The sequence below is a fragment of the Kribbella jejuensis genome (genome assembly GCF_006715085.1).
Classification (GTDB): Bacteria; Actinomycetota; Actinomycetes; order Propionibacteriales; family Kribbellaceae; genus Kribbella; species Kribbella jejuensis.
Map to the genome: position 1 here is coordinate 172,455 of NZ_VFMM01000003.1, position 227,294 is coordinate 399,748.

Annotated in this window: 223 protein-coding genes, 2 tRNA genes and 1 riboswitch (2 of these 226 cut by a window edge); of the genes, 139 read left to right on the plus strand and 86 right to left on the minus strand. The window is 68.8% G+C overall.

Going from position 1 to position 227,294, the window contains the following annotated elements; translation table 11 throughout:
• The 8 genes from FB475_RS28490 to FB475_RS28525 form a co-directional block, all read left to right on the plus strand.
• Positions 1–483, plus strand: partial view of an alkaline phosphatase family protein gene (locus tag FB475_RS28490; RefSeq protein WP_141860133.1) — the 3' end only. It extends 2,256 nt beyond the left edge of the window; 483 of the gene's 2,739 nt are visible here — the last part of the coding sequence; its start codon lies beyond the left edge, outside the window; it ends in the stop codon at positions 481–483.
• Positions 484–639: 156 nt separating this feature from the next.
• Positions 640–2,685, plus strand: a complete 2,046-nt coding sequence (locus tag FB475_RS28495; protein WP_141860135.1) for a HelD family protein — start codon at positions 640–642, stop codon at positions 2,683–2,685.
• A gap of 26 nt (positions 2,686–2,711) precedes the next feature.
• On the plus strand, positions 2,712–3,974 hold the full coding sequence (locus FB475_RS28500; protein WP_141860137.1) for a hypothetical protein: 1,263 nt from the start codon (positions 2,712–2,714) through the stop codon (positions 3,972–3,974).
• Between the two features lie 36 nt (positions 3,975–4,010).
• Positions 4,011–5,363 (plus strand): glucose-6-phosphate dehydrogenase, encoded by a 1,353-nt coding sequence (locus FB475_RS28505; protein ID WP_202878577.1) that lies wholly within the window; start codon positions 4,011–4,013, stop codon positions 5,361–5,363.
• 91 nt (positions 5,364–5,454) lie between these two features.
• Positions 5,455–7,242 (plus strand): carboxylesterase/lipase family protein, encoded by a 1,788-nt coding sequence (locus FB475_RS28510; protein WP_141860141.1) that lies wholly within the window; start codon positions 5,455–5,457, stop codon positions 7,240–7,242.
• A gap of 62 nt (positions 7,243–7,304) precedes the next feature.
• Positions 7,305–9,791, plus strand: coding sequence for a X2-like carbohydrate binding domain-containing protein (locus FB475_RS28515; protein ID WP_141860143.1), 2,487 nt, complete (start codon positions 7,305–7,307; stop codon positions 9,789–9,791).
• Between the two features lie 554 nt (positions 9,792–10,345).
• Entirely contained in the window at positions 10,346–11,200 is an 855-nt protein-coding gene (locus FB475_RS28520) for a GTP-binding protein LepA (RefSeq protein WP_238332493.1), read from the plus strand.
• On the plus strand, positions 11,197–11,784 hold the full coding sequence (locus FB475_RS28525) for a TetR/AcrR family transcriptional regulator (RefSeq protein WP_141860145.1): 588 nt from the start codon (positions 11,197–11,199) through the stop codon (positions 11,782–11,784). Before FB475_RS28520 ends, FB475_RS28525 begins: the two co-directional genes overlap by 4 nt.
• Here the strand turns inward: FB475_RS28525 and FB475_RS28530 are convergent, their stop codons facing one another.
• On the minus strand, positions 11,785–12,552 hold the full coding sequence (locus FB475_RS28530; protein ID WP_141860147.1) for an NPP1 family protein: 768 nt from the start codon (positions 12,550–12,552) through the stop codon (positions 11,785–11,787).
• Positions 12,553–12,727: 175 nt separating this feature from the next.
• Here FB475_RS28530 and FB475_RS28535 point away from each other — a divergent pair, with 175 nt between their 5' ends.
• Together FB475_RS28535 and FB475_RS28540 are read left to right on the plus strand one after the other, a co-directional pair.
• Positions 12,728–12,979 (plus strand): hypothetical protein, encoded by a 252-nt coding sequence (locus FB475_RS28535; protein WP_141860149.1) that lies wholly within the window; start codon positions 12,728–12,730, stop codon positions 12,977–12,979.
• Between the two features lie 28 nt (positions 12,980–13,007).
• Entirely contained in the window at positions 13,008–14,678 is a 1,671-nt protein-coding gene (locus tag FB475_RS28540) for an alpha-amylase family protein (protein ID WP_141860151.1), read from the plus strand.
• Between the two features lie 21 nt (positions 14,679–14,699).
• Here the strand turns inward: FB475_RS28540 and FB475_RS28545 are convergent, their stop codons facing one another.
• Entirely contained in the window at positions 14,700–15,893 is a 1,194-nt protein-coding gene (locus FB475_RS28545) for an MFS transporter (RefSeq protein WP_141860153.1), read from the minus strand.
• A gap of 65 nt (positions 15,894–15,958) precedes the next feature.
• Between FB475_RS28545 and FB475_RS28550 the strand changes: the two genes are divergently transcribed.
• The gene (locus FB475_RS28550) at positions 15,959–16,525 is read left to right on the plus strand and encodes a putative glycolipid-binding domain-containing protein (protein WP_141860155.1); all 567 of its coding nucleotides are present in this window, start codon (positions 15,959–15,961) and stop codon (positions 16,523–16,525) included.
• On the opposite strand, the gene crcB (FB475_RS28555) is transcribed toward FB475_RS28550, so the two are convergent.
• The 4 genes from crcB (FB475_RS28555) to FB475_RS28570 form a co-directional block, all read right to left on the minus strand.
• Positions 16,522–16,893, minus strand: a complete 372-nt coding sequence (crcB, locus tag FB475_RS28555) for a fluoride efflux transporter CrcB (RefSeq protein ID WP_141860157.1) — start codon at positions 16,891–16,893, stop codon at positions 16,522–16,524. The two genes, FB475_RS28550 and crcB (FB475_RS28555), sit on opposite strands and share 4 nt — an antisense overlap.
• Positions 16,890–17,372 (minus strand): fluoride efflux transporter CrcB, encoded by a 483-nt coding sequence (gene crcB / locus FB475_RS28560; protein WP_185759482.1) that lies wholly within the window; start codon positions 17,370–17,372, stop codon positions 16,890–16,892. The genes crcB (FB475_RS28555) and crcB (FB475_RS28560) overlap by 4 nt, the downstream gene beginning before the upstream one ends.
• Before the next feature lie 115 nt (positions 17,373–17,487).
• Positions 17,488–18,417 (minus strand): hypothetical protein, encoded by a 930-nt coding sequence (locus FB475_RS28565; RefSeq protein WP_238332494.1) that lies wholly within the window; start codon positions 18,415–18,417, stop codon positions 17,488–17,490.
• Between the two features lie 98 nt (positions 18,418–18,515).
• Positions 18,516–19,331, minus strand: coding sequence for a PIG-L deacetylase family protein (locus FB475_RS28570; protein ID WP_141860159.1), 816 nt, complete (start codon positions 19,329–19,331; stop codon positions 18,516–18,518).
• Between the two features lie 81 nt (positions 19,332–19,412).
• On the opposite strand from FB475_RS28570, the gene FB475_RS28575 reads away from it, so the two are divergent.
• The 9 genes from FB475_RS28575 to FB475_RS28615 all read left to right on the plus strand — a co-directional run bounded on the left by FB475_RS28575 (position 19,413) and on the right by FB475_RS28615 (position 27,203).
• On the plus strand, positions 19,413–20,420 hold the full coding sequence (locus tag FB475_RS28575; protein ID WP_185759483.1) for a lysylphosphatidylglycerol synthase transmembrane domain-containing protein: 1,008 nt from the start codon (positions 19,413–19,415) through the stop codon (positions 20,418–20,420).
• Positions 20,417–21,484, plus strand: a complete 1,068-nt coding sequence (locus tag FB475_RS28580) for a glycosyltransferase family 4 protein (RefSeq protein ID WP_141860163.1) — start codon at positions 20,417–20,419, stop codon at positions 21,482–21,484. The genes FB475_RS28575 and FB475_RS28580 overlap by 4 nt, the downstream gene beginning before the upstream one ends.
• 29 nt (positions 21,485–21,513) lie before the next feature.
• Positions 21,514–22,224, plus strand: a complete 711-nt coding sequence (locus FB475_RS28585) for an FAD:protein FMN transferase (protein ID WP_202878578.1) — start codon at positions 21,514–21,516, stop codon at positions 22,222–22,224.
• A complete protein-coding gene (locus FB475_RS28590; RefSeq protein ID WP_202878579.1) occupies positions 22,221–22,880 on the plus strand; it encodes a response regulator transcription factor in 660 nt (219 codons plus the stop codon). The genes FB475_RS28585 and FB475_RS28590 overlap by 4 nt, the downstream gene beginning before the upstream one ends.
• Positions 22,877–24,112, plus strand: a complete 1,236-nt coding sequence (locus FB475_RS28595; protein WP_141860167.1) for a sensor histidine kinase — start codon at positions 22,877–22,879, stop codon at positions 24,110–24,112. Before FB475_RS28590 ends, FB475_RS28595 begins: the two co-directional genes overlap by 4 nt.
• Positions 24,113–24,396: 284 nt before the next feature.
• Positions 24,397–25,659, plus strand: a complete 1,263-nt coding sequence (locus FB475_RS28600; RefSeq protein WP_202878580.1) for a ferredoxin reductase family protein — start codon at positions 24,397–24,399, stop codon at positions 25,657–25,659.
• 13 nt (positions 25,660–25,672) lie between these two features.
• Positions 25,673–26,209: an FMN-binding protein gene (locus tag FB475_RS37860; protein ID WP_238332495.1), complete on the plus strand. Its 537-nt coding sequence runs from the start codon at positions 25,673–25,675 to the stop codon at positions 26,207–26,209.
• Positions 26,206–26,637: an FMN-binding protein gene (locus FB475_RS28610; protein ID WP_141860171.1), complete on the plus strand. Its 432-nt coding sequence runs from the start codon at positions 26,206–26,208 to the stop codon at positions 26,635–26,637. The genes FB475_RS37860 and FB475_RS28610 overlap by 4 nt, the downstream gene beginning before the upstream one ends.
• A 104-nt stretch (positions 26,638–26,741) precedes the next feature.
• On the plus strand, positions 26,742–27,203 hold the full coding sequence (locus FB475_RS28615) for a hypothetical protein (protein WP_141860173.1): 462 nt from the start codon (positions 26,742–26,744) through the stop codon (positions 27,201–27,203).
• Here FB475_RS28615 and FB475_RS28620 read toward each other — a convergent pair.
• A complete protein-coding gene (locus tag FB475_RS28620) occupies positions 27,200–28,147 on the minus strand; it encodes a zinc-binding dehydrogenase (protein WP_141860175.1) in 948 nt (315 codons plus the stop codon). The genes FB475_RS28615 and FB475_RS28620 overlap by 4 nt on opposite strands.
• A 67-nt stretch (positions 28,148–28,214) precedes the next feature.
• On the opposite strand from FB475_RS28620, the gene FB475_RS28625 reads away from it, so the two are divergent.
• Positions 28,215–28,787, plus strand: coding sequence for a TetR/AcrR family transcriptional regulator (locus FB475_RS28625; RefSeq protein ID WP_185759484.1), 573 nt, complete (start codon positions 28,215–28,217; stop codon positions 28,785–28,787).
• Here the strand turns inward: FB475_RS28625 and FB475_RS28630 are convergent.
• Positions 28,774–29,340, minus strand: a complete 567-nt coding sequence (locus tag FB475_RS28630) for a sigma-70 family RNA polymerase sigma factor (protein WP_141860179.1) — start codon at positions 29,338–29,340, stop codon at positions 28,774–28,776. The two genes, FB475_RS28625 and FB475_RS28630, sit on opposite strands and share 14 nt — an antisense overlap.
• Before the next feature lie 111 nt (positions 29,341–29,451).
• On the opposite strand from FB475_RS28630, the gene FB475_RS28635 reads away from it, so the two are divergent.
• Positions 29,452–29,961 carry a DUF2505 domain-containing protein gene (locus FB475_RS28635; protein WP_185759485.1) on the plus strand — a complete coding sequence of 170 codons (510 nt, stop codon included), beginning with the start codon at positions 29,452–29,454 and terminating at the stop codon, positions 29,959–29,961.
• A gap of 23 nt (positions 29,962–29,984) precedes the next feature.
• On the opposite strand, the gene FB475_RS28640 is transcribed toward FB475_RS28635, so the two are convergent.
• Together FB475_RS28640 and FB475_RS28645 are read right to left on the minus strand one after the other, a co-directional pair.
• Entirely contained in the window at positions 29,985–31,553 is a 1,569-nt protein-coding gene (locus FB475_RS28640) for a DUF4139 domain-containing protein (RefSeq protein ID WP_141860183.1), read from the minus strand.
• A gap of 34 nt (positions 31,554–31,587) precedes the next feature.
• Positions 31,588–32,496, minus strand: a complete 909-nt coding sequence (locus FB475_RS28645) for an LLM class flavin-dependent oxidoreductase (protein WP_141860185.1) — start codon at positions 32,494–32,496, stop codon at positions 31,588–31,590.
• 82 nt (positions 32,497–32,578) lie between these two features.
• Here FB475_RS28645 and FB475_RS28650 point away from each other — a divergent pair, with 82 nt between their 5' ends.
• From FB475_RS28650 to FB475_RS28660, 3 genes are all read left to right on the plus strand, one after another.
• Positions 32,579–32,848, plus strand: coding sequence for a hypothetical protein (locus FB475_RS28650; RefSeq protein ID WP_141860187.1), 270 nt, complete (start codon positions 32,579–32,581; stop codon positions 32,846–32,848).
• Positions 32,849–32,949: 101 nt separating this feature from the next.
• Entirely contained in the window at positions 32,950–34,011 is a 1,062-nt protein-coding gene (locus FB475_RS28655; protein ID WP_141860189.1) for a LacI family DNA-binding transcriptional regulator, read from the plus strand.
• The gene (locus tag FB475_RS28660) at positions 34,008–37,388 is read left to right on the plus strand and encodes a sugar-binding protein (protein WP_141860191.1); all 3,381 of its coding nucleotides are present in this window, start codon (positions 34,008–34,010) and stop codon (positions 37,386–37,388) included. The genes FB475_RS28655 and FB475_RS28660 overlap by 4 nt, the downstream gene beginning before the upstream one ends.
• 6 nt (positions 37,389–37,394) lie before the next feature.
• Here the strand turns inward: FB475_RS28660 and FB475_RS28665 are convergent, their stop codons facing one another.
• The gene (locus FB475_RS28665; RefSeq protein ID WP_141860193.1) at positions 37,395–38,999 is read right to left on the minus strand and encodes a DHA2 family efflux MFS transporter permease subunit; all 1,605 of its coding nucleotides are present in this window, start codon (positions 38,997–38,999) and stop codon (positions 37,395–37,397) included.
• Positions 39,000–39,054: 55 nt separating this feature from the next.
• A complete protein-coding gene (gene ligA, locus FB475_RS28670; protein ID WP_141860195.1) occupies positions 39,055–41,052 on the minus strand; it encodes an NAD-dependent DNA ligase LigA in 1,998 nt (665 codons plus the stop codon).
• A gap of 50 nt (positions 41,053–41,102) precedes the next feature.
• On the opposite strand from ligA, the gene FB475_RS28675 reads away from it, so the two are divergent.
• The 8 genes from FB475_RS28675 (at position 41,103) to glsA (ending at position 51,822) form a co-directional block, all read left to right on the plus strand.
• On the plus strand, positions 41,103–41,615 hold the full coding sequence (locus FB475_RS28675; RefSeq protein WP_141860197.1) for a hypothetical protein: 513 nt from the start codon (positions 41,103–41,105) through the stop codon (positions 41,613–41,615).
• Positions 41,616–41,670: 55 nt separating this feature from the next.
• Positions 41,671–42,483 carry a cytochrome bc1 complex diheme cytochrome c subunit gene (gene qcrC, locus FB475_RS28680; RefSeq protein ID WP_238332496.1) on the plus strand — a complete coding sequence of 271 codons (813 nt, stop codon included), beginning with the start codon at positions 41,671–41,673 and terminating at the stop codon, positions 42,481–42,483.
• A gap of 177 nt (positions 42,484–42,660) precedes the next feature.
• Positions 42,661–45,225, plus strand: a complete 2,565-nt coding sequence (locus tag FB475_RS28685; protein ID WP_141860199.1) for a LuxR C-terminal-related transcriptional regulator — start codon at positions 42,661–42,663, stop codon at positions 45,223–45,225.
• Positions 45,226–45,342: 117 nt separating this feature from the next.
• Complete coding sequence (locus FB475_RS28690; RefSeq protein ID WP_141860201.1) at positions 45,343–45,825, plus strand: DUF1269 domain-containing protein; 483 nt, start codon at positions 45,343–45,345, stop codon at positions 45,823–45,825.
• A 15-nt stretch (positions 45,826–45,840) separates the two neighbouring features.
• A complete protein-coding gene (locus tag FB475_RS28695) occupies positions 45,841–47,340 on the plus strand; it encodes a leucyl aminopeptidase family protein (RefSeq protein ID WP_141860203.1) in 1,500 nt (499 codons plus the stop codon).
• The gene (locus tag FB475_RS28700; protein WP_141860205.1) at positions 47,337–49,010 is read left to right on the plus strand and encodes an AbgT family transporter; all 1,674 of its coding nucleotides are present in this window, start codon (positions 47,337–47,339) and stop codon (positions 49,008–49,010) included. Before FB475_RS28695 ends, FB475_RS28700 begins: the two co-directional genes overlap by 4 nt.
• A 9-nt stretch (positions 49,011–49,019) precedes the next feature.
• Positions 49,020–50,810: an SLC13 family permease gene (locus tag FB475_RS28705; RefSeq protein ID WP_141860207.1), complete on the plus strand. Its 1,791-nt coding sequence runs from the start codon at positions 49,020–49,022 to the stop codon at positions 50,808–50,810.
• Between the two features lies 1 nt (position 50,811).
• A complete protein-coding gene (gene glsA / locus FB475_RS28710) occupies positions 50,812–51,822 on the plus strand; it encodes a glutaminase A (protein WP_141860209.1) in 1,011 nt (336 codons plus the stop codon).
• Here the strand turns inward: glsA and FB475_RS28715 are convergent.
• Genes FB475_RS28715 through FB475_RS28725 form a run of 3 tightly spaced genes read right to left on the minus strand, consistent with a single transcriptional unit; the run spans position 51,787 to position 55,855 of the window.
• Positions 51,787–52,902, minus strand: a complete 1,116-nt coding sequence (locus FB475_RS28715; protein ID WP_141860211.1) for a S1C family serine protease — start codon at positions 52,900–52,902, stop codon at positions 51,787–51,789. The genes glsA and FB475_RS28715 overlap by 36 nt on opposite strands.
• On the minus strand, positions 52,902–54,812 hold the full coding sequence (locus FB475_RS28720) for a hypothetical protein (RefSeq protein WP_141860212.1): 1,911 nt from the start codon (positions 54,810–54,812) through the stop codon (positions 52,902–52,904). The genes FB475_RS28715 and FB475_RS28720 overlap by 1 nt, the downstream gene beginning before the upstream one ends.
• Positions 54,813–54,817: 5 nt before the next feature.
• Entirely contained in the window at positions 54,818–55,855 is a 1,038-nt protein-coding gene (locus tag FB475_RS28725) for a lysylphosphatidylglycerol synthase domain-containing protein (RefSeq protein WP_185759486.1), read from the minus strand.
• Positions 55,856–55,965: 110 nt separating this feature from the next.
• Here FB475_RS28725 and FB475_RS28730 point away from each other — a divergent pair, with 110 nt between their 5' ends.
• The 5 genes from FB475_RS28730 (at position 55,966) to FB475_RS28750 (ending at position 60,633) form a co-directional block, all read left to right on the plus strand.
• Positions 55,966–56,181: a hypothetical protein gene (locus FB475_RS28730; RefSeq protein ID WP_141860216.1), complete on the plus strand. Its 216-nt coding sequence runs from the start codon at positions 55,966–55,968 to the stop codon at positions 56,179–56,181.
• A gap of 55 nt (positions 56,182–56,236) precedes the next feature.
• Positions 56,237–56,425, plus strand: coding sequence for a hypothetical protein (locus tag FB475_RS28735; protein ID WP_141860218.1), 189 nt, complete (start codon positions 56,237–56,239; stop codon positions 56,423–56,425).
• Between the two features lie 84 nt (positions 56,426–56,509).
• The gene (locus tag FB475_RS28740; protein ID WP_141860220.1) at positions 56,510–58,150 is read left to right on the plus strand and encodes a DUF4091 domain-containing protein; all 1,641 of its coding nucleotides are present in this window, start codon (positions 56,510–56,512) and stop codon (positions 58,148–58,150) included.
• Positions 58,151–58,215: 65 nt separating this feature from the next.
• The gene (gene aqpZ / locus FB475_RS28745; RefSeq protein ID WP_238332497.1) at positions 58,216–58,980 is read left to right on the plus strand and encodes an aquaporin Z; all 765 of its coding nucleotides are present in this window, start codon (positions 58,216–58,218) and stop codon (positions 58,978–58,980) included.
• 117 nt (positions 58,981–59,097) lie between these two features.
• Positions 59,098–60,633, plus strand: coding sequence for a CehA/McbA family metallohydrolase (locus tag FB475_RS28750; protein WP_202878581.1), 1,536 nt, complete (start codon positions 59,098–59,100; stop codon positions 60,631–60,633).
• A gap of 47 nt (positions 60,634–60,680) precedes the next feature.
• Here the strand turns inward: FB475_RS28750 and FB475_RS28755 are convergent, their stop codons facing one another.
• A complete protein-coding gene (locus FB475_RS28755) occupies positions 60,681–61,544 on the minus strand; it encodes an alpha/beta fold hydrolase (protein WP_141860224.1) in 864 nt (287 codons plus the stop codon).
• Between the two features lie 10 nt (positions 61,545–61,554).
• On the minus strand, positions 61,555–62,472 hold the full coding sequence (locus FB475_RS28760) for an NADP-dependent oxidoreductase (RefSeq protein ID WP_238332498.1): 918 nt from the start codon (positions 62,470–62,472) through the stop codon (positions 61,555–61,557).
• A 131-nt stretch (positions 62,473–62,603) separates the two neighbouring features.
• Here FB475_RS28760 and FB475_RS28765 point away from each other — a divergent pair, with 131 nt between their 5' ends.
• A complete protein-coding gene (locus FB475_RS28765) occupies positions 62,604–63,194 on the plus strand; it encodes an HD domain-containing protein (RefSeq protein WP_141860226.1) in 591 nt (196 codons plus the stop codon).
• Between the two features lies 1 nt (position 63,195).
• On the opposite strand, the gene FB475_RS28770 is transcribed toward FB475_RS28765, so the two are convergent.
• Positions 63,196–64,314 (minus strand): glycoside hydrolase 5 family protein, encoded by a 1,119-nt coding sequence (locus tag FB475_RS28770; RefSeq protein ID WP_141860228.1) that lies wholly within the window; start codon positions 64,312–64,314, stop codon positions 63,196–63,198.
• The gene (locus tag FB475_RS28775) at positions 64,307–65,839 is read right to left on the minus strand and encodes an FAD-dependent oxidoreductase (protein ID WP_141860230.1); all 1,533 of its coding nucleotides are present in this window, start codon (positions 65,837–65,839) and stop codon (positions 64,307–64,309) included. Before FB475_RS28775 ends, FB475_RS28770 begins: the two co-directional genes overlap by 8 nt.
• Positions 65,840–65,910: 71 nt before the next feature.
• On the opposite strand from FB475_RS28775, the gene FB475_RS28780 reads away from it, so the two are divergent.
• The gene (locus FB475_RS28780; protein ID WP_141860232.1) at positions 65,911–66,630 is read left to right on the plus strand and encodes a helix-turn-helix domain-containing protein; all 720 of its coding nucleotides are present in this window, start codon (positions 65,911–65,913) and stop codon (positions 66,628–66,630) included.
• On the opposite strand, the gene FB475_RS28785 is transcribed toward FB475_RS28780, so the two are convergent.
• Positions 66,575–67,441 carry a hypothetical protein gene (locus FB475_RS28785; protein WP_141860234.1) on the minus strand — a complete coding sequence of 289 codons (867 nt, stop codon included), beginning with the start codon at positions 67,439–67,441 and terminating at the stop codon, positions 66,575–66,577. The genes FB475_RS28780 and FB475_RS28785 overlap by 56 nt on opposite strands.
• A gap of 54 nt (positions 67,442–67,495) precedes the next feature.
• Positions 67,496–68,998 (minus strand): LCP family protein, encoded by a 1,503-nt coding sequence (locus tag FB475_RS28790; RefSeq protein ID WP_238332499.1) that lies wholly within the window; start codon positions 68,996–68,998, stop codon positions 67,496–67,498.
• A gap of 63 nt (positions 68,999–69,061) precedes the next feature.
• Here FB475_RS28790 and FB475_RS28795 point away from each other — a divergent pair, with 63 nt between their 5' ends.
• From FB475_RS28795 to FB475_RS28805, 3 genes are read left to right on the plus strand one after another with little or no spacing between them, the layout of a single operon-like run.
• On the plus strand, positions 69,062–69,685 hold the full coding sequence (locus FB475_RS28795; protein WP_141860236.1) for a phosphatase PAP2 family protein: 624 nt from the start codon (positions 69,062–69,064) through the stop codon (positions 69,683–69,685).
• Positions 69,686–69,703: 18 nt separating this feature from the next.
• Complete coding sequence (locus tag FB475_RS28800) at positions 69,704–70,177, plus strand: carboxymuconolactone decarboxylase family protein (RefSeq protein WP_141860238.1); 474 nt, start codon at positions 69,704–69,706, stop codon at positions 70,175–70,177.
• A gap of 22 nt (positions 70,178–70,199) precedes the next feature.
• Positions 70,200–70,553, plus strand: coding sequence for a GNAT family N-acetyltransferase (locus FB475_RS28805; protein ID WP_141860240.1), 354 nt, complete (start codon positions 70,200–70,202; stop codon positions 70,551–70,553).
• Here the strand turns inward: FB475_RS28805 and FB475_RS28810 are convergent.
• Positions 70,524–71,309 carry an alpha/beta fold hydrolase gene (locus FB475_RS28810; RefSeq protein ID WP_337678225.1) on the minus strand — a complete coding sequence of 262 codons (786 nt, stop codon included), beginning with the start codon at positions 71,307–71,309 and terminating at the stop codon, positions 70,524–70,526. The two genes, FB475_RS28805 and FB475_RS28810, sit on opposite strands and share 30 nt — an antisense overlap.
• Before the next feature lie 49 nt (positions 71,310–71,358).
• On the opposite strand from FB475_RS28810, the gene FB475_RS28815 reads away from it, so the two are divergent.
• The 3 genes from FB475_RS28815 to FB475_RS28825 all read left to right on the plus strand — a co-directional run bounded on the left by FB475_RS28815 (position 71,359) and on the right by FB475_RS28825 (position 75,008).
• Positions 71,359–74,091, plus strand: coding sequence for a helix-turn-helix transcriptional regulator (locus tag FB475_RS28815; RefSeq protein ID WP_202878584.1), 2,733 nt, complete (start codon positions 71,359–71,361; stop codon positions 74,089–74,091).
• 81 nt (positions 74,092–74,172) lie between these two features.
• The gene (locus FB475_RS28820; protein WP_141860242.1) at positions 74,173–74,616 is read left to right on the plus strand and encodes a YybH family protein; all 444 of its coding nucleotides are present in this window, start codon (positions 74,173–74,175) and stop codon (positions 74,614–74,616) included.
• Positions 74,613–75,008, plus strand: a complete 396-nt coding sequence (locus tag FB475_RS28825; RefSeq protein WP_141860244.1) for a YybH family protein — start codon at positions 74,613–74,615, stop codon at positions 75,006–75,008. Before FB475_RS28820 ends, FB475_RS28825 begins: the two co-directional genes overlap by 4 nt.
• 9 nt (positions 75,009–75,017) lie before the next feature.
• Here FB475_RS28825 and ku read toward each other — a convergent pair whose 3' ends face one another.
• Positions 75,018–75,932 carry a non-homologous end joining protein Ku gene (gene ku / locus FB475_RS28830; RefSeq protein ID WP_141860246.1) on the minus strand — a complete coding sequence of 305 codons (915 nt, stop codon included), beginning with the start codon at positions 75,930–75,932 and terminating at the stop codon, positions 75,018–75,020.
• A 164-nt stretch (positions 75,933–76,096) separates the two neighbouring features.
• On the opposite strand from ku, the gene FB475_RS28835 reads away from it, so the two are divergent.
• Together FB475_RS28835 and FB475_RS28840 are read left to right on the plus strand one after the other, a co-directional pair.
• Entirely contained in the window at positions 76,097–76,540 is a 444-nt protein-coding gene (locus FB475_RS28835; protein ID WP_141860248.1) for an Hsp20/alpha crystallin family protein, read from the plus strand.
• Between the two features lie 398 nt (positions 76,541–76,938).
• Positions 76,939–77,433: a CinA family protein gene (locus tag FB475_RS28840; protein WP_141860250.1), complete on the plus strand. Its 495-nt coding sequence runs from the start codon at positions 76,939–76,941 to the stop codon at positions 77,431–77,433.
• Here FB475_RS28840 and ligD (FB475_RS28845) read toward each other — a convergent pair.
• Complete coding sequence (ligD, locus tag FB475_RS28845) at positions 77,427–78,314, minus strand: non-homologous end-joining DNA ligase (protein ID WP_141860252.1); 888 nt, start codon at positions 78,312–78,314, stop codon at positions 77,427–77,429. The two genes, FB475_RS28840 and ligD (FB475_RS28845), sit on opposite strands and share 7 nt — an antisense overlap.
• Complete coding sequence (gene ligD / locus FB475_RS28850; RefSeq protein ID WP_141860254.1) at positions 78,311–79,264, minus strand: non-homologous end-joining DNA ligase; 954 nt, start codon at positions 79,262–79,264, stop codon at positions 78,311–78,313. Before ligD (FB475_RS28850) ends, ligD (FB475_RS28845) begins: the two co-directional genes overlap by 4 nt.
• Before the next feature lie 175 nt (positions 79,265–79,439).
• Here ligD (FB475_RS28850) and FB475_RS28855 point away from each other — a divergent pair, with 175 nt between their 5' ends.
• Positions 79,440–80,630: an FAD-dependent monooxygenase gene (locus FB475_RS28855; RefSeq protein WP_202878585.1), complete on the plus strand. Its 1,191-nt coding sequence runs from the start codon at positions 79,440–79,442 to the stop codon at positions 80,628–80,630.
• 3 nt (positions 80,631–80,633) lie between these two features.
• Here FB475_RS28855 and FB475_RS28860 read toward each other — a convergent pair whose 3' ends face one another.
• The 3 genes from FB475_RS28860 to FB475_RS28870 form a co-directional block, all read right to left on the minus strand.
• A complete protein-coding gene (locus FB475_RS28860; protein ID WP_141860256.1) occupies positions 80,634–81,422 on the minus strand; it encodes an SDR family NAD(P)-dependent oxidoreductase in 789 nt (262 codons plus the stop codon).
• Positions 81,419–82,198, minus strand: a complete 780-nt coding sequence (locus FB475_RS28865; RefSeq protein WP_238332500.1) for an alpha/beta hydrolase — start codon at positions 82,196–82,198, stop codon at positions 81,419–81,421. Before FB475_RS28865 ends, FB475_RS28860 begins: the two co-directional genes overlap by 4 nt.
• 91 nt (positions 82,199–82,289) lie before the next feature.
• Complete coding sequence (locus FB475_RS28870; protein ID WP_141860260.1) at positions 82,290–85,031, minus strand: AAA family ATPase; 2,742 nt, start codon at positions 85,029–85,031, stop codon at positions 82,290–82,292.
• Between the two features lie 126 nt (positions 85,032–85,157).
• On the opposite strand from FB475_RS28870, the gene FB475_RS28875 reads away from it, so the two are divergent.
• The 3 genes from FB475_RS28875 to FB475_RS28885 are packed head-to-tail and all read left to right on the plus strand — an operon-like array spanning position 85,158 to position 86,990.
• Positions 85,158–85,652 carry a SigE family RNA polymerase sigma factor gene (locus FB475_RS28875; RefSeq protein WP_141860261.1) on the plus strand — a complete coding sequence of 165 codons (495 nt, stop codon included), beginning with the start codon at positions 85,158–85,160 and terminating at the stop codon, positions 85,650–85,652.
• Positions 85,649–86,539 carry a hypothetical protein gene (locus tag FB475_RS28880; RefSeq protein ID WP_141860263.1) on the plus strand — a complete coding sequence of 297 codons (891 nt, stop codon included), beginning with the start codon at positions 85,649–85,651 and terminating at the stop codon, positions 86,537–86,539. Before FB475_RS28875 ends, FB475_RS28880 begins: the two co-directional genes overlap by 4 nt.
• A 52-nt stretch (positions 86,540–86,591) precedes the next feature.
• Entirely contained in the window at positions 86,592–86,990 is a 399-nt protein-coding gene (locus FB475_RS28885) for a nuclear transport factor 2 family protein (protein ID WP_141860265.1), read from the plus strand.
• 9 nt (positions 86,991–86,999) lie between these two features.
• Here the strand turns inward: FB475_RS28885 and FB475_RS28890 are convergent, their stop codons facing one another.
• From FB475_RS28890 to FB475_RS28905, 4 genes are read right to left on the minus strand one after another with little or no spacing between them, the layout of a single operon-like run.
• Positions 87,000–87,560 carry a dienelactone hydrolase family protein gene (locus FB475_RS28890; RefSeq protein ID WP_141860267.1) on the minus strand — a complete coding sequence of 187 codons (561 nt, stop codon included), beginning with the start codon at positions 87,558–87,560 and terminating at the stop codon, positions 87,000–87,002.
• Between the two features lie 32 nt (positions 87,561–87,592).
• A complete protein-coding gene (locus FB475_RS28895; protein WP_141860269.1) occupies positions 87,593–88,285 on the minus strand; it encodes an ABC transporter permease in 693 nt (230 codons plus the stop codon).
• Positions 88,282–89,160, minus strand: a complete 879-nt coding sequence (locus FB475_RS28900; protein WP_141860271.1) for an ABC transporter ATP-binding protein — start codon at positions 89,158–89,160, stop codon at positions 88,282–88,284. The genes FB475_RS28895 and FB475_RS28900 overlap by 4 nt, the downstream gene beginning before the upstream one ends.
• Complete coding sequence (locus tag FB475_RS28905; RefSeq protein ID WP_141860272.1) at positions 89,147–89,728, minus strand: TetR/AcrR family transcriptional regulator; 582 nt, start codon at positions 89,726–89,728, stop codon at positions 89,147–89,149. The genes FB475_RS28900 and FB475_RS28905 overlap by 14 nt, the downstream gene beginning before the upstream one ends.
• Before the next feature lie 73 nt (positions 89,729–89,801).
• Between FB475_RS28905 and FB475_RS28910 the strand changes: the two genes are divergently transcribed.
• The 3 genes from FB475_RS28910 (at position 89,802) to FB475_RS28920 (ending at position 92,528) form a co-directional block, all read left to right on the plus strand.
• Positions 89,802–90,479 (plus strand): VC0807 family protein, encoded by a 678-nt coding sequence (locus FB475_RS28910; protein ID WP_141860274.1) that lies wholly within the window; start codon positions 89,802–89,804, stop codon positions 90,477–90,479.
• Between the two features lie 4 nt (positions 90,480–90,483).
• Positions 90,484–91,659, plus strand: a complete 1,176-nt coding sequence (locus FB475_RS28915; RefSeq protein WP_141860276.1) for a cytochrome P450 — start codon at positions 90,484–90,486, stop codon at positions 91,657–91,659.
• A gap of 92 nt (positions 91,660–91,751) precedes the next feature.
• A complete protein-coding gene (locus FB475_RS28920) occupies positions 91,752–92,528 on the plus strand; it encodes a hypothetical protein (RefSeq protein WP_141860277.1) in 777 nt (258 codons plus the stop codon).
• Here FB475_RS28920 and FB475_RS28925 read toward each other — a convergent pair.
• The gene (locus FB475_RS28925) at positions 92,521–93,153 is read right to left on the minus strand and encodes a TetR/AcrR family transcriptional regulator (protein WP_141860279.1); all 633 of its coding nucleotides are present in this window, start codon (positions 93,151–93,153) and stop codon (positions 92,521–92,523) included. The two genes, FB475_RS28920 and FB475_RS28925, sit on opposite strands and share 8 nt — an antisense overlap.
• Before the next feature lie 80 nt (positions 93,154–93,233).
• Between FB475_RS28925 and FB475_RS28930 the strand changes: the two genes are divergently transcribed.
• Together FB475_RS28930 and FB475_RS28935 are read left to right on the plus strand one after the other, a co-directional pair.
• Complete coding sequence (locus FB475_RS28930; protein ID WP_141860281.1) at positions 93,234–94,148, plus strand: oxidoreductase; 915 nt, start codon at positions 93,234–93,236, stop codon at positions 94,146–94,148.
• On the plus strand, positions 94,145–94,786 hold the full coding sequence (locus tag FB475_RS28935; RefSeq protein WP_141860283.1) for a TetR/AcrR family transcriptional regulator: 642 nt from the start codon (positions 94,145–94,147) through the stop codon (positions 94,784–94,786). The genes FB475_RS28930 and FB475_RS28935 overlap by 4 nt, the downstream gene beginning before the upstream one ends.
• Here the strand turns inward: FB475_RS28935 and FB475_RS28940 are convergent.
• Together FB475_RS28940 and FB475_RS28945 are read right to left on the minus strand one after the other, a co-directional pair.
• Positions 94,778–95,176 carry a phage holin family protein gene (locus tag FB475_RS28940; protein WP_141860284.1) on the minus strand — a complete coding sequence of 133 codons (399 nt, stop codon included), beginning with the start codon at positions 95,174–95,176 and terminating at the stop codon, positions 94,778–94,780. The genes FB475_RS28935 and FB475_RS28940 overlap by 9 nt on opposite strands.
• 84 nt (positions 95,177–95,260) lie before the next feature.
• Positions 95,261–95,809 (minus strand): XRE family transcriptional regulator, encoded by a 549-nt coding sequence (locus FB475_RS28945; RefSeq protein WP_202878586.1) that lies wholly within the window; start codon positions 95,807–95,809, stop codon positions 95,261–95,263.
• 59 nt (positions 95,810–95,868) lie between these two features.
• Here FB475_RS28945 and FB475_RS28950 point away from each other — a divergent pair, with 59 nt between their 5' ends.
• Positions 95,869–97,029: a pyridoxal phosphate-dependent aminotransferase gene (locus FB475_RS28950; RefSeq protein ID WP_141860288.1), complete on the plus strand. Its 1,161-nt coding sequence runs from the start codon at positions 95,869–95,871 to the stop codon at positions 97,027–97,029.
• A 42-nt stretch (positions 97,030–97,071) separates the two neighbouring features.
• Here the strand turns inward: FB475_RS28950 and FB475_RS28955 are convergent, their stop codons facing one another.
• On the minus strand, positions 97,072–97,830 hold the full coding sequence (locus tag FB475_RS28955) for a PIG-L deacetylase family protein (protein WP_141860290.1): 759 nt from the start codon (positions 97,828–97,830) through the stop codon (positions 97,072–97,074).
• A gap of 89 nt (positions 97,831–97,919) precedes the next feature.
• Between FB475_RS28955 and FB475_RS28960 the strand changes: the two genes are divergently transcribed.
• Genes FB475_RS28960 through hrpB form a run of 3 tightly spaced genes read left to right on the plus strand, consistent with a single transcriptional unit; the run spans position 97,920 to position 102,400 of the window.
• Entirely contained in the window at positions 97,920–98,354 is a 435-nt protein-coding gene (locus tag FB475_RS28960) for a ribonuclease H family protein (RefSeq protein ID WP_141860292.1), read from the plus strand.
• Positions 98,355–98,374: 20 nt separating this feature from the next.
• Positions 98,375–99,802 carry a M1 family metallopeptidase gene (locus FB475_RS28965; RefSeq protein ID WP_202878587.1) on the plus strand — a complete coding sequence of 476 codons (1,428 nt, stop codon included), beginning with the start codon at positions 98,375–98,377 and terminating at the stop codon, positions 99,800–99,802.
• A 9-nt stretch (positions 99,803–99,811) separates the two neighbouring features.
• The gene (hrpB, locus tag FB475_RS28970; protein ID WP_141860294.1) at positions 99,812–102,400 is read left to right on the plus strand and encodes an ATP-dependent helicase HrpB; all 2,589 of its coding nucleotides are present in this window, start codon (positions 99,812–99,814) and stop codon (positions 102,398–102,400) included.
• A 20-nt stretch (positions 102,401–102,420) separates the two neighbouring features.
• Here the strand turns inward: hrpB and FB475_RS28975 are convergent, their stop codons facing one another.
• Both FB475_RS28975 and FB475_RS28980 read right to left on the minus strand, forming a co-directional pair.
• On the minus strand, positions 102,421–103,218 hold the full coding sequence (locus FB475_RS28975; protein WP_185759488.1) for a sigma-70 family RNA polymerase sigma factor: 798 nt from the start codon (positions 103,216–103,218) through the stop codon (positions 102,421–102,423).
• 61 nt (positions 103,219–103,279) lie between these two features.
• The gene (locus tag FB475_RS28980; protein ID WP_141860298.1) at positions 103,280–103,975 is read right to left on the minus strand and encodes a vitamin K epoxide reductase family protein; all 696 of its coding nucleotides are present in this window, start codon (positions 103,973–103,975) and stop codon (positions 103,280–103,282) included.
• A 367-nt stretch (positions 103,976–104,342) separates the two neighbouring features.
• On the opposite strand from FB475_RS28980, the gene FB475_RS28985 reads away from it, so the two are divergent.
• The 3 genes from FB475_RS28985 (at position 104,343) to FB475_RS28995 (ending at position 106,973) form a co-directional block, all read left to right on the plus strand.
• Positions 104,343–105,116, plus strand: coding sequence for an alpha/beta fold hydrolase (locus tag FB475_RS28985; RefSeq protein ID WP_141860300.1), 774 nt, complete (start codon positions 104,343–104,345; stop codon positions 105,114–105,116).
• A 79-nt stretch (positions 105,117–105,195) separates the two neighbouring features.
• Positions 105,196–106,020: an alpha/beta fold hydrolase gene (locus FB475_RS28990; protein ID WP_141860302.1), complete on the plus strand. Its 825-nt coding sequence runs from the start codon at positions 105,196–105,198 to the stop codon at positions 106,018–106,020.
• A gap of 125 nt (positions 106,021–106,145) precedes the next feature.
• Positions 106,146–106,973 (plus strand): GAF and ANTAR domain-containing protein, encoded by an 828-nt coding sequence (locus FB475_RS28995; protein ID WP_141860304.1) that lies wholly within the window; start codon positions 106,146–106,148, stop codon positions 106,971–106,973.
• A 14-nt stretch (positions 106,974–106,987) separates the two neighbouring features.
• Here FB475_RS28995 and FB475_RS29000 read toward each other — a convergent pair whose 3' ends face one another.
• The 3 genes from FB475_RS29000 to FB475_RS29010 form a co-directional block, all read right to left on the minus strand.
• A complete protein-coding gene (locus tag FB475_RS29000; protein ID WP_141860306.1) occupies positions 106,988–107,590 on the minus strand; it encodes a dihydrofolate reductase family protein in 603 nt (200 codons plus the stop codon).
• Between the two features lie 120 nt (positions 107,591–107,710).
• A complete protein-coding gene (locus tag FB475_RS29005; protein ID WP_141860308.1) occupies positions 107,711–108,031 on the minus strand; it encodes a nuclear transport factor 2 family protein in 321 nt (106 codons plus the stop codon).
• Positions 108,032–108,040: 9 nt separating this feature from the next.
• Positions 108,041–108,670, minus strand: coding sequence for an SDR family oxidoreductase (locus tag FB475_RS29010; protein ID WP_141860310.1), 630 nt, complete (start codon positions 108,668–108,670; stop codon positions 108,041–108,043).
• An 80-nt stretch (positions 108,671–108,750) separates the two neighbouring features.
• Between FB475_RS29010 and FB475_RS29015 the strand changes: the two genes are divergently transcribed.
• Positions 108,751–109,551, plus strand: a complete 801-nt coding sequence (locus FB475_RS29015) for a MerR family transcriptional regulator (protein WP_141860312.1) — start codon at positions 108,751–108,753, stop codon at positions 109,549–109,551.
• Positions 109,552–109,554: 3 nt separating this feature from the next.
• Here the strand turns inward: FB475_RS29015 and FB475_RS29020 are convergent, their stop codons facing one another.
• Genes FB475_RS29020 through FB475_RS29035 form a run of 4 tightly spaced genes read right to left on the minus strand, consistent with a single transcriptional unit; the run spans position 109,555 to position 111,839 of the window.
• Entirely contained in the window at positions 109,555–109,899 is a 345-nt protein-coding gene (locus FB475_RS29020; protein ID WP_141860314.1) for a hypothetical protein, read from the minus strand.
• Positions 109,886–110,179, minus strand: coding sequence for a hypothetical protein (locus FB475_RS29025; RefSeq protein ID WP_141860316.1), 294 nt, complete (start codon positions 110,177–110,179; stop codon positions 109,886–109,888). Before FB475_RS29025 ends, FB475_RS29020 begins: the two co-directional genes overlap by 14 nt.
• Before the next feature lie 2 nt (positions 110,180–110,181).
• Positions 110,182–111,411, minus strand: coding sequence for an NRAMP family divalent metal transporter (locus FB475_RS29030; protein WP_141860318.1), 1,230 nt, complete (start codon positions 111,409–111,411; stop codon positions 110,182–110,184).
• Positions 111,408–111,839, minus strand: coding sequence for a hypothetical protein (locus tag FB475_RS29035; protein ID WP_141860320.1), 432 nt, complete (start codon positions 111,837–111,839; stop codon positions 111,408–111,410). Before FB475_RS29035 ends, FB475_RS29030 begins: the two co-directional genes overlap by 4 nt.
• Positions 111,840–112,948: 1,109 nt before the next feature.
• Here FB475_RS29035 and FB475_RS29040 point away from each other — a divergent pair.
• The 3 genes from FB475_RS29040 (at position 112,949) to FB475_RS29050 (ending at position 115,627) form a co-directional block, all read left to right on the plus strand.
• Positions 112,949–113,623, plus strand: coding sequence for a maleate cis-trans isomerase family protein (locus tag FB475_RS29040; RefSeq protein WP_238332502.1), 675 nt, complete (start codon positions 112,949–112,951; stop codon positions 113,621–113,623).
• 513 nt (positions 113,624–114,136) lie between these two features.
• Positions 114,137–114,394 carry a hypothetical protein gene (locus FB475_RS29045; RefSeq protein WP_238332503.1) on the plus strand — a complete coding sequence of 86 codons (258 nt, stop codon included), beginning with the start codon at positions 114,137–114,139 and terminating at the stop codon, positions 114,392–114,394.
• Between the two features lie 417 nt (positions 114,395–114,811).
• Positions 114,812–115,627 (plus strand): ANTAR domain-containing protein, encoded by an 816-nt coding sequence (locus tag FB475_RS29050; RefSeq protein WP_185759489.1) that lies wholly within the window; start codon positions 114,812–114,814, stop codon positions 115,625–115,627.
• A gap of 445 nt (positions 115,628–116,072) precedes the next feature.
• Here FB475_RS29050 and FB475_RS29055 read toward each other — a convergent pair whose 3' ends face one another.
• A complete protein-coding gene (locus FB475_RS29055) occupies positions 116,073–116,462 on the minus strand; it encodes a hypothetical protein (RefSeq protein WP_141860324.1) in 390 nt (129 codons plus the stop codon).
• 22 nt (positions 116,463–116,484) lie between these two features.
• On the opposite strand from FB475_RS29055, the gene FB475_RS29060 reads away from it, so the two are divergent.
• Both FB475_RS29060 and FB475_RS29065 read left to right on the plus strand, forming a co-directional pair.
• Positions 116,485–118,530, plus strand: coding sequence for a sensor histidine kinase (locus tag FB475_RS29060; RefSeq protein ID WP_141860326.1), 2,046 nt, complete (start codon positions 116,485–116,487; stop codon positions 118,528–118,530).
• Complete coding sequence (locus FB475_RS29065) at positions 118,527–119,183, plus strand: response regulator (RefSeq protein WP_185759491.1); 657 nt, start codon at positions 118,527–118,529, stop codon at positions 119,181–119,183. Before FB475_RS29060 ends, FB475_RS29065 begins: the two co-directional genes overlap by 4 nt.
• Positions 119,184–119,190: 7 nt before the next feature.
• Here FB475_RS29065 and FB475_RS29070 read toward each other — a convergent pair whose 3' ends face one another.
• A complete protein-coding gene (locus FB475_RS29070; protein WP_141860328.1) occupies positions 119,191–119,370 on the minus strand; it encodes a hypothetical protein in 180 nt (59 codons plus the stop codon).
• 479 nt (positions 119,371–119,849) lie between these two features.
• On the opposite strand from FB475_RS29070, the gene FB475_RS29075 reads away from it, so the two are divergent.
• From FB475_RS29075 to FB475_RS29100, 6 genes are all read left to right on the plus strand, one after another.
• Positions 119,850–120,176: a lysozyme family protein gene (locus FB475_RS29075; RefSeq protein ID WP_141860330.1), complete on the plus strand. Its 327-nt coding sequence runs from the start codon at positions 119,850–119,852 to the stop codon at positions 120,174–120,176.
• A 200-nt stretch (positions 120,177–120,376) separates the two neighbouring features.
• On the plus strand, positions 120,377–125,743 hold the full coding sequence (locus FB475_RS29080) for an IPT/TIG domain-containing protein (protein WP_141860332.1): 5,367 nt from the start codon (positions 120,377–120,379) through the stop codon (positions 125,741–125,743).
• Between the two features lie 156 nt (positions 125,744–125,899).
• Entirely contained in the window at positions 125,900–127,117 is a 1,218-nt protein-coding gene (locus tag FB475_RS29085) for a multicopper oxidase domain-containing protein (RefSeq protein WP_141860334.1), read from the plus strand.
• 16 nt (positions 127,118–127,133) lie between these two features.
• On the plus strand, positions 127,134–128,426 hold the full coding sequence (locus tag FB475_RS29090) for a multicopper oxidase domain-containing protein (protein WP_141860336.1): 1,293 nt from the start codon (positions 127,134–127,136) through the stop codon (positions 128,424–128,426).
• Between the two features lie 11 nt (positions 128,427–128,437).
• Positions 128,438–131,473: a multicopper oxidase domain-containing protein gene (locus tag FB475_RS29095; protein ID WP_141860338.1), complete on the plus strand. Its 3,036-nt coding sequence runs from the start codon at positions 128,438–128,440 to the stop codon at positions 131,471–131,473.
• Positions 131,474–131,536: 63 nt separating this feature from the next.
• Positions 131,537–132,019 (plus strand): hypothetical protein, encoded by a 483-nt coding sequence (locus FB475_RS29100; RefSeq protein WP_141860340.1) that lies wholly within the window; start codon positions 131,537–131,539, stop codon positions 132,017–132,019.
• A gap of 8 nt (positions 132,020–132,027) precedes the next feature.
• Here the strand turns inward: FB475_RS29100 and FB475_RS29105 are convergent, their stop codons facing one another.
• Positions 132,028–133,146, minus strand: coding sequence for a sensor histidine kinase (locus FB475_RS29105; RefSeq protein ID WP_141860342.1), 1,119 nt, complete (start codon positions 133,144–133,146; stop codon positions 132,028–132,030).
• Positions 133,118–133,783: a response regulator transcription factor gene (locus FB475_RS29110; protein WP_185759492.1), complete on the minus strand. Its 666-nt coding sequence runs from the start codon at positions 133,781–133,783 to the stop codon at positions 133,118–133,120. Before FB475_RS29110 ends, FB475_RS29105 begins: the two co-directional genes overlap by 29 nt.
• Positions 133,784–134,047: 264 nt before the next feature.
• On the opposite strand from FB475_RS29110, the gene FB475_RS29115 reads away from it, so the two are divergent.
• Positions 134,048–135,868 (plus strand): copper resistance CopC/CopD family protein, encoded by a 1,821-nt coding sequence (locus FB475_RS29115; RefSeq protein ID WP_185759493.1) that lies wholly within the window; start codon positions 134,048–134,050, stop codon positions 135,866–135,868.
• Positions 135,869–136,236: 368 nt separating this feature from the next.
• Here FB475_RS29115 and FB475_RS29120 read toward each other — a convergent pair whose 3' ends face one another.
• Entirely contained in the window at positions 136,237–136,455 is a 219-nt protein-coding gene (locus FB475_RS29120) for a hypothetical protein (RefSeq protein ID WP_141860350.1), read from the minus strand.
• A 3-nt stretch (positions 136,456–136,458) separates the two neighbouring features.
• Here FB475_RS29120 and FB475_RS29125 point away from each other — a divergent pair, with 3 nt between their 5' ends.
• Entirely contained in the window at positions 136,459–137,034 is a 576-nt protein-coding gene (locus FB475_RS29125) for a hypothetical protein (RefSeq protein ID WP_141860352.1), read from the plus strand.
• On the plus strand, positions 137,031–137,558 hold the full coding sequence (locus FB475_RS29130) for a DUF302 domain-containing protein (protein WP_202878589.1): 528 nt from the start codon (positions 137,031–137,033) through the stop codon (positions 137,556–137,558). The genes FB475_RS29125 and FB475_RS29130 overlap by 4 nt, the downstream gene beginning before the upstream one ends.
• A 3-nt stretch (positions 137,559–137,561) precedes the next feature.
• On the opposite strand, the gene FB475_RS29135 is transcribed toward FB475_RS29130, so the two are convergent.
• On the minus strand, positions 137,562–138,380 hold the full coding sequence (locus FB475_RS29135; protein ID WP_141860353.1) for a universal stress protein: 819 nt from the start codon (positions 138,378–138,380) through the stop codon (positions 137,562–137,564).
• A gap of 211 nt (positions 138,381–138,591) precedes the next feature.
• Here FB475_RS29135 and FB475_RS29140 point away from each other — a divergent pair, with 211 nt between their 5' ends.
• The 10 genes from FB475_RS29140 (at position 138,592) to FB475_RS29180 (ending at position 145,819) form a co-directional block, all read left to right on the plus strand.
• Positions 138,592–139,032, plus strand: coding sequence for a hypothetical protein (locus FB475_RS29140; RefSeq protein ID WP_141860355.1), 441 nt, complete (start codon positions 138,592–138,594; stop codon positions 139,030–139,032).
• A gap of 53 nt (positions 139,033–139,085) precedes the next feature.
• Positions 139,086–139,487, plus strand: a complete 402-nt coding sequence (locus FB475_RS29145; protein WP_141860357.1) for a hypothetical protein — start codon at positions 139,086–139,088, stop codon at positions 139,485–139,487.
• A gap of 4 nt (positions 139,488–139,491) precedes the next feature.
• Entirely contained in the window at positions 139,492–140,331 is an 840-nt protein-coding gene (locus tag FB475_RS29150) for a hypothetical protein (protein ID WP_202878590.1), read from the plus strand.
• Positions 140,328–140,729 (plus strand): hypothetical protein, encoded by a 402-nt coding sequence (locus FB475_RS37285; RefSeq protein ID WP_202878591.1) that lies wholly within the window; start codon positions 140,328–140,330, stop codon positions 140,727–140,729. Before FB475_RS29150 ends, FB475_RS37285 begins: the two co-directional genes overlap by 4 nt.
• 65 nt (positions 140,730–140,794) lie before the next feature.
• Positions 140,795–141,613, plus strand: a complete 819-nt coding sequence (locus FB475_RS29155; protein WP_185759494.1) for an alpha/beta fold hydrolase — start codon at positions 140,795–140,797, stop codon at positions 141,611–141,613.
• A gap of 21 nt (positions 141,614–141,634) precedes the next feature.
• On the plus strand, positions 141,635–141,724 hold the full coding sequence (locus FB475_RS29160; protein ID WP_202878592.1) for an FAD-binding protein: 90 nt from the start codon (positions 141,635–141,637) through the stop codon (positions 141,722–141,724).
• Positions 141,725–141,735: 11 nt separating this feature from the next.
• A complete protein-coding gene (locus FB475_RS29165) occupies positions 141,736–142,122 on the plus strand; it encodes a hypothetical protein (RefSeq protein ID WP_141860361.1) in 387 nt (128 codons plus the stop codon).
• A gap of 143 nt (positions 142,123–142,265) precedes the next feature.
• The gene (locus tag FB475_RS29170; RefSeq protein WP_141860363.1) at positions 142,266–144,992 is read left to right on the plus strand and encodes an ATP-binding protein; all 2,727 of its coding nucleotides are present in this window, start codon (positions 142,266–142,268) and stop codon (positions 144,990–144,992) included.
• 59 nt (positions 144,993–145,051) lie between these two features.
• Entirely contained in the window at positions 145,052–145,384 is a 333-nt protein-coding gene (locus tag FB475_RS29175) for a VOC family protein (RefSeq protein ID WP_238332504.1), read from the plus strand.
• A gap of 42 nt (positions 145,385–145,426) precedes the next feature.
• Positions 145,427–145,819 carry a VOC family protein gene (locus tag FB475_RS29180; RefSeq protein WP_141860367.1) on the plus strand — a complete coding sequence of 131 codons (393 nt, stop codon included), beginning with the start codon at positions 145,427–145,429 and terminating at the stop codon, positions 145,817–145,819.
• A gap of 101 nt (positions 145,820–145,920) precedes the next feature.
• On the opposite strand, the gene FB475_RS29190 is transcribed toward FB475_RS29180, so the two are convergent.
• A complete protein-coding gene (locus tag FB475_RS29190) occupies positions 145,921–146,667 on the minus strand; it encodes an orotate phosphoribosyltransferase (RefSeq protein ID WP_202878594.1) in 747 nt (248 codons plus the stop codon).
• A 203-nt stretch (positions 146,668–146,870) separates the two neighbouring features.
• Between FB475_RS29190 and FB475_RS29195 the strand changes: the two genes are divergently transcribed.
• The 3 genes from FB475_RS29195 to FB475_RS29205 all read left to right on the plus strand — a co-directional run bounded on the left by FB475_RS29195 (position 146,871) and on the right by FB475_RS29205 (position 150,381).
• Complete coding sequence (locus FB475_RS29195; protein WP_141860371.1) at positions 146,871–147,845, plus strand: ring-cleaving dioxygenase; 975 nt, start codon at positions 146,871–146,873, stop codon at positions 147,843–147,845.
• A gap of 170 nt (positions 147,846–148,015) precedes the next feature.
• The gene (locus tag FB475_RS29200; RefSeq protein ID WP_238332505.1) at positions 148,016–148,465 is read left to right on the plus strand and encodes an alpha/beta hydrolase; all 450 of its coding nucleotides are present in this window, start codon (positions 148,016–148,018) and stop codon (positions 148,463–148,465) included.
• Positions 148,462–150,381, plus strand: coding sequence for a glycoside hydrolase family 15 protein (locus FB475_RS29205; RefSeq protein ID WP_238332506.1), 1,920 nt, complete (start codon positions 148,462–148,464; stop codon positions 150,379–150,381). The genes FB475_RS29200 and FB475_RS29205 overlap by 4 nt, the downstream gene beginning before the upstream one ends.
• Here FB475_RS29205 and FB475_RS29210 read toward each other — a convergent pair whose 3' ends face one another.
• On the minus strand, positions 150,382–151,122 hold the full coding sequence (locus FB475_RS29210; protein WP_202878595.1) for an orotate phosphoribosyltransferase: 741 nt from the start codon (positions 151,120–151,122) through the stop codon (positions 150,382–150,384).
• 243 nt (positions 151,123–151,365) lie between these two features.
• Between FB475_RS29210 and FB475_RS29215 the strand changes: the two genes are divergently transcribed.
• Positions 151,366–152,181, plus strand: a complete 816-nt coding sequence (locus FB475_RS29215; protein ID WP_202878596.1) for an alpha/beta fold hydrolase — start codon at positions 151,366–151,368, stop codon at positions 152,179–152,181.
• Between the two features lie 320 nt (positions 152,182–152,501).
• On the opposite strand, the gene FB475_RS29220 is transcribed toward FB475_RS29215, so the two are convergent.
• Positions 152,502–152,587, minus strand: a tRNA-Leu gene (locus FB475_RS29220).
• A gap of 115 nt (positions 152,588–152,702) precedes the next feature.
• Between FB475_RS29220 and FB475_RS29225 the strand changes: the two genes are divergently transcribed.
• Positions 152,703–153,191 (plus strand): VOC family protein, encoded by a 489-nt coding sequence (locus FB475_RS29225; protein ID WP_141860375.1) that lies wholly within the window; start codon positions 152,703–152,705, stop codon positions 153,189–153,191.
• A 3-nt stretch (positions 153,192–153,194) separates the two neighbouring features.
• Here the strand turns inward: FB475_RS29225 and FB475_RS29230 are convergent, their stop codons facing one another.
• Together FB475_RS29230 and FB475_RS29235 are read right to left on the minus strand one after the other, a co-directional pair.
• Positions 153,195–153,863 carry an endonuclease V gene (locus FB475_RS29230; RefSeq protein WP_141860376.1) on the minus strand — a complete coding sequence of 223 codons (669 nt, stop codon included), beginning with the start codon at positions 153,861–153,863 and terminating at the stop codon, positions 153,195–153,197.
• Positions 153,864–153,899: 36 nt separating this feature from the next.
• Entirely contained in the window at positions 153,900–154,127 is a 228-nt protein-coding gene (locus FB475_RS29235; protein ID WP_141860378.1) for a hypothetical protein, read from the minus strand.
• A 65-nt stretch (positions 154,128–154,192) separates the two neighbouring features.
• Between FB475_RS29235 and FB475_RS29240 the strand changes: the two genes are divergently transcribed.
• Genes FB475_RS29240 through FB475_RS37870 form a run of 3 tightly spaced genes read left to right on the plus strand, consistent with a single transcriptional unit; the run spans position 154,193 to position 155,923 of the window.
• Entirely contained in the window at positions 154,193–154,945 is a 753-nt protein-coding gene (locus FB475_RS29240) for a hypothetical protein (protein ID WP_141860380.1), read from the plus strand.
• Positions 154,946–154,958: 13 nt separating this feature from the next.
• A complete protein-coding gene (locus tag FB475_RS37865) occupies positions 154,959–155,501 on the plus strand; it encodes a DUF6529 family protein (protein WP_238332507.1) in 543 nt (180 codons plus the stop codon).
• 11 nt (positions 155,502–155,512) lie between these two features.
• Positions 155,513–155,923: a Rieske (2Fe-2S) protein gene (locus tag FB475_RS37870; protein ID WP_238332508.1), complete on the plus strand. Its 411-nt coding sequence runs from the start codon at positions 155,513–155,515 to the stop codon at positions 155,921–155,923.
• 9 nt (positions 155,924–155,932) lie between these two features.
• On the opposite strand, the gene FB475_RS29250 is transcribed toward FB475_RS37870, so the two are convergent.
• Positions 155,933–156,331, minus strand: a complete 399-nt coding sequence (locus tag FB475_RS29250) for a DUF1003 domain-containing protein (RefSeq protein WP_202878597.1) — start codon at positions 156,329–156,331, stop codon at positions 155,933–155,935.
• A 115-nt stretch (positions 156,332–156,446) separates the two neighbouring features.
• Between FB475_RS29250 and FB475_RS29255 the strand changes: the two genes are divergently transcribed.
• A complete protein-coding gene (locus FB475_RS29255) occupies positions 156,447–157,772 on the plus strand; it encodes a M20/M25/M40 family metallo-hydrolase (protein ID WP_141860386.1) in 1,326 nt (441 codons plus the stop codon).
• On the opposite strand, the gene FB475_RS29260 is transcribed toward FB475_RS29255, so the two are convergent.
• Complete coding sequence (locus tag FB475_RS29260) at positions 157,763–160,174, minus strand: glycosyl hydrolase (RefSeq protein WP_141860388.1); 2,412 nt, start codon at positions 160,172–160,174, stop codon at positions 157,763–157,765. The two genes, FB475_RS29255 and FB475_RS29260, sit on opposite strands and share 10 nt — an antisense overlap.
• Positions 160,175–160,498: 324 nt before the next feature.
• On the opposite strand from FB475_RS29260, the gene FB475_RS29265 reads away from it, so the two are divergent.
• Positions 160,499–160,636, plus strand: coding sequence for a hypothetical protein (locus FB475_RS29265; RefSeq protein ID WP_202878598.1), 138 nt, complete (start codon positions 160,499–160,501; stop codon positions 160,634–160,636).
• A gap of 3 nt (positions 160,637–160,639) precedes the next feature.
• Positions 160,640–161,044, plus strand: coding sequence for a type II toxin-antitoxin system VapC family toxin (locus FB475_RS29270; protein ID WP_141860392.1), 405 nt, complete (start codon positions 160,640–160,642; stop codon positions 161,042–161,044).
• Between the two features lie 19 nt (positions 161,045–161,063).
• Here the strand turns inward: FB475_RS29270 and FB475_RS29275 are convergent, their stop codons facing one another.
• On the minus strand, positions 161,064–161,924 hold the full coding sequence (locus tag FB475_RS29275) for a LysR family transcriptional regulator (protein WP_141860394.1): 861 nt from the start codon (positions 161,922–161,924) through the stop codon (positions 161,064–161,066).
• 73 nt (positions 161,925–161,997) lie between these two features.
• Between FB475_RS29275 and FB475_RS29280 the strand changes: the two genes are divergently transcribed.
• Positions 161,998–163,218 (plus strand): MFS transporter, encoded by a 1,221-nt coding sequence (locus tag FB475_RS29280; RefSeq protein WP_185759495.1) that lies wholly within the window; start codon positions 161,998–162,000, stop codon positions 163,216–163,218.
• Here the strand turns inward: FB475_RS29280 and FB475_RS29285 are convergent.
• Genes FB475_RS29285 through FB475_RS29295 form a run of 3 tightly spaced genes read right to left on the minus strand, consistent with a single transcriptional unit; the run spans position 163,145 to position 165,169 of the window.
• Positions 163,145–163,954, minus strand: a complete 810-nt coding sequence (locus tag FB475_RS29285) for an ABC transporter permease (protein ID WP_141860395.1) — start codon at positions 163,952–163,954, stop codon at positions 163,145–163,147. The genes FB475_RS29280 and FB475_RS29285 overlap by 74 nt on opposite strands.
• Positions 163,914–164,714, minus strand: a complete 801-nt coding sequence (locus FB475_RS29290; RefSeq protein WP_141860397.1) for an ABC transporter ATP-binding protein — start codon at positions 164,712–164,714, stop codon at positions 163,914–163,916. The genes FB475_RS29285 and FB475_RS29290 overlap by 41 nt, the downstream gene beginning before the upstream one ends.
• A complete protein-coding gene (locus FB475_RS29295; RefSeq protein ID WP_141860399.1) occupies positions 164,711–165,169 on the minus strand; it encodes a MarR family winged helix-turn-helix transcriptional regulator in 459 nt (152 codons plus the stop codon). Before FB475_RS29295 ends, FB475_RS29290 begins: the two co-directional genes overlap by 4 nt.
• Before the next feature lie 94 nt (positions 165,170–165,263).
• Here FB475_RS29295 and FB475_RS29300 point away from each other — a divergent pair, with 94 nt between their 5' ends.
• Together FB475_RS29300 and FB475_RS29305 are read left to right on the plus strand one after the other, a co-directional pair.
• Positions 165,264–165,686 (plus strand): ester cyclase, encoded by a 423-nt coding sequence (locus FB475_RS29300; RefSeq protein ID WP_141860400.1) that lies wholly within the window; start codon positions 165,264–165,266, stop codon positions 165,684–165,686.
• 48 nt (positions 165,687–165,734) lie between these two features.
• Positions 165,735–166,775, plus strand: coding sequence for a LuxR C-terminal-related transcriptional regulator (locus FB475_RS29305; protein ID WP_202878599.1), 1,041 nt, complete (start codon positions 165,735–165,737; stop codon positions 166,773–166,775).
• On the opposite strand, the gene FB475_RS29310 is transcribed toward FB475_RS29305, so the two are convergent.
• Positions 166,750–166,935 carry a DUF5703 family protein gene (locus tag FB475_RS29310; RefSeq protein WP_130385444.1) on the minus strand — a complete coding sequence of 62 codons (186 nt, stop codon included), beginning with the start codon at positions 166,933–166,935 and terminating at the stop codon, positions 166,750–166,752. The genes FB475_RS29305 and FB475_RS29310 overlap by 26 nt on opposite strands.
• A gap of 21 nt (positions 166,936–166,956) precedes the next feature.
• The gene (locus tag FB475_RS29315) at positions 166,957–167,898 is read right to left on the minus strand and encodes an aldo/keto reductase (protein ID WP_141860403.1); all 942 of its coding nucleotides are present in this window, start codon (positions 167,896–167,898) and stop codon (positions 166,957–166,959) included.
• A 51-nt stretch (positions 167,899–167,949) separates the two neighbouring features.
• Between FB475_RS29315 and FB475_RS29320 the strand changes: the two genes are divergently transcribed.
• A complete protein-coding gene (locus FB475_RS29320) occupies positions 167,950–169,002 on the plus strand; it encodes an LLM class F420-dependent oxidoreductase (protein ID WP_141860405.1) in 1,053 nt (350 codons plus the stop codon).
• Entirely contained in the window at positions 169,002–169,829 is an 828-nt protein-coding gene (locus FB475_RS29325; RefSeq protein WP_141860407.1) for an undecaprenyl-diphosphate phosphatase, read from the plus strand. Before FB475_RS29320 ends, FB475_RS29325 begins: the two co-directional genes overlap by 1 nt.
• Here the strand turns inward: FB475_RS29325 and FB475_RS29330 are convergent.
• Entirely contained in the window at positions 169,816–171,090 is a 1,275-nt protein-coding gene (locus tag FB475_RS29330; RefSeq protein WP_141860409.1) for a vanadium-dependent haloperoxidase, read from the minus strand. The two genes, FB475_RS29325 and FB475_RS29330, sit on opposite strands and share 14 nt — an antisense overlap.
• Positions 171,091–171,165: 75 nt before the next feature.
• On the minus strand, positions 171,166–172,137 hold the full coding sequence (corA, locus tag FB475_RS29335) for a magnesium/cobalt transporter CorA (RefSeq protein WP_141860411.1): 972 nt from the start codon (positions 172,135–172,137) through the stop codon (positions 171,166–171,168).
• Positions 172,138–172,196: 59 nt separating this feature from the next.
• Here corA and FB475_RS29340 point away from each other — a divergent pair, with 59 nt between their 5' ends.
• Genes FB475_RS29340 through FB475_RS29350 form a run of 3 tightly spaced genes read left to right on the plus strand, consistent with a single transcriptional unit; the run spans position 172,197 to position 174,286 of the window.
• Positions 172,197–172,892 carry a histidine phosphatase family protein gene (locus FB475_RS29340; RefSeq protein ID WP_141860413.1) on the plus strand — a complete coding sequence of 232 codons (696 nt, stop codon included), beginning with the start codon at positions 172,197–172,199 and terminating at the stop codon, positions 172,890–172,892.
• A 13-nt stretch (positions 172,893–172,905) separates the two neighbouring features.
• Positions 172,906–173,484 carry a DUF3090 domain-containing protein gene (locus FB475_RS29345; protein WP_141860415.1) on the plus strand — a complete coding sequence of 193 codons (579 nt, stop codon included), beginning with the start codon at positions 172,906–172,908 and terminating at the stop codon, positions 173,482–173,484.
• A 10-nt stretch (positions 173,485–173,494) separates the two neighbouring features.
• Positions 173,495–174,286, plus strand: a complete 792-nt coding sequence (locus FB475_RS29350; RefSeq protein ID WP_141861656.1) for an SCO1664 family protein — start codon at positions 173,495–173,497, stop codon at positions 174,284–174,286.
• On the opposite strand, the gene FB475_RS29355 is transcribed toward FB475_RS29350, so the two are convergent.
• Positions 174,283–174,993 carry a DUF6882 domain-containing protein gene (locus tag FB475_RS29355; RefSeq protein ID WP_141860417.1) on the minus strand — a complete coding sequence of 237 codons (711 nt, stop codon included), beginning with the start codon at positions 174,991–174,993 and terminating at the stop codon, positions 174,283–174,285. The genes FB475_RS29350 and FB475_RS29355 overlap by 4 nt on opposite strands.
• A gap of 124 nt (positions 174,994–175,117) precedes the next feature.
• On the opposite strand from FB475_RS29355, the gene mshC reads away from it, so the two are divergent.
• Complete coding sequence (gene mshC / locus FB475_RS29360; protein WP_141860419.1) at positions 175,118–176,338, plus strand: cysteine--1-D-myo-inosityl 2-amino-2-deoxy-alpha-D-glucopyranoside ligase; 1,221 nt, start codon at positions 175,118–175,120, stop codon at positions 176,336–176,338.
• Between the two features lie 54 nt (positions 176,339–176,392).
• Here the strand turns inward: mshC and FB475_RS29365 are convergent, their stop codons facing one another.
• From FB475_RS29365 to FB475_RS29375, 3 genes are all read right to left on the minus strand, one after another.
• Positions 176,393–177,289, minus strand: coding sequence for a hypothetical protein (locus FB475_RS29365; RefSeq protein WP_141860421.1), 897 nt, complete (start codon positions 177,287–177,289; stop codon positions 176,393–176,395).
• A gap of 10 nt (positions 177,290–177,299) precedes the next feature.
• Positions 177,300–178,079: a L,D-transpeptidase gene (locus FB475_RS29370; protein ID WP_141860423.1), complete on the minus strand. Its 780-nt coding sequence runs from the start codon at positions 178,077–178,079 to the stop codon at positions 177,300–177,302.
• Positions 178,080–178,178: 99 nt separating this feature from the next.
• Positions 178,179–179,024, minus strand: a complete 846-nt coding sequence (locus FB475_RS29375; protein WP_141860425.1) for a polysaccharide deacetylase family protein — start codon at positions 179,022–179,024, stop codon at positions 178,179–178,181.
• Between the two features lie 55 nt (positions 179,025–179,079).
• On the opposite strand from FB475_RS29375, the gene FB475_RS29380 reads away from it, so the two are divergent.
• Entirely contained in the window at positions 179,080–179,448 is a 369-nt protein-coding gene (locus FB475_RS29380) for a MerR family transcriptional regulator (RefSeq protein ID WP_141860427.1), read from the plus strand.
• Positions 179,449–179,463: 15 nt separating this feature from the next.
• On the opposite strand, the gene FB475_RS29385 is transcribed toward FB475_RS29380, so the two are convergent.
• Positions 179,464–180,309, minus strand: coding sequence for a PAC2 family protein (locus FB475_RS29385; protein ID WP_141860429.1), 846 nt, complete (start codon positions 180,307–180,309; stop codon positions 179,464–179,466).
• Positions 180,310–180,492: 183 nt separating this feature from the next.
• On the opposite strand from FB475_RS29385, the gene FB475_RS29390 reads away from it, so the two are divergent.
• From FB475_RS29390 to FB475_RS29420, 7 genes are all read left to right on the plus strand, one after another.
• Positions 180,493–181,146 (plus strand): HAD family hydrolase, encoded by a 654-nt coding sequence (locus FB475_RS29390; protein WP_238332509.1) that lies wholly within the window; start codon positions 180,493–180,495, stop codon positions 181,144–181,146.
• A 37-nt stretch (positions 181,147–181,183) separates the two neighbouring features.
• Positions 181,184–182,752, plus strand: a complete 1,569-nt coding sequence (locus tag FB475_RS29395; RefSeq protein WP_141860431.1) for an ABC transporter substrate-binding protein — start codon at positions 181,184–181,186, stop codon at positions 182,750–182,752.
• A gap of 304 nt (positions 182,753–183,056) precedes the next feature.
• The gene (locus FB475_RS29400) at positions 183,057–183,995 is read left to right on the plus strand and encodes an ABC transporter permease (protein WP_238332510.1); all 939 of its coding nucleotides are present in this window, start codon (positions 183,057–183,059) and stop codon (positions 183,993–183,995) included.
• Positions 183,996–184,051: 56 nt separating this feature from the next.
• Positions 184,052–185,827 carry an ABC transporter substrate-binding protein gene (locus FB475_RS29405; RefSeq protein WP_141860434.1) on the plus strand — a complete coding sequence of 592 codons (1,776 nt, stop codon included), beginning with the start codon at positions 184,052–184,054 and terminating at the stop codon, positions 185,825–185,827.
• A gap of 95 nt (positions 185,828–185,922) precedes the next feature.
• The gene (locus tag FB475_RS29410) at positions 185,923–186,936 is read left to right on the plus strand and encodes an ABC transporter permease (protein ID WP_141860436.1); all 1,014 of its coding nucleotides are present in this window, start codon (positions 185,923–185,925) and stop codon (positions 186,934–186,936) included.
• 17 nt (positions 186,937–186,953) lie between these two features.
• Positions 186,954–188,021 carry an ABC transporter ATP-binding protein gene (locus tag FB475_RS29415; RefSeq protein WP_202878649.1) on the plus strand — a complete coding sequence of 356 codons (1,068 nt, stop codon included), beginning with the start codon at positions 186,954–186,956 and terminating at the stop codon, positions 188,019–188,021.
• Between the two features lie 8 nt (positions 188,022–188,029).
• Positions 188,030–189,097, plus strand: a complete 1,068-nt coding sequence (locus FB475_RS29420) for an ABC transporter ATP-binding protein (protein ID WP_420359237.1) — start codon at positions 188,030–188,032, stop codon at positions 189,095–189,097.
• On the opposite strand, the gene FB475_RS29425 is transcribed toward FB475_RS29420, so the two are convergent.
• The 4 genes from FB475_RS29425 to FB475_RS29440 form a co-directional block, all read right to left on the minus strand.
• On the minus strand, positions 189,098–190,252 hold the full coding sequence (locus FB475_RS29425) for a hypothetical protein (protein WP_141860441.1): 1,155 nt from the start codon (positions 190,250–190,252) through the stop codon (positions 189,098–189,100). It lies immediately after the preceding gene.
• Positions 190,249–190,746 (minus strand): SigE family RNA polymerase sigma factor, encoded by a 498-nt coding sequence (locus FB475_RS29430; RefSeq protein ID WP_141860443.1) that lies wholly within the window; start codon positions 190,744–190,746, stop codon positions 190,249–190,251. Before FB475_RS29430 ends, FB475_RS29425 begins: the two co-directional genes overlap by 4 nt.
• A gap of 68 nt (positions 190,747–190,814) precedes the next feature.
• The gene (locus FB475_RS29435; RefSeq protein WP_141860445.1) at positions 190,815–191,615 is read right to left on the minus strand and encodes an SGNH/GDSL hydrolase family protein; all 801 of its coding nucleotides are present in this window, start codon (positions 191,613–191,615) and stop codon (positions 190,815–190,817) included.
• Complete coding sequence (locus tag FB475_RS29440) at positions 191,612–192,904, minus strand: alpha/beta hydrolase (RefSeq protein ID WP_185759496.1); 1,293 nt, start codon at positions 192,902–192,904, stop codon at positions 191,612–191,614. The genes FB475_RS29435 and FB475_RS29440 overlap by 4 nt, the downstream gene beginning before the upstream one ends.
• A 286-nt stretch (positions 192,905–193,190) precedes the next feature.
• Here FB475_RS29440 and FB475_RS29445 point away from each other — a divergent pair, with 286 nt between their 5' ends.
• The 3 genes from FB475_RS29445 to FB475_RS29455 are packed head-to-tail and all read left to right on the plus strand — an operon-like array spanning position 193,191 to position 197,334.
• The gene (locus FB475_RS29445) at positions 193,191–194,027 is read left to right on the plus strand and encodes an MIP/aquaporin family protein (RefSeq protein WP_141860449.1); all 837 of its coding nucleotides are present in this window, start codon (positions 193,191–193,193) and stop codon (positions 194,025–194,027) included.
• Between the two features lie 33 nt (positions 194,028–194,060).
• Entirely contained in the window at positions 194,061–195,578 is a 1,518-nt protein-coding gene (gene glpK / locus FB475_RS29450) for a glycerol kinase GlpK (protein WP_141860451.1), read from the plus strand.
• A 43-nt stretch (positions 195,579–195,621) separates the two neighbouring features.
• Positions 195,622–197,334, plus strand: a complete 1,713-nt coding sequence (locus FB475_RS29455; protein ID WP_238332511.1) for a glycerol-3-phosphate dehydrogenase/oxidase — start codon at positions 195,622–195,624, stop codon at positions 197,332–197,334.
• Between the two features lie 33 nt (positions 197,335–197,367).
• Here the strand turns inward: FB475_RS29455 and glpK (FB475_RS29460) are convergent, their stop codons facing one another.
• The 5 genes from glpK (FB475_RS29460) to FB475_RS29480 all read right to left on the minus strand — a co-directional run bounded on the left by glpK (FB475_RS29460) (position 197,368) and on the right by FB475_RS29480 (position 204,088).
• The gene (gene glpK / locus FB475_RS29460; protein WP_141860453.1) at positions 197,368–198,873 is read right to left on the minus strand and encodes a glycerol kinase GlpK; all 1,506 of its coding nucleotides are present in this window, start codon (positions 198,871–198,873) and stop codon (positions 197,368–197,370) included.
• Between the two features lie 153 nt (positions 198,874–199,026).
• Positions 199,027–199,785, minus strand: coding sequence for an IclR family transcriptional regulator (locus FB475_RS29465; RefSeq protein WP_141860455.1), 759 nt, complete (start codon positions 199,783–199,785; stop codon positions 199,027–199,029).
• Positions 199,786–199,836: 51 nt separating this feature from the next.
• Positions 199,837–202,356 (minus strand): ABC transporter permease, encoded by a 2,520-nt coding sequence (locus tag FB475_RS29470; protein WP_141860457.1) that lies wholly within the window; start codon positions 202,354–202,356, stop codon positions 199,837–199,839.
• The gene (locus FB475_RS29475) at positions 202,356–203,117 is read right to left on the minus strand and encodes an ABC transporter ATP-binding protein (protein ID WP_141860459.1); all 762 of its coding nucleotides are present in this window, start codon (positions 203,115–203,117) and stop codon (positions 202,356–202,358) included. The genes FB475_RS29470 and FB475_RS29475 overlap by 1 nt, the downstream gene beginning before the upstream one ends.
• 86 nt (positions 203,118–203,203) lie before the next feature.
• Positions 203,204–204,088 (minus strand): RecB family exonuclease, encoded by an 885-nt coding sequence (locus tag FB475_RS29480; protein ID WP_141860461.1) that lies wholly within the window; start codon positions 204,086–204,088, stop codon positions 203,204–203,206.
• A gap of 191 nt (positions 204,089–204,279) precedes the next feature.
• On the opposite strand from FB475_RS29480, the gene FB475_RS29485 reads away from it, so the two are divergent.
• The 3 genes from FB475_RS29485 (at position 204,280) to arc (ending at position 208,246) form a co-directional block, all read left to right on the plus strand.
• Positions 204,280–205,434 carry a M50 family metallopeptidase gene (locus tag FB475_RS29485; protein ID WP_238332512.1) on the plus strand — a complete coding sequence of 385 codons (1,155 nt, stop codon included), beginning with the start codon at positions 204,280–204,282 and terminating at the stop codon, positions 205,432–205,434.
• A 40-nt stretch (positions 205,435–205,474) separates the two neighbouring features.
• On the plus strand, positions 205,475–206,431 hold the full coding sequence (locus tag FB475_RS29490; RefSeq protein ID WP_141860463.1) for a tRNA (adenine-N1)-methyltransferase: 957 nt from the start codon (positions 205,475–205,477) through the stop codon (positions 206,429–206,431).
• Between the two features lie 69 nt (positions 206,432–206,500).
• Positions 206,501–208,246, plus strand: a complete 1,746-nt coding sequence (arc, locus tag FB475_RS29495; RefSeq protein WP_141860465.1) for a proteasome ATPase — start codon at positions 206,501–206,503, stop codon at positions 208,244–208,246.
• 61 nt (positions 208,247–208,307) lie between these two features.
• Here the strand turns inward: arc and FB475_RS29500 are convergent, their stop codons facing one another.
• Complete coding sequence (locus FB475_RS29500) at positions 208,308–209,189, minus strand: LysR family transcriptional regulator (RefSeq protein WP_185759497.1); 882 nt, start codon at positions 209,187–209,189, stop codon at positions 208,308–208,310.
• 110 nt (positions 209,190–209,299) lie between these two features.
• Between FB475_RS29500 and FB475_RS29505 the strand changes: the two genes are divergently transcribed.
• The gene (locus FB475_RS29505) at positions 209,300–210,049 is read left to right on the plus strand and encodes an SDR family oxidoreductase (protein WP_202878600.1); all 750 of its coding nucleotides are present in this window, start codon (positions 209,300–209,302) and stop codon (positions 210,047–210,049) included.
• Positions 210,050–210,130: 81 nt separating this feature from the next.
• A complete protein-coding gene (locus tag FB475_RS29510; protein WP_141860471.1) occupies positions 210,131–210,481 on the plus strand; it encodes a hypothetical protein in 351 nt (116 codons plus the stop codon).
• Here FB475_RS29510 and FB475_RS29515 read toward each other — a convergent pair.
• The 3 genes from FB475_RS29515 to FB475_RS29525 form a co-directional block, all read right to left on the minus strand.
• Positions 210,478–211,374, minus strand: a complete 897-nt coding sequence (locus tag FB475_RS29515; protein WP_141860473.1) for a hypothetical protein — start codon at positions 211,372–211,374, stop codon at positions 210,478–210,480. The two genes, FB475_RS29510 and FB475_RS29515, sit on opposite strands and share 4 nt — an antisense overlap.
• Positions 211,371–212,027 (minus strand): RNA polymerase sigma factor, encoded by a 657-nt coding sequence (locus tag FB475_RS29520; RefSeq protein WP_238332513.1) that lies wholly within the window; start codon positions 212,025–212,027, stop codon positions 211,371–211,373. The genes FB475_RS29515 and FB475_RS29520 overlap by 4 nt, the downstream gene beginning before the upstream one ends.
• 72 nt (positions 212,028–212,099) lie before the next feature.
• Positions 212,100–213,326 carry a phosphotransferase gene (locus FB475_RS29525; protein ID WP_141860477.1) on the minus strand — a complete coding sequence of 409 codons (1,227 nt, stop codon included), beginning with the start codon at positions 213,324–213,326 and terminating at the stop codon, positions 212,100–212,102.
• Between the two features lie 73 nt (positions 213,327–213,399).
• Between FB475_RS29525 and dop the strand changes: the two genes are divergently transcribed.
• The 13 genes from dop (at position 213,400) to FB475_RS29590 (ending at position 223,963) form a co-directional block, all read left to right on the plus strand.
• Positions 213,400–214,920: a depupylase/deamidase Dop gene (dop, locus tag FB475_RS29530; protein ID WP_141860479.1), complete on the plus strand. Its 1,521-nt coding sequence runs from the start codon at positions 213,400–213,402 to the stop codon at positions 214,918–214,920.
• A gap of 57 nt (positions 214,921–214,977) precedes the next feature.
• Positions 214,978–215,187, plus strand: a complete 210-nt coding sequence (locus tag FB475_RS29535) for a ubiquitin-like protein Pup (RefSeq protein ID WP_130448384.1) — start codon at positions 214,978–214,980, stop codon at positions 215,185–215,187.
• Positions 215,188–215,195: 8 nt separating this feature from the next.
• Entirely contained in the window at positions 215,196–216,038 is an 843-nt protein-coding gene (gene prcB, locus FB475_RS29540) for a proteasome subunit beta (RefSeq protein WP_141860481.1), read from the plus strand.
• Positions 216,039–216,063: 25 nt separating this feature from the next.
• Positions 216,064–216,915, plus strand: coding sequence for a proteasome subunit alpha (prcA, locus tag FB475_RS29545; protein WP_141860482.1), 852 nt, complete (start codon positions 216,064–216,066; stop codon positions 216,913–216,915).
• Positions 216,912–217,589, plus strand: coding sequence for an NUDIX hydrolase (locus FB475_RS29550; RefSeq protein ID WP_141860485.1), 678 nt, complete (start codon positions 216,912–216,914; stop codon positions 217,587–217,589). Before prcA ends, FB475_RS29550 begins: the two co-directional genes overlap by 4 nt.
• Positions 217,590–217,638: 49 nt before the next feature.
• A riboswitch (ZMP/ZTP riboswitch) is annotated at positions 217,639–217,723 on the plus strand.
• Positions 217,724–217,754: 31 nt separating this feature from the next.
• Entirely contained in the window at positions 217,755–218,615 is an 861-nt protein-coding gene (locus tag FB475_RS29555; protein WP_141860487.1) for a bifunctional 5,10-methylenetetrahydrofolate dehydrogenase/5,10-methenyltetrahydrofolate cyclohydrolase, read from the plus strand.
• 30 nt (positions 218,616–218,645) lie between these two features.
• Positions 218,646–219,014 carry a chorismate mutase gene (gene aroH / locus FB475_RS29560; RefSeq protein ID WP_141860489.1) on the plus strand — a complete coding sequence of 123 codons (369 nt, stop codon included), beginning with the start codon at positions 218,646–218,648 and terminating at the stop codon, positions 219,012–219,014.
• Positions 219,011–220,075, plus strand: a complete 1,065-nt coding sequence (locus FB475_RS29565) for a prephenate dehydrogenase (protein ID WP_141860491.1) — start codon at positions 219,011–219,013, stop codon at positions 220,073–220,075. Before aroH ends, FB475_RS29565 begins: the two co-directional genes overlap by 4 nt.
• A gap of 31 nt (positions 220,076–220,106) precedes the next feature.
• Positions 220,107–220,787: a (d)CMP kinase gene (gene cmk, locus FB475_RS29570; RefSeq protein WP_141860493.1), complete on the plus strand. Its 681-nt coding sequence runs from the start codon at positions 220,107–220,109 to the stop codon at positions 220,785–220,787.
• Positions 220,784–221,512: a lysophospholipid acyltransferase family protein gene (locus FB475_RS29575; RefSeq protein ID WP_141860495.1), complete on the plus strand. Its 729-nt coding sequence runs from the start codon at positions 220,784–220,786 to the stop codon at positions 221,510–221,512. The genes cmk and FB475_RS29575 overlap by 4 nt, the downstream gene beginning before the upstream one ends.
• Entirely contained in the window at positions 221,505–222,872 is a 1,368-nt protein-coding gene (gene der, locus FB475_RS29580) for a ribosome biogenesis GTPase Der (protein WP_141860497.1), read from the plus strand. The genes FB475_RS29575 and der overlap by 8 nt, the downstream gene beginning before the upstream one ends.
• A gap of 70 nt (positions 222,873–222,942) precedes the next feature.
• Positions 222,943–223,016: transfer RNA gene (locus FB475_RS29585), tRNA-Pro, on the plus strand.
• A 50-nt stretch (positions 223,017–223,066) separates the two neighbouring features.
• Positions 223,067–223,963 (plus strand): group I intron-associated PD-(D/E)XK endonuclease, encoded by an 897-nt coding sequence (locus FB475_RS29590; RefSeq protein ID WP_141860499.1) that lies wholly within the window; start codon positions 223,067–223,069, stop codon positions 223,961–223,963.
• Here the strand turns inward: FB475_RS29590 and FB475_RS29595 are convergent.
• A complete protein-coding gene (locus tag FB475_RS29595) occupies positions 223,871–226,045 on the minus strand; it encodes an MMPL family transporter (RefSeq protein ID WP_141860501.1) in 2,175 nt (724 codons plus the stop codon). The two genes, FB475_RS29590 and FB475_RS29595, sit on opposite strands and share 93 nt — an antisense overlap.
• 76 nt (positions 226,046–226,121) lie before the next feature.
• Positions 226,122–226,670, minus strand: coding sequence for a TetR/AcrR family transcriptional regulator (locus FB475_RS29600; protein WP_141860503.1), 549 nt, complete (start codon positions 226,668–226,670; stop codon positions 226,122–226,124).
• Positions 226,671–226,812: 142 nt separating this feature from the next.
• On the opposite strand from FB475_RS29600, the gene FB475_RS29605 reads away from it, so the two are divergent.
• Positions 226,813–227,294: the 5' portion of a S1C family serine protease gene (locus FB475_RS29605; protein WP_141860505.1), read on the plus strand. Its footprint extends 448 nt past the window's final position; 482 of the gene's 930 nt are visible here — the first part of the coding sequence; the start codon lies at positions 226,813–226,815; the stop codon falls past the right edge of the window.

A 227,294-nucleotide genomic window follows, 5' to 3' on the forward strand; every position in this document is an offset into this window, starting at 1 on the left:
GTGGACAGCCACTACTACACGCAGATCACGATGATCCGCACGATCGAGCAGATCCTCGGGATCTCCCCGATGAACCAGAAGGACACCGCGGCCACCCCGATGTTCGGCGCGTTCACTCCCAAGCCGAACTTCACCCCGTTCACCGCGCTGCCGAACCGCACCTCGCTGACCGGTGGCGTGAACCCGCTGCCGAGCTGCGGCGCCGACGTTCCGGCGGCGCAGAACCCGAACGTGGCGCCGGCACCCACGGCGTCCGTTCCGGCGAACATGACCGCGATGGCGGCGCAGTGGTCGGCGTGGAAGGACCAGCAGCGCACCACCGGCCCGAACGCCAAGGCCGACTTCGCGAACCCGGCCCAGATGAACCACTACAACTGGTACGAGTCGCACAACTGGTCCACGGCGTACCCCGGCGAGAGCCAGATCTTCGCGCCGCAGAACGTCCCGGGTGCGGTCATCCCGGGCGCCGAGAACGACGGCTGACCACCGGCAGGACCGAGCACGAATAAACGCGGATAAATAGCTAGCAGGCGGACCGGGGACGGTGATAACGTCCCCGGTCTGTCTTTTCGGGATCGAATCGAACCGGATGGATCTGCTCCGGGGCGGGACCCAGCTCACGATTCGAGGCTCTGTCCGATGGTCGAACCTGAGCTAGCGCCTGAGCTAGCAACTGAACGCGCCTATCTCAGCACTGCTCGCACCGCACTCCGTTCCATGTACGCCGAGGTCGTCGACCGCGAGGTCCAGATCATCGGCGGCGAGGACAACGACGAACGCTTCACCAACGAGGCCAACCAGCGGGCCAAGGAGCTGCGCACGCATGCGCTCCTCGACCTGCCCGACGTACCGCTGTTCTTCGGCCGGCTCGACTACGAGCCCGGCACGATCGAGGGACACGACCAGATCTACATCGGCCGCCGCCACGTCCACGACGGGACCGGCGTACCGCTCGTCATCGACTGGCGCGCACCGGTGTCCGTACCGTTCTACCGCGCCACCCCGACCGATCGGCAGCGCGTGCTGATGCGCCGCCGTTACGGCTTTTCCGATCACGCAGACCTGACCGGTTTCGAGGACGAGTCGCTGACCGCCGTCGTGGAGACCGATCAGGCGGACGCGTTCCTGCGCGCCGAGATCGAGCGCCCGCGCACCGGCCCGATGCGCGACATCGTCGCCACCATCCAGCCCGAACAGGACGACCTGGTCCGCGCACCGCTGCACCCGAGCGTCTGCGTCCAGGGCGCACCCGGGACCGGGAAGACCGCGGTCGGCCTGCACCGCGTCGCGTACCTGCTCTACACCGAACGCGAGCGGCTCGGCCGCGGCGGCGTCGTGATCGTCGGCCCGAACAAGTCGTTCCTGTCCTACATCCGCAAGGTACTGCCCGCGCTGGGTGAGGTCGACGTCCGCCAGATCACCATCGACGAACTGCTGATGCGACCGGCCGGGACGACCGACGAACCGGCGGCCGAGGCCCTGAAGGGCGACGCCCGGATGGCCGATGTACTCCGGCGCGCGCTCTGGTCGTACGTCGGTACGCCGACCGCCGGAGTCCTGTACAGCAAGGGATCCCGGCGCTATCGGGTGCACGACTACGAGGTCGTCGACATCGTCTCGGACCTGCGCGAGTCGACCCGGTACGCACCCGGCCGGAACGCGCTGGCGCAGCGGATCGCGCATGTTGTGCTGGTCCGGATGGAGGAGCGCGCCGAGTCCCCGGACGACCGTGTGCAGAACGCGGTCGCTCGCTCGAAGCCCGTCAAGGAGGTCCTGGACGCGGTCTGGCCGCGTGTTGTCCCGGAGCAGATCCTGCACCGGCTGTTCTCCGACGCCGACTTCCTCGCGCAGGCCGCGCCGACTCTGACGGACGAGGAACGTACGGCGCTGCTGTGGACGAAACCGGCCCGCTCGTGGAAGTCGGCGAAATGGTCGTTCGCAGACACGGTCCTGCTCGACGAGCTCGAGGACCTGATCGAACGCCGTACCGGTTCGCTCGGCCACCTGGTCCTCGACGAGGCCCAGGACCTGTCGGCGATGCAGCTGCGCGCGCTCGGCCGGCGCTGCCGGACCGGGTCGGCGACCGTGCTCGGCGACCTCGCGCAGGCGACCACGGCCTGGGCCGCCGGTCCGTGGGACCAGGTGCTCGGGCATCTCGGCAAGGACGACGGCGTCGTGGCCGAGCTCGACCGCGGGTTCCGGGTGCCCGAGCAGATCATCAACTTCGCCGCGAAGCTGCTGCCCGCGATCGCGCCGACGCTGCGCACCCCGACCGGCGTCCGCACGGTCGCGAACGCGCTGAGCATCGTGCCCGCCGACGCGGACTCGTACGTGCAGCAGGTGGTCGCCGAGTGCCGTACGGCGCTGGCCGGCGAAGGCTCGGTGGCACTGATCGCCGCCGACGACCAGGTCGCCGGCCTGCGGGACGCGCTGGTCGCGGACGGTCTGGAGACCGCACTGCTCGGCGAGACCGAGGACGAGATCGACACGGTCCGCCTGGTCTGTGTGCCGGCCACGTTGGCGAAGGGACTCGAGTTCGATGCAGTCGTGGTCGCCGAGCCGGCGCACATCGTCGCCGCCGAGGCCCGCGGACTGCATCGCCTGTACGTCGTCCTCACCCGGGCTGTCAGCCGCCTGCAGATCGTCCATGCCGAGCCGCTGCCGGCCGCGCTGAGTCCGGCGTGACCTGAGATCGACGTTAAGGTCCAGGGATGAGTTCCCTGGTCGTCGTCCTCCTGGTGATCGCGGTCGTGCTCGTCGTGGGCGGGATCACCTGGGGGATCGTGGCGATGGTCCGCCGGCAGGCCTACATCAGCTCGATCCGCGAGCGCGGCTGGACGTTCGTGAGCAGCCCGACCTGGGAGTCCGTCGGGCGGTTGAGCAATCCGCCGTTCGGCCTCGGCTTCGAGCGCCATCCGGACGACCAGATCACCGGCGCGACCAGTACCGGGCGGGCGTTCCAGGTGATCGAGTACAAGTCGTCGTACTGGTCGGGCTGGGTCGGCATGGTCACGCTGTCGCGCCCGTTGCCGGAGCTGTGGGTCACCGGCGGCGAGACCACCCCGCGGTACGGCGTACTCGCCCAGGCCGTACCGGCTCCGCCGCAGCTCGGTCCGGGGTGGCAGGTCGGCGCCCTGGATCCGGCGTACGCGCAGGAGGTTCTGACGCCGGGGGTGTGCCAGCAGCTGACCGCGCTCGCGTCCGGGCAGGTGGGCGTCAACCTGAGCATCGACGGTGACCAGCTCGTCGTCCTCGATCCGCCGCGCAAGGACCTCGATCGGCTCGGTCCCTGGCTGGAGCAGCTCGGTGCGGTCGCGTCGGCGGTCGACGCGGCGCCGCTGGACCGGTGGATCCAGCCGGAACCGCAGCAGCGGCTGACGTTCTACCACCACCCGGACTGGTACTGGGTCGGCGTCGACGACAGCCTGCTCGAGTTCACGCCGATCAACCGCGGCGGGTCGCATCACCGGACCGAGGACGTGGTCCGCGGGCGGGACGGCGACGGGCCGCCGTTCGTCGCGTTCAAGCACCACTGGCAGACGACGCGGACCGAGTCGTACACCGACTCCAACGGCAACACGCAGACGCGGACGATCACCGAACACCATGATGAGCCGATCCTGGGGTTCCAGTTGCCGATCGCGATGCCGCCGCTGAAGATCGGGCGCAAGGGGCTGGGCAAGGGCATCGAGTTCGAGAGTGCGGCGTTCAACAAGCAGTTCGCGGTGTCTGCGCAGGATCGGAAGTACGCGTACGACGTGATCCATCCGCGGCAGATGGAGTACTTGATGGCGGCACAGGGGCGGCCGTTCGAGATCGACGGGGACTGGGTGTGGTTCTCGCCGGGCGAGCACAGTCAACCGGCGATCGCGCACTGCTCGGCGTACCTGCGGGGCTTCCTCGGACGGGTGCCGCGCTTCGTGTGGAAGAACCTCGGACTCCAGGACACCCCGTATCCCGCCTTGGACAGCTAGGGAATGCGGTTCCCGTCCGCATGGTTGGATCTGAGCGTGTCGAATCAACGAACCGTCGTCATCTTCGGTGCCAGTGGTGACCTGAGCTCGCGGCTGTTGCTGCCCGGCCTGGGCAGTTTGCTCGCCGGGCCGCGTGCCACCAGCGTGCGGATCATCGGTACCGGCCGGTCGCCGCTCGCCGCGGACGAGTGGACCTCGCGCGTCCGTTCTGCCTTCGGTGGTGACCTGAGTGACGCCGCGGCTGAGACGCTGGCGACCACGCAGTACGTCGCAGGTGACCCGACCGACGCCACCCATCTCCGTGCGCTGCTCGCCTTGGCCGGTCCTGCGCCGGTGCTGTACTTCTCGCTGCCCCCGGCCGTCGCGACTGCGATCGTCGAGACGCTGCAGAGCGTCGACCTGGCTGAGGGCACTGAGCTGGCCTTCGAGAAGCCGTTCGGTACCGACGCCGCGTCGGCCGCCGCGCTGAACAAGCTCGTCGGCACGCTCGTGCCGGAGGAGAACGTGCACCGCGTCGACCACTTCCTCGGGCGCACGGCCGTGCTGAACCTCATCGGCCTGCGGTTCGCGAACCGGTTGTTCGAGCCGGTCTGGAACGCGGAGCACATCGAGAGCATCGAGATCGTGTACGACGAGACGCTCGGGCTGGAGGGGCGCGCGCAGTACTACGACAACGCCGGTGCGCTCGTCGACATGATCCAGAGTCACCTGCTGCTCGTTCTCGCCCTGCTGGCGATGGACGCTCCGGCGACGATGGACGCCGTCGAGGTGCGGAGCGAGATGGCTCGGGCGCTGCGGAGTACGCATCTGTACGGGTCTCCGGTGGAGGCGAGCCGGCGGGCGCGGTACACGGCCGGCGGCGGCGTTCCGTCGTACGCCGAGGAGGCCGGCGTGGACCCGGGGCGGGAGACCGAGACGCTCGCGGAGCTGACCGTCGAGGTGGACACGAACCGCTGGGCGGGCGTGCCGATCACGCTCCGTTCGGGGAAGGCACTCGGCGTCGCGCGCAAGGAGATCGTGATCAAGTTCAAGCCGCTGCGGCACCTGCCGTCCGGCCTGCACGGCGGTCGCGACGGCGAGACGCTGCGCATCGGCCTGAACCCCGGCGAACTGTCGCTGTCCGTACCGGCGCTCGGCGTCGACGGCCCGTACACGATGGGCCAGGTCTTCCTCGACGCGACGCTGCCGACCTCCCCGGTCCTCCCGTACGGCGAGGTCCTGAACGGAATCCTCCGTGGCGACCCGTTGCTGTCGGTGCGCGGGGACGTGGCCGAACGCTGCTGGGAGATCGTCGAACCAGCCCTCGACGCGTGGCGCACGGGGGAGGTCCCGCTGGAGGAGTACGAGGCCGGCTCCAACGGACCCAGCCGCTGGCGCGCCGCCTCCTGACACCAGGCATTTACCCTGGGGCGACTGGCAGCCCACTCGCTGGAGAGTAAGCGGCGACAACACGATCACTCTCCAGCAAGAGGTGCACCAGATGAGCTCCGTCCCCTCCCGACGCACCCGCGTCACCCTCGCCGCACTCACCGCGGCCCTGGCAGCCGCGGTAAGCGGAACAGCCGCCACCACCGCGGCCCACGCCGCCCCGGCAACCTCGCCACCCGCCGCGACAACCGCCCCGCCCACCGCCGCGGCCGACGCCGTCCCGGCAACCTGGCGGCCCGACGCGACACCCGCCGCGCGCACCGCCGCAGCACCCGCCCTGCGCACCCTCGCGGCATCCACCCCGCGCACCCTCGCGGCATTCACCCCGCGCACCCTCGCGGCATCCACCCCGCGCACTGCCGTGGTGCGGAACGGGGCCGGCGGGCCGGTGGTTGTCACGGGCAACGGGTTCGTCCGTGGTGTTTCTGCTGACGGGACGTCGGCGTTCCTGGGGATCCCGTACGCTGCCGCGCCGACCGGAAACCTGCGGTGGCGTGCTCCGCAGCCGGTGCCGAGCTGGCGGGGTGTCCGCGACGCGACCAAGTACGGCCCGGGGTGTCCGCAGGCTCCCGGCATCGCGCCGCCAGGGACGTTGAGTGAGGACTGCCTCTACTTGAACGTGTCCACGGCGAACCTGCACGGCATGACCAAGCGGCCTGTGCTGGTGTGGATCCACGGCGGAGGGCTGACCGCGGACAGCGGCTCCAACTACGACGGCACCAAGCTCGCGAAGGCCGGTGCGGTCGTCGTCACGATCAACTACCGCCTGGGAGCGCTCGGCTTTCTCGCGCATCCGGCGCTGGCGTCCCGCGGTGGAGCGGCAGGCAACTACGGGCTGATGGACCAGCAGGCCGCGCTCCGGTGGGTGCAGCGGAACATCGCCCAGTTCGGCGGTGACCCGCACAACGTGACCATCGCCGGTGAGTCTGCTGGTGGCATGTCGGTGCTCGCGCACGTGACGTCGCGCAGTTCGAAGGGTCTGTTCCAGAAGGCGATCGTGGAGAGCGGCGCGTTCGCGCTGCAGCAGGAGTCGCTGGCCAAGGCTGAGGCGAACGGTCAGGAGTTCGCCTCGAAGGTCGGATGCGCGGATCAGACTGCCGCCTGCCTGCGAGAGGTGCCGGTTCAGGCGCTCGTGGACAACGCCGCGACCGCGAGCGTCACCATCCCGGGGGTCGTCGACGGCGCGGTCCTCAAGGAATCCATCGGCACCGCCCTCGCGGCCGGCCGCTTCAACCACGTCCCGATCCTCAACGGCAGCAACCACGACGAGGAAGCCCTCTTCACCCTCGGCGGCCGGGTGGTGAGCCGCGGCTACAACGTCGCGTACACCACCCCGGTGACCGCAGCCAACTACGAGAGCAACATCGCCGCCGCCCTCCGCATCAACCCCACCCAAGCCACAGCCATCGCCGCCGACTACCCCCTCGCCTCCTACCCGTCACCTGACAAGGCATTCGGCACCTTGGTCGGCGACGCCACCTTCGCCTGCACCGCGGCACAGGTCGACAAGTGGACCAACGCCCAGGCCTACGAGTTCAACGACGACACTGCCCCGTTCTTGTTCGCCCCTCCTGGCACCCTCTCGGTGGCCACCCACGGCTCCGAGCTGTGGTACCTGTTCGACCTCCCGAACGCACCGTTCCAGCAGCCCCTCGACGCTGCCCAGACCAACCTCGCCGACACCATGCGCGCCGACTGGGTGAAGTTCGCCGCCACCGGCACCTTCGGCCCGGTCGCCGGGACGGTCTCGTACCAGCTCCCCGCACCGAGCCTCTCGACGGACTTCGCCGAGCGGCACCACTGCGCCACTTTCGCACAGAATCTTGACAAGGTTAAGTAATAGTTCCAATATCCTATCCGATTCGGTATTTCTCTGAGGTTCTCTGGGAAGAGGTCACCGCCATGACCAGATCCGTTCGGAGCAGGGTGTTACGGGCCGCGCTTGCCGCGGTCGTCGTCGCCGGGCTGCTGCCGACAGGTTTGAGTACGTCGTCAGCGGCACCGGCGACAGCCACCACAACAGCCACCACAACAGCCACCACCACGACCACCGCTGCGACGCCGACTGCGACCCCGCTGACGGGTCCGGCCGGGGACAAGGCCGCCAAGCCCTACATGGGCTGGAGCAGCTACAGCATGCAGGTCTACAACCCGAACGGCGGCAGCTGGATCACCGCCGACCAGCTGATCAAGCAGTCCGACGCGATGCACGCGAAGCTGCAGCAGTACGGGTACAACTACCTCAACATCGACGCCGGCTGGAACGACGGCATCGACGCGTACGGGCGCCCGACGCCGAGCAAGAAGCTCTACCCGAACGGTCTGCAGGCGGTGATCGACCACATCCACGCCAACGGCCAGAAGGTCGGCCTGTACATGATCCCGGGCATCAGCAAGGCGGTCATCGACGCCAAGCTCCCGATCTACGGCGCCCCGGGGTGCACCACCGGCGACCTGCCCGTGCTGCCGCTGCAGAAGGGCGACTACTGGGGGATCGGCTACCGGATCGACTTCTCCAAGCCGTGCGCGCAGAAGTACGTCGACTCGATCGCGGACCTGTTCGGCTCCTGGGGCCTGGACTTCCTGAAGTTCGACAGCGTCACGCCCGGGTCCGGGATCAGCGACCTGTCGGTCGACGCCCGCGACGACGTGAAGGCCTGGTCGCAGGCGTTGAAGCGGCACAACATCTGGCTCGAACTGTCCTGGGCGCTCGACATCAACTACGCCGACACCTGGAAGCAGTACGCGAACGGCTGGCGGATCGAGTGGGACGTCGAGTGCTACTGCACGGGTACGGCGCTGACCGCCTGGCCGAACATCAACCGGCTGTTCCCGAAGCTCGCCGACTGGTGGCGGCACGCGGGTCCGGGCGGCTGGAACGACCTGGACTCGCTCGACGTCGGCAACGGTTCGATGGACGGCCTGACCAAGGACGAACGCCGTACGGCGGCGACGTTGTGGGCGGTGTCCGCGGCGCCGATGTACATCGGCAACGACATGACGAACCTGGACTCGTACGGCCTCAGCCTGCTCACCAACCCCGAGGTGATCGCGGTCGACCAGGCCGGCCGTCCGGCGCACCCGGTGTCGACGAAGACCAACCGGCAGGTGTGGTACGCGCTCAACGCGGACAGCTCGTACACCGTTGCCCTGTTCAACCTTGGTCAGACGGACGCCGACATGACGATGAACTTCGCCGACCTCGGGCTGAACGGTTCCGCTAAGGTGCGCGACCTGTGGGACCGCAAGGACCTCGGCACGTTCGATTCGAGCTACACCGCGAAGAGCGTGCCGATCCACGGCGTCCGGTTGTTCAAGGTGACGCCGCAGAAGGGCGCCACGATCACCGTGAACGACGACGATCTGCGGGTCTCGTACGACGGAGCCTGGGAGCGGAACGACAACTACGAGGTACCGGCGGTCTCGCAGGCGCTGACCGTGGGGGTGACCGACTCCTCCCAGGCGTCCGCGAAGGTCGCCGACCTGCCGACGCGGACGATCGAGGTGAACAACAACAACTCCGGCATCGTCTACACCGGCAACTGGAACTACAGCTCCGGGCGTGGTCTGGGCGACTACCAGGACGACGTGCAGTGGACGGAGACGAACGGGGACTCGTTCTCGTACCAGTTCGTGGGTACGGGCGTGGACTACGTGACCGAGACCGATCCGGGGCAGGGTGACGTCGACATCTACATCGACGGTGAGCTCAAGCAGACCGTGAGTACGTACCTGGATCCGTCGCAGGGGCACAACAAACCGCAGCAGGTGGTGTACAGCATCTCGGACCTGCCGAACGGTACGCACACGATCCGTGGGGTGAAGAAGTCGGGGCAGTTCATGCTGCTGGACAAGCTCAACGTGCGACAGGAGAGCCTGCTGAACCCGGACACCGCGGTGTTCGACAAGAATGCGCCGGCCGACGTCGACGTCACGCTCGGGCGCGACCCGGGTGAGCTGGACGGCATCGCGTACGGCGGCAAGGACCTGGTGAAGGGCACCGACTACACGGTGAACGGGAACGTCGTGACGATCAGCAAGACGTACCTCGCGACGCTGCCGGTCGGGAACGCGGCGCTCGACGTCCGGTTCCGCGGCGACTACCGCGACGACATCCACGCCACCAAGACCGACGGCGCCGCCGTCACCTTCAGCTTCACCGGAACGGGCGTCGCCTGGACCACAGCCCTCGCCCCGGACCAGGGCGACGCGGATGTGTACGTCGACGGCAAGCTAATCCAACGCGTCAACCTCCACGCCGACGCCCGCGTAACCAACCGAACCGTCTTCAACACCACCCTGAAGAACGGCCCCCACACCCTCAAGCTCGTCAAGGCGAGCGGCACCATCCTCCGCCACGACACCATCCACTACACCCTCGCAAAGTAGCCCCTCCACCCTCAACCAGGCCACCCACCCAGTAACACCCCCGGGGCGAGGTTCGGTTCAACACCCCCGCCCCGGCCGAGGCCCGGTTCAACACCCCCGCCCCGGGGTAGGCTCGGTCAACGCCTCGCCCTCGGGGCGGGGCTCGGTTGATCACACGCCCCAGGGGCGAGGCTCGGTTGATCACACGCCCCAGGGGCGAGGCTCGGTTCACCACCCCGCCCCGGGCGAGATCGGTTCACCTACTCGCCCCGGGGCGAGGGCTCGATCCCACCCCTTCCCGAGCGAAGCTCGGTTCAACACCCTGCCCCCGAGCGGAGCTCGGTTCACCCCCGCCGCGCGCAGTTCGGTTCACCACCCCGGCCTCCGAGCGGAGTTCGGGTCAACACCCCGCCCCCGAGCGGAGCGAGGGCGGGACCCTGGTTGTTCCCTGAGTCACAGCTGAGTGACTGACTGATCAGTCAGTTAGTTGTTAACCTTGGCGGGTGTCTTTGAGTGATTTGGTGATTCCCCGTCGACGGGGGCGTCGCGGGGAGGACTCGCGGCTGGCTGAGCATGTGGATCGGCTGGGGGAGGAGCACCCGCCGATTCCGCTCGGTGGTGTGGACTACACGATGAAGAAGCCCGCCGTGCTCGCCGAACGCTTCGGCCCGGTGCTGGCCTACATGACGCGTGTCGAGCTCGAGGTCGAGCGCAACGTGCTCGAGCTGAACATCCTGCTCCCGGACCCGCCCGAGGTCGACCGGCACTTCTATGCCGACGTCTGGATGCCGCAGGAGACCCGGCACGGGCAGATCCTCGACAAGCTGCAGGAGCTGCTCGGCGTCCAGCCGCACGAGGCGAACCTGGACGAGGTGTCGTTCAGCCTGAAGTTCCTCGGCGCACTCGGAAAGGTGCCAGGCGTCCAGGACATCAGCCGGATGCTCTACTACCTGACCGGCCTCGCCACTGAGCGCTCCGCCGTCCTCGCGTACAACAAGCTGCACGCCGGACTGGTCGAGCTCGGCGAGCGTGCCATCGCCGCCACGGTGGTCGCGCCGATCCGCCGCCAGGAGCCCGGCCACTTCGCGTACTACCAGATGGCGGCCCAGGAACTGTGGGATCAGCTGTCGGGTTGGCAGAAATGGCTGACGCGCGGGCTCCGGAAGCGTACGTTCGAAGTAGTGGGTGCCTACAACAAGCTTCAGGTCACGCAGTTCGGGGACGTGATGGACAGACTGAGGTTGAGCAACGGCGGCGAGGCGGAGCTGCGGAAGTACGCACAGCAGGTCGGGCGGGCCGAACACGAGCTGCTGTGGGCCCATCGCCGGGGCCTCCGCGTACCGGACTACGTGTTCAAGTCCCTCAAGCGGGCCGCCGTGCTCGCTGCCGAGCGGAAAGGCGAGGTCTGGCCCGCTCCTCAACCCTCATGACCGCATCCCCGCAGCACCACAGCTCGCGCAGCACCAAGCGGCAGGTCATCATCGACACCGCCGAGCGGCTGTTCGCGGAGCACGGGTACGACGCGACCTCGACGGCCCGGATCGCGACCGAGGCCGGCGTACCGTCGGGGCTGGTTTTCTACCACTTCGCGACCAAGCTCGACCTGCTGCTCGCGGTGGTGCAGGAACGCCCGGCACCCAGTGAGGTACTGCGCTCCGCGGCGCGCGGCCGGACCGTACGACAGCGGTTGCGGGCGGTCGTGGCGAAGATGGCCGAGGAGCTGGAGAACGACCGTGCGGTCCGGATCATCGTGTTCCGGGAGGCACAGGGCCGGCCGGAGATCGCGTCGCGGGCGGCCGAGATGTTCGCGGACGCGAGCGCGACCGTGGCTGACGTACTCGCCGATGCCGACGACGTGGTGGCGGACCGGGCCCGAGTGCAGACCGCGGCCGAGCTCGTCGTGAGCCGGGTCTTCCTGGACACGGTCGCCCTCGGGCAGCTCGAGCCCGCCACCAAACGGCATGCGGCCATGATCGACCTGATTGTCGAGACACTCACCAGCACGCCGGGTTGATCAACTCCAGGGATCGAACGGGATCCCGGACGGCTTGGACGCGTTGAGCAGGTTGCGGAATCGGTCGTCCTTGTCGGTGATCTTGATCGTGGCGGCACCGAAGTCCGCGGTCATCAACGTGTCGCGCAACGACGTACTGGGGTAGCCGTTCCAGCCGACGAGCGGCGGGTAGCGCCAGGTGTGGTAGTGGTTCTCCGGCGGCTCGTCGTTGCTGTTGGCCAGCCGGAAGAAGTGCGTACTGGCGCCGTCCTTGTGGTACACGACCTTCGGGTGCGTACCGTCGAACCGGACCTGCGAACGGGTGTACGTGACCTGGCTCGAGTGCTGCGTCGTGGTCACGTACTCGACCTGGTTGGTGGCCTGGTCGACCCAGGAGATCACGTGTTCCCAGTCGTGCCGGTGACCGCCGAGACTGCTCCCGGGCAGTGCCTGGTCCTTCTCGAAGTAGCTGGCGTACACGATCGCGCACCAGCCGTTGTTGCACTTCTCGCGCGAGTAGGTCTGGGAGTTGTCGAGGTCGGACTGGTCGCGGCAGTTGCCGTTCAGTGCGCCGGTCGGGTTCAGCCCCGGGTTCAGCGTGCCGTCCGGTCCGATCGCGGGCGTCGCGTAGCAACCGTCGGTGTCGTAGTCGTACGCGGGCGAGAACGACTGCTCGTAGCCGTCGGCGTTCTGCGGGAGGTGCTGCGGCGGTTCGGCGTACGCGATCGCCGCCGAGGTGATCATCAACGCGGCGGTGCCGAGGACAACGCCGAGCGTTCGTCTGGGCATGGGATGCTCCTCATTTATTTCAGGGCGGAAAGGAACTAGACGACAATGACAGGACTCGGCCACCTGCGCCTATACGTCACGTGACTACAGGTCGACCGTCGGTGAAAGGGAAATCCGGGGGGTGCCAACCGGCCGTCACGTGTTGCACAGTGGGAGTGCTGTGGGAGGAGCACAGATGCCTGAAGAGGAACAGGCAGTGCCACCGGAGTCGCATCCGCCTGCGCTGCCGGACGGAAGGATCCCGACGTACGGCGGTCATCCCGTGGATCGGCCGCCACCGTTGGGGTGGGGACCCGATCTGTCCCGTTTCGACGAGCTGCTTCACCCGAAGCCGCCAGCGGAGAGCCCGCTGCTGGTCGTTGCGCTGATCGTTCTCGGCGGTGTCGCACTGTCCGTCCTGGTTGCCGTGCTCTCCACCGGCGTGTAGAGACCCGAGCGCGGGGTACTTGCCGGGCATGCGCCTGTCTGAGACTGCGGACGTCTGGTGGAAGAACGCCGTGATCTACTGCTTGGACGTCGAGACGTTCTTCGATACCGATGGTGACGGGCGGGGTGACCTCCGCGGCGTGGGTCAGCGGATCGATCACCTGGCCGAGCTGGGCGTGACCTGCCTGTGGCTGATGCCGTTCTACCCGACGCCGGACCGCGACGACGGCTACGACATCACCGACTTCTACGGCGTCGACCGCCGGCTGGGAACGCACGGCGACCTGGTCGAGCTGATCACGCTGGCCAAGGACCGCGGCATCCGGGTGATCGCCGATCTCGTCGTCAACCACACCTCCGACCAGCACCCGTGGTTCCAGAGTGCGCGGGCCTCGCGCGAATCGCCGTACCGGGGCTGGTACGTCTGGCGCGACCAGCCGCCACCGGACGCGGACAAGGGCGTCGTCTTCCCGGACCAGGAGACGAGCCTGTGGCAGTACGACGAAGCAGCGGGACAGTACTACTTGCACCGTTTCTACAAGTACCAGCCGGACCTGGACATCGCGAACTCAGAGGTCCGCGAGGAGATCGAGCGGGTGATCGGCTTCTGGGCCGAGCTCGGACTGTCCGGGTTCCGGGTGGACGCGGTGCCGTTCCTGCTCGACACCGCCGGCGCGGAGGATGCGGCGAACCTTCCGGATCCGCACGACTACCTGCGCGAGTTGCGGTCGTTCCTCGACCGCCGGCAGGGACAGTCGATGCTGCTCGGCGAGGTCAACCTGCCGTATCCCGACGTGCAGCGCTTCTACGGTACCGACGGCGACGAGCTGACGATGTGCTTCGACTTCATCACCATGCAGCGGCTCTACCTGTCGCTGGCCCGGAGCGATCCGGCCGAGCTGGTCAAGGCGTTGCACGAGCGGCCGGACCCGCCGGGCCGGGGGCAGTGGGCGATGTTCGTCCGGAACCACGACGAATTGACGCTGGACAAGCTGTCGGACGCCGAACGGCAGGAAGTGTTCGACGCGTTCGGGCCGGACAAGAACATGCAACTGTACGGTCGTGGTCTGCGCCGGCGGCTGCCGTCGATGCTGGGCAACGACGCGGACCGGATCCGGATGGTCTACAGCTTGCTGTTCTCGCTGCCGGGTACGCCGGTGCTGTTCTACGGCGAGGAGATCGGCATGGGGGAGAACCTCGCGGCGCCGGACCGGCACGCGGTGCGGACCCCGATGCAGTGGACCGCCGAGGTGAACGGCGGTTTCTCGACCGCCGATCCGAACGACCTGCCGGCGCCGATGGTCGAGGGCGAGTTCGGTCCGCAGAACGTGAACGTCGCGGCGCAGCGGCGGGACCGGGACTCGTTGTTCAGCTGGATGAAGCTGCTGATCCGCCGCTACCGGGAGTGCCCGGAACTGTCCTGGGGGACCTGCACGATCCTCGAGACCGAGGCGGAGTCGGTGTTCGCGCACCGCTCGGACTATGACGGCGGCACGATCGTTGCCGTCCACAACTTCGCCCCCGCGGATACGAAGGTCACGCTGGCCGTCGCGGGGGCCGGGGTCGGGGTCCGCGCGGTCGACCTGTTCGCCGACCGGACCTGGGAGGTCCGCGAGGACGGGACGATGACGGTCGAGCTTCCCTCGTACGGCTGCCGTTGGTTCCGGATCGTCCGTCCGGGGGACCGTTACCTCGTGTGACGTACCTCGTGTGACCGGTGCTTAGGCTGACTCGCGCACGCTGAGGACGACGAAGGCGACGACGGCGAGCGCGGTCAGCCCGGCCGGGATGAAGAACACGTGCGGCAGGCCGATGGCGGCGACGCCGATGCCGCCGATCGTGCCGCCGATCGCGGAACCGAGCGAGATCGCGCTGAGGAAGACGCCGGACGCGGTGCCGACACCTTCGGGGTAAAGGCGTTGGGCGATCGTCACGCCCAGCGCACCGACGCACGACCACAAACCGGCCGTGAGTGCTTGGCCGAGGAACAGCCCGGCGACCGAGGTGCTGAGCGCGTACGCGAGGTTGCCTGCCAGCCCCAGTACGGCGCCCGCCGTCATCGCGCGGATCGCCCCGAATCGGTCGGCGACCCGGGCCACGACGGGGAGCAGGGCGAGCTCGATCAGCGGCTGGATGCCGATCACCGCGCCGCGGACAGCATCCGACACGTGCAGCTGATCGGCCATGTAGAGCGGGAGGTAGCCGAACTTGATCGTGTCGCCGGTCATCGCGAGGACGCAGACCGCGGTGAAGGTCAGCAACGGGAGCATGTGGTCGATCCGCCGGCGCTCGATCGACAGGTCGCGGCGCGGGACGGCGTACCGCTCGACGCGTTGCCGGCCGAGCGGGAGCAGCTGCGCGAACACGCAGACGGCCGTTGCCACGAGCAACGGACGTAACCCGAAGACGCCACCGAACCAGCTGCCGAAGACCGGTCCGAGGATCCAGCCGATCGTGAACGCCATCCGGATCGTCGCGACGACCCGGTTCTCGGCCCGGGTCGGGTGCCGGCTGAGTTCGTCGCGGCAGGCAGCGAAAAGTTGCGCCATCGAACCACCGGCAATGCTCAGCAGTAGCGCACTGATCGCGAACGGCATCCACACCGTCGTCGACGCCGCCATCGCCAGCCAGCCGACGGTCCCGATCAATGCGCACACCCGGAACCACAGCAGCCGGTCGTGGGCCCGGTCGGACCAGCGCCCGACGAGATACCCGGCGAGCGGCGCGGCCAGGTTCGTCACGTAGTACAAACCGGCGACCGGCAACGGCGTGTGCAGCTCGCGGACCATGAACAAGGTCAGCTGCGGCGTCGCCGACGACACTCCGATGCCGCCGATCAGCAACGACACGAACGCGGAACGGTAGAACCGCGAACGGAGCACGACGGCCACCGCGGACTCGGGCCGGTCGTGCATCGATCCCCCTGACAATCGGCTGGAAAACGCCTACCTGAACCACGATAGGCGGCTAGGGTCGGGGCATGAAATTGACCGCCCTGCCGGTAGCCGCATCGTGGACGCACACCGGAGTACGGACCGGATTCGAGGTGCTGTTCGCGAGCGCCGGCCGGCTGCGTGGCCGTACGTCGGCACGCGAGGGTGACCTGCTGTGGTACGTCGGTTACGACATCACCGTCGACGCGGACTGGACGACGGAGTCGGTGCACGCGGTGAACTCGACCGCCGACGGAGATCATGAGGTCGTGCTCCGACGGACCCCCGACGGCTGGACTGTCGACGGGACGGCCCGCCCGGACCTCGACGGGTGCCTCGACGTCGACTTCGAGTCGTCGGCCGTCACCAACACCCTCCCGATCCACCGCCTGCCGTTCGAGGTCGGCACGTCGTACGAGGTGCCGGCGGCGTTCGTCCGTGCGGAGGATCTGACTGTCACGCGCCTCGAGCAGCGGTACACGTTGACGAGTTCCGACGAGCAGCGGCACGTGTTCCACTACGAGTCGTCAACCTTCGACTTCGAATGCGAGCTGACGTACGACGCGGCTGGTCTGGTCCTCGACTACCCGGGCATCGCGGTCCGCGACCGCTAGCTCCAGATGGCCTGGCTGACCGCGACGCCGAGGAAGACGCTGCCCAGACCGGCGACGATGCTCGCGATCACGTTCGCACCGGCAAGGAACCGCGCCCGGTCCTCGAACAGCCGCACGGTCTCATAGGAGAAGGTCGAGTACGTCGTCAGCGCACCACAGAACCCGGTGCCCACGAAGAGCTGTACGCCGTGCGGCAACGCCGTCGACGCGCCGGCGAGGAACCCGAGGATCAGCGAACCGACCACGTTGACGCTGAACGTGCCCCACGGGAACAGCGAGTCGTGCCGCGACTGCACGGCGCGGTCCACGACGTACCGGAGGGGCGCGCCGAGCAGGCCGCCCGCGATCACCAGCAGGAGGCGGGTCATCGGCTCCGCCTGATGATCAGCGCTCGCGTCGCGGTGACCGTCGAACGCACCGCGAGCAGGGCGCCCACGACCGTCGCGGCCAGGTAGAGCAGAGCGGTCCCGGCGTGCCGTTCGGAGATCAGCCGCTCGATGTCGACGGCGTACGTCGAGAACGTGGTGAACCCGCCGAGCACGCCGGTACCGGCGAACGGGCGGATCAGCCGTTGCTGGGTGAAGACGTCGGTGACGAGGACCATCAGGATCCCGATCAACCCGCAGCCGACGATGTTGACCACCAGCGTGCCGAACGGGAACCCGTCCGGCGGGGCCGGCCAGGCGAGGCCGACGAGGTACCGCGCGGTCGCGCCGATCGCGCCGCCGGCCGCGATCACGCTGAGGAGCAACGGGTCGGGCGTCCGCCGGTCCCGGCCGTCGACCCGCAGGTCGACGTCGGAGTCGACCGCGCCCTTGGGCAAGGGGTCGACGGCGTGCTGCTCCACTGGATGTCCTCCTCCCCGGATCTTAACGGGACCGGCACGGCAACCGGCGACGCCACCCTCCGGACGTGCTGCCGGAGGGTGGCGTGTGGGGGTAGGGCGTGGGGTGGTGCGGGGATCAGCCTCCGTTGAGTACGTCGTACCTCGGAGCGATCCGGAAGTACTGCGGGTCGGAGAAGGTCAGCGGGACCTTGCCCAGGCTCTTGATCACGGTGCTGGTGCCGTTCGCGTGGCTGACGGCGTACAGGTAACCGGACTTGGTGTCCCGGTCGATGCCGAGCAGCAACGTCCCGTTGGTGCCGCACTTGGTCGCGATCAGCTGCTCGAAGCCCTGCCAGGTGCTGCTCCGGACCACCTTGCTGCTCGGTGCGGCGAGGTACTTGGTCGGCCAGGTGACCGTGACGAGCGAACCGGACCGGGTGTTGGCCAGGAACGTCTCGGTGGTCGCCGTCCGCCCGATCAGCGCGATGCCCTTGACCGTGCTGAGACCCCCGGCGCCGGCGGTGTTCCGCCAGCCGTTGCCGTCGGCGGTCCAGCGCATCGTGGTGCCGTCGGTGCGCTGTCCGTACAGCTGGATCCGTGACGGGTTCTGGGCGTCGTGCGGCTGCAGGACCGACTGCTCGATCCAACGGTAGTTGCTCCAGCCGCCGCCGATCCGGAGGTTGTTGTGCGGGTAGTGCGGGTCGAGCTGGCTCTCGCTGTCCACGGTGAACGTGCTCGAGTACAGCGCGCCGCCCATCACGGTGAGCCCGGTCCGGGTCTCGCCGCCGGCGCCGAGCAGCGTGCCGTTGAAGGTGCTGATGTGCTGGACCTGGTTGGCGCCGAACACCCCGGCCGTGCCCCGGACCCCGCCGACGGTGATCGGTGTGGTGGCGTTGATCATCCGGCTGGTGAACGCGCCCGTCGAGGTGACCGAGCCGAGCCGGAGCGCGCACGCGGTCGCCGCATTCTGTCGAGTGTTGGTCTGCTGCGCCTGAGCCGTTGCGGCAGTGCCGATCCCTGTCGCCAGCACGGCGGCCGCGGCCAGTCCTACGGTCTTGCGGATCATGGTGGTTCCTCCCCTGACGCGGAGGCTTCCCCGGCCTCCGTCGTACCGGATTGGAATCCGGACCGGCCCGAAAAGTTGCCGGGGATCTCAGCTGAATTTCAGGAGCCGGATCTGAGTGTCGCGAACAGGTCGTCGAGCGGCGCGCCGGGGGTCCGGCCGTGCTCGACGTACCACTCCCGGCCCAGCATCGCGCGGAACAGCCAGCGGGGGAGCTTGAGGAGTAGCGAGAGCGTCCGCGCGCCCTCGTCGGAGCTCGCCTGGCTGGCATGCGCCTCGAACGACGCCCGCTTCTGGGCGGCGTACCGCCGTACGTCGATCCGATGCGTGATCGCGGAGCGGGGGGAGTAGGCATCGTCGTACGACGCCGCAGTGACCGCGGGCAGTACGCCAGGGATCGCCTCCACGATCCGGATCAGCCGGCGGATCAGCTGCCGGTCGATCGTTGCCTCCAGCACCAATGGCGTACCGGCCCGGGCGGCGGCGTAGGTGCCGGCGGTGTGGACCTGCCGGTGGTCCGGATGCCCGTACCCACCGGCCGGGTCGTAGACGGTCAGCGCGTCGGCCTGTTCCTCGGTCAAGAGATCGATCAGCGGCTGCGCGGCCTCCTCGACCGGAAGCGTACTGAATCCGCCCTCGGCCGGCGGGCCGGACGAACCCGAGTCCTTGAACCCGAACCGCACCACCCGCGCACAGCCGAGCGCCGCCGCGGACTGCTCCAGTTCGTCCCTCCGGACCGCGGCCAGCCCCGGACCGGACCGGTACGGCGAAGCGGCCGCCCCCGCCTCGCCGTCCGTGGCGACCGCGAGCACGACACGATGTCCCTCCGCGGCGAGCCGTGCCAGAGTGCCGCCCATCAGCAAGGCCTCGTCGTCCGGGTGCGCGTGGAACGCCACCAGGGTGTAGGACCCCGCCATCTGACGAGGATCGCACGCCGGACCCGGTCGGGCCACTTGCTCTCAGCACCCTCTCAGCACCGGAGAGACAGGCTGGGACCGATGAACGAGCAAGAACGGCGTGCAGGGTGGCAACGGCGGCTGCTGACCTCTGTCCTGAGTGCGTTGGTAACGGGGGCCCTCGTGGTGTTCCTGCCGCGAGCGGTCGGCTCGACCTGGCGTGAGGTCGGAAACGTACTCGAACGGGTGTCGGTCGGCTCGCTGGTACTGCTCGCTGTTGTCTGGATCGCCGGGTTGTGGGCACATTCGTTCGTGCTGGCCGCGTCCATGCCGGGACTGACCAAGCGCCGCGGCCTGACGTTGAGCCTGACCGGCAGCGCGGTAGCAAACGTTCTCCCGCTCGGTGGCGCCGTCGGTACCGCGCTGAACTTCACGATGGTCCGCCGCTGGGGCTTCACCCGGCGCGCGTTCGGAGGCTTCCTGGCCGTGACGACGCTGCTCAACGTGGCCTCGAAACTCGGCGTGATCGCGGTCGCGCTCGGCCTGACGCCGATCCTGCACAGCGCCGCGGCGTTCGGCCGGGGGAGTCTGCTGTTCCTCCCGGTACCGGTCGCCGTCCTGGTCGGGGTGTGGATGCTCGCCGACGAGCGGGTCGCGCAGACCATCGGCCGCCGGCTGGACAGGGTGTTCCGGCGTTCGCGTCTGGAGGAACGTCTTCCCCGGTTCCGACGGACGACGCTGTACCTGATGCGTACCGGCTGGCGGCCGATGACCGGCGGGATGGTCGCGTACCTCGCGCTGCAACTGACGCTGTTGTGGCTGTGCTTCCAGGTCCTGCACGTCCCTCTGGGCCTGGCGGTACTGTTCACCGCGCTCGCGGTGGAGCGGCTGCTGACGCTGGTACCGATCACACCGGGCAGCGCGGGTGTCGTCGAGATCGGTACGTCGGCGGCGCTGGTCGCGCTCGGTGGCGACCCGGCCGGCGTTGCGGCCGGGTTGCTGCTGTTCCGCGGGTTCACGTTCCTGATGGAGATCCCGGTCGGCGGGGTGATGCTTGCGATCTGGACCTCGCTGCAACGCCGCTCCGCACCGCAGGCGGTGGCCGCATGAGGATCGCGGTGGTCAGCGACGTCTACCTGCCGGCGCTCGGCGGGATCGAGTTGCAGGTCCACGATCTCGCCGTCCAACTGATCCGCGCCGGGCACGAGGTCACGGTCTACACGCTCTGCGAAGGACCGCCGGCCGACGTCCCGGTGGTGCGGCTGCCGTCCGTGGCCGGCATGCCGTCGCGCGCCTCGGTCGACCGGTTGCGGTCGGAGCTGCCGTCGTACGACATCGTGCACGCGCATTCGTCGCTCGTGTCACCGCTCGCCTGGCGGGCCGCCCGGCTGGCGCGGGCCGCGGTCGTCACCATGCATTCGTTGCCGGGGCCAACGATGCCGTGGCCGTTGGCGCAGCTCGACCGGTACGTCGGTGACGTCGGGTGGACCGCGGTGAGCGCGGCCGTTGCCTCCGCGATGCGGCGCTCGCTGCCGGGCCGCGTGGTCGACGTACTGCACAACGGCGTCGATCCGGCCGCGTGGCGACCGGCCGCGCGCGAACGGCATCCGTTGACGATCGTGAGCACGATGCGGCTGGCGCGGCGGAAGCGGCCGCTCGCCTTGCTGGACACGCTGGCGGCGATCCGGGAGCTGGTTCCGCCTGGCATCCAGCTGCGTGGAGTGATCGCCGGTTCGGGTCCGCGGGAGCGGGCGCTCGATGCGCGGCGGCGCGATCTCGCGCCGTGGGTGGAGTTGCCCGGCCGGTTGACCCGGTTCGAGTTGCGGGAGTTGTACGCGACCGCGGACGTGTATCTGGCGCCTGCCGAGCTCGAGTCTTTCGGCGTGGCAGCCCTCGAGGCGCGGTGCGCGGGGTTGCCAGTGGTGGCGATGTCGACGGGTGGCGTCGGCGAGTTCGTCCGGAACGGCGTCGAGGGGTTCCTGGTCGACACCGACGCCGAGATGGCGCGGACGACGGCGGCGTTGCTGAGGCAGCCGGCCCTGCTCGAGCGGCTGCAGTCGCACAATCTGCAGACGGCGCCCCGGATGACGTGGGAGCGCGTGATCGCGCAGCATGTCGCGGCGTACACCGCTCAGCTTGTTCACAGGGAGCGGGCTCTGGCGTCGGCATCATGAGGCGGAGCTGGGTCGAGCAAGTGATGGGAATGCCCATCAGTGTGCTCGCCCGGGGACCGTCCGCTGGATCTTTCGGTGCCGACGCTGCTGTGCAGGAGCTGTACGCCGCGCTTCGTGAGGTCGATCGGGTGTTCTCGCTGTACCGATCCGACAGCGAGGTCAGCCGGTTGAGCCGCGGTGACGTGGGCTGGGATGCAGTTTCCGTTGAGGTGAAGGATGTCGCCGAGCGATGTGTGGCGGCGCGGGAGCTGACCGGTGGGTTGTTCTCGGCCGAGCTGCCCGACGGCGGCTGGGACCCGTCCGGGTTGGTGAAGGGATGGGCGGTCGAGCGGGCGGCAGCGGCCCTGCGTTCGGTCGACGGCGTTGACTGGTGCGTGAATGCGGGTGGCGACGTACTGATCAGCTGCCCGAGCGCGGAGGACTTCACGATCGGGATCCAGGATCCGCGTGATCCGGGACGGATCGTGGCCAGTCTGGCGCGGCACTCGGGAGCGGTGGCGACGAGTGGTACGGCGGCCCGGGGTGCGCACCTCTACGATCCGCGGACCGGGCGGGCCGTGGAGAGCCGGTGGCTGTCAATGTCGGTGAGTGGGCCGTCGCTCGAGTACGCTGACATCCTTGCGACCGCGGCGTTCGTGGCCGGGGACGAGTGGCCCGCGGTGCTGCCGCCTGGGTACGAAGGGCTCGGAGTGCTTGCCGACGGCAACCTTCAGGCGACGGACGGCTGGGGCCTGGCGTGAGCTCGCGGGTCCTGCTGATCGAGGACGACGCGGACCTGGCCGGGATGCTCGACCGGGTGCTCGACTCCGAGGGGTACGCCGTCACGCGGGCGGCGGACGGGCATACCGGATTGCACCTGGCGCTGACGCGTCCGTTCGACGCGATGATCGTGGATCGCGGACTGCCTGCCGTCGAGGGGCTCGATCTGATTGCCCGGCTGCGGAGTCGTGGCGTGGGCACCCCGATTCTGGTGTTGTCGGCGCGGAACAGTACCGAGGATCGCGTCGAAGGGCTGGACGCCGGCGCGGAGGACTACCTGCCGAAGCCGTTCGAGGTGGCGGAGCTGCTGGCCCGGGTTCGGGCATTGCTGCGGCGGCACCTGGATCACGCCGGACAACTCGCCGTACCCGGAGGTCTGCTAGAGCTGGCGAGCCGGACGGTGGCCCTGGCCACGGGCGGCCGGGTGGAGTTGTCAGAGCGCGAGGCGGACCTGCTGGGGTTGTTGGCGGCGCGTCCGGGGGTGGTGTTCAGCCGCGCGGACCTGCTCGACCGGGTGTTCGACGAGGCGGAGTCGGAAACGGTGGTCGACACCTACGTGCATTACTGCCGGCGCAAGCTGGGGCAAGGCGTGATCAGTACCGTGCGGGGGCTCGGGTACCGGCTGGGCGGCCCATGACCGCGCATCCGATCGGCGACGAGGTGCTGGTACGGCGGGCCGCGCGCGGGGTCGCCGTCCAGGCCGCGGCGCTGGTCGCGGTCGCGATGCTGCTGCTGATCGCGCTGGTGACGGTCGTGATGGTTCGTGGGCAACAGGGTGCGGCCGATGACCTGCTGCGGTCGGCGATCGCGACCGCGGACGATGTCGGTGATCCGCCGGCCGGGACGTGGCTGGTGATGGGTGGGTCGGCTTCGCCGGGGCTGCCGGCGGAGCTGCGGGCCGACCTGGCGGCGTTGCGGACCGATGCGGCGTCGAAGGTCGACGTGACGACGATCGAGGCCGAGGACGGGTCGTACCGGATCGCGACCGGGCTGGTGAAGGGGCGGCCGGTGCAGGCGGTTCTGGATCTGGCCCCGGCGCATCGGGAACGGGCGCGGATGCTGCAGGCGATGGGGTTGGCGGCGGTGCTCGCGCTGATGTTGGCGGGACTGCTGGGCGTGCTGATCGGGCGGCGCGCCGTACGGCCGTTGGCGGAGGCGTTGACGTTGCAGCGGGCGTTCGTGGCTGATGCGGGGCACGAGTTGCGGACGCCGTTGACGTTGCTGAGTACGCGGGCGCAGTTGCTCGGGCGGGCGTTGCATCGCGACGGGGTGAGCGAACAGGTGCTCGAGGACGCGGACGGGGTGATCCGCGACACGCGGCGGTTGACGGGGATCGTCGACGATCTCCTGGCGGCCGCGGATCCACGGCGGGCCGAAGACCACGAGCCGGTGGATCTGGTCAGTGTTGCGCGAGACGTGGCAGATGCGGCGGGTGCGCATGCGGAGCAGGTCGGCGTCCGGCTCCGGTCGGCCGCGGATCGGGACCGGATGCCTGCGCTGGGCTCGGCCAGTGCGATCCGGCGGGCGGCGATGGCGCTGGTCGACAACGCGATCGACCACACGCCGCGTGGGGGTGAGGTGCGGATCGTCGTACGGCGTCACCGGCGGGACGTGATCCTGTCCGTCAGCGATACCGGGCCTGGTCTGGCGCCGGAGGCTGCCCAACGGGTGCTGCGCCGGTTCGACTCGGGGGGCCAGCGTCGGGGGCGGGCGCACTACGGGCTCGGACTGGCGCTCGCCCACGACGTGGCCAACCGCCTCGGCGGGCAACTCCGGCTGGCACCGAGCGAGGTCGGCGCAACCTTCGAACTGGTCCTGCCCGCCCTCCCAGAAACAACTAAGAATCCCCAGGCATCGTCAGACCCATGACCTCCCCACCCCCACCCCGCCCCCAAGGCGAAGCACCCCCGCCGGGCGGTCGGGGCGGGGGAGGTGCGCCGGGCGGTCGGACGTCGGGCGGGGGGCTGCGGGACGAGCTCGGCTTTCGCACACCACGCGGTGTCGGGGCGCCTGCGGGGCGTGAGCCCGGCCGGTCGCGGATGCGGGTGCGGCGGCGGGTTTTGCGGACGCCGGTGTGGTGGCGGGATGTCGTGGGGGTGCTGTGTTGGGGGAGTGTGCTGGTTGTTGTTGCGCTCTGGGTTTCGGGGCGGGGGGTGCAGAGTCTGGGGAGTGGGCCGGCGGAGCTGATCACCACGGTGGGGCGGTTGGCCGGGTTGGTGGCGGCGGATCTGTTGTTGGTGCAGGTGTTCCTGATGGCTCGGGTGCCGATGATCGAGCGGAGCTACGGACAGGACGAGCTCGCGCGACGGCATCGGCTCGTGGGGTTCTGGTCGTTCAACCTGCTGCTCGTCCACATCGTGCTGATCCTGGTCGGCTACACGCTCCGCGACCACAACGACCTGATTCACGAGACGTGGACGGTTGTCACGACGTACGGCGGGATGCTGCTCGCGACCGCCGCGGCGATCGCGCTGACCGTCGTCGTGGTCACCTCGGTGCGGGCTGCCCGGAAGGTACTGCGGTACGAGTCCTGGCACCTGCTGCACCTGTACGCGTACGTCGGCGTCGGCCTCTCGGTGCCGCACGAGATCTGGACCGGTGCGGACTTCACCGCCTCCCACCTCGCCCGCGTGTATTGGTGGACCGCGTACGGCGTCGCGGCCGGCGCGATCGTGGTGTACCGACTGCTCCTCCCCGCCTGGCGCACCCTTCGGCACGGGCTCACCGTGCGCGAGGTGATCCCCGAGGCGCCGGGCGTGGTCACCGTCGTCCTCGGTGGCCGCGGTCTGCATCGGATGCCGGTACGGGCCGGGCAGTACTTCGTGTTCCGCTTCCTCGACGGACCGGGCTGGTCACGCGGCAACCCGTACTCGTTGTCCGCCTCGCCGTCGCCCGATCGGATCCGCGTCACCGCGAAGGCGGCCGGTGACAGCAGCAGTCGCCTGGCGCGATTGCGTCCCGGTACGCGGGTCGCGGTCGAAGGCCCGTACGGACGGCTGACCGCCGAGCGTCGCGTCACGGACCGCATCGCGATGTTTGCCTGCGGCATCGGTATCACGCCGTTGCGGGCGCTGCTGGAGGAGCTCGATTACCAACCAGGAAACGCCGTCCTGGTGTACCGCGCGCACAGTGCGGACGACCTCGTGTTCCGCGCCGAGCTGGAGCAGCTGGCGCAGCGGCGCGGGATCGCGGTGCACTACCTGCTCGGACCGCGGTTGCGGCGCCGCAGGTCGTGGCTGCCGGACGGCGCGGCGTCGTGGTCGGACGAGTACGCCGTACGGCGGCTCGTGCCAGAGATCGAGCAGTACGACGTGTACGTGTGCGGGCCGGACGAGTGGATGGACGCGCTGGCGAAGGCGGTCCTCGCGGTCGGACTGCCCGCGAACCAGCTGCATCAGGAACGGTTCTCATGGTGAGAGGAGACACCGCGTGAGGCGCGGAATCAGATTGCTGATGACGGTGGCGACGACCGCGGTGGTCGCGGTGGCGTTCAAGACGAGCCTACAGACCGGCACCACGACCACCGGACAGGCCGCGATCGTGAGCAGCCCGGCACCCGTCCACGAGTCGGCTCGCCCGACTCACCCCACCAGCCGCAACGCGAGACGCTCCGCGCGACCTACTCAAGCACCCACGCAGCCGCCCACGCACACCCCGACGAAAACGCCGACTCCCACAAGCCAGTCGATCGTCGTGGCGGGTTCTGTCGTCCAGACGCAGTACGGCCCGGTGCAGGTCGAGGTCACCGCGCGCGGCGGGCGGATCGTCGACGCGCACACGCTGCAGCATCCGAGTGGAGACGGCCAGACCGATCGGATCAACTCCTACGCCGTACCGCAGCTCAACCAGGAGACCATGGCGGCGCAGAACGCCCACATCGACACGGTGTCCGGCGCGACGTTCACCTCCGGCGGCTACCGCCAATCACTCCAAGCGGCGCTCGACGCCGCGCACCTGGGCCGATGACCCGGCTGCGGCGCAACCTCGTCGTCGGCGGGAGTACCGGCGTACTGCTGCTGTTGCTGTTCCTCTATCCGAGCAGCACGAACCGGGTGGATCATCCGGCCGCCGCGGCCACGCCGGGTGTCGTCCAGTCCGGTACCGGCGACCTGACCGTGAACGGCACGTCGGAAGGCACCCGCTACGGACCCGTGCAGCTGCGGATCACCATCCGGACGAACCGGCTGGTCGCCGTGGATCCGCTCGTCTACCCGGCGTCCGGCGGTCGCGACCGGGAGATCAGCTCGTTCGCGCTTCCGCAGCTCCGTCAGGAAGCGCTTGCCGCTCAGAGCGCGCACATCGACACGGTCTCGGGTGCAACGTTCACCTCCGACGGTTATCGCCGGTCGTTGCAGTCGGCCTTGGACGCTGCGCACTTCCACACCCCGGGCTGATCGTTCGCCCGAGTTCGCTGTGGGCCCGTGTGAAAGGTGCCAGCGGGGGGTGGTACCTGATAAACACGGGACCGGTACGTGTTGCGAACAGGGAAGCGGCTTCGATGGTGATGGCATGGCGGTTCGGCGCCGTTGGCGTGGACGCCGTCATGGGGGTGATCCAGGACGCGTCGACGTTCGCGCGCTGGATGGTGACCGTGCCGCCCGAAGTACGCGCGAGTCCCAACTGGCCGCAGAAGGGCAGCGTCGTCCAGCGGTACGACGGCCGCGAACCGCGGATGCGTCACGCCCAGAACCGGCACCTGACCGTCGCCCTGGTCGAACGCTGGCGCCCCGAGGACGAGCTGATCCTCCGGCTCCGCAGCGGCCTCGGCGGCTGGGTCCGGATCTGGATCTCGGTCCAGGCCCGCCCCGGCGGCGCGATCATCGAGGTCCGCGCCGAACCGCTTACCGCCACCGCCCGCCTCCGCTTCACCAGCAGTTCCCGCAGCGCGGAGGAACGCTGCGCCCAGGTCGCCGAACGCCTCATCGAGCTCGCGACCACCGAACCGACCGACGACGACTAGGGCACCAGCACGATCCGCCCGAACACCTCGCCGCGCTGCAGCTGCTGATGCGCCAGCACCGCATCGTCCAACGGCAGCTCCGCCTGCACGACGACCGGCAACCGCCCCTCGGCAGCGGCCGCGAACTGCGCGACCCGAACGGCCTGTCGATCCGCCGGTGGCACCGTGTCCGCGCTGAACGTTGCGAACGACAACGACCTGCGGAAGTTCGCCATCAACGCCGTACCCAGACTGTCCGGTAGTGGCCCACCGACAGCGCCGACCGCGACCATCCGGCCGTTCGGCCGCAACTTCTCCAGGAACGACGGTACGTCGGGCCCGGAGACGACGTCGATGATCACGTCGTACGCCGACGCGGCGCCCGCACCGGAGCGATCCAGGACCTGCGTCGCCCCGACGTCGCGCAACAACGCACCACGCGCGGCCGACGAGGTCGTCACCGCGATCTCGGCAGCTCCACCCGCCGCAGCGAGCTGCACGGTGAGGATGCCGATACTGCCGCCCGCGCCCCGGACCAGGACGGACTCACCGGCACGGAACCGCGCGTGGGCCAGGGCGAAATGCGCGACCACCCCCGAACCCCCGAGCGTCACCGAGCCGGCCGCGGACAACCCGGGCGGCAACGGAAGGACGTCCTCCACCGACGCGACCGCCTGCTCGGCGTACCCGCCGCCGAGTCCGGTGAATCCCCATACTCGTTGGCCGACCCAATCTTCGTCGGTATCGGGGCCGACGGCAACCACCGTGCCCGCGACCTCGGATCCGAGCACGAGCCCCTCCCGAAACCCGGGCAGCGATCCACCGCGGATCAACGCATCGACGCCACCGACCCCGATCGCCTCGACCGCGATCAGCACCTGACCGGTGCCGGGCTCGGGCGCTGGTAGGTCCACCACGCTCAAGCCCTCGGGTCCGCCGAACGCCTTGACGGCCACTGCCTTCACTCTCGTCTCCTCTCGACTCCTTCGAGACTAAGTGGACACCGGTGTCCGGTTAGCTAGAGTGAGAGCGGTGAGCGATCAATTGCCTCAGAAGCTGCGCGCCGACGCGGAGGACAACCGCGTTCGGATCCTCGCCGCGGCGCGCAGGTTGTTCGCGGAGGAGGGGTTGACCGTGCCGATGCGTGACATCGCCCGTGCGGCCGGTGTCGGACCGGCGACGCTCTACCGGCGGTTCCCGACCAAGCAGGCGCTGGCGACGGCCGCCTTTGTCGAACAGGCGAGGGCGTGTCAGCAGATCGTCGAGGACGGGTTGGCCGCGACGGATCCGTGGCAGGGCTTCTGTGCGGTGATCGAGCGGATCTGCGAGCTGCATGTGCACAACCGCGGCTTCACCGACGCGTTCCTGGCCACGTACCCGGACGCGGTCGACAGTGCGGACAGCCGCGAGCTCACGTTGAGGTCGGTCGGAACTCTTGCGCGGCGGGCAAAGGCACGCGGGCAGCTGCGCCGCGACTTCGAGTTGAGCGATCTCGTCATCATGCTGACCGCGCACCGCGGTCTGCACGCGTCCACGCCGGCGGCGCGAGTCGCCGCCTCGCGCCGCTTCGCAGCCCTTACAGTGCAGGCATTCAGAGGTCCTTGAGGAGGCGGCGCAGCCGGTTGGTCGCGCGGAACTGGAGTTGCTTGATCGCTCCGTCGGTGCGATCCATCGCGGCCGCCGTCTCGCTGATCGACAGGCCGGCGAAGAACCGGAGCATCAGACACTCGCGCTGGTCGTCCGGCAGCCGGTCGACGGCGCCGCGCAGCGACGCCTCACCGACCGAGGCGAGCGCGGCCTGCTCAGGCCCGATCGACTCGTCGACCTGCGGGTCGACCTCGTCGGTGACGACCGCCAGCCGGCTCCAACCGGAACGGTGGTGGTCGATCACCACGTTCCTGGCGATCGTGACCAGCCAGGCCGCGAAGTTCAGCTGTGCCCGCGGCCGGCGGGCAATCGCCCGGAACGCCCGCAGGAACGTCTCACTGGTCAGGTCCTCGGCCGCACTGCGCGACGAGGTCTTGCTGTAGGTGTAGCGGTAGATCGACGGCAGGTACCGATCGTAGAGCCACCCGAAGGCAGCCGTATCGCCCGCTTGCGCGAGCCTGATCATGTCCTGTTCGTCGTCCTCGTCGGTCTGGACGGCGTTGATGTGCATGCGCTTCCCAAGCCCCGTTCTCAGTCAGCTACGCGGTGAACATCACGAAAAGGTTACCGAAAGTCGCCCATCGTGTCACCACCCTTCCGCAGAGTGTGCAAGATGGGGCGCATGGATCTGTCTCTCGCCGCCACCTACGACGCCTCTCCGGAGGAAGTCTTCGCGATGATCACCGATGTCACCTTCCAGGAGCAGGTGTTTCAGCAACTGCGGGCGCAGTCGTACGCCGTGACGGTCGGGGACAAGGGCGACGACATCGCCGTGCAGGTGCACTGGCAGGTCGCGGAGGTGCCGGTGGTCGCGCGCCGCTTCGTCGGGCAGCGGCTCGAGCTCGCGCAGTCCAAGCTGTGGCATCGGGCAGGCGCGGACGGTACGCGCGAGGCGGATGTCGACGGTGGTGTGAACGGCGCACCTGGCGTCGCGGGGGCGTCGGTGAAGGTGTCCGGCAGGACCCGCATCATCCCGGTCGGCCGCGGAACCACGCAGGCGTTCGACCTGCGCATCACCGCATCGGTCCCGGTCGTCCGCGGCACCCTGGAACAACTCGTCGCCGACGCCGTCCGAGCGCGCCTCGAGAACAAGTTCAAGGTCGCCGCCCGCTGGCTGTCCGGTTCCCTCTGACGACCCGAGGTACGGACAGCTGACTACTCGCGCCAGCCCGTGAGGTCGACGGTCTTGCCGGTGTCGACGCGGAAGCCGAGCTTGATCGTCGACTCGGCGCCGGGGGCGAGGTCGAGCTTCCAGGTGAGTACGCCGAGGTCGGTGGTCTCGGCCGGCTCCGGATCGGCGGTCACGGGTTTCACCGTGATCTCGTGGTCGCGGGCGACCGGGAGCTGGTCGAGGACCGTGATGCGGGCCTTGCGGGGCGTGTGATTCTCGATCTTGGTCTCGTACTCGACCTGCCGGCGGCGGGTCGACCCAAGCGTCGCCTTGGTCGCATCACGGCGTACCAGCTTGCGCTCGACGCGGATGCGGTCGTCGAGGCCGAGGGCCAGTTCGACGTCCTCGCCCGGTGCCCAGAGCGGAAGCGCGGCGGAGCCGACGAAGTCCGCGTCGTGGAAGACCGCGGCCTTTCCCGCGGGGAGCGTGTGGTCGGACGAGTTGACCACAGTCGCGCGGAGATGGACGTCGGTGGACTGGACAGGCGCGGTGATGTAGTCGAGTTCGGCGTCGAGGTCGATCGCGGCGATGGTCGCCCGGTGGGTGGCGCCGTCGGCAGGTACGGCGACGGGCCGGGGCGGAGTGTAGGTCGCCGCCGTGACGCCCTGCTCGAGTGTCGCGGGAAGCGCCGCCAGCGGGGCCGACTGCTGCTCGACCCATCCGGCGGCGTCTGTGGTGACGGCCGCCATCCGCGACTCACGGCTGAAAGGCATGCCGCCCGGCGCCTGCGGCATGGGTGGGCGGGCGCGGTCGAGGTACCACGGGTCGAGCTCCGGGACCTTCGCCGTCACCGTCGGACGAGCCGTGGAGAGCGTCAGCTCGCACTCCGGCCAGTCCTCCCCGGTGTGCTGGGTGATCAACCCGTACCAGTTCAGCGTCAGCCGATCCCCGGTGAGCCGCACGTCGTACGAGCTCGTCCATCCCGCCAGCGGGACGACGTACGACAGCTCGATCTCCACGTCGGCGTCGGACTGCACCTCCAGCGCAACGGCTGCCGCCCGCCGATCCGGCGCCTTCTGCTCCCGGAGCTTCGCGAGCCGGCGCTCGACGGCGGCGAGCCGCTGATCCGCATCCCGTCGCTGCGCCACGAGCTCGCGGCGTGACGCCCGTACGGCGGACAGGCGGCCCGCGAGCGACTCGGTGAACCCGCCCAACTCCGCATCCGACTCACCGGATGCGAGTGCCTTCGCGAAACTCCCGCCGGCCCGCTTCGCCAACTGCGCGAGAAACGTCTCCAACTGCGCCTGTACGTCGTCCGCATCGCCCACTGCCGCGACAGCGTCCTGCGCCTCGCCCCGCTGACGCTCCAGCTCGGCCACCGAAACGTCCGGCGCCTGCGCATGATGCCGCGTCAGCACGTCCACCCCGAGCACGGTCGCCCGCCCCCGCCCGGACACCCGCACACTGTCCTCGTCCAGCATCATGGACAGCGGCTCGACGTACACCGTCTGATCCCCACCCGGCACCGCAATCCGCCCCCGCCGGGTAACCCGCGCCCGATCCGGATACACGGTCACCGCAACGATAGGCGCCTCCACCACGAGTTCACTCATGCCGTCGAGGTTAGCCCCGCGCAGCGCAGAAACCCTACCCGGCAAGGAGTTTCAGCTGTTGGCGGTAGTCGGCGAGACCGTTGGCTGCGAGTCTGCAGACGAGGTGGCGGGCGCCGGCGTCGACGTACGTCTGCAGGTACTCCTCGACGTACGCCCGTGGTCCGGCGATGACCGCCTGGATTCGGCGTAGGTCCTCGAGCGGCATGCCGTAGTTCGTGCGGGCGTAGTTGGTGAGCCGCTCTTCGCCTTCGGCGAGGGTGTCGGTGATCGCGACGGTGACGAACAGGGCCGGGGTGACGGGGTTCTGGATCGCCTTCAGGCCGGTGGCGTAGTCGTCGGCGCTCGGTGGGTAGGGGAGCCAACCGTCGTACATCCGCGCGACGCGCTCGAGGGCCTTGGGGGTCGTGCCGCCGAGCCAGATCGGCGGGCCGCCGTCGGTGTGCGGGCGGATCGTCGGCGGTACGTCGTCCAGGTGCAGGAGCTCGCCGTGGAACGTGACGGGTCCGTCGGCGGTCCACAGTTGCCGCCACAGTGCGACCGTCTCGTCCAGGCGGGCGAAGCGTCGCTCCCACGGAACCTCCGACCACTGATGCAGCGGTACGCCGAACCGTCCGGGGAAGCCTGCGCCGACACCGACCACCAGCCGCCCGCCGGACAGCAGGTCCAGTGAGGCGAGGCTGTGCGCCGCGTTCACCGGACGCCGCGTCACCGGGATCAACGTCGCCGTACCGACCGTCACTCGCTCCGTCAACGCCGCGGCTGTGGTCAGGGCGCTGAGAGCTTCCACTCGTGGTGTCAGGAGCGAGTCGTTGGCCCAGACGGAGTCGTAGCCGAGTTCCTCCGCTTCGACGGCGATCCGCACCGCTTGCCTGGGATCGTCGCCGGGGCTCAGTTGCGCCTGTGTGGTCGGGAGCAGGACGCCGAGTTCTGCGTTCACATTCATACGCCTGATGGTCCCGGCGGGCTGGGCGGCCCAACAATTCCCGCGGAGGAATACTGTCGGTGGACGTCCTCATACTGGAGACATGAAGACGCTCGAGCGGTGGATCGTCGGGCTGCTGACCACGTTCGTGTTGCTCGTCACGGCCGTTGCTGTCGGCGGGACGGCGCGTGCTTGGGCGATGCAGAGCCCGCCGCCCGCGCCGGCTACGCAGACGGATGTCGCCGCCTCGCAGCCGTCGGGTAGTACGGCGCTCGTCACGATCCTGATCATCGCCATCTGGCTCGCCTGGTGCGTCGTGTTGCTGGCCAGTGTGAAGGGCGGCCGTTTCCTCATCAGGCGCGTGGCTCGTTAGCGTTAAAACTCCCTGGCAGGTCTGAGCCCTTGACGCGGCAGCTTGCGGCTCAGTAGCTTGCAGCCAATCCTTTTAACGTTAATATCCCAGGAGCCGCGCAGATGGAGCACAGCAGCCGTGGGCCGGTGCCGCATGGGCATGTGACGCTGGTGCAGGTCGCGCAGCGGGCGGGGGTCTCGGCGCAGTCGGTGTCCAACGCGCTGAACAACCCCGACCGGGTCGCGCCGGAGACCCGGAAGCGGATCCTGGCCGCGGTCGAGGAGCTCGGGTACGAGCCGAACCTGTCGGCCCGGGCGCTGCGGAACCGCAGCTCGTCGCTGATCGCGTTCAAGATGCGGCCGGCCCGCCCGGACAAGGCGTCGATGCTGATGGACGACTTCCTGTACGTGCTGAACGCGTCCGCGGTCGAGGCCGGGTACCACCTGATCCTGTGCCACGCCGAGGGCGGCCAGGCCGGTGAGATCAAGGCGTACCGCGACCTGCTGAAGAAGACCTCGATCGACGCGTTCATCCTGGCCGAGACGCACCGCAACGACGACCGGGTGGCCGCGCTGCGCTCGTGGGGCGTGCCGTTCGCGGCGTTCGGACGGTCCTGGGACGGCGACGACGAGATGGCCTGGGTCGACGTCGACGGCCGCGCCGGGACTCGCGCCGCGACCGCGCACGTCGCCGCGCAAGGGCACACCCGGATCGGCCATATCGGCTGGCCCGACGATTCCGAACTCGGCCAGGACCGTCGCGAAGGCTGGCTCGACGCCTGCCGCGCACGGAACCTCGACACCGACCTGCAGGCCGCCGTCGTCGACTCGCTCGAGAACGGCCGCCAGGCCGCCCATCACCTGCTCGACGCGGCCCGCCCCGCCACGGCGCTCGTCTGCGCCTCCGACACCCTCGCGCTCGGCGTCATGCGCGCCCTGCACGAACGCGGCCTGCGCCCGGGCGTCGACGTCGCGATCACCGGGTACGACGACTCGCCGACCGCCGCCCTGGTGAGTCCGGGGCTGACCACCCTGCGGCAGCCGATCGACGAGGTCGGACGGCAACTGATCCAGGCTGTCGACAACCTGATGGCCGGCGACCCGCGGCCACCGCACCACGTCCTGCTCGAACCCGAACTGATCGTCCGCGACTCCAGCCTGCCAGGCCGAAGGGACACAAGATGAGGCACCGCACCAGATTGCTCTCGGCACTGACCGCCGGGGCGCTCGTGGTCACCGCACTGATTTCCGCACCCTCGGCGCCGGCTGCACCGTCAGCGGCCGCGCCGGCCGACCCGTTCGTTGTGAACGTCGAGAACCTCCCGAGTGGTCGGGGAGCGGCCGGTGCGATGGACCTCCCGTCGTACGGCGACCTGGACTGGGTACACCTGACCGGTACGTCGATCGACCGGAAGGACGGCGTACCGACGCTGACGGTCGACGACCTGAATCCGGCCGGCGGTCGTACGACGCTCGACGACAGCCCGGTGTCGTTCGGGTGGAACGGGCAAACCGGTGTGACGACGGGCGGTGTCTTCAACTACGACACCACCACCGTCGGCGACGCGACCGCCCACGACGCCGGGTACCGGATCACCGTGCCGGCCGCGGACTCGCCACGACGCCTGGTCTTCGTGGGTGGGATCTGGCAGGCGACCGGCTCCGTAACGGTTGCTGGGAGCAACAGTAGCTACAGCGTGCCGATCAACGCCGGCGGGACGGCCGCGGTGAAGCGGTACACGGTGACGATCCGGCCGGGACAGGGTGTCGTCGTGACGGGCCGGTTCGCGACCAAGCTCCAAGCCGCCGGCAACCTCTCGTTGTCTGCCGTCGGATTGTCGACGATCTCCGGATTCTCCGCGACCGGCGCACCGGTCGCGATGAACCTGACCGCGGACGGTACGTCGGACTGGCTGCACCTCGACGGCTCGACGATCAACCGGCGCGCGGGCGTACCGGATTCAACGCCGCGACTCGCGGTCACGGATCGGCAGACCGGTGGCACGATCGGCGCGCAGAACGACAACGCGGTCACCTACTCGTGGACGAACGGGACACCGACCGCGTCGCAGGCGGGTACGCGCCACGGAGGCATCTTCTTCGCCGACGGTGCCGCCACCGGCGTCGACCTGACCGATCCGTACGGCTACGACCTGGCGGTGCCTGCGGCCGCGGAGCCGCGGACACTGCGATTCGTGAGTGGCGTCTGGCGGTCCGCGGCGAAGATCTCGGTCTACCTGAACGGTTCGTCGACTCCGACGTACGTGAACACCGACCTCGTGAGCTCGGATCCGTCCGTGACCAAGGTGTTCTCGCTCGACCTCGCGGCCGGAGACTCGGCGCGGATCAGTGCGCAGCTCACTCGCAAGACGGATGCCTCCGGCAACGTTACGCTCGCGGGCGTCACGCTGGCCGGAACATCGGCGGACGGCTATCGGCAGCTGATTCAGAACGTACTCGACGAGGCCGCGACGGCTGACGTCTATGCGGCCAGCGAATCCGCGCAACGTCAACTGGACAACGAGGTCGTGGCCGCTCGCGCTGCACTGGACAGTTCGGACCAGTTGGGGCTCGCGTACCTGCTGTTGAAGGCGGCGTACGACGAGGCGCTCTCGTCGGCGGCGAACGCGCAGTACACCTACGTCACCAACCCCGGGCTGACCTCGTCGTTCGGCTGGGAGGGCGACCTGAACGCGCCGATCGCGTTCATCGACGGGAGCTACCGGCTGCGCAGCCGGGGCGACGCGATGATCACCTTCGGTGTACCGAACATCCCCGGGAAGATCAAGTGGTACAACGCCGAGGGGTACCTGCCGGCCTTCGTCAGCGAGTACGCGAAGGAAGGCCTGCAGCTCAAGGTCGAGAACTTCGCCGACCTGGCCGTTGTCGGCGGCAACCGCTTCGAGATCGCGTACTCCCGGATGACGGTCACCAACACCACAACCTCAGCGGCGAAACTCCCGCGGGCGTCGAACCTGCTCACGCCGTTGAACGACGCCGGTACGACGGTCGGCGCCGGGCAGACCGTCGTCCGCGACTATGCCGTCGCGGCGGACCGGTTCGACGGGACGTACGACTGGCCGACCGCAGACCAGCTCCAGCAGCTCGGCGGGTTCGACCACCACTACCAGCACATGCGGAAGTACTGGAACGACCGGCTGTCGGCGATCGCGACCATCACGAATCTGCCCGACAAGCGGCTGATCAACGCGTACAAGGCGGGCTTCATCTACACGCTGATCATTCGCGACGACATCAACGGCACGAAGGAACTGCACGTCGGTGAGAACGGGTACGACGAGATGTTCGACCACGACACGATCGGCATCGTGTCGACCCTGCTCACCATCGGCGACTTCACCTATGCCAAGGACTACCTGACGTCGTTGCCGGCCCAGCTGCAGTACGACGACGCGAAGTGGAAGTACTCCTGGCCGTACGCGCTCTACCTGCAGCGCACAGGCGACAAGGACTTCATCCGCGAACGGTTCGAGACGATCAAGAAGAACACGCACACGATCGAGACCGACCGGATCGACAACGGTAAGGGCATCATCAAGGCCACCAACGCGATCGACTCACACGGGTACTGGACGATCGACAACTGGGCCGCGCTGACCGGGCTGACGACGTACCGCTACCTGGCCACCGCCCTGGGCGAGACCGGCGAGGCCGCGTGGGCGAAGGCGCAGTACGACGATCTGCTCAAGGTGGCGACCGCCCGGATCGATCAGACGATGCAGCAGTACAACCTGGACTACCTGCCGATCTCGATGGTCGAGCCGAACGAGACCGGTCCGCGGCAGGACCCGCGGGACGCGAACTGGGCGTCGATGTTCCTGTTCGGCCGGTGGGCCTGGGACGGGTACCTGTTCGGCGCGGAGCAGACCGGGACGATGTTCACCAAGATCGACGACACGTACACGCACGGATTCGAGCGGCGGGCCGCGATCTCGGACACCATCTACAACTTCGGCGGCTATCCGCACGGGTACTTCTCGAGCGCGTACAACGCCGGCTACGGGAGCGCGGCGCTCCGAGGTGAGCGGTACCGCGACCTCGGGATCAAGGCGTACCAGTTCATGATCGACAAGAGCATGAGCGGGCCGTTCGGCTGGTGGGAAGGTGTCGACTACCCGAGTGCGACGTCGCCGTGGAACATCGACCACGCGGCCGGTGGCGGTGGGTCGAACCAGCACATGTGGGGCCAGTCGACCGCGACCAAGGTGCTGTTCGACTCACTGATCGCGGAGAAGTCCGACGGTACGGTGATCGTCGGGCGCGGGGTGCCGGACGAGTGGCTGCGCGGGAACGGCCAGAAGATTGCCCTGAACAATTACCCGGTCAGCGGCGGCCGGCTCGGCTACGAACTGTCCGTTGCCGGCAAGACGATCACCATCCGGTTCACCGGCAAGACACCGCCGTCCAGCATCGAGCTCCCGGGCCTGCGCGACAACATCGCGAACGTCTCGGTGAAGTCGGCGGTCGACAACCCCGCCGGCACCATCCAGCTACCACGAGGGACCACCCGCGTGACGATCGTCCTGCGGCACACCCTCTAGCGGCGGCTAGTCGACGACTGCCTCGTCGGCCTGGTTCGCGACTGGTGCTCCCGCCCGTTTGCGCGGGAGCATCAGTGCGGGGATCAGCGTCAGCAGGACGAGCGACCAGGCGACCCAATAGGTGTGCGCGAACGACGACGCCGCGTCGACCAGACCACGTCCGACCGCGGCCGGGTCGAGGTGGAGTTGGGCCACGTTCTCCGGACGGGTGTTGGTGAGGATCGCGGCCTGGGTCTCGCGCAGCCCGCCGCTCAGGCCGGGGATGTTCTGCGTCCCCGGGATCACCGGCGAGTTGTTCAGGTGGTTGGTGAGGATCACCGACATCGTCGCGACACCGCACGAGGACGCGATCTGCTGGCTGATGTTCAGCAACGTCGAACCGCGGGCGACCTGTGCCCCGGACAGCGTCCGCAGCGCCGACGTGAACAGCGGCATCATCGTCCCGCCCATCCCGAGCCCCATCACCACCAGCATCACGATGATCACGCCGTACGACGTGGTCGAGCTGATCTGGGTGAGACCGAACATGCCGATCACGATCAGCGCGATCCCGAACGGCACGATCCGCCCGACCGGCACCTTGTCGACCAGCCGGCCGGCGATCGGCATCGTGAGCATCGCGCCGAGACCCTGCGGTGCGACCAGCAGGCCGGCGTGCAGCGTGGACTCGCCGCGAATCTGCTGGAAGTACGTCGGGACGAGCAGCAGGCCGCCGAAGAACGCCGCCGCGAACAGGAACATCGTGATGATCGAGATGGTCAGGTTGCGGTCGCGGAACAGCCGCAGGTCGAGCAGCGGATGCTCCGGCCGGAACGAGTGCAGGACGAACGCACCCATCAGTACGACGCCGATCAGCATCGAGACCCAGACCCGCGGCGCGCCGAAGTCACCGCCCTTGGCCGGCAGCGACGACACCCCGAACAGGAACAGCGCCAGCCCCGGCGACATCAGCACGACACCGAGGAAGTCGAACGATTCCGAGCGGTGCGGATGATCGCGTTCGAGCGCGAACCAGGCGTAGACCAGCGCGATCGCGCCGAGCGGCACGTTGATCAGGAAGATCCAGTGCCAGCTCGCCACCTGGATCAGCCAGCCGCCGAGGATCGGGCCCAGGATCGGGCCGAGCAGCATCGGGACGCCGAGGATCGCCATCAGCCGGCCCATCCGGTGCGGACCGGCCGCCCGGGTCATGATCGTCATCCCGAGCGGCATCAGCATGCCGCCGCCGAGGCCCTGCAGCACCCGGAAGCTGATCAGCATGTTGATGCTGTTCGCGGTCGCGCAGAGCGCCGACCCGGCGGTGAACAGGAAGATCGCGGTCATGTACAACCGCTTGGTGCCGAACCGGTCCGCCGCCCAGCCGGTCAGCGGGATCACCGTCGCCAGCGCCAGCGTGTACGCCGTGACGGTCCAGGCGACGGTGGAGTACGGCACCGGACTCTGCGGCGTACCGAACTCGTCCTGGAACGTCGGCAGCGCGACGTTGACGACGGTGATGTCGAGGATCGACATGATGGCCCCGAGCACCACCACACCGGCGATCTTCAGCACGGCCGCGTCGATGTTGTCGGGATACTCGGGACTGCCGGGCTGCGTGGCGGACTGGCTCATGATCGGTCCCCCCTCGGGCACGCTTCACGTTTGAGCAGAGCCTACGCCCTCGTTCTCAGCGCGGGAGGAGATCCGCCTGCTGAAGTTGCTGCCAGATCTCGGACTGGTCGACGACCGCGACTCCGAGTTTCTCGGCCTTCGCGAGCTTGGACGCGCCGACATCCGCACCGGTGATGAGCAGATCCGTACTCGCCGACACCGACGACGCGATCGTCGCTCCGGCCCGTTCACACAAGCGCTGGAATGCCGGCCGGGCGACCTTCTCGCCGGAGCGCGGATCGCTGATCGCGCCGGTGACGACGACCGTCTTACCCGCCAGCGGGGCGCCCGCGGCAACGACCGGCGGCAGATCCTCCTCACGGACGTCGAGCGAAACGCCTGCGGCGCGTAGCCGTTCGAGCTCGGGACGCAACCGGGTCAGGTGCTCGATCAACGATGCCGCGACCTTGGGCCCGATGTCCTCGACCGCGACGAGGCCGTCCACGCCCGCGTCGGCGACCTCCTCCAGCGAACCGAATCCGGCCCGGCACAGGCGGGCCGCCGTGCCTTCGGATGCCATCGGGATCGCCAGGCCGATCAGTGCCCGGCGCAGGCCGACCTGACGGCTGGTGTCGATCGACTCGATCATCCGGGTGGCCGAGATCTCGCCGATCCGGTCGAACTCGAGCAGCCGCTCGGCCGTCAGGTGGTAGAAGTCCGACGGGTTCTCCAGGATGCCCGCGTCGGCGAGCCGTTCGATCCAGACGCCGCCGATCGCGTCGATGTCCGCCGCTGCGCGGGATGCCCAGTGGATCAGCCGCCGTACCGTCTGGGCCGGACAGGACACGTTCGTGCAGTACAGCTCGCGGCTGTTGCCCTGCTCGATCAGCGGCTGCTCGCACGACGGGCAGTGCGTCGGCGGCACGATGTCGCGCTCGGCGCCGGTGCGCTTCGACGCGTCCAGGACGCCGGCCACGAACGGGATCACGTCACCGGCCCGGCGGACCAGGACGGTGTCGCCGATCTTGATGTCCCGGGCGCGGATCACCTCCTGGTTCGCGAGCGTGGCGCGGGTGACCGTCGTACCGCCGACGAACACGGGCTCCAGCCAGGCGACCGGCGCGACCTTGCCGATCTTGCCGACGTCCCAGACCACGTCCGCCAGCACGGTGGTCTTCTCCTCGGCGGCGAACTTGTACGCCAGCGCGCCGCGGGGCGAGCTGGACCTGGTACCCGCGGCGGCGAACGCGTCCCGGTCGGCGAGCCGCAGCACGGCGCCGTCGAGGTCGTAGTCGAGCTCGTTGCGCTGCTGCTCGATCGCCGAGATCGCCTTCTGTGCCTCGGCGGCGTCGGCGCAGTGCCGCATGTCGGCGGCGGTGAAGCCCATCGTTTGCAGGGCGCGTTCGAGGTCCGTGTCGGTGCTCTCCCGGTCGGTGAGCAGATCGAATGCGAGGAACTGCAACCGCCGCTCGGCAACCGTGGCCGGGTCCTTCGCCCGCAATGTGCCGGCCGCCGCGTTCCGCGGGTTGATCAGCGGCTTGTCCGGGTGCGCCGCGTTGTACGCCGCGAACGTGGACCGCAGCATCACCGCCTCACCGCGGACCTCGATCCGGTCCGGTACGTCGAGGCGGTCCGGGACGCCGTCCGCGAGCGCGCGTACCAGCGGAGTGACGTCGTCGCCGGTGGTCCCGTCGCCACGGGTGACCGCGCGGGCGAGCTGACCGTTCTCGTACACGAGCGCGAGCGAGAGCCCGTCCAGCTTCGGCATCACCACCACCGACTGGCCGGGGAACCGGGCGAAGAACGCCTCGACCTGCTCGGGCTTGGTCGCCTTCTCGAGCGAGAGCATCGGTCGCGAGTGCCGTACCGGCGCGTGCAGGACGGCCGGCGCGCCGACCTGATCCAGCGGGTTCGGATCGGGTGTCAGCTCCGGATGGCTCGCGATCAGCCCCCGCAGTTCGTCCTCGACCACGTCGTACTCGGCATCGGCCACCACCGGCTCACCCCGGTAGTACGCGTCCCGCAGTACGACGATCCGCTCCGCCAGCTCCTGAATCCGTTCCCCAACGTCCACGCCCAGGACCTTATCGGGCGTAGCCTGCAACTGGCGGCTAGGAGACTGTCATGAATCAAGCCTTGCTGAACTCGTTGACCGATGCCGAGCGCCTGCTGGTGGCCGAGACCGAGCGGGACGCGTTGAAAGGCCTGGACGAGGACGGCCTGCTCGAGCTGCATCAGCGGATCCGGCAGGCCCGGACGAAGTACGTGAAGAACTACCGGCGCGCCGCGACGGCCGCGGTCAGCGAGGCCGGCGGCCGCGGGATGTCGTATCCGCGGAACCAGCGCGACCGCGACAAGGCCGAGCTGTTCGAGTCGGCGCTGGCCACTGTCAGCCGCGAGGTGGCCGCGGCCGCCCGGCGCGCGTCGGCCGAGCTGCGCGCCGAGCGCCTGGAAGCAGCCCGGGCCACGAAGTCCGCAGCGCTGCCGGATGCACGGGCCGATGCGCCGGCCGAAGCAGCAGCGGCCGCGACGGTCGCCAGGCCGCGGGCGGCGAAGAAGACCACCGGTGGGCTGAAGAAGGACGCGTCGACCCGGGCGATGGGCGCCCGGCGTCAGGCCAAGCGCGACGCGCGCTGAACCTCACCCGATTCGGAGGATCTCAGCAGCGTCTCCGGTCCGGTCTGCTGGTGCGGTGCGTCGAGGCAGACTGGCGAAGGCGGTGGTGATCGGCGCGGCCCTCATCACGGTGGGCCTCGCGTACGGCGTGCTGCTGCCCGGCGGCGCGGCCGGTGCGGACGGGCCGCAGTCCGACCAGGTCGAGGCCGGGCGCCGGCTGTTCGCGGTCGGCTGCGCGAGCTGCCACGGTCTGCACGCCGAGGGCGGGACGAACGGCGAAGGCCGGGTCACCGGACCCTCGCTGATCGGGGTCGGGGCGGCAGCGGTCGACTTCCAGGTCAGCACCGGACGCATGCCGGCCACGCAGACCAATGCGCAGGTCCCGCAGAAGCCGCCGGTCTACAACCAGCAGGAGATCGACGCGCTGGCCGCGTACGTGGCGTCGCTCGCTCCAGGTCCCGCGGTGCCGGCGGCCGAGTCGTACGACGTCAGCAAGGCGACGCAGGCCGAGATCGCGCGCGGTGGGGAGTTGTTCCGCACAAACTGCACGGCCTGCCACAACTTCGCGGGCCGCGGCGGGGCGCTGCCGAACGGACGCTATGCACCCTCGTTGATGGGTACGACGCCGCGGAACATCTATCAGGCGATGCTGACCGGTCCGCAGCAGATGCCGGTGTTCTCCGACAGCGTGCTGCTGCCCGAGGACAAGCGGGCGATCATCGCCTACATCGTTGCGCTGCAGCAGCAGAAGGATCCGGGTGGCTTCCCGCTCGGGCGGCTCGGTCCGGTCTCGGAGGGACTGTGGGGCTGGGTGTTCGGCATCGGGCTGCTGGTGGCGGTCGCCGTCTGGATCGGCGCGAAAGTGCCCCGGATCCGCCGCCCGCAGTAGCTCCCGCGCTAGACCACTGCCCAAGTCGGCATGAACCGGCTAGTCTCGAATTTCGGGAAGAACCACGTCCACCCAGGGGAGGGGGGCGCGCGGGTGGCGGGCCGGAGGCTCGATCCGACGCACGAGGCAACCCGGCAGCCGGCGGAGGGGAGGACCCCGCGGCCGCCGCTGACACTCGTGACCCGCGAGCGGTTGCACGACGCTCTGGACCTCGGCGTACAGTCCCCGCTGACCATGGTCGTGGCACCGGCCGGAACCGGGAAGACGGTCCTGCTCTCGGACTGGGTGACCCGCCGACGCCGGTCCGGCCAATCGGTTCTTTGGGTACCAGGGCAGTCGCCCGGCGACCTGCACGAGCACCTCGACCGTGCCACCGGCGGCCAGGCCGAGCCGGATCCGGTCGTGATCGACGATGCCCACCTGCTGCCGCCGGCAGCCGTGGGTGAGCTGTGTCGCGTTCTCCAGGAGTCGCCGCAGTCCGTACGGCTGCTGCTGGCCGCCCGGTACGACCTTCCGATTCCCGTGTCCGAGCTGGAGATCAGAGGGCTGGCCCTGACCCTGCGGTCGCGGGACCTCCGCTTCACCGACGACGAGGCCACGCGTCTCGTCCGGGCGCACGCCGAGCGCGCGACCCCCGACGACATCGCGCTCGTCCAGGAGAAGGCCGCCGGCTGGGCGGCCGCTCTGGTGCTCGCCGCCCGGACCCTGCAGGCGTCCGGCGATGTCGTCTGGCCGCTGGCCAATCAGCGTCCAGTACTGGACCTGCTGCTCGGCGAGACGCTGAACACTCTCGACGAGCGGGTCCGGACAATGCTGCTCCGGACCTTCGGCGCGGTCTCGCTGACCGGGCAGCTGGCCGCCGTACTGAGCGGTGACGCCGACGCCGGTGCGATGCTCGACGATCTCGCCGGCAGCGGCCTGCTGGTCACGGCGTACACCGACGACTCGGCGAACAGCCTGTCGTACCGCTACCACCCCTTGCTCGTCGAGCTGCTCCGCAGACGATTCGCCACCAGCCCCGAAGGCCACCAGCTGATCGTCACCGCGCAGCACCGCGCGGCCCTGTACTACCAGAGCCGCGGAGACACCGCGGCCGCGTTGCGCAGCGCGCTCGAGGCCGACGACGCAGAGCTTGTCGAGCGGCTGCTGCTCGACCACGGCCCTGCCCTCCTCGCAGCGGGCGAATCCGCACTGGTCGAAGCCGCCTTTGACGGGCTGCCGGCCGGATACGTCGAGGAGCACCCGCACCTGTTCGGTGTCCGCGGACTGCTGCGGCGGGTCGCGGGCGACGTGGCTGGTGCCGTCCTGGACGCGGCCGCGGCCGCCGAGAGCGTCACCGAGGCCGCAGCCTCGAGACCGGACAACCAGGTGCCCGCCGCGGACGCCGCACTGCTGAGGCTGTGGGAATCGCGCTACGGCTGGCATGACGTCCATGCGGCGATCGGGCGGGCGCGATCCGTACTGGCACAAGCGCCGGCGGGTGACGGGAGTCCGCGAGCTGTTCTCGGACCGGAGCGACTGGCCTGGCTGTTGATCGAACTGGGTGCCGCGGAGATCTGGGCGGACCAGCAGGACGAGGCACTGGGCCATCTGGACGAAGCGCTCGTCACCGCACGGATGGCGGGCCACGATCAACTGATCGCGGGGGTGCTGGCCCATCGGGCCGTCGTACAGCACGTCCGCGGTCAGGTTCAGAACTCAGCCCAGTCCGCACAGGCCGCGCTGGACGTGGCGGGCGAGGACGGCCTTCCTGAGGAGTACGCCGTACGAGCCCAGGTCGTACTGGGATTCGCCGCGCTCAGCGAGCTCGACCTGGAGGCCGCCTGGCGGTACCACGAGGGGTCCGCCGAAGCCGAGGCCGCCGGATCCGACACCGTGGTCGCCGGGCTGCGTGCAGTACTGCGTACCGTGCTGCTGGTCGAGCAAGGCCGACTCAGCGAGGCGCTCACCGAGCTCACCAGCGACCCGGTGGCAGCGGGACCACTGCCGTCGTACCTGTCGCGCGATCTCACGCTGCTGCGGTCCTGGGTGGCCGTCCTGCTCGGCGACCAACAGTCGCTCGATCACCAGGTATCGGTCCTCGAGCGCAGCGGCCAGGCGGCCGAGGCCGAGCTCGTCCGGGCGATGACCGCGGTGATGCACGGCGACGCCGGAGCCGCGCTGAAGCTGATCGAGGCCGGCCTGGACCAGCCGGACGCGTATCCGCCGCTGGCTTCGGCCGCGGCGTCGTTCCGGACCATCCTGCTGGGCCGGACCGGCGACGACTCGGCTGCTGACGCCGCACTGGTCGACACGCTGAACCGGGTCACGCCGCAGCGGATGCTGGCCGTACTCACGACGGCCGGCGGCGAACCCGCGTTCCTCGACCAGTTGCGCAGACACGTTGCCGGCCCGAATCCACATCCGTTCGCGGGTGTGGTGCTGGAGAAGTTGTCCGGCTACCGGTCCGGCTGGATCGAGGCCGGCGGGATGACGCCGCTGTCGCGGACCCGGTCGGACCCGCATCGCCCGCCGGCCCGGCGGATGGACGCGGTGGTGAACCGGGCCCGGATCCGGCTGACCGCCCGTGAGGCGGAGGTGCTCGAGCAGCTGGCGCTGGGCAACTCGTACGCCGAGATCGCGCAGGCACTGTTCATCACCGAGAACACGGTGAAGACGCACCTGATCTCTCTGTATCGCAAGCTCGGCGTGGAGAAACGGTCCGCCGCTTTGCGCACCGCGCGCAACGTCGGCCTGCTGTAGTCGGCGCTGTCAACGTGGATCACCCGAATTGGAGGAGGCCCAGGACGGGCTCCGTTGATGGGATGAGCCGTCCGGCGCGGTGACACCGACGCGCCCCGAGGAGCCGAGGAGTTCGAGATGACCCATCTGGTGGTGCTCGGTCTGAACAGCCGCGAAGACGCCGAGCGTGTCATCCAGCTGACCGAGGACCTGGCCAAGCAGCAGCTGCTGCAACGCGACGACGCGGCGTACGCGTACAAGGACGACAAGGGCAAGGTCCGCATCCAGCAGACCATCAACCTGACCGCCGCCGGAGCCACCAGCGGAGCGCTGTGGGGCACGCTGATCGGGCTCATTTTCCTGAACCCGATCGCCGGTCTCGCCGTCGGCGCCGCGTCCGGAGCGGTGGCCGGGAAGCTGACCGACGTAGGGATCAACGACGACCTGATCAAGCAGGTCGGCCAGGAGCTGCAGGAAGGTCATGCCGCGGTGTTCCTGCTCGCCCGCTCCGCGACCGTGGACCGGGTGGTCGACGCGCTCAAGCCGTTCAGCCCGACGATCATCCAGACCAACCTGACCAAGGAACGCGAGGAAGAGCTGGTCCAGGCCCTGCAGAGCTGACCCGGAGGAGGTTCGGTGAACACGGTGCTACCCGACTTCGACCCGATTCCGTCGAGCAGGCAGCGGATCCAGGTCCAGGTCACCACCCTCAAGCAGGCGGTCGACGAGGCGGACGCCCTCGCCGTACCGGTTGCCGCTGGCAACGAGCCGCCGGAGGAGCTGGGCGTGGACCTGGCCGGACTGAAGTCGGCCGGGTTCGCCGGGGACCGCGGTCGGACGCTGGTCCTGCCGCGCGCGGACGGGCCGGTCCGGGTCGCGGTCGGGATCGGTTCCGGCGACGTCGATGTCGCGCTGGTCCGGGACCTGGCCGCGGAGTTCGCGCGCGCGGTCCCGTGGCACCGCAAGCTCGCGATCGAGGTGGCCGACTTCGGCGTACCGGTCGCCGACTTCGCGCAGGCCGTCACCGAAGGCGTCCTGCTGGCCCGCTGGCGGTACTTCGTCGGCCGCGACGCCGACCGGCCGACGCTCGAATCCCTGCACATCGTGGCCTCCGACCAGGACACTGCAGAGGCCGGGGCCGGTGCTGAACGCGGGCGGATCGTCGCGGCGGCCTGCAGCCTCGGCCGCGACCTGGCCAACTGTCCCGCGACCACATTGTCCGCCGCCCGGATGGCCGACGTCGCCGTCGAGGTCGGTACGGCGGCCGGCCTCGAGGTGGAGATATTCGGCAAGGACGAGCTGATCGCGCTGGGCTGCGGTGGTCTCCTCGGGGTCAACCGGGGCAGTGTCGAGCCGCCGCGGATGATCCGGCTGCGCTACGTTCCCGACGAGCCGACCGGGCGGATCGCCCTGGTCGGCAAGGGCGTCATGTACGACTCCGGTGGCATCAGCTTGAAGCCGAGCGACGAGTCGCACGCGCAGATGAAGAACGACATGACCGGCGCCGCGGCCGTACTCAGCTCGATGACAGCGCTGCGGGATCTCGGCTGCCGGACGGCCGTGACCGGCTACCTGATGTGTACCGACAACATGCCGTCCGGGTCCGCGATGAAGCTCGGCGACGTGCTGACGATCCACAACGGCACCACGGTCGAGGTGCTGAACACCGACGCCGAGGGGCGGCTGGTGATGGCCGACGCGCTGGCCATGGCGACCGAGGAGCCGGTCGACGCGATCGTCGACATCGCCACGCTGACCGGCGCGTGCCTGCGCACGTTCGGGACCGAGATCGCCGGGGTGATGGGCAACGATCCGCGGGTCGTCGAGCAGCTGCGGCAGGCCGGCGACGTGGTGGACGAGCCGGTGTGGGAGCTGCCGCTGATCCGCTCGTACCGTTCCCAGCTCGACTCGGCGATCGCCGACCTGACCAACATGGGCGGCATGAACGCCGGGTCGATCACCGCGGCGCTGTTCCTCGAGGAGTTCGTCGACGGCCGGCCCTGGGCGCATGTCGACATCGCCGGTACGGCGCAACTCCCGGCGCCGCGGACCTGGCGGAACAAGGGCGCGACCGGCTTCGGCACCAAGCTGCTGATCGAGTTCGCGCTCCGGTTCGCCCGGCCGGGAACGTCATGAACGCCAAGGCGGTGCCCGAGAAGCCCGGGACGGTGAAGAAGGGCGGGATGCAGCGCGTCCTGGACGGGATCGAGCGGGTCGGCAACAAGGTCCCGCATCCGGCGCTGATCTTCCTGGCGCTGATCGTGATCGTCATCGTGCTGTCCCAGATCCTGTCCTGGGCGGGGACGAGCGTGACCACCGAGGTCGCCGAACCGGCCACTGTGCAGGTCGCACCCGATTACGAGGGCGGCACGAGTGTCGCCGGCAGCGACGCACCACCTACGCCGGCGATCCCGGACTACACGATCAAGCACGAGACGATCACCGCCGAGAGCCTGCTCACCGGCAAGGGCATCCGGTTCATCTTCACCACGGCCGTGCAGAACTTCAACGACTTCGGCGTGGTCGCGGTGATCCTGGTCGCGATGATCGGCGTCGGGGTGGCCGAGGAGGCCGGGCTGATCGCGGCCCTGATCCGGAAGATGGTGAAGGTCGCGCCCAAGGGGGCGATCACGTTCATCATCGTGCTGCTCGGCGGCATCTCGAGTGTGGCCTCGGACGCGGGCTACCTGGTCCTGATCCCACTCGGCGCGGCCGCGTTCGCCTCGCTCGGACGGCATCCGCTGGCCGGCATCGCGGCCGCGTACGCCGGGGTCAGCGCCGCGTTCTTCGTGAACATCCTGATCACGCCGGCCGACGGCATCATCACCGAGGTCACCAACGAGACGATCGGCCTGGTCGCTCCGGACGTCCATCTGAACGTCACGCACAACTTCTACTTCAGCATCGCGGCCACGCTGTTCTGTGCGTTGGTGATGACAGTGATCACCGAACGCCTGATCGAGCCGCGGCTCGGCAGGTACGACCCGGCCGAGGCGCCGGACGACGCGCCGGCCGACCACCAGCCGGACGCGGAGGAGCTGGCGCTGGAGTCCCGCGGGCTGCGGTGGTCGGTCTACTACCTGCTGATCGCGGTCGCGATCGTGTCGGCGCTGACGTTGATCCCGAAGGCCCCGCTGCGCAACCCCGACACCGGCGAGATCTTCGGGTCGTCGCCGTTCATGAGCAGCCTGCTGTTCATCATCTCGATGCTGTTCCTGGCCGCGGGTCTCGGGTACGGCCGCGGCTCGAAGTCGCTGACCGGCAGTACGAACGTGATCAACGCGATCGTGAAGACGTTCAACGGGCTCGGCGGACTGATCTTCCTGATGCTGCTGATCGCCCAGTTCATTGCCTACTTCAACTACACGAACATGTCCACACTGGCGGCGACCGGCCTGGCCGATCTGCTCGAACGCGCCGACATCGGGGCGCTGCCGCTGCTGATCGGCTTCATCCTGCTGGTCTTCGTGATCGACCTGATCATGCCGGGCGTGATCCCGAAGTGGGCGATCCTGGCACCGATCTTCGTCCCGCTGTTCTACCGGCTCGGCATCGCGCCGCAGACCGTGGTCGCGGCGTACCGGGTCGGCGACGGTCCGGCGAACGTGATCACGCCGCTGATGGTGTACCTGCCGTTCATCGTGCTGGTCTGCCAGCGCTACCGGAAGAAGGCCGGGATGGGCACGGTGGTCTCGATGATGCTGCCGTACACCGGGATCGTGCTGGTCGCCTGGACGCTGTTCTACGTCGCGTGGTACCTGATCGGGATCCCGTGGGGTCCGTCCGCTCCGGTGCACCTCCACTAGGCCGGCACCATGGACGACGGCACCCTGAGCCTGATCATCCTCGGGCTGGCCGTCGTGCTGTTCGTCTGGAACCGGCTGCCCGTCGATGTCGTCGCCGTACTGGTCGCCCTGGCCCTGTGGGCGACCGGCGTACTGGGGTTCACCGAAGTACTGGCGGGCTTCGGCGACCCAGTGGTGATCTTCATCGCGACGTTGTTCGTGGTGAGCGAGGGCGTCGACTCCACCGGCGTGACCGCGTGGGCCGGCCAGAAGATCGTCACGTACGCCGGAACCACCCGGAGCCGCCTGCTCATCGCCGTCACGGCGCTGTGCGCGGTGCTGTCGGCCCTGATCACGTTGAACGGAGCGGTCGCCGCACTGCTTCCGCTGGTGGTCATGCTCGCGCTCCGGATCGGCCAGCCACCGTCACGGATGCTGATGCCGCTGACGTTCGCGGGCAGCGCCGGTTCGCTGCTGATGCTGACCGGGACGCCGGTGAACATCATCGTCTCGGAGACCGCGCGCGACGCGGGTGCGGGCTACTTCTCGTTCTTCTCGTTCGCCGTGGTCGGCGTACCGCTCGTCGTCGGGACGATCGCGATCTCGGTGCTGCTCGGCCCGAAACTGCTGCCGGCCACCCGGCCGGCGCATCCGGCCGCCGACCTCGCCGTCCACGCGCACACGCTCGACCAGCACTACGACTTGCGCGACGGCTTCTACCGGCTACGAGTACGCGAACTCTCGCCACTGCTCGGCCTCGGCGCGAGCGAGGTCGACCTCACGCCGTACCCGGGGGTGGTGATCGTCGGCGTCCAGGACGGGCAGGGCCGCAACCGGACGGACACGGCCATCGGCGTCGGCGACGTGCTGGTGGTGACCGGACCGCGAGAGCAGGTCAGCAGTCTGACCACGGACTCGCTGCTCGCGGTCAGCATGCTGCCGGTCGACGACCTGCTGACCCGCGACTCCGGCGTGGTCGAGGCCGTCGTCCCGCCGCGGTCGGCGCTCGTCGGGGAGACTGTGTTCCCGGGGATGCATCGAGGCCGCGACCTGGTGATCATCGCGGTCCAGCGGATGGGCAAGGACCGGGGCAGCCGGCCCACCGAGCTCGCCGAGGGCGACGCGATTCTCGTGCACGGCCCGTGGACGGTCCTCGACGAGCTCAGCCGGGACCGGGACATTCTGCTGGTGGATTCACCGGAGCTCGTCCGGCGGCAGGCGGTGCCTTGGGGGCCGAAGGCGTCGATCGCGGTCGCCGTCCTCGCGGCGATGGTCGTCCTGCTCGCCACTGGCGCGGTTCCGCCGGCGATGGCCGGTCTGCTGGCAGCGACGGCGATGGTGCTCACCAAGGTGGTCGGTCCGCGGCAGGCGTACCGCGCGATCTCGTGGCAGATCGTCGTACTGATCGGGTCGCTGATCCCGTTGTCGGGCGCGATCCGGTCCAGCGGTGGTGCCGACCGGATCGCCGACCTGATCGTCGACGCGGTCGGCCCGGGACGCCCGTACTTGTTGCTGTTGGCACTCTTCCTGCTGACCGCGGCGCTCGGGCAGATGGTCAGCAACACCGCGACGGTCCTGATCATCGCGCCGATCGCGGTGGCCGCCGCCCAGGGTACCGGGACCGCCGTCAAGCCGGTGCTGATGCTGATCGCGGTCGCCGGCGCGGCCTCGCTGCTGACCCCGATCTCGACGCCCGCGAACATGATGATCATGAGCCCGGCCGGCTACCGGTTCGGCGACTACTGGAAGCTGGGCGTGGTCGTGCTGGGATGGTGGTTGCTGGTGGCACTCGTCGTCGTACCGCTGGTCTGGCCGTTCTGACATGTCCAGGTACGTTTCGACAGGAGGGCTGCCCGCGGCTCCGGTGGTCGCGGGGCTGGTGCGGACGGCGTATGAGCGCTTCCGTGACGTCGGCGACGGCGAGGTGTCGGACGTGTATCCGGCCTTGTCCGCGGCCGATCCGGACTGCTTCGGGATCTGTGTCGCGGCGACCGATGGGCGGCTGTTCGAGGCTGGCGATGCGCGCCGCGCGTTCACGATCATGAGCGTCGCCAAGCCGTTCGTCTTCGCGCTGATCTGTCAGGCGGTCGGGGTCGGGAACGTCCGGGAACTGGTCGGGGTCAACGCGACCGGGCTGCCGTTCAACTCGGTGCAGGCGGTCGAACAGTCACCGGCCGGGCGGACGAATCCGATGGTGAACCCGGGCGCGATCGCGACCACGAGCCTGACCCCGGGTGACTCGCTCGCGGAGCGCTGGCAGTTCATCGCGTACGGACTGTCCCGTTTCGCGGGGCGTGAGCTTGAGCTCGATCAGGCTGTGCTTGGGTCGGCGATGGCCACCAATCATCGCAATCGTGCGCTTGCGGCGCTGTTGAAGAGTCTGGGCGGTCTCGACGGTGATCCCGCGGACGCGACAGAGTTGTACACCAGGCAGAGTTGTCTGAGCGTCGCGGCGACGGATCTTGCGGTGATGGGCGCGACGCTCGCGGACGGCGGGGTCTGCCCGTTGACGCAGGAACGGGTGATCGACGCGGATGTCGCCCGGGTGACGCTGGTGGTGATGGCGATCGCCGGGTTGTACGAGACCTCGGGCGACTGGCTGCTCGATGTCGGCGTACCGGGCAAGAGCGGGATCGGCGGCGGCATCGTGACCGTGTCGCCGGGCAAGGGCGCGCTGGGGACGTTCGCGCCGCGACTGGATCGGGCCGGCAACAGCGTCCGGGGCCAATTGGTGGCGGAGTTCCTGGCGCGGGAGCTCGGTCTCGATCTGCTTGCCTCGCAGCCGGTCCCACCCGCCTCAGGGCGCGGCCAGGGTGAGCGTGGTGGTGTTTGAGGCGCCTGCGCGCTCGTAGGTCAATTCGATGGTGTCACCAACCTTTCGGGTCAAGGTGGCGACGACGATCTGTTCGCTGCTGACCGCCGCGGCGCCGTCGATCTTCGTGATGATGTCGCCTGTCTGCAGCCCTGCCTTGGTCGCCGGGCCGGTCGCGGCGAGGACGAACAGCCCGGCCGTCGAGCCGGACGCCTTCGCGAGCGCGGGTGGGATCTCCTGCACCTGCAGCCCGGTCGCGGGGTGGCCGGGCTTCCCGGTCTTGATCAGCTGGTCGGCGATCGGATTCGCGAGATCGATCGGGATCGCGAAACCCAGGCCGACACTGCCGCCGCCGCTGACGCCGGCCGCGTTCGGTACGGTTGCGATCGCCGCGTTGACTCCGACGAGTTTCCCGGCGCAGTCGACCAGGGCGCCGCCGCTGTTGCCGGGGTTGATCGCGGCGTCGGTCTGGATCGCGCCGACCAGGTGGTGGGTGACGGTATCGCCCGGGACGGGTACGTACCGGTCGAGCGCGCTGATGATGCCCGACGTCACCGTGCTCGCGAGCCCGAGCGGAGCGCCGAGTGCGACAACCGGCTGGCCGACCTTGAGCTGCGCGGAGGAGCCCAACCCGATCACGGACCGGCCCTTCGCCTCGTCGGAGGCCTTCAGCACCGCGAGGTCGGTGCTCGGATCACGGCCGACGATGGTCGCGGCGGAGGTGTGACCATCGCTGTACCGGACCGCGACCGTGCCGCCGCCGGCGGCCGGTGAGACCACGTGGTCGTTGGTGAGGATGTACCCGCCGTCGCGGAACACCTGGCCCGAACCGGTACCGGCCTGGTTGCCGCGGCTCGCGGAGATCGTGACGATCGAGGGCAGCACCTGTTCGGCGACCGGGATCGCCGGGCACATCGCCGTACCCGGATCGGCCTGACCGGTCGCGGACGAGGCGTTGGCCGTGCCGCCGTTGTGGCGGATGCTGACCACGATCAGCGCGATCACGAGCGCGGCGACGATCACGCCCTCCGCGATCGCGAGGATCAGAAGCCGGGCCGGGCGGACAGCAGGCGGGGGCTGGTGCAGATCGGCCTCGGACATCACGACCTCCGGTTCTGAGAGTAGGCGGGTTCGGGAGCGGGCAGCTCGCCTGATCCGGGCGACTCCGCCGCGGCGCGGTCGAAGTACAGGTAGACGACAGCGGCGGCGATCAGCGGCGCGGCGAGCGCGAACAGCAGTGACACGATCACGTTGATCAACGTGGGCGACCAGTCCGTCGCGAGCAGCAGGACGATGCCGGTGATCGGTCCGACCGCCAGACCCAGTCCGACGACGATCGCGAGCGGCCCGGCGGTTCGCCACCATCGCCGCTTCACCAGCAGCCGGCTGCGGCGGAGCGCCGTACTCGCGGAGGACCGTTCGGCCATCACCGCCGGTACGGCGAAGGCGCGGCTGACCGCGTAGTAGAGCGCCAGCGGGATCGTCGCGACGAAGATCGTCAGTACGGCGATGACGACGACGTATCGCACCGCCGCGGCGGCCAGCGGCCGGGCGTGCGTCCGTACGTCGTGGACGACGAACGCAGTCGTCACCGGGACGTGGCGGTCCAGCCGGTCGAGCGTCGACGTGACGGCGGCCAGGAGGAGTACGTACGTTGCGACGGTGATCGCTGTGATCGCGAGGGCGAGGAGCGTGGCCCAGAAGCCGGTCGCGTTCTCGGTCGGGGCGGCCAGGTCGGTCGGCGAGTCGTGCCGAGCGGCCTGGAGTTCGGCCAGTCCGAGCGTTGCCAGGCCGAGGACCACGAAGGCCGCGGCGAATACTCCGAACAGGCGCGGTCTCTGCGCGAACAGTCGAAGCGCGGCAACGACCGTCTGTCCCCACGCGCGCCGCCTCCGGGCGGGCAGCGGCGCGGCATCGCTCCAGCGCGTCCGGCTGGCGGCGAACCAGACCAGTACGACCACCGCCGCGAGGATCAGCCCGAGCAACCAGAGCCGGTCGAGGGTCTCGCGGAACAGGTTCGACCCGGTGCGGACCGCCGTACAGAAGACGCCCGTACCGCTCGGTCCGAGCAGTCGTCCGGCCGGCACCGTCGTACTGTCGTCGCGCCAGGTCGCCTCGGCGTCCTGCACCGGCCGGGTCCAGGAGGCCTTCATGTTCGGGCCGGTGGGTCCGTCGAAGAACGACGCCTGCCGCTCGCCCCATCGGCCTTCGAACCCCAGCCACGGGAACTGCGTCAGGTAATCCGCCCGGGCCATCGGCACGTAGGCGACCTGCGGACGCAGTTCGGTCGCGGGTCTCGTCGTGTCGTCGCAGCCGAGACCTTCCGAGCCACGGCCCAGGTACAGGCGCTGACCGTACTTGTTCGCATGTGACCCGGCGGCCGGATAGACGACCGGGTGCGTACCGTCGACGATCTCGAGCTTGATGTCGCCCCAGCGCGCTCGTTCGGCCCCACCGTGCTGGCTGTACCCGATCGCGATCGGGTTGGTGGCGAGCGCGGCCGTCGGCGTCGGCGCGTCGAAGACGAGTTGGACGGACTCCCAGTCGCCTTCGTGGGTGTTGTTGTAGTCGTTGAAGACGTAGAAGAACCAGTACTCCAAGGACAGCTGGTCCGGGTACGCCGGATCCTCGGCCACGTGGGCGTACACGGTCGCCGGATGCTTGCTGTTGATCCGCGCGGACCATTCGGCGTAGTCGCAGCCGGGACGCAGGGGATCGCCAGGGAAGTCCAGGAAGTGGCCCGGGTACCCGAGCTCGAAGTCGGTGCCTTCCGGTTGGATCTTGACCAGGTCGGGCGGTCGCCACGGGCCGCGGAGCGCGACCTGCTGGTCACCGAGTACGGCCTGGACGTCGGTGGGTTGGAACTGCTCGCCGTCGGCGCAGTTCGGGCCGGCCTTCTGCAGCCTGACGACGGGGGAGTAGCGGTCGGCCAGGGCGTGTGCCGCGGTGTTGTCGGGTGGAGCTGGACCACTGAGTACGGCGGTGGCCAGCGCGAACGCCAGTACGATCATGGAGGTCACCCGTTCCAGGTGAGCCGCCGCCAGATCAGGACCGCGAGGAGCCCTACGACGACCGGCAGCAGCTGGACGGCGACCCGCCAGACGAGCAGCCCGGCGACCAGGTCTGTCGCCTCGACGTGACTGTGGTCGGAGACGAACGCCGCGAAGGTGGCGTCCATGACGCCTGCGCCCATCAGCGGCAGCCCGGTCAGCGGATAGATCACCATGAAGCTGCAGAACATGACGAGCACGGTCGGGCTGTCCAGGTGCACTCCTACGAAGCCCACGCACAGTACGAGCACGCCAGCCTCTACGGCGATCAGGAGCAGTTGGCTGAGTACTGCGAGCAGCCCGCGCTGATGCATCCGCTCCGCGCTGTGCGACTGGAACGAGACGAGTCGTTCGGCCCAGACGGCAGGACCGGGACTGCTCCGTCGTACCCACTGGATGAGCCGGCCGAGCAGTCTGCCGATGATTGCCGCCGTACGCTCGGCCCGTAAGGCGTACAGGAGACCGCCGAGCAGTACGACGCCACCGGCACCGAAGACCAGGGCCGACCACGCGAACGGAGCGTAGAAGTCCCGCGCGGCCCAGAAGATGAGGAAGCCCAGTACCGGTGCAGCCAGCCGCGCGACGTAGAACAGGGTCGTGCTGAGCGCCAGTCCCGACGCGGCGTCGGTGGTGTCGATGCCCCACGAACGCAGCATGGCAAGCCGCAGCACGACGTCACCGGGCGACGGAGCGACGGTGGCGACGGCCGCGGCGGCGACGTCGCTGATCATCGCCTTCAGGTAGTCGAGACCGGCGATCAGCAGCGCGAGTGGGGTCGCGAGGATCGCCCGGCGGAAGACGACAGCGACGAGCAGTACGGCGATCTGCCAGCCGCTGAGGTGGGTGAGCGCGTGGCCGACCTCGCCCCAGTCCACACCCCGCACCAGCCGCAGGAGGAGCCAGGCTACGACAGCGACGAGGACGAGCCGGGTCACCGCCTTCGGGATCCGCCGGGCAGCCGGCTGGGTCGGTGTCGCCGGCTGGGGCGAGGAGGACTCGGCCACAGCATCCAGCCTGCGGACCGCGCGCGCGGCCACCATCCCCCGATCCGGGGGAGCCGAGTTGCGCACGGCCGGAGAAGAGTCGTCCCGAGGGGCCGTGAAAGGGGCGTCCCATGGGGCATTACGTCATCCGCGTCAAGGGCACGCTGTCACGCGACCTGACCGACACCTTCCCGACCCTGACCGCAGACCCCGAGCCTCCACAAACCGTCCTGCACGGCTACCTCGACGACCAGGCAGCCCTAGCCGGCATCCTCAACCACCTCGACATGCTCGGCATCAACATCATCGAGGTCCTCCAAATCCCCCCACCGACGAACGGTCACTGAGCCCCCGGAGGCCTCCTGGCGTACGTTCGTGTACGGAACCTACTGAGGGGGAGATATGGCGGTCCATACGAAGGCGGAGTTGCTCGCGGTTATTCGGCGGGCGTATGGGCCGGATGTTGCCGACGCGGTGGCCGGGGAGTTGCCGGATCAGCTTGATCCCGAGCGTGATGCGGACGCGGAGGTGTTGGCGCGGCTCGGGATTACCAGGGAGCGGTTGGCGAACGCGTTGGGTGGGGAGCTCTGAGCGGCGCGCTGGTTGTGCATTGCTGCGCGTATCTGCATGATTGGGTCCAGGATTACGCAGCCTAGGCCTGGAGGAGTGGTCCGCTTGACCGCCACATGGGAGTTCGTGCTCTGCGATGCGTTGGTGAAGGTGCACCCGGTCCGGGATCCGCGGCAGGTGTCGGCGGAGACGAGGTTCCAGGCGTTCCTGGGCGAGCCGGCGTCGTTCCAGCTGGCGTACCGGCCGCCGCTCGATCCGGGCTTCCGTGATCCCACGCCACTGGACGTGCGCGTCGAGGGGGACGCGGCCGACCTGGTCACGGTGTCGAGCGTCGACCTCGTGCCGTGTACGTTCGTCGCTCTGCCCGGACACGACGACGGCTACGAGTTCGACGAGCCCGGCCTGTATCCCGACATACTGCGTCCCGTTCCGGACGGCAAGGCCCGCGTACTGTTCGGCAGCTGGAGCGCGCTGTGGTTCGACGTACGGACGAACGACCCCGCGCGCGCCGGCGTCCACGACATCACCGTCGTGCTGAGTGCCCCGGACGGCTCCGAGCTGCACCGGGTCTCGGTCAGCGTCGAGGTCACCGGGATCGAGCTGCCGCCGCTCGACATCGTGTCGAGTCACTGGATGCACCTCGACGCACTCGCGGACCACTACGGCATCGAGGTGTTCAGTGAGCGGCACTGGACGCTGATCGAGCGGTTCATGGAGTCCGCGGTCGAGATGGGCGCGACCTCGCTGCTCGCCCCGGTCTGGACGCCGCCGCTCGACACCGCGGTCGGCACGTACCGGACCGTTGTACAGCTGATCGACGTCAGCAAGACACAGGACGGGTACGAGTTCGGCTTCGAGAAGCTGCGCCGGTGGCTCGAGGTCTGCCGCCGTACCGGGATCCGCGGCGTCGAGGTCGCGCATCTGTTCACCCAGTGGGGTGCGCGGGCCACGCCGGGCATCGTCGTCGACGGCGAGCGCGCGTTCGGCTGGGACGTCGAGGCAACAGACCCGCGGTACCGGGCCTTGATGGAGGCCCTGCTTCCGGCGCTGCAGGCGGTGCTCGACGAGGAGTGGGACCGCGAGTACGTCGTCTTCCACATCTCCGATGAGCCGTCAGGTGAGGACGGGCTGGCCAGCTACCTGGCCGCGAAGGCGGTCGTCGCCGATCTCCTCAAGGGCTGGACGGTCGTCGACGCACTCAGCGAGCACTCGTTCTACACCTCCGGTGCCGTACCGGTGCCGATCGTCGCGACCGATCACGTCGAACCGTTCCTCGCGCAGCGTCCGGAGAGGCTGTTCGTCTACTACTGCGTCAGCCAGGACCGCGACGTCGCCAACCGGTTCGTCGGGATGCCGTCGGCGCGGAACCGGGCGATCGGCCATCAACTGTTCGCGTCCGGCGTGGACGGCTTCCTGCACTGGGGCTTCAACTTCTGGTACACCTGGCACGCCCTGCGCCGGATCGACCCGTTCGCGGACACCTCGGCCGGCGGCGCGTTCCCGTCCGGTGACCCATTCGCCGTCTACCCAGGTCCGGACGGTACGCCGTGGCCGTCGATCCGGCACCGGGTCTTCGCCCAGGCGATGTGGGACCACCGCGCGTTGCAGGCGATCCGCGTTGCCCAGGGCAACGACGCCGCGCTGGACATCGTCGACCCGAACCGGACCCTGCGTTTCGACCGGCCGATCCTCGACCCGGCGCACTACTACGCCTCCCGCGAGCGGATGGTTGCCGCACTCAAATAACTCGATGTCACGACATAATGCCTTACTGTGATATCCAGTGCTCCAATTCACTGGAGGAGGCAGTCGTGGATTCACCGAATGCTGCTGCTCGGATCGGTGCGGAGTTTCTCGGGACGTTCTGGCTCGTTTTTGCCGGCTGTGGTGCCGCAGTGCTGGCCGGTGTCGTGCTCACCCCGGACAAGGTTCCGGTCGGAATCGGTTATCTCGGGGTCGCGCTGGCTTTCGGGCTGACCGTGCTGACCATGGCCTTCGCCGTCGGTCACGTTTCCGGCGGGCATTTCAATCCGGCGGTCACCGTCGGCCTCGCGGTGGCCAGGCGGATCGAGTGGCGCTGGGTGCCGACGTACATCGTCACCCAGGTCGTTGCCGCCAGCGTGGCCGGCGCGATCCTGCTGGCCATTGCCAATGGCAAGGATGGGTTCAGCGCGGTCGACAGCGGCTTCGCCACGAACGGGTACGGCGACCGCTCGCCGGGCGGGTACTCGCTGCTCGCCTGCGCGCTCGTCGAGATCGTGCTGACCGCGTTCTTTCTGTACGTGATCCTCGGTGCGACCGACGACCGGGCGCCGAAGGGGTTCGCGCCGATCGCGATCGGCCTCTCGCTGACGCTGATCCACCTGGTCGGCATCCCGGTCACCAACACCTCGGTGAACCCGGCCCGCTCGCTCGGCGTCGCCTGGTTCGCCGGCGGCTCCGCGCTCGGCCAGGTCTGGCTGTTCATCGTCGCGCCGCTGGTCGGCGCCGCGATCGCCGGTGTCAGTTACGCGGCGATCACCGGGGCGCGGGGCGCCGAGGCCGAGATCGACGAGGGCGTCGCGAACAATCCGTAGTACCGCCGGCGCGCTCCGCACCCGCGCTCCGACCTGCACAGGGTGCGGAGCGCGGGTTCGATCGGTGGCCACTTGGGTGTTGCCTGGTGTACGTCGATGGGTGTTTGTTTTTTACCTATGACAGACGTTGCCATGAATGCCATCACCCGGAGGGGCCTGCTGACCGCGGCCGGGGCCGGGACGATCGTCGCGCTGGCGCCGATCAGCTTCGCCGCCGCCGCGACCGGTACCGCCACCCAGGTGGTCGAGGGACACATCGCACCAGGGCCGACGGACTTCTTGTACCTGCCGGTCAACGTACCCCGGGGTGTGCAGCAGATCTCGGTCTCCTACAACTATTCCAAGCCCACCGTCCCGTCCGGTACGCCGGGCAACTCGTGCGACATCGGCATCTTCGACGCGCGCGGTTTCGACTTCGACGGGTCCGGCTTCCGCGGCTGGTCCGGTGGATTCCGTACGTCGTTCAGCATCAGCCGGACCGAGGCCACGCCCGGCTACCTGCCCGGTGACGTGATGCCCGGCACCTGGCACGTCGTACTCGGGCCGTACCAGGTCGCGCCACAGGGGATGGACTACCACGTCGAGGTCACCCTCACGTACGGCGATCCCGGTCCGCGCTACGTACCGTCGTACCCGCCGACCAAGGCGAAGGGCCGCGGGCGGGCCTGGTACCGCGGCGACTGCCACCTGCACACGGTGTACTCCGACGGGCGCAACCTGCCCGCCGATGTCGCCGCGGCTGCCCGCGCGGCCGGCCTGGACTTCATCGTGTCGACCGACCACAACACCAGCGCGTCGCACGGCGCCTGGGGCCCGCTGGCCGGCGACGACCTGTTGATCGTGACCGGCGAGGAGATCACGACGCGGAACGGTCACTGGCTCGCGCTCGGCACCAAGCCGGGGGAGTGGATCGACTGGCGGTTCCGGGCCCGCGACGGCGTGTTCGACCGGATCCAGAAGCAGGTGCACCGGGCCGGCGGACTGTGCGTGTCGGCGCACCTGTACTGCCCGTGGATCGGCGCCGAGTGGAAGTTCGGGTTCGAGGGGCTCGACGCGACGGAGGTGTGGACCGGTCCGTGGGGCTGGGACGACGACGCGGCCGTGTCCACCTGGGCCAACCTGTTGAGCGCCGCCGTACGGGAGAACAAGCCGTGGCTGCCCGCGATGGGCAACAGCGACGCGCACAACCCGACCAACGTGATCGGCCTGCCGCAGAACGTCGTGCTCGCCGACGACCTGAGCCGGGATGCCGTGCTGGCTGGTATCCGCGCCGGCCGGAGCTGGATCGCGGAGTCGTCGAAGGTCGATCTGGAGTTCACCGCGACCTCGGCGCTCGGCCGGAAGGCCGGTATCGGTGAGCGGCTGAAGGCGGGTGCCACCGAGCAGGTGACGGTCAGCGTCCGGGTCGGCGGCGTACCATACGGTACGGTACGGATCCTGACCGACGAGGGGCAGATGTTGCAGGGCAGCCTTGACGCGAGTGGGGCCGGTGCCGTCACTTGGCTGACCACGCCGCAGGCGGCGGCGTTCGTGCGGGCGGAGGTCCGGCACCCGCTCGCGGACGGGAGCGCTGGGCACACGTCGATGGATCCGGGGCTCACGTTCGGCGCGATGGCGGCGATGACCAACCCGATCTTCCTGGGCCACGGCTGAGCCAGGCCGGGCTCAGACCCGGTTCACGCCCCGGTTCACGCCCGGTTTCACGCCCCGGCGAGCTCGGCCACGATCGCGTCGATGTTCTTCATCAGCGAGACGTGGCCCTCGCCGGGGACCAGGTGTGTGGTCGCGCCGGCGACATGCTCGCCGAGCCACCGGCCGTGGTCGCGGGGAACCATCCGGTCCTGATCGCCCTGCCAGATCGAGACCGGTACCCGAATACTCGCCAGGTCGATATCCCAGTCGGAGATGAACGCGAGGTCGTCGTCGCGCCAGCCGTCGTACCCGTGCGACACCGATGCCCGGCACGACTCCGCCAGGTAGTCGGCCAGCCCGTCCCGCAGAGCCTGCTGGTCGACCGCCGACAGCAGGTCGCCGAACGCGGCGATGACGTCGGCGGCCTGCACGTTCTTCAGTTCGGCGCCCATCTCGGCGAGGAACTTGTCGAGGGCCTCGACGCTGGTCGCGGCCGAGCCGAACTCGGCGACGTTCTCCGCACCCATCCCGGCCAGCCAGTCCAGCCCTTCGGCGTGGTACGGCGCGACGCCCGCGACGACCGCCGCGGCCCGGCATCGCTCGGGCAGCAATGCCGCGCAGGCGAGGGCGTGCGGTCCACCACCCGACCAGCCGATCGTCACGAAGTCGTCGGCGTTGATTGCGTCGAGCAACAGGCTGACGTCATCCGCCACGTCCGCAACGGTCCGGCCGGCCTGCGGCGTGCTCGTCCGGTACCCGGGCCGGCTGTGCGTGACGAACCGCAGCCCGTACCGCGCGGCCGCCTCCGCGAGTGGATCGAGCACCATGCCGACACCGGGCGTCCCGTGATGCAGCACCAGCGGCATACCACCCGCAGGCCCCGCTACGACATACTCCAGAACCCGCCCACCACCAACCTCGAGTGTCTCCACACTGCAGAGATTAGACCACCTTGATGACAGAGCGGCCGCGTTCGGTGAAGGCCTTGACTGCTTCCTCGAGTGGGCGAACGTCGGTGACGAGCGGGACCAGGCGACCCTCGCGGAGGCGGGTTGCCAACTGGGTCAGCTGGGCGCGGTCGGGCTCGACGACGAAGAAGATCGCCCGGCCATCACGCGGCTGGACCGTCGGTGGCTCGGCGACGGTGACGAGGGTGCCACCGGGGCGCAGCAGCTGGGTGGAGCGGTTCAGGATGTCGCCGCCGATGACGTCGAACACCACGTCGACCTCGCCGGCGTCCTCGAGCCGCTCGTTCTCCAGGTCGAGGAACTCGTGGGCGCCGAGGCTGCCGGCCTGGTCCCGGGCGGACTTCCGGCCGGTGGCGATGACATGGGCTCCGGCTTCGCGGGCCAGTTGGATGCCGACCGAGCCGACGGAGCCACCCGCGCCGTGGACGAGGACGGTCTGGCCGGCCTGCAGCCGACCGTGATCGAACAACGCCTGCCACGCGGTCAGGCCCGGCATCACGATGGCGGCCGCGGTCACATGATCGACATCGACGTGCAGCGGAGCGAGGTTGCGGGCCTCGACCGCGGTGTACTCGGCGAGCGTCCCGTTCCGTCCCCAGTCGGTCAGCCCGAACACCCGCTGGCCGATGGTGAGACCGGTGGTGCCGTGCCCGAGTTCGACGACCACACCCGACAACTCGTGGCCGAGCACGCTCGGCGTCCGGTCCCGCCCGGCCCGATCGGTCCACGTGGACGGCCAGTCCGGCTCGCCTTTGAGGAAGCCGGCGGCGTGCACCTGCACGACCACGTCGTTCTCGGCGGGTTGGGGTTTCGGAAGCTCGGTCAGCGACAGTCCGTCGAGGGCTGAGTCCCGGTCCTTCGTTGCGACGGCGCGCATGAGTGTGGTTTCCATACCTCGACGGTAAGCCTGCCTGCCCCCAATCGTGCGGGCCAATTCCGGACCGGCTTCATGGGCCGATTGGCCCGCGCTCAGACTGCTGGATTGGACCAGCCACATGGGTCTTTTCGCCGTACTGTCGAAGTGTGACCAGTTTCGAGATTCCTGACACTCCGGCATCGACGGCAGCGCTGGAGGTGGCGACCGAATACCTGTCGCCCGCCTTGCTCAGCCATTCCCAGCGCGTCTACTGGTGGGCCGTCGGGTACGCCGAACGCGACGGCCTCGGCTACGACGCCGAGCTGCTGTTCGTCGCGGCGATGTTCCACGACGTCGCGCTGATGCCCGAGTTCGACAGCCACACGGTCGCGTTCGGGAAGGCGGGAGGCCATGTCGCCCGCGTCTTCGGCGCCGGTGCCGGGTGGTCCCGTGAGCGCAGAGACCGCCTGAGCGAGGCCATCGTTCAGCACATGTGGCCCACCGTGGACCCGGCCACTGACCCTGAGGGACACCTGCTGTCGCGTGCCGCCGCGTTGGACATCGTCGGCAAGGACCCCGACGGACTCAGCCCGTCGCTGCGTACCGACGTACTCCGGACCTTCCCGCGGCTCGGACTCGATGCCGAGTTCCTTGCTTGCTTCCAGGCTCAGGCCGAGCGCAAGCCGGCCAGTTCGGCCGCGAACGCCATCCGCACCGGGCTCGCCGACCGGATCGGGGCCGCGGTCCACGCCCACTGAATCAGCGGGTGATCCGTGGGGGACGGTCGGTCCAGGCTGCCGCCCACAGCTCGGCGAAGGCCAGGTCCGGAATGGTGCCAGGAGCCAGCCGCACTGTCTCGCTAGCGGCCTGAGCCCGGGGCGCTTCACGAAGGTCGGCGATGACGTCGGCGAAGCGTTGACCTGCGGGTTTGACCAAGTTGTCGACGTCGAGGAGTCCGAGCCCGTACTCCAGCGGCGCGAAGCCCCCGTACTCCGGCCGGATGTCGTGGGACGCCCACCAGGTGACCGCGCTGACGCCGGGCACCGCGAGACAGTGGCGCAGGAGCCGCTCGGTCGCGTGCTCGACGCTGACGTCGGTGACCCACTCGGGCGCGACCCCGATCTCCTGGATCCAGATGGGCCTCGGCGTCGTTTGATGTGCGGCGGCGACCTGGGCGAGGTACGCGCCGATCGACCAGGCCAGGTCGTTCTGCTCGCCGAAACGGTCGAGGAATCCGCTGAAGTACGGCCAGGCGTGCACGGTCGTGATGTCGGGCTCGTTGGCCAGGAGCGCGGGAGTGAAACCGGTATGCGTAGTGGTCCACGGCTGATGGTCCGCACCGAGGACGACCGGCAGACCGGGTGCGACGTTGTGCGCGGCAACAATCAGGGTCCGCGCCCAGTTGTCCAGGTCCGCGGTGGTCACCTCGGAGGGCTCGAAACCGACGAGCATGTTGGGCTCGTTGCCCAGGTCGATGCCGGCGCCCGCCGGATGACTCACGACCAGCTCGGCGACCGCGCCGATCAACGTCGTCGCGGCGGACAACGCCGACGCATCCGTGAAGAGGTTCGCCTTCGGGATCCACGGCGGCCGGAACACCCAGCCGGACAGGAAGCCGTTGAGCACAGTCACCCACACGTCAAGACCGACGTCGTGGGCTCGGTCGAGCAGCACGGTCAGCCGGTCCATCGCGGTGGCCGACACGGTCGTCGGGGTCGGCTGGAAGACAGGCCACAGGCACTGGATCCGAACGTGATCACACCCGAGCGCAGCGATCGCCGCCAGGTCTTCCGCGATGGACTGCTCGTCGAAGTCCAGCCACGCGTTCCACCACTGTTGCCGGGGCACGTAGTTGACGCCGAAGGCAGGATCAGGCATGAGCGGTTGCCTCCGGCTTCCATGCGATGACCTGACCCCGCTCGACCAGCCGGTTCTGCAGCGCGCGAACGTCGACGTCCTGTACGTCGGTCCGCGCCCGGAGCGCTTGTACCGCAGCGACCGCCGCGGACTCCGCGAGTACGCAGAACACCGGCTCCATCCGCGTCGCGGCGTACCCGATGTGCGTCGCGGACAGGCAGACCGGGACGAGCAGGTTGCCGCAATCCGCGTTCTTCGGCGTGATCGCCCGATAGGGGACCGGGTACGGCCGTCCGGTGCCGAGGTGACCGCCGATGAACATGTCACCTTCGGTCGCCACGCCGAGCTGCCCGGTGGCGGCGTCGCGATGCGGGATCCGGCGCACCGGATAGACGTCGACCCCGAAGAGCGCGAGTCCGACGCTGTCGTCGGGGTCGCTCTCGTTGGCCACATCGGCCTGGGTGACGGTGTACCGGCCGTCGATCCGGCGAGCCACCCGGACGTACAGCTGCGGCGGCCAGCCGTCGGTCTCCGGGAACACGCTGGCATCCATCCCGTAGGCCGCAACCTCGGCGCGGAACTCGGCCGGTACGGCGGAGTCGGTCGACAGGAAGTGGTGCAGCCCGCGCAGGTAGTCGATGTGCTGACGCCAGACCCGCGAGCGCGTGTCCCAGTCGCCGTCCTGGTACGCACGGCTCACACCGAGTGGGGCGTTCGTGATGAGCGAGGCGCGCTGGTAGTTGTACTCGCCGGAGTTGATCCACCCGGGGAAGATCCCGCGCAACGCCTCGAGGTCCGTGCCGAGATGCGCGACGTACCGCCGTACCAGCTCGTAGTCGGCCGGGGAGTAGCCGTCCGGCGGGGTGATCTCCCGGCGCGCGGCCGGCTCCTTCGTGATGTAGAAGCGGAAGTTGTACGCCTGCGCGTAGTCGTCCGCCGCGCCGAGTGGGCGGCCGTGATCCGGGTCGAGCAGCGGGAGCAGGCTGCCGTCGCGGTACGGGTCGATCGGCGTCCAGTTCGTGACCGGTTGCACCCCGGCGTACTCCTCCCCGAACTCCTCCCGCGATTCGCGTCCGGTGCGGTACGGCACGCCTGCCAGCGCCATCAGGTCACCCTCGTACGACGCATCGATGAAAATGGACGCCTGGACGTCGATGTCCGGCGCTGACTCGATCGCCGGCAGCGGCACGCCCCACCCGTCGGGTGTCGAGGTCTCCAGCTGGATCGCGGTGATGCGATTGCCGTCCCGCGTGACGGACCGGACCCGGCGTTCGCGGTACACCTCGATGCCCGCCTCGGCGATCCAGTCCCGGAAGGCACGCTGTACGTCGTACGGATGGTCGCCGAAGCCGAAGACGGCGTCCCTCGTCAGACCGCCGACGGCGGCCGGGATCGGGCAGTCCTGCCGCGGTTTGATGCCCGCACCGAGCATCCCGCCGAGCCACCGGCCCGGCTCGATCAGGACGACGGACGCACCTTCCTGATGGGCGGTGATCGCCGCGACGCAGCCCGCGGCGGTACCGCCGTACACACAGACATCGACCATGGCATGCACTCTGCAGCCTCGACACCTCCAATGACATAGCTGTTCTGAGCATCTCCATGTACTTTTTTGCCATGCTGACGCTGGACGGTTACCTGCTTGCGCCACGCCGCGAGCGGTTCACGCTGGCCATCGACACCTACGAGACGTGGGCGCTGCTGCTGCCGAGGAACGGCGCCTTCGCGTTCGAAGTGACGGGGGTACCGCCCGGAACGGCAAGGTTCGGGGACATCGTGTTCTGCCCGCCCGGCGGGTCGTTGCAGCGGAGGATGCACAGCCCGGCGGCCATCTTCCACGCCCGCTTCAGCACCTCGCTGCGGCCACCGGCCGGCCGCACGCGGCTCCGCGACCTCGATCGCCTGCGCGCCGACCTGGCGATTCTGGAGGACAACTTCACCGACCTGATCGCGACGCACGTCGTCGCCGACCTCGTGCTGATGGCGCTGCGCTCGCAGCGGGACGAGCCCGCGGACAAGCTGGTGCAGGAGGCAACGACCTATCTGCACGACCACTTCTCCGCGCCGGACCTCTCGCTGGGCGAGCTGGCCGAACTGCTGGGCATCAGCGCCGCTCAACTGTCTCGCCGGTTCAAAGCCGTCCACGCTGTCACGCCGGTCGAGTACCTTCGCGCGATCCGCTTGCGGAAGGTCCGGCAACTGCTTGCCGAGACCAACGACAAGTTGCAGACGATCGCCGGGCAAACCGGCTACCGAAGCGCGTTCTACCTCAGCCGGGTCTTCACCAACCAGACAGGTCAGCCGCCATCCGGCTATCGCCGGACGCACCGCGTCTGACGACGCGGGCGACGACCGAGAGCAGGAACAGCGCCGAGAAGCCGATCAGCAACGGCCAGGCGAGTGGCTTGGATGCGTCGAACTGCTGGCGCGCCCGGAGCGCGGCCAGCAGGATCGCGCCGACCATGACGATCTCGACCTCGAGCATCCGGCGCAGAGTCGACCAGCGACCGGCACGCCAGAAGCCCAGCCCGGCACCGCCGAGACAGCTGACAGCTGCCAGAGTCCGGCAGGACAGCGGCGTAAGCGTCCACGGCCACAACGGAATGAAGGTGGCCGGCGAGAGATACATGGCGGCGCCTTGCACGACCGCGAGTACGCCGATGGCCGTGACCACGGCGCGCATCGCCGGTGGAAGCAGGCCGTCCGGCGCGGGATCGGCGTACCGGCGGTTGGCGAGCCAGGCGCCGAGGACGAGGAACGGTGCCGCGAAGTACAGCGCCGTCCAGATCCAGAAGGCCGGGTTGCCGTGACTGAACTTGTTCCAGTGCAGCACGGTCGCCACCCCGAGCAGCGTGGCGAACGTTGTCACCGACAACAAACCGGGGGAGAGCACGTGCCAGCGGCGCTCAAGCGCGGCGCGAACGAAGAAGTAGCTGCCGCCGAGGTACGCCGACGCGAGGACCATCGAGGTCATGCTCGGCCGCAGCGGCCACGCCCACAGGTGGGCAGTGTGCTGCGGGAAGAAGTACAGGATGACGAAGCCCGCGACCAGGAACGGCACGATGCACAAGGACAGGACCCGCGTGTACCTCAGAACGTGGTCGTCGCGAAGAGTTGCCCGTGCATCACCGCTGTGTGAAACGTCCATGGCGGATCGCCCCCTGAGGCCAGCTTGCGCTCGCGACGTCAGGTGGGCAAGTGCTCAGGCGCCGTTCGCTTGCGGGTGGTAGGCGCAGGCGTCGTCCAGGCTCTGGGTGCTCTGGGTGCTCTGTGTGGTGGTGGCCGGCTTCTTCGACGTCGTGGTCGATCGATGCGGTTTGGGGGCGGCGAGTGCGTTCCGGATGATTTCGCGCATGGCCGCGTAATCGGGATCGCGACCGCTCGGGAAATTCTTCGCGCCGTCGAGATCGATGCTGGACACGCCGGCCTTCTTGACCTTCAGTCCGAGCTGGATCAGCGCGGGCAGGAGTTCCTGCGGAATATCGGTACGCAGCATCTGCCGGCTCGCGGCCGCGAGCTGCCGGTACTGGGTGAGCAGCGTCGCGGGGGAGACACTGTTGACGAGGGCATGGATCGTGCAGCGCTGGCGTTCCTGGCGGGACGGGTCGCTCAGCCCGTACCTGCCGCGGGCGAACCACAGCGCGTGGTAGCCGTCGAGGTGCTGGTTCGGGCCGGGCTCGATGTAGCCGGACGGCTTCTTCGGCGCGTTCGCCCCGGGACCGATGCCGTACTCGCCGCCGATCGGCACCGGGTAGTTGACGTTCACGGTGATCCCGCCGACCGCGTCGACGATCTGCTGGAAGCCGGCCAGGTTCACCTGGACGTAGTAGTCGATCTTCAGGCCGAGCGCCGCGCTCGCGGCCAGCTTGACCGCGTCGGCGCCTTCGTTGTCGGTCGGGCCGAGGATGCCGGGGTACTTCTTCGGGATCGTGTCGTACATCGCGTCGAGGTAGTACTGCGGTTGCTCGCCGTCGCCGAGGCTGGGGTCCCAGAAACCGTTCGGATACACCTTGTGCAGGGGCGAGTTGACCGGGAACGGCATTCGCATCCAGTTCCGGCTCAGCGAGATCAGCTTGGTTGCTCCGGTCCGGGTGTCGATCGACGCGACGATCACGGTGTCGGTCCGGGTGCCGGTCCGGCCCGCGCCGTCGTCGGCGCCCAGCAGCAGGATGTTCAGCCGCGGTGTGTCCGCCCACGGGTCCTTCGCGTTCACCGTGGGGCGGGTCGCGGACTTCGACGTACCTTCGGACTGGAACACGCTGCCGACGAGGTTGCGCTGCGCCATCACGGTCTGCGCCGCGATGGTCGAGGGTACGGCGATCCCGAAGCACACCAGGCCGACGACCAGCGCGCCGGCCAACCGGCCGATGGACGTCGGGGTGAGCGGGCGCAGGAGCTTGTGGGACGCGACGACGACCCAGATCCACGCGACGGCGAGGACCACAACGAGTCCGGTTGCCACCAGCAAGCGGTTCGGAGCGACCGCCAGCCGGAGGATCACGTCTCGTCGCGCGAGGCCGAAGTACGCGGCGGCGCCGAGGAGGGCGGCGGTCGCGGACAGCACGATCGTTCCGAGCCGTCGGCGGCCGGCGAGCAGGAATCCGAGGCCGGGAAGGATCGCGCTCAGCACGGTCAGCAGGATCGCCTGCGAACTGTTCCTGGCGCGGAACGTCCGGCGATCTGCGCGGCGCGGAGTGGCTCCCACGTCTGTTCGACGCCGGGGCTGTCGTGGCGGTTGACACTTCAGGCGGCTGACTACGCTCGGACCATGGCCGACCACAGAACGCCCCCGAAGCTACCCATCGTGATTGGCGCGGTGGTGTTCCTGTGGGCGCTGGCGGACGTCGTGTTCGACGGGCCGTTACGGCGGTGGGACCGTTCGCTACTGATGGGTGCCGAGCCGTACGTCCATCAGCCGCTCGGCTGGCGACTGGTGTCCGACATCGGCGGCGTCTGGGTGCTCGTGGTCGCGCTGCTCAGTGCGGTGGTGGTCCATCTGCTGCGTCGCGGAACCATGCGCCTGCTGCTGCGGGCCGCCGCGTGTTTCGTCGCGGTCGAGGCCGCGATCTGGTTGGCGAAGGCAACCATCGGCCGTACGGCGCCACGCTCAGGGGTCGACGACCTCGAGGCACATGGCATGTCCTTTCCCTCCGGCCACACCGCAGGCAGTCTCGCTCTACTGACCATCGCCGCGGCCGTCATCGTCCCTCCCGGCAGCCGGCTCGCCGCTTTCACCGCTTGGTTCATCCCGCTGATCTCCGCAGCGGTCGGCGTCTCCACCGTCGCCCTCCACTTTCACTGGCCGACGGACGTACTGGGCGGCTGGGGCCTCGGCCTGGTCGCAGCCACCTTCATCCGGCACTCGGTCGCGGAGAAAGTCGAGCGGCAGTAGGGCGTTACTATGCGGAGGGTGCGACCGTTTCTGGACAAGGTGATGCCTGAGGCTTGGCTGGCGGCGCGCGCGTACGTGGAAGCGATTCGGTCCGCGGCGCTCGAGCGGGGGCTGACCGAGCAGGAGATCGAGTTCCTCAACCTGCGGTGCTCGCAGCTGAACGGTTGTGCGTCCTGCTTGGACGTCCACTCTCGGAAGGCGCGGCAGGCCGGGATCCCGGACCAGAAGCTGGCGGTACTGCCGGCCTGGCGGGAGACCGACCTCTACACCGATCGGGAGACCGCCGTGCTCGCGGTCGCCGAGGCGGGCACGCTGCTTCCGCTGACCGACGACCGGCGCGCGGACCTGGAAGCGGCACGGGCGATCCTCGGCGAGGATGCGTTCGTCGCGGCCGAATGGGTGACCGTCACGATCAACGCGTTCAACCGTATCTCGATCCTCAGCGAGCACCCGGTCCGTCCGCGCGATGCCGACGGCAAGCTGATCCCGTGAGCTCCCGACCGGAAGGACGACCATGAGCGACGAGCGTTTCGAAGTACAGAGCCGGCCGGAGGAATCCCGGTACGTCCTGGTCGACCACGAGGCCGCGGACCAGGTGATCGGCGAAGAGGACTACGTCGACGTCGAATCCGGCGACGACGTCCAGCGGGTCCTCTTCCACACCGCCGTCTCGGACGAGTACAGCGGCCAGGGTCTGGCGTCCGTACTGGTTCGTGCCGTGGTCGACGACGTGATCGCCCACGGCTACACGATCGTCCCGGTCTGCCCGTACGTCACGGCCTGGCTCCCCAAACACCCCGAGTACGCCGACCACGTCCTCAAACCCCACCCCCAACACCTACGCGCCGTCGCCGCCCGCACGAAGTAAAAAGTCGACGATCACTTCGGCTGTCAGTGCTGGCTGTTGCTCCGCGGGGTAGTGGCCCAATTCCTCCAGGACGATGCCGGTGACGTTTGTCGCGAGGGTTCGCAGCCCGTCGGCTACGGCATGCCCAATGGCGTAGCGCCCGCCGACCGCCAGCACCGGCGTGTGGATCGGGTTGTCTTCGAGCCGCCGCACGTCGGCGATGTCGTCGGCGCGCGACCGGTAGTAGCCGAGTCCCGCTTCCAGGACGCCGACGTAGGCGTCGACGTACGACCGGACCGCGTCCGGATCCAGCCCGGCAGGGCCGGCGCTCTGCTGGAGGAAGGTGCCGTAGTACGCGTCCTCCCGGCCGGGCACGAGCTGTTCGGCCAGGCCCGGTGCGCGATTGAACGGGCCGTGCCAGGACGGATAGTGCCCGGCGCCCGGTGCCGGGATGTCGACGTCGATCCCGGGGAGGACCTCCTCCTCGATCACGACCGCGTTCACCGACTCCGGCATCGCCGCGGCCAGCAAGAGTGCGACCGTGCCACCCCAGTCATGGCCGACGATCGAGAACCGCGTGAGTCCGCCGACCTCGTTCCCCAGCCAGCGCGCGAGATCAGTCTTCCTGAAACTGCTCATGTTCCCCGCGGGCTTCCCGAGCCCGGGCAGCGTGATCGGCACGGGCATGAATCCGTGGGCCAGGAGACGTGGCACCAGTTCTCGCCAGTGCGCCTCGGTCACCGGCCATCCATGCACAAGCACAACAGGCAAGCTCACTGTCCCATGATGCTCTTCCGGTCGGCAGGCGAGGCTGGGATGGTGGGGTGTGTGGGTCGCGGAGGGGATGGTCGGGCGGCGGCGGGAGCTTGATGCGCTGCGCGGGTGGCTCGCTGCCGCCCGGGCCGGTGCGGGGCGGGTCGTGCTGTGTTCTGGCGAGGCGGGGATCGGCAAGTCCAGGCTGGCCCAGGAGGCCGGCCGGATCGCGCTTGCCGGCGAGTGGACGGTCGCGTGGGGGCGGTGTCCGGAGGTGGAGGGTGCACCCGCGTTCTGGCCGTGGCGTCAGGTCCTGCGCGCGATCGAGGTGGAGCCGGACGTGGTGTTCGCCGGCCGGGCCGATCGCTTCACGCTGTTGGAGGACGTGAGCGACGCGCTCCGGCAGGCGGCCGAGCACAACCCGCTGCTCGTCGTTCTCGATGACATCCACCGCTGCGACGAGCCCTCACTGCTCGTACTTCGCCACCTCGCGGATCGCGTCGCGGACCAGCGGCTGCTCGTCTTCGCGACGTACCGTGCCGCCGAGCTCCCGCGGGTGCTTCCCGAGCTGATGGGTACGCCCGCACTCGAGCGCATCGAGCTGCGGCCGTTCGGCGCCGACGAGATACGCGAGCAGCTGGCCGCTCTTGCGGCAGGGGTCGACGCGGCCGCGGTGTCCGAGGTGACCGGTGGCAATCCGTTGTTCGTCCGCGAGGTGGCCCGGGCGATGCTCGACGGAACGTGGCGGCCCAGCCGGCCGCCGCGGAGCGTGCTCGACGTCGTCCAGGCCCGGCTGAGCCGGGTCTCCGCCGACTGCCGAGCGATGCTGCAAGCCGCCGCGACAGTAGGCCGCGACTTCCAGCTCGGCCTGGTCGCGGCCGCCCGGAACGAGCCGATCGAACGTCTGCTCCCGGCCGTCGACGAGGCGGTCGAGCACGGGCTGATCGACCGCACCGGTGGGGACTACCGGTTCGTCCACGTCCTCACTCGCGATGCTGTCGAGGCGACGCTCGCCACGGCCGAACGGCTCGCGCTGCACCGCGCCGTCGCGGACGCCTTACGGGAACGGTACGCCGACGACCTGTCCGAGCATCTCGCCGACATCGCCCGGCACTGGGCGTGCCTCGCGCCGTACGGCGAAGCATCCACGGCGCGAGCCTGGGCGGCACGCGCGGCGGACGACGCGGTCCGTCGGCTGGCGTACGAGGAGGGAGTACGGCTGTACCGAACTGCTCTCGGGTACGACGAGAGCCTGTCGACCGTCGAGCGTCACCGGCTGCTGGTCGCGCTGGGCCGTTCGGCGTACTTCGCGGGCGATCCCGAGGCCTGTGGCGACGCAGCTGTGGCCGCGATGAACCTCGCCCGCCGGATGGCGAGCCCCGAGCTCATGGCGCAGGCGGCGCTCGTGGTCGAGCCGACGCCGGACCTTCGCGGGCTCGCCAAGCTGCTGTGCGACGAGGCGTTGGCGGTGCTCTCCGACGACAGCGACGTGGCGCTGCGAGCGCGGTTGCTCGCCCAGCGCGCCCACCTCGCGCTGTACGACGGTGACCTGCAGCTCACCGCCTCCTTGAGTCGCGAGGCGCTCGAGCTGGCCCGGACGTGCGCCGACGACGGGGCCCTCACCGAGGCGCTGTACGCCCGGCAGGAGGCATGCCCGACGCCGACGGGCGTGCCGGAACGGCTGGAGTTGGCGGCCGAGATGCTGAGCCTCGCCCGGCGGACCGATGACGCACGGCTGGCGATGTGGGGACAGATCTGGCGCATCGGCGCGCTCGTCGAGGACGGGCGGCTGCCTGACGCCGCCTCCGAACTCGCGGCGCTACGGGTCGCGGCCGGGCGGGTCGGGGGACCTGTCGGCGCCTGGCATCTCGACCGGGTGGTCGCCTGTGTGTCCCAGGCAAGGGGCCGGTTCGGTGACGCGGCCGTGGCCGGCCGGCGAGCCTTCGAGCGGATGCGCATCATCGAACCCACGCCCGCAGCAGGCCGGTACTTCGCCTTGCACTGTGCGCTGGCCAGGCACGTCGGGATCACGGAAGACGCTGCGGCATACGTGGAAGAACCGTTGGATCCACCACCGCCGTTCGTCACGATGACTCGTCTGCACCACGCCTTCCTGCTGCTCTGTGCCGGCCGGGTCGAGGCCGCCGCGGCGGCGTACCGGCGGGTGGGTCCGCCCGCGACCTGGGTGCTGCCACCGTTCTTCGTACTCCCTGCCCACAGCTACGGCGTGTTGGTTGCCGAAGGCATCGGCCGGACCGACGACGTCGCCTGCCTGCTCGGGTTGCTGGAGCCGTATCGCGGCCGGCACGTGACCGGAGGCAACGGTGTGGTCTACCTCGGTCCGGTCGACCTGATCCTCGGACGCGGTGCCGACGTACTGGGCGATCACACCCGCGCTGTGAAGCTGCTCGAGGCGGCCGTCGAGCAGGCCGACCGGGCCGGCGCGGAAGGCTTCGCCGCTGAAGCGCGCTACCACTTGGCGGTCGCGCTGCTCGACGCAGGTGACTCCGAGCGGGCAACGACTCTCGCAGCGGACGCGGATCGGCGCGTCCGGGCGTTGGGGATGGCCGCCTACACGGACCGTACGGCGGCTCTCGTCACCCGCCTCGACCGCTCATCGGCGCTCAGCGAGCGGGAGGCCGAGGTCGCCCGGCTGGTCGGCCAGGGGCTCACCAACCGCCGGATCGCCGAGAAGCTGGTCATCTCCGAGCGCACCGCGGAGAACCACGTCCAGCACATCCTCGCCAAGCTCGGGTTCGCCAACCGCAGCCAGATCGCCGCCTGGATCGCCCGTACCGGCGTCTGAGTACCTCGTTGAGTACTCCACCGGATGTCAGTGGGCGGAGTCGCCGCCTACGTTTCGGACAACCGCTAGGAGGCGAACGACATGACCCAGACACCGACCACCCGCAACGAGGTCGACGAGTTCCTCGCCGACATCCTGCCGCGCCAGGAGGCGGAGGAACGGGCTATCCGCAACGGCGATCCGGAACCACGGATCGCGATGTGGTCGACCGTCGAACCGGTGACGTTGCTCGGCGCCGCCGGAGCCCAGGGGACCGGCAGCGGTTCGGAGCGCGTCACCGAGATCTTCCGGTGGATCTCAACGCAGTTCTCGGACTGCACGGAGTACGGGTTCGAGCTGCTGGCGGCCGGAGTCAGTGGAGACCTGGCGTACACGGTCGGGTTCGAGCGGTCCACGATGCGTATCGCGGGCGCTCCGGCGGGCCCGAGCGTCATCCGCGTAACGCACGTCTACCGGCGCGAGGACGGCGAGTGGCGGATCGTCCATCGCCACGGCGACGCCTCGTTCCCGACAGGACCCCGATGATGGACGAGCTCACCGCCTTCCTCGACACCGCGCTGCCGCGCCAGCTCTGCACCGAGACCGCGTGGCACCACGGCGACCTCGACGCCCGGCTTGCCCTGTGGTCGAGCCGGGACCCGGTCACGCTGTTCGGTGGTGGCGGTGCCTGCGTGTCAGGTAGCGACGACGTGCGGCGGACGTTCGCGGACGTGGTGACGCAGATCGTCCCGTGCCGGTCGTTCGACTTCGAACTCGTCGCGACGGGCGTCAGTGGTGACCTGGCCTACACCGTCGGCTACGAGCACGTCACGTTCGATCCCGGTCCGGTGCAGGACTACTCGTTGCGGGTCACCTACATCTGGCGACGCGAGAACGGCGACTGGAAGGTCATCCACCGACACGCCAACTATGCCTGATATTTCGGGTCAGGCGGCGCGCTTCTGTTTCTTTGCGGTTTTCTTGGCAGTTGTCTTCTTGGCCGTAGTTTTCTTTGCGGCCGTCTTTTTCGCGGTGCTCTTTTTGGCGGTGGTCTTCTTGGCCCGGGTTTTTGTGGCGGTGCGGGCCTTGCGGGCGGATTCGACGCTGGCCCGGAGGGCGGCGATCAGGTCGCTCGGGTTGGTGGCCTGCGGCTCCTCCTCGGAGTACACGACCTCCTTGCCCGCATGCTTGGCCTTGACCAGTTCCTTCACCCGCTCGGTGTAGGTGTCCTTGTACGCGGCCGGCTTCCACTCGCCCGACATGGCCTCGATCAGGTCGACCGCCATCGACAACTGCTTGCCGGTGGCGGACTTGCGCGGCAGGCCGCCGAGTTCCTCGTCGGGGTCGCGGATCTCGTCGGCGAAGAACATCGTCTCGAGCACGAGAACCTTGCCGTCGGCCCGGATCGTGGCCAGGTACTCCTTGCCGCGCATCACGAACTTCGCGATCCCGGCCCGGTTGGTCTTCGCGAGCGCGTCGCGGAGCAGCGCGTACGACGACGCGTTCTCGGCGTCCTCCGGGCCCAGGTAGTAGCTCTTCTGGAAGTGCATCGGATCGATCTCGTCCAGATCCACGAACGTGTCGATCTCCAGCGTCCGCGACTTGCCCGGGGCTATGTCCTCCAGTTCCTCGGGCTCGACGATCACGTACTCGCCGCTGCCGACGTCGTGACCCTTGACGATCTTGTCGTACGGGACCTCGCGGCCGGTGCGCTCGTTCACCCGCTTGTACCGGATCCTGTCCGAGGTGCCCTTCTGGAACTGGTGGAAGTCGATCTCGTGCTCCTGCGTGGCGCTGTACATCCCGACCGGTACCGAGACCAGTCCGAACGTGATGTACCCACTCCAGATCGCCCGCGCCATCCCCGGCTCCTCTCCTCGGCTGTCACACCGGTACCCAGCCTCACCACCTCGGCGCCGCGTCGTCGGAATGCTGACATCCCGACTTGTCATCGGATGGATGACATGCTAGAACAGGAGTGCGTGTTGACACCACCGTCGTGTCGATGATCAGGAGGTGCAGACAGATGTTGATGCGCACAGACCCGTTCCGGGAGTTCGACCGCCTCACCCAGCAGTTCTTCGGTGCCGGCGGCGGGCAGGGGACCTGGTCCAAGCCGAACCCGATGCCGCTGGACGCGTACCGGTCGGGGGACGAGTACGTCGTCGCGTTCGATCTTCCCGGTGTCGAGCCGGACGCGATCGAGCTCGACGTCGAACGCAATGTGCTCACGGTGAAGGCGGAGCGGCGCCCACCGAAGGTCCCGGAGAACGTCGAGATGCAGGTCGCGGAACGGCCGCTCGGGGTGTTCTCCCGTCAGCTGTTCCTCGGTGAGACGCTCGACACCGAGAAGATCGAGGCGCATTACGACGCCGGGGTTCTGACCCTGCGGATCCCGATCGCGGAGCAGGCCAAGCCGCGCCGGATCGCCGTGACCGGCTCAGGACAACGTCAGCAACTCGACGCCTGAACGAGTAACCGCAGACGCGACGTGGCGGCCCGCCGTACCGCGCGGGCGGAGATCCAGCCCTCGTGGTTGACGTCCCACTGGCGAGGCCGCTTCGTCGCTCGAGCACCCGGCGGAGGCGTCAGCTGTCAGCTGATTCGCGGGAGCGCTGAGGCTGCGACGGAGGCGTTGCCTCGGCATCAGGTTCGGGGCGCTGCTGGCAGGCTGCCCTGCGACGCACCGGTCCGCCGCCGAGCCGACGGTACTTCCACTGGTGCTCGTCGTAGTCGTAATAGGTGTCCACGCCACCGACTGTCATTGCCGCCCCTCCGAGGTCTCTGTGGTGCCGGTGCCCGTGGGAAAGCGTTGTAAACCTGGGGGCGCGCGTCAGGCAGCGCAGCCGCAGGGGCGAGAATTGCCGGATGACACCTGCTCGAGAACCCGCCGACGACGCCGCGAAACTCGCCGAGGAGATCGCCACGATCGCCGGTGCGAACAGCTGGACGGTCGCGGTGGCCGAGTCGCTGACCAGCGGCCGGATCGCCTCCCAGCTGGGCGCGGCTCCGAACGCGAGTTCGTGGTTCGCCGGCGGCGTGGTCGCGTACGCGTCCGAGGTCAAGTTCAAGGTGCTGGACGTCGATCGCGGTCCGGTCGTCACCGCGCGCTGCGCGCGGCAACTGGCCCGTGGCGTCGCGAGACTGATGGACGCCGACTTCGCGGTCGCGGCAACCGGTGTGGGCGGACCGGAGCCGGAGGAGGGCAATCCTGCCGGCACGGTGTTTCTCGCGGTCAGCTCGGCTTCCGGCGAGGAGGCTGAGCACTACCAGTTCGATGGCGAGCCGGCCGAGGTCGTCGAACGTACCTCGGCAACAGCCTTGCAGAACCTGCTGGTGCTGATGAGGAAGCACGCTCACTGATTGATGGTGCGCAGGCGCTGCCAGGGCTTGGTGAGTGAGCGGCCACGCAGCCGCGGCCAAGGATCGCCGGTGCCGTCCAAGCGGTCGAGCACGGTTCGCAGCGTGTGCTGGTCCGGGTGGACGTCGTCGAGTTCACTCCAATCGAGCGGCGTCGCGACGGGGGCACCCGGGCGCGCGCGGACGGCGTACGGCGGTACTGCGGTCTGGCCGTAGGCGTTGCGCATGATGTCCAGGTACAACCGGCCCCGGCGCGCGTTCTTGCGCTGCTCGATCGTGTAGCGCTTCGGGTACCGGGCGGTGAGCACGCCGGCCACTTCGCGAGCGAAGGTGCGAGCCGTGTCGAAGTCCGCCGTACGGTCGAGTGGGACGTGGATGTGCAGGCCCTTGCCGCCGGTGGTCTTGACGAGCGTCGGCAGCCCCAACTCGTCGAGCAGTTCCCGCAGATCGAACGCGGCGCGCCGAGCGGATTCGAAACCGTCCGGCGGATCGAGGTCGAAGATCAGCTGATCGGGGTTGCGCACCCGGTCGGCTCGCGACAGCCAGGCGTGCGGCGTGACGCAGGCCTGATTGGCCAGGTAGACGAGCGAGGCGGTGTCCCGGACGACGGCGTGCCGGACGTGGCCGCTCCCGTTCACCCGGTCCACGTCCGCCGTCTCGAGCCAGTCGGGGAAGTACTGGGGTGCGTTCTGGTTGAAGAGTTGCTGACCGTCGATGCCGTCGGGGTAGCGCTCCAGCGACAGCGGCCGCTGTTTCAGGTACGGCACCATCCACGGGCCGATCGCCTCGTAGTACTCGACCAGGTCGCCCTTCGTCACACCGTCGCCGGGGAAGAGCACCTTGTCGGTCTTGCTCAGTTCGATCGTTCGCCGGCCGACCTTCATCGGGCCACCTCCCGGACGACGTCGTGCGGGTCCTTGTCGAACCGCAGGCCCTGGAACCTCGGGTGCCGCAGCTGGCCGTCGCGGGTCCATTCGGAGAACGCGACCTGGCCGATCAGTCGCGGTTTCACCCAGTGCACTCCGGCGCGCGGCAGATGTCCTTTGGTGAAGGCCGGTTCGCGTTGTTCGAGCCTCGCCAGTCTGCGGCCGACCTCGTCCAGCGTGCGCCGGTCGTAGCCGGTGCCGACCTTTCCGGCGTACCGGAGATCGCCGTTGTCGTAGTACCCGATCAGCAGCGCGCCGAAGCCGGTGCGGCTGCCCTGCGGATCGGTGTAGCCGCCGATCACGAACTCCTGTTCGGCGACGCACTTGAACTTCAGCCAGTCCTTCGAGCGGCCGGCGGTGTACGGCGCGTCCGCCCGTTTCGCGATGATGCCCTCCCAGCCCTGGCGGCAGGCGTGTTCGGCGTACGCGACGCCGTCGCGGTTGCGATGGGCCGTGTAGCGGAGCGGATCTGCGTACTTGATCGACTCCCGCAGCAGCGCCTTGCGCCGGCGCAGGTCGAGTCCGGTGAGGTCGCGGCCGTCCAGCCGGAGCAGGTCGAACAGGTACAGGTACACGGCAACACCGCTGCGCCGGGCGGCCCGCGGTTCCTTGAGCTGCATCCGCCGCTGCAGCCGGGCGAAGCTCGTGACGTTGCCGTCGAACGCGACGATCTCGCCGTCCAGGACGAAGTCGCCGTGCTGCGCGGCGATCGCGTCGACGAGCTCGGGATAGCTGCCGTTCAACTCGTGCCGGTTGCGCGAGTAGAGCGCCACCTTGCCGCGCTCGGAGTGGACGAGGCAGCGCTCGCCGTCGAGTTTCCGCTCGTAGATCCAGCCGGGATCCGAGAACCGGTCCGCGGTCAACGTCGCCAGCATCGGCGGGATCCACCCCGCGTCGCGCCCGCTCACGAGCGGGCGACTTCCGCGATCAGGTCTTTCAACCGCTTGCTCGCTGCCACCATCTCCCGGTTCCCACGGTCCTACCCACCATGCGCCCGCGGGTGACCGGGAACCGCAGTACGATCTGGGCCTTTGATCCGCACGGATGGATGGGGGAGCAGTGAGCAATCCGACGGTATTGGTGGTGGGGGCAAGCATCGCGGGACCCGCGTTGGCGCACTGGTTGCGCAGGCGCGGTGCCGAGGTGACCGTCGTGGAGCGGGCGCCCGGCCTGCGACCTGGCGGGCAGGCGGTGGACGCGCGTGGCGTGGCCAAGCAGGTGATCGAGCGGATGGGGCTGGATGCCGCCGTACGGGCGGCGCGCACCGACACCGCCGGTGCGCACACCGTCGACCTCGACGGGAACATTCTGGAGACCTTCCGCGCCGAGGACGACGGCGGCGACGGATACATCGCGGAGATCGAGATCCTCCGCGGCGACCTGTCGCAGGTGCTGTACGACGACACGCGCGACGGTGTCGAGTACATCTTCGGCGACCGGATCGCCGAGCTGACGCAGGACGCGGACGGCGTCGACGTGACCTTCGAGGGCGGCGCCCAGCGGCGGTTCGACCTGGTGATCGGCGCCGACGGGCTGCATTCGGCGCTGCGCGGGACGATCTTCGGGCCGCGTACGCAGTTCCTCCGCCACCTCGGGCTCGTCCTGGCCTTCTACAGCGTGCCGAACGAGTTCGGGCTGGACCGCTGGATGATCGAGTACCAGGAGCGGGAATCCGGGCGCTCGGCCGGCCTGCGACCGATCCAGGACGCGACCCGGGCGATGGCGATCTTCTCGTTCCCCGCGGCCGAACTGGACGTCGACTTCCGCGACACCGAGGCCCAGAAGCGGCTGTTGTCGGAGCGGATGGGCGATCTGGGCTGGCTGACCCCGCGCATTCTCGCGCACCTGGACGACACCCCGGACTTCTACCTCGACCAGGTCGCCCAGGTCGTGATGGACCGCTGGCACGACGGGCGGGTCGGCCTGATCGGCGACGCGGCGTACAGCGCGTCGCCGATGTCCGGCCAGGGCACCGGGCTCGCCCTGGTCGGCGCCTATCTGCTGGCCGGCGAACTCGCGGCCTCGGGTTGGGACCCCGAGGCCGGGTTCGCGGCGTACGAGCAGCGCCTGCGCCCGATGGTCGAGGCGTGCCAGGAGATCGGCCGCCTGCACGTCGACAGCCTCGCCGCTCCCGACCCTGACGCCGAGCCGGCGCCGGAACCGGACATGGAGGCGTTCACCGCATTGATCGACCGGGCCCTCAACGGCGTCGACCTGCCCGACTACGACGGCGTACCGGACTCCGGCCCGTCGAAGTCCTCCGTCACGCCATAGCCTTCACATCGTGCTGACCATGCCGCCGTCGATCAGTACGTCGGAACCGGTGATGTTGCCCGCGGTGGGCGAGGCGAGCAGGAGAACCACCTGGGCGACCTCGTCGGGATGCGTGAACCGCCGCGTGGGCGTGTCCGCCACGGCCGCTTGACGTACGTCGGCAGCGTCCACGCCTTGCGCCCGGCTGATCGTCTCCGCGACCCCGCCCGGTCCGAGCCAGAGTGCTGTCTCGACCGGACCGGGGCTGACGGTGTTGACCCGGACACCGGCCGGCCCGACCTCCTTCGACAACGACTTGCAGAAGCTGCGAAGTGCGGCCTTCGCGGCGCTGTAGTCGATCACGCCCGGATCCGGCAGTGCGGCGTTGACCGAGCAGATCGTCACGATCGTGGACGGCGCCGCGCGGATCAAGTGCGGGAGCGCGGCCCGCGTCGCCCGTACCGCGGAGAGCAGGTTGATCTCCAGCGCCCACTGCCAGTCGTCGTCCGTGACGGCGGCGAACCCTCCGGTCCGCGGCCGGACACCGCCGACGTTGTTGACCAGTACGTCGATGCCGCCGAAGCGGTTCACGGTCTCGTCCACAAGCGCCTGGCAGCCCGCCGCCGTGGTGAGGTCGCCGAGCACGGAGATCGCCTGGCCGTCCTGCGTCAACGAGGTCAGCTCGGCCGACCCGTTCAGCGCACCGGCGCCGACGAACGCACCTTCCTCCCGGAGCGCACGAGCGACGGCCAGTCCGATGCCCTTGCCGGCGCCCGTGACGACAGCGGTCTTACCGTCCAGACCGAGCTTCACAGCGACTGCCCTCGCAGCCAGGTGAGGCAGGTGTCGGCGATCTCGCCCCAGCCGGAGTCGATGACCAGCGAATGCCCGCGGTCCGGGAACGTCTGCAGCTCCGTGACGGCCTCGGAGTGCCGGTACTGCTTGAGTGTCGCCCGGGTCACCGACTCGGGAACGGTGTGGTCCTTCCCGCTGGCGATCAGCAGCAGCGGACCGCGTCCTTGGTTGCCCGTGTTCACCTCGGCGGGTGAGTGCGGGCTGAAGTTGGCCGCGGCCGCCTCGAACAGCGGCCGGCCGGGCGCGGGGATCGTCCAGCGGTTGTACAGCTCCGCGGACTCCTCGTCGGACACCGCGTTGGCGAAGGCGAACTTGAACTGCTCGGCGGTCAGCGAGACCGCGCGATGCTTGTTGGCCGGGTTCTTGAACACCGGCAGCGTCGCGCGCAGCGCCGACAGCGGCACGGGCAGGACGCCCTTGATCTGGGCGGCGTCGATGGCGATCGCGGCCTTCGCCCGGTCCTGTCCGAGCAGCTTCTGGGCGATCATGCCGCCGAACGAATGACCGATCAGGATCGGTGGTTCGGGCAGCGCGTCGATGAGGCCGGCGAAGTGGGTGACCACGTCGTCGATGCCGTGATCCGCGATCGCGTCCGGGTCCCGGCGGGACTCCTCGACGGTCTCGCCGTCGCCCGGCCAGTCCGGGGCCTGTACGTCGTACCCCTCGTCACGGAACCGTGCCAGCCACGGTTCCCACGACGTGGCGTGCAGCCACAGCCCGTGAATGAAAAGCACGGATGTTCCCACAGTCGGCTCCCTCGTCCTGCCGGGGTGCCGAAGCGCACCGCGGTACCTGTGACGCTAAACGACCGGGACGCTGTGGGCTTCAGTCGGATGACTGCACGTCCTTGAGCCGATCGGTCAGTACGGCGGCCAACTGCTGGCGGCTGGTCACTCCGAGCTTCGGGAACAGCCGGTACAGGTGCGAGCCGACCGTGCGGTGGGACAGGAAGAGCCGCTGGCCGATCTCGCGGTTGGACAGGCCCTGAGCAGCCAGTTCGGCAATCTGTGCCTCCTGCGGGGACAGCTGCTCGCGCCCACTGGACGTGGGGTGCCAGCCGCGCTCACCGGTCGCTCGCAGTTCCTGGTCGGCGCGCGCGGCCCACGGCTTGGCGCCGAGCGCGTCGAACGCGGTGCGGGCGGCCCGCAGCGGGTCGCGGGACTCGGTGACGCGTCGCCGGCGGCGCAACCAGCTGCCGTACGCGAGCTGGAGCCGAGCCTGGTGCCACGGGAACGGGCGCGCCGCGCCGGAGAGCGCCTTACCGAACAGCTCATCGGCGACTGCATCGTCGGCCAGCACGGCTCGGCAGTACTCCAGCGCGATCGTGGTGCCGATCGCGGGCGAGCCCTTGGCCCGTGCCACGACCGAGTCGACGACACCTGTGGCCTCGTCACGTACGCCGCTGCGGGTGGCGGCCTCGGCGAGGTAGCTGATCGTCCAGGCCTGCTGCACCCGCTGGTAGGCCGAGTCGGTGGGTACGAACACCCGATGCAGTTCGGCGTACGCCTGGCTGGGCCGATCCGCGGCGAGTTCCCCGATGCCGCGGGCGAGCTGCGCTCCGGCCAACAGCGACGAGCTCGCGTTCGGCAGTTGGAGTGCGATCTGTTCGGCCTGCAGGAGGAGCGCGGGCGGCGCACTCCAGTGCCCGCCGACGGCGCCGATGAAGGCCGCCGCGATTCGCGCCGTACCGGCCCAGACCCGCTGGCCGGTTTCGTCCGCGAGCCGGATCCCCTCGTCGGCGGACCGGGCCACGTCGAAGACGCCGAGGTTGATCTCCGCCCACGAGCGGATCGCGAGGGCCTCGGCGAGCAGGCTCAACCGCCCGTCGGCGCGCAGGTCGTTGACGGCGGTCGACAGCAGGGAGTCGGCCCGCAGGAAGTCGCCGCCGCAGAACGCCGCGATGCCGAGCAGCGCCGCGACGTCCGCCCGTCCGCCGTCGTCCGGCGGTGTCCGGTCGAGCTGCTCGATGACCGCCCCGTTCAGCTCGAGCGAGTCGGCGAGTCCGAGTACGGCGAGCACGCGTGGATCGCCCGACGGCACCGAAACGTCGTGCGTCGCGCTGACGATGTCCCGCCGGACCAGGTCACCGGGATCGCGCCACCACACCCGGCGCGCGGCTCCGAACAGCAGCTGCATGGCAAGGTCCGCGTCACCGTCGCCGGAAGCGCGCCGCGCCAGCTGCACCAGATGGCGGATCTCGGTCGGTTCACTCGTGGCACCGTCATGGAAGACGCCGGTCAACCTGGTCAGTCGTGACCGGTCCCGCGGGCGCAGGGTCGTCCGGGCGACCCGGGAGGTCACCTGCTCGACCTGGGCGAACCCGCCGAGCTCGTACCCCAGTTCAGCGGCGCTGATCAGCCGCCCGGCCTCGTCCAGCGGGTCGGGACTCAGCGCGGCCGCTCGTTCGAGCCTCGCCAGCGCCGTCGCGAACGCGCCTCGGCGCTGCGCCTCGGCCGCCGCTTCCTCGAGCTCCGCGGCGACGGCTTCGTCGCGCCCGGACACCGAACCGGCCCGATGCCAGACAGCTCGGTCCGGTACGCCGGACAGGATCGTCGCCAGCGCGGCGTGCACCTGCCGTCGCCGGTCCGGCGTCATCGCCCGCCGAAGGGCCGAGCCGATCAGCGGGTGGGCGATCGCGTACTCCGAACCCGACTGCGTGAGCAGGCCGAATTCGAGCACCCGCCAGACAGCGTCCCGGTCGACTGCGGTGCCCGCGACGATCGCTGCGGCGGCGAGAACCGGTTCCAGTTCGTCGCCGTCGTCGAGCGCCGCCACGTCGACCACCGCGCGGCCGACCGGATCCAGCTCGTCGGCGCGCGCGGTGAACGCCCGCTCCAGCCGCGCGGTCATCGGCAGTTCCTCGTCCGTGCCGGTGTCCGGCGTACTCGCGAACTCGAGGAGCGCGAGCGGATTGCCGCCGGACTGCGCGACGATGCGGTCGCGGTGCGCCGAGGTCAGGTCGGGTGCGTGGTACCGCAGCAGCGCCTGCGAGTCCTCCGCCGCCAGCCCAGCGACGCGGGTCCAGGTGGTCGTCCGGTCGTCGCCGAGCAGCTGCGACTCCGACCGTGAGGTACTGAGCAGAATCACCCGCTCCGCGGCGATCCGCCGCGCCACGAACGCCAGCGTGTCGACCGAGGCGCGGTCCATCCACTGCAGGTCGTCGAGGCAGACCAGGACAGGGATCTCCGCGGCCGCCTCGACGAGGAGGTCCAGCACCGCCAGCGAGGTGAAGAACGGGTTGACCTCGGGCGCCTCGACCAGTCCGAAACCGGCCAGCAGAGACTGACGTTGCGGCGCAGGCATCCCGGACACGCGCGGCAGGATCGGCGCGAGCACTTGGTGCAGTACGGCGTACGGCAGTTGGGACTCCGACTGGATGCCACGGGCGCGCAGTACGGTGAAGCCGGCGGTCTCGGCGTACGTCGCGATCCGCGCCTGCAGGGCGCTCTTGCCGACGCCCGGCTCACCGGTGAGCCCGATCGAGACGCCGCGGCTGTCCACCTCGTCGAGATAGCGCTGCAGTTCGTGCAGAACCCCCTCGCGACCGAAGAGCCTGGTCAGCGTCATGCACAGAGCATGCGCTGTCGGTCGCCTTTCCTCCAAGCGGTGACCTGTTGCTGCGTGCAAGGTGGGATGCAACCAACTTCGGCCTGGGAGGCGTGTCTAACCCGGTATCGAGGATCGGGAGGACAGATGAGTGACCGGGACGCCGCGTTCGAGGCGTACTTCGCCGCACGTTCGGACGCCATGCGGGGGACGGCGTACCTGCTGTGCGGTGACTGGCATCGGGCCGAGGACCTGGTTCAGCAGACGTTCACGAAGATCTACCTGGCGTGGCGGCGGATTCATCGGCACGAGGTGATGGACAGCTACACCCGGCAGACGCTCGTCCGAACGTTCCTGTCCGAGCGGCGGCGGGGATGGTTCCGGCACGAGTCCGTCGGGTCGCCCGACGCGGACCGGCCGGCACCGTCGTCCGGCCACGCCGACGAGCGGCTGCTGTTGCTGGACGCGCTCGCCAAGGTGCCGCCGAGGCAACGGGCGGTGCTGGTCCTGCGGTACTGGGAGGACCAGTCCGTCGAGCAGACCGCCGCGCTGCTCGATTGCTCGGCAGGAACTGTCAAGAGCCAGGCCGCGCGCGGGCTGACGACACTGCGCGGCCTGCTTGATGAGGAGAAGGTTCGATGAACGAAGACGAGCTCACTGAGGCGCTGCACGACGTCATGGTGCGCACCACACCGCCGCCGCCGATGGATCCCGCGGGTGCGCTGATCCGGGCCCGCCGGGCGCGCAAACGACGTACGGCGGTGGTGACCACGGCCGCCGTCGCCGCCCTGGTGGCCGGTGTCGGGGCGGCTCCCGCGGTGCTCGCACACCACAACCGGTCGGCCGGTCCGATGGTGGCGGGTCTCCCCAGCGCGACGGGGCCGGTGCCCACGCCGAAGTCTTCGGCCACCGTGACATCCACCGCGACGTCTACCGTGACGCCGACGACCGCGCCGACGACCCGGAAGTCCGGCGACCCATGGCCGGAGGGTCAGGTGGACCGTACGGCGTCCGCGGGGCCGCGCGCCGACCGGGCCGTGGCGTTGATGCGCGACGTGAAGGCTTCGGTGCCGGCCGGGTTCAGCGCGCCGAACCTGAAGTACCCGGACGGTCGTGCGATGGGGTGGCCGCAGGCGCAGTACGCCTCCAGCGACGGGGAGCCGGACTACTGGGAGTACCAGGCTCTCGTGCCGGTGCAGAAGGGCAACCGGGTCGGCGAGCTGGTCGTCCAGTCGACGACACCCGATGGAAAACCGGCAGTGTCACCGTGCAAACTGGCGTTCTGGAGTGAGCGGGGCGCGTGCAGCATCGTGGACGTCGGCGGCAAGAAGGTCGGCGTGATGACCACGAACGGCAAGGGCAGCTTCGACCAGGTCGCCGCCTACCGCTATCCCGACGGCACCGTCGTCATCGCCGCCCAGTCGAAGAAAAGCGGCGACGAGACCCGGCCTCCGCTGACCCAACCCATCTTCACCACCGACCAACTGGCCGCGTTGGTCACCGCGCCAAAGTTCAAGATCAGCAACTGACCGCGGATCGGGAGCCGGTGCAGGTGACCGGCTCCCGATCTAGCATCCTCGGGTGAGTAAAGCCGAGATCGATCGACTGACCGCCGAGTTCTTCGGAGCCTTCGACAACCGCGACGGGAAGGTTGCCGACGTCGACCGGATCCGGCGAGTGATGCTCCCCGAGGGCGTCATCGTTTGCACGGCACCGCAGTACGCCGTCTACAGCGTGGAGAACTTCATCGAGCCACGCAGGGCGCTGCTCTCCGACGGACGCCTCACGGAGTTCTCCGAATGGGAGGTCTCCGAGCGGACCCAGGTGGACGGTGACCTGGCAGTGCGCTTCAGCGAATACGCCAAGTCAGGCGTCCGGGAGGGCCGGCCCTTCGAGGGCACGGGCGCCAAGACGCTGCAATTCGTCCGCTCGCCCGAAGGTTGGCGAATCTCGGCCGTTGCTTGGTACGACCACCCCTAAAGGCGCGAATCAGTGGAGCATGGTGAGGACGTCCCGCCAGGCGCTGGTTGACGCGGCGGGGGAGTAGTCGGGGTGGGACTCGTCGGTGAAGTAGTGGCCCGCGTCGGCGTACTCGCGGATCACGGCGACCGCGCCCGCCTCCTCCGCGGTACGACGGAACGCTTCGACTTGGTCCGGTGGGACGAAACGGTCGCCGGCCGCGTAGTGCAGCTGGACCGGCGTTCCGGGACGTACGCCGGGTGGAACCGGGGCCGGAGCGTGCAGGCATACGACCGCCGCCGCGCCCAGACGATTCGGCCACACCTCGCCGATCACGCCGACGCCCATCGAGAAGCCGATCAGCACGGCGTCGTCCGGCACCCGCGACAACGCGTCGTACGCCCGTCCGGTGATCGTCGGCCAGCCGATATCGGCCATCAACGCGAACCCCGCCTCGATCTCGGGCACCGCGGTCCGGCCACCGAACAGATCGGGCAGAGAGACCTGATGCCCGAGGGCCCGCAACCGCTCCGCCGCCGCCACCTCAACCGCCCGCAGCCCCCACATCGAATGGAACAGCACGATGTCCATTCCCCGAGTCTCCCAGGACGCGACCTGACGTTTCAGCCGGCGAACCCGAGGCCTGCCGTATGTGGTTTGTAGGCAACGAGTAATGCGCTCGCCAGGTGTCGTACCGGGAAGATTTCCCCGATGTCCGCCAGCCAGCGCGGCAGTGCCGGGACGGCGACGAACACTCCAGAAATGAAGTAGAGCGGCAGCATGAACGCCATCGCCGCCGGCAACGCGGCATCCTCGTTGCGGACGATCGACGTGAGCGCATAGCCCAGACAGCAGAAGGATGCGGCGCCGACCACCACGGTGACCGCGAGGGCCAATGCGGTGCGACCGGGGACGTGGGCGCCGTACGCGATCCACCCGAGCCCGAGCAGTACGGCGGCCATGACGACCGCGACGAGTACGGCGGTGAGGACGCGACCGGCGATCACCGAACCGGCTGGGACCGGGGTTGCGCGGCGGCGCTTCAGCACGCCCCGTTCGCGCTGTGCGGTCACCGAAGCCGCGAGGTTGCCGAAGCAGGCCGCGATGACTCCGAGCGCGATGATGCTGGGTACGTAGTACTCCGAGGTACTGATGGATCCACCCGCGACCCGGGTCCGGTTTCCGCTGCCGCCGAACACCGACGCGAAGATGACCAGGAACAACACCGGCAGCGCGAGCGTGAAGAACTGCGATTGGCGATTGCGGAGAAACGCACGGAGCTCGTAGCCGCTCAGGTACACCGCCATCCTGATCATCGCTGCACCTCGGCGCCGGTGGATTCGGTCAACGAGAGGTAGACCTCTTCGAGCGTCGGGCGATGGACGTCGAGATCGGGGAGGTCGACGCCGCGGCCGACTGCCCAGTTCCCCAGCAGTTGGAGATGGCTGAGGGGACTGTCGCTGCGGATGACCGTCGATCCTCCCGGCCCGGGCTCGACCAAGCGGTACAGCCGCGGAGGAAGTTCCTCCGATTTCACCTGCTGAGGGAGTGTGAACCTGATGGCAGTGGTCATGTGGTTCCGTCCACCGAGCGTGCGCGGTGTGCCCTCGGCAACGACCTGCCCGGCGGACAGCACCATGATCCGGTCGGCCAGGTACTCCGCCTCGTCCAGGTAATGCGTGGTGAGGAACACCGTTTTCCCGAGCCGACGCAGCCCGGCGACGACGTTCCAGGCGGCGCGGCGGGCGGCCGGGTCGAAACCAGTGGTCGGCTCGTCCAGGAAGATGAGCTCCGGGTCGCCGATGAGTGCCAGCGCGAAGTCGAGCCGGCGTTGCTGGCCGCCCGACAGCCTGGTTGCGAGCGCGCCGGCCTTCTCGGTGAGGCCGACCAGCGCGAGGGTCTCGTCGACGTCGCGCGGTGCACGGTAGAACCCGGCGTACATCGCCAGGCACTCCCTGACGGACAAGCCCGGCTCAGGCTGGGACTCCTGCAGGACGATGCCCACCCGATTCCGCCAGGCGGCACCTGCTGTCGCGGGATCTTGCCCCAGCACGGAAACCTGCCCTGCTGTGCGCTGCAGGAAGCCTTCGAGGATCTCCACCGTCGTGGTCTTGCCGGCTCCGTTCGGTCCGAGGCAAGCGAAGATCTCGCTTAGTGGACGCTGTCCACCAGGGTTGTCACCGTCCGGCAAGCGTTCGCGAGGTGGCCCGGATCATCCGCACGAGGTCGTCGCGGCCGGTCGGCCGGCCCGCATCGAGCCAGGAGAGGATCAACTCGATGGCCAGCTTGGGAATGAGGCCGGCCACCCAGCGACGATGCGCCTCGTCCGGCAAGACGTCGGTCAGATACGTCTCGGTGATGCGCGCCGCAAGGCGGATGCGTTCCTCGGTGTAGGTGGCGAACTCCGGTTCGTGCTGGGCATGCCTGAACAGCAACCGGAAGCCGTCAGGGTCGTCGCATGCCGCGTCGACCAACGCCCGCACGGTCTGCTCGTCGTACTGGTCGGGCGATCCGAGGCGTTCGCGCAGCCGCTCCTGGGTGTCGTCCAGGACTCCTTGGTACAGCTCGGTCTTCGACGCGAAGTGCCGATAGATGATCGCGCGGGTCACACCCGCCTCGCGGGCCACGTCCTCCAGGCCGGTAGCGGCAAAACCCTGGCGCGCGAACGCGGTCGCGGCGGCCTGGAGCAGTTGGGCCCGCCGCCGGTCTCTCGGCAGCAGCCGCCGCCTGTTCTGCGCAGTTTCCTCGACTTCGGTCATGCCGCTCATCCTTGCACCTCTGATGTGTACACTCCCAAGTGTACACATCAATGCCTACACATTGGAGTCCAGGATGACGAGTTGGAGTGCGCCTCCACGGCTAGGAGTCGGCCTGCTGTCGAATCGGGCACTGCGGCTGAACATCGTCGCGCCGGTGGCCGCGTACTGGGTGCTCTCGAAGCGCGGCATGAGCACGGTGGATGCGCTGGCGCTCTCGGCGGTCTTCCCGGCGGCGGGTGGCGTGCTGGCCATGCTGCGGAACCGCAGGGTCGAGCCGCTAGCCGTGCTGTCGCTCGGAGCGATCGCTATCGGGCTGGCCGTCGGGCTCCTCTTCCATGACGGACGGATCCTGCTGGTCAAGGAGTCGTTCACCAGCGGTGCCCTCGGCCTGGTGTGCCTCGGCTCGCTCTTGACACGTAAGCCGGCGATCTTTGTGCTCAGGCGGCGGCTGTTCGTCCCGGACGATTCCGAGGCTCAGGCCGAGTACGACGGCAGCTGGCAATCGCGAGCCGTACAGGCCGAGGCTCGCCGGACCACGGCGATCTGGGGAATCGCACTGCTGGCCGAGGCCGCCGTACGCGTTGGCCTGTCCTACCTGCTGCCCGTCGGGACGATGGTGACGATCTCGCCGCTGTTGGCGCCGGTCCTCCTCGGTCCGCTCGCCGTGTGGAACCTGCGGCCCCGCCAGGACCGGCTCGGCGAAGCGGCAACCCCGGACACCCCCGTCCCGAGCCGATCGAATCAGGAGTAGGAGGATGGAACAGTTGCCCTTTCCCTCGGACGACATCCTTTCGCTCGCGCCGCGCTACCGCGAACTGCAGGACGTGGAGCCCGTGACGCAGGTGCTCACCAGTGCAGGCGACGCGGCTTGGCTGGTCACCCGGCACGAGACTGTTACCGCGTTGTTCGGCGACGACCGGCTGGGTCGCTCACACCCTGACCCCGACCGCGCTGCACGGGTGTCATCCTCGGTGCTGCTCGGCGGTCCGGTCGGCGAGCACAACACCGAGCAGACACGGCACCGCCAGTTGCGACGGCTGCTGGCCCCGGCCTTCTCCGCTCGCCGGATGAACCTGCTGAGACCTCGGGTCGGGCAACTCGTCGACCACTTGCTCGACGAGCTAGCAGGGCAATCGGCCGACTGGCACCAGGCGTTCTCCGTCCCGTTGCCGGTCATGGTGATCTGTGAACTCCTCGGCGTCCCGTACGAGGACCATCCACGCTTCCGTCGCTGGGCCGTCGACCTGACCTCGCTCACCGACCCCGCCCTGGCGGGCGCCGCTCGACGGGACCTCGTCGGCTACGTGCACCAGCTGATTCCGCGGAAGCAGAACGAGCTCGGCGAGGACGTGATCTGCGATCTGATCCGCGCCCAGGACGAGTACGGCCTCACCGACACCGATATCGCCCGGACCGCCGCGATGCTGTTGTTCGCCGGGCACGAGACCACTGTCACGCGGCTGGACGTCGGGCTGCTGCTGCTCCTCAGTCATCCGGAGCAGTTCCACGCGCTGCGGGCCGACCCCACGCTCGTGCCCGGCGCTGTGGAGGAAATCCTGCGCCTGGCCGCGACCCCCAGCATGACCGGCGGCCTGCCGCGCTACGCCCGCACCGACCTGGTGATCGGCGAAACCACCGTTCCGGCCGGCGACGCAGTCATCCTCGCGTCCCAGGCGGCCAACCGTGACCGGCGCGTCTTTCCCGATCCCGATGCCTTCGACATCACCCGAACCCCGAATCCGCACCTGACCTTCGGCCACGGCTCCCATTACTGCGTCGGCGCCGCCTTGGCCCGCATCGAGCTCCAGGAAGCCTTCATCCGCATCCCCGCTCGCCTTCCGGGCCTACGCCTGTCCATTCCCCGCCACGACCTGCGCCCCCGCGACGACACCATCACCGGCGGCCTCACCGCCCTCCCCGTCACCTGGTGACCTTAGTGGACACTGTCCACTAAGTCGAATACAGTGAAGGTCAATCTAGTGGACACCGTCCACCAGTCAGCGACCTGTCGACGGAGGATGTCGTGTACGAGCCACCTGTCTATCTGTGGATACTCACCATCGCCGGGCCGGTCGCGATCGCGGCTTGGGCCTGCATCGCGCTGTACGCCGGAGCTATAGGCGCCGGCCTCGAGCGAAGGCGTGCCGTACTGATCACCGGAGCGGCCGTGGTTGTGTTCGGCGGCTGGTTCATAGCCACGGCGGTGATCGCGGGCCGCGGGTGGTACGACACCCGGTCCGACCAGGTGCCATGGCTGGCGGTCGCGGTGGTTGGGTACCTCGGCACGCTCTTGGCCCTCAGCCGCGTCCCGATGGTGGCACGCGCTCTGCACGCTCCGGGAATGGCTGCCCGGCTCGTGCTGCCGCACTCGTTCCGGGTGGCCGGGGTGTTTTTCCTGCTGTACATGGCCCTTGGTCATCTCCCGGCGCTGTTCGCCCTTCCGGCGGGACTGGGTGACATCGCGACGGGCATCGCCGCGCCGTTCGTCGCCCGCAGACTCCGGCACGGCACCGCGGGTCGGGCGGCGATCTGGTTCAACGTCTACGGCATCATCGACGTCGTCACCAGCCTGACCATCGGCACCCTGCTGGGATTCGGGATCCCCGACATCACGCCGTCCATTGCCCCGATCAACGAACTGCCGCTCGCGATCGTCACAACCGCCAACGTGCCGCTGATGGTTGCCCTCAACCTCAGTTGCCTGTTCGTGCTGGCCCGCGCGTCCCGGTCGGCGCCGGCGGCGCCCTCGATGGCCGGAGCGCTCACTTCGTCCGGTGCTGCACCCCGCGCGGTCAGGTGAGGCTGTCGCCGATGAAGCCGAGGTTGAGGTTTTCGATGCGCCGCAGCTGAGCGGCCGGCGCATCGCGCAGCGGGCCCTGTCCGGTGAGGACGGCGGTGCCGTGGACGAGCGCCCAGATGGGGTACTCCATGCCCTCGCGGCGCTGGGGATCCAGGGCGCCGGCCTCGACCAACTCGTCGAGGGCGGCTCGCAGCAGTCCCAGCGGGCTGCGGTCCGGCTCGTCGCTCGCGGCGTAACTGTGCTGGTTCGGCAAGGCGAACGCGGCCGCGAACAAGCCGGGTTCCTCCTGGGCGAACCGCAGGTAGGCGGTCCCGATCGCGCCCAGTCGTCGCGTCGCGGCCGCGGCGTTGCCGTACTTGCCGCGGACGCGCGCGATGCCCGCGGCCATCCGGTCCGCGAGCTCGTTCATTGCCGCGGCGCAGACCGCGGCGAGGAGTTCGTCGCGGTCGGCGAAATGCCGGTACGCGGCGTTGGGCACGACGCCGACAATCCGGGTTGCTTCACGCAGTACGACGGCATCGGGTCCACCGGCTCGTGCTAGCTCGACTCCGGCTGCGACAAGTCCCGCGCGGACATCGCCGCGTCGGCGTCCTCGTGGTGTCGGCTTTGTCGCGGGCTCGTCCATGCCGACAGCATAGCGGTGTGGACACCGTCCACATAAGATCAGATCTTAATGCCTCTCAGATTCTGAGCTAGACTCAGATCATGTCCAAGTGGATGACGGCCGACATGCCGGACCTCTCCGAGCGAGTCGCTGTGGTGACCGGCGCGAGCGCAGGTCTTGGCCTCGAGACGGCCAGGGCGCTGGCTGCGCACGGCGCCACCGTGGTTCTCGCGTGTCGGGACACGACCAAGGGGGAGGCCGCGGCACGGACGCTCACCGGCACGAAGGCGCGTGTCGTCGAGCTCGACCTGGCGTCGCTGACGTCGGTCCGCGAGGCTGCCGAGATCATCGGCTCGACCTGTCCGAGCCTGGACCTGCTCGTCAACAACGCCGGCGTGATGCAGGTGCCGTTCCAGCGCACCGAGGACGGCTTCGAGCTCACCTTCGGTATCAATCATCTCGGACACTTCGCGCTCACTGGCCTTCTGCTCCCGCAGCTACTCCGTACATCCGGATCGCGGGTCGTCACGGTCACCAGCAACGCGCACCGGCGCGGGGACCTCGATCTCGATCCGGCGGGGGAGTACGAACCCGGTGCGGCGTACGACCGATCGAAGCTGGCCAATCTGCTGTTCGCCTACGAGTTGCACCGTCGACTGCAGGCGTCCGGATCCAGCACCGCCTCGCTGGCCGCACATCCTGGCAACGCCCGCACCGCGCTGTGGGCGACGAGCTCAAGACTGGAACGAGTGCTGATCGGGTCATATCTGCGACCGGTCAACTTCTGGCTCGCGCAAAGCGCACAACGAGGTGCCCTGCCGCAGCTCCGCGCCGCCACGGACAGCTCGGCGAAAAGCGGTGAGTGCTACGGGCCCGATGGATGGTTCCAGTACGCCGGCTCACCGGTCCGGGTGCGGACGAGTCCGGATTCCTACGACCGTGATGCGGCATCCAGGCTCTGGAGGCTTTCCGAGCAGCTGACAGAGGTCAGGTACTCGTTTGCGGGGGCACGTTGAACGCCCGGCGTTCCGGCGCACGTCGGGCTTCGTACCACCATGGGAATCTCCGGGAGGCGTTGATCGCCGACGCGATCGAAGTCATCTCCGAGCGCGGTGTCGAAGGCTTCTCGCTGGCCGAGGCCAGTCGCCGGCTCGGAGTCGCTGCCAGTGCGCCGTACGCGCACTTCACCGATCGTGCCGACCTGCTCGCCGCGGTGTGCGTGCACGCCCTGCGGATCTTCCGCGACGAACTTGAACCACGACTCGCGCACTCGGACAGTCCAGCCGACCGGCTCGCGGCGACCACGCGGGCGTACGTCCACTTCGCCGCAGCTCACAAGGCGCTGTTCCAGTTGCTGTTCTCGGCAGAGTTCGGCGCGACGCTGGACAAGGGTCGTCATCCCGAAGTCGCTGCCGCGGAACGGCCGATCGAGGAAGCGTTCCTGGACTCGGTGCGAGCCCTTGCGCCCGCGGGTGACAAGGCGGCTGCCGGTGATTTGGCCGCCGCGGTCGAGGCGATCGCCCATGGGCACGCGATGCTTCTCCTCGACGGCCGCTTCGGCGGGGGAGCCCGGGCCGCCGGCCGGGCGGCAACGTCCGCCGCACGGGCTACGCTCGCTCTGCTCGACGGCCGCGACCGATTCCTCTCACCGTGACAGCATCTCCTCCGCGGGTGAACCGTGGCGCTTGCTCTCCGGCAGCGCCGCATGCAGGGCGAGTGAGACCGTCGTCGCGATCGCCCCGCCGATGAGTGCGAGCCAGAAGCCCTGCAGATGCAGGTGTTCCGAGGCTTTGGAAATGAACCAGAGCAGGAGCACGTTGAGGCAGAAGGTGATCAGAGCGACCGTCGGCCAACGCACTGCCTCGCGAACCGACCGGATGATCGGCAGTGCGAAGGTGTTCGCCAGACCGAAAACCAGCGCCACCCACACGATCGCCCACACCAGCGCCGGGCCCGACCCCACGAACTCGATCAAGGGCTTGGCCACCAGTGCGGCGACGTACACGCCGATGCCGTTGACAACGATCTTGATCACAACGCGCATGTCAGCACCCCGACGGTAACCTGAAATTGGTGGACACCGTCCACATTAGCGTCGCTTGGTGGACGGTGTCCACACAAACGCAGGTCAAACCTCGGCGTGGAACATCAGCAGTACTGCGTGATTGTCCTTGTCCTGCCCCTGGTACACGTGCCGTTGGGATGCGTCGAAGAGGATGGAATCACCCGCCGCCAGCTCGGGAGATCCGTCGACCGGCCCCGCGGTCATCCGGCCGCGCGTGAGCACCAAGCACTCCTGGACCCCGGGCAGGTGCGGCGCCGATTCCTGCCGTGTCTGTGACACGTCGATGTCGTACACCTCGACAGTTCCGCGCAGTTTGATGCGGTGCAGCAGTCGGGCGCTGACCGCCTCACCTTCGACCCGCGGTCGCTGGGGGTCGTCGGCGCGGACGACTTCCGGCCCGCGCGCCGGCGCTTCCAGGAGTTCGCCGAGCGGAACCTCCAGGGCTGTCGCAAGAGACCACAACGTGCTCAACGTCGGATTGCCTCGGCCCTGCTCGATGCCGTGTAGCGTCGTCTTGCTGATTCCGCAGGCCTGTGCCAGTGCCGCCAACGAGATGCCGGCTTCGGTGCGCAGTCGCTGCACGGCCTCACCGACTACTTGCGTCGTATTCACGTGTACCAGCATACTGCTACACCAGTATCAGTAAACCGAACACGCACGTGGAGACGACCATGCCGGTGAGCAGGCTGCGGGAAATCCCCGGGATCGGGGTCGATGTGGTGGGCGACTCCGCGGACGCCGCTGGCGATCCGTCGTTTCTGCGCCTGGAGAATCTCGACACCGACCTCCGGCCTCCTGCAGTCGCACTGGCTGCCACTCGGGCAGCCATCGACGACGATGCCGCGAACAGCTATCTACCGTTCCAGGGGCACCGCTCGCTACGCGTTGCCGCCGTAGCGCACGTCGGGCGGATTGCCGGACGCGTCTACGACCCTGATACCGAGTGTGTCAGCGTCGCCGGCGGGCTGAACGGGATCCTCAACACGTTGCTCGCAACCGTGGAACCCGGCCAGGAGGTCGTGTTGTGCGACCCGATCTACGCCGGCCTGGTCAACCGGGTTCGCCTCGTCGGCGGCGTACCCCGCTTCGTACCGGCGGAGGTGACAGCGGACGGCTGGACCGTCGACCCTGAGCGACTCGCAGCGGCGGTCGGACCGCAGACGGCGGCGGTTCTGATGATGGGACCGGCTATGCCGACCGGTCTCGTGTTGGACGACCGTCACTGGTCCGCCCTTGCGGCGGCATGCGAGCGCCACGACGCCTGGTTGATCTACGACGCCGCGATGGAGCGGCTGCGGTTCGACGGCCTCGGGCCAAGCCATCCCGCCGCCCACGAGGCGCTCGCGCCACGGACCATCACCGTCGGCTCGGCGTCGAAGGAGCTCCGGCTGATCGGCTGGCGCGTCGGCTGGGTCGTCGGCCCCGCCGACATCGTCGCCGACATCCGGCTGGTCGGCATGACCAACGTGGTCTGCCAGGTCGGACTGGCTCAGGACGCTGTCGCCGCCGCGCTCGACGCGGTCGGCGCGGATGCCGACGTCGCGGCGGCAACCGCCGAATGGCAACGCCGGAGCGACACCATGCTGCGGCAACTGGCGTCGTACCCGGTGATCCGTCCCCACGGTGGCTGGTCGATGCTGCTCGACACCAGACCACTGGGCCTCACTCCGGGCGAACTGAGCCACGCCTTGTTTCACCGGGCGCAGGTCGCGGCAACGCCCATGGACGGATGGGGTCCGAGCGGACAGCACTTTCTCCGGCTCGTCTTCGCGAACGAACCTGTCGAGCGACTGGAACTCCTCGGTGACCGATTCGCCCGCGCCCTCGGCTGACCTCGGTCGTGCGCGTCGCCGACGACCTGAAGCGCGTGGCGTTCAGTCCTGCATGGCTTCGGTGAAGAACTCCGGTGGCGCTTGCAGGTCGTGCGCACGGAACAGGACAGCATGTTCGACGCCCAGAGCCTTGCCGCTCATCGCGGTGAACTTCGGGATGAAGTCGGCGGGGGCGGGATGACCGGGGAGTGCGGCCAGATACGCCGCATGGGCCTCGAGCGAGGCGATGCCGCGGCGGAGCGGCTCGCCGGTGACGTCGACACCGTGGGACGCGAAGCCTGCGAGTCCGGGAACGATGTACCAGCGCGCGGAGTGCGGCTCGAGGCCCTCGTCGTCGATCTGCTCCGGGAAGACCCACCGGTTGCCCGCGTCGCGCACCGCGTCGAGGGTCGCGAGTCCGGCGGCACGATGGTCGGCCTGGTCGAAGCCGAAGGGCGTCTCGACGTCGAAACCGGAGCCCAGGACGACATCGGGCTTGAATCGGCGGATCTGCCGGCAGATGTCGCGGCGCAGGTCCAGGCCGTAGGTCAGCACGCCATCCGGGTGATCGAGGACGGTCAGGTCGTCGACGCCTACGACGGCGCAGGCGGCCTGCTGCTCGGCGACGCGCAGCTGCGCCGTCTCCTCAGGAGGGTTCGGCATGCCGGCCTCGCCGCGGGTGAGCAGGAGATAACCGACCTCGATGCCACGCGCGGTCCAGCGCGCGACGGCCGCGGACGCGCCGTACTCCATGTCGTCCGGGTGCGCGACGACGCACAGCACCCGGTGAAAGGATTCCTCGGGGAGGACAGGCAGCGGCATGCGGTCATCCTTGCACGTCGCGCGGCCTGCTCGGGAGTACAGTTCGGCTGATGTGTCCCGTTCGATCACGCCGGCCCCGGCCGCCCGATATGACTGTGCCTGTCGGTGCGCGGTCGGTGTTCACCGACGGCGCGTGCTCCGGTAACCCCGGGCCCGGGGGATGGGCGTGGGCGTTGTCCACGACGGAGTACGCCGCCGGTCATGAGGCGGTGTCGACGAATCAGCGGATGGAGATCCGGGCCGCGCTCGAGGCCGTCCGCGCGATCGAGGGCCCGTTGCTGGTGGTCTCGGATTCGACGTACGTCGTCAACTGCTTCCGCGACCGGTGGCACTCCGGTTGGCTCGAACGTGGTTGGCTCACGTCGGCGAAGAAGCCGGTGGCCAACCGGGACCTCTGGGAACCGCTGGTGGCGCTGGTGGCCGAGCGCGGCGACGTCGCCTTCCAGTGGGTGAAGGGTCATTCCGGTCACGAGATGAACGACTTCGTGGACGGACTGGCTGTCGCCGCCTGCTCGACCCTGTAGCGCCTTGACGAGGAGGAATTGTGGGACGTCGCCGCGGTTACCTGTTGACGGTCTGCGCACCGGCACTTGGACTGGCTTTTGGATTGGTGGCCGGGCCGAGCGTGGCCGCGAACGCGGCGCCCGGACGAGCGCCGCTGTTCTCGCCCGGCGCACCGGGCGCGGGGGATCCGTACTTCCCTGACATGGGCAACGGCGGGTACGACGTCAGCCACTACGACATCAGGTTGGCGTTCAACCCCAGCACCAAGGCGATCAGCGCGACCACGACAATCCTGGCCCGAGCAACGCAGAACCTCTCCCGGTTCGACCTGGATTTCCAGGGACCGCTGAAGATCAGCAGGCTCTCCGTCAACGGTCGCGCCGCGTCGTTCGCCCGTACCGGTGCGCAGGAGCTGGTGATCACTCCACGGCACGGCCTGCGGCGGGGGAGCGTGTTCCGGGTCTCGGTGACGTATGCGGGCGTCCCGCAGAAGATCGACGACCCGGCGCTCGGCGTGTCCGGCTGGGTCGCCACCAAGGACGGCGCGGTCCCACTCAACCAGCCGATCGGCGCGGCGACCTACTACCCGGTGAACGACACCACCGACGACAAAGCGACGTACACCCAGACCGTCACCGTGCCGACCGGACTCACCGTGCTGGCCAACGGCGAACCCGGGCCGACGACGACGCACCGCGGCCGGACCACCTTCCGCTGGCACATGAACCAGCCGATGGCCAGCGAGCTCGCCATGCTGGCGATCGGGAAGTACAACGTCACCCGCGGTACGACGACCGACGGCCGGCCGAACATCACCGCGATCGGCCGGTCGATCGACACGAAAGCCGGTCAGGGCAAGGTGTTCAACCAGACCACCGCGCAGATCGTTCAGTGGGAATCATCGTTGTACGGGCGCTATCCGTTCGGCTCGACCGGCGGCATCCTCGCCGACGTCGGCGTCCACTACGCGCTGGAGACGCAGAGCCGGCCGGTGTACGACCAGCGCACCAGCAACGTCAGCGGTGACCTGCTCGCGCACGAACTCGGCCACCAGTGGTTCGGCGACAGCCTGACTCCGGTCCACTGGTCGGACATCTGGCTGAACGAGGGCTTCGCCACCTACTCGGAGTGGCTGTACCAGGAGAAGTTCAAGGGCATTCCGGTGCAACAGAGCTTCGAGCAGACGTACGCCGGGGAGAAGGACTGGTCCGGCAAGGTGGCCGACCCCGGACGGGACCACATCTTCGACGACCTGGTCTACAACCGCGGCGCGATGACGTTGCAGGCGTTGCGCCTGAAGATCGGCGACCGGGCGTTCTTCCAGGTGCTCGAACAGTGGCCGGCCACCTACCGCTACGGCAACGTGTCGACGCGAACCTTCATCCGGTTCGTCGAGCGGCTGACGCACCGCGACCTCGACGCGTTCTTCCAGACCTTGCTCTACCAGCCGGGCAAGCCGAAGCTCTGATCATCCCGCGTGCTACTGCCTGACTCCTCGGTGCCCGGGGCCGACCTGCCCGTCCGGGCGGTCCTGCCCGCCACGGTCGATGCAGTGCGTTCGCACGGTACGGCGGTGCTGGTCGCGCCGCCCGGTTCGGGCAAGACCTCGCTGTTGCCACTCGCCCTGGGCGACGCGCTCGGCGGAACGATCGTCGTCGCCGAGCCGCGCCGGATGGCAACCCGCGCCGCGGCGGCCCGGCTGGCGACGCTGGTCGGCGAGCCGCTCGGGCAGCGGATCGGCTACGCGATGCGCGGCGAACGCAGCGGCGGGCGAGGTCTCCGTGTCGAGGTGGTGACGACAGGGCTGCTGGTACGGCGTCTGCAGGAGAATCCGGAGCTGCCGGGTGTCGCAGCGGTCGTGATCGACGAGTGTCACGAGCGGCACCTCGATGCCGATCTGCTGCTCGCGTTCTGCCTCGACATCCGGGCGAACCTTCGGGACGACCTCGCCCTGGTGGCTACCTCGGCGACGCCGGACACGGCCAGGTTGAGTCGCGTACTGGGCACCGATCGTCCGGCGCCCGTCGTCACCGCGTCTGCTGCGCTGTACGACGTGGCGATCGAGTGGGCTCCTCCGCCCGTCGCCGTACCGCTGCTTCCCGGTGGCCGGGTCGACCCACGGCTGCTCGACCACGTCGCGGCCGTCGTACGGCGTGCGCTGGCTGAGAACGACGGCGACATCCTCGTGTTCGTCCCGGGGGAGGCCGAGATCAACGGGGTGACGCGCCGGTTGGCCGGTGAGAATGTCCTACCGCTGTTCGGCCGTCAGACGAGGGCTGAACAGGACCGTGCGCTGGCCGCCTCCGGCACTCGCCGGATCGTGGTCACGACGTCGGTCGCGGAGAGTTCGCTGACCGTGCCCGGGGTCAGGGTCGTGGTCGACTCGGGTCTGGCGCGGGAGCCGCGGACCGATCAATCCCGTGGGCTCGGTGCGTTGGTCACCTGCCGGGTGTCGAAATCGTCGGCCGACCAGCGAGCCGGCCGGGCCGGACGGGAAGCGCCTGGACGGGTCTATCGGTGCTGGTCGGCCGCCGACCATGTACATCTCGACGACCATTCGGCGCCCGAGATCGCGATCGCCGACCTGGCCGGCTTCGCTCTCGACCTCGCCGCATGGGGTGCGCCTGCCGGCGAAGGTCTGACGTTGCTCGAGGCGGCGCCGGCCGTCGCGATGACCGCAGCCACCGAACTTCTTCGCCGCCTCGACGCCGTCGACGACAGCGGCCGGATCACCGAACGCGGGCGGCGGATGGCGGCGATCGGAGCGCATCCCCGGTTGGCTCGTGCGCTGATCGACGGTACGCCGCGGGTCGGCGCCGCCCGGGCCCGCGAGATCGTCGCGATGCTCTCGGACGACTCCAGCCGCGACTCCGGCGACGACTTGCCGGCCCGCTGGAGATCCCTACGTCGCGGCGACGATCGCGCAGCCACAGCCCGTTGGCGAGAAGAAACAACCCGCCTCACCCGAGCCCTCCCCTCGCCCGCCAGGCACCAGCCGCCCGCCACCCCGGCCTCGAGCGCCCCGGCCTCGAGCGCCCCGGCCTCGACTGCCCCGGCCCCCGCGGGTCCAGCTTCTGATGGGCCGGCAGGCGTCGTACCGGATGATCTTGCGGTGGGGACTGTGGTGGGGCTGGCGTATCCGGATCGGATTGCCCGGGTTCGGGGAGCCGACTCGACGACGTACCAGATGTCCGGTGGTACGGGTGCCGCGCTGGATCCGCAGTCGCCGTTGCGGAGCACGACCTGGCTGGCGATCGCGGTTGCCGACCGGGCACCCGGGCGGGCCGACGCCAGGATCCGTTCCGCGGCACCGATCGACGAGCAAACCGCGCGCGACATCGCGGCCGAGCTGCTCGGGACCACCGACCAGATCCGCTGGGACAACGGCCGGATCGTGGCGCGGCGCATCGACGCACTCGGCGCGATCGTGCTCAGCGACGTACCGCTGTCCAACCCGGATCCGCTGCTCGTCCAAGTGGCCGTCCGCGACGGGATCCGGCGCAGCGGCCTGTCCGTACTGCGCTGGTCGGAGGCCGCTCGCACCTTGCGGGAACGGCTCGCGTTCTGCCACGCCCATCTCGGACCCCCATGGCCCGCGGTCGACGACGAGGCTCTGCTGGCCGGCCTCGACGACTGGCTGGGCCCGAAGCTGGCCACAGCGCGCGATCTTGCCCACCTCGACCTGACTTCGGCGCTCCGGCAACTACTTCCGTGGCCCGCAGCGGCCCGGTTCGACGAACTTGCGCCCGAACGGCTCCAGGTCCCGTCAGGCTCCGAAGTGCGACTCACGTACGACGGCGCCGAGCCGCCCGTCCTCGCAGTGAAATTGCAGGAAGTCTTCGGCTGGACCGCCACCCCGGCCGTTGCGGACGGCCGCGTCCCGGTCGTCCTGCACCTACTGTCTCCCGCACGCCGCCCGGTCGCGGTCACGAGCGACCTGGCCTCGTTCTGGAAGCAGGGGTACCCCCAGGTCCGGGCCGAACTCCGAGCCCGCTACCCCCGCCATCCATGGCCGGAGGATCCTCTCACCGCCATCCCCACCAACCGCCCCAAACCCCGCCGCTGAACTCTGGGCTCAGTCTCAGGTCAGGCGGACAGTGAGGTCCTGAGCTGGTTCATGATGTCGCGCAGCAGCCGCGACACCTGCATCTGACTCACACCGATCTCTTCGGCGATCGCCGTCTGGGTGCGGTGATCCTGGAGCCGGCGACGCAGGATCAGCCTCTCCCGGCCCGACAGCCTGCTGATGGCTCGCCCCAGCGTGTGGACCTGATCGACGAGTTCGTAGGTGTCGCTGGGGTCAGCGAGCGTATCGACCAGCGAGACGGTGTCTACCCGAGAATGGTCCGCGTCCAGGGACGTGGGCTGGAAGCATCCGCGCGCCTGCTCGGCCTGGATGACGTCGCGGACGTCGACACCGAGCGCCTGCGCAAGGTCGTCGTACGTCGGCCAACGATGCAGTTCGGCGGCGAGTCTGGTCTCGGTCTGGTTGACACGGCTCTGCAGTTCCTGCAACGGCCGGGGTAGCTTGACGGCCCAGGCGTGGTCGCGGAAGTGGTGCCCGATACCGCCGCGAATTGTCGGAATCGCGTACGAGCGGAAGTCGGCGCCCGGCGCCGGGCGGTAGTTCCGGGCAGCCTTGACGAGGTGTTCGTACGCCACCTGCCGCAGGTCCTCGATGTCGACGCCGTGGCCGCGGTAGCGGTCGGCGATTGTCCGCGCCAGCGGCGCTGCTGCGACGACCGCCTGATTCACCAAGTGATCACGTCTCCGGCCGGTCGCCTCCTGTGCGGCCGCCAGGAGTTCCTCCGCCCTCGCGACGTCGTCACGCCGACCTGATCGGCGTGACACATCGTTCTCCCGCGCGAGTTCCGTGAGAGACAACAGGGGACCTCCTTACATCAGACATGATCGGACTGCGCCTTACGGCCGGGTGAGCGAATGGTCAGCCGGGTGGTGGTTTGCGGGGCCGGCGCCTGGGGCCGGTCGAGCCGTCGGCCCGGCGGTCGTCTTCGCTGACCGGTTGGTCTCGGGGGATGTCGAAGATCTCGGCCTTGACCTCTGAGGCGGGGTCGTTGGGGTCGGTGGCCGTGTCGTAGACCGGGCGGTGGGAGGTGTGCCGGTCGGAGTGTGCGGCGGTGTAGCGGTGCTTGTGCTGGATCTTGACGTGGTGGCGTTGTCTCAAGACCTGTGCGGCGGCGATGGTCTCGGGTGCGGCCAGGGCGGCGACGGTGAGTGAGATGGCAGCCGAACACAGGCACAGAGTGCAGAACGCGCCGACGACCAGGGCTTGGGTGGCGATCAGGCCGAGGGCGGCCAGGCCGAGGCCGGCGGCGACGGCTCCGGTGGCGGCCACGGTCCAGGGGTGGTCTCGCCAGCGGTTGGTGCCGCCGAGGGATTCGAGGATGGCTTCGAGCAGGTAGGCGACGGCGCCGAGTGAGGCGTCGGGGATCGGTAGTGCCTGTGAGACCGAGGAGGTGAGCACTTTCCGGCTGCCGTTGCCGAAGAACGGGTCCCAGATCGAGTCCAGTACGCCGACCTGGAACAGCGTCAGGGTCAGCGCGACGGCGAAGCCTGCCAGCGACAGCACGATCACCGGCGTCCGCCGACGCCACGACGAGAGCGACGAGTGAGCTTTCACAGTAACCGCGCACCCCAGGTCGTGGTCACTGACCGACCGGGTTCTAGGCGCAGGACGTCAGTGCCGGTGGCGAAAGCGTTCGGGGGACGCTGCTGTCCGAGGCAGAGCTCGTACTGCTTGCCCGACGGCGGTGTGGCGGTGCCCAGCGCGGTCACGTCAACAACCCCTCCTACCTGTGCCTGCCCGAATGTCCTTCCCGCAGTACCCACCGGCCCGGAGCTCTAGTCGCGGTTTAGTTGTGAAATGTGAACAGTAAAGATATTGCAATCATCTACCGGCACGGTCCGGGTCGGAACACACCATCGCGCCGCCTGCCTGGCGCAGGACGTATAGTCAGTGGCGTGATGCAATCGGCGAGGCGGAACGCATGAGACTTGTCTACGATGAGGCGGGCCATGGGGAGTGCGTGGTTTTGATTCACGGTCATCCGTTCGATCGCCGGCTGTGGGAACCTCAGGTGCGCGCCATGCGTAATCGCTTCCGGGTGGTCGTCCCGGACCTGAGAGGGTTCGGCGAAAGCCCGGTCACACCGGGCTCGGTGACGATGCGTGAGTACGCCGCTGACATCGAGGACCTCCTGGATGACCTCGGGGTCGGTCGCGCGGCGATCGTCGGTCTGAGCATGGGTGGGCTGGTGACGATGGAACTGGCCGTGTCGCGGCCGGAACGCTACTGGGCCATCGGGCCGGTGGCAACGACGGCTGAGCCCGTCACGCCACAAGAGCGGACGATCCGGCTGCAGCGGGCCGAGGCGGTCGAGCGCGATGGCATGGGTGTTCTGGTGGACTACATGCACACCGGCCTGTACGGGCCGAACTGCTCGCCCGCCATCCGCGCCCGCATTGAGGCCATGATGGCTGCGGCGCCACCTGCCGGCGCGGCAGCCGCGCTGCGCGGCCGAGCCGAACGGCCGGACTATCGGCCTCTTCTCGCCGCGCTTGATGTGCCGGCGTTCGTCTGCGCGGGATCGGCGGATCCTTGGTCCAATCAGCAGGTGACCGACGAGATCGTCGCTTGTCTCAAGGACCCCACACTCCTTGTGCTCGACGGCGTCGGCCATCTCCCCAACCTGGAAGCCGAACGCGAGTTCAACCACGCCCTTCGCACCTTCCTCGAAGCCCACGCCTTACTCGAGAGGTAATCGACCTCAGGCGGCGTCCTGACCAGGATTGCTCTGGTCGCGTCGCCTGAGACGACCCTCCGAGTAAAGGAACACGACCATGCCCTTCATCAACACCGGCGACGGAACGTCCTTGTTCGTCACGGATTGGGGGAGCGGGCCTCCGCTGGTGTTCGTCCACGCCTGGGGGCTGCGGTCGGACCAGTGGGATTACCAGATTCCCGCCCTGACCGCCGCCGGACTGCGGTGCATCGTCTACGATCAGCGCGGCCACGGTCGCTCCGACCGGCCTGGCCGCGGGTACGACCTCGACACGATGGCCGATGACCTGGCCGCCGTCATCGAGTACTTCGAGCTGACGAACGTCACGCTCGTCACCCACTCGGTGGGCGGAAAGGAAGCTGTTCGCTACCTGACCCGGCACGGCGACGACCGCATCGACAAGCTGGTTCTGATCGCGCCCACCACCCCGTTCCTTCGGGCCGCCGAGGACAACCCCGAAGGCCTCGACGCTGCCCTCGTCGACGCCAACTACGCCGCCGTAGCCGCCGATGTGCCGAAGTGGTGCCGGCAGTTCGAAGCCGCCGGCCCGTACTTCGGTGAGAGCGCCGGCAGCTCACCGGGGCTCATCGAGTGGACCATGCAAATGATCATCGACACCCCTCTCATGGTCTTGCTGGAGACCCTGCGTACGAACACAGATGCCGACATGCGCACCGAGGTCAGCAAGATTGACGTACCCGTGCTGATCCTCCACGGCGAACAGGACGCCTCCGCGCCGTTGGCGCTCACCGGCCGGCGAACAGCAGCCTTGGTGCCGAACGCAGAACTGATCACCTACCCAGCCGCCGGGCACGGTGTGTATGCGAGCGACCATGCGCAGGTCAACGCGGACATCATCCGCTTCGTCCGCGCGATCGCTTGATGGTTCCCGAAGAGGGCCGTTCTGCATGGCGTTTCCCCGGGCGCCGGGGTGATGGTGCATGATGACGTTGTGCTTCACTCCGGCAGCGTGGGTGGTCAGTACGCCCTTTTGCCGTGGAGCTGAACATGCTCGAGCCGTCGGCTCGTTCCCAGGGCGAGTTGTTTGCGCAGCTCGCCCTGACGTTGCACGCCGCGCCCGGTCCCGATGAGACGATGGACGCGGTGATCGAGTCGGCGCTGCACCTGGCCGGCTGTACGCAGGCCGGGATCGTCCTGGCTGGGCCACACAGCCAGGCGACCGTCGGTGCGGTGACCGATCCGCTCGTGGAGCGGCTCTACAACTGGCAGATCAGCGTTGGTTCCGGACCGATGCTTGATGCCCTGTCCGGTCCGCGAACGGTCTACGTGGCCGATGCCGCGGCGGCGACCGACTGGATTCGGTGGCGGAACGAGGCGGTCGGCCTCGGTTTCGGCAGTGTGCTGCATGTGCCGATGCTGACCGCATCGCGAGTCGAGGGAGTGCTCTCGCTGTATCACCGCGAACCGCACGCGTTCAGCGATGCCGACGCCGTACCGGTCGCGCACATCCTCGCCCGGCACGCCACCGTCGCGGTCGCCGGTAGCCGCCGGGAGCAGAACCTGGCCCAGGCGATCGACGCCCGCAAGCTGGTCGGGCAGGCGATGGGCATCCTGATGGAGCGGTACGACCTGGACGGCGACCGCGCCTTCGAAGTACTCAAGCGCTACTCGCAGACGTCGAACACGAAGCTGCACGCCGTAGCGCAACAACTCATCGACACCCGCCGCCTGCCCAAACTCGGCCCCAGCCAGGCCGATGGACCGGCGACGCAACCTCCCGACGAGCTCAGGGTTCCTGACTCTACTGACGGTGGCGGCGGGGGAGAGACTACGGACCTGACCGCTCAACCGGTCACCCCGATCGAGCCTGTGTGAATCTGGTCGCGGAATCAGCGTTGGACTGGGAAGACGAGATGGGTGACGCGGTCGCCCTGGATGCAGACTGTCGGGTTGCCGAGCAGCATGTCGTCGGCCGAGAGCTTGCCGAAGAAGGGACGGTTGCCTTCACCCATCACGACCGGGACCAGGTCGACGGCCACCTCGTCGAGTAGTCCCAGTTCGAGGCACTGCCGGGCGATCGTCCCGCCGGTAACGGTGACGACCTTGTCCCCGGCGAGCTCCTGCGCACGGGCGACCGCAGCCTCCACTCCGTCGGTGACGAAGGTGAACGGCGCGTCCGGGTGGGCTTCGACCCAGTCCGTGGGCACCGTGTGGGTCACCACGACAACCGGTACGTCGAGGGTGTGGCGACCCTGCCATCCGTGGGCCACCTCGAACAGCGTCCGACCGCACACCAGCACACCGAGCGAAGATGTCCATTGCCGCAGATGCTCCGAGCTCGCGGGGCTGACATGAAGGGTGATGTCCCCAGCCGGACTCGGCATCTCGACCGCACCGTTCTGCAGCCAGTCGAACAACCGCCCGATGCTGTTGTCCCCCTTCGCCACATACCCGTCCAGCGACATGTTCGCCTGCGCCACAACCTTGCCCATATCGACTCCCTCGACTCATCGTTCCGATGGCTCAACTCTGGTCCCTGCAACCGAGTCGTGTCGTCACCAGATCTAATGAAACCGCCCCCGAACATGCTGCGGCCTCGACGGTCGTTATGTTCAGCTGATGTCCAATCCGGTGATCAGGTTGCCGGCGAGGGTGAAGGTGAAGTCGAGGTCCGCGGTGCCGCCGGAGAAGTTGCCTTCGAGACGATGACTTGCGACGTAGGTGTGGTCGTCGATCTTCCGCGTACCGGTGAGTTCGACGGTGTACCTGTATTCGTTCGCGGCGTGTGCGAGCCAGGCGCGGATCTCGGCCCGCCCGTGGTAGGTCTTGCCGTCGTCGGTGACGACGGCGTCTGCGGCGTACGACTGCATGGCGGCGTCGATGTCGCGGGCGATGTGGCTGGTCAGATAGCGGGTGATGACTTCGGGCAACATGGGTCTTCCTCAGATGGTTGGGACGGTGCTGCCGTCGATGGTGAATTCGGCTCCGGTGATGGCGGCGGCTTTGTCGGAGACGAGGAATGCGACGAGTTCGGCGACCTCGGCCGGTTCGGCGGCGCGTTGGAGTGGTACGCCGCCGCGCGACGCGAGGATCTCCTGCCAGGCTTCGTCGTGGCTGATGCCGCGGGCAACGGCGATGCGCTCGGCGAGGTGGTCGGCGCCGGCGGTCCGGATCGCGCCGGGGGATACCACGTTGACCCGGATGCCGCTGGCAGCGACCTCGTTGGACAGGCCCTTGCTGTAGGTCGTGAGAGCAGCCTTGGCTGCGGCGTACCCGAGCGTTGCCTCGTGCAACGGCATCCGTCGCTGGATGGACGAGACATGCACGACGGCGCCGTACCCGTTCTGGATCATCGCCGGCAGGAGCGCCCGGTCGAGCCGCACCGCGGCGAGAAGGTTGAGCTGAAGCTCGGCGTCCCAGTACTTGTCGTCGAGTACGGCGTACCCGCCCGGTGGGCTGCTCGATCCGCCGAGGGTGTGGACGACGATGTCCGGCGCGCCGACTTCGGCGCGGACCGCTGCGGCGGCCTTGACGGTTCCTTCCACGGTGGCTCGACGGTCTTTCAGGTCCACGCCACCAACTGTCGGTGGTCCCGGCGGGGGAGACTCAAGGAGTTGACTCTCCCGCTGGGCGAGGGTGCATTGTGGGCTCCATGAGCCGCGGGTTGACGATCGGTGAGTTCGCTCGGGCGACGCATCTGAGCGTGCGGACGCTGCGGCGGTATCACCAGAGCGGACTGCTCGAGCCGGCGACGGTCGACGAATCGACCGGGTATCGGTACTACCGGACCGAGCAGATCCCGCTTGCCCAGGTCATCCATCGACTGCGTGAGCTCGACGTACCGTTGGTCGAGGTCGGCAAGATTGTGACGAGTGACGACCCAGACACCCGGTCGGAGCTGATCGCCACGCATCTCGAGCGGTTGCAGGATTCGCTGGCTCGGACACGGGCGGCGGTGACGTCGCTGCAGCGGTTGTTGCGACCGGAGCCCGGAGAGCTCGAGGTCGAGCTACGGTCGGAGCCCGCGCGGTTGGTTGCCGGGATCACCGATGTGGTTGCCGTCGGCGACGTTCTGCAGTGGTACGAGGGCGTGATGGCCGAGCTGGACGTCGCCGTACCGGAGCCGCTCGGTCCAGCGGGCGGCCACTACGACGACGAGCTCTTCGCGGACGGCCGCGGTACTGCGCTGGTCTACTACCCGGTTGCCGAGGCGGAGGCACGCGGCCGGGTCCGCTTGTTCCAGCTCCCGGCGGTGGAGTTGGCTGCCACGGTCCACCCCGGTTCCCACGACGATATCGACGTCACGTACGGCGAACTCGCCACCTGGGTGCACGACCACACGCTCGCCGTGGCCGGACCGGTCCAGGAGACCTACACCATCGGTCCTCGGGACAACCCCGACCCGGATTCGTGGCGGACCGAGATCGCGTGGCCCGTGTTCCGCCTGGCCTGAGGGCTATGGGTGGCGTGCCATCTCGTCCAGGGGTCTGAGGTCGGCGCGGACGGTGCGAGTTTGGACGGTGCGGTCGGCGATTCGCTCCACGTCGGCCCACGGGAGGTACCAGGTTTCGCCTCGCACGGAGTGGACCAGGCGGCGCAGCAGAGCAGGTCCGACGTGGCGCTCGTAGCCGAACAGCCGGGTGGCCCGGTTCTCCACGACGATCAGGCCGTCGATCCGTAAGGCGCTCTGCATGGATGCCTGCAGCGGACCGTCCTGGACCAGCCGGACGTCGGCGACGCCACCGATCTCATTGCCGGTAGCATCGATGACGCGGTGGCCGAGCAGTTCATTCAGTCGCATCGCCGGCTCCGGGAATGTGGTCGATCACGTGATGCTCGATCCAGTTGTCGTAGTAGTCGAGGTCGAGGTCCCCGACGGTGATCTTGATCGCGGTGTCGATCTCGGCGATGCGGCCGGCCGGGATCTGCTCACGACCGGAGATCAGCAGCGCGACCACCGGCGGATCCGCGTCGAGATCCAGTTCGACGTCGTCCACCTTGCCCACCAGGTGCCCATCGGACTGGTCGATCAGCTGCCGGTCGAGCAGGTGCAACTGGGCATGGAGTACGCGTCCGGACATCTCTACTGCCCCGCTTTCGTAATGATCATCAGTGGGATCGCGGCCGCGGACGCGATCGTCAGTAGCGCGAGATAGACCAGACCGAACGCATTGAGGACCCGGCCGTTCGTGTGCTCGCCGACGTAGTCCGGATCGTTGGCCACGATCAGGATCGGCAAGTACGTCAGCGGCAATGCCATGGCCGCGAACACCACGGAGTACTCCGTCACTTTGACCGGATCGACCCCCGTCAGGAGGGTCAGCACTGCGAGCAGCAGGCACACGATGATCACCACGTGGAAGCGCGACGCCTCCCGCGGCCTGACGAACTTGCCCCACTGCCAGCCGCGGTACTGCGCGATCGTGTATCCACAGGACAACGCGGTCTCCAGCGCCGCCCCGAACGTGGCCGCGAACACGCCGATCAGCACGATCGCCAACCCGATCTTGCCCAGGGCAACCGCCACCGGGAGCGTCACCTGGCCGAGTGTGCCGACCTGGATCCCGGCCGGCAGGAACAGCACCGCCGCACACCCCATGATTGCCAACGACAACAGGCCACCGAGCGGGAACCCGACGAACACGTTGGTCCGGGCCGTGAACAAATCGCGCCGGGTCCATTTCTCCTCCACGCCTCCGGAGGAGAAGAAGAACACCTCGTACGGCGTCATCGCGGCACCGAACAGCGCGATCCCGTAGTACGCGTACGTCGACCAGCTCTCGTGACCGATCGGATGCGGTCTCGTCGCCTGATGCAGCAGCTGGCCCCAATCGGGACCGAGCTTGAACAGCGCGACCCCGAACACGATCAGCAACAACCCCATCAGCCCGAACACCTGCTCGAGCCGGGAGAACTTCACCCGCCAGATCACCAGCCACACCGCGAGGGCGGCCAGCGGCATCCACAGCAGATAGTTCACGCCACTGGCCAACTCGAAGGCGAGCGCGACACCGCCGACCTCGGCCACCAAGGTCAGCAGCGTGACCAGGAACGACGCGACCAGGGCGACCAGGCCGGTCCGCGGACCGAGGCGTTCACGGATCAGGTCGAACACCGGCCGTCCGGAGATCGCCACAACCCGGCCTGACATTTCGGCGTACAGACAGATTCCGATCACGCCGACGAGCACGACCCAGGCCATGTGCATCCCGAAGCGGGCCCCGACGAGAGCGTTAGTGACCAGGTCGCCGATGTCGACGAAGCCGCCGATGGCGGTCAGGATGCCGAGTGTGACGCCGAGGACCTTCTTCACTTCGCCAGCTCCCCGATCTTGTTGAGGTCGCCGGTGGTCTGCCGAAGCGTCTGTAGCTGGCGCTCGGCGGCGGCCAGGTCCCCATTACCCAGTGCGATCCGGACCGCGGTGACCGCCGACTCCGCGGCGTCGAGGGCACTGGTGACCTGCTCGTAGAGCCGGGACGACGCGTCGGTCTCCGGCTGCTGGGAGGCGAACGAACTCGCGGTCTTGGCCAGGCTCTTCTCAGCGTCCGCGACCATCCGGCCGGCGGGCTGTGCCCAGAGCCGATGCGAACGCAACTGCTCGACGACCAGCCGGGTCGTGTTCACCTCAGAAGCAGCCTCGCGCGCCACCTGCGCAGCGTTTTCCCACAGCTTCTGATCCGGATTCCCGCAGCCTGCCAGGAGCAGGACCAGCAGCAGCCCAGCCACGATCGATCGGCGCACGCACCCTCCTCACCCAGTCCGATAAACGTACGGCCCACAAGTACCCAGCCACATGCCTGCCCTGGCGGCACGAGCCGGCATGGCCCGTGAGGGCTCTGGCGCCGCGGCAGGAGTCGTACGACGTGAGCAAGACCTCCGACGAGCCGGCGCTGCTACGGCAGCCGCGACCGCAGCCGTGCTCAACCGCGCCTCACGGCGCCGCGACCCGGCTGCGTGTCTTGGTGCCGCGGCCCCGCCGCGTCTCATGGCGCCGCGGCTCGACCGCGTCTCATGGCGCCGAGGCCGGCCGCGTCTCGTCGCGTCGCGGCGACGGGGTGGTCCGGCCCGCCAGCCCGCAACAATCGCTGCATACCCGACCGCCAGACCGCAGTCGCCAGCAGCTCGCGACGCGGTCACCCGCACGAGCTGCCGCGGATCGGCCGACGCGTCCCGCCGCGGGGAGACGGCTGACGCGCCTCGCCGCGGGGAGACGGCTGACGCGTCCGGCCGCGCGGTTACGGCCGACGCGTCCCGCCGCGGGGAGACCACCGACGTGCCCCGCCGCGGGGAGACGGCTGACGCACCTCGCCGCGCGGTTACGGCCGACGCGTCCGGCCGCGGGGAGACGGCCGACGCGTCCGGCCGCGGGGAGACGGCCGGCGTGCCCCGCCGCGGGGAGACGGCCGGCGTGCCCCGCCGCGGGGAGACGGCCGGCGTGCCCCGCCGCGGGGAGACCACCGGCGTGCCCCGCCGCGGGGAGACCACCGGCGTGCCCCGCCGCGGGGAGACCACCGGCGTGCCCCGCCGCGGGGAGACGGCCGACGCTCCGCGCAGTGAGCCGGTGGAAGAAGGCCGATGCGACGTGGCGACCACCGCTCGCCTGACGGTGACGCGGCGGTCGCGGTGCGGGCAGGACCGGTGATGCTCCTCGGCGCTTGCGCTGTTCGGCGTCGGGCTACTCCTGCTCGGTCGCCGGCTGAGGGTACCGACGCGACGAATCCCGGCGCACACTCAGTTCCAGGGGATAGGGGGAGCTGATGATGTGGGAGTCGGACGGTTGGGACGTTCGAGCCCGGGTCGGGGTCTTGGTGCCGCACGCGGACGTCGGACCCGAGTCGGAGCTTCAGGCGATGGCACCGGAAGGTGTCCGGGTGCACGCGGCGCGGGTGCCGTTCGGGGCGATGGCCATGGGCGGACAGATGGATCCGACGATCCCGCTCGCTCCGGTCCGTGCGTTCGTCGAACCGCCGGCGATCGACGAGGCGACGGCCTTGCTCGCCGCGGCACCGATCGCCGCGATCGGCATCGGCTTCACGAGTTCGTCGTACGTCCTCAGACCGGACGGCGAGCGCGAGGTCGAGGAGCGGCTGGCGAAGCTCACGGGCGGCATCCCGGTAGTGTCGGCCTGCTCGGCGGCCATCGGCGGGTTCAACGCTCTCGGAGTGCACAGGCTGGCCGTGTTCTCTCCGCCGTGGTTCGATGCACAGCTCGACGAATTAGGGGCCGAGTACTTCGAATCGCAAGAACTGGATGTCGTCACCCACGGATCGTGTGAGCTGCCGAGCAACCAGCGCAGCATCAACCCGGCGGAGCTGTTCGCGTGGGTGGCGACCCACACGCCCCCGGACGCGGAGGCGGTCTTCCTCGGCGGGAACGGCTTCCGCGCCGTCGGCGTGATCACCGCACTCGAGGAGCAACTGCGCAAACCGATCGTGACCGCCAACTCGGCGCTACTGTGGGGACTACTGCACGCCGCGGGCACGAATGCGCGACCGAAAGCGTACGGCCAACTCTTCGCAGTGTGAACGCCGCGGCAGGCCGCCGCCAAACGAAGCGAGTCATTCGCCAGATTCATGATGGCGGTACCGGAACGGCGTCGATTTCGCTCGCGGCCAGGTCACCCGGGGCAATCTCCACGGCTGCGCGAACTCCGCACGCCGTGCGTTCATGAGCCTGCACTGGATGCCGGTTCCTGACGTCGACCCCGCTCAGCTGCCCTCGGACGAAGAGATGACGAGCAAGGCCGAGTACGTGCCTTCTGCAACGGGCTGGTGCCGGCGAGCACTGTGGCGCCGTTGAGGCGGACGGTGACCTCGTCGTCGGTGACGTCGTCGACCCGACCCCCAACACGTACTCCCCGTCGCCAGCTCGGAGGCTGGCAGGACGCGCCTGCCGCTGACGATGTCGAGCTCGGCCGCGATGGACTTCGCAGTACTGGGGTGGTCGCCGGTGATCACCTTCAGGGCAACGGCTTTCGAGCGCTGGCCTGGTCTGGCGCGGTTTCCGGCAGGGTACTGGAAAGGTGGAAAGGCGCCGCCATGATCGATCCTCGCGCCGCGGTAACGCAGCAGCCCAGTCCCACTATGGATCCCGCCCTGGTAGCCAGATTGCCCCTGCCCAGTCATGTCACCGTCCGGGTGGACGGTCGCTCGCGGCGCGGATGGCTGATCGGCAGCTCCCACGAACCCACCGGCTGGATCGGACGCGTCCAGTACGACGACGACTGCGGGCAGGAAGTCACCGCGGAGATTCCCGCCGAGCAGATCTCTCCCGCTGGCGCCGGCTGGGTCGATTGACCGTCCGACCCAGATCACTGCGGCAACGTCGTCCACCGCCCAACGAGCATTCCGCCCACCCGATGGCTTCGTACCCCGGTGTGATTAACGGCGCATACCGACTGCACGTCGGTGAGAACGGGTACGACGAGATGCCGGTGACGCGCCGCCCGGTGAAGGCAGATCCATCCAGAGCGGTCGCGCGCGCTGGTTTCTGAACGCGCGCGACCTGGTGGGGCATCGGTTCCGGACCCCAGGCCCCACCTGCCCGAAGGCTCCGCGATATCCGGGCTGGACCGATCGTGGTCGGGTGCCTTTCTGTGCCCACGGCAGCCCTCTGCGTAACACGTGGACTGAGCACGTGCGCGGCAGCAGATCGTGTCAGCTGCCGGCGGAGTACGTGGACTCAGATCCGGGCTAACGATGCATGATGCTGTAGTGACTACGGACATCATGGCGTTGGCGGAAGAGCTGGCTGAGATCAGTCGACTCGTCGAGGGGGACGACGTCGAGACGACGCTGGGCAGGTTCGTCCGGCGACTCGTCGCGACGGTGCCCGACTGTGACGAGGCAGTGATGGTGGTCGGCGACGACAAGTCGTTCGAGCTGGCCACCCGCCACCCGGCTTGCGCAACGCCGACCCAGTCGTCGGCCGAGTCGCTGCCCGAGTCGCTGCCCGAGTCGCTGGCCGAGTCGCCGGCTGCCGACGTGCGACCGACGGAGTTCGACCGCGAGCTGACCCGGCTCGACGGCCCGATGCGGGACGTACTCGTCCATGGTGAGCCGCACAGAATCACCGACACCGATGAGCGTTGGCCGAACTTCACCGCGGCCATGGTCGCGACCGGCCACCGCAGCTGCCTGCTGCTGCCGGTTCGGACCCGCGGCGAAGGCGCTGGTTTCGTCCTACTGTCGACGCAACCAGATGCCTTCGCCGACGCGAGCTACGACGTCGCGCTGTTGTTCGCACTGCATGCCGGAGCCGCGTTCGACAACGTCCAACTCTTCCACGACAGCCGATCACTGATCGATCAACTGTTGGTGGCGTTGGAAACTCGGGCCGTCATAGGTCAGGCCCAAGGCCTGCTCATGCACAGGTACGGTTTGAACAGACAGGTCGCCTTCGAGGTCCTCAAGCGCGGCTCACAGAACAACAACGTGAAACTGAGGGACCTGGCAACCACCCTGGTCCAGGCCCACGAGACAGGCTCGCTCATGAAGACGCTGACCGAACACGGATTAGCGATCGGTTAGCACCCACCCGCACCCACGAGGCTGAGCCAGCGGAGCTAGATGGTCTGCTCGCCGCCGAGATTGCCCCTCAAAACAGAACAACGTCGAGCAGAAGCCCGACGTTGGGGTCAGCTCGTAGGCCGACTCTGTGATGAGTGTCCGAGGAGGAGCACGCACCTTAACCACACGCCTTGACCTCGATCTCGAGCCGCCAGATCGAATCCCGTAGGCGTTATTTGCGCCATCACTGCGCATTGGTCGCGGAGGGGGCAGTTCGTGGTCTGAGCCGGGTCGCCCGCCTGGTGCCGCAAACCGGGCGGGGGAGAAGAGCGCGCGAGCCCTGTGCTAACTCACCCCTGCTTGTAAGCGAGCCCCAGGCCAGCAGGCCCGGGGCTTTTGTTGTCGAAGCGAAGGAGGAGCAGGCTCCCCCGACGAGGGTAGGCACAGACCCATCCCCGGACGAGGGTCAGGGGGTTGCCGGGCGGCTCGCGCAGACGAGAGCGATCGCCGCGAGGACGCCGAAGGGGATGGCCTGGAGCTCCTGGAAGGCGATCAGTTTGTAGAGGGTGAAGTAGATCATCCAGGTGGCGTAGAGGATGACGGCTGGGCGTCCGAGGCGGTGGCCTCGGAGGTGGGCGACGGCTGCCACCAGGCCGATGAGGCTGAGGAACTCGTACGCGACGACGAAGCTCACCGCGATGCCGTTCCAGCCCTCCAGGCCGGTGAAGTAGATCGCGCCGTAGCCGCCGACCGCCGCGATCAGGGCGACCAGGACCGACGCGACGACCGCCGCGGGCCGCCGGCGGACAGTGGTGCGGTGGGTGGTGATAGCAGTGGTGCTGGGTGTGGTTGTCATGGTGTCTCCTCGGTAGAAGTTGATGCGCTCCACCGTCCTGGCCGGGGCGTCCCGGCCGGCAGGGGTGGGGATCACGTTCCGGCTCGGGACTTCTTGTCCCGTGACGGCGGGACGCCTCGGCGGCGATGATTCCTTCATGGGGGTAGTTGCCGGGATACTCGCGGTTCTCGCCGGGCTGTTCGGCGCTGGCGTCCACGCGGTCAATGCCGCCGCGGGCCGCGCGCTGGGTCCGTCGTTCTGGTTGATGGAGCTCGCGGCCGCGCTCGCGTACGGGCTCGCGGCCCTGCTCCTACGATCTGCCCGCCGGATCCAGTTCGTGCTGGGAGCGATTGCGCTCACCCAAGGTCTCGCACTGCTGGGCAGCGAACTGGGGGCGCTCACCAGCAGCAACTGGACGACCTGGTTGGGTGCGTGGCTCTGGGCGCCCGGGTACGTCGCGATCGCCGTACTGCTCCCGTTGCTGCTGCCGGACGGCTACCCGCGGTCCCGGCCCGCGTTCGTGGTGAACGTCGCCGCAGTAGCCGCGATCACGCTCGTCTGGGCGCTCACCCCGTACGACTCCCAAGACTTCCCCGAAGCCCTCCGCGGCGCGACGAACCCCATAGCCGTCGCGGCCGCCGCCGGCCCGACGGCCGGTGCACTCACCGGCGGATTACTTGGCGTCGCCGTCCTGATCGGCCTCGTCTCACTGGTCACCAGATGGCGAGCCGCCGCGGATCTCGAGCGACAGCAGCTCAAATGGGTCCTGGTCGGGTATGCGTGCACGCTCGCCCTGTTCGGTATCGCGAGGCTGCTCCCGGCCGCCACAATCGGCCCGGTCGCGGCGCTCGCGATGCTTCCGCTGCCGATCGCGATCGGGATCGCGGTGCTGCGCTACGGCCTCTGGGATGTGGACGTCGTCATCTCGCGAGCACTGGTGTACGGCGGGCTGTCGTCGCTTGTGATTGCCCTGTACGCCGGCACCGTCTGGCTGGTCGGCGACGGACTCGGCGCCACGACCGGTACGCCGATCCTCGCGACGACCGTGGTCGCGCTGGCCGCACTGCCGCTGCGTTCCTGGCTGCAGCGGCACGCCAATCGCCTGGTGCACGGCGATGCCGAGGAGCCCTACGCCGTACTCACGCGCCTGGGCCGGCGACTGGCGGCGGCCACGACACCCGACGACCTGACCGAACGGGTCCTGCCGTCGGTGGTCGAGCGGGTGGCTCGGTCGCTTCGGGCCGCGCGGGCGACGATCGAGCTGCGGGACGGTTCGGTGACGTCGTACGGCGATGGCTCGGCTGCGGGCACGACCGTCGAGCTGACGTACGCCGGTGAGTCGCTCGGTGAGCTCATGGTCGCGCGGTCGTCGGAGTTCGGGCGGCACGAGCTGCGCGCTCTCGACGAGCTCGCCGCGCAGGCCGCCGTCGCGGCGCACACCGTCCTGCTGGCCCGCGAGGCGCAGCGTGCGCGCGAGGCGGTCGTGGTCGCCAGGGAGGAAGAACGGCGACGGCTCCGCCGCGACCTCCACGACGGCGTGGGGCCGTCGCTGGCCGCTCTCGCGCTGCACGTCGAGACCGCGCGCGACCTGGCGGCGGACGACCCGGAAGCCGCCCGGCAGTTGCTCGATCGCCTGGTACCGCGGCTCAACGCGGCGGTGGCCGACGTCCGGGCGCTGGTGCACGAGTTGCGGCCGCCGATGCTGGACGAGCTCGGGCTGGCTGCGGCGGTCCGCGAGTTGGGGGACCGGTTGTCCACAGGTACGACGAAGGTGAGGGTGAGCGCGGACGAGATCCCCGGACTGCCTGCCGCTGTTGAGGTCGCGGCGTACCACATCGCCGGTGAGGCCACCGGCAACGCGGTCCGGCATGCCGGCGCGGGGACCGTTGCCGTCCGGGTGTGCGACGCTGACGAGTGCGTGCGGGTCGAAGTCGTCGACGACGGTCGCGGGCTGCCCGATCGACCGCGCGCGGGGGTCGGTACGGCGTCGATGCGCGAGCGGGCCGAGGAACTCGGTGGTCAGCTGCGGATCGAATCCGGCCCCTCCGGTACGACGGTGACCGCGCTGCTGCCGAAGGGGGCGCCATGACGGTGCGAGTGCTGGTGGTCGACGACCACCCGCTGTATCGCGAGGGCCTGGTCACCGCGATCTCGACCATGCCGGGCAAGCACGTGGTCGGCGAGGCGGCGGACGGTGAGGAGGCGGTTCGGCTCGTGGACGAACTGGTACCGGACGTCGTGGTGATGGATCTGCACATGCCGGTGCTGAACGGTGTGGAGGCGACCCGGCGGGTGACGCTGGCGCATCCGGACATCGCCGTACTCGTACTGACGATGCTGGAGAACGACGAGTCGGTCTTCGCCGCGGTCCGGGCCGGCGCACGTGGCTATCTGCTGAAGGGAGCCGACCGGGCCGAGATCGGGCGAGCGCTGGACGGGGTGGCACACGGCGAGGCGGTGTTCTCGGCGGCGATCGCCGGTCGTGTGCTGGCGTACTTCGCCGCCGGGCGGCCGGGGCCGGAGATCGCGCCGTTCCCCGAGCTGACCGACCGCGAGCGTGAGGTCCTTGACCTGGTTGCCCGCGGCCTGACGAACGCCGCGATCGCGCGCCAGCTGGTGGTCAGCGACAAGACCGTCCGCAACCACGTCTCGAACATCTTCACCAAACTCCACGTCGCCGGCCGCGCCGAAGCCGTAGCCCGAGCCCGCGACGCCGGCTTCGGAAACCAGGGACTCGGCTGAACGACGCTCAGCCGACGGGCTCGTTGTCGCGCATCCGGAGCAGATACGTCGAGGTGAACAGGGCGCCGTCGGCAACGGCTGGGTGCGGCGTAGTTTCGAGCCGCCAGGCGGTGCGGAGTCCGCGCGCGTTGGCCGACGTACTCGGGACCGATACCGCGGACATGACCAGGTTGATCGACCGGCTCATCGACGTTCGCGCCGTACGCCGGGTGTGGTGCCGGTGACGAGAGCTCGACGTACCGGTGCTTGCGGTAGGCAAGATTCTGGCGGTCCGAGGTCCCCAGTTGTCTCTGGAAGCGCGGAGTGTGGGCGGGCAGCGGAGGCAGTTCCCGGCTGGGGGGAGGACTCCAGTGGTCGTGGATCAGGGGTGGACGCACCCTCGGCAGGCCTCGGACCGGCGCCTGGACGGGGCGCTCACCCATCGGTTGACGACGCTTGTAGCCGCCACCGGGTACGGGAAGTCCACGCTGCTGTCCAGCTGGGCGCGGGCGGTCGGTGGTGCGTCCTATCGCCTCGGACCGGCGGACCGGGATCTCACAAGGTTCGCGGCCGGTGTGCTCGCGGCGTTGCGGCTGCGTGCACCCACCGTTCCCGCCGAGATTCTCTCCGCCGTGGCTGCGCCGCTGCCGACGAGATCCGATCAGGGACCGAGGGTGGGGAGACAACATGCGCAAGGCAAGCCTGGTAGTGGCAGCCACTGCGGCCATCGTGCTCGGTGGCGCAGGGCTGGCGTACGCGGCGATCCCTGACAGCGGCGGGGTCATCCATGCTTGCTACGGCAAGACGGGCGGAACGTTGCGAGTGTCCGACACCGGCACGTGCAGGTCGACCGAGGTCTCACTGAGCTGGAACACGGCAGGCCCGGCCGCGGTGTGGTCTGGGCTGTGCTGGTCGCCGGCGGAGGCTACCTGGCGGGAGCGTCGTACCGCGCTCTCGAGCAGCGGCTGGGTCTCGTCAGCGGCCTGCTACTCGCAACCTTGCTCACGGCTGTGATCGTGGCGCTGGTCGTCCGTCGTCGCCGGCGTTTCCGTTGAGAGGCATATGACAGCCGGATGGTGCGCGGCCGTCGTCGGACGGGTGCGTGGATGAGAAGCAGATGAGAAGTCTGTCATCCGGAACCGGCGCTGGTGTCCCTGCTCCACTGTTGCGCTGATGGCGTGGCGCCCAATCGGCGCGCGAGTGGGGGAGGGATCGTGACACAGCAGTGGAGATCCATGCCGCGGCGATGGCTGCGGGTGGTGGTCGCGCTCGGTCTGATCGCGGCGTTGATGTCAGCGGGGCAAGTGGGGCGGAACGCGGCGCCGGCGATGGCTGCGGGACCGGGGAGCCTGACGCTGCACGTTGCCAGCGCGCGATCGGTCAACTCGGGTCCCGGATTCGTGCACGAGAACGATCCGGTAGCGCATTACAAGTGGTTGATCAACGTCGACGACACCGGTGATCCGGGGACTCGTACGAACCAGTTGATCGACCGCTGCCTGCCGGCGACGGCCCAGGGCGGTTCCTCCAACCCGGACTACGCCGACACGTGTCCGTGGCCGTCGACCCGGCCGACGTCCGGCTTTGCGCCGATCGTTGCGCAGGGCACGGAGGCGGACCTGAACGACAGTACGGCGCTCGGCAACCTGCCGGCCGGCAAGTACCTGATCTCGGTGACCGCCGACGGCTTCAAGATCGACGGGCAGCACTTCACCATCGGCTCCGGTGCGACCACACACGCGGTTGTCCGGATGAACCCGACCCCGCTGCCGCTGACGACGTTGCGGTTGCAGGTCTTCAACGACAACATCCCGGTCGACGGTACCTACGAGGCCGACGCTGAGCAGGGTCTCGCAGGCTTCACAGCGTCCCTCACCGACGTACTTGGCCTGGTCAGCACCGACTACTACGGCAACGCGCTGTGCACCGTCTACAAGCACGCGAACGCCAATGGGACCGGCCCGATGTTGTTCGACGACAACAACCGGCCGATCGTCGACACCGCCCGTTCGACGGGACAGTGTGTGAGCGACGCGACCGGTGCGATCGTGATCCCGAACCTGGGCCCGAACCGGTACGCAGCCACGGTGTCACCACCCGCGGGGCAGACCGGGCAATGGGTGCAGACGACCACCCTCGAGGGCGGCCACGACCACGACATCTGGCAGCAGGAGGGCGAGACCGGGTACGACACCGAGCAGATCCGCGGCGCCGAACTCGTATCGGCCGTGCAGTTCGGATTCGTCCGGACCAAGGCGCTGACCCCGCCTGCAGGTACGGCGCCGACCGGTGAGGTCAAGGGCGTCGTGATCGCCGGCCTGCCGTACATCGGCGGACAGAACGGGCAGGTCGTGCCGGAGACCGGCTTCGCGGGCGCGAAGTCCGACGGCCCGATCCCGTACCCGTGGGTCGCCCTGTCCGACCTGGACGCCGGCGACGCGGCGGTGTACGTCGGCCGTGGCGCGGCGGACGGCAGCTTCGACATCACCGGTGTGCCGGACGGCACGTACCAGCTCACCCTCTGGGACGACGACCAGGACTACATCCTGTGGAGCTTCAACGTCGAGGTCCACAACGGCGATGTGGCCGATGTCGGCAACAAGATGCTCGTCGGCTGGTTCACCCACATCAACGGCAGTGTCTTCATCGATGCCAACGGCAATGGCAAGCGGGACACCGGCGAGCGCGCCGTACCCAGCTTCGCGCTGACCGTCCGTGAGCGGGACAACTCGCTGATGGATCAGTCCACGAACACGACGGTGACGGACTCGGCCGGCAACTACGACATCAAGGAGACGTACCCGCTCGGCAAGTGGCTGGTCCTGGAGGGGTTCAACACCCGGTACAAGACCACCGGAATCACCTACCAGGCAGCCAACGAGACCAAGCCGACGACGCAGCTCGGCAGCCTGGTCGACATCAACTTCCTGCCGATCATCGGATTGCGCGGGCGGATCGACTGGGGTGTCCAGCCGTACGACCCCGGAACGAACGGCGGCATCGTCGGCACCGTCACCTACGACACGACCCGCAACGAGCTCGACCCGGCGATGGCGGCCACCGAGCCTTACCAGCCCGGTATCCCGGGGATTCCGGTCCACCTCTACCTGCCGAAGGCCTGCACGGACACGACACCGGCAGAGCTGTGCCGGCAGGGTTACCAGACCGAGCCGAAGCAGGTTCCGGACGGCAACGGCGGGATGGTGGACAACCCGAAGTACGGCGCGTTCGTGAAGGGCCCCGAGGTCCAGGAGGCCTACACGTCCGAGGAGTGGGCACCACCCCGCGGCTGTACGGCGCGTACCTACAACGGCCAGCCGCTCACCGATCAGCAAGCGCTGCCGGCGTTCGGGACGGCCGAGAACAGGCTGTGCGTCGAGGCCCCGATGATGGGTGTCGCGGTCGGCGCGAGCGACAGCGCCGGCGGCAGCCAGACAGTGAACGGCAACTACGGCTTCGCCACCTCGAACATCAACCTCTACCCGCCGACGGACACGGTGCACAACCCCGACGGGCTGGCGCTGTACGCACCGCTGCCCGCCGGACAGCAACAGGATCTTCCGGCACGTGACTACATCGTGTCGGTGGACATCCCGAACGACCCGGTCGACGGCAAGCCGATGTACAAGGTGACCCGCGAAGAAGATGTCAACGTCTTCGACGGGGATACCTACCTGCCGCAGGAGAACTATCCACCGGCGACCCCGGCAGCGGCCAACGACCCGGCCGGACCGCCGGACGCGACGCCGACGCCACCCGCTCAGCCGCCGTCACAGCAGGCCGGCATCGTCTCGCCGTGCGCCGGGCCGCTGCACACCGTGAACGTGACCGACCAGGCTTTCAACGCCGGCGGCGGCAGCCCGTTCCAGGGCTACGAGCGCCCGTCCTGCGCCGACAAGCTGATCGGTCTGCGGGCGAACCAGGCAACCGCACCCAACTTCAACCTGTTCACCGACGTCCCGATCCCGACGCACTTCTGGGGCCTGACGCTGAACGATCTCGGGCTGACGCTGGACAAGCGCAGCGTCAATTACGGCGAGGCGCAGGGCCTGCCGTTCGTCCCGGTCGGCCTCTACGACTGGTCCGGACGCCTGGTCGACACCGTGCACACCGACTTCAACGGGCTCTACGAGGCGCTCGAGCCGTCCACCAGCACCTACAACTGTCCGCTGCCGGCCGGCCCGTGCCCGAACATGTACAGGTTCGTCGGCAACGACCCGGGGCAACCCGGCGCGCTGAATCCGGACTACAACTCGCGGTTCAGAACGATCGCGACGAACTTCCAGGCCTGGCCGGGGCTCTATACCGTGACGGACACGGCACCGACCCAGGTCGCTGCGACCGTCCTTGCGCCGGATACCACGACGGTCAATCCGACGATGTGCGATCTCGGGACGTCGGTGCCGCAACTGCTGGCCGTCGACCGGCCGTACGTGCGCCGCAGTGACACGAACCGGACGGTCACCGTGACCGGCTTCGGATTCGGCGCTGCCGGTGGTCCGGACCGGGTGACCCTCAACGGCACGGCGATGTCCGTGACGAGCTGGAGCGACACGAAGATCACCCTCACCGTGCCGGTGGGCTTCGCAACGGGTCCCGCGGTTCTCGAGATCACCGGCCACAACGGCAGGAAGAGCGTGAACGGCCTCACCCTGCAGGTTCTGGGTCTGAGCGTCCCGCTCCTGGCGGGCATGTCCGCGGCCAACCCGCTGATCGCCGAGGTCGGGCCGACCAAGCAGTACAAGACGGTCCAGGCAGCGCTCGAGGCGGCAACGCCGACGCGGCTGCGGCCGTACTGGCTGGTGGTGGTCTGGCCGAACGCGCAGACCACCGCGAATCCGCACGGCGACTACAACGAGAACCTGATCGTCCACCACCAGGTCCGCATCCAGGGCGTCGGCCCGGGTGGCTTCGATGCGGCCGGCACCTGGGTACCCGGCTCGATCCTCGACGGTTCCGGCTTCAACCTCGACAACCCGAACGGGACGGCGTGGATCAACCTGCTGAGCAGCCTGCGGTACTCGGGCGACCCGGCGGTGCCGGATTCGGCGGTCGTCACCGTGCTCGACGACCCGGCACGCTCGGGCTTCGTGCCGAGCAGCTGGCCGGTCACGCTCGACGGGTTGAGCATCACCGGAGGCGCGCAAGCCGATATCCCCGGCAACGTGAACGTGCTGACCGGCGCGATCAGCACGCCGTACGGCGCAGCCGGCGCACTCGTCACGCAGGGCGGCGGCATCTATGTTCACGCCAACGTCCGCGGCCTCCAGGTCACCGACGACGTGATCCACGGCAACGGCGGCTCGTACGGCGGTGGGATCCGGATCGGTACGCCGTACGTCGGTGACAACCGCAACTACGACCCGGTGATCGCACGCAACCAGATCCGCGACAACGGCGGCACGAACCTTGCCGGCGGCATCGGATTGTTCACCGGCAGCGATGGCTACCGGGTCGAGAACAACGCACTCTGCGGCAACTTCTCCGCCGAGTACGGCGGGGCGATGACCGCCTTCGGGTACATGGCCAATCCGGGCGGCAGCACCGGCGGCCGGGTCACCGGCAACCGGATCTGGTTCAACGCCTCGTACGACGAAGGCGGCGGAGTCATGGTCGCGGGTGAACTACCGGCGACACCGACGGCGCTGTCTCCGGGTACCGGACCGGTCACGATCGACAGCAACGTCATCGCGGCGAACCTGGCCAACGACGACGGCGGCGGGATCCGGTTGCTGCAGGTCAGCGGATCGCACATCTCCCGGTCCGATCCGCAGACGGTCACGATCACGAACAACACGATCGCCGACAACGTCTCCGCGCACGAGGGCGGCGGCCTGGCCCTGGACGACGCGGTGTTCGTCAACATCGTGAACAACACGATCACGAAGAACCTGACCACGGCTTCAGCGGTGACGAGCAACGGCCAACCGGCCCCGGCCGGGCTGTCGAGCGCGGCGAACAGCGACCCGCTGCAGGCCCGGTTGCGTACAGCGTCGCTGTTCTCCGGATCGGCAACACTGGCGGCGACGACGTACAGCAAGCCGACACTGTTGAACAACGTGTTCTGGGACAACCGGGCCGGTTCGTTCTCAGGCGGTTACGTCTACGGCATCGGCGGGCAGTTGCCCGACGGTACGGCGAACTCCGTGAACAACTGGGACATGGGCGTGGCCGACGTACCGGACGCCCTGCTGACACCGACCCACTCGGTGCTGCAGGACACCACCGGGACGGCGCCGGATCCGACCAACTCGTCGGTGGATCCGCGGTTCGTGTCGCCGTACGAGGTGTCGGTGAACATCCTGGCCGTCCGGTCCTACCCGGCCTTCCGGGAAGCGGCCATCGTCGCTCAGTTGCTGCCTCCGGAGCTGGCAGGTGACTACCACCTGGCGACGACTGCGCCGGCGTCGTCCGCGCGGGGTCTGGGCGCGGCGAACACGATCGTCCGTTGGGGGACCGGAACGACCGCGTTCAGCTACACCGTGGCCGCGCCGAGTCCGGACATCGACGGCCAGCCCCGGCCGACCGTGACCGGATTCGTGCGGCGCTACGACGCCGGTTCGGACCAGATGACGCCGTGAGCCGTGTGGCCCGCCGTACCCCTCCGGCGGGCCACACCTTCTCCGCCCCCCGTCCAGCACCTGGACCAGTAACTGCACCAGCAACGGGAGACACCAGTGACCGAAAACTCCGTGTCGCGTGGACCCACGCGGCGTTCTTTCCTTACCGGTACCGCGGTGGCAGCGGGCGCTGCGCTCGGTGGCCGGCTTCTCACCACCAGCACAGTGATGGCGGCGCCCGGCCGGACTGCGGCCGTCGCGAAGTCCTCGGCGGCCGCCACCCATCCGGTGAAACAGGTTCACCTGGCCGGGACCGACGGCTGGGTGGGCATGCCCGGCGACGCTCCGCCGGACCCGCCGTTCTTCCCCGACCCGCTCGCGCCGAGTCCGTTCAACACGTACGTGTTCGGCTTCCGCGACGTGACCGGCATGACCTCCAACCTGGTCGCCGCACAGCGTGGCAAGGCGCAGATCAGCGCGCCGATGATGGCGTTCGACGAAGAGGACGACATCTACCTGACGCTGACCAACCTCGGGCTGGCGCAACGGCCGGACCTGTTCGACGGGCACACCCTGCACTGGCACGGATTCGTCAACGCGATCCCGCTGTTCGACGGCGTGCCGGAGCTGTCGCTCGCGGTGCCGATCGGCCGGGACCTGACCTACTTCTACCGTCCGCACGACGCGGGCACGTACATGTACCACTGTCACTTCGAGGACGTCGAGCACGTCCAGATGGGCATGACCGGCATGGTGTTCGTCCGCCCGGCCCAGAACCGTACGCCGTTGCACCCGGGCGAGCGGTACGCGTACAACGACGGCGACGGGTCGACGGCGTACGACCGGGAGTTCGCGTTCATGATCACCGAGCTGTGGTCGGCGGCGCACTACCGGGACGCGCACATCCAGGTGAACGACTGGACCGACTACGACCCGAGCTTCTGGCTGCTCAACGGCCGCGCGTATCCCGACACGACCGCTCCGAACGGCGATCCGCTGAGCACTGCGGCCGGCCGGTTGCAGTACCAGCCGATCTCGTCGCTGATCCGCTGCAACGCCGGCGATCGGGTTCTGCTGCGGATGTCGAACCTCGGTTACCAGAACCACGTGATGACGGTCGACAACATCGACCTGACTGTCGTCGCCAAGGACGCCGCGTTGCTGAAGGGCCGCGACGGGACGACGAACTACCTGACCTCGAACGCGGTCGAGGTCGGACCGGGGGAGAGCCGCGACGCCATCTTCGTGGCGCCCGGACCTGGGGAGTACCTGCTGTACGACCGCAAGTACTCCTACCTGGACAACGGCGGCGGTGCCGGGTACGGCGGCATGATGACGAAGATCGTCGTCGGCGCGCCCGGTACCTATCCCGCGCAGACCGCGGCGAACGCGTGACGGGGGCGATGATCCGATGAAACGACTCACGATCCAGCGCGCACTGGCGCTGACGGCCGCCGCGCTGTTGGTGGCGACGCCGGTCCTGGTTCGCACCCAGGCCTCGGCGGCCGCGGAGATGTCCGAAGGGGTGCTCTGCGACACCGATCCGAACCAGACGTTCTCGCTGACCGCGCGCGACGGCTACATTTCCACACCCGACGGCAACTCGATCTACATGTGGAGCTACAGCAACAGCAAGCGCGGCTTCCAGCTGCCCGGCCCGACACTGTGTGTGGAGTCCGGCCGGCAGGTCACCGTGATCCTGCACAACTCGTTGCCGGAAGCAACTTCGATCGTCTTCCCCGGCCAACAGGGCGTGAAGGCGAACGGCAACCCGGCACAGCCGCAGTTCGACTCCGGCGGGTCACTGACTTCACTCGTCCAGACCGCCGCCGCGACGGACGGCTCTGTCACCTACACCTTCACGGCGGGTAGCCCTGGCAGCTACCTCTACGAGACCGGGACAGACGTCGACAAACAGCTCCAGATGGGACTGTACGGCGCTCTCGTCGTCCGGCCGGCCGGTCATCCGAACCAGGTGAACGACCGTGCCGACTCGGCGTTCGCGAACGGCAAGGAGTACGTGTACCTGCTGTCCGAGGTCGACCCCGATGTCCACCTCGCGGTCGAGCGTAACCAGCCCGTCGACGTCAACGCGTCCAAGTCGCGGTACTTCATGATCAACGGCCGCAGCATGCCGGACACCCTGGCGCCCAACAACGCGCCTTGGCTGCCTGGTCAGCCGTACGGCGCTCTGGTGCACATCAAGCCATACGACGCGGTGACCAATCCGCTTCCGGCGACCATCCACTACCTCAACGCCGGCAGTGTGAACTACCCGTTCCATCCGCATGGTAGCGACGAGCGGGTGATCAACCGGGACGGCCATGCGCTGCAGGGCGGGTCCGGCGAGGATCTGTCGTACCTGAAGTACGACCTCGACGTGGGACCGGGGCAGACCCTCGACGTGCTGATGGACTGGCGTGACGTCGAGCACTGGAACGCGACGACCAACCCGATCCCGACCCAGCTCCCGGCGATCACCGATCAACTGCTGGTCGGATCGGACACGTGGTTCTCGGAGAGCGGTTATCTCGGCACGAAGAACGCGGTGCCGTCGAACCTGACGCAGAACAACGAGTGCGGCGAGTACTACCACATCGCGCACAGCCACGCGCTCGAGCAGGCGACCAACTACGGGGCAGCCTTCGGCGGCATGATGACGGTCTTCCGCATCGATCCGCCCGCCGGCTGTGTGAGCCAGTGAGGACACCGACGATGACGAACAGACTTCGGGTCACCATCGTGGGCATCGCGACCACGGCACTGGCCGCCGCATTGCTCGCACCCGTACAAGCCACCGCGGCGCAGGCCGTCCCGGCCGCACCCGCCCGCGCATCGGTTGCCGTCGGCAAGCTGACCCCTCGGGGCTGCACCTTCGGCACCGGCACGGCCGCATGTGACCTGTACGCGATGTCCGGTACGACGACGCTGCTCGGCACCGCCGTACCGATCTGGGGCTTCTCCTCGACCGGAGCGGCCGGTACGGCGACCGCACCCGGACCCGTGCTGGTGGTCCACCAGGGCGACGCAGTGACCGTCACCTTGCACAACCAGGTCGCCGGTCAGACCGTCGCGCTGGCGTTCCCGGGACAACCGATGCCGGCCGGCGGTGAGGACACCACCGGCATCGCATCGGGGACCCGCACCTATACCTTCACCGCGTCCCGGGCCGGGACGTTCCTCTACGAGGCGGGCCACACCCCGGCAGGCGCCCGGCAGGTCGCGATGGGGTTGGCCGGCGCCTTCGTCGTCCTCCCGTCCGACGGTACGGCGTACGGCGCGCAACCGGCCGGCTATCCGGCCACGACGTACGATGACGATGCGGTCGTCGTGCTGAGCGAGGTCGATCCGGCGTTCAACGCGAACCCGGCCGGGTTCGACCTGCGGTCGTTCGCGCCGAAGTACCGGCTGATCAACGGCAAGCCGTTCCCGGCCACCGATCCGATCGCGACCGATCAGGGACACAAGGTCCTGCTGCGCTACGTCAACGCCGGCTCGGTCACGCATCCGATGACCGTGCTCGGCGGTCTGCAGACCGAGGTGGCCCAGGGCGGGCATCCGCTGCACTATGCAGCCACGGTCGCGGCGGAGAGCGTGGATCCGGGGCAGACGCTGGACACGCTGGTGACGATGCCTACCGGGCCGGAAGCGAAACTGGCGCTCTACGAGCCCGCGCGGCACCTCGACAACAACGGTCAGCACACCGCCGATCCGGCGCAGTTCGCGTTCGGTGGCATGCTGACCTTCCTCGACACGAACGCACCGCCGCCGAGCACCGACGGCGTCGGACCGGTCGCGACCCACGTCCGGCTGGCTCCGAACCCGGCAACTGGCCAGGCCCCGGTGACGGTGACGGCCGACCTGAGTGACGCGACGACCGGTGGTTCGGTGGTGTCCCAGGCCGAGTTCGTCATCGACGACGCGGTCACGGTCGGGCCCGGGTTCGGTACGCCGATGAGCCTGCCGGGCACTGGTGTCAGCATCACTGGAGCGACCGGGACGATCAGCACCGCGGTCCTCGGTGCATTGGACGCCGGGCGCCATACCGTGTTCGTCCGGGCGCTCGATGCGGCAGGCAACTGGGGTGTCGTCGGTTCGGCGATCCTGAACCTGCCGAAGACGGGCCCGCAGACGATCAACGGGTCGATCGCCGACGTACCGGCCAACGGTGCCGTGGCCGTCAGCGTGTCCGCGACCGGCGACGACTCCGACGCGGGTGGTCTGATCACCGCGGCTGAGTACTTCGTCGACACTGCGGGGACGGACGGCACCGGGACACCGATGACTCTGAACCGGACCGCGACTGTGGTCTCGGAGGACGCCGATCTGGCGCCGGCCCTGCTGCAGGGCCTGACCGAGGGCACGCATCACGTGCTCGTTCACAGCAAGGACTCGCTGGGTCTGTGGGGTCCGGTCCTGGACATCGCGCTGCCGATCGACGTCACCGGTCCGGCGGTCGATGCCGCCGCGGTCGGGCCGAACCCGAGCAACGGGGTCCTGGCCGACAAGAGCCATCCGGGCAACCTGCTGGTCTCGGCCGAGATCACCGACAAGGATGCGGGCGGCGCGTTGCAGAGTCTGCTCGTGGACGCCGAGGCATTCCTCGACCCGACCGTTCCGAACCCGTCCGGCGGGACCGGCCTGCAGTTGCTGCCGGTGGACGGGAAGCTCGATTCGACCGGCGAGGCGTTCTACGGCCTGATCCCACTCACCCAGGTCAAGGCCCTTGCCGATGGCACCCATCATGTCTACGTCCGCGGCCAGGACGCGGCCGGCAACTGGGGTCCGCTGTTCGCGGTGAACCTGGTGGTCGACAAGACCGCTCCAGTGCTGGGTGCCTTGACGGCCGCACCGAACCCGACCAACGGCGCGGAGAACCTCACGTTGACCGCACCGGTGACCGACGCCTCGCTGATCGCGAAGGCGGAGTACTGGCTGGGCACGACCGATCCGGGCGTCGGCAAGGGCATCTCGGTGCCGGTCAGTGTGGTGGCCGGCAAGGTCCAGGTGACGGTTCCGCTGACCTCCGTGCCGCCGGGGAACCAGGTGTTCAACCTTCGGGTGCAGGACCTGGCCGGCAACTGGAGCAAGGCGGTGAACACGACCGTCTCGGTGCAGCGTCCGAACCGGATCTTCTCCGACGACTTCGAGTCGGGCGGTTTCGGGTTCTGGAGCGGAACCACCGGCGGCGTGGCCAACACGACGACAGCGGCGAGGCCTGGTGCGCTGGAGCCGGGCAGCCTGCGAGGCCTGCAGGTGACCTTGCCGGGGGCTGGCTACCTGACGGACAACACTCCGGCGGCGGAGACCTCGTACCACGCGAGGTTCGTCTTCAACCGGAACACGTTGACCTCCGGTACGAACGCGAACACGGCGTTGAGCCTGCTGCAGACCAGGACGGCTGCGAACGGCCAGGTGTTCTCGCTCGAGTACCGCTACGCCTCGGGTTCGGCGCAGGTGCGGACGGTTCTCGACCGTAGCGGGGCCGGGGCACTCACCGGCGCATGGGTGACGCTCACGCCGGGGAACCACACGCTGCAGGTCGACTGGACGTCCGGTCCGGCGACGGGTGGTTCGGCCGGTTCGCTGCGGCTGCTGGTCGACGGAGTGAGCCGTTCACTGCAGACCGGGAACACCAGCACATTGCGGATCGAGACGGCCTGGCTCGGGGTCTCGGCCGGCCTGAGTACGAGTTCGGCCGGTCAGGCGTACTTCGACACCTTCAACTCGACCAGGTACACGATGCCGTAGCAGCGTGCGGCCGGGGCTCCTCCCACCGGAGTCCCGGCCGCACCCGTGGGGGAGGGGAATCAAATGCTCGAAGCAACAATTGGCCGGCCGAACGGGCGGGCCGGCGGAATCAATCGCCTGGTGGTGCTGAGCGCGGTACTCGCGACGGCGTTGGTCGTCGGACTGCTGGTCGGTCTGAAGCTCTGGTCGTCGCCGGGCGATCCCGGCTCGTTCCCGAGCAGCGTACAGATCGAGCAACAGTACGGCGTCCGGTTCAGCCGGATCGCGGTCGTCGGGGACGGCGGCCTGATCACCCTGACGTACGTCGTTCTCGACAGCGAGAAGGCCACTCGGTTCCAGTCGGACGTCGGCCACCCGCCGGAGCTTCGCAGTGAGGCACGCGACGGCGGTACCAAGCGGGTGTCGGTGATGAAGCAAGGACACTCACTGCGCGCGGGCCAGACGTACTATCTCGTGTACCAGAACACCAAGGGCGCGCTGCGCCACGGAGAACGGGCAACGATCCAGCTCGGCGACCTCGCCCTCCGCCATGCTCCGGTGCTGTGAGCAGCAGGTCAGCCGGCCGCCGCGCGCAGGTCCGTCGCGGCCGGCAGGAAGACCTGGAACAGGGCGCCGCCTTCCGGGGCTTTCCCGGCGGTGATCCGCCCGCCGTGCGCCTGGACCGTGGCCTGCGCCATCGCCAGTCCGAGCCCACTGCCCATCGGTACCTTCGCCGGTGGACGGCGGTGCCAGAAGCGTTCGAAGACATGCGGCAGGTCCACCGCGCGGATGCCCGGGCCGGCGTCGGCGACGCTGATCACGTAGCCGGCCCCGGTCTGTTCGCACGACAACCGGATTCGTTCACCCGGTGCGGTGAAATGGACCGCGTTCTCGATCAGCGCGTCGAGCGCGAGCTCGAGCCACGCCCCGTCCGCCTCGACAAGGTACGTGCCCGGCGGGCGCTCGATCACCCAGTCCCGGTCCGCGCTCTCCCGCCAGTTCCGGCCGATGGCGTCGAGGAACTGGCCGAGGTCCAGCTCCAGGTAGCGCAGGGCGCGGCCCGAGTCGAGCTTGGCGAGCGCGAGCAGCCGGGTGGACAGCGCGGACAGCCGATCCATCTGGCGGACGACGATCCCGTAGTCCTCGGCGGACTCCGGGGTGTCGGCCACCTCGAGCAGCTCGAGATGGCCGAGTGCGATCGTCACCGGAGTACGCATCGCGTGCGATGCTTCGCGGAAGAACTCCCGCTCACGCTCGAAGACGGCCAGCCGTTCCTCCGACATCAGCTCGACCTGCATCTGCGCCGCCTTGCGCCGGCGGGCATGCCAGACCATCGCCAGGAAGAGCAGCGGCATCAGCGGAATCTCGGCCCACTCGGCGCGGCTGGTGCCGTCGGCGAGCTGGTGGACGACGAGGATCCAGCCGGTGGTGAGCGTCACGAGAAAGGTGACCGCCAAGGTCTGGCCCAGGGGCCACACGCGGAACCCGTACACGAGTGTCAGGCCGAGGAACAGCAGGTGGTACGGGATCACCTCGCGTTCGATCATCACGTGCATCAGCGTCAGCATGGCCAGCACGAAGACGGCGAGCAGACCGTCGACCAATCGGTGCCACTGCCGGGCCGACCGGTCGGCGGTGCGCCTGCCGGTCGTCGCCGTCGGCGCCTCAGGCGCTCTGAAGCTGATAGCCGACATTGCGCACGGTCTGGATCACGTCGCGGGTCGTCTTCCCGCGCAGCCGCCGGACATAGACGTCGACGATGTTCGTCGCGGGATCGAAATCGTACCCCCACACCGCCGAGAGCAGCTCGCTGCGTGAGCACACCCTGTCGGGCTTGCGCATCAGGTGCTGCATCAGCAGGAACTCACGTTCGGACAGGGCGGCCTCGCTGCCGTCGACGCGGAGCTTGCGGGTGCGGATGTCGAGCACGATCCGCCCGACCCGCAGGACGAGCTCCTCCGAGGTCTTGCCGCCGCTGCCGCGCAGGCCGAACCGGACGCGGGCGAGCAGTTCGCGGATCGTGAACGGCTTGGGCAGGATGTCGACTCCTTGCTCGAGGCAACGCACTCGTGCCTCCGCGTCCGCGACTGCCGACAGGACCAGGATCCGGGTGTCCGGACTGCTCACCAGCACCGCCGCGATCACCGCCTCACCGTCGACCTCGGGCATCCGCAGGTCGACAACCATCAGGTTGGGCCGCTTGGTCAGCGCGAGCCGCAGCCCGTCGCCGCCGTCCGTCGCGGTCCAGACCTGGTATCCCTCCGCTTCGAGCCCGCGGCGCACGAAGCGGACCACCTCGGGTTCGTCGTCGATCACCAGCACAGTTGCCATGTTTCCCCCCCAGCTGGGCGCGCTGTGCCGCGTGCCCGCCGTCGTGAGTCCCTCCCCGAGCCCCAAGGACATAGTGACCTGAGAGTGACGGAGAGGGAAGACCACACCGCCTGGTCAGCACTCGGGAAGCGTGAAAACCAGGTGAAAACTTTGTCATCTGACACATCGGTTCGGTCCCGTGCGGGATCCTCGCCAGCAGGACTGTTGGTGTCCGAGGGGGCAACCGTGGGCATGCGCCGAGAGACGAGGCGACGAGCTGGGCCGATGAGGTTTCTGCTCCTGCTCTTCGTTGCCGCGATCGTCTGGCTGAGTCAGGGCGCAGTGGCGCAGGCTCATCCGGTGCTGCTGCGTTCGACTCCGTCGGACGGGCAGACGGTCCGGACGCCGCCGCGACAGATCGACCTCTGGTTCTCCGAGCCCCCGACTGCGGCCGGTCTTGACATCGCACTCTCCGACCGCGACGGCAAGGCCTTTCCGGTCACGGCCCGGATCGCCGACCAGGGCATTCACGTGGTGCTGACGGGTTTTCCCGAGTTGCCGCGTTCGGTCTACGAGCTGCGGTGGAGTGTGGTGTCGAAGTACGACCTGCACAGACTCCAGGGAACGCTGGTCTTCGGTGTCGGGCTCGCCGCGACGTCGTCCGGCCGGCCGGCCGAGTCGGTGACAGGCCCGGCGGGCACGGTCGCGGACGTCGTACTGGGCTGGTTCGATCTGGCTGCGACGGCGGTCGTCTCCGGCTGGGTGCTCCTGGTCGCACTGTGGTCCCGGCGTCGCGGGTTCGCGTTGCCGGCCGAATCGGTGGTCACGATGCGCGGGCTGGCGGCAGCGTTCGCGATGCTTTCGGTGTTCGCGTCGCTGGCACGGGGCGCCAGGCAATGGTCGGAGGCGGCCGGGGCCGACTCCGGCTTGGCGGTGGTCAAGGACTCCGGTCAGCTGCTGCGGTGGTCGCTCCGTGAGGTCGTACTGGTCGTCATCTGCGCGCTCTTGGTGCGACAGTCGCGCCGCGGGGCTTCGGGCAGCGCGGCAACGCTGCCGCTGATCTGCCTGCTGTTCGGGGACCTGGTCCTGCGTGCGGCGACCAGCCATGCACGTGGTGGGCCGCTGTCGCTCGCGGTGCTGGCGATCCACCAGGTCGCCGCGCTGGCATGGGTCGGCGGACTCGTCGTACTCGGCTTCCTGACCGCTCGGTTGCGCGGGGAGCGGAGGCTGACTCTGGACCTGTGGCGGTCCTTCGGACCAGTTGCAGCGTGCTCCGTGGCGGTGCTCACCATCACCGGGCTACTGCTGACCGGGCGCCAGGTTGCCTCTGTCGACGCCGCTCTCAGCACGTCGTACGGGCGCGCGTTGCTGATCAAGCTGACGCTGGCAGGGGTGCTGATGGCGCTCGGGCTGCGACACGCACTGCGCCTGCACCCGTGGCTGCGGCGACGGGTCGGCCCGGCCGTGCTGCCGTCGTCCCGAGCGCAGGCGATCTCGCCTTTGCTGGGAGTCACCGTCGCGTTGATGGCTGTCGTACTGGCAGTAACGCCGCCGGCCCGCGGACCGCAGTTCGACAAGCCCGAAGCGACTGCCTCGCGGGCCGACTATCAGGTGGACGATCTGTTGATCACGGTCTCGCTCGGGCCCAACCAGCCCGGCCGGAGCCTCCTGCTGGTGGACGTGGTCAGCAGCAGGCGTCCGTCCCCCGGGCCGATCACGGCGGTGACGGCCGACCTTGGGTCGACTTCGGGAATCGTCCTGCGGCGTACGACGAGCGCTGCACAAACCGGCGGACAGGGCGGGGGGCAGTGGCAGGCCGCTGTCGACGTCGAGGCGACAGGTCCGGTACCGCTGCGGATCGTGGCCGCGCGCAACCACCCGGGCCCTGCGGTCGTCACGACGACCTGGGTCGTACCGACAGGCCTGCCTCGGCGGCCGGTGGTGGTGTCGAACAGCCCGCTGGCGCCGTGGACAACCGGCCTCGCGGTGGCGGTCGCGTTGCTCGCCTCGGCCGTCGCGTATGCCCTCCTGCGTCGGTACCGCCGTACCCGGAGGTCCGTGGTGACTGTTGAGCCGGTGCAACGGGTGCCGTCCGGGGCCGGTTGACCGTCATAGGTAGCGATCTCACTACTGGCGGTTGCGGGGTCGGCGAATTGCTGCCGGAGGGAGCTCGGCGGCGGCATCTGACTTCGGCCTGCGGCGCTTGAGCAGGCGGTGCGAGGAAGGGCTAAGAATCGGCGGGCATCGTCGGGGGCATGACGTCACGCGGAGCAGCACCGGCGATGAGCCGGCCGCGGAGTCGGCCTGTCGATTCCGCACGAGATCTGGACCGGTGCCGATTTCACGAGTTCCCGTTCGGCGCAGCTGTACTGGTGGTCGGCGTACGGCGTGGCGGCCGGGGCGATCGTGGTGTACCGGTTCATGCTGCCGCTCTGGCGGACGGTACGGCACGGGCTCACGGTCAGTGAGGTGATCTACGAGGCGCCCGGTGTGGTGACCGTCGTACTCGGTGGTCGTGGGTTGCATCGGATGCCGGTGCGGGCCGGGCAGTACTTCGTTTTCCGGTTCCTGGACGGTCCGGGGTGGTCGCGGGGCAACCCGTACTCGTTGTCGGCCTCCCCGGCTCCGGACCGGCTGCGGGTCAGGGCGAAGGCTTCGATCAGGTCCTCACGGTCGACACGGCCAGAGAGCACATCGTGTTCACCCCCTTCACCCGCCCGGAGTGGCAGATGACCTTCGACGCGGCCACCGACAGCGTCACCGTCGAGACCCTCGACGGCGAACCGGTCGAGACGCTCGCGCCGGCGCGCGCAGCCTTCAAGGGAATGTTGCGAAACACCGACTGGGACGCTCCGCACCTGGGCTACTTCCTCGGCTATGCCTGCTGGAACTGCTTCACCAGCCCTTTCCTGTTCGCATATCCGGGCGTGCAGGCCCGCGAGGTCGACCCGTGGCACGAGGCAGGGCAGACCTGGCGGCGTCTCAAGGTACGGTTCCCGCCCGACATCGCCACTCACAGCCCGAACGCAGTCTTCTACTACGACGCCTTCGGTATGCAACGTCGCATGGACTACGTCGCCGAAGTCAACAGCAGCTTCCTCGTCGGCCACTACACCGGACACCACAAGAGCTTCGGCGGTCTGGTGATGCCGACGCGACGACGAATGTTCCGCCGCAACCCCGACAGCAGCGTCAACCTCAACTTCCCGTCCATCACGGTCGACGTCCACGATGTTGAACTCGTCCGCTCTGACGAACAGGTACGGCCATGACCACAGACAACGCGTTGATGACTACGGACAGCGTGATGATCGACCACCCCACCCGCAGACTTGTCGTAACGCTTCCGCGTGCGTACGACGCGGCGTGCGAGCACTTCGAGACTCTCGTGCCGGAGGCTGATCTGCACCGCTTCTATCAGCAGGGTTCCTGGCGAGCCACGCTGGAACTCGCCGAGATCAACGGCCCGTTTGGATTCATGCGGTACTACAGGAGCGATCTCTGCGCGCTGATGGCCGGCTCGCCGTCCCTCTGGAAGGCCACCCAGTACCTGATCGGCAACCACACCATCGCCGAGCGCGCGTTCCGCGAGGAGGCGTCGGCTGGGCTATACGCACCGATGCCCTGCATGATCTACGCCGACCCCGACGGCGACACCAAACTCGCCGTAGATCAACCCGGCTTGCTGTTCGACAGCTACGGCAACCCGCAGATCGCTGAGGTCGGTCGCGAGCTCGACGCACGCCTTGCGCAGTTGATCACGCTCCTCGGCGGCCAGGTACTTCCGCACCTGTGAGCATTAGCGGCGGGTCCGATACCGGGGCCCGGACCCGACCAGGACGACCGGGCCGGGGGCGAGGCGCAGGACGTCGTACGCCGATGAGCCGTCGTGATCACGGGCGACCACGGTCAAGGCGGCACCGAGCGACTCGGCGAGGAGGATGCCCGCAGTCGGGTCGGGAGTGCGTCGCTGTCGTACGTCGACCCCGGGGAAGAACTTGCGCCACACGGACAACTCGTCACGCTGCACTGTCCCGACGATCGTGATCCCACTGGCGCGACGGCGGGCGGATTGGAAGCCGAAGGCCGTCGCCGCGAGGGAACCGCCGTCTACCACGACTCGGCCTGCTGACGAACCGGCGGCCTGCTGGTCCGCCAGCCCGATCACCGCGAGCGAGGCCCCGGTACGGCTTGCGATCGTACGCACGAGCCGACATTGGGAACGGCTGGTGACGACGAGTGCCTGGTCACCGGCTCGCCGTGCCTCGCGAACGAGACTGCGTGAACCCCAGCCTGGTACGACGCACGTGCTGATGGAGATCGTGGGCGCGACCCGGCCGGCTCGACGTACGGCTGCTGCCACTTTCGCCTGCGCGTCAACTCGTCCTCGGAGTTCCACGGTCACGTTTCCGCCAGGATCCAGTAGGTAGGTCCAGGGGAAGGCGTACACGATCCGCAGGTCCGATCCGCGGGCCGCTGCCTCCGCCGCTGCCCACTCGAGCGCGTCGTTGTCGATCCTGGGGTTGTCGATCAGGACCACCACCGGACCGCTGTCGGGCGCTGTGGCCGTCGTCGCCGGACGCGGATGCGTGCCGGTGGTTTGCCGCAGATGCTTCATCAGCTACCTCCCTCAACAGCTCAACCGTCGCGCTGTGGCTGCGCGATCACACCAGGGAAAGACCCGGGTCCAGTACGGGCCGGTACGTCGCCGCCCCCAGGCCAGTGGGTTCGGTACACGCCCGTGGTTGGACCCGTGACTTCGCCGGGCGCGGTGGTGGGCTTGTCACGCAATCGTGGGAGACACCAATCGGATATGAGGAGCAGGACAAATGACCACGATTCAGATGCACGCGAACACCACCGCTACCCCGGAGCAGTTCATCGAAGGGCTGACCGACTTCGGACCTGGTCGGGCCGAGCTGTTCGGGAACAGTGCCGACAGCGACCTGGTGGTGCACGACAAGGGTGTCGATCACGCCGACGTGACCGAGGGCTCGGGAGGTGTCTGGGAGCGGCTGAGCTACGACTGGTCGAACCCGCACCGGGTAGTACTGACGACCACCGACTCGAACGCCTGGGGCGGCAAGTCAGGTCACGTCTACAACCTGACACCGCGGGCGGACGGGACGACGGACATCGACTACACAGTCGTCCGGGACGGCAAGAACCTCCGCGGACGCTTGTTCGCGGCGCTGTTCGCCACGGTCGGTAAGGGAGTGCTGGTGAAGGCTTTCCGGAATTCGGTGCGCGCGATCGAGCAGAGGTCCTGAGCGCAGCCCGCGACGGCAGCTCGTCTGCTGAAACAAGTAGAAGGAGAAGAGAAATGGCAACTGAGCACCCTGAGACCCGGCCTGACCAGGTGGTCGAGGAGAAGATCGAGACGCTACGGAGACTGTTCGCCGATGCACCCGAGGTCGGGAAGAAGGCGCTGGACAGAGTACTGAGCAGGCTCGCGTCCGATGCGTCCAGCGCGCCGCCACCACCGGTGCAGAGCGCCGGCCGGATCGGTAGCCGGCTGGGCAAGGTCTCGGAGCTGACGATCATCGATTCCGCCTGGGAGGGCTGGCCGGGGATCCGTAGCCCGGAGGCCAAGGACTATCTGGCGAAGTACCAGGTCAGTGCGGAGGGCTGGTACGTCGCGAACGACCTGACGGTGGCCGAGACGCGGCGGTTGCGCCGGATCGGTGAAGCCGTCGACGAGTTCCTGGACAAGATCGGGGACTAGCGTCATGGCATCACGCCGTGCTGTCACCGTAGAGCTCGAGGACATCCAGGCGACGGTACTGCGGTACCGGCCGGAGCCGTACTACGGCACCCATGTGATGCTGCACGTCGACGACGCGCGGTCCGGGCGGGAGTTCCTGCGCGATCTCACGCCGTACATCGAATCTGCTGCCGACTGGTGGCAGGCGGACGGACCGTGGATCGCCGTGGCGGTGACGTACGCCGGGCTGGGAGCCCTTGGCGTACCGGACGAATCGCTCGTGAGCTTCCCGGAGGCGTTCCGGGTGGGAATGGCGGCCCGCGCGACCGAGCTCCGCGACCGCGGCGTCAACGATCCTCGGAACTGGGAGGCGATGTTCGGACCTGGTGTCATTCACGTCGGCGTCAGCGTCTTCGGCAACTCCGAAGAAGGTTGGCGCCGCGCGATGAACGCGGCCCAGCGGCACTATGCCGGACGCCCGGGCATCACTGTCGTGGCGACGCAGGACTTCGGGGCACAGCCCGGTGATCTCAACCCGCTCGGGTACCGGGACTCGATCGGGCAACCGGCTGTCGAGGGAAGCGGCGTGGATCCGCTTCCCGGCCAGGGACCCGCTATCAAGGCCGGTGAGTTCGTGCTCGGCTACCCCGGCGAATCCGGCGTACCGCTGCCGGCGCCCGTCCCGGCGGTTCTCGGGCGCAACGGTACGTATGTGGCGCTGCGCAAGTATCAGTCCCGCGTCGGAGCGTTCAATCGTTTTCTGCGCGCGAACGCTCGGACTGAGCAGGACCGAGAGCTGCTGGCAGCCAAGTTGGTGACCAGGACGGCTACCGCGTGCCGCGGGGCGCGCATATGCGCCGGATGAATCCACGCGACACCAAGATGCCGGTGCTTGCCGATGTCAACGTCCACCGGGTCATCCGGCGCAGCACAACCTTTGGCGCCCCCTACGATCCGCAGGCGCTCTCCGAGCGGGACGACGAGACGCCGCGCGGCCTGTACTTCTTGTTCATCAGCGCAAAAGCGATGGCGACGTTGGAGTTCCTGCAGCAGGAGTGGATCAACAACGGCAATTTCATGAGCCTCGGCGACGAGCGCGATCCGAACGTCGGCGTGCAGGAGCCCGGCGCGAGTTTCACGATCCCGCGCGAGCCGGTCCGGCATCGGCTTCACGGGATCGAGACGTTCAACGTGTTGCGCGGCGGCGAGTACTTCTTCCTGCCGTCCCTGTCGGCGTTGCGCTGGCTCGGGGAGGAACGATGATCCCGGTACTCGACCAGGGAGTGACACGGGCGCGATCGGTGCCGCGACCGAGGACTGTGGGCGGTATGAAGATCGCAACCATGCCCGACGCCCGGTTCCGTACTGTCGACGGTGTCCGGGTTCGCTACGCCGACAGCGAAGGTTCACTCGAGCCGACCATCCTCCTGACCAGCCCGTGGCCGGAGAGCCTGTATGCGTTCGCGCCGATCTGGGAGACGCTCTCCGCACGGGCCCGGGTGATCGGGGTGGACCTGCCGGGCTTCGGACAGTCCGAACGGCGTGCCGACCTGATGTCGCCGCGCGCCATGGGCGGGTTCCTGATCCGTCTGATCAAGGATCTGGGACTCGACCGGCCGTACGTGGTGGCGCCGGACGTCGGGACGGCCGCGGCGCTGTTCGCGGCCGCGGACCATCCTGGACAGCTTGCGGGCGTCGTGGTCGGCGCGGGCGGTGTGGCCGTCCCGTTGCAGCTTGGTGATCCGCTCAGGTCCTGGGTGCTTGATCCTGATCTGGAGAAGTACCGGCACGTGGACCCACAGGTCGTGGTCAACACCGCGATGGACACGCATGCTCACGACATACCGGACGAGATCCGAGCCGACTACCTGACGTCGTACGAGGGCGACCGCTTCTACGAGTCGCTGGCCTATGTACGGCGATATCCCGAAGAGCTCCCAGTGCTGGCAGAGCTCTTGTCGACGATCGCGATTCCGGTCACCGTCATCGGCGCCGTGAACGACCGCGTCGTACCGCTGGCCAACGCCGAGTTCCTGGCCGAGCGGCTCCCGGACAACCGGCTCGTGGTGCTGGAGTCCGGCCATTTCGCGTGGGAGGACACCCCGGCCGACTACGCGGCGATCGTCCTCGACGCGCTGGAGAACTAGTACGAAGGTGGGTGGACCCAGATGGCGGGATTCGACTACGACGTGCTGATCGTCGGCTCCGGGTTCGGCGGTAGCGTGGCCGCGCTGCGGGCCGCGGAGAAGTTCCTTTAAGGAGCAGCATCATGAGTCTCACCCCGTTGGGCGCCGTCGCCCGCGGCCTGGTTGCCGGCACGGTCGGGACGATGGCCATGGACACTCTGCTGTACGCGGAGTACCGATCCGGCGGCGGCAAGAGCCCGTTCCGTCGGTGGGAGTTCTCGGCGGATATCGAGAGCTGGGAGCAGGCACCGGCGCCCGCCCAGGTCGGCCGACGACTGTTCGAGGGCCTGCTCCAACGTAAGCTGCCCGACAGCCGGGCCGGGCTGGTCAACAACGTCACCCACTGGGCATTCGGAATCCTGAACGGTGCCGCGTACGGCGTCCTCGCCGGATCCGCGCCGGAGCCACCTCAGCGCGCACCTCGTCTACGGTCTGACCACTGCAGCGGCCTTCCGGCTCGTCCGGGGTAGGAAGCGCTGAGACAACCGATCCACCAATCAGGGCTGGTCAGCCGTTGCGCGGCGCGTTGCGGACAGCGAATCGGGGTGCCAGCCTGATCCTGCGTGCACAGGCGCCCGGGTGGACCGGTCGTTCCCGATGGGGCGGAGGGAGCATGGCCGAGCTGGAATTGCGCGGACGGCGGCAGGAGCGCGCTGCCCTGGAGCAGTTGCTCGCGGCCGCGCGGTCGGGGCGCAGCGACGTTGTGGTGCTGCGCGGCGAGGCCGGTGTCGGCAAGTCGGCGTTGCTGGACGCGCTATCGGCCGGAGCGCGCGATTGCCACGTCTCCCGGACCACCGGAGTCGAGTCCGAGATGGAGCTCGCCTACGCGGGCCTTCACCAGCTCTGCCGGCCGTTCCTGGACCGGATGAACCACCTCCCGCCACCACAGCAGGAAGCTCTCGGTACGGCGCTCGGTCTGCGGAGCGGTTCGCCTCCGGATCGCTTCCTCATCGGCCTCGCCGTCCTGAATCTGCTGTCCGATGCGGCCGGCAGCAAGCCGGTGCTGTGTGTCGTCGACGACGCGCAGTGGGTCGATCTGATGTCCGCACGGATTCTCGCGTTCGTCGCCCGGCGGCTCGAGGCGGAGTCCGTAGTCATGGTCTTCGCCGTGCGTGACGGACTGGATCACCAGTTCGGCGGCCTGGCCGAGCTGGAGATCCGGGGTCTCGACGACGCCGACGCCCGGGCGTTGCTGGAGTCGGTGTTGCCCGGCCCGATCGACCCGCGGGTACGGGACCGGATCGTGGCAGAGACGCACGGCAACCCGCTGGCACTGCTCGAGCTGCCCCGGACCTGGACGGCCGCGGAACTCACCGACCGCCTCGGCGCGGGGACCCTGACCAGCCGGATCGAGGACAGCTTCGTACGGCGACTCGAAGCGCTGCCGGCAGACACCAGGCTGCTGCTCCTGGTGGCAGCCGCGGAACCGCTCGGGGACGCGACGTTGCTGTGGCGAGCCGCCGAGGTACTCGGGCTGGGGGCGGATCCGGCGGCCTCGGCGATCGAGTCCGGGCTGATCACGTTCGGCGAGCACATCCGGTTCCGGCATCCGCTGGTGCGCTCGGCGGCGTACCGGATGGCCTCGCCGCAGGACCGCCAGGCGGTGCACACGGCGCTGGCGGAGGTCACCGATCCGGCCCTCGACCCGGACCGGCGTGCTTGGCATCGCGCCCAAGCGACGGCGCGTCCCGACGAGGACGTGGCGGCCGACCTGGAACGGTCCGCGCAGCGGGCGCAGGCACGCGGTGGCTTCTTCGCAGCTGGGTCGTTCCTGCAACGCTCTGCCGAGCTGACGCCCGACCCGTCTCGCCGGGCCGACCGGGCGCTGGCTGCGGCCGTCGCCAAGCGCAGCGCGGGCGCGCTCGACGCGGCCCGGGAGTTGCTGGGCGGTGTGCTTGCGGGTCCGCCCGACCCGGTACGCACGGCCGACGCCGAACGACTCCGCGGTCAGATCGCGTTCGACCACGGCCGCGCCCGCGAGGCGGCACGGACGTTACTCGATGCGGCACGGCAGCTCGATCCGCACGACCCGGTCCGGGCACGTCCCATCTATCTCGAGGCCATGTCGGCGGCGATCTGGGCCAGCGGTCCGGAGATTCCGGGCATCCTCTCCTACGCCGCATCAGCGGCGCCTCCTCCGGCCGAATGGGAACCGCCGGCCGACCTGCTGCTCCAGGCCCTCGCTGCGCGGATCACCCGCGGCTACACCGCGGCTGCGCCGCAGCTCGTCGCAGCACTGGAGCAAGCCCGACGCGCCGACATCGCGGCGGAGGACGTCGGCAGTTGGCTCTGGCTCGCGGGGAACCGCGTCAGCGGCATCGTCGCCGTGGAGGTCTGGGATCTCGATGCCGCACTGGAGCTCGCGATGCGGCAGGACCGGATCGCCCGCGAATCCGGCGCGCTGATCCAGCTCCAGTTCGCGCTGAACTTCCGAGCGAACATCGTGTGTCTGACGGGGGATTTGTCCGCAGTCGCCGGTTTCGTCGAGGAGGAACGCCAGATCGCGGCGGCGACGGGGAACCGTCCGCTCGGTGTCGGCGAGCTGCTTCTGGAGGCGTACCGCGGGAACGAGTCCACGACAGCCGCCCTGATCGACGCGACCGTTCGTGAGGCACGGCAGCAGAGCCAGGGCCGGATGGCCGCTTTCGCGACGTACGCGAACGCCGTACTGCACAACGGATTGGGCCGCTACGAGGTCGGGCGGGATGCCGCGCTGCAGGTGTTCGAGCAGGACGTCGTCGGGTACGACGTACTCGTCATCGGTGAGCTCATGGAGGCGGCGTCGCGGACCGGGGACACGAAGCTCGTCGAGACGGCTCTTGCCTGGCTGACCGAGCGTGTCGCGGTGACGCCGACCGACTGGGGGAGCGGGATGGAGGCCCGGGCCCGGGCGCTGCTGAGTGATGACGAGGACGCGTATCTCCGGTCGATCGAGCACCTGAGCCGGACCAGGAACCGGGTCGAAACCGCCCGCGCCCATTTGCTGTACGGCGAGTGGCTGAGGCGCGACGGTCGCCGGGTGGACGCGCGCGAGCAGCTACGGACGGCGTACGAGGAGCTGGATGAGATGGGCCTTGGCGGTTTTGCCGAGCGTGCTCGGCACGAGTTGCTCGCGACCGGCGAGACTGCGCGGAAACGCGTACCGGGGACTATGAACGACCTGACCGCGCAGGAGGTCCAGATCGCCGAGCTTGCCAGGGACGGGCTCACCAACCCCGAGATCGCGGCGCAGTTGTTCATCAGCCCGCGGACCGTTGAATGGCACCTGCGGAAGACGTTCTCGAAGCTCGGCATCAAGTCCCGCCGCCAACTCCGCACGGCGCTGGCTTCGACCGCCTGAGACCAGGGTGTTCGACGGACGCGATCGGGGTGCTGGTCGCGGACTCTGGGGTTGTGGAGATGAAGCTCGAGCAAGTCGTCGTACCCGTGTCCGATGTCGACCGGGCCCGGCATTTCTATCGCGCTCTCGGATTCCGGCTCGATCGCGACGAGGTGGTCGACGGATTCCGGGTCGTTCAGCTGACGCCTCCCGGTTCGGCGTGCTCGATCCTGGTCGGCACGAATCTCGGTTCGGGACGCCCGGGTTCGTCATCCTGTGCACTGCGTGTGGCGGACCTCGAAGAGGCCTGCGCCGAACTCCGGGGCCACGGGGCTGCTCTCGGTCCCGTTCGTGCGTCGCGGGTGGGATTCAGCGATCCCGACGGCAACGAGTGGCTGCTCGTGGGCGGTTGAGTTCTCACGCGCTGTGCTGCTTACTGAGCCTCGGAGGTTGCTTTGCCCGCGCTCGATGCCTTTTCGCACGTCTCGCTGACGGTGACCGATCCAGAGCGTAGCGCCGACTTCTACAACCGAGTACTCGGCACAGAGACGGTCTTCTCGGCCGACGACGACGGGAATCGGCTGTTCATCGTCGCGCGTGCTGGAGTGACGATCGCGCTGCGCGACCATTCCGGCTCTGCGGACCAAGGCTTCGACCCGTCCCGCATCGGACTGGACCACATCGCTTTCCAGGTCGGGTCCGAAGCCGAGTTGGAGGCCTGGGAAACAAGTCTGCAAGCGAACGGAGTGGTCTGCTCAGGCATCGAGGCGAGCCCGTTCGGTCTGCATCTCAATCTGAAGGATCCGGACGACATCGCGATCGAACTGTTCGTCCCGAAGCCCGCCTAGGTGCCGTCAGTCTCGTTGAGCGACACGTTCGCGATCTTGGCAGCTGTTCGAACTCGGCGCCGGCAGAGAGAAATGTTTCGTCGGCTAGATGCCTGCTTCGGTCACTCGGCCGGGAGAAGAGCTGCAGGAAGAACAGCAACACGTTCAGGATGCCGAGGAAGATCGATGCCGCCAGCAACGGGCTGGACGTCAGATCGCTCGAGCGACGGAGCCGTTGGAAGTCGAACACGATCAGCCCGCGAGTGCGGTGAGGTCGCGCCTAGGGGCGTAGCCAGCCGCCCGAACGCGCCGAGCCCGCCGGACTCGGCTGCGGCGGCCACCAGTTGGAGGTACGTCGCGATGGATTCGATCGGGAGGTGCCGTGCCGTCGGCGTCACGGAGGCGGCGGTTTCACGCATATCGACAGCCGTGAACACTCCTGCCACGGTCGCGCCCGCGTCGAGAAGCGCTCGCGTGAACATCTCCACCGCGGTGCCGTGTGCGACGACGTCGTCGACGAGGAGCACGCGGCGTCCCGCGACGGATGCGCCGCGGACGGTGGGTTCATGGTCTTCGTGCCCGGCGTACCCGGGTTCGCGGACGAACGCGAACGGCAGGCCGGCCGCCAGCGCGACCGCGGTCGCGAGCGGGATTCCGCTGGTCTCGCCGCCGACGACAACCTCGACGCCCAGCCGCTCGGCGAAGTCCGCACCCGGTACGGCGAGCTCGGGCAGCAACCGCGGATCGCCGTACACGTTCTCCACCGACAGCGGGTGCAGCGGGAGTCGAGCCTTCACGTCCCACTGCGAAATCCCCGGCTGCACCACCCCTGGCACCGCGGCCAGCCGGGAGACAAGAATGTCGGTCATGATCGTCGCCTCGATCTGTGTGTGGTGAATACCTTCGACGATGCCGCACAGCCGACCGGCTCGCGCCAGGGACAGTCACTGGTCCGCGCTGCCTGGCGACGGGCCCTCAGATTCGTGCGGTCGCTCCATGGTGGCGGACGAGATCCGGTCGTAGTGTCGAGAACGGGCGGTTGACGCTGCCCGGGGCTGGGAGGGGTGGAGCGATGGTTGACTCGGTTGCACCGCACGGGCTGCATCACGTGACTGCAATTGCCGAAGATCCGCAGCGCAACGTCGACTTCTACACGACGGTGCTGGGGCTGCGGCTGGTGAAACGGACCGTCAACTTCGACGCTCCGGAGACATATCACCTGTACTACGGAGATGCCTCGGGCCGGCCGTCGACTCTGTTGACGTTCTTTCCGTGGCCAGGAGCGCCGAACGGCAGGCAGGGGACCGGCCTCACGACCGCCACCGCGTTCAGCGTCCCACCGGAGTCTCTCGGCTGGTGGCAGCAGCGGCTGTCCGCGCTCGGTGTCGATGCGGACGCGCCGGTCGCGGGCTCCGACGAGGAGATCCTGCGGCTGCGTGACCCCGATGGCCTGGTGATCGAGTTGGTCGCGTCTGAAGGTGACAGCCGATCCGGTTGGGACGGAGTCGCCGCAATACCGTTCGACAGCGCGATCCGTGGACTGTTCTCGGTCACCATGACAGAGCAGCTGCTCGACCCGACCGCAGAAATGCTGGCCGGCATGTTGGGCATGCGGCACGGCGGGGACACTGCTGACGGGACCCGGTTCGTGATGTCGGGTGGAACGGAGGGAACGGCAGTGGATGTCCTGCCCAGCAACGCGCCTCGCGGACTTCAGGCGGCCGGAACGGTCCACCACATCGCCTTCCGGGCACCGGACGGCGAGACCCAGGCGAAGTGGCGCCTCGAGTTGATCGAGGCCGGAGTCGAGGTAACCGAGATCCTTGACCGGCAGTACTTCACCTCCATCTATTTCCGCGAACCTGGCGGAGTCCTGCTGGAGATCGCGACCGACCAGCCAGGCTTCACTGTGGACGAACCGCTGCTGGAACTAGGCCAGCACCTGAAGCTCCCGCCGTGGCTCGAACCGAACCGCGAGCAGATCCAAGCCACGTTGCCGTCGCTGCGCGTGCCACCGGCTCCGCAGCCGGACGCGGCCGGCAGATGACGGAGGACCCGCTCCGGCGGCCGCACGTCTTTCACCCAGGCTCGTCGACACCGCCGCTGCTACTGCTGCACGGCACAGGCGGAGACGAGCACGACCTCCTTGTGCTGCGGCAGCACCTGGCACCCGATGCCCCCGTGCTGTCGCCACGGGGGACCGTGTCGGAGAACGGGATGGCGAGGTTCTTCCGAAGGCTCAGAGAAGGCGTGTTCGACGAGGATGACCTTCGGCTTCGCGCTGACGAGCTCGCCGCCTTCCTCACCGCCGCTGAGCAAAAGTACGACGTGGCAGCTGGCTCCTGGCTGGCTGTTGGTTTCTCCAACGGAGCCAACATGGCATCGGCTCTGCTGCTGCGCCATCCTGAGGCGCTCGCCGGCGCCGTACTGCTGGCCGCGATGGTGCCCTTCGCGGCGGACGAGCCCAGAGATCATGCTCTCGCCGGCAAGCGGGTCCTCATCGTCAACGGTGACAGCGACCCTATGGCCACACCCGAGCAGACCAGCAGGCTGGGCGAGCAGCTCCGCCGACGAGACGCCGACGTCGAACTGCTTCAGTTCTCTGGCGGCCATTCCATCGACGCGGGCCTGCTGCCGCGGATCAGGAAGTTCGTCGAGGGTGATTGACCTTGGCTGAGTCTGTCCGGTCGGGGTTACCTCGAAGCGCACATCCGCCGATAGCCGACTACGCCTTCCTGTCGGATTGCGAGTCCAACTGCCTGATTGCGCCCAGCGGCGCGATCGAGTGGATGTGCCTGCCGCGACACGACTCACCCAGCGTGTTCGGGGCGATTCTCGATCGCGCTGCGGGCAGTTTCCGGCTCGGTCCGTACGGCGTACAGGTGCCGGCCGCACGTCGATACCTGCCGGGCAGTCTGATGCTCGAAACGACCTGGAAGTCGCCGACGGGGTGGCTGGTCGTCCGTGACGCCCTGCTGATGGGACCGTGGCACGACGTCTCGCAGCGATCGCTGACGCACCGTCGGACGCCGACCGATTACGACGCGGAGCATTGCCTGCTGCGGACCGTCAAGTGTGTCAGCGGGTCCGTGGATCTCTCGATGATGTGCGAGCCGATGTTCGGCTATGGCCGTCGGGAAGCAACCTGGCGGTACGAAGGCCCTGGGTACGGCGTGGCCGTTGCGGACTGCCCCGACCTGGGTCGCAATGTCGCTCTGAAGTTGACGACTGATCTGCGTCTCGGTCTGGAAGGTCGCACGGCCCAGGCCCGGACCCGGATGTCGCAGGGCGATACGGCGTTCGTGTCGCTCTCGTGGTCGGCTTTGTCACCTCCACGGACCTGGCCCGAGGCCATCGAGCGGATGGCGCGGACAGCCGAGTACTGGCGGCAATGGATCAACGTCGGTGTGTTCCCGGATCATGCGTGGAGCCGCTATCTGGCGCGCAGCGCACTCACCTTGAAAGGACTCACGTTCGCTCCTACGGGTGCGCTGCTGGCGGCCCCGACGACGTCGTTGCCGGAGACGCCGCATGGTGAACGCAACTGGGACTACCGCTACTCCTGGGTGCGTGACTCCACATTCGCCCTCTGGGGGCTGTACACGATCGGACTCGATCGCGAGGCGAACGATTTCTTCTCCTTCCTCATGGAGATGTGCGGCGGCGATCAGGACATCCAGATCATGTACGGCATCGACGGCGAACGCGAACTTCCCGAGCAGACTCTGGACCACCTGAGCGGCTACGAAGGCGCTCGGCCGGTCCGGGTCGGCAATGCCGCCTACCTCCAGAACCAGCACGACGTCTGGGGAGCGATCCTCGATTCGGTGTATCTGCATGCCAGGTCGCGCGACCAGGTGACCGAAAGTCTGTGGCCGTTCCTCAAGAGGCAGGCAGAGGCGGCCGCCAAGCATTGGCGCGAACCGGACCACGGGATCTGGGAATCACGCGGTGAACTACAGCACTTCACCTCGTCGAAGCTGATGTGCTGGGTGGCGATGGACCGGGGTGCAAAGCTCGCCCTGTTGCACGACGAGCCTGGCTACGCTGACGATTGGCAGGCAGTCGCCGACGAGATCCGCGCAGACATCTGCACCAACGGTGTCGATGACCGAGGGGTCTTCGTGCAGCGGTACGGCTCCACCGCCCTCGACGCCTCGGTGTTGCTCCTGCCGTTGCTGAGATTCCTGCCGGCCGACGATCCGCGCGTTCGCGCCACCGTACGAGCAATTGCCGACGAGCTCACCGAGGACGGCATGGTGTTGCGCTACCGCGTCTCGGAGACTGACGACGGTCTGCACGGAGAGGAGGGGACCTTCACCATCTGCTCCTTCTGGCTGGTGTCCGCGCTCGTCGAGATCGGCGAACTGGACGAGGCTACGGCGCTCTGCGAGAGACTCCTGTCCTACGCGAGCCCGCTGGGCCTTTACGCCGAGGAGATCGACCCGCTGACCGGACGCCATCTGGGCAACTTTCCGCAGGCGTTCACCCATCTGGCCATGATCAACGCCATCATGCACGTCATCCGCTCCGAGGAAGGAGAGGACACGAACACCTTCCTCCCCGCGAGCCACCGGCTCTGATCAGGCGGCGTCGCTGAGCTGCGCCCAGCGGGGGTCGTCGTTCGACCAGTGGTTGACGAGGGCATCGACGGCGAGCCGGTGAGTTCTCGGGTCGAGTACACCGTGATCGGCGGCAGCTTCGAGTACTTCGAGGTAGGTGGCGACGGACTCGATCGGGAGTGTTGTGGCGATCGGGGCCACCGAGGTCGAGACGTCGCGCATGTCGACGAGCGTGAAGACTCCGACGAGGTCTGCGCCTTCGCTCTGGAGTTCGTCGGCGAACGCCTCGAGGGCCTTGCCTGAGGACACGGCGTCGTCGACGAGGAGCACCCGCCGGCCGGCGACCGACGCCCCGCGTACGCGCGGTTCGTGGTCTTCGTGTCCGACGTACCCGGGCTTTCGGACGAACGCGAACGGGAGGTCGCCGGACAGCGCGACGGCGGTCGCGAGTGGGATGCCGCCGGTCTCGGCGCCAACGACGACGTCGGCGCCCAGGCGACGGGCAAAGGATGCACCAGGTGCGGCGAGGTCCTTCAGCAGGCGCGGGTCGCCGTACGCGTTCTCGTTGGAGAGTGGGTGCAGTGGCAACCGGGTCTTCATGTCCCAGTGGCTGATGCCGGGCCGGACCAGGCCGGGCACGGTCGCGAGCCGGACTACGAGCTCCATCCGCGGATGGGCTACGGCGGTGAGTCGGGCAACGTCGGCGCGTTCGCCGATCTGTACCCGTTTGGCGTTCGCCAAGGTGAGCTGGTTTGTGTTCATACCGTTGACGATCGCGCTGAATCCGAGCGGTCGCGTCCGGGGTGCTCCCTGGTGCGCACGCGTGGAGAGCCACGGGCCGTCAGGCCGGTTCGTGGGCGCCCAGTGAGTGGGCGTCGCCCCTGATCCGAACACCGGGACACCGAGCACGCACCAGTCACTGGACCGTGACCTCTCCTGGGGTGACACATCAACCGCCCACGCACCGTGGTGGTAACGGAAACCCCTCCGAGGATTGGAAGACTGATGAGCAAGTTGATGTTGAACGCGAAGAATCTGCTGGCTGCCGCGGCCGGTGCCGGGATCCTGCTGGCCGGTGCAACGACCGCGCAGGCCACGGAATCCGGGCGGGCCGCCGCCCAATCCGGGCAGGACAAGCCCACGATCGTGTTGCTGCACGGGGCGTACGAGGACGGCTCGAGCTGGTCCGGAGTGACCAATCGCCTCCAACACGACGGGTACAACGTCCTGGCTCCCGCGGTGCCACTGCGCGGGATCGCTTCGGACACGTCGTACCTGCGTGCCGTCCTCGCGACCGTCTCCGGGCCGAAGGTACTCGTCGGGCACTCGTACGGCGGCGCCCTGGTCAGCGAGCTCGCGGACACGTCGGGGGTGAAGTCGCTCGTCTACGTCGCGGCGTTCATCCCGCAGGCCGGCGAGACGTTGGGCGCACTCAACTCGCAGTTCCCCGGTAGCGAGCTCGGACCGGACACGACCAACGTGATCAGCTACCCCGGCGGCGTTGACCTCGCCCTCAAGCCGGAGACGGCCGGTCCGGTCCTCGCCGAGGACATCCCGGCCCGGGAGGGCGCAGTCATCCTCGCGGCGCAGCGGCCCGTGGCGGCGGCGGCCTTCAGCGAGCCGGTGGAGAAGACCGCTCCGGCAGCCCTTCCGAAGTACGCGGTGATCCCGACCGGTGACCACGCGATCGCCCCGGCGGCCGAGCGCTTCATGGCCACCCGGGCCGGAGCCACCCAGATCGAGATCCCCGATGCCTCGCACCTGGTCGCGGTGTCCCAACCGACCGCAGTAACCCAGGTCATCGAACGAGCCGCCCGCTGACCGCACCCATCCCCAGCCGGCCGGAGCACGCGCTCCGGCCGGCTCATTGACGTTGTGCACGGCGGGTCTGCATTCGCGCGGATCCCCAGCCGTACTACGTCACCTCTTCAACAATGCAGGTGCGTTGGCGCTCCACTGCGCCAGCCGGCGTCGCAGGGCAGCTCGACTCGCTGCCCGAAGGCGCCATACCGGTCCTAGGTAACCGTCCACTCGACGCACTCGCCATCGACCGCGTCAGTCGCTGCAACCGGCCCTGAAACAGAACAACGTCGAGCAGAAGCCCGACGTTGGGGTCGACCTGTCGGCCGATTGTGGATGAGTGTCCGAGGGGGGACTTGAACCCCCACGCCCCGCGAAGGGCACTAGCACCTCAAGCTAGCGCGTCTGCCTATTCCGCCACCCGGACGAGTGGTCTGACCGCTGGTGCGGTGCCGACCGGAGAACAGTAGCAAACTCCAGGGGTGGAATTCACATCGGGTGGATCGGGGTGTCTGATGGGGGTGAGCGAAGGGTGGGTGCAGATGACGGAGATCGATCTCCCGGCGGTGGAGGCGGAGCGGGAGCGGCTCAGGACGGCGTACCTGAAAGCAGGCGCGCCGTCGTCCGCGCGTGGGCTTCATCACACAGCGTTACTGTGTGCGGACGTCGAGCGGACGGTGCGGTTCTACCAGGAGGTGCTCGGGTTTCCGTTGACCGAGATGGTCGGGAATCGGGACTACGAGGGGTCGACGCACTTCTTCTTCGACATCGGGAACGGGAACCTGCTCGCGTTCTTCGACTTCCCCGGCCTCGACCTCGGACCGTACGCCGAAGTGCTCGGCGGGCTGCACCACCTGGCGATCTCGGTGGAGCCGGCGCGCTGGGAGGAGCTGAAGGGACGGCTGACCGCGAACGGCGTCGAGTTCCTGGAGGAGAGCGGTACGTCGATCTACTTCCGCGACCCCGACGGCGCCCGGATCGAGCTGATCGCTGATCCGCTCGGCGAGATGTACGGCCTCAAGGTCCTCTGAGGGTCAACGTCCCCTGAGCAGCCGCGCGGCCTGGCGGGCCAGCCGCAGCGGCTCGGGCGTACGTCGCCCGGCAAGACAGGTCGACACGACAGCAACCGACGTGGCGAGGTCCGTCCGCCACCCCGGATGTACGGCGAGCGGCCGCGTCCCCGTCCTCGTCCGCACCCACGTCCCGACGTGCCGACCGTCGACCAGCAACGGCGCAGTCGCTCCGGCAAGATCGTCCGGCCAATCACCCGATGCGACCAGCGGCCGGTGCGTGACCCCGACCGTCGGCAGATCCAGTACGGCGCCGAGCTGCACAGCCAACCCCGCTCCGCGCGGGTGATCCCGCCCGGTCCCGTCCAGCAGCAGTACGTCGGGCCGTCCCGCGAGCCGTCGTACCGCGCCCTCCAACACCGGGCCAAGACGCAGCGCGAGCAACCCCGGCGTGTACGAAGCCAGTGCGGTGCCGCGAGATGACTGCTGCTCGACAACCCGGCGCCCGTCCGTCACGACGGCCGCGGCCCAGGCGGGATCTCCGGCGGCGCCCGGGCCGGACAATCCGCGCGGAAAGCACACCCAGACCCCACCGATCAGCGGCCGATCCGGCAACACCCACGGCGCGGGGGTGGCCGACGCCAGCTCGAGTTGCAACGAGATCAGCTCAGCCTTGGTCGTCGGCCAGTTCATCCGCGAACCACGCCAGGTTCAGCACACCCGCGACGGTCATCGTGGTCCGGATCCGTTCGAGGGGTGCTCCACCAGAGCGACCACCCGAGCGGTGAGGAAGCGCGCGGTCCGAACGGGTACGCCGGTGCGGGTCACCTCGACGACCTCGGTGAGGTTTCGGCTGGAGGTGATCTCGACCCGCCGGCCGGCCTTGGTGGCCGTGATGTCGTACGTCGCGACGCCGTTGCCGGTGTCGACGACGATCTCGACGCGGTCGCCCTTCATACACCCAACGTACTCGCCCGTTACGGCGCCCGCTGAGTCGTTGACCAGGACCTGACGCCGGGCGGATGCTCGTCTCGGGGGACGAGATGGGACAACGCAGTCCGTTGGTGACGCTTGCGGCCACGGCCGTGGGTCTCGTCGCGCTGCTCGTGGTCGACAGCACCCAGACCGGTACGACGGCGGCAACCGACGGCACCGTGACGGCCACCAGCGCGCCCACAACCAGCGCGCCCACGACCGCGCCAGGAACCAGCACGCCGACCGACGTGCCCGCGACCACTGCGCCGCCGACCGTGGCCGCGACGAACACGCCGGCCAGCAGTTCGTCACCACAGCCGCCCCGGACCACCGCTCCGACCCACCGGACGGTTGTGTACGTCGGGAAGACAGAGCACCGGCAAGCCACGGTCGCGCTGGCGGTGAAGGGCAACCGCGCGGTCGCCTACGTCTGCGATGGCAGCCGCCTCGAGGCCTGGCTGGTCGGTGTGATCGCCGACGCTCACGTCGCCCTGCGATCCCGAACGGGCGAACGCCTCGTCGCCACGATCGGCTCGCGAACGGCCACCGGATCGTTCACCCTCCGCGGGCGCACCATCCGGTTCGAGATCGGCGTCGCGGGTCCGCCGGCCGGGCTCTACCGGTCGGCGACGAGCGGCCGGACCATCGGGTGGATCGTGCTGCCCGACGGCAATCAGGTGGGGATCGACAACGACGGTACGCCGGCCCCGGCGCCGCGACTCGATCCGGCACGCAGGATCGCGAGCGTCGACGGCGTACAAGTCACTGCGCAGTCGATCGCCGGCGACGAGACTTTCTGACCGGGGAGGGACCATGACGACGGTGCCGATGCGGAGGGCGAGCAGGGTCGCGATCCCGCTCGCGGGCGGCGCCGCGGTCGCCATCGCGTTGGGTGTCTACGGCCGGGTACACGCACCGACAGGGGTCGCGATCGACATCGCGGGCTTTTCGAGTTTCCGGTCGGTGAAGTCCTGGCTGGCCACCGTCGCGCTCGTGCTTGCTCTCGTCCAGATCGTGACGGCGATGGCCATCTTCGGACGGGTCTTCACAGGGCGACGATGGGTCGCGCCGCTGCACCGATGGACAGGCCGGGCCGCCGTCGCGGTCACGCTGCCGGTGGTCGCGCATTGCCTGTACGCGTTGGGATTCCAGTACGGCGAACCGCGCGTACTGATCCACTCGCTGCTCGGCTGCTTCTTCTACGGCGCCTTCGTCGTGAAGATGCTGGCGCTCAGCCGCACCGACACGCCCGGTTGGCTCCTCCCGGTCGCGGGCGGCGCCGTGGCCATCGGCATAGTGGGACTGTGGCTGACCTCGTCGCTGTGGTTCTTCACCACCTTCGGCATCATCCGTTGAAAGGAGCAACCGTGGCCGAGCCCAGCCGTCGTACCGTCATTACCGCTGCCGCCGGTCTCGTCACGCTCACCGGTTGCGCGAAGTACGGCGAACCGACGAACCCGTCACCGGGAACGCCGCAGGGCGCGCCGGCGAACACTGTCCTCGGGAAGACCGAGGACATCCCGGTGGGTGGTGGGGTGATCTTCGCCGCCAACCGGATCGTCGTCACGCAACCTGTGAAGGGCACGTTCAAGGCGTTCAGTTCGATCTGCACGCATCTGAGCTGCCCTGTCGCGACTGTTGCCCATGGCACCATCAACTGCGACTGCCACGGCAGCAAGTACGCGATAACGGACGGCTCCGTCGTCCGCGGACCGGCCCCGCGACCGCTCCCGCCGAAGCAGATCACCATCACCGGCGACTCGATCACCGAGACGTGAGGTGTGACGCTACCCCTTGCCCTCCTCGACCAGGCGGCGGTGCAGCTCGGTGGTGAGGGCGTGGATCTCGCGGGTCAGCTGGGTGTTGGTCTTGAGTTCGAGCTCCGACTCGTTGAAGTCGTGGTCGGCCTTCATCTGCTGGAAGGCGGCCTGCCGGTTCTGGCCGATCATCACGAACGTCGACAGGAAGATCGCCTCGAGCGAGACCACCAGCGTGAGGGTCGGCCACGGGCTCTTCTCGATGAACAGCATCCAGACCGCGAACACCACCACATGTACGTAGACGAACCGCATCGAGCCGGCGAACGCGGTGATCGCGTCGGCGATCCGCAACTGCAGGTTCGCCGCCCGCTGTGCCTCGAGTGCCAGGATGGCTGGATGGCGCCCGCGTGTTTTCGTTGATGTCACTGGCTGTCCCGACCGCTCGTGCGCTCCCGGCCCCGGACGAACCAGAGATCCGCTGCAGCCGACGGTAGCGCCTGCCGTGCGCAGTGGGGAGCGCGGCACACCTAGGATGGGGCGCATGACGACCTCGAATAACAGTACGTCGTACGCCGCCGACGCCGAGGTGGTGGAGCTGTGCAGTGAACTGATCCGCATCGACACCACGAACTATGGCAACGGCAAGAGCAACGGCGAGCGGGTCGCGGCGGAGTACGTCGCGGCGAAGCTGGACGAGGTCGGGATCGAGTCGACGATCTACGAGTCCGAGCCGGGCCGGGCGACCCTGGTCGCCCATTGGGACGGTGAGGACCAGGATGCGGACCCGCTGCTCGTGCACGGGCACCTGGACGTCGTACCGGCCGATCCGAAGGACTGGAAGGTCGACCCGTTCGCGGGGGAGATCTTCGACGGCTGTGTGTGGGGCCGCGGTGCGGTCGACATGAAGGACTTCGACGCGATGGTGCTGTCGGTCGTACGGGCGCGTCAGCGGGCCGGGGTGAAGCCGCGGCGGCCGGTGCGGCTGGTGTTCACGGCCGACGAGGAGGCCGGCGGCGTGTACGGCGCGCAGTGGCTGATCAACAATCACCCGGACACGATTGCGGACTGCACCGAGGCGATCGGTGAGGTCGGCGGGTTCTCGGTCACGGTCAAGGACGACCTGCGGCTGTACCTGATCGAGACCGCCGAGAAGGGCATGAACTGGATGCGGCTCAAGGCCCGCGGTACGGCGGGACACGGGTCGATGGTGAACACCGACAACGCCGTCACCAACCTGGTCGAGGCGGTCACCCGGATCGGGTCGCACGAGTGGCCGCTGCGGGTCACGCCGACGGTGCGCGAGTTCCTGAAGACGCTCGAGGACCTGCTCGGCACCGAGCTCGACCCGGACGACATGACGACGACGCTGGCCAAGCTCGGCAGCTTCAGCCGGATGTTCGGGGCAACGATCCGGAACACCGCGAACCCGACGATGCTGAACGCCGGCTACAAGGTGAACGTGATCCCGGGCGACGCCGAGGCGCACATCGACGGGCGGTTCCTGCCGGGGTACGAGGACGAGTTCTACGCGACGATCGACGAGCTGCTCGGCGACAAGGTGCAGCGCGAGACCGTGGTCACCGATATCGCTCTGGAGACCGAGTTCAGCGGTGGGCTGGTCGAGGCGATGAAGGCGTGCGTCCAGGCCGAGGACGCGCAGGCCCGGTTCGCGCCGCTGCTGATGTCGGGCGGTACGGACGCGAAGTCGTGGAGCCGGTTGGGCGTGCGGTGCTTCGGGTTCGTACCGTTGCAGCTGCCGCCGGAGCTCGACTTCATGGGCATGTTTCACGGGATCGACGAGCGGGTGCCGACGGCTTCGCTGGAGTTCGGGTCGCGGGTGCTGGACCGGTTCCTGTCTCAGGCCTGACGGAGAACTCGCGGTACGGCGAGCAGCCCGGAGTTGAGGTAGTCGGCGGCGTGCTCGATGTGCTGCAGGTCGAAGCGGCGGCCGTACTGTTCGGTGACCTCGGCGGCTGTTTCGAGTAGGTGCTGGTCGGCGGACAGGGCGTTGGCTGCTGTGTTGTGTACGACGATCTCCAGTTCGTTGACGCCTGTCCGGGCGGCGTCGGTGAGGTCGAGCTGGTACGGCGGCGCCCAGAGGTCGCCGCAGTGCGTCCCGTTGAGGTAGATGCCGGCGGCAACTCCTACTGGCGGGACGATGACCGCGCGGTAGGAGTTGGCCGGGAGGTACGGCTCACTGTCGGGCGCGACGGGTTCACCTGGACCGAGGTCGAGGATGAGCCTCGTGGTGCCTTCCAGCTCGAACTCGGTGCGGTAGGTGGCAGACCCGGAGTACGCCGTACGCCCCGGCTCCTCCCATCGATGCGGCAGCTTGACAGGTTGACTCTCCTTGCCGAAGGCAACCGTCCAACCGCCAAGAACCACACCGACAAAACGCTCAGGCGTGGCCGAAGACTCATCGTCGGTTGTGGGGATGAGGATGGCTGATTCGTAGGGGTGGAGGGTGAGGGTTTGGGTTGTGGTGAGGTCTGCGGTGCGGGGGTTCCAGTGTTCTACCGGGGTGGGGAAGGTGAGGGTGCGGGGTTCGGGGGAGGTGTTGGCTGTGAAGTAGAGGTCGGCGTCGTCGAGGCGGTGGTGGACCACGCCTACGTCGGGGACCGGCGGGAATGGGGGTGGGGGTAGGTGCCTGGCGAGCGCGGTGGGGTCGGTGACGACCGTTCCGCCGGAGGCTGTGACTTCGTCGAGCCAACGGGTGGTTCGGTCAGGTGTTGTGGTGCCGGCCGGGACTACGACCAACGGAATGTCGGCGGGGTCGAGGACCGTGATGGCGTCGTCGTCGATCAGGTCGAAGTCGAGGCCGGCTTCGCGGATCGTGCTGGGGATCGTCGGTGGGATCAGCCGGCGCGCGACCCGGTAGAGGTTGAGCGGTTCGGGGCCGCCGGCAACGTAGGCGTCGGACGTCGGGATGTAGATCTTGACCGGGCGTACCGGCGTGCCTTGCTGCAGGACCCAGGACAGGCGGTGCAACGACGCGAACAAGGCGGTTGCCGCCGGCCACCAAGGGTTGCGGTCGTCGAGGGCGCCGGAGGCGTAGAAGATCCAGCCGAGGCCCGGGCCATCGGTGGGGGAGTACGGCCAGCCGTGGCCGATCAGCTGGTTGACCCCGGCAAGGAAGTGCTCGTGCGCCTCGCCCTGCAGATCGAGCGGCGTCGCCCGGAACGACGGCGAGTGCACCCACGTCCACACCTCCGCCGACACCACCGACCGCCCGTAGACGCTCGCCGCGGACGACGCCCAGCGCGTCTCCGGAATGCCCTTCCAGCCCCACCCCTCACCTTCGAAGATGTCCGCGTGCCGGTAGCTGCTCATCGTCGCCGGCGGTTCGCCGTAGCTCTGGATCCGGAACGGTACGCCGTAACCCGCCGCCCACGAACGGAACACCTTCAGGAAGTTGTCCTCGTACAACTCCGACAACGTCCGCCCGAAGTCGATCCGCAACTCCCGCGCACCGGGCCCATCCACCAGCAGCTCGTACAACCGCGGCCGCAAGTCGTACCCGCGCCGTGACGAGAACTCCGAGAACATCGCCGGCGTCCAGTCCGCGCCGTACACCTCCAGGCTGTCGCAGAACGCGGACCCGACGGGCATAGCCGCCTTGAGCAGCGGCTCGGCAACGCACCGGATGTGCTCCAGCGCCGCCGCCTCGGAGTAGTGGTCGAGCGTGTGCCCCTCCGCCCCGGCAGCGGCCCGCTTCACCTGCTGCCCGGTCACCCGCGACGTCGCGATCAGCACCTCCCGCGGCTGGCCGCCCGCCGGCACATGGATGACGCCGTCGCTCACCGGCACCTCGACGTACGACGACGGCACGTTCCCGTCCCCGACGTACGCCGCGACGAACTCGTCACCCGGCCACGCCGGCACGATCGGTACGTCGTACGCCGCCGCCCCGATCTCCCGCCGATCCCAGTGCAACCGCCGCGCCGCCAGCGACGGCCCGATGTGCGGACCGCCGTACGACCACCCGCTCCCGAGCGTCACGTCGAACCGCAGTCCGAGCGACCGGGCCGTCCGCGCCGCGTATCCGACCAGCTCGAGGACCTCCGGCGACCCGAACGGTGCCGTCACCGGCCCCATCGGATACACGAACGCGACCTCCACGCCACCGAGCCCGGCCGCTGCCATCGCGTTCAGCTCGCGGTCGATCTCGTCTCGCTCGACGGACGGCCCGAACCACCACCAACGCACCATCGGCCGCCCCTCGGCCGGCGGCTCCCGGAACTGTCGCCGCACGTCATCGACGCTCGCCATACCCCCAACCCCACAACCGCCGCCCCCGCCCGTCAACGCGAATGACCACTACCGGTCAGATCTGCTCACTACTGTCCGATGGCGTGTGCCGATCCTGTCAGTGGCCACTCCCCGGGAGGTAGCGGCCGGAGACATCCCTGCTGTTGCTGATAGCAACGAGGCTGAGACGGCGACCGGCACCCGCCGACTACGGCTCGTGATGGTTCGGACGTCACGCGGGGCCGTATGATGGTTGAGGTGGGAGATCGGCTGGACGGAGGGCTCATGGATACAGGCACCGCAGACCAGTCTGGTGCGCCTTTTGTGCGGCCATCGCAGTCCGTGATGGACTTGATCGCCGCGAAGCGGACCGAGCCCATCAAGTCACTGGATGATCTCGCCGCGGACACGTTCGGATCGGACGAGGAACTGGATGACTTCCTGGCGTACACATATGCCGAACGGCATCGTGAGATCGCCTGACCCATGCAGCCCGTTGTCCTGGATACCGATGTTGCGTCTCTTGTCCACAAACGAAAGCTCAGCGGCCCACTGACGACGCGTCTGATCGGCCGGCAGCCCATGATCACGTTCGTTACTCTTGGCGAGCTCGCGAAGTGGGCTGAGATTCGCCAGTGGGGCGCCCGGAACCGGCAAGCGCTCGCCGACTGGATATCCGGCATTCCTGTTCTGCCCGGTGACGAAGCAGTGACCGCGACCTGGGGTCGGCTGTCTGCTGCAGCCGTGGGCAGAGGCCGACCTCGGCCGGCGAACGACATGTGGATCGCATCGTGCTGCCTGACCTACGATCTCCCGCTGGCAACGCTCAACCTGAAGGACTTCGAGGACTTTCGATCCTTCCACGGTCTGCGGATCCTCGGCTCGGACTGATCCACCCACAGCCTTGGTCTCACGAGAGGTTCAGGGTGGTGCGGAGGTGGGGGAGGTGGGTCAGTAGGGGTTCGGGTGGGGTTGGGGTGGTGATGACGGAGAGCGTCAGGCGGTAGTGGAACGGGGCTGCGGTCAGGTGTTCGCCTGGGCGGAGTTCGGTGGCCAGGGCGCTGCGGGGGATGAGGGCGAGGTGGGCGCGGCGGCGGGCCATGGCGATCGTGGTGCTGAGCGTGACGCCGCGGCGGGGGTTCGCGCCGAGGGCTGCGAGGCGGGTGTGGATCTCCTCGCTGCCTTTGTCGTACGTCGAGAACGCGACCGGTCGGTCCTTCAACGGCTGCCGGCCACGCCCCGGCGGGCGGGCCCCAGGTGGTACGAACAGCACGAGCTCGTCGCGGCCGACGCTGCGGGCGACCGTACCGCGGGGGAGCCTCATCTGATCGGCGATCGCGATGAAGGCGGCGTCCATCGTGCCCTCGGCGACGCGCTCGACCAGGAAGTGGCCGTGGTCGACCTGCTGCTGGATCTCCAGGTCGGGCAGGTCGGCGTCGAGGACCGGGAACAGGATCGGCGCGAGGCTGGCGAATGTGCCGATCACAAGCCGCTGGGCGACCGCCGCGGCACGGGTCGCGTCGTACACCTCCTCGAGGTGGGCGAGGATGTGGTCCGCGCGGCGGCCGAGCTCGGCGCCGGCCGGGGTCGGACGGGCACCGCGGGTGTCGCGCTCGAAGAGCTTCGTCCCGCAGAGCCGTTCGAGCCGGGCCAGCCGCTGCGACGCCGACGGCTGCGAGATGCGGAGTTCACGGGCCGCCGTACCGACGGCGCCGGTCCGGACGACGGCCTGCACCAGCCGCAGGTCTTCGACCGAGGGTAATGAAGCCATAGGCTGAGCCTATGGCAAGCAGGCAAGTCCAGCCGGCTACCTGCGACCCGCTCAAACGCCAAGAATTCAAGGTGTGAGAGCAAGAACCGAGGCGCTGGCGCTGCTGGCCGGGAGCGGTACGGCGGACTTCGCGATGCGGATCACCCAGGTCGCCCTGCCCTTGGTGATCCTGCGCGAGACGGGTTCCGTCGCGGCGACCGGACTCGTCGGTGGCGCGGCAGGCATCCCGGTCCTGCTCTCACCGTGGTGGGCGCGGAAGGCGCGGCAATGGGTCGACTCCGGTCCACGTCTGGCGATCGTGGCGCTGGTGTCCGCGATCGCGTTGGCGGTGGTTCCGGCGGCCGCTGGGCTCGGCGTCCTGTCGCCCGAACTGCTCGTTGTCAGCGGTCTCCTCCTCGGCTTCGGCGACGCCTTGGCGAACCCGGGCAGGTCGGCGCTGCTCGCCGACACCGGCGACCGCTGGGGAGCTGGCAAAGCGGTCCTGCTCCTCACTTGGCAGGACGGGCTCCGAAGACTAGGGATGTTGGTCGGTCCGTCGGTCGGCGCCATCGCTGTAGCGGCCGGGTTCACAAGCGAGCTGCTCTGGGCAGAGGCAGCAGCCGTGATCGGTGCGGGACTCCTTGCCTGCACGGTCCGGCCCACCGAGGTCAGCCCGGACAGCGCCCGACCGTCGATCCGGGAGAGTCTGCGTGGTCGGAGAGAGGTCCTGTACGGCTGGATCGTGCGCGGCACCGGCTGCGTCACCTGGTTCGCCTTCACCCTCGGGCTGTCCGTACTGGGCGAGCAGCGCGGCCGGCCCGGCGTCTACCTCGCCGCCGGAATGACGGGGTACGCCGTGGGCTCACTGATCGGCACCGCGGTGTCGCTGGCCGTCGTACGTCGGACCGAGCCCGTGCGGACCGCCGTCGTCGCGTGGGGCTGGTCCGGACTGTGCTGGATCGGCATGGGACTGTGGACGACGCCACCGGCCATCGCGTTGATGGGCGCGTTCTCCGGTGTCGCCGTCGTGATCGGCATCGCCGCGATCTCCGTGCTCATCACCCGCTCGTCGACCGGTCCGGACCGCCGTACGTTGCTGTCCGGCCAGAGCGTCGTCGTGAACGCGGCCAGCGCCGCCGGCCTGCTCGTCGGCGGACCGATCATCGCCGCGGCCGGCGCCGAGACCGCCCTGATCGGCGCGGGCCTTGTCACGGCAGTCGTCGCCGTCCTGGTCCTGATCGCTAGCGCGCGAGCCGGCCGAGGAGTGCGGATGCGGCGCAGATACCCGCGATGGCAGCCACAATCAGGACGGTGAAGTCGAGCCAGTACGTCGTCGGCTGACCGATGAGCAGCCCGCGCAAGGCGCTGACCTCGTACGTCAGTGGATTGATGTGCGACACCGCCCGCAGCCAGCCAGGCATCAACGAGACCGGGTAGAGCGCGTTCGAGGCGAAGAACAGCGGCATCGTGATCGCCTGCCCGATGCCCATCAGCCGATCGCGACGCAACACCAGCCCGGCGATCGTCATCGACAGGCAGGAGAAGAACGCCGCGCCGAGCACCACCACGACAAGGACGGCGAGCAGCTTCAGCGGATTCCAGGTCAGGCTGACGCCCAACAGCGCGGCGACGATCAGTACGACGACGGCTTGCGAGATCGTCCGTACTCCGGCCGCGAACGCCTTGCCCGCAACCAGGGCGGATCGCGGCGACGGCGTCACCAGCAGTTTGGTGAGGATGCCGGCGTCACGTTCCCAGATGATCTGGATGCCGTAGAAGATCGCGACGAACAGTGCCGACTGCGCGATGATCCCGGGCGCCAGGTAGTCCAGGTACGGGACGTTGCCGGTCGGGATCGCACGGATCCGGCTGAACGTCTGGCCGAAGATCACCAGCCAGAGCACCGGCTGGATCGCCCGGGTGACCAGCTCGGTCCGGTCGTGCCGCAGCTTCTGCAGCTCGACGAGACAGAACGTGCCGATCCGTGAGATCAGCCGGAGCGGACGCGACTCAGCCCATCCGCTGGGCCGTACGACGGGTGCCACGGACATCGCGCAAACCTCCCTTCTCCTGCCCTTCCAGGCTCGAGCCGGTGTAGTGCCGGAAGACGTCCTCGAGGCTCGCGTCCGGACCCCGCTCGGCCTTCAGCGAAGCCGGCGTACCCACCGCCCGCAGCTGCCCGAGGTGCATCAGGGCGACCCGGTCGCAGAGGATGTCGGCCTCTTCCATGTAGTGCGTGGTGAGCAGCACTGTCATCCCGTACCGCTCCTGCATCTCCTGGACGCGCGCCCACACCGAGTCCCGCGCGACCGGGTCGAGGCCGACCGTCGGCTCGTCCAGCACGAGCAGCGCGGGCCGGTTCACCAGCGCCTGCGCGAGCTCGAGCCGGCGCACCATGCCGCCCGAGTACGTCGACGCGAGCCGATCGGCCGCGTCCGTCAGGTCGACGATGTCCAGCACCTCGGCCACCCGTGCGGCCCGTTCCCGCCGCGGTACGTCGAACAGCCGCGCGAACCACGACACGTTCTCGCGACCGGACAACGCACCCTCGATCGACAGCTGCTGCGGCACGTACCCGAGCATCCGGCGGACCGCCATCGCGTCGGCCTTCACATCCAGCCCGAACACGCGGACCGATCCCGACTGCGGCGGATAGAGCGTGTTGAGCACCCGCAACGTCGTCGTCTTGCCGGCACCGTTCGGCCCGAGGAGCCCGAAACACTCACCGTCGGAGACGGTCAGGTCGAGATTGTCCACGGCAACGTGGTCGCCGAACCGGTGACTCAACCCACTGACCTCGACGGCAGTCATACCCGCTCCTTCTGCTCTTCGGGATGGAGGCGTTCGGCCAGTACGGCGAGCACCGGCAAGGCAGCCCGGAGCGCGTCGCGGTCGGCTGGGGAGAGGTCGTCGAGGGCGCGAGTGACCAGGGCGGTACGCCGATCGCGCCAGGCCTCGACCTGTTCGCGGGCCGGGTCGGTCAGCGTGAGCCTGGCGATCCGGCGGTCGGTCGGGTCGGGCGTCCGCTGCAGCAGGCCGCGCTCGGTGAGCTGGCCGACCAGGGTGGAGACGGTGTTGGCGACCAGCCCGAGCTCGGCAGCGGCCTCGGCGACCGAGATGCCGGGGTTGCGCCGGACGGTCCGGATCAGCTCGCCCTGCGAGTCGGTCAGCGCGCCCTCCGGGAACGGCCGGCCGACGGATCGTCGCAGATGCCGCCGCACCAGCCCGATCGCGGCCAGCAGGTCTTCGGTCAGCGCCTCGCTCATACCCGAAGAATACCTCTGCCGCAGAGATATTGCGCCGTCAGAACCCCAACTAATCGGGGTACACCGCGCAGCGGCACGCGCCGAGCATCGAGGCATGAGCACAACAGAGCGCAACAAAGCCGTCGTCAAGGACTTCATCGACGGGCTGTTCAGCAAAGGCGACCTCGGAGCGGTGGACACCTACCTGGCCGAGGACTTCGTCGCACACAACTCACCCGGATTCGGCGCCACGCCGGACCGCGAGGGTTTCCGGCACGCGGCCACCGTGATCCGGGCGGCGTTCCCGGACTGGCACAGCGAGCTGCACGAGCTGATCGCCGAGGACGACCTGGTCGTCGAGCGGTTCACCGCCAGTGGGACGCACCGGGGCGAGATCATGGGCGTGCCGGCGACCGGAAAGTCCGTCAGCCTGCCCGGGATCAACATCTTCCGGGTTCGCGACGGGCTGATCGTGGAGCGCTGGGGCCAGCTCGACGAGCTCGGCATGCTCCGGCAGCTCGGCCTGGTACCTGCCTAGGTACGGCGTAGCATCACGATCATGGGGGCGGGCGATCGCCTTGAGGTCATGATCCGGCGCTGTTACACGGGGCTGGATGCCGATCAGCTGCGCGCCGAGGTGCTCGCCCGGCTGCGGCGGGAGCTGACCGTCGACGCGGCGTTCTTCGCGACGGTCGACCCGGGCACCGTGCTGTTCACCTCGGCGGTCGCCGACGAGCCGCTCGGTGCGGTCACCGAGCAGTTCATCGCGAACGAGTTCGGTCAGGACGACGTGAACAAGTTCGCCGTACTCGCCGGTGGGCCCGAGCCGGTGCGGTCGTTGGGACAGGCCACGCGGGGCGACTGGCGGGCCAGCCGGCGGTACGTCGAACTCATGCGACCACTCGGACTGGGTGACGAACTGCGCGCGGCGCTGATGTCGAACGGGCGCTGCTGGGGCGTCCTCTGCCTGCACCGCGAGGACGCCGACGCCGGTTTCACCGACCACGAGATCCAGCTGGTACGGCGACTCGCGCCGCACCTCGGCGAAGGTTTGCGCCGAGGACTCCGCGGCGCCCTACCGGAGGACGCGGCGGACGCCGGGCGGTCTGCGGGCCGGGAACCTGCCGAAGCGCCGCCGCGGATCGGTCCCGGCGTGGTGGTGCTCGACCGGATGCTGCGACCGCTTTCGGCAACCCCGGAAGCGGAGCACTGGCTGTCCGAGCTGGGGCCGATCGGCGAGTTGCCGGTGGCTGTCCGCGCTGTGGCGGCGCGGATGCAGCTCGATCAAGTGACCACCCGGCTGAAGATCCGGACGCACCGGGGTGAGTGGCTCGAGATCCAGGCGTCCAGGCTCGGGGAAGACGGGCAGACCGTGGTGGTGATCGAACCGGTGACACCCGCGCAGCTGGGCTCGTTGCTGCTCGAACTGCACGGTCTGACGCCGGCCCAGCAGCGGGTCACCGAGCTGGTGCTCCGCGGCTACTCGACCCGGCAGATCGTCGAGCAGCTGTGCCTGTCGCCGCACACCGTGCAGGAGCACGTGCGGGCGGCGTTCGACAAGGTCGGCGTGGGCAGCCGGCGGGAACTGGTGAGCGTCCTGCTCAGAGGGTCCGCATCACCCGGATGATCCGGCGGCGCAGCCACACGCGGCGGGAGCCGTCCGGGTAGCGGCGGAGCCGGGCGAGTTCCCAGCCGCCGTACTCGGCGTGTTCGGTGAGCAGTTTGCGCACCGCGCCGCGGGACTCCGTCCTGGACACCTCGAACTGCTGCAGTTCGTACTCGGCCATCCACACCTCCACCTGCAGACTTCAGGAAACATCCTCCAGCGCCGCCACGATGGCCGGCGGCAGCGTGAGCTCCTCGACACCCAGTATCGACTTCAATTGCAACGCGGTCCGGGCCCCGACGATCGCCGCCGACACGCCGGGCCGGTCCCGCACCCAGGTGAGCGCCACCTCGAGCGCGGTCCAGCCGAGCCCGTCGGCGGCTCGCGCGACCGCTTCCACGATGCCCGATGACCGGGCGTCGAGATAGGGGTCGACGAATCTGGACAGATGCTGAGACGCCGCCCGGGAGTCCGCAGGGATCCCGGTGCGGTACTTCCCAGTCAACACGCCGCGGCCAAGCGGCGACCACGCCAGCACCCCGATCCCGAGGCCGGCGGCTGCGCGCAGCGCGTCCACCTCGGCGTCCCGGGCGAGCAGTGAGTACTCCACTTGGTTGCTGACCGGGACCGCGCGGCCTGGCCAGGCCTGCTGCCAGGTGACAGCGCGGGCGGACTTCCAGCCGGCGTAGTTCGACACGCCGACGTAGCGCACCTTGCCGGAGCTGACCGCGTGGTCGAGCGCGGACAGCGTCTCCTCCAGCGGGACGTCGTCGGACCAGGTGTGCAGCTGCCACAGGTCGATGTAATCGGTATTCAGCCGGCGCAGCGATCGGTCCAGGTCGCGCAGCAGGGCACCGCGCGAGGTATCGGTGATCCGCTCGCCCCGGCGGACGCTGAAGCCGGCCTTGGTCGCGATCACCACGTCGTCGCGGTCCACCACGTCGCCGAGCAGCGAGCCGATCAGCTGCTCGCTGTCGCCGTCGCCGTACGCCGCGGCGGTGTCGATCAGCGTGCCGCCGGCGGACACGAACGCGGCGAGCTGCTCGCGCGCCTCGTGCTCGTCGGTGTCCCGGCCCCACGACATCGTGCCCAGGCCGAGCCTGCTCACCGCGAGTCCACTGTGACCGAGATAGCGCTGTTGCATGACCCGAGCCTATTGCGGGCCACCGACAACCTCTCGCTAGGCTCGCCAGTCATGCGACTCGGACTCAACATCGGCTTCGTCTTCGGCGGCGACGACCATCTGGACCACCTGAGGCTGGTGAAGGAGGCCGAGGCACTCGGTTTCGCGGTCACCTGGGCCGCGGAGGCGTACGGCTCGGACGCCGCCACCCTGCTCAGCTGGATCGCCGCCCAGACGACCACGATCGACGTCGGCGCGGCAGTGTTCCAGATCCCGGCCCGGACGCCGGCGATGACCGCGATGACGGCGGCCACCCTGGACCGGCTCTCGAACGGGCGGTTCCGGCTCGGTCTGGGTGTGTCCGGACCGCAGGTCTCGGAGGGCTGGCACGGCGTCCGATTCTCTCAGCCTCTGCTCAGGACCCGTGAGTACGTTGACATCGTGAACGCGGCCCTCCGCCGGGATACGGTCGCGTACGAGGGGAAATACTTCACCCTGCCGTTGCCGGACGGTCCGGGCAAGGCGCTCAAACTGACCGTGCGGCCGATCCGCGACCACGTGCCGGTGTACCTGGCCGCGGTCGGCCCGAAGAACCTCGAGCTGGCCGGCGAGATCGCCGACGGCTGGCTCGGCATCCTCAACGACCCAGGCTTCCTTGGAGAGCAGTTGACGCACATCAGGACGGGCCGCGCCGTCCGTCAGAAGGACCTCGACGATTTCGACGTCGTGGTCTCCACGCCGCTGATGACCGGGGACGACCTGCAGGCCGCCGCCGACCCGATCCGTGGCTACGCCGCGCTGTACGTCGGCGGCATGGGCAGCCGGGAGAAGAACTTCTACAACGCGCTCGCGGTCCAGATGGGGTACGCCGACGAGGCCAAGCAGATCCAGGACCTGTACCTGGACAAGAAGCACCGCGAGGCGATGGCCGCCGTACCGTTCGGCTTCCTGGACTCGATCTCGCTGCTCGGCGGCAAGGAGCGGATCGCCGAGAAGCTCACCGCGTACGCCGAGGCGGGTGCGACGACCGTATCGGTGACGCCGTTCGCGTCGACACTCGAGCAGCGGATCGCCGACCTGCGGACCGCCGCCGAGGCGCTGGAGCTGTCCGGGGTCGGCCACTGATGACGATCTGGGACTCCATCATCCTCGGCATCGTCGAGGGCCTGACCGAATTCCTGCCGGTCTCCAGCACCGGGCACCTGACGATCGTGTCGAAGATGCTCGGGCTGAAGATCGACGACCCGTCGATCACCGGCTTCACCGCGGTGATCCAGGTCGGCGCGATCATCGCGGTGGTCCTGTACTTCTGGAAGGACATCGTCCGGATCATCGGCGCCTGGGTGGGCGGTCTCACCCATCGCGAGCGGCGCGACGAGTTCGACTACCGGATGGGCTGGTACGTGATCGTCGGCTCGCTGCCGATCGGGATCGTCGGGTTCCTCGCCAAGGACCTGATCTCCGGGCCGCTGCGGAGCCTGTGGTGGGTGGCCGGCGCGCTGATCGTCTGGTCGGTCGTGATGGTCGCCGCCGAACGGCTGAGCAGCAAGGCCCGGCCGCTGACCCGGATCACCTTCCTGGACTCACTGGTCATGGGCCTGGTCCAGTGCCTCGCGCTGATCCCGGGTGTGTCCCGCTCCGGCGCAACGATCTCGGCCGGCTTGTTCCGCGGCCTCGACCGGGTCGCCGCCACCAGAGTGTCGTTCCTGTTCGGCATCCCGGCGCTGGCCGGAGCGGGTGTCTACGAGCTGAAGGACGCGTTGAGCGGCTCGGTCGGTGCGGCCCCGCTGCTCATCGGCACGGTCGTCAGCTTCGTGGTCGCGTACGCCTCGATCGCCTGGCTGCTCCGCTTCGTCGCCAAGCACTCGATCGAGCTGTTCGCCTTCTACCGCGTGCTTCTCGGCATCGTGCTGCTGATCCTGCTGTCGACAAGCACGATCACCGCCACCTGAGCACGTACGACCCGACCCGGGTCCCGAGCAGCAGGCCCGCGCGATGGTCGATGCGGGTGTGGACACCGGCGTAGATGCGACTCAGTCCGGCTTCCGCGGCGGCGTCGCGGAAGCTCCGGAACGACCGCGTCACGCCCGGGAACGTCGGTGAGGTGACGGTGAAGTCCACGTCGCCGTACAGCGTCGTCAGTACTTCGGCCGCGGCCGCGCTGAGGGCGCTGTGCGCTCCGGGGTACGACGGATCGGCGGGCGTCGCGGCGAGTGGGGTCCAGGTCGGATCGGCCGTGGTCAGGCGGTTCCGGTCGGCGTCGGCGAGGCGGATCGCGGTGATCGGGCGCCAGAGCCGGTAGGTGTACTTGGCGTCGTACAGCGCGATCGTCGAGTCGGCGAGCGCGAGGTCCAGCAGCGCGAGAGCCCGGGCGGAGGCCTCGGTGCCGCTGTGCCGCGACGTCAGCACCCGGTCGGCGATGTCGTTCCAGTAGTTCTGGATCGGCGCCGACCAGAACGTACCGATCTCGGTCTGCTCGGGCGTTCGGGTCGTGCTGTGGTCGCGGCCGAGGCTCTTCACCTCGTTGAGCGCGGTGGCGTACGGCCGGCTGGTCATCGCGTGCGGGGGACCAGGCCGGAACTGGTCGCCGCTGCGCAGTACGAACGGGGTGACCGCGCCCCAGTGGGTGAAGACGGGTGCGGCGAAACCGGGCGGAGTCGGACGAAAGTCGCCCGGCCGTCCGGTGGTCCGGTACGTCGGCGGCGTCGCCCCGGATCCGTCGGCGGCACGGACCGCGAGGACGCGAGCGGCCGCCGCGGCGCCCTCACGCACGCCGGCGGCCCGCGCATGGTGGGACGGGATGCGGGCGAGATCATCGGTGAGTTGGCGGTCGAGCCCGCTCGAGGAGCCGGGGAACATCGCGGTCAGGACGCCGTGCGCGGCCTGCGCGGCGGCGGCGCGCTGCTCGGACGTACGGCGTACCCCGATCACGTGGCTCGACGCGCTGACCGCGTCGTACACGGCCTTGCTCATGATCGCGAAGTCGCGGGTGGGCTGGATCCGCGCGGGCTGCGCGCCGGGCGTCTGCACCAGCGACAGCAGGATGCGGTTCCACTCCACGACGACGTTCGTACTGGTTGTTGCTCTGGGCACCGATGCGTGCGCGGTCAGGGCGCTCGCGCCGAGCGCGACGGCGGAGACGGCCGCGGTCAGCGCCTGGCGGCGGGACGTCGTGCTGGTGCGGGTGTTGGCTCGCTGTGGGTCGATTGGCATGGCGACTAACACGCCTGGCGGATCGGATCCGTTCAGTACCGAAGTGGATTGAATGTCTTGCGGTCGCCGTGCGTATCAGAGCCAGCCGACCTTGCGGAAGAAGCGGTACATCGTGACGCAGATGACGGCCATCACGATCAGGATCGCGTAGTAGCCGAAGTGCCAGCGCAGCTCGGGCATGTTGTCGAAGTTCATGCCGTAGATGCCGGCCAGCATGGTCGGTACGGCGGCGATCGCGACCCAGGCGGAGATCTTCCGCATGTCGTCGTTCTGCTGGACCGAGACGCGGGCGAGGTGCGCGTTCAGGGCGGAGGTGAGCAGCGTGTCGATCGCCTCGGCCTGGTCGGAGACCCGGCTGAGGTGGTCGGCGACGTCGCGGAAGAACGGGCTCGCCTTCGGACCGAGACCGGCCACGCCGTGCGCGAACTGCTCCATCGGCTCGCGCAGCGGGTCGATCGCGCGGCGCATCTCCAGCACCTCGCGCTTCAGCCGGTAGATCCGCTCCGCGTCGCTGGTCCGTTCGGGGGAGAACACCGAGCTCTCGATCTCGTCGACGTCGAACTCGACCTGCTCGGCGACCTTCTCGTAGTCGTCCACGATCGCGTCGCAGATCGCCCACAGCACCGCGGCCGGGCCGTGCCCGAGCATCGACGCCCGCTCCTCGAGCTGGTGCCGGGTGGTGGCCAGTTCGCCGCCTTCGCCGTGCCGGACGGTGACGACGTACCGCGGCCCGATGAACGCGGTCACCTGGCCGGTCTCGACGGCATCGCCTTCGTCGACGTACCAGAGGGTCCGCAGTACGACGAGGATCGTGTTGCCGAAGCGCTCGACCTTGGGGCGCTGGTGCAGCTGCAGCGCGTCCTCGACGGCCAGGTCGTGCAGCCCGAACAGCCGCTGGACCCGCTCCATCTCGGCGTCGGACGGGTCGTGCAGGCCGATCCAGCCGAAGCTGTCGTGGTCTTCGTCGATGGCGTGGGCAACGGTCTCCGGGTCCTTGGGCAGCGCCTGCCGCTCACCGCCGGCGTACACCCCGCAGTCCACGATCACCTGTCCATCATGACAGTGGCGTGCGTCACGGCTTGGCCCGACCCGCTAACGTGCAGTGCATGCCCACGGTGATTCTGGTCCGCCACGGCCGCAGTTCGGCGAACACTTCCGGCACGCTGGCCGGCCGGACGCCCGGCGTGAAGCTCGACGAGACCGGCTTCCAGCAGGCCGAGGCGGTCGCGCAGCGGCTGGCCGGCCTGCCGCTGGCCGCGATCGTCACCTCGCCGCTGGAGCGCTGCAAGCAGACCGCGGCGGCGATCGCGAAACTGCACGACGGGTTGCGTCCGGCAACGGATCGCCGGCTGACCGAGTGCGGGTACGGCGACTGGACCGGACAGAAGATCGCGACGCTGGCCAAGGACCCGTTGTGGACCGTCGTCCAGCAGCACCCGTCGGCGGTGACGTTCCCCGGCGGCGAGTCGATGCGCGCGATGCAGCAACGCGCCGTCGACGCCGTCCGTGCGCACGACGCGGAGCTGGCGAAAACCCATGGTGACCAGGCGATCTGGGTGGCGGTCTCGCACGGCGACGTGATCAAGTCGATCGTCGCGGACGCGCTCGGTCAGCACTTGGACACGTTCCAGCGGATCGTCGTGGACACCGCCTCGACCACAATCATCACCTACACCGCGACCCGCCCGTTCCTGGTCCGGCTGAACGACTCCGGCAGCGAGCTGGCCTCGCTGGTCCCTAAGCCGTCAGCGAAAGCGAAGCCGAAGAAGGCCTCCTCGGACGCAGTCGTCGGCGGACGGTAATAGGGTCATAGGTATGGCGCGAGTTGTGCACTCCTACGACGACCCCGAGCGGTTCGTCGCCGGCACCGTCGGGGAGCCAGGGGCGAGGACGTTCTTCCTGCAGGCCAGGGCCGGACACCGGCTGACCTCGGTGGCGTGTGAGAAGGAACAGGTGATGGCGCTCGCGGAGCGGCTCGACGTGATGCTGGACGAGGTCGCCCGGCGGTTCGACCGCGACCCGGTGCCGCCGACCGGTTCCGACGACACGGCGCCGCTGGAGCAGCCGATCGAGGAGGAGTTCCGGGCCGGCACCATGACGCTGGCCTGGGAGGCCGACGCGGAGCGGGTGGTGATCGAGGTGTTCGCGGTGGTCGCCGTCGACCCGGCCGAGCTCGAGGAGGAGGCCGACCCGGTCACCGCGGCGATGGAGTCCGACGACGCCGAGGTGTTCGTGGTCCGGATCACCGAGGAGCAGGCGCGGGCCTTCGCCCGGAGGGCGGTCGCGCTGGTCGCGTCCGGCCGGCCGAGCTGCCCGTTCTGCGGCCGCCCGATCGACGCCGACGGCCACATCTGCCCGCGGGCCAACGGCTACCGCAGGCACCTGCCGGAATGACACGGGGATGATGGTGGACCCGGAGCTCCTCGCGTTGGGGGAGCTGTCGTTGCACGGTCGCCTGGTCGCGGCCTCGAACGGCACGTACCAGGGCTCGGTGAGCTTGTCCGGGCAGACCGCCACTGTGGTCTACAAACCGGTCGAGGGCGAGCGCCCGCTGTGGGACTTCCCGGACGGGACACTCGCGCAGCGCGAGTTCGCGGCGTACGTCGTCTCCGAGGCGCTCGGGTGGCACGTCGTACCGCCGACCCTGCTGCGCGACGGGCCGCTCGGCGTCGGCATGGTCCAGCTGTGGATCGACGAGGCCGAGCTCGGGCCGGGGGAGACCGAGCTGGTCGACATCGTCCCGCAAGGGCGCGTACCGAAGGGCTGGGTCGGCGTCCTGGAGGCCCTCGACGGGCGGCACAACCCGGTGACGCTGGTGCACGCGGACAACGACGCGTTGCGGCGGATGGCGGTGTTCGATGCCGTGGTCAACAATGCCGACCGCAAGGGCGGCCACGTGCTGAACCCGGGCGACGGCCGCGTGTTCGGCGTGGACCACGGTGTGACGTTCAACGCCGACGACAAGCTCCGGACGGTCCTGTGGGGCTGGGCCGGCGACCCGATCCCGGCCGAGCTGCTGACCGACGTACGCCGGTTGGCGGACGAGCTGGCCGGTGCGCTCGGGCAGCAGTTGTGCGAGCTGATCACCGCGGTCGAGCTGACCGCGACCCGCGAACGCTGCGCGACCCTGCTGAAGACCGGCACCTTCCCGTACCCGAGCGACGACTGGCCCGCAATTCCCTGGCCGGCGTTCTAAACCTTCGGTTGCACGCTGACGTCGGCGAGGCGGTTGTGTTCGTCGAAGGAGGCGACGACGGTGCTGCCGTCGGGTGCGGTACCGCGGATGGCGTCGGGGCCTTCGTCGAGCTGCAGGCCGAAGTGCTGGAAGTAGCCGCGGACGACCTGGCGGTGGTCGGACGGGAACACGCTGACCGCGGTCAGCAGCAGCCGGGGCGTGGCGATCGGGTCGAACCCGGCCTCGGGCAGTTGCTCGTCGGCGACGTGCAGGTACACGTGACCGCGGCCCTCGTTGATCGCGGTCGACCAGACGCCGCGGCCGCCGAGCACGGTACCGGCCGTGATCGCGAGCACGATCGCGGCCTGGGCCGGCTCCGCGAAACCGCTCAGGTCCGGGCTGTCGGTGGTGAACTCGGTGATCCCGTGCCGGGCGCCGAACTCGCGGATCGCGCTGGTCGGTGCGACGGCGGGCGCGTCCGGGCCGAAGCCCGGGTTCGCCCAGCCCCACAGCCAGGTCCGGTCGACCTCGGAGAAGCTGCCGAGCAACGTGATCCCGCTGAGCACGCCGCGCTCGCTGCTCAGGGTCCGCTCGGTCAGGTCGGCCTGCAGCGAGTCCGGCCCGACGACCTCGTTGAACAGGTCCTGCTGCTGGATCGCCGCGGCGGCGATCCAGGCGCCGTACGCGCTGAACTCGGCACTGAACTCGGAAACGAAGTCGGCACTCATCGTCCGCGAGATTATCCGGCGGCGGGGTGCAGCGTGAACCTGACCACGGAATGGACGACGGGACGGACCAGGGAATGGAACCGTGTCGCGTCATTGAAAATCGGACTGGCATAAGCTCCGACACATGCAGGCGTGGACGAAACCAGACATCCCGGTCGTACCCGGGCCGGCCCGGCGGCTTCGCCTCTACGACACCGCCTCCCGCGGTCTGGTCGAGGTGCAGGCCGGCGACGGGAAGACGGCCAGGATGTACGTGTGCGGCATCACGCCGTACGACGCGACGCACATGGGGCACGCGGCGACGTACGTCACGTTCGACCTGATCAACCGGCTGTGGAGGGACTCCGGGTACGACGTGGTGTACACGCAGAACATCACCGACGTCGACGACCCGCTGCTCGAGCGTGCGACCGAGACGGGTGTCGAGTGGACGGACCTCGCGGCGCGGGAGATCCAGTTGTTCCGCGACGACATGACCGCCCTGCGGGTGATTCCGCCGCAGCACTACATCGGGGTCGTCGAGTCGATCGACCTGGTGGCGTCGGCGGTGGAGGACCTGCGGCGGGCCGGAGCGGTGTACTCGGTGGACGGGGATCTGTACTTCGCGGTGAAGACGGATCCGGCCTTCGGCGGCGTGTCGGGGTACGACCGCGCGACGATGACGGAGCTGTTCGCCGAGCGTGGTGGGGATCCCGAGCGGGAGGGGAAGCAGGACCCGTTGGACAGCCTGCTCTGGCGGCACGAGCGGCCGGGCGAGCCGGCGTGGGACTCCGCGCTCGGGCGCGGGCGGCCCGGGTGGCATGTGGAGTGCTCGGCGATCGCGCTGGAGTACCTCGGGATGACCTTCGACGTCCAGGGTGGTGGGACGGATCTGATCTTCCCGCACCACGAGATGTCGGCGAGCGGGGCGCAGGTGGCGACCGGGGAGCATCCGTTCGCGCGCGCGTACGTGCATCAGGCGATGGTCGGGCTCGACGGCGAGAAGATGTCGAAGTCCAAGGGCAATCTGGTGCTGGTGTCGAAGGAGCGGTTGGCGGGTGCCGACCCGATGGCGATCCGGTTGGCGCTGCTCACGCATCACTACCGCACCGACTGGTTCTGGACGTCTGCCGATCTCACCGATGCCCGGGCGCGACTCGACCGCTGGCGCGCTGCCGTCGCACGTCCGTCCGGCCCGGATGGTGCAGCTGCAGTAGACGCCGTACGCGCAGCCCTCACCAATGACTTGGACTCCCTGGCCGCCCTGCAAGCTGTCGACGCCTGGGCCGAGACCGAAGGCGACGACCCTGAAGCCCCCGCCCTGATAGCCCTGGCCTGTGACGCCCTACTGGGCGTGAAGCTGTAGCTCGTGATGTGCAGAACCCCCGGCCGATGATCGGTCGGGGGCTCTGTGGTGCGGTCAGCCGGTGACGGGTTGGTGGGTTTTCACCGGGGTGGGGACGGGGGCCGCGGGTGGGTTGTTCACCTGGGGTGGGACTGGGTTGTCCACCGGGGGCTTGGGGGCGGGCTTGGGTTTGGGTTTGGGGGCCGGCTTGGCGCAGGTGGCGGAGGCCAGGGTGATGGTTTCGGCGCCGCCGAGCTCGATGGTCAGGCCCGTGACGGTGAAAGCGCCGTCGGAGTGCTTGGTCTGGGTGTTGACCTTGATCGCAGCCAGCGGGTTCGACGGCAGGGCCGCGCCCTGCGTGGTGGTCGGCACCTTGAACGTCTGGCCGAGCAGAGACAGCGAGCCGATGTCGATGCCGCCCTTCGCTCCCGAACACCACACGTTCAGCGAGTCGATCGACAGCAGCGCCTTCGGCGGTGTCAGCAGCAGGTTGCACAGGTCCGGCAGGTTCTTCACCGGCAGGTCCTTGGTGCTCAGCTTCGGCAGCCCGAGGCCGAGGTCGGGCAGCGCCAGGTCCGGCAGCGGCAGGTCGCCGGCGCCGATGGCCGGCAGGTTCGCGCACTGCTGCTTGAGCTCCGGCGGGATCTTCACCTGGCTGAGGATGTCCGGCCCGACGACGATGTCGAACAGCTCGACCGACGCGGAGTCGTTGCCCGCGGTCGCCGTACCGGCCCGGACCGAGAGCAACGGGTTCTGCGGGAGCTCGAGCGCGGACGTCGTCTGCCGCTTGCCGTCGAGCGACTCGGCGTACGGCGTCTTCGGGATCGGCACCTGGCCTTCGGCGCTGACCGCGTACGCCGAGGAGGGGCGGGCCGCTGCGTTGCCGAGGGGGGCACTCGCGACCAGGCTGAACGTCACGACGCCGGCCACGGCCGCAGCCGTCAGCACCGTCGGAGTCAGTGGGCGTCGCATCGGAATCTCCTTATTTGCTGTCGATCAGGACGAGCGTCCCGAGCGGAACCTTCTGCAGGTCGGCGAGCGCGGTCTTCGGCACCCGGACGCAGCCCGCGCTGATCGCCGCACCGAACACGTGCGGATTCGGCCAGCCGTGGATCGCGACGGTACCAGGTCCGCCACCGAACGTGTCCAAGGTGGGACTGTGCGCACCCAACGGGAGCACGATCGGCGACGCCGAGCGCTTGTGGTCGATGATCGAGCCGAGCAGGAACGTCCGGCCGGGCGGCGTCGGCGTCTTCTTCGCGCCGACCCCGGCCTTCCAGGTCCCCAGGCTCTTGTTGTTGTCGAACAATTCCAGCGTCCGCGAACTGGTGTGCACCCGGATCAGGTACGACGAGGTGGCCCGGTCGAGGTCCTCGTCCTGGAGCCACCCGGTGGACCGGTTCGGCTTGGAGGGCAGCAGTACTCGCACCCACCCGTCGGTCTGGTCGACGACCGGCAGCCAGGTCGGCCCGAACTGGGTCGGCGCGATCTTCCCGAACGCGTCGTCGGCGTCGGGTGAGCTGAACAGCGCCGCCTCGGACCGCGGATGCACGACCACCCCGGTGGTACCGGCGTACGGATCGGTGTCGAGCGGCGCCGCGGCGATCGTGGTGGCGGTCGTCGACGCCGTCAGCGTGCTGAGGTCGACGGTCTTGTGCTGGTCCTTGTTGCCGAAGATCCCGACCGCCGCGACCACCCCGAGCAGCACGAGCACAGCGAGCGCGGGGATCGAGCTCCCGCCCCGCTCGTCCTGCCTGCGCATCTCGTTGCTCCCCGTGGTCCCGGTGACGGCGCGCCGTCACCCCCCAGTAGTGCGGTCGAATATAAACCCATCAGTAACAACGCGCCAGGTCCAGCCGGGTTACACCGTCGCGAAGTGCGCGGCGATGTCGTCACTCGTCGTGAGCCAGACGTCGCTCTGGGAGGCAACGTACTCCAGGGCGAGGTTCAGGTACTTCGCGCGGAACGGCTGCCCGATCACGAACGGGTGCAGCGCGAGCGCCATCACCCGGCCGGTCCCGGCCAAGTCGTCGCGAAGTACGTCGTACTGGTCCTTGACCATCTGCAGGAAGTCGGGGCCGCTGAGGCCGCGCTGGAACAGGCCCAGGTCGTTGAGTTCGAGGGTGTAGGGGACGCTGAACATGCCGGGAATGGTGAGGCGGTACGGCTGGTCGTCGTTGGTCCAGTCGAGGAGGTACTGGTAGCCGAGTTCGGACAGCAGTTGTGGCGTGTTGTGGGTCTCGGTCAGACCGGGGCCCATCCAGCCTCGGGGCCGCTGACCGGTGGCGGCCTCGATCGTGTCAGTGATCTCGGTGAGCACACGCCGTTCCTCGTCGGGCTCGTACCCGGTGTGCAGGATCGAGTTGGTCCGCCCATGAGCAAGCCAGGCCCAGCCCCGCTCGACGCCGGCCTTGACGATCTGCGGATTGTGCTGCGCGACGTCGGAGTTGAGCAGCGCGCTCGCGCGGATGCCGTACCGGTCGAGGATGTCGATGATCCGCCAGATGCCGACCCGCGCGCCGTACTCACGCCACCCGTGGTTCAGCGGATCCGGATCGAGGTCGAGCGGCCAGATACTCGTCGACGGCTTGCCGAGGAGGAAGTGCTCGATGTTGAGGCCGACGTAGAACGCGACGCGCTTGCCGTCGGGCCACGTCAGGCGCGGTCGCGTGGGGAGTGGACTGTAGTCGTACAGGGGGAGCGTCATACTTGGACGGTAGAGTCTGACATCAGTGTCAGGTTCAAGCCCCGGAGGTCGGACCGTGCGAATCGGCGAACTGGCGCGCCGGACCGGAGTCAGTGAGCGGTCCTTGCGGTACTACGAGGTGCAGGGGCTGCTCGTGTCCGAGCGGACTCCCGGGGGTCAGCGTGAGTACGCCGAGCGTGCCGTGGATCGGGTGATCCTGATCCAAGAGCTGTTCGCGGCCGGGCTGCACAGCAAGAAGATCGCGCAGTTGCTGCCGTGCATGCGCGACCCGGACGGGGGTCCGAACGAGCGCGCGACGCCCGAGCTGATCGAGGAGCTGACTGCCGAGCGGGACCGGATCGACCGGATGATCGCCGACCTCACCACGTCCCGCGCTGTCCTCGACGACGTGATCGCCACCGCAAACCGCGAGCTGCCCGTCTAGTCACCGGGCCCGTGTTCAGTCGCCGCGGTTCTTGTTGCGGCGGCGGAGGTAGCGCTCGAACTCGGCTGCGATCGCCTCGCCGGTGGCCTCCGGCAGGTCCGCGGTGTCGCGCTGCTCCTCGAGCGAGTGCACGTACTCCGCGACCTCCGGGTCCTCCTCGCTGAGCTCGTCGGCGCCGCGCTGCCAGGCTCGCGCGAGCTCGGGCAGCTCACCCTCGGGGATGGTCAGGTCGAGCAGCTCCTCGATCTTGCCGAGCAGGGCGAGCGACGCCTTCGGGCACGGCGTACCGGCTATGTAGTGCGGGATCGCGGACCAGATCGACACCGACGGTACGCCGAGGGTGCTGCACAGGTCGGCGAAGACGCCGGTGATGCCGGTCGGGCCCTCGTACGTCGATTGCTCCAGGCTCCAGGCCGCCGTCAGCTCCTCGTCGGACGACGTCGCCGACACCGGGATCGGCCGGGTGTGCGGCGAGTCGGCGAGCAGCGCGCCGAGCACGACGACGATCTGCGCGTTCGACTCGTCGACGATCTCCAGCAGCTCGCGGGAGAACGCCCGCCAGCGCATGTTCGGTTCGACGCCGCGGATCAGCAGCACGTCGCGGCCGGTGTCGGCCGGGCGGGCCAGGTAGATCCGGGTGGTCGGCCAGGTCAGCTGCCGGCCGCCGTCCTCGTCGATCCCGACCCGCGGCCGGTTCACCTGGTAGTCGTAGTAGTCCTCGGGGTCGATCGCCGTGACGAGCTCCGCGTCCCACTCGTCGATCAGGTGGTCGACCGCACCGGTGGCCGCCTCGGCCGCGTCGTTCCAGCCCTCGAACGCGGCGATCACGACCGGGTCCCTCAGGTTCGCGAGGTCAACCACTCGCAGGCCCCCTGTCGTCTCTGTAGCCACACCGGCGCTGTCTTGTCAGTCGCCGGAATCCGGACTGCCAGCCTACGTGCTCCCCGCGGGTCACGTGTCCGGTTTCACCCCAGGCGGAACGTGTCGCACCCGGCCAGGGAGAATGGGACCGACGCGAACCATCACGGAGTAGAGGAGCGGTAGTTGCCGGCCCTGCAAGCGGTGCTGTGGGACATGGACGGGACGTTGGTCGACTCCGAGAAGGTCTGGGCGGAGGTCCAGCTCGAACTGCTCCCGTCGCTCGGCGCGACCTGGACGATGGAGGACTGCCTGTCCTTGATCGGCAGCGACCTGCGCGAGGCCGTGAAGGTCTGGATGGCGCGGATCCCGGCCGGCGTGATCACCGCCGACGAGCTGGCCGACCGGATGTTCTCCGAGGTGGTCGAGGCGCTCCGTCGCGAGGTGACGTTCCAGCCGGGTGCGCTCGAGCTGCTTCAGGCGCTGCGCAAGGAGCAGGTCCCGTGCGCGCTGGTGTCGGCGTCGTTCCGCTCGATGATCGACGCCGTTCTCGGGCACCTGCCGCCGGATCCGTTCGACGTGGTCGTGGCCGGTGACGAGGTGACGCACGGCAAACCGCACCCCGAGCCGTACCTGACCGCGGCCGAGAAGCTCGGCGTCGACCCGGCGTACTGCGTCGTCATCGAGGACTCGCTGACCGGCACCCAGGCCGGTGCGGCGGCCGGCATGTACGTGGTCGCCGTACCGCAGTGGATCAGCATCCCGGAGGCGCCGCGGCGGCTCGTGGTGAAGTCGCTGGAACCGCTCACACCGGAGTCCCTGCGCGCGCTGCTCCGCTGACGAGCTAACGTCACTTGGTGCGCTGGGGAAAGGTGAGATGGTGAGTAGGTGGGTGCGCCGGATGCCGGCGGCCGTTGCTGTCGGTGCGCTGGGGTTGTGCCTGGCTGCCTGCGGTGAACCGGACGACAACGCGCCGCACCCGGGGGAGCAGACGCCGAAGCTGATGTTGCTGCGGCTCGCGACCACCGACGCCGCCACGTCCCTCGACCCCGCCGGGCCGTACGACCAGGCCTCCCGGACCGTCCAGGCGAACCTGTACCAGACGCTCCTCACGATCCTCCCGGACAAGCCGACGCCGGTCCCGGACGCGGCGGACTGCCAGTTCGACTCGCCGACAACGTACACGTGCAGCCTGAAGGAGAAGCTCACCTTCCCGAACGGGCACGACCTGACCTCGTCGGACGTGAAGTTCAGCTTCGACCGCCTGATCCGGTTGAAGACGCCCGGGGGACTGGCGCCGCTGTTCTCGTCGGTGAAGTCGGTCAGTACGCCGGACCCGCTGACCGCGGTGTTCAACCTGACCACCCCGGACGCGCGGCTGCCGTACCTGCTGACCACCACCGCGGCGTCGATCGTCGACGAGCAGACCTACCCGGCCGACGGCCTGCTGGCGGACAAGGCGATGGGCAGCGGCCCGTACCAGCTCGCCGGGTACAAGGCCGGCACCGAGATCGCGCTGACGAAGTTCGCCGGGTACCGCGGTCCGCGGGCGGCGCAGAACGACGGCGTCACGATCAGCACGGTCGCGGACTCGAACGCGGTCTACCAGGCGATCACGACCGGCAAGGCCGATCTCGCGTTCCACGGGCTCGGCCCGAACCTGCTCGACAACCTGCGCAAGGGTGGCCAGGTCCAGGTGGTCGACACGGGCTCCGCGGAGATCCGGCTGTTCGCGTTCCAGATGAAGTCGTTGCTGTCCCGGAACCCGGCGATCCGGCGCGCCGTCGCCCAGGTGATCGACCGGTCCGCGATCGCCAAGAAGGCGTACGGCGATCACGTGTCGCCGCTGTTCTCCGTCGTACCGCCGGGCTTCGGTGGGCAGGTGGACGCGTTCCGGACCGCGTTCAAGCAGCCGAACAAGGCAGTCGCGGCGACGATCCTCAAGGACGCGAACATCGCAGCACCGGTACCGCTGACGGTCGGGTGGACGCCGTCGCAGTACGGCGTCGGCGCCAAGGCCGAAGTGCTCGAGCTGAAGCGGCAACTGGAGGCGACCGGGTTGTTCCGGGTGACCTTGCGCAGTTCCGAGTGGCCGCAGTACCAGCAGGCCACCAAGAACGGCGCGTACGACCTGTACCAGACCGCCTGGACCCCGCAGTACCCGGACGCCGACGACTACCTGGCGCCGTTCGTCACCGACACACCGTTGCAGAACGGCTACCGCTCGGCGGCGGCCACGAAGTTGCTGCAGCAGGAACGGACCGAGCAGAACGGGCTGAAGCGCGACGACCTGATCGGGCAGCTACAGGGAGTGATCGCGCAGGACGTGCCCGTGATTCCGATCTGGCAGGCCCGCGTCACGGTGGCCGCCGCGAAGGACCTGGAGAACGTCAAAACCGCGCCGGATCCGCTGTCGTTCTTGTATCTCGCCGGATTACGGCGCTGATCAGGGCGCTCATCACAGCGCTGACACAAAAATGCCATGGCAGTAACGGTTCGCGAGGTGCCGGCGACCGTCGGTGCGACGCCGTGGTTTACTGCGGAAAGTCCACGATACGGGACGATTTCCTGACGATCACGATCGGGCAACGCAGCACTTTCCGCGTTTGACTCCGGGCAGTAATGGCGGCAGGTTAAGGCGGCAGCCATACCGGATTTCGTTTCGGTTCACCGAGCCAGGCAGGGGTACAGATCGCGTGAGTGCGCCACTCGAGGTCGATCCCGGATCAGCGTCAGCCCAACCTGAGGCCGTGCTGGAGGGCGCCGGCCGGATCGAGGGCCGGTCACTGTGGCAGATCTCCTGGATGCGGCTGAAGCGGGACAAGGTCGCGATCGCCGGCGGCATCTTCGTGATCTTCCTGATGCTGGTCGGCATCTTCGCGCCGCTGATCTGCAAGCTCATCGGCGTGACCCCCAACGACTTCCACCAGGACCTGGTGGACGCGTCGCTGCAGACCCCGATCGGCAAGTTCGGCGGGGTCAGCTGGAGCCACCCGCTCGGGGTCGAGCCGGTGAACGGCCGGGACATCTTCGCCCGGATCGTCTACGGCGCCCGGATCTCGCTGCTGATCGCGTTCCTGGCGACCTTGCTGTCGGTCGTGATCGGCGTCGTGATGGGCATCATCGCCGGGTACTTCGGCGGTTGGGTCGACACCCTGATCAGCCGGTTGATGGACATCTTCCTGGCGTTCCCGCTGGTGCTGTTCGCGCTGGCGCTGGTCGGCGCGATCCCGGACTCGATCCTCGGCCTCAGCGGTGACGCGTTGCGGGTCGCGCTGATCGTCTTCATCATCGGGTTCTTCAGCTGGCCGTACATCGGCCGGATCATCCGCGGCCAGACGCTCTCGCTGCGCGAACGCGAGTTCGTCGACGCGGCCCGCAGCCTCGGCGCGCGCCGGCCGTACATCCTGTTCACCGAGCTGCTGCCGAACCTGATCGCGCCGATCCTGGTCTACGCGACACTGCTGATCCCGACCAACGTGCTGTTCGAGGCAGGTCTGTCGTACCTCGGCGTCGGCGTCCGCCCGCCGACCGCCAGCTGGGGCGACATGCTGTCGATCGCGGCGAAGTGGTACTCGGTCGACCCGTGGTACATGATCTCGCCCGGCCTGGCGATCTTCATCACGGTGCTGGCCTTCAACCTGTTCGGTGACGGGCTGCGCGACGCCCTCGACCCGCGGTCGCGGTAGGACTTCTCTCCAATCAGGGAGCCTGGGCTCTCACAATTAAAGGGGTGCAAGAAGAGATGAGATGGAATCGCATCACGACGGCTACCGCCGTCAGTGCGGCCGTCGCCCTGAGCCTGGTGGCTTGTGGGGGACCCAAGGCGACACCCGGCGGCGGGTCGAGCAACGGCGGCGCGACGGCCGAGTTCAACGCCGCGGTCGGCAAGGTGTTCAACCCGAGTGACAAGAAGGGTGGCACGCTGCGGATGGCGATCACCCAGCAATGGGACTCGACCGACCCGGGCGACACCTACTACGGCCTGTCCTGGAACCTGGTGCGCAACTACGTCCGGCCGCTGATGACGTTCGCCGCGAAGCCGGGTGCGGAGGGTGCGAAGCCGGTGCCGGACCTCGCCGAGGCCCCGGGTGTGCCGAGCGACGGCGCCAAGACCTGGACCTACAAGATCCGCAAGGGCATCAAGTTCGAGGACGGCACGCCGGTCACCTCGAAGGACGTCAAGTACGCCGTCGCGCGGTCGCTGGACAAGGCGACGCTGCCCAACGGCCCGACGTACTTCAACGACTTCCTGCTGGACATCCCGAAGGGCTACAGCGTCTACAAGGACAAGACGCTCGCCGGGGTGGCCAAGGCGATCGAGACGCCGGACGACAACACGATCGTGTTCCACCTGAACAAGCCGTTCGCGTCCTTCGACTACTTCGCGCAGCTGCCGTCGACGGCTCCGGTGCCGCAGGCCAAGGACACCGGCGCGAAGTACAAGGAACACCCGATCGCGACCGGCCCGTACAAGTTCGGCACCTACAACCCGAACAGCGGCTTCGACCTGGTCCGCAACGACCAGTACGACCCGTCGACCGACCCGGACTCGGGCCGCAAGGCGCTGCCGGACAAGATCACCATCGCCTACAACGTCGAGGGCACCGACATCGACAACCGGCTGCTGGCCGGTGACCTGGACGTCGACCTCGCCGGTACCGGTGTGCAGCCGGAGACCCAGGCGAAGATCCTGGCCGACCCGAAGCTGAAGGCGCACGCCGACAACGTGCCGGCTCCGCGCCTGAACTGGACCGTGCTGAACAGCCAGGTCCCGCCGCTGGACAACATCCACTGCCGCAAGGCGGTGCTGTACGCCGCCGACCACGAGGGCTACCAGCGCGCCTACGGCGGTCCGATCGGTGGCGACATCGCGACGAACCTGATGCCGCCGGGCGTGACCGGTTCGGAGCAGTTCGACGACTACGGCTTCAAGACCGACAAGAACGGCAACGTCGACAAGGCCAAGCAGGAGCTGCAGCAGTGCGGCCAGCCGAACGGCTTCGCGATCAACATCACCTACCGCACCGACCGGGCCAAGGAGAAGGCGGTCGCCGAGACGCTGCAGCAGTCGCTGAAGCGGGTCGGTATCAACCTGACCACCAAGCCGTACCCGACCGGTGACTACACCAAGCTGTACGCCGGCAAGCCGGACTTCGCGAAGGCGAACCGCCTCGGCCTGATCGTCTACAGCTGGGGCGCGGACTGGAACGACGGCTTCGGCTTCCTGAGCCAGATCGTCGACAGCCGGGTGATCCGCGACACCGGTGGTAACACCAACCTCGGTATCCGGATCCCCGAGGTGGACCAGCTGATCGACAAGGCGATGTCCACCACCGACGAGACCGCCCGGAACAAGATCTGGGTCGACGTCGACAAGAAGGTCATGGAGCAGGCGGCGGCGCTGCCGGGCATCTGGGCCAAGGGCCTGCTGTACCGTCCGGACACGCTGGCCAACGTCTTCACCAACGACGGTCAGAACATGTACGACTACGCGGCGATCGGACTCGCGCAGAAGTAGTTGCTCTGACCAACCATCATTTCGCCAGCAGAGGTAGGTGAAGGCTGACGGTGACCGGTGATCAGCGATGATCACCGGTCACCACGCCGCGTACGGTGTTCGCATATCTGGTCCGCCGGGTGATCGGGGCAGTGATCCTGCTCTTCATCGTCACGGCAGTCACGTTCTCGATCTTCTTCCTGGTCCCGCGGCTCGGCGGCGCCACCGCGGACGACATGGCTTCGCGGTACGTCGGCCGCAGTGTCGGCAAGGAGCAGATCCACCAGACCGCGGAACGGCTCGGCTTCACCGATCCGCTCTACGTGCAGTACGGCCGCTTCGTGAAGGGCCTGGTCGTCGGCGAGGACTACAACTACGGCCCGACCACCGAGCACTGCCCGCCGCCGTGCTTCGGGTACTCGTTCCTGACCCAGACGCCGGTGTGGCCGGACCTGGTCGCGCGAATACCCGTGACCGCCTCGCTGGCCGGCGGTGCGGCGTTCATCTGGCTGATCACCGGTGTCGGTACCGGCGTCATCTCCGCACTGAGACGTGGATCCGTGCTGGACCGATCACTCATGTCGGTGGCACTGGCCGGCGTCTCGCTGCCGATCTTCTTCACCGGCCTGCTGTCGCTGTCGATCTTCAGTTACGGACTCGGCTGGACAGTCCAGGGCGGCACCAACCCACTCGACGAGACGAACCCGCTGTGGTGGGCGTACGACCTGATCCTGCCGTGGGTGACGCTCGCGTTCCTGTACGCGGCGGCGTACGCGCGACTCACCAGGGCCGGCATGCTCGAGACGATGAACGAGGACTACGTCCGGACCGCCCGGGCCAAGGGGCTGACCGAGCGAGACGTGATCATCAAGCACGGGCTGCGGTCCGCGCTGACGCCGATCCTGACCATCTTCGGCCTGGACCTCGGCCTGCTGCTGGGCGGCGCGATCCTCACCGAGACCACGTTCTCGCTGCCGGGCATCGGCCAGTACGCCGTCATCGCGCTGCAGGCCAACGACCTGCCGAAGGTGCTCGGCGTGACGCTGGTCGCGGCGTTCTTCATCGTGTTCGCGAACCTGGTCGTAGATCTCCTGTACGCCGTTGTCGACCCGAGGGTGCGCATCTCGTGACCGAGCCGATCGAAACCGTGTCCGTCTCAGACGTCCAGGACGCCCCGAAGCAGCGGGTTGAGCGCGGCGAGGCGTTCCTCGACGTCCGCGACCTCAAGGTGCACTTCCCGACCGACGACGGTGTGGTGAAGTCTGTCGACGGCATCTCGTTCAAGCTGGAACGCGGCAAGACGCTCGGCATCGTCGGCGAGTCCGGCTCCGGCAAGAGCGTCACCAGCCTGTCGATCATGGGTCTGCACAAGCCCGGGGTGGCGAAGATCAGCGGCCAGATCTTCCTCGACGGTCAGGACCTGGTCGCCTCCTCGCGCGAGGAGGTCCGGCTGCTCCGCGGCAAGCGGATGGCGATGATCTTCCAGGACCCGCTGTCGGCGATGCACCCGTACTACACGGTCGGCCACCAGATCGTCGAGGCCTACCGGGTGCACAACCAGGTCAGCAAGCAGGTCGCGAAGAAGCACGCGATCGAGATGCTCGACCGGGTCGGTATCCCGCAGCCGGACCGGCGGGTGGACGCGTACCCGCACCAGTTCTCCGGCGGGATGCGGCAGCGCGCGATGATCGCGATGGCGCTGTCCTGTGACCCCGACCTGCTGATCGCCGACGAGCCGACCACGGCCCTCGACGTCACCGTGCAGGCGCAGATCCTGGACCTGATCCGGGACCTGCAGCGCGAGTTCAACTCCGCCGTCATCATCATCACGCACGACCTGGGCGTGGTGGCCGAGCTGGCCGACGACATCCAGGTGATGTACGCCGGCCGCGCGATCGAGTACGGCACCGCCGAGGACATCTTCGACGCGCCGCAGCACCCGTACACCTGGGGTCTGCTCGGCTCGATGCCGCGGATCGACCGGGAACGCAGCGAGCGGCTGATCCCGATCAAGGGCACGCCGCCCAGCCTGATCAACGTGCCGAAGGGCTGCGCGTTCAACCCGCGCTGCAACTACGCGCACCTGAACGGCGGGCTCAGCGAGACCGAGAGTCCGGAGCTGCTGGACACCGGCGACGGCCACATGGTCGCCTGCCACCTCTCCCCGCAGAACCGCCGCGAGGCGTGGGAGACCGACATCAAGCCGAAGCTCTGAACGGGACCATCGTGACAACTACTGATGCTCAGTCGACTCCGAAGCCCGTCAAGGACGGCGGGGAGCTGCTGTCGGTCGACGGCCTCGTCAAGCACTTCCCGATCCGCAAGGGGCTGCTGCAGCGCCAGGTCGGCGCAGTCCAGGCGGTTGACGGCCTGTCCTTCAGCGTGAAGCAGGGCGAGACGCTCTCGCTGGTGGGGGAGTCCGGTTGCGGCAAGACGACCACCGGCCGGCTGCTCACCCGGCTGGAGACGCCGACGTCCGGCAAGATCGTGTTCGAGGGCCGCGACATCAGCCACCTCGGCGAGGGGAAGATGCGGCCGATGCGTCGCGACGTACAGATGATCTTCCAGGACCCGTACGGCTCGCTGAACCCGCGGCACACGGTCGGCAAGATCGTCGGCGCACCGTTCAAGCTGCAGCACGTGAAGACCGAACACGGCGTGAAGCGGGCTGTGCAGGAGTTGCTCGAACTGGTCGGGCTCTCGCCGGAGCACTACAACCGGTACCCGCACGAGTTCTCCGGCGGCCAGCGGCAGCGGATCGGCATCGCCCGCACGCTGGCACTCCGGCCGAAGCTGATCGTCGCCGACGAGCCGGTGTCCGCGCTGGACGTGTCGATCCAGGCCCAGGTCGTGAACCTGCTCGAGGACCTGCAGGACGAGTTCGATCTGACGTACGTGATGATCGCGCACGACCTGTCGGTCGTCCGGCACGTCTCGGACCGGGTCGCGGTCATGTACCTGGGCAAGATCGTCGAGCTCGCCGACCGCGTCAGCCTGTACGAACACCCGATGCACCCGTACACGGTCGCGCTGCTGTCCGCCGTACCGGTCCCCGACACGAAGCGCCGTACCAACCGCGAACGCATCCGCCTGCAGGGCGACGTGCCCAGTCCCATCAACCCGCCACCGGCCTGCCGCTTCCACACCCGCTGCTGGAAGGCCCAGGAGATCTGCAAGACGATCGAGCCCCCGCTGGTCCAACTGGCTCCGGGACATCAGACCGCGTGCCACTTCCCGGAGAATGCGACGCCCGAGCAGCAGGCGACTGCCGAAGCCGCCGCGAAGAGCTGATCAGTAGAGATCCGTGATCGCGCTGCCCGTTGGTAGCGCGAACGGCGCGTTGCGTGGCGGTGTGGTGCTGAAGCGGAGGGTGGAGAAGGCCGGGACGGCAACCCGCACCGCGCCGGATGCGGCGGTGACGACGAGGAGATCCGTCTCGGCCGACTTCGAGAACCGGCGCTTGCCAGCGGCAACGAACTTCTCGTCGCCGAGCCACTGACCGAAGTAGACGTGGTCGTACGCGTACGGCAGGCCGACCTTTCGTGCGCTCGCTACCTCGTAGAGCGCCAGGTCTGCCCAGCCTGGCTCGATGACGGGCAGCGCATCGGTCGGCTCTGTCACGAGGTACTTCGCGCTGGGCGAGAGGAACGCTTGCTGGCCGGTGAATTTGGCGGGCGCCGCGGTGGACACGGTGCGTGCGATCGCCAGACCGACCGCGGGCGGGCGCTGCGTGAGCGGCTGCTGGAACACGATCTGCCCGGCCGCGACCGCGCGGACCGCGCCAAGCGGCACCTTCGCGATCCGCTCGCCCTTGTTCGTGATGACGTCCCAGCGGTAGAAGCCGTCGTAAGCGCCGAAATACGCGAGGTTGCCGTCGAGGGCTACGACGCGCGGGTCGGCCACCAGGCTGACGTTCGGCGGGATCCGGTTGCCGGCGCTGGTGCGGACAAGCTCGCGCTGGGCGTTGACGTCGTACACGACCGACTCGAAGTGGTCGTTGAAGCCCTCGACCCAGGCGACGAGATTGCCGCGGACGTCGGCGGTCAGGCGCCACGTACCTTTGCCGAGGCCGCGTACGCCGGTGTGGTCGGCTAGGTGGATCTCGTTCTCCTGGTTGAGGAAGACGAAGCCCGCGTCGGTCTGGACGAAAGCGGTGATCCGATGGGGTGCCACGGAGATGGTCTCGTTGCCGTAGTGGAGGTCGGAGCCGACGGCGTAGGTGACGCGGCGCTCGGTGAACGGCAGTGACGGCACCCTATGTTTGCGTCCGGCGGCGATCGCCAAGCCGCCTCCGGCCAGGGCCACCGCTGTGCCGCTCGCGACGGTGAGCAGGCGCCGGCGGGAGCGGCGGTGGTTGCCGGCTGCAATGATCGCGGTCAGGTCGAGCGGTGGTGGCTCGACGCTGTCGGCCTGAGCGGTGAGGGTGTCGCGGAGCAGGTCGTTCATTCGGTCAGTCCCGCCTTCAGTACGACGTCGGAGCCCAGCCGGGTCCGGAGTTTCTTGAGCGCGTCGAAGACCTGACTCTTCACGGTGCCGACGCTGCAGCCGAGCACCTCGGCGGTCTGCACCTCGGTGAGGTCCTCGTAGTACCGCAGGACCAGCGCGGCCCGTTGCCGCGGCGGCAGGCGCTGCAGTTCGTGCCACAACCAGATCCGCGCGGTGCTGTCGTCGTCCACCGGCCGATCGGGTACGTCGTCGTTCGGCCGCTCGGCGTGCCACGACTTCCGCCGCCACCACCCGATCGCGGTCGTGGTGATCGCCCGCCGCGTATACGCCTCGGCATTGCCCGGATCCCGCAACCGGTGCCACCCGACGTACGTCTTCACCAACGCTTCCTGCACCAGATCCTCAGCCAGCCCCCGGTCACCGACAAGCAGGTACGCATACCGAAACAACGCAGCGTGCCGACTACCCGCAAACTCGGCAAACCCCTCGGCCATCCCGCCCCCTCGCTATCCCTACCCTCCCCGACGCGAAAACCCACGCAAAGGGTTGGGCGCTGAGGTGTCTAGCCTCCCTGGTGTGGCGGCTTGGGGAGGGGGTTGGGGGTGGCGGCTAGGAGGACGTTGGCTATTAGTTGGTGGCCGGCGGTGTTGGGGTGGTCGCCGTCGGGGGCCAGGAGGGACGTGATGTTCGAGCTGTGTTCGAAGGGGGTGTAGATGTCGACGTACGTCGCGTCGTCTGCGGCGGCTGCGGCGTTGATCGCGGCGTTGGTGCGGAGCGTGAGCTGGTTGCTGGCGACCCGGCCGCTGGCGGTGTACTGGCGCTCGGCGACGTCGCCGTCCTTGAACACGTTCCAGTAGCCGGTCATCAGGATCGTGGTCGGCTGGTTCTTCCGTAGCGTGTGAATCCGGGACAGGATCTTGTCCAGGTTCACGGTCAGCTGCTCGTACTCGTCGGACACACAGTCGGCCACGCACTGGCCGCTGGTGACGTCGTCGTGGTGGTCACCGAAGTCGTTCGCCCCGATCGTCAGCAGTACGACGTTCGCGTCCGAGATGGCCACCTGCGTGGTGTCGTCCTGGTCGAGCGCCTGCAGCAGACCGGTCGAGTCCATTCCGCCGACGCCCAGGTTGTTCACCGTCACCGGCGTGCGGTCGCGGTCGTGGAGCAGGTCGCCGTACATCTGGGGAAACGCCGAGCAGTTGCAGTTGGTGCCGGAGGTGACGGAGTCGCCGAGTGCCACGACCTGGACGTCTCCGGCCGGATGCGGCCGGAAGACCGAGCTCATCGTGTCGGCACCGCTGATCGCGGTGACGACGGCCAGGACGACCAGGCCGAGGGCGAGCCGTCGGAGTGTCTGGATCACGCGGTTTTCGTGTGCCTCGTTTCGTGGTGCTCGCCGGTGGCCAGCTGGGTGTCGTGATGGCTCAGCCCCGCGAGGGCGAGTTGGTTGACCAGCCAAGGATAGGCCGACGCGAACGCCGGCGCCGCGAACTGCCACACGTGCGTGCCGGGGGAGATCTCCACTCGGGACCAGATCCCGACCTTGGCCGCCGCGCTGGACAGCTCCTTCGCCTCGCGCTGATGGCGGCGTTCCTCGGTGCTGGTCAGGAACAGCCCGTTCACGCCTGTGTACTTGCCGTGCGCCTTCATCACCAGCAGCGGCTCGTTCTGCTTCTCGAGCGCCACGTTGCCGCCGTACAGGTCGTGCAGGCTGGCGGCCGGCGTACTCGTGTACGGCGCAAGGTCGCCGGAGATGTCGATGAAGTGGGTGAACACGTCCGGGTGCTCGACGACCAGGTCGAGCGAGCAGGTGCCGCCCATCGAGAACCCGGCGACCGCCCACTGGTGCGGGTCGCGGGAGGCGCCGAAGGTCTTCTCGACGTACGCCGGGATGTCCTGGTCGAGGTGGTCCGCGGAGTTGCCGCGCGGACCGTTGACGCACTCGGTGTCGTTGTTGAACTTGCGGGTCGCGTCGGCGAACACCAGGATCGGCGAGTACCCGTGGTGCTTGCTCGCGTACTTGTCTGCGACCTGTACGGCGTTCCCGAGCCGGACCCAGTCACCCGGGCCCCCGCGCTCACCGCCGATCAGTTCGACGACCGGCAGTGGGTGCCGGTGCTGGCTGCGGACGAACCAGATCGGCGGCAGGTAGACCAGCTCCTGCCGGTGCGCGAAGTGACTGTACGTGTCGGGGATGTCCACCGCGACGAGCTTGCCCGCGCCCGGCACCTTGGTCGCGTTCGCCTCGCGCGAGAGCCCCGCGATCGATACCTGACCCGGAAGCGGTGCATTCGCCCAGTCGTTCACCGCGGCGTCGATGGTCGGGTAGTAGCCGACGAACTGGTTGACCCCGTTCGCACACACCAGCGCTGCGAGCGCGGCCGCCACGACCGCCATCCCGCGCCGCCACCACCGCGCGGTCCGCCACCCGGCGGCCAGCACGATCAGCGCCGCCACCGCCAACCCGAACCACAACCACACCGAGAACGGGAGTGGATCGGTCACGCCGACGGCCGTGGCGCCCCAGTACGCCGCGAGCAGGGTCAGCACCAACGCCAGCCCACCGATCAGCGGCACCGCCCGCAACCGCCACTCCCGGTTGCGCCAGCCGATGGCAGCGATCAGGGAGCCGGCGGCCAAGACGTCCAGCATCGCCGGAAACCATCCCCCCAGCAGCGACACATTCATCCGACCCTCCGTACTTCGACTAGACCCAACCCCCAGACGCCGTACGTCAACGAATGGTTGGCACGAGAGATTCCGACCCACTCAGCGTTTACACAGGTGCGATCGCGTGACCGATCGATCACCGAGTGTCGCAGGCGCGGACAAAGGGGTTCGCGTTCGACAATGTCGAACGGCTGCCGTTGTACCGCGGGGTATTGGCTCTTACATTCCAGCCAGCCGTGGTCGTCACGGCGAGGAAGGGAGGACCGGTATGGCTACGACCGAAGCGGTCAAGGCGAAGACCCTTCTGGGGGAGATGGCGGCTGAGTTCGCCGGCACGTTCATCCTGATCCTGTTCGGTGTCGGTGTTGTGGCCCAGGTGGTCGCTGGCGGCATCGGGAACCACGACTCGATCGCTTGGGCCTGGGGCCTGGGTGTGGTGCTCGGCGTCTACACCGCCGGCCGGATGACGGGTGCGCACCTGAATCCGGCGGTCACGATCGCTCTGGCGGCGTTCCGGGGGTTCAGCTGGCGGAAGGTGCTGCCGTACTCGGTGGCGCAGTTCCTCGGGGCGTTCATGGCGGCACTGGTGGTCCGCTGGAACTACACCGAGGCGCTGCACAAGGTGGACCCGGGCCTGACGATCAAGACGCAGGGCGTGTTCTCCACGCTTCCGGGCAACGGCAGCATGGATCTGGGCGTCCACATGTGGGGCGGGTTCCGCGACCAGATCATCGGTACCGCGATCCTGATGTTCCTGATTCTGGCGATCACCGACCTGCGGAACACGTCGCCGGCGGCGAACCTGGCGCCGTTCATCGTCGGTCTGGTCGTGGTCGGCATCGGCATGGCATGGGGTACGAACGCGGGGTACGCGATCAACCCGGCCCGTGACTTCGGACCCCGGGTGGCATCGTTGATCACAGGCTACGGCGGGGCCCTCAAGGACCAGTTCGGGGATCTCTATTTCTGGGTGCCGATCGTGGCACCGATCCTGGGCGCCCTGCTCGGTGGGCTGCTGTACGACCAGTTGGTCGGGCGGTTCCTGCCGATCGCCGACGAGGACGAGGAACCCGGCCGGATCCCCGAGGAGAACACGACCGCATGACAACTGACGTGCTGTGTGAGGAGAGGACTTTCCATGGCTGACTTCGTCGGTGCCGTCGACCAGGGCACCACGAGCACCCGTTTCATGATCTTCGACCACTCGGGCAACGAGGTGGGCATCCACCAGTTGGAGCACGAGCAGATCCTGCCGCAGGCCGGCTGGGTCGAGCACAACCCGCTGGAGATCTGGGAACGCACCAGCTCGGTGATCCGGACCGCGATGAACGCGCAGGGTCTGCAGTCGAGCGACCTGGCCGCACTCGGCATCACCAACCAGCGCGAGACCGCGGTGGTCTGGAACCGCAAGACCGGCCGGCCGTACTACAACGCGATCGTCTGGCAGGACACCCGGACCGACCGGATCGCCTCCGCGCTGGAGCGCGAGGGCAAGGGCGACGTGATCCGGCAGAAGGCCGGTCTGCCGCCGGCGACGTACTTCTCGGCCGGCAAGGTGCAGTGGATCCTGGAGAACGTGGACGGGGTTCGCGAAGCCGCCGAGGCCGGGGATGCGGTCTTCGGCAACACCGACACCTGGCTGCTGTGGAACCTGACCGGCGGTACGGAGGGCGGCGTGCACGTCACGGACGTCACCAACGCCAGCCGGACCATGCTGATGAACCTCGAGACCCTGGACTGGGACGACGAGCTGATCAGCTTCTTCAACATCCCACGGTCGATGCTGCCGGAGATCCGGCCGTCGTCGGACCCGAACAAGTACGGCGAGACGCTGGCCAACGGCCCGCTCGGCGGCGTCGTGCCGCTGACCGGCGACCTCGGCGACCAGCAGGCGGCCACCGTCGGGCAGGTGTGCTTCAACCCTGGTGAAGCGAAGAACACCTACGGCACCGGCAACTTCATGCTGCTGAACACCGGTACCGAACTGGTCCGCTCCAAGGCGGGTCTGCTGAGCACGATGTGCTACAAGTTCGGCGACGAGGCGCCGGTGTACGCGCTGGAGGGTTCGATCGCGGTCACCGGTTCCGCGGTGCAGTGGCTGCGCGACCAGCTCGGCATCATCTCCGGCGCGGCCGAGATCGAGACGTTGGCCAAGCAGGTGCAGGACAACGGCGGGGTGTACTTCGTACCGGCGTTCTCCGGCCTGTTCGCGCCGTACTGGCGCTCCGACGCCCGCGGCGCGATCGTCGGTCTGTCCCGGTTCAACACCAACGCACACCTGGCCCGCGCGACACTGGAAGCGATCTGCTACCAGAGCAAGGACGTCGCCGACGCGATGGAGAAGGACTCCGGCGTGCACCTCGAGGTGCTGAAGGTTGACGGCGGCGTCACGGCGAACGAGCTGGCCATGCAGATGCAGGCCGACATCCTCGGCGTACCGGTGAGCAAGCCGGTCGTCGCGGAGACCACCGCTCTCGGAGCGGCGTACGCGGCCGGGCTCGCCGTGGGCTTCTGGAAGAACAAGGAAGAGCTCGTGCAGAACTGGAACGAGGACAAGCGGTGGGAGCCGCAGTGGGACGACGAGCAGCGCACCCAGGGGTACGCCGGATGGCAGAAGGCCGTCCAGCGCACGCTTGACTGGGTCGACGTCGACTGAACCGGACAGCGGTAGGAACCACGGATCGGAAGGACGGCACAAAGTGGCTGTAGTAGCTCTGTCACCGCAAGCAAGGGCCGACGCGATCGACGCGATGGCCGACGGACGCGAACTGGACGTCCTGGTGATCGGTGGCGGGGTGGTCGGCACCGGGTCGGCGCTCGACGCCGCCACCCGCGGCCTGACCACCGGACTGCTGGAGGCGCGTGACTTCGCGAGCGGCACCTCCAGCAGGTCCAGCAAGCTGATCCACGGTGGCCTGCGCTACCTGGAGATGCTCGACTTCCGGCTCGTGCACGAGGCGTTGCAGGAGCGCGGTCTGCTCCTGCAACGCCTGGCACCGCACCTGGTCAAGCCGGTCCCGTTCCTGTACCCGCTCCAGCACCGCTGGTGGGAGCGGTTCTACGCCGGTGCCGGCGTAGCCTTGTACGACGCGATGGCGGTCAGCTCGGGTCTCGGTGCCGGGCTGCCGATCCACCGGCACCTGACCCGGCGCGGCGCGATGCGGCTGGTTCCGTCGCTGAAGAAGTCCGCCCTGGTCGGCGCCTTGCAGTACTACGACGCCCAGGTCGACGACGCCCGGCACACGATGGAGCTCGCGCGGACGGCAGCGTCGTACGGCGCTTTCGTCGCGAACCGGGTGAAGGTGACCGGGTTCCTCCGCCAGGGTGAGCGGGTCACCGGCGTCCAGGCGAAGGACCTGGAGAGCGGTCGCGAGTTCGAGGTTCGGGCGAAGCAGGTCGTGAACGCGACCGGCGTGTGGACCGACGACACCCAGGCGATGGTGGGGGAGCGCGGCCAGTACCACGTCCGCGCGTCGAAGGGCATCCATTTGGTCGTACCCAAGGACCGGATCCAGTCCAGCACCGGGATGATCCTGCGGACCGAGAAGTCGGTGCTGTTCATCATCCCGTGGGGCCGGCACTGGCTGATCGGCACGACCGACACCGACTGGCACCTGGACAAGGCGCACCCGGCCGCGACCAGCAAGGACATCGAGTACCTGCTCGACCACGTCAACGCCGTGCTGACCACACCGTTGACCCGCGAGGACGTCGAGGGCGTGTACGCCGGTCTGCGGCCGCTGCTCGCCGGTGAGTCGGAGAGTACGTCGAAGCTGTCCCGCGAGCACGTCGTCGCGCACGCGGCCCCCGGCCTGGTAGTGGTTGCCGGTGGCAAGTACACGACGTACCGGGTGATGGCCAAGGACGCGATCGACGCGGCCGCGGACGCACTCGACGGGCGCGTCCCGCGCAGCGTCACGAAGAACATCCCGCTGGTCGGCGCGGACGGCTACCAGGCGCTCTGGAACCAGCGGCACCTGATCGCCCAGCGGTCCGGGCTGCACGTCGCGCGGATCGAGCACCTGCTCAACCGCTACGGCGCGCTGATCAGCGAAGTACTCGAGCTGGTCGCCGAGGATCCGTCGCTGGGCGAGCAGCTGCCCGGCACCCAGGACTACCTCAAGGCCGAGATCGTGTACGGCGCCAAGGCCGAGGGCGCCCGGCATCTCGACGACATCCTGGCCCGCCGGACCCGGATCTCGATCGAGGCCTGGGACCGTGGCGTCGGTGCCGCCGAGGCGGCCGCCCGGCTGATCGCGCCGGTCCTCGGTTGGGACGAGCAGGCGATCGAGCGCGAGGTGTCGTTCTACCTCCAGCGGGTGCAGTCCGAACGCGACTCGCAGGACCAGCCCGACGACGAGTCGGCCGACAAGGTCCGCCTCGAGGCACCCGACATCGTTTCTCCGGCCTAGCTCCGACGGGGAGGGTCGCACGGCCCTCCCCGGTCACGCCTCGTGGTCCTCCGGGCGGATCCAGTTGAAGGTCCGCTGCACAGCGGCCTGCCAGTTCGCGTACTCCGCGGCGCGGCGGGCCGGATCCATGTGTGGCATCCACTGCCCGGCGCGGTGCCAGTTGCTGCGCAGGCCCTCCAGGTCGGGCCAGTACCCGACCGCGAGACCGGCGGCGTACGCGGCGCCCAGCGACACCGTCTCGGTCACCATCGGCCGGACCACGCGCACGTCGAGCAGGTCCGCGATGAACTGCATCAGCAAGTTGTTCGCGGTCATCCCGCCGTCGACCTTCAGCGCCGTCAACGCGATCCCGGAGTCGGCGTTCATCGCGTCGACGACCTCGAGCGTCTGGAACCCGGTCGCCTCGAGCACCGCGCGGGCCAGGTGTCCCTTGGTGATGTACCCCGTCAGCCCGGCGATCACCCCGCGCGCCTCGCTCCGCCAGTGCGGCGCGAAGAGCCCGGAGAAGGCCGGCACGATGTACGCGCCGCCGTTGTCCTCGACGGTCCGCGCCAGCGTCTCGATCTCGGCCGCGGTGTGGATCATCCCGAGCCCGTCGCGGAACCATTGCACCAGCGATCCGGTGACCGCCATCGAGCCTTCGAGCGCGTACGACGCCGGGTGGTCGCCGATCCGGTACGCGACCGTGGTCAGCATCCCGTGCTTGGACCGGACGATCTCGTGGCCGGTGTTCATCAGCAGGAACGACCCGGTGCCGTACGTGCACTTCGCCTCGCCCGGGCTGAAGCACGTCTGCCCGAACAGCGCGGCCTGCTGATCGCCGAGCGCGGCGCCGATCCGGACCCCGGGCAGTACTTCGGTGGCGGTCGCGAAGACGCCCGACGACGGGCGGATCTCGGGCAGGATCGACCGCGGCACGTCGAAGGCCGCGAGCAGCTCGTCGTCCCAGTCGAGGGTCTCGATGTTCATCAGCATGGTCCGGCTGGCGTTCGTCACGTCGGTGGCATGCAGCCCGCGGGTGAAGTTCCAGATGAGCCAGGTCTCCATCGTGCCGAACAGGATCTCGCCGCGCTCGGCCCGGGCCCGCAATCCAGGCGTGTGGTCGAGCATCCAGCGGATCCGCGGCGCCGAAAAGTACGTCGTCAGCGGCAGCCCGCAGCGGTCCGCGAACCGGTCCGGGCCGTCCTCGCCCGCGAGGTCGGTGACGAGGCGGTCGGTACGGGTGTCCTGCCAGACCACCGCATGCCCGATCGGCCGGCCGGTCCGGCGGTCCCAGAGCAGGCTGGTCTCCCGCTGGTTGGTGATGCCGATGGCAACGACCTGGGACGGCTCGGCCCCGATCTGCTTGATCGCCAGCGGTACCACCCGGGTGACGTTCCGCCAGATCTCCTCGGCGTCGTGCTCCACCCACCCCGGCCGCGGGAACAGCTGGCGGTGCTCCCGCTGCGCGACCGACACCAACCGCCCCCGCCGGTCGAACAGGATGCACCGGGTCGAGTTCGTCCCCTGATCCACCGCAGCCACATACTGCTCAGCCATTCCCGATCCCCCCACTCGCCCCACGGCCCCGGCCAACCGCCCTCGACCCAGCCCGCCACCCGCGGAGATGTCCGCTCGAGGTAGTGGTTGTCTGCCCTGGTGCCGGCAGGAAACCTCCAACCGTCCGCTCGCCATGGCGGGCGGTGGGGCGGGTCATGCGTCGTCCCGCAGGTCTCGGGCGATGGCGTCGGCGGTGGCACGGACCATCGTGACCAGGTCGTCGCGGTGCCGGAGCCGGCTGTCGCAGATCCGCTCGATCCGGCCGGCCAGGCCGACGGCGCCGACGACCAGGCCGCCGAGGCCCCGGATCGGCGCCGCGATACCGGCGAGCTCGACCGTGTGCTCCTCGAACTCGGTGGCCCAGCCCCGCGCCCGTACCGTGGCCAGCTCCTCGCTCAACCTGACCGGATCGGTGATCGTCCGCGTCGTGAACGCCTCCAGCCGCCGCGGCCGGGACGCGGCACTCGTGTCGTACGCGAGCACCGCCTTCCCCAGCGCGGTCGCGTGCGGCGGGAGCGTCGTACCGACGTCGAGGTCCTGGTCGCTGTCGTCCGGCCGGAAGACGTGGTGCACGACCTCGACCTTGCCCTCGACCAGCCGCCCGACCCGCACGACCTCACCGCTGCGGGACGCGAGCGAATCGGCCCAGTTGATCGCCTGGCTGCGCAGTTCGTTCGGATCGAGGTAGCTCTCGCCGAGCCGGCCGAACGCGTCGCTCAGGTGGTAGTGCGCGCCGCTGTGGTCCTGCTCGACGAACCCGACCTGGTGCAGCGTCCGGAGGATCCCGTGCACGGTCGGTTTCGCCAGGCCGAGGGCGTTCGCGAGGTCGGCGACCCCCAGCCCGTCAGGCGCGGCGGCGAGCAGTCGCAGCACCGCCGCGGCCCGCTCGATCGACTGCACGGTCCCCGGCACACCGGCAGGCTACCTGTGAATCACTGGTCTGGCTCCACCTCACGGGTCACGTCACTCAGCTGCAATCGCACGCAACACGTCGAGCCGTGCGGCCCGCCGTGACGGCCAGACCGCAGCGAGTACGGCGAACAGGACCGCGACCCCGACCGCCAGCGCGAGCTGCCCGACCGGAACCACCCGGACGCCGAGCCCACTGCCGGCCATCGCCGCCTGGATCGCGACCCCGAACACGACTCCGATCAGCAGCCCCAGCAACGCCCCGAGCAACGTGATCGCGACCGACTCGATCCGCAGCATCCGCCGCAACTGGACCCGGTCCATCCCGATCGCCCGCAGCAGCCCGATCTCCCGGGTCCGCTCGATCACGCCGAGCGCCAGAGTGTTCACGATCCCGAGCAGCGCGATCAGGATCGCCATCGTGAGCAGGAACCCGACTGCGGCCAGGACCGCGTCCACCGGTTGCATCGCGCCGGCGGCGTACGCCTTCTGGTCGCGGACCTGCAACGACGGGTAGTCCTTCAGCCTGTCCAGGACCGCGGCCCGGACCGTCGCGATCTCCTTGCCGTCAGCAACATCGACGTACAGCAGGCTGTCGGCCGGCGGGCCGCCGAGCTGTTCGTACGTCGCGAGCGAAAGGACGACGGCGTTGAGCTGGCGGTTCGGCGAAAGGATGCCGCCGACGGTCAGTCGGCGAACACCGCCCGTGGTCTTCAGGTCGAAGCTCGTGCCGACGGTCAGGCTGAGTGTCTTGGCGAGGTTGCGGGGGAGGACCGCCTGCCCGGCGGCCAGCGCCGCGGCCGACCCGCTGTCGAACTTGGTGACGATCGGGCCGTCCAGGGTGCCGTCACTGACTCCGGTGACCTTGACGTCGGTGTCGCCGACTTGGCCGGTCTCCTGCCGGACCCGGTGTACGGACTGCACCCCCGGCACCTCGGCGGTCCGGTCGCCGACCTGGGCGCTGAAGTTCGGCGTGCCGTTGTTCGTGACGACGAGGTCCGACGTACCGAGCGCCTCGAGCACGGACTGGTTGATCGACGCCTTCGCGGACGCGCTGATCACCATCAGGCCGCAGATCAGCGAGACCGAGATCATCAGCGCGGACGCGGTCGCCGCCGTACGCCGCGGGTTCCGCTCAGCGTTGCGGCGCCCGAGGGTGACCGGGGCGCGGCGTCCGAACGGGAACATCAGCACCCTGACGACGTACCGGCTGATCAGCGGGCTGAGCATCACCACGGCGAGGACCGCGAGGCCGGCGCCCATCCCGATCAGGACGGCTCCGGGCAGGTCGCCCGCGGCCACGCCGATCGCGACGAACAGCACGGTCATCAGCAGCATGAAGCCGCCGATCGACCCGCGGACGAGCAGCGAGCGTTCCGGGACCTGGACGTCGTCGCGCATCGCGGCGATCGGCGGGAGCTTCCCGGCCCGGCGGGCTGCCGGCGCGGCCGCCGCGACCGTGACCCCGATGCCGATCACGTAGCAGGCGATGATCGTGCCCGCGCTGACCTCCAGGCCGGCGCTCGGGATCCGCAGGTTGAACCTCTGGTACATCAGCCGGACTCCGGCCGCGACCCCGATCCCGATCAGCAGCCCGAGGGTCGAGCCGAGGAAGCCGATGATGACGCTCTCGGTGAGGATCGTCCTGGTGACCTGACTCCGGGACGCGCCGATCGCCCGCAGCATCGCGAGTTCCTTGCCGCGTTGCGCGACCACCATCGCGAACGTGTTGACGATCAGGAACGTACCGACGAACAGCGCGAGCCCGGCGAACAGCGCCAGCACCAGGCTGAAGCTTCCGAAGGTGGTGTCGAGGTCGCGCTTGCCGTCCGCCGCCACCTGCTGCGCGGTCCGGACCTTGACCTGGTCCCCGAGCGCCTTGCTGATCGCCTGACCGACGGTGTTCGGATCGGAGCCGGGCTTCAGGGCGACCGTGATCGAGGTCCAGCCCGCCTTGCCGAGCAGCAGGCGTTGTGCGGTCGCGCCGTCGAAGCTGACCAGCGGGGCACCCGCGGCGGGGCCGGCCGCCGCTGAGGTCGTGATCGCGGTGAGGGTGGCGGTGACGGCCTTGGCCGGGGTGACGATCCGGACCGCGTCACCGACGCTGTACCCGGCCCGCGACGCGGTGGACTGGTCGAGCGCGAGCTGCTGCTCGCCCCACGGCGCGGTGCCGGTGATCACCCGGAACGGCGCGGCCCCGATGACGCGCGGCCAGGAGGCGCCGAACGTGGTCAGCCCGTAGTTCTCGACCTCCTTGCCGGCCGGGTCGAGGACCTGTACGTCGCCGACGAGCAGCTGCGGTATGGCGTCGGCGACGCCCGGTACGGCGAGGATCTGGTCGGCGAGGCTGTTCTGGAAGGTCGCGGGCGTGTCGTCGGCGGCCTTGATCGGGGACGTCGGCGTGACCGTGATGTCCGCCGTACTGACCTCGAAGTTCTTCTTCAGGGCTGTGGACAACGAGTCCGTGAACACCATCGCGCCGCTCGCGAACGAAATGCCGAGCGTGACGGCGACCGTGCACAGGACGAAACGCAGCCGGTGCGCGAGCACCGAGCGGAGGCCGAGCTTGAACATCAGCGAACCGGCTCGCCGACGTTCGGCCCCGGGTCCAGCTGCTTCATCCGATCGAGCACGGACTCCGCGGTCGGATCGGTCAGCTCGGACTGCAGCTCGCCGTCGGCCAGGAACAGGACGCGGTCCGCATATGACGCGGCGGTCGGGTCGTGGGTGACCATCACGACGGTCTGGTCGAACTCGCGGACCGAGCGATGCAGGAAGTCGAGGACATCGGCGGAGGAGCGGGAGTCCAGGTTGCCGGTCGGCTCGTCCGCGAACACCACCTCCGGGCGGGACGTCAACGCGCGGGCGCAGGCGACGCGCTGCTGCTGACCGCCGGACAGCTGCGACGGCCGGTGACCGAGGCGGTCTGACAGGCCGATCGCGTCGATGACCGTGGCCAGCCAGTCCTGGTCGGGTTTGCGGCCGGCGAGATCGAGGGGGAGCGTGATGTTCTCCAGCGCGGACAGCGTCGGGACCAGGTTGAACGCCTGGAACACGAACCCGATCCGGTCCCGGCGCAGCTGCGTGAGCTGCTTGTCGGGCAGCCTGGCCAGGTCGACGTCGCCGAGCAGCACCGTGCCGTCGGACGGCCGGTCCAGACCGGCGAGGCAGTGCAGCAGCGTGGATTTGCCGGAGCCGGACGGGCCCATGATCGCGGTGAAACGTCCCTTGCCGAAGTCCGCGCTGACGCCGGCCAGCGCGTCGACCTGCGTCGAGCCCTTGCCGTACCGCTTCCAGACCTCGACCGCCCGAACCGCAACGTCACCCGAACTCATGCGACGAACCGTATCCACCCAAGCGGTCCAAGAGGGTGTCTGAGAACCCTGCGCATACTGCGCGGCGCTGGGTTCTCAGACACCCTCTAGCCGTCGACGGAGACCAGGTCGATGCCGGCGGACTCGGCGACGACCTCCTCGACCGAGCGGGTCGGCAGCGGCGGCGGGGTGCCGCCCCAGGCCGGGCAGAGCGCCTTGTGGTCGCACCAGTCGCAGAGCGGCCCGGGGCTCGGGCGCCAGTCGCCGGAGTCGAGCGCCCGGGTGATCGCGACCCAGAGCGCGGACACCTTCCGCTCGCAGGCACGCAGATCGGCCTCGTCGGGGATGTACCGCACGATCTCGCCGTTGCCCAGGTAGACCAGCTGGAGCATGGCGGGGACCACGCCGCGCAGCTTCCACAGCACGAGCGCGTAGAACTTCATCTGGAACAGCGCCTTCGCCTCGAAGAACTCCGACGGCGAACGGCCGGTCTTGTAGTCGACCACCCGGATCTCGCCCGTCGGCGCGACGTCGAGGCGGTCGACGTACCCCCGCAGCACCAGGCCGGAGTCGAGCGCGGTCTCGACGTACAGCTCGCGCTCGGCGGGCTCGAGGGCGTTGGGATCTTCGAGGGTGAAGTACTTGCCGAGCAGTTGGTGGGCCTCGGCGAGCCACTTGGCCAGCTCCTCGCCGTCCGCGTCCTCCGCGAACAGCTCGCCGATCTCGGGCTCCTCCGCGAGCAGCCGCTGCCATTGCGGCTCGAGCATCCCGGCCGCCTGCTCCAGCGTCCGCTGACCACGCGGAAGGTCGAACAAGCGCTCCAGCACGGCATGCACGACCGTCCCGCGGACGGCCGCCGGTGAGGGCTTCTCCGGCAACCGGTCGACCACCCGGAACCGGTACTTCAGCGGGCAGCTCATGAAGTCCGCGGCCCGGGACGGCGACAAGGCACCCCGCGGATGTGGATCCACCTCGACAACTGCGATGCTCATCCGCGTCCGCGCTTCGCTCCGGGCGCGGACGAGGCACGAAGCGCTCTGTGTTGAATGATGACCTCGCTCCGCTCGCTCATGGGTGAAACCCTAGGCACAACCACCGACAGTTCGCGCGCACCCCACCCCGGCCTGTGGAAAACCGAGGGTGTGTAGCAGCCGGTTACCGTCGGCCCAGTAGCGTTGGTCCGATGGCTGACTCGCGCGACCCCGAGACTCCCGCCCCGCCGGCCGGTCCACCCCCGCCCGGCACGTGGGTGCTCGGGCGTGTCCGCGGGATCCGGCTGACCATGCGGTTCACCTGGCTGCCGGTGGCGATGCTGCTGGCGCTCGGGTTCGCGACGATCATCGGGCAGCAGTTCCCCGAGCTCGGCGGCTGGCGGTACGCGGCCGCCTTCGCGTTCGTGGTCGCGTTCACGGTCTCGATCCTGATCCACGAGCTGGCGCACGCGCTGATGGCCCTGCGGTTCGGCATCGGCGTCTCGGAGATCAACCTCGGCTTCTTCGCCGCCGGTACGCACATCGAGGGCGAGCGGAAGTCACCGCTGGAGGAGTTCGCGGTCTCGGTGGTCGGCCCGATCGCCTCGCTCGTCGTCGGCGGGCTGGCCTACCTCGCCTCCCGTCCGATCGGCGAGGGCGTCGGGTACGTCGCGCTGCTCGAGCTCGGCGTCGCGAACCTGATCGTCGGTGTCACGAACCTGCTGCCCGGCCTGCCGCTGGACGGCGGCTGGGTGCTGCGGGCGATCGTCTGGAAGCTCACCGGCAACATGCACACCGGCACCGTGGTGGCCGCCTGGGCCGGTCGGCTGCTGGCGATCCTGGTGCTGGCACTGCCGGTGCTGGCCGAGCAGCTCTGGAACTGGCAGGCCTCGATCATCGACTTCGTCATCGCGCTGCTCGTCGGGTTCTTCCTCTGGTCGGGCTCGACCGCGTCGCTGATGCAGGCCCAGCTGCGGCGCAAGCTGCCCGCCCTGCAGGTGCGGACGCTGGCCCGCCGCGCCATCGCCGTACATTCCGGTACGCCGATCTCCGAGGCCGTCCGGATGGCGGGTTCGGCGCAGGCCGGAGCGGTCGTGGTGATCGACGGCGACGGTAAGCCGCACGCGCTGGTGTCGGAGTCCGCGGTCGCCGCCGTCGCCCCGAACCAGCGGCCGTGGACCACCGTCAGCGAGGTTTCCACCCGGATCGGCGCGGGCCACATCATCGGCGTCAACGACACCGGCGAGGAGATCCTGTCCACCCTGCGCGAACACCCCGCGTCGGAGTACCTGGTCCTCGACCCGGCCGGCGGCGTGTACGGCGTACTCGCCACCGCGGACGTGGAACGCGCGTTCCGGGGCCGCTGATTACTCGCTTCCGGTGACCGAAAGTTAGGGTGAGCGCCTTATGGCTGACTTGCGCGACTTCCCCGACCAGGCGTTCTCCGGCGTCCATCACGGACCGCTGCAGGAGGGCGAGTGGATCACCCTGCAGGACTCCAAGGGCCGCCGGCACTCGGTGAAGCTGGAGCGCGGGAAGATCTTCCACACCACCAAGGGCGGGATCGCGCACGACGACCTGATCGACGGCCCGGACGCGGTCACGATCCGTTCCAAGGGCAACGTCGAGTACCTCGCGCTGCGCCCGCTGATGGCCGACTACTCGGTGTCGATGCCGCGCGGCGCGGCGGTGATCTACCCGAAGGACACCGCCCAGATCGTCACCATGGCCGACATCTTCCCGGGCGCGAAGGTGGTCGAGGCCGGGGCCGGCTCGGGTGCGCTGACGACCGCGCTGCTGCGCGCGGTCGGTATCCACGGTCAGGTCATCTCGTTCGAGCGCCGCGAAGATTTCGCCGAAGTTGCGCGCAAGAACGTCACCGGTTTCTTCGGCGGTGAGCACCCGGCGTGGCGGCTGGAGGTCGGCGACCTGGTCGAGAAGTTGAACGAGCAGGACGTCGACCGCGTCGTACTCGACATGCTCGCGCCCTGGGAGTGCGTCGACGTGGTCGCGGAGGCACTGTCGCCCGGCGGCGTGTTCTGTGCCTACGTGGCCACCACGACGCAGCTGAGCCGGGTTGTGGAGACGCTGAGGGCACACGGCGAGTTCACTGAGCCGCGCGCGTGGGAGTCCCTCGTGCGAGACTGGCACGTAGAGGGTCTGGCCGTTCGTCCGGGGCACCGGATGCAGGGGCACACGGCCTTCCTGGTCACTGCCCGACGAATGGCGCACGGGGTCCAGGCGCCCCGGAAGAAGCGCCGTCCCGCGCCTGGTGCGTACGGCGACGACTACTCAGGTCCGCGCCGTGCCGAAACTTCTGACGACATGCCGAAGGCAACTGGTTCATCCGCAACCGACACGTGATGGGATTCAGCTTGCCCGGCGAGGTTTTCTGGGTAAGGTCCATAGGGTCGAGCCCCACATGGTGAGGTGATGATCGTGGCTGGAGACGAGAGTCCTACCGCGGCAGAACTGCGTAACCAGGTCCGGTACCTGGAGGCCGAGGTCGCGGCGTTGCGACGTCGGCTGCTCGAGCACCCGGCAGACAGCCGGTCGCTCGAGAGCAGGCTGTCCGAAACACAGGCTTCCCTGGCGAGTGTCACCGCTCAGAACGAGCGGCTGGCCGACACGCTGCGGGAGGCACGAGAGAAGATCATCGCCCTGAAGGAGGAGGTCGACCGGCTGGCGCAACCGCCGTCCGGATTCGGCACCTTCCTCGGACGGAACGAAGACGACACGCTCGACGTGTTCACCGGCGGCCGGAAACTCCGGGTCGCGGCGAGCCCGTCGGTGGACCTGGACGAGCTCAAGCTCGGCCAGGAACTGATGCTGAACGAAGCACTCAACGTGGTCGAGGCCTGCGCGTACGAGGTCGTCGGCGACGTGGTGATGCTCAAGGAGCTGCTCGCCGACGGCGAGCGGGCGCTGGTGATCGCGCAGGCGGACGAGGAACGGGTGGTGCGGCTCGCGTCGCCACTGCTCGACACACCGCTGCGAGCCGGTGACTCGCTGCTGCTGGAGCCCCGCTCCGGATACGTGTACGAGAAGATCCCGAAGTCCGAGGTCGAGGAGCTGATCCTCGAAGAGGTCCCGGACATCGACTACACCCACATCGGTGGCCTGAGCGGCCAGATCGACCAGATCCGCGACGCGGTCGAGCTGCCGTACCTGCACAAGGACCTGTTCCTCGAGCACGAGCTCAAGCCGCCGAAGGGCGTCCTGCTCTACGGCCCGCCGGGCTGCGGCAAGACGCTGATCGCGAAGGCAGTGGCGAACTCGCTGGCCAAGAAGGTCGCCGAGAAGACCGGTGCCGCCGGGCAGAAGTCGTTCTTCCTGAACATCAAGGGCCCGGAGCTGCTGAACAAGTACGTCGGCGAGACCGAGCGGCACATCCGCCTGGTCTTCCAGCGCGCTCGGGAGAAGGCCTCCGAGGGCATGCCGGTGATCGTGTTCTTCGACGAGATGGACTCGCTGTTCCGGACCCGTGGCTCCGGTGTCTCCTCCGACGTCGAGAACACCATCGTTCCGCAGTTGCTGAGCGAGATCGACGGTGTCGAGGGCCTGGAGAACGTCATCGTCATCGGTGCCTCGAACCGTGAGGACATGATCGACCCGGCGATCCTGCGACCCGGCCGGCTGGACGTGAAGATCAAGATCGAGCGCCCGGACGCGGAGGCGGCCCGGGACATCTTCTCGAAGTACCTGACCGCCGGACTGCCGCTGCACACCGACGACGTGAACGAGTTCGGTGGCGACAAGCAGGCCTGCGTGGACGGGATGATCCAGCGCACCGTCGAGCGGATGTACACCGAGGCCGACGAGAACCGGTTCCTCGAGGTCACCTACGCGAACGGTGACAAGGAGGTCCTGTACTTCAAGGACTTCAACTCCGGCGCGATGATCCAGAACATCGTCGACCGGGCGAAGAAGATGGCGATCAAGGCGTTCCTGGACGAGAACCAGAAGGGTCTGCGGGTGCAGCACCTGCTGCAGGCCTGTGTGGACGAGTTCAAGGAGAACGAGGACCTGCCGAACACCACCAACCCGGACGACTGGGCCCGGATCTCCGGCAAGAAGGGCGAGCGGATCGTCTACATCCGGACGCTCATCTCCGGCAAGCAAGGCACCGAGCCTGGCCGGTCGATCGACACCGCGACCAACACGGGCCAGTACCTGTAAGGCACTCGGCGCAGCTCCCCGAACCGTCCGGTTCCGGGGAGCTGCGGCGTTATCCGGCCAGTTACGCGGCCAGTGCCTCGCGGACGGTGCTGATCAGGACCTGGGCCGCCGGGCCGGCATCCGGCGGGGACCAGACCGCCTGCAGCTCGCAGGGCGGCAGTGCCTCGGTGAGTGAGAGTTGCCGTACGTCGGCGAGCCGGTCGGCGACCGGCTTGGGCAGCAGGGTGAAGCCGCCGTCGGGCTCCCGGAGCCGCAGGCTGCGCAGCCCGGGCGTCGGACTCTCCCAGATCGCGAAGGTCTCGCCGGTGCTGTGCAGGGCGGCCAGGACGGCGTCGTAGTACGTCGGGGCGAGCGCGCGCGGCATGAAGCGGAAGGTCTCGCCGCGGAGGTCGGCCAGCGACGTACGCCGGTGGCGCGCGAGCGGGTGATCCGTCGCGAGCACCACGACGTACGGCTCGTACCGCAGGACCTCGCGCTGGAATCCGTCGGGACAGGGCAGGAACCGGCCGAGGCCGACGTCGAGATCGCCTGCTCGGAGAGCTGCCTCGAGGTCACGCCCCCACAGCTCGGTGCCGACGACCTCGACTCCGGGATGGTGCTCGCGCATGGCGCTGAGGGCGGCAGGCATGTCGTCGTACGCCGCCGAGACCGTGTAGCCGACGCGGACCGTACCGAGCTCGCCTGCTGCGGCCTGGCGGGTCCGGTCGAGGAGTTGCTCGGCGTCGGAGAGCAACCGGCGGGCGAGGTCGACGAAGGTCCGGCCGGGTTCGGTCAGCCGGGTCGGGCGGCGGTGGAACAGGGCGACGCCGAGCTCGCGTTCGAGGTCGCGGATCTGCCGCGACAGCGGCGGCTGCGCGATGTGCAGCCGGAGGGCCGCGGCCTGGAAGCTGCCCTCGTCGGCGATGGCGACGACGTACCGCAGGAGGCGAAGGTCAACCGGCATACCTGCAGGGTAATTCGCCGGACCGAACAGGTCTTTGCCGCCATCGGACCGCGCTGGTGAGGATGGGACGACCATCTCCCGTATCCCCCTGGACGTCCATGGAGGACCCTGTGACGGCTCCGCTCGACGGCAAGGTTGCCGTGCTCACCGGCTCGACGCGCAACCTCGGCCTGGCCACCGCTCATCGACTGGCCGAGCTCGGTGCGGACGTGGTGATCAACTACCACTCGGCGGACCGTGCGGCCGAGGCAGCCGAGGCGGAGAAGGCGATCGCGACGCACGGCCGGCGGGTGCTGGCGGTCCAGGCCGACGTGACACAGGCGGAGGGCGCGGCGGCGCTCTTCGATCGGGCTGTGGAGGCGTTCGGCCGGGTCGACATCCTCGTCAACAACGCCGGCCTGGTGGTGAAGAAGCCGATCGCGGAGACCACCGAGGAGGACTTCGACCGCGCGTTCGCGGTGAATGCGAAGGCGCCGTTCCTGACCGTGCGCGAGGCCGCGCGGCGGATCGAGGACGGCGGCCGGATCGTCAACGTGATCACCTCGATCGTCGCGTTCACGATCCCGTACTACGGCGTGTACGCCGGCAGCAAGGGTGCTGTCGAGCATCTGACCAAGGCGGTGGCCAAGGAGCTGGGCGCCCGCGGGATCACCGCGAACTGTGTCGCGCCGGGGCCGCTGAACACCTCCTTCTACTACCCGGTGGAGACCGACGAGTCGATCGCCGGCGCCAAGTCCCGCTCGGTCGGCAACCGCCTCGGCGAGATCCACGACGTGGTCCCGCTGATCGCGTTCCTCTGCCTGCCGGAGCAGGAGTGGATCACCGCGCAGACCATCCGGGTGAACGGCGGGATGGCGTAGCCGCCGGGGTAGGGCTAAGCCCCGGTCGGATCGGGGGTTACCCCGATTGGCGGAGCCGATCCGCGGCCGTACCTTCCTGGTGTGGCGACGGACGATCTGCGCAAGGACCTGCGGGCCGCGGTGGCGGCGCGGCAGGAGCTCGGCCCGGAGTACGAGGCCGAGCTCATCGACAGCTTCCTCGACAAGCTCGACCAGCGCGACGCCCAACGCCGTGCCGGCCTGCTCCCCGAACCGGTCCCCAGTCGGCCGGTGCGTCGCCATCCGGGTCGGGAGACCGACCCGGGCGGACTCGCACTGGCGATCATCTCGATCATCGCGGCGATCCCGATCACCGCGATCGCCGGCGACATGATGGGCAAGACCGGCGTCCTGATCTGCTGGCTCGGCCTGGTCGGCATCAACTACGCCCGCGCCATGACCCACCGCCGCTAGCCGACCGGGATCTGCCGGCCCTGGGCATCGAAGGCTCGGACCTCGGTCTTCAGACGCTGGCCGACCTTGAACTTCCCGTGCGCCTGGACCTCGACGTAGGCGAAGCCGCCGTCCACGACGCCGCCCGTCCACGGTCCAGATTTGCCGTCCAGCAGGTACCGCGCCTCGACCTTGGCAACGTCCGGACGGGCCCGGTAGAGCCGCCACGCCTGCAGGGTGGTGAGGTCGTCGGTGAAGTCGCCGTCCGCGCTGCCGAGCGCCACCAAACCGCGCTGCGCCGTGGGCTGGGCCCGCCAGGCCTTGTCCTCGATCCGTCCGACCGTGCCGATCGCGCCGAGCTTGCCACTCGGTGGCGTCCGCGTGAGGCAGTAGCGGTAACCGAGCTTGGCAGTGGAGGGCGCCCCACCCTGCCCTGGCATGCGGCGGCCACGGGTCGCGGTGGGCGGCGGAGCGGAGGGCGGCGGAGCGGTCGACGTCTTCGTGTCGAGCGCCAGTCCCACCAGCGCGCTGCTGTCCTTGGTGATTCCCCGGACGTGACGGCTCCAGACGAGCTCGGCGGGACCCGCCTCGCCGGGAAACTGGCATTCCGCGATGACCTTGGTCAGGTCGCCCTTCGCCACTGCGCCGAGATCGACGCCGACCTTGGCTTCCGGCGACGCGAGCGACGTACCGGCCACGCCGGGCGCGCCGGTGCCGTCGGGTGACTTCTGGGTGACGACCAGCGTGCCGGCGACCACGGCTCCGACGGTGGCGACACCGACCATCGGGGCGAGCCAGTGCCGGGCCGGGTGGTGGGTGACCGACCGGGTCCGCTCCATCAGCCGGCTGCGCATCCGGGAGCGCTCGGCGGCGCTCAGTGGTGGGACACGCGGTGGTTCGAGATCGGTGGTCATGAGAGCTCCTCGGTGAGGGCGACCCGGGTGAGCAGGTCGGGGAAACGCTGACGGGTGCGGTGCAGCCGGGCCTTGACCGTCCCGATCGGTACGCCGAGGGCTTCCGCCGCCTCGGCTGTGGTCAGCCCGGACCAGACGACGAGCTCGAGCGTCTCGCGTTCGTGCCGGGGAAGTTTCCCGACGGCGCGACGGATCGCCGACATCCGCAACTCGTCGTCGACGCGGCGGGCGACGTCCGACGCGTGGTCGGGCGCATGGCCGGATGCATGGTCGGGTGCATGGCCGGGCGAATGCACGTCTGCGGGCGGCGGGCCGGGCAGCCGGGCGAGCGCGTTCCGCAGCCGGCCCGCCGCCCGGGCCAGGGTCCGGCACTCGTTGCCGGCCACCACGAGCAGCCAGCCGCGGGCGCTCGGTGCGGTCAGTGGACCCGGAGGGTTGCGCTCGAACCGCCGCCAGGTGCTCAGGAACGTCGCCTGGACCACGTCGTCGGCGGTGCTCCAGGAGGCGGTCCGGCGGAACGCGAACGCCCGGACGTCGTCGGCGTACCGGTCGAACAGCTCGCCGAGGGCGAATTGGTCACCTGTGCGCAATCGCTCCCACAGCTCCTGGTCCGAGCCGTCGATCGGATCCGAACCACGCCCCGCGGATCCCATCGACGGCTCCGTATCGTCAGTCAGGGTGATCTTCACATCAGCTAGTGACCGCTCGCAGGCCCGATGGTTGCATCACAGGGCGGTGATGATCTGCGCGAGTCCGGATTCCACGTCGCCTGGCAGGTCGAGGAGCAGGCCGCGGTGGACGCCGTACCAGGGGGAGAGGCGCGCCCAGTCCTTCGAGCGCTTGATCAGGTCCGGGCTCGGGCGGTAGACCTCGCGCACGCCGGCGGCGACGGGTTCCGGTGCGCCGTTGAGCGGCCAGCAGAGGTCGAGGGCCGGATCGCCGATGACCGCGTCGGTCCAGTCGATGATGCCGGTGATCCGGCCGTCCTGCATCAGGATGTGGTCCGGGCCGAAGTCGCAATGGATCAGGGAGGTCCGGACCAGCGCCACCCGATCGAGGAGGTCCAGGGCCTTGCCGTGTAGCTCGGCCGGCAGCAGCGGCACGATCTGGGTGCGGAACTCGGCGAGAGTGGCCGTCTTCTCGGCCGTAGCGGTCGCTGCGTCGAGTGCGCCGTACCTGACGGCCTCCGCAGAGTCGACGGCGTGCAAGGCCTTCAGAAAGCCGCCCAGCGCTCGTCCGGTTTCCTCGTCGCCGTCGGTGAACGGTTGTCCGGGAAGCCTCAGGTGACGTACGCCGTCCGCTGTCCGCTCGGGCACCGGGATCGGCAGGGGTAGCTGCGGAGCGAGCCAGGGGAGGAGGGTGGCCTCGGCGAGCAACCGCGGACGGACCTCTGGCCGACGCGGTGCGCGATGGATCCACGGGCCTTCGATCCACGCGCGGCTGTCCCATCCCTCGTCGATCGCCAGGCTCCGGACCCAGTCGCCGAGCAGCCCCACGCTGTCCGGCATGAACGACCACTCGTCGAACTTCGCCACCAGGTCCGCGGGCGACATCCACGCGCCCCACTCGACCTCCTCGGGCTGGTGCCGGACCGGGCCGTCCCAGACGCAGGTGTAGAGATACGCGTGGTACTGCGTGTTCTCGTCCGCGTAGTCGCCCTCCGGCAACCGGGTCAGCTCCACACCGGCGATCCCGAGTTCCTCCTCGAGCTCCCGTACGACGGCGTGGAACGGGTCCTCACCCGCCGCCACCACACCGCCCGCGGCGAAGTCGTACCGGCCCGGATAGACGTCCTTGGTCGACGTACGACGATGCACGTAGATGTCACCGGCCGGATTCCGGACGACCACGCCGGTCGCCGAGTGCCGCAGGTTGTCGCGCCGCATGACAGATCGCGGTACCGACCCGGTGACCTGGTTGTGCTCGTCCAGAATCGCCACCAGCTCGTCCATCCGGGCAGTCTCACATGTAACCCTGTGGACACAGCAACCACTTTCGTCGGCGGTACCGCGTAGGCTCGGACGCATGAGTGTTCGGCGGATCATGGGTACCGAGACCGAGTTCGGCATCTCGGTACCGGGCCAGCCCGGGGCCAACCCGATGCTGACCTCGAGCCAGGTGGTGAACGGCTACGCGCAGACGCAGCCACTCGCGCGCAAGACCCGGTGGGACTTCGACGAGGAGCATCCACTGCGGGACGCCCGCGGGTTCGACCTGAGCCGGGAGGTGGCGGACTCCAGCCAGCTCACCGACGAGGAGACCGGCCTGGCGAACGTGATCCTCACCAACGGCGCCCGGTTGTACGTCGACCACGCCCACCCGGAGTACTCGGCACCCGAGACCACCAACCCGCGGGACGCGGTGGTCTGGGACAAGGCCGGCGAGCTGGTGATCATGGAAGGCGCGCGGCAGGCGCGGGTGATCCCGGGTGCGCCGCAGCTGAACCTCTACAAGAACAACGTCGACAACAAAGGCGCGTCGTACGGCGCCCACGAGAACTACCTGATGCGCCGGTCCACGCCGTTCGCGTCGATCGTGCGGCACCTGACGCCGTTCTTCGTCAGCCGCCAGGTGGTGACCGGGGCCGGCCGGGTCGGGATCGGCCAGGACGGCGCCACCCACGGGTTCCAGATCAGCCAGCGCGCGGACTACTTCGAGGTCGAGGTCGGCCTGGAGACGACGCTGAAGCGGCCGATCATCAACACCCGCGACGAGCCGCACGCGAACCCGGACCGGTACCGGCGGCTGCACGTGATCATCGGCGACGCGAACCTGTCCGAGATCTCGACGTACCTCAAGGTCGGGACGACCTCGCTGGTGCTGGCGATGATCGAGGACGGCTGGCTGACCGACGACCTGGGCGTCGACCGTCCGGTGACCGCGCTGCACGAGGTCAGCCACGACCCGTCCTGCACGCATCTGCTGACGCTCAAGGACGGGCGCAAGATCACCGCCGTCCAGCTCCAGACGGAGTACCTCGAGCAGGCCCGGAAGTACGTCGAGGACAAGTACGGCGACGATGCGGACCGGCAGACGAAGGACGTGCTGCACCGCTGGGAGCAGATCCTCGACCAGCTCGCGCTGGACCCGATGAAGCTGTCGGACCAGCTGGACTGGGTGGCGAAGTACAAACTGCTCCAGTCCTACCGCGACCGCGACGGCCTGGACTGGGACGACCCCAAGCTGCACCTGGTCGACCTGCAGTACGCCGATCTCCGTCCGGACAAGGGCCTGTATTACAAGTTGGTGAAGTCGGGCCGGATGCAGCGGGTCGTCACCGACGAGGAGATCCGGATGGCGGTCGCGCACCCGCCGACCGACACCCGGGCGTACTTCCGCGGCCGCTGCATGCAGCAGTACGCGCCGCAGGTCGCGGCCGCCTCCTGGGACTCGGTGATCTTCGATCTGCCGGGCAAGGAGTCGCTGCAGCGGATCCCGACGCTCGATCCGTTGCGGGGCACGAAAGCGCACGTCGGCGCACTTCTTGACCAATGCGACACCGCCAGTGACCTGGTTCGCACCATTACTGGGGGTGCGGCCGGGTAGGGTCGCTACTGAAGGCCGATTTGGGCGGTCTTCCCAGCGGTTCTAGGAGGTGGCCACATGGCGAAGGACGGCGGTCAGCAGCACAAGCAGCCGAAGCGTTCGTCGACCGAGGAAGAGGTCGAGCAGGTCGAGGCGTCCGAGGACGTCCAGGAACGCAAAGAACGGCTCGACGAGGACGTCGACTCGATCCTGGACGAGATCGACGAGGTGCTCGAGGAGAACGCCGAGGAGTTCGTCCGCGGATTCGTGCAAAAGGGTGGGGAGTGAACCGCTCGATGACATCTGATGCCTCCGGCCGGCTGCCGGAAGCCTTCCTGACCCCGGGCGGCTCGTCGTTCATGGACTTCCTGGCCGGGCACGCGCCCGACCTGCTGCCCGGACGACGGTCGCTCGGTCAGGGTGACCTGTCCAGTGAAGTCCCGCACGGCACGACGATCGTGGCCGCCACCTTCCCCGGTGGCGTGATCATGGCCGGCGACCGGCGGGCCACGATGGGCAACATCATCGCCCAGCGTGACATCGAGAAGGTGTTCCCGGCCGACGAGTACTCGGCGGTCGCCTTCGCCGGCTCGGCCGGTTTCGGGATCGAGATGGTCCGGCTGTTCCAGGTCGAACTGGAGCACTACGAGAAGCTCGAGGGCGCGACGCTGAGCCTGGACGGCAAGGCGAACCGGCTCAGCGCGCTGATCCGGGGCAACCTGCCGATGGCGATGCAGGGCCTCACCGTGGTGCCGCTGTTCGCGGGGTACGACGAGGACATCAAGGGCGGCCGGATCTTCTCCTACGACCCGACCGGCGGGCGGTACGAGGAGACCCACTTCTACAGTGTCGGTTCGGGCTCGCTGTTCGCCCGCGGCGCGCTGAAGAAGCTCTACCGCGAGGACCTGTCCGAGACCGACTGCGTGACGGTGGCGATCCAGTCCCTGATCGACGCCGCCGACGACGACTCGGCGACCGGTGGCCCGGACATGCTGCGGCGGATCTTCCCGGTGGTCGGCGTGGTCACCGCGGACGGTTACCGGCGGCTGCCCGAGGACGAGGTCGCGGCGCTCGTCGACGCGGCCTGGGAGCAGCGGCACCGGCGTCCCGACGGTCCGGCCGCCCCCTCGCTGACCTGATCACCCCGAACTGACAGAGGACTCGATGAGCGTTCCCTTCTACGTCTCGCCCGAGCAGCTGATGCGGGACCGGGCGGACTTCGCCCGGAAAGGCATCGCCAAGGGCCGCAGCGCGATCGCGCTGCAATATGCCGACGGCATCCTGTTCGTCGCGGAGAACCGGTCACCCGCACTGCACAAGGTGGCCGAGATCTACGACCGGATGGCCTTCGCCGCCGTCGGCCGGTACAACGAGTTCGAGAACCTGCGGATCGCCGGCGTCCGGCTCGCCGACATGCGCGGGTACTCGTACGACCGTCGTGATGTCACCGGCCGTGCGCTCGCCAACGCGTACGCGCAGACCCTCGGCGCGATCTTCTCCTCCGGTGGCGAGAAGCCGCTCGAGGTGGAGATCCTGGTCGCCGAGATCGGCAACAGCGCGGCCGACGACCAGATCTACCGGCTCACGTACGACGGCTCGATCGCCGACGTCCGTGGGTACGCCGTGATGGGCGGCCCGGCGGAACAGGTCGCGGACTACATCGGCGAGCACTACCGCGACGGCATCTCACTGGCCGGCGCGCTGCGGCTCGCGGTGGACGCGCTCAGCCACGACGGCACCGAGGTCCGCGAACTCACTCCGGACCAGCTCGAGGTCGCGGTCCTGGACCGCACCCGCACCCAGGTCCGCAAGTTCAAGCGGATCACCGAGGAGACGGTCGCGCGGATCCTGTCCGAGTCGCAGCCCGACACCTCGGAAGGCCCCGGCTCCGGGGACACCGCGGCCAAGCCCGAGGACACGACCTCACCGGCCGGTGAAACGACGGCGCCCCAGCCGGACGCCGACGACGCACCGGTGGCCCCACCGGAAGACCCCGTAGACGACCGTCCACTGTGACGGATCAGTCCGAGTACTCAGCCGTCACCGACCACGTGGCGGCTGAGTCGTCTCCGGGGCCCTCGACACCACGCGAGCCGGCGGGGCGCACCGAGCAACCGGACGCCGTGCCTGCCGACGGCAGGCCGGTTGATCCGGCCCCGTGGGAGTTGCTGGGGGAGGAGCTGGGGTTCGAGCGATTCCTGTCCGTGCGTCTGCGGCGGTACCGGATGCCCGACGGGCGCGAGGTCGAGTGGGACGTGTTCGGCCGTGAGGCCGGGATCAACGCCGGGGTAACCGTGCTGCCGCTGACGCCGGAGGGGCGGATCGTGACGGTTCGGATGTTCCGGGCCGGGCCGGACGCGGTGGTGACGAACCTTCCGGGCGGTCTCGTCGAGCCGGGGGAGGACGTCGCGGTGGCGGGGGCGCGGGAGCTCGAGGAGGAGACCGGGTACACCTGCGAGACGCTCGACGTGGTCGGCTGGCAGTGGTCGGGCGCGTCCTCGACGTTCCGTAAGTACGTCGCGATCGCCCGCGGCTGCCGCCCCGACGGCAAGCAGCAACTCGACGAGGCCGAGGACTGCGTCCCGGTCGAACTCACCGTCGACGCCTTCCGCGCCGAACTCCGCAACCCCGGCGCGATGACCGGCATCGACGCCGCCTACCTCGCCCTCGACCACGCCGGCCTCCTCTGACCGCCAGCTCGACGGCACGTACACCCCCGCCGCGGCGTTCGCTATTCTGAGACCGGGCCGCGACTGGCGTTGAGGTGGGATACCACCGGGGAACGGCCTGCCGACTGGCTTCGCCGCGCGCCTGGGCATCTTCGAGCGATGATTCGAATGCTGAGGAGTGCGCGCATGAGTGCTGAGCTGATGATCGGAACCGACCTCGCCGCCGAGATGGTGGCCAAGGCGGCGGAGCGGGCGAGTGCCCTGCAGGAGCAGTACGGCGTCCAGCCGTGTCTCGCGACGGTACTGGTCGGCGACGACCCGGCGTCGGCGACGTACGTCCGGATGAAGCAGAACCGCTCGAAGAAGGCCGGGATCGCGTCGCGCAGCGTCGTACTCCCGGACTCGACGACCACCGAGGAACTGGTCGCGGAGATCACCAAGCTGTCCCAGGACCCCGCCGTGCACGGGATCCTGCTGCAGCACCCGGTGCCGCCGCAGATCGACGAGCGGGCCGCGTTCGAGGCGATCGACCCGGCCAAGGACGTCGACGGCGTGACCATGCGGTCCTTCGCCGCGATGGCGTTCGGTGACCCCGGGTTCCGCTCCGCCACACCCGGCGGCATCATGCGGCTGCTGGCGGCGTACGACGTACCGCTGGAAGGTGCGCACGCCGTCGTGATCGGCCGCAGCCCGATCCTCGGCAAGCCGGCCGGGATGTTGCTGCTGGCATCGAATGCGACCGTCACCTACGCGCACTCCCGGACCCGCGACCTGCCGGAGCTCGTCCGCACCGCCGACGTGGTGATCGCCGCCGTCGGCAAGGCGAACTTCGTCCGCGGCGACTGGCTGAAGCCGGGCGCGGTCGTCGTCGACGCCGGCTACAACGAGGGCAACGTCGGCGACGTGCACTTCGCCGAGGCGTCGGAGGTGGCGAGCCTGATCACGCCGGTCCCGGGCGGCGTCGGGCCGATGACGATCGCGCTGCTGCTCGAGCAGACGGTCGACGCTGCTGAGACGGCTGTCCACTCTTTGACTGGCCTGGCCTAGGGTTGGGGGACAAGACCTAAGGAGGCGGACGTGGCGGTACGGGCGATCCGGGGTGCCACCCAGCTGGACGTGGACGAGCGCGAGCACCTGCTCGAGCGGTCCGCGGAGCTGGTGAAGGCGGTCCTGGAGGCGAACGATCTGGAGAACGAGGATCTGATCAGCATCCTGTTCACCGTCACGTCGGACCTCCGGTCGGAGTTCCCGGCCGTCGCCGGGCGGCAGATCGGGCTCACCGACGTACCGCTGATGTGCATGCAGGAGATCCCGGTACCGCACGCGCTACCGCGGGTCGTCCGGCTGATGGTGCACACCGAGTCGCCACGCTCCCGCGACAAGATCCAGCACGTCTACCTGCACGGCGCCGTCGCGCTCCGCCCGGACCTGACGGGCGCCCAGTGACCGAGTTGCGGGGGCCGGTTCGCATCGTCGGTACCGGGCTGATCGGTACGTCGATCGGTCTCGCGCTCGCCCGGCTCGGCGTGGTGGTGGAGCTCGTCGACGGGAACCCGGACAACGCGCTGATGGCCGAGCGGATCGGCGCCGGCTCACGGCTGGTCGAGATCGAGCCGCAGCTGGTCGTGGTCGCCGTACCGCCTGATCACGTCGGCGCGGTCGTCGCCGAACAGCTCGAGCAGACGGATGCGGTCGTCACCGACGCGGCCAGCGTGAAGTCGAAGCCGCTCGCGGACGCGCGCAGCCTGGTGCCGGACGTCAGCCGGTACGTCGGCAGTCACCCGATGGCCGGCTCCGAACGGAACGGGCCGCTGGCCGCGCGCGCCGACCTGTTCGACGGCGCGACCTGGGCGATCACCCCGCACGCGACCAGCGATCCGGACGCCGTCGACCTGGTACGGCGACTCGCGGAGGCCTGTGGCGCCCGGACCGTCGAGCTGTCGGTGGAGGACCATGACTTGGGCGTCGCGCGGGTCTCCCATCTCCCGCACCTGATGTCGGCGCTCGCCGCGGGCACGCTGGCCGACGCGCCGGCCTCCCACCTGGAGCTGTCCGGGCAGGGTGTCCGCGACGTCACCCGGATCGCGGCCGGTGATCCACGGCTCTGGACTCAGATCGTGTCCGCGAACTCGACCGCGCTGACCGGCCTGCTGGAGCAGATCCGCGGCGAGCTCGACCGGCTACTCGTTGCCCTCGGCAAGGAAGAGGCGAACGACGAACTGACCGCGATCCTCGGCCAGGGCGTGTCCGGCGCCGTCCGGGTGCCGGGCAAGCACGGTACGCCGCACATCGACCTGGTCACGGTCCTGGTCACGATCCCGGACCGCCCCGGTCAGCTGGCGAAGCTGTTCGCCGACGCCGCCGAGTCCGGCGCCAACGTCGAGGACCTCCGCATCGACCACAGCCCCGGCCGCCCGGTCGGCGAGGTAGAACTCGCCGTCAAGCCAGGCTCGGTCGACCAGCTGGTCGACGTACTCACCGACCGCGGGTGGGTAGTCCACACGTAGACTGTCCCTCTGCGAAGGTAATCTTCGGGGCATGATCATCGCTGTGGACGGGCCGAGCGGCTCCGGTAAGTCGAGCACCGCCCGCGGAGTGGCCAACCGGCTCGGACTGCGGTACCTGGACACCGGGGCGACGTACCGTGCGGTGACCTGGTCCGCCGTCGAACGCGGGCTGGACCTGGACGACACCGCGGCGGTCGCGCAGCGCGCCCGGGAGCTGGTGCTCGAGATCAGCACCGACCCGGACGACCAGTTCGTGATCGCCGACGGGACCGACATCACGGCCGCGATCCGGGAGCCGCGGATCAGCGAGGTGGTGTCGAAGATCGCCACCAACCTGGACGTCCGTAAGGAGCTGATCCGGCGCCAGCGGGCGATCATCGACAAAGCCCAGACCGACGGCGGGATCGTCGTCGAGGGCCGCGACATCGCCACCGTGGTCGCGACCGACGCCGAGCTGAAGGTGCTGCTGACCGCCGACCAGGAGGCCCGGATGGCGCGCCGCGGCGCCGAGCTCGCGGCCGGATCCGTGACCGCGGCCGAGCTCCGCGACCAGATCGTCCGCCGCGATGCCGACGACTCGACGGTGTCGGAGTTCCAGGTCGCCTCCGACGGTGCCGTCACGATCGACTCGACCGACCTGACCCTGGAGGAGGTCGTCGACGTGATCAGCCGGCTCGCCACCGAGACCGTCCCCCGGAGCCAGGAGCTATGACGGCAGAACTCACCAGGCACGAGGACCTGCCGCGCACCGACGACCTGCCGCCCCTGCCGTACCGCCTCGCGCTGCCGATGCGGTACATCGCCCGGCCGTACTTCCGGCACAAGTACAACCTGACCATCCACCACGAGGACCGGTTCCCGCGGACCGGTCCGTTGCTGATGACACCGAACCACCTGAGCCTGCTGGACGCCCCGCTGCTCGGCGCGATGGCGCCGCGGATGCTGCACCAGCTCGGCAAGGTCGAGGTGTTCGGCGGCGTACAGGGCAAGTTCCTGCACCGGATCGGCCAGATCCCGGTCGACCGGTCGTCGTACGACATGCTCGCGGTCCGGAAGTCGATCAAGGTACTGCGGGACGGACGGGTGCTGAACATCTACCCCGAGGGCACCCGCGGGCCGGGCGATTTCAGCCGGATCCGGATCGGGGTGGCCTACCTGGCGATGGTCACCGGCGCGCCGATCCTGCCGGTGGCGCTGATGGGAACCCGCTTGCCGGCCGGTAGTGTGGAGGGTCATCCACCGGCCGGGAGCCGGATCGACATCGTGTACGGCGAGCCGTTCTCCGTGGACCGCGTACCCTTTCCCAGGAGACATACCGACGTACAGGCGGTCGCCGACCACATCGGCGACGTGCTGCGCGCCCACGTGAAGGCGGCCGTCGAAGAAACCGGCCACCCACTTCCGGGCTGGCGAGACCAGAAGGACCCTGATGACTGACCTGCCCACCGAACTACCGACGCACGACCGTGAGGACACCGGGCCGCTGCCCGTGCTCGCGATCGTCGGCCGGCCGAACGTGGGCAAGTCCACGCTGGTCAACCGGATCATCGGCCGCCGCGAGGCGGTCGTCGAGGACACCCCGGGCGTCACCCGCGACCGCGTCTCGTACGACGCCAACTGGGCCGGCCGCGAGTTCACCGTCGTCGACACCGGCGGCTGGGACCCGGACGCGGTCGGGATGGCCGCTCTGGTCGCGGCGCAGGCCGAGGTCGCGATCAACGCCGCCGACGCGGTGCTGTTCGTGGTCGATGCGGTGGTCGGCATCACCGACGCCGACGAGGCCGTCGTCCGGGTGCTGCGGAAGTCCGGCAAGCCCGTCGTACTGGCCGCCAACAAGGTCGACGACCAGCGGATCGAGTCCGAGGCGATGAACCTGTGGAGCCTTGGGATCGGCGAGCCGTTCCCGGTGTCCGCGATGCACGGGCGCGGCACCGGCGACATGCTGGACGCCGTACTCGCGGCCCTCCCGGAGGCGCCCGCGGAGCGCGACGGCGAGGTCGGGGGACCGCGCCGGATCGCGATCGTCGGCAAGCCGAACGTGGGCAAGTCGTCGCTGCTGAACAAGGTCGCCAAGGAGGACCGGGTCGTCGTCAGCGACGTCGCCGGGACGACGGTCGACCCGGTCGACGAGCTGATCACGCTGAGCGGCAAGGAGTACCGGTTCATCGACACCGCCGGGATCCGGCGCAAGGTCAAGAACGCCTCCGGCCACGAGTACTACGCGTCGCTGCGGACCAACGCCGCGATCGAGCGGGCCGAGGTCGTCGTGGTGGTGATCGACTCGTCCGAATCGATCACCGAGCAGGACCTGCGGATCATGAACGCGGTCGAGGAAGCCGGCAAGGCGCTGGTGATCGCGTACAACAAGTGGGACCTGATGGACGACGAGCGCCGCTACTACCTGGAGCGCGAGATCGACCGCGACCTGGTCCAGTTCCGCTGGGCCCCGCGGGTCAACATCAGCGCACTCACCGGCTGGCACATGGACAAGCTCGTCCCGGCCATCGAAGCCGCGCTGGAGGGCTGGCAGACCCGCGTCCCGACCGGCCAGCTGAACGCCTTCCTGGGCCGCCTGGTCGCCGCCCACCCGCACCCGGTCCGCTCCGGAAAGCAACCGAAGATCCTGTTCGGCACCCAGGCCACCACCATGCCGCCGACCTTCGCGATCTTCACCTCCGGCCAGATCGAACCCTCCTACCAACGCTTCATAGAACGCCGCCTCCGCGAAGACTTCGGCTTCGTCGGCAGCCCCGTCCACGTCCAGATCCGCCCCCGCCAAAAGAACAAGAAACGCTGACCCAGCCCGGTGAGAACCACTCCCCGGAATGCTGTAAGGTTTACCCCGGTTCGCTGTTGGGGCGGACCATCGGGCTGTGGCGTAGTTTGGTAACGCGTTCGGCTGGGGGCCGAAAGATCGCAGGTTCAAATCCTGTCAGCCCGACCCTTCAGAGGGACACCGAAACTGTCGGTGTCCCTCTTTACGTTTCTCCCATGAGTACACCTGGGGATCGACGGAGCTGGAACGACGACCAACTGCGGCAGGCGGTGGAGAGCAGCCCGTCGTGGCGTGCGGTCGCTCGCGCACTGGGGTTGAAGAACACCTCCACGGGACCGATCAGGCGGCACGCAGCGCGGCTCGAGCTGGACACGTCGCACTTCACAGGACAGCGTCGGTGGTCCGATCAGCAGTTGCGTGAAGCTGTGGCAGCGGCCAGTTGCTGGGCGAACGTGCTGGCCAGCCTGCGCATTGTCGATACCGGAGAAGAGCGGGTCAGGATCAAGGGCCACGCCGTCCGACTGGGCTTGGACTGCAGTCATCTGAAGTCGCCACTGGCCCAGCCGACGCCGACCGAGGTATTCGACGAGCCGGTTAGGCCCGAGATGCTTCGCTACTCGGCCACAGCGTTGGCGATGGCCTGGTTCACGTTGCGCGGATGTGCGGTTGCGCTGCCGATCGAACCACAGGAGTACGACCTGTTGGTGACGACGTCGAAGGGCATCCAACGAGTCCAGGTGAAGTCGTGCGCGTCTCGCAACAAGCGCGGCTATTGGGAAGTTGGCATCGGCCGACGTCCCTACGTTCTCGACAAGTCCGCGAGCAAGATGCCGTACGACCCCGACACGATCGACGCGTTCTTCATCCTTCTCGGCGATGGCGGAATCTACGTGATCCCCAGCTCGGTGTTGGCCGGCCGGGTCCGCATCTCGGCGGAGAGCTACACCCCGTACCGCGTGGGTGATGCGTCCAGCCTGCTCGGTGGGGCGCCGGTGGAGACCGGCGCCCCGCGGCGGGTGTCAGCGTACGCCGGTGAGTTCGTCGGTCCGAGGTTCCTCCGGGATCCTCAGGGTTTCGCCTTCGATGTCTACTCGGGGGGTGAGGCGGTCTAGCCACTTCGGGAACCACCACGCTCGGTCGCCGAGGAGGCTGAGGATGGCGGGGACGAGCGTCATCCGGACGACGAACGCGTCGATCAGCACGCCGATCGTGAGACCGAAGCCGATCGCCTTGATGATCGGGTCGTGGACGAGGATGAAGCCGGCGAAGACCGACGCCATGATCAGCGCGGCGGCGGTGACGACGCGCGCCCCGTGGCCGAGGCCTTGGACGGTGGCGTCGTTCGCGTGCTTGCCGTGTACGAACTCCTCGCGGACGCGCGACACGATGAACACCTCGTAGTCCATCGCGAGCCCGAACAGGATGCCCATCATGATGATCGGCAGGAAGCTCACCAGCGGACCGGGGGAGTCGACGCCGACGAGCTTCGCCAGGTGACCCTGCTGGAAGACCGCGACCGTGATCCCGAACGTCGCCCCGATCGTCAGCACGAACCCGAGCGTCGCCTTCAACGGCACGAGCACGGACCGGAACGCCAGCAGGAGCAGCAGGAACGACAACCCGATCACCACGAACAGGTACGTCGGCAACGCGTCGGACAGCTTGTTCGACACGTCCACCCCGACGGCGGTGTTACCGGTCACCGAGATCTCGGTGCTGCCGGTGGCGAGCGGCTTGATCGCCGACCGCAGGTTCTTGACGAGCTCAGCGGTCTGCTCGCTGGCCGGCCCGCTCTTGGGAATCACCTGCACCAACCGCGTCGTACCGTCCTGACTGGCCGCGGCCGGCTGCGCCGCAACCACATCGGTCAGCCCCTGCGTCTTGCCCAGCACCTGCTGCGCCACACCATTGGCCGTCGCCGCGTCGTTGCTCTTCACAACGACCACGAGCGGCCCGTTGGCGCCCGGCCCGAAGGCCGCCGCGGTCAGGTCGTACGCGACCCGCTGGTTCGTACCGGCCGCCGCCGACGCACCGTCCGGCAAGGCCAGCTGCATGTCCTTCGCCGGAATCGCGAGCAGCCCGAGCCCGATGATGCCGACCGCAACGATCGGCACCCGCAACCGGGTCACCAACCGGCCCCACCGGAAACCGAACCCTTCCAGCGGTACGACAGCGGTCGGCGCCTTGCGCAACTTCCGCGGCAGCACCCGGTTCCCGACGAACCCGAGCAGCGCCGGCAGCAACGTCAACGCGACCAGCACGGCGGTCAGCACCGTCGCCGCCGCGGCCAGCCCCATCGCGGTCAGGAACGGTACGCCGACCACCGACAGCCCCGCGAGCGCGATCACCACGGTGGCCCCCGCGAACAACACCGCCGACCCGGCCGTCGCCGTCGCCCGCGCGACCGACTCCTCCGGATCCATGCCCTCGCTGAGCTGCGACCGGTGCCGCGAGCTGATGAACAGCGAGTAGTCGATCCCGACCGCGAGCCCCAGCATCAACGCGAGGATCGGAGCCGTCGACGACACGTCGGTGAACGCGGTCACGATGAACAACCCAGCCATGCCGGCGAGGACGCCGAGCAGCGCCGTCACGAGCGTCATTCCGGCGGCGACCAACGATCCGAACGTGACGACCAGTACGACGGCCGCGACCGCGACGCCGATCACCTCGGTCGCACCGATCTCCGGGACTCCGGCCTTGATCTGCCCGCCCGGTACCACCTTGAGGTCACCGTTGCTCAGTCCGCTGAGTCCGTCGTACCCGTCGCTGCTCGCGTGCGAGAGTTCGTCGGCCGGCTTGTCGAACTGGACGCTGATCAGTCCGGTCCGGCCGTCCGGGCTGATCGCCTTGCTCATGAACGGGTCGATCGCCGCGATCACCTCCGGCACCTTCGCGACCTTGGCGACGGTGACACCGACGGCGGCCTTCACCGTCGGATCGGCGAGCGTCTTGCCCTCCGGAGCCTGTACGACGACCGTCGCGGACGCACCGCTGGCAGCGGGCAGCTCCTGCTTGAGGGCGTCGAGTGCCCGCTGCGACTCGGTACCCGGGATCGAGAACGTGTTCGCGGTCTTGCCGCCCAGCGTCAGCGCGCCGACTCCGAGCACCACCAGGAACAGCGCCCACAGCGCGGCGACGAGGCGCCTGCGCTGGTAGGAGAACCGGCCGAGCCGGTAGAGCAGATTGGCCATCGGGATGTGCGTCCGTTTCGGGTCGGCGGGCAGAAGTGATCGCCCCGCGGCGGCGGGGTGTTTCAGGTGTTGCTCGTCAGCTGCGGAGGAGAAGTCTTCGCAGTGCGGTGTCGCAGAGTCTTCGGAGTTCGTCGTCGGTGCGGTCGCCCGGGTAGCGGCACTCGCCGAGCAGGCCGTTGACGGCGAACTTGGCGAGGTCGTGGGCGAGTGGATCGTCGGAGCCGGCCAGGAAGCCGGTGAGTTCCAGGCCGTCGCCCACCAGACCGGCGATCTCCGGCATGGTGTCGATCACCGGAATCACGTCCTGGATCACGTCCATCACGCCCCGGTGCTGGACCGCCAGCTCGGTGAACCGCCGGATCGCGACCTCCTGCGCCCCGGACTGCGAGAGCTCCCGCAGGTGCCGCACCAGTTCGGCCACGTCCGCGGCGGCGGGCTCGAGGACGGCGGCGAGTACGGCGGGCTTGCCGCTGAAGTGGTAGAGCACCGTCGCCTTCGAGCAGCCGGCCGCGGTGGCGATGTCCTGCAGCGACGTCGCGTTGTAGCCGGCCGCCTGGAACAGGTCCATCGCCCGGCGCACGATCTCGCGCCTGGTCCGTTCCCGGGCGGGGGTGGTGACTGCCATGACAGCATCTTGACTGACCGATCGGCCAGTTTTCAACCGATCGGTCAGGTTTGTGGTCCGCTTCACCCTGTGCCTTGCACTGTAATGTTGTAATTCAGGTCCCTCGCTTCGCTCGGGGGCGGGAAGTGGAGAGGTGAGGCCGATGCCCGAGGACGATGTACTGGACGCTTACTCCCGGGTGGTCTCGGGGGTGGCCGAACACCTGATCCCGCGGGTCGCCAGCCTGCGGATCCACAGCCGGCGCGGCGACTCGTCCGGCTCCGCGGTCGTGCTCACCGGCGACGGGCACCTGCTCACCAACGCCCACGTGGTCGGCGACGGCACCGAGGCCTCGGCCGACTTCGCGGACGGTACGCAGGCACAGGCACGGGTCGTCGGCGTCGACCGGTTGTCCGATCTCGCCGTACTCCGGGCCGACCGGGCGATCCCCGACCCACCCGAGTACGGCGACGCCGATCACCTGAAGGTCGGGAACCTGGTCGTTGCGGTGGGCAACCCGCTCGGTCTGGCCGGGAGTGTGACGGCGGGCGTGGTGAGTGCGCTCGGGCGGGCGTTGCCGGTCCGCAGCGGTTCCGGCAACCGGATCATCGAGGACGTGATCCAGACCGACGCCGCACTGAACCC

Bases quoted from the DNA above. Each gene is read 5' to 3' on its own strand.
- FB475_RS28615 (WP_141860173.1), top strand. From the start codon at position 26,742: ATGGTGATGGCATGGCGGTTCGGCGCCGTTGGCGTGGACGCCGTCATG.
- FB475_RS29275 (WP_141860394.1), bottom strand. From the start codon at position 161,924: ATGGCTTCATTACCCTCGGTCGAAGACCTGCGGCTGGTGCAGGCCGTC.
- FB475_RS29430 (WP_141860443.1), bottom strand. From the start codon at position 190,746: ATGGCCGAGGGGTTTGCCGAGTTTGCGGGTAGTCGGCACGCTGCGTTG.
- FB475_RS37865 (WP_238332507.1), top strand. From the start codon at position 154,959: ATGACGACGGTGCCGATGCGGAGGGCGAGCAGGGTCGCGATCCCGCTC.
- FB475_RS28660 (WP_141860191.1), top strand. From the start codon at position 34,008: ATGAGGCACCGCACCAGATTGCTCTCGGCACTGACCGCCGGGGCGCTC.
- FB475_RS29150 (WP_202878590.1), top strand. From the start codon at position 139,492: ATGGCATCACGCCGTGCTGTCACCGTAGAGCTCGAGGACATCCAGGCG.
- FB475_RS29195 (WP_141860371.1), top strand. From the start codon at position 146,871: ATGGTTGACTCGGTTGCACCGCACGGGCTGCATCACGTGACTGCAATT.
- FB475_RS29135 (WP_141860353.1), bottom strand. From the start codon at position 138,380: ATGAAGCATCTGCGGCAAACCACCGGCACGCATCCGCGTCCGGCGACG.
- FB475_RS29595 (WP_141860501.1), bottom strand. From the start codon at position 226,045: ATGGCCAATCTGCTCTACCGGCTCGGCCGGTTCTCCTACCAGCGCAGG.
- FB475_RS28580 (WP_141860163.1), top strand. From the start codon at position 20,417: ATGAGGATCGCGGTGGTCAGCGACGTCTACCTGCCGGCGCTCGGCGGG.
- ligD (WP_141860252.1), bottom strand. From the start codon at position 78,314: ATGAAGGTCGGCCGGCGAACGATCGAACTGAGCAAGACCGACAAGGTG.
- FB475_RS29070 (WP_141860328.1), bottom strand. From the start codon at position 119,370: ATGAGCCGGTCGATCAACCTGGTCATGTCCGCGGTATCGGTCCCGAGT.
- FB475_RS29355 (WP_141860417.1), bottom strand. From the start codon at position 174,993: ATGAGTGCCGACTTCGTTTCCGAGTTCAGTGCCGAGTTCAGCGCGTAC.
- FB475_RS28565 (WP_238332494.1), bottom strand. From the start codon at position 18,417: ATGATCCGCAAGACCGTAGGACTGGCCGCGGCCGCCGTGCTGGCGACA.
- FB475_RS28720 (WP_141860212.1), bottom strand. From the start codon at position 54,812: ATGATCGTACTGGCGTTCGCGCTGGCCACCGCCGTACTCAGTGGTCCA.
- FB475_RS28940 (WP_141860284.1), bottom strand. From the start codon at position 95,176: ATGCGCGTTGTGATCAAGATCGTTGTCAACGGCATCGGCGTGTACGTC.
- FB475_RS28805 (WP_141860240.1), top strand. From the start codon at position 70,200: ATGAGCGACGAGCGTTTCGAAGTACAGAGCCGGCCGGAGGAATCCCGG.
- FB475_RS28655 (WP_141860189.1), top strand. From the start codon at position 32,950: ATGGAGCACAGCAGCCGTGGGCCGGTGCCGCATGGGCATGTGACGCTG.
- FB475_RS29555 (WP_141860487.1), top strand. From the start codon at position 217,755: ATGAGTGCTGAGCTGATGATCGGAACCGACCTCGCCGCCGAGATGGTG.
- FB475_RS28780 (WP_141860232.1), top strand. From the start codon at position 65,911: ATGCTGACGCTGGACGGTTACCTGCTTGCGCCACGCCGCGAGCGGTTC.
- FB475_RS29515 (WP_141860473.1), bottom strand. From the start codon at position 211,374: ATGACCACCGATCTCGAACCACCGCGTGTCCCACCACTGAGCGCCGCC.
- FB475_RS29305 (WP_202878599.1), top strand. From the start codon at position 165,735: ATGATCCGGCGCTGTTACACGGGGCTGGATGCCGATCAGCTGCGCGCC.
- FB475_RS28770 (WP_141860228.1), bottom strand. From the start codon at position 64,314: ATGCCTGATCCTGCCTTCGGCGTCAACTACGTGCCCCGGCAACAGTGG.
- FB475_RS29045 (WP_238332503.1), top strand. From the start codon at position 114,137: ATGATCGATCCTCGCGCCGCGGTAACGCAGCAGCCCAGTCCCACTATG.
- FB475_RS29480 (WP_141860461.1), bottom strand. From the start codon at position 204,088: ATGAGCATCGCAGTTGTCGAGGTGGATCCACATCCGCGGGGTGCCTTG.
- FB475_RS29240 (WP_141860380.1), top strand. From the start codon at position 154,193: ATGCTCGTCTCGGGGGACGAGATGGGACAACGCAGTCCGTTGGTGACG.
- FB475_RS29090 (WP_141860336.1), top strand. From the start codon at position 127,134: ATGAAACGACTCACGATCCAGCGCGCACTGGCGCTGACGGCCGCCGCG.
- FB475_RS29575 (WP_141860495.1), top strand. From the start codon at position 220,784: ATGACGGCAGAACTCACCAGGCACGAGGACCTGCCGCGCACCGACGAC.
- FB475_RS29260 (WP_141860388.1), bottom strand. From the start codon at position 160,174: ATGGCGAGCGTCGATGACGTGCGGCGACAGTTCCGGGAGCCGCCGGCC.
- FB475_RS28960 (WP_141860292.1), top strand. From the start codon at position 97,920: ATGACTGTGCCTGTCGGTGCGCGGTCGGTGTTCACCGACGGCGCGTGC.
- FB475_RS28910 (WP_141860274.1), top strand. From the start codon at position 89,802: ATGACGAGTTGGAGTGCGCCTCCACGGCTAGGAGTCGGCCTGCTGTCG.
- FB475_RS28870 (WP_141860260.1), bottom strand. From the start codon at position 85,031: ATGACGCTGACCAGGCTCTTCGGTCGCGAGGGGGTTCTGCACGAACTG.
- FB475_RS28635 (WP_185759485.1), top strand. From the start codon at position 29,452: ATGGATCTGTCTCTCGCCGCCACCTACGACGCCTCTCCGGAGGAAGTC.
- FB475_RS29060 (WP_141860326.1), top strand. From the start codon at position 116,485: ATGCGCTCCACCGTCCTGGCCGGGGCGTCCCGGCCGGCAGGGGTGGGG.
- FB475_RS28950 (WP_141860288.1), top strand. From the start codon at position 95,869: ATGCCGGTGAGCAGGCTGCGGGAAATCCCCGGGATCGGGGTCGATGTG.
- FB475_RS28795 (WP_141860236.1), top strand. From the start codon at position 69,062: ATGGCCGACCACAGAACGCCCCCGAAGCTACCCATCGTGATTGGCGCG.
- FB475_RS29425 (WP_141860441.1), bottom strand. From the start codon at position 190,252: ATGAACGACCTGCTCCGCGACACCCTCACCGCTCAGGCCGACAGCGTC.
- FB475_RS29145 (WP_141860357.1), top strand. From the start codon at position 139,086: ATGGCAACTGAGCACCCTGAGACCCGGCCTGACCAGGTGGTCGAGGAG.
- FB475_RS29475 (WP_141860459.1), bottom strand. From the start codon at position 203,117: ATGAGTTCGGGTGACGTTGCGGTTCGGGCGGTCGAGGTCTGGAAGCGG.
- FB475_RS29310 (WP_130385444.1), bottom strand. From the start codon at position 166,935: ATGGCCGAGTACGAACTGCAGCAGTTCGAGGTGTCCAGGACGGAGTCC.
- FB475_RS29600 (WP_141860503.1), bottom strand. From the start codon at position 226,670: ATGGCAGTCACCACCCCCGCCCGGGAACGGACCAGGCGCGAGATCGTG.
- FB475_RS28730 (WP_141860216.1), top strand. From the start codon at position 55,966: ATGGGGCATTACGTCATCCGCGTCAAGGGCACGCTGTCACGCGACCTG.
- FB475_RS29155 (WP_185759494.1), top strand. From the start codon at position 140,795: ATGAAGATCGCAACCATGCCCGACGCCCGGTTCCGTACTGTCGACGGT.
- FB475_RS28525 (WP_141860145.1), top strand. From the start codon at position 11,197: ATGACCGCATCCCCGCAGCACCACAGCTCGCGCAGCACCAAGCGGCAG.
- FB475_RS29300 (WP_141860400.1), top strand. From the start codon at position 165,264: ATGAGCACAACAGAGCGCAACAAAGCCGTCGTCAAGGACTTCATCGAC.
- FB475_RS29210 (WP_202878595.1), bottom strand. From the start codon at position 151,122: ATGAACACAAACCAGCTCACCTTGGCGAACGCCAAACGGGTACAGATC.
- FB475_RS28640 (WP_141860183.1), bottom strand. From the start codon at position 31,553: ATGAGTGAACTCGTGGTGGAGGCGCCTATCGTTGCGGTGACCGTGTAT.
- FB475_RS28840 (WP_141860250.1), top strand. From the start codon at position 76,939: ATGACACCTGCTCGAGAACCCGCCGACGACGCCGCGAAACTCGCCGAG.
- FB475_RS28530 (WP_141860147.1), bottom strand. From the start codon at position 12,552: ATGCCCAGACGAACGCTCGGCGTTGTCCTCGGCACCGCCGCGTTGATG.
- FB475_RS29285 (WP_141860395.1), bottom strand. From the start codon at position 163,954: ATGTCCGTGGCACCCGTCGTACGGCCCAGCGGATGGGCTGAGTCGCGT.
- FB475_RS29055 (WP_141860324.1), bottom strand. From the start codon at position 116,462: ATGACAACCACACCCAGCACCACTGCTATCACCACCCACCGCACCACT.
- FB475_RS29405 (WP_141860434.1), top strand. From the start codon at position 184,052: ATGAGATGGAATCGCATCACGACGGCTACCGCCGTCAGTGCGGCCGTC.
- FB475_RS29215 (WP_202878596.1), top strand. From the start codon at position 151,366: ATGAGCAAGTTGATGTTGAACGCGAAGAATCTGCTGGCTGCCGCGGCC.
- FB475_RS28890 (WP_141860267.1), bottom strand. From the start codon at position 87,560: ATGGACATCGTGCTGTTCCATTCGATGTGGGGGCTGCGGGCGGTTGAG.
- FB475_RS28915 (WP_141860276.1), top strand. From the start codon at position 90,484: ATGGAACAGTTGCCCTTTCCCTCGGACGACATCCTTTCGCTCGCGCCG.
- FB475_RS29130 (WP_202878589.1), top strand. From the start codon at position 137,031: ATGACCACAGACAACGCGTTGATGACTACGGACAGCGTGATGATCGAC.
- FB475_RS28705 (WP_141860207.1), top strand. From the start codon at position 49,020: ATGGACGACGGCACCCTGAGCCTGATCATCCTCGGGCTGGCCGTCGTG.
- FB475_RS29490 (WP_141860463.1), top strand. From the start codon at position 205,475: ATGGCTGACTTGCGCGACTTCCCCGACCAGGCGTTCTCCGGCGTCCAT.
- FB475_RS29345 (WP_141860415.1), top strand. From the start codon at position 172,906: ATGGCGCGAGTTGTGCACTCCTACGACGACCCCGAGCGGTTCGTCGCC.
- glpK (WP_141860451.1), top strand. From the start codon at position 194,061: ATGGCTGACTTCGTCGGTGCCGTCGACCAGGGCACCACGAGCACCCGT.
- FB475_RS28550 (WP_141860155.1), top strand. From the start codon at position 15,959: ATGAAATTGACCGCCCTGCCGGTAGCCGCATCGTGGACGCACACCGGA.
- FB475_RS29025 (WP_141860316.1), bottom strand. From the start codon at position 110,179: ATGTCCGGACGCGTACTCCATGCCCAGTTGCACCTGCTCGACCGGCAG.
- FB475_RS29330 (WP_141860409.1), bottom strand. From the start codon at position 171,090: ATGCCAATCGACCCACAGCGAGCCAACACCCGCACCAGCACGACGTCC.
- FB475_RS29375 (WP_141860425.1), bottom strand. From the start codon at position 179,024: ATGACGCTCCCCCTGTACGACTACAGTCCACTCCCCACGCGACCGCGC.
- FB475_RS28775 (WP_141860230.1), bottom strand. From the start codon at position 65,839: ATGGTCGATGTCTGTGTGTACGGCGGTACCGCCGCGGGCTGCGTCGCG.
- FB475_RS28985 (WP_141860300.1), top strand. From the start codon at position 104,343: ATGAGACTTGTCTACGATGAGGCGGGCCATGGGGAGTGCGTGGTTTTG.
- FB475_RS29020 (WP_141860314.1), bottom strand. From the start codon at position 109,899: ATGCGACTGAATGAACTGCTCGGCCACCGCGTCATCGATGCTACCGGC.
- FB475_RS29000 (WP_141860306.1), bottom strand. From the start codon at position 107,590: ATGGGCAAGGTTGTGGCGCAGGCGAACATGTCGCTGGACGGGTATGTG.
- FB475_RS28785 (WP_141860234.1), bottom strand. From the start codon at position 67,441: ATGGACGTTTCACACAGCGGTGATGCACGGGCAACTCTTCGCGACGAC.
- FB475_RS29590 (WP_141860499.1), top strand. From the start codon at position 223,067: ATGAGTACACCTGGGGATCGACGGAGCTGGAACGACGACCAACTGCGG.
- FB475_RS28735 (WP_141860218.1), top strand. From the start codon at position 56,237: ATGGCGGTCCATACGAAGGCGGAGTTGCTCGCGGTTATTCGGCGGGCG.
- FB475_RS29445 (WP_141860449.1), top strand. From the start codon at position 193,191: ATGGCTACGACCGAAGCGGTCAAGGCGAAGACCCTTCTGGGGGAGATG.
- FB475_RS28895 (WP_141860269.1), bottom strand. From the start codon at position 88,285: ATGATCAGGATGGCGGTGTACCTGAGCGGCTACGAGCTCCGTGCGTTT.
- FB475_RS29350 (WP_141861656.1), top strand. From the start codon at position 173,495: ATGGTGGACCCGGAGCTCCTCGCGTTGGGGGAGCTGTCGTTGCACGGT.
- FB475_RS29115 (WP_185759493.1), top strand. From the start codon at position 134,048: ATGAGGTTTCTGCTCCTGCTCTTCGTTGCCGCGATCGTCTGGCTGAGT.
- FB475_RS29140 (WP_141860355.1), top strand. From the start codon at position 138,592: ATGACCACGATTCAGATGCACGCGAACACCACCGCTACCCCGGAGCAG.
- FB475_RS28995 (WP_141860304.1), top strand. From the start codon at position 106,146: ATGCTCGAGCCGTCGGCTCGTTCCCAGGGCGAGTTGTTTGCGCAGCTC.
- FB475_RS29370 (WP_141860423.1), bottom strand. From the start codon at position 178,079: ATGCGCAGGCAGGACGAGCGGGGCGGGAGCTCGATCCCCGCGCTCGCT.
- FB475_RS29295 (WP_141860399.1), bottom strand. From the start codon at position 165,169: ATGAGCGAGGCGCTGACCGAAGACCTGCTGGCCGCGATCGGGCTGGTG.
- FB475_RS29320 (WP_141860405.1), top strand. From the start codon at position 167,950: ATGCGACTCGGACTCAACATCGGCTTCGTCTTCGGCGGCGACGACCAT.
- FB475_RS29520 (WP_238332513.1), bottom strand. From the start codon at position 212,027: ATGGGATCCGCGGGGCGTGGTTCGGATCCGATCGACGGCTCGGACCAG.
- FB475_RS28690 (WP_141860201.1), top strand. From the start codon at position 45,343: ATGACCCATCTGGTGGTGCTCGGTCTGAACAGCCGCGAAGACGCCGAG.
- FB475_RS28575 (WP_185759483.1), top strand. From the start codon at position 19,413: ATGAACGAGCAAGAACGGCGTGCAGGGTGGCAACGGCGGCTGCTGACC.
- FB475_RS29005 (WP_141860308.1), bottom strand. From the start codon at position 108,031: ATGTTGCCCGAAGTCATCACCCGCTATCTGACCAGCCACATCGCCCGC.
- FB475_RS28715 (WP_141860211.1), bottom strand. From the start codon at position 52,902: ATGTCCGAGGCCGATCTGCACCAGCCCCCGCCTGCTGTCCGCCCGGCC.
- FB475_RS37285 (WP_202878591.1), top strand. From the start codon at position 140,328: ATGAATCCACGCGACACCAAGATGCCGGTGCTTGCCGATGTCAACGTC.
- FB475_RS29235 (WP_141860378.1), bottom strand. From the start codon at position 154,127: ATGAAGGGCGACCGCGTCGAGATCGTCGTCGACACCGGCAACGGCGTC.
- FB475_RS28645 (WP_141860185.1), bottom strand. From the start codon at position 32,496: ATGAATGTGAACGCAGAACTCGGCGTCCTGCTCCCGACCACACAGGCG.
- FB475_RS28905 (WP_141860272.1), bottom strand. From the start codon at position 89,728: ATGACCGAAGTCGAGGAAACTGCGCAGAACAGGCGGCGGCTGCTGCCG.
- FB475_RS29175 (WP_238332504.1), top strand. From the start codon at position 145,052: ATGAAGCTCGAGCAAGTCGTCGTACCCGTGTCCGATGTCGACCGGGCC.
- FB475_RS28825 (WP_141860244.1), top strand. From the start codon at position 74,613: ATGATGGACGAGCTCACCGCCTTCCTCGACACCGCGCTGCCGCGCCAG.
- glpK (WP_141860453.1), bottom strand. From the start codon at position 198,873: ATGGCTGAGCAGTATGTGGCTGCGGTGGATCAGGGGACGAACTCGACC.
- FB475_RS29095 (WP_141860338.1), top strand. From the start codon at position 128,438: ATGACGAACAGACTTCGGGTCACCATCGTGGGCATCGCGACCACGGCA.
- FB475_RS28500 (WP_141860137.1), top strand. From the start codon at position 2,712: ATGAGTTCCCTGGTCGTCGTCCTCCTGGTGATCGCGGTCGTGCTCGTC.
- FB475_RS28595 (WP_141860167.1), top strand. From the start codon at position 22,877: ATGACCGCGCATCCGATCGGCGACGAGGTGCTGGTACGGCGGGCCGCG.
- FB475_RS28820 (WP_141860242.1), top strand. From the start codon at position 74,173: ATGACCCAGACACCGACCACCCGCAACGAGGTCGACGAGTTCCTCGCC.
- FB475_RS29525 (WP_141860477.1), bottom strand. From the start codon at position 213,326: ATGGACGAGCTGGTGGCGATTCTGGACGAGCACAACCAGGTCACCGGG.
- FB475_RS28750 (WP_202878581.1), top strand. From the start codon at position 59,098: ATGACAGACGTTGCCATGAATGCCATCACCCGGAGGGGCCTGCTGACC.
- FB475_RS28510 (WP_141860141.1), top strand. From the start codon at position 5,455: ATGAGCTCCGTCCCCTCCCGACGCACCCGCGTCACCCTCGCCGCACTC.
- FB475_RS29440 (WP_185759496.1), bottom strand. From the start codon at position 192,904: ATGCTGGACGTCTTGGCCGCCGGCTCCCTGATCGCTGCCATCGGCTGG.
- der (WP_141860497.1), top strand. From the start codon at position 221,505: ATGACTGACCTGCCCACCGAACTACCGACGCACGACCGTGAGGACACC.
- FB475_RS29225 (WP_141860375.1), top strand. From the start codon at position 152,703: ATGACGGAGATCGATCTCCCGGCGGTGGAGGCGGAGCGGGAGCGGCTC.
- FB475_RS29315 (WP_141860403.1), bottom strand. From the start codon at position 167,898: ATGCAACAGCGCTATCTCGGTCACAGTGGACTCGCGGTGAGCAGGCTC.
- FB475_RS29105 (WP_141860342.1), bottom strand. From the start codon at position 133,146: ATGTCGGCTATCAGCTTCAGAGCGCCTGAGGCGCCGACGGCGACGACC.
- FB475_RS28675 (WP_141860197.1), top strand. From the start codon at position 41,103: ATGAATCAAGCCTTGCTGAACTCGTTGACCGATGCCGAGCGCCTGCTG.
- FB475_RS28650 (WP_141860187.1), top strand. From the start codon at position 32,579: ATGAAGACGCTCGAGCGGTGGATCGTCGGGCTGCTGACCACGTTCGTG.
- FB475_RS28760 (WP_238332498.1), bottom strand. From the start codon at position 62,472: ATGGAAACCACACTCATGCGCGCCGTCGCAACGAAGGACCGGGACTCA.
- FB475_RS29485 (WP_238332512.1), top strand. From the start codon at position 204,280: ATGGCTGACTCGCGCGACCCCGAGACTCCCGCCCCGCCGGCCGGTCCA.
- FB475_RS29190 (WP_202878594.1), bottom strand. From the start codon at position 146,667: ATGACCGACATTCTTGTCTCCCGGCTGGCCGCGGTGCCAGGGGTGGTG.
- FB475_RS29230 (WP_141860376.1), bottom strand. From the start codon at position 153,863: ATGAACTGGCCGACGACCAAGGCTGAGCTGATCTCGTTGCAACTCGAG.
- FB475_RS28495 (WP_141860135.1), top strand. From the start codon at position 640: ATGGTCGAACCTGAGCTAGCGCCTGAGCTAGCAACTGAACGCGCCTAT.
- glsA (WP_141860209.1), top strand. From the start codon at position 50,812: ATGTCCAGGTACGTTTCGACAGGAGGGCTGCCCGCGGCTCCGGTGGTC.
- FB475_RS29170 (WP_141860363.1), top strand. From the start codon at position 142,266: ATGGCCGAGCTGGAATTGCGCGGACGGCGGCAGGAGCGCGCTGCCCTG.
- FB475_RS28515 (WP_141860143.1), top strand. From the start codon at position 7,305: ATGACCAGATCCGTTCGGAGCAGGGTGTTACGGGCCGCGCTTGCCGCG.
- dop (WP_141860479.1), top strand. From the start codon at position 213,400: ATGAGTGTTCGGCGGATCATGGGTACCGAGACCGAGTTCGGCATCTCG.
- FB475_RS29200 (WP_238332505.1), top strand. From the start codon at position 148,016: ATGGCGAGGTTCTTCCGAAGGCTCAGAGAAGGCGTGTTCGACGAGGAT.
- FB475_RS28955 (WP_141860290.1), bottom strand. From the start codon at position 97,830: ATGCCGCTGCCTGTCCTCCCCGAGGAATCCTTTCACCGGGTGCTGTGC.
- FB475_RS29535 (WP_130448384.1), top strand. From the start codon at position 214,978: ATGGCGAAGGACGGCGGTCAGCAGCACAAGCAGCCGAAGCGTTCGTCG.
- FB475_RS28570 (WP_141860159.1), bottom strand. From the start codon at position 19,331: ATGGCGGGGTCCTACACCCTGGTGGCGTTCCACGCGCACCCGGACGAC.
- FB475_RS29255 (WP_141860386.1), top strand. From the start codon at position 156,447: ATGACGACCTCGAATAACAGTACGTCGTACGCCGCCGACGCCGAGGTG.
- FB475_RS29075 (WP_141860330.1), top strand. From the start codon at position 119,850: ATGCGCAAGGCAAGCCTGGTAGTGGCAGCCACTGCGGCCATCGTGCTC.
- FB475_RS29065 (WP_185759491.1), top strand. From the start codon at position 118,527: ATGACGGTGCGAGTGCTGGTGGTCGACGACCACCCGCTGTATCGCGAG.
- crcB (WP_141860157.1), bottom strand. From the start codon at position 16,893: ATGACCCGCCTCCTGCTGGTGATCGCGGGCGGCCTGCTCGGCGCGCCC.
- FB475_RS28925 (WP_141860279.1), bottom strand. From the start codon at position 93,153: ATGGACGAGCCCGCGACAAAGCCGACACCACGAGGACGCCGACGCGGC.
- FB475_RS29015 (WP_141860312.1), top strand. From the start codon at position 108,751: ATGAGCCGCGGGTTGACGATCGGTGAGTTCGCTCGGGCGACGCATCTG.
- FB475_RS29100 (WP_141860340.1), top strand. From the start codon at position 131,537: ATGCTCGAAGCAACAATTGGCCGGCCGAACGGGCGGGCCGGCGGAATC.
- FB475_RS28880 (WP_141860263.1), top strand. From the start codon at position 85,649: ATGAACGAAGACGAGCTCACTGAGGCGCTGCACGACGTCATGGTGCGC.
- FB475_RS29270 (WP_141860392.1), top strand. From the start codon at position 160,640: ATGCAGCCCGTTGTCCTGGATACCGATGTTGCGTCTCTTGTCCACAAA.
- ku (WP_141860246.1), bottom strand. From the start codon at position 75,932: ATGGCGCGGGCGATCTGGAGTGGGTACATCACGTTCGGACTGGTCTCG.
- cmk (WP_141860493.1), top strand. From the start codon at position 220,107: ATGATCATCGCTGTGGACGGGCCGAGCGGCTCCGGTAAGTCGAGCACC.
- FB475_RS28990 (WP_141860302.1), top strand. From the start codon at position 105,196: ATGCCCTTCATCAACACCGGCGACGGAACGTCCTTGTTCGTCACGGAT.
- FB475_RS29395 (WP_141860431.1), top strand. From the start codon at position 181,184: ATGGTGAGTAGGTGGGTGCGCCGGATGCCGGCGGCCGTTGCTGTCGGT.
- FB475_RS28540 (WP_141860151.1), top strand. From the start codon at position 13,008: ATGCGCCTGTCTGAGACTGCGGACGTCTGGTGGAAGAACGCCGTGATC.
- FB475_RS28665 (WP_141860193.1), bottom strand. From the start codon at position 38,999: ATGAGCCAGTCCGCCACGCAGCCCGGCAGTCCCGAGTATCCCGACAAC.
- FB475_RS29340 (WP_141860413.1), top strand. From the start codon at position 172,197: ATGCCCACGGTGATTCTGGTCCGCCACGGCCGCAGTTCGGCGAACACT.
- arc (WP_141860465.1), top strand. From the start codon at position 206,501: ATGATCGTGGCTGGAGACGAGAGTCCTACCGCGGCAGAACTGCGTAAC.
- FB475_RS28875 (WP_141860261.1), top strand. From the start codon at position 85,158: ATGAGTGACCGGGACGCCGCGTTCGAGGCGTACTTCGCCGCACGTTCG.
- FB475_RS29110 (WP_185759492.1), bottom strand. From the start codon at position 133,783: ATGGCAACTGTGCTGGTGATCGACGACGAACCCGAGGTGGTCCGCTTC.
- FB475_RS29325 (WP_141860407.1), top strand. From the start codon at position 169,002: ATGACGATCTGGGACTCCATCATCCTCGGCATCGTCGAGGGCCTGACC.
- FB475_RS29160 (WP_202878592.1), top strand. From the start codon at position 141,635: ATGGCGGGATTCGACTACGACGTGCTGATCGTCGGCTCCGGGTTCGGC.
- FB475_RS28930 (WP_141860281.1), top strand. From the start codon at position 93,234: ATGTCCAAGTGGATGACGGCCGACATGCCGGACCTCTCCGAGCGAGTC.
- FB475_RS29040 (WP_238332502.1), top strand. From the start codon at position 112,949: ATGGCACCGGAAGGTGTCCGGGTGCACGCGGCGCGGGTGCCGTTCGGG.
- FB475_RS29500 (WP_185759497.1), bottom strand. From the start codon at position 209,189: ATGCCGGTTGACCTTCGCCTCCTGCGGTACGTCGTCGCCATCGCCGAC.
- FB475_RS28835 (WP_141860248.1), top strand. From the start codon at position 76,097: ATGTTGATGCGCACAGACCCGTTCCGGGAGTTCGACCGCCTCACCCAG.
- FB475_RS29165 (WP_141860361.1), top strand. From the start codon at position 141,736: ATGAGTCTCACCCCGTTGGGCGCCGTCGCCCGCGGCCTGGTTGCCGGC.
- FB475_RS28535 (WP_141860149.1), top strand. From the start codon at position 12,728: ATGCCTGAAGAGGAACAGGCAGTGCCACCGGAGTCGCATCCGCCTGCG.
- FB475_RS29470 (WP_141860457.1), bottom strand. From the start codon at position 202,356: ATGTTCAAGCTCGGCCTCCGCTCGGTGCTCGCGCACCGGCTGCGTTTC.
- FB475_RS28700 (WP_141860205.1), top strand. From the start codon at position 47,337: ATGAACGCCAAGGCGGTGCCCGAGAAGCCCGGGACGGTGAAGAAGGGC.
- mshC (WP_141860419.1), top strand. From the start codon at position 175,118: ATGCAGGCGTGGACGAAACCAGACATCCCGGTCGTACCCGGGCCGGCC.
- FB475_RS28630 (WP_141860179.1), bottom strand. From the start codon at position 29,340: ATGCACATCAACGCCGTCCAGACCGACGAGGACGACGAACAGGACATG.
- FB475_RS28610 (WP_141860171.1), top strand. From the start codon at position 26,206: ATGACCCGGCTGCGGCGCAACCTCGTCGTCGGCGGGAGTACCGGCGTA.
- FB475_RS28545 (WP_141860153.1), bottom strand. From the start codon at position 15,893: ATGCACGACCGGCCCGAGTCCGCGGTGGCCGTCGTGCTCCGTTCGCGG.
- FB475_RS29265 (WP_202878598.1), top strand. From the start codon at position 160,499: ATGGACTTGATCGCCGCGAAGCGGACCGAGCCCATCAAGTCACTGGAT.
- prcA (WP_141860482.1), top strand. From the start codon at position 216,064: ATGAGCGTTCCCTTCTACGTCTCGCCCGAGCAGCTGATGCGGGACCGG.
- FB475_RS28585 (WP_202878578.1), top strand. From the start codon at position 21,514: ATGCCCATCAGTGTGCTCGCCCGGGGACCGTCCGCTGGATCTTTCGGT.
- FB475_RS29365 (WP_141860421.1), bottom strand. From the start codon at position 177,289: ATGCGACGCCCACTGACTCCGACGGTGCTGACGGCTGCGGCCGTGGCC.
- prcB (WP_141860481.1), top strand. From the start codon at position 215,196: ATGACATCTGATGCCTCCGGCCGGCTGCCGGAAGCCTTCCTGACCCCG.
- FB475_RS29290 (WP_141860397.1), bottom strand. From the start codon at position 164,714: ATGACTGCCGTCGAGGTCAGTGGGTTGAGTCACCGGTTCGGCGACCAC.